The organism is Synechococcus sp. 8F6, assembly GCF_002252665.1.
Taxonomy (GTDB): Bacteria; Cyanobacteriota; Cyanobacteriia; order PCC-6307; family Cyanobiaceae; genus Cyanobium_A.
In genome coordinates this window covers 53,365-273,717 of record NZ_NQKZ01000001.1, presented here as the reverse complement: position 1 = coordinate 273,717, position 220,353 = coordinate 53,365, and the positions used below count along the sequence as shown (strand labels likewise).

The window sequence follows — 220,353 nt, the reverse complement described above, 5'->3', positions numbered from 1 at the left end:
CCAAGTCATCCACATAGCAAAAACTGCGGGTCTGGCTGCCGTCGCCATAGAGGGTGAGCGGTTCGCCCCGCAACGCCTGCACGATGAAGTTGCTCACCACCCGACCGTCGTCGGGGAGCATGCGCGGGCCATAGGTGTTGAAGATCCGCGCCACGCGAATCTCGGTGCCATGCATGCGCCGGTAGTCGAAGCAGAGCGTTTCGGCAATGCGCTTGCCCTCGTCGTAGCAGCTGCGCAGGCCGATGGTGTTGACGCAGCCCCGGTAGCTCTCGGGCTGGGGATGCACCTCCGGATCGCCATACACCTCGGAAGTGCTGGCGAGCAGCAGCCGGGCACCAACGCGGCGGGCCAGGCCCAGCATGTTGTAGGTGCCCAGGAAGCTGGTTTTGGCGGTCTTGATCGGGTTGAACTGGTAGTGCACCGGAGATGCCGGGCAGGCCAGGTGCCAGATCCGGTCCACCTCCACCTTGATCGGCTCGGTGACGTCGTGGCGGATCAGCTCAAAGCGCGGATGGCCGATCCATTGGGCGATGTTCGCTTTGCGGCCGGTGAAGAAGTTGTCGAGGCAGATCACCTCCTCACCGGCCTGCATGAGGCGATCGACGAGGTGAGAGCCGACGAAGCCGGCGCCGCCGGTGACCAGGTTGCGCGTGATCGAAGCCGGCATCGCTCAGCCCTCCCCCACGGTCCAGACGTTGAGACCCGCCGCCCGGGCGGCGCTGGCGTCCGCCTTAGCCCGGGCATCAAACAGCCAGGCCGGCTGTCGCATCCCCGTCGCCACCGCTGGCCAATCGATCGCTGCGAATTGCTGCCATTCGGTGAGCAGCAGCAGGGCATCGGCTCCGCTGGCCGCCTGCTGCACATCGCTCACCGGGTGCCAGCTCCCCTCGGCTGTGTGATCGCCGGTTGCCGCGCCAGCCGGCTGACCCAGGTCGCGCGCCATCTGCCGCTCGCTCACCTTGGGGTCAATGATCGCCAGTACCGCCCCCTCCTCCAACAGATCCCGGCAGATGCGGATCGCCGGCGATTCGCGCGTGTCGTTGGTGTCGGCCTTGAAGGCAAAGCCCAGCACCCCGATCCGTTTCCCCGTCACCGTGCCAAACAGCTTGTTCACCACCAGCTTGGCGATGCGGTGCTGCTGCCAGGTGTTGAGCAGCACCACCTGCTCCCAGTAGGCCGCCACCTCCTCTAGGCCGTAGTGGCGGCAGAGATACACCAGGTTGAGGATGTCTTTCTGGAAGCAGCTGCCACCAAAACCAGGGCCCGCCTGCAGAAACTTCGCGCCAATACGGCTGTCGGCACCGATCGCTTTGGCCACCTCGCGCACATCGGCACCCGTGGCTTCGCAGATGGCCGCAATGCTGTTGATCGAGCTGATCCGCTGGGCCAGAAAGGCATTGGCCGTGAGCTTGGAGAGCTCGCTGCTCCAGAGGTTGGTGCGCAGGATCTTCTGGGGGGCCACCCACTGGCCATAGATCCCTGCCAGGGCCTCGATCGCCTCGGCATCCTCGCCACCGATCAGCACCCGATCGGGACCCTCCAGATCACCGATCGCCGTGCCCTCCGCCAGAAACTCGGGGTTGGAGAGCACCGCAAAGCTCTTGCCCGCCGGGCCCGCATCCAGGATCGCCTTCACCGCCGCTGCGGTGCGCACGGGCAGGGTGCTCTTCTCCACCACGATCGTGTGACCCCGGGCCGCCTGGGCCACCGTGCGGGCGCTGGCCTCCACCCACTTGAGATCGCTGGCCTGACCAGCGCCCAAACCCTTGGTCTTGGTGGGCGTGTTCACCGACAGGAACACCATGTCGGCCGCGGCGATCGCCGCCTCCACCGCCGTGGAGAAGTGCAGATTGCGGCCACGGCAGCGGCCCACCACCGCATCCAGACCCGGCTCGTAGACCGGCAGCTGGCTGAGATCGGGATCGTTCCAGGCGGCGATGCGCTCGGCATTGAGATCCACCACGCTCACCTGGATCTGCGGGCAACGATCAGCAATCACCGCCATCGTCGGACCGCCCACATAGCCCGCGCCGATACAGCAAATGCTGCGAATGGTTGATGACGCCATGGAACGCGGCAGGCCGATAGCGAGAGACTATCCCTGAAGCACGGGATGCCCCGCTTGGCCCAACTGCTGATCACGGGAGGCGCCGGCTTCATCGGTAGCCACACCGCCCTGGTGCTGCTGGAGGCCGGCCACAGCCTGGTGGTACTCGACAAATTTACCAACAGCTCCCCAGAAGCGCTGCGGCGGGTGCAGCAGCTGGCCGGCCCTGAGGCAGCCGGCCGGCTCACGGTGGTGGAGGGCGACATCCGTTCCACTGGGGATTTGGAGCGGGCCTTCGCCGCCGCCCCCGGCGACCAGCCCATCGCGGCTGTGATCCACTTCGCCGGGCTCAAGGCGGTGGGGGAATCGGTGCGCGAACCGCTGCGCTATTGGGATGTGAACCTGGCGGGCTCGCGGCAATTGCTGGCGACCATGCAGGCCCGCGGCTGCCGCACCCTGGTGTTCAGCAGCAGCGCCACTCTCTATGGCTACCCCGAGGCGGTGCCGATCCCGGAGACAGCGCCGATTCAGCCGATCAATCCCTACGGCCACAGCAAAGCCGCCGTGGAGCAGCTGCTGGCCGATCTGGCCGCCAGTGAGCCCGGCTGGCGCATCGCCCGGCTGCGCTACTTCAACCCCGTCGGAGCCCACCCCAGCGGGCGGATCGGCGAAGACCCCAGCGGCATCCCCAACAACCTGTTCCCATTCGTGAGCCAGGTGGCGGTGGGGCGGCGCGAGCGGCTGCAGGTGTTCGGCGGCGATTGGCCCACCCCCGATGGCAGCGGCATCCGCGACTACATCCACGTGATGGACCTGGCCGACGGCCACCGGGCCGCCCTCGATGTGCTGCTGGCGGAGCCACCCCAGCTGCTCACCCTCAACCTGGGCAGCGGGGTGGGTCACTCCGTGCTGGAGGTGGTACACGCCTTCGAAGCGGCCAGTGGCCGCCCGGTGCCCTACAGCGTGGTGCCGCGGCGTGATGGCGACGCCGCCAGCACGGTGGCCGATCCGGCCCTGGCCGCCGAGCGGCTTGGGTGGCGCACCCGCCGCAGCCTGTCCGACATGTGCCGCGACGGCTGGTGCTGGCAGCAGGCCAACCCCCAGGGCTATGGCGGCTGATGCCCGACTGGTGCTGGCCGGTGGCGGCCATAGCCATGCGCTGCTGCTGCGAATGTGGGGCATGGCCAGGCGCCGGCCCAGTCTGCGCCCACCAGCCCAGATCACGCTGGTGAGTCGGTGCAGCACCGCCCTGTATTCGGGCATGGTGCCGGGGCTGGTGGCCGGCCTCTACGACACCCAGGCCTGCAGCATCGACCTGCGTCGCCTCTGCCGGCTGGCCAAGGTGACCTTCGTGCAGGCAGAGATCACGGGCCTCGATGTCCAGGCACGGGAGCTGCAGCTGGAGGGCCGGCCCAGCCTGCGCTGGGACTGGCTCAGCCTCGATGTGGGGGCGGAAACCGTCGACAGCGAGCACGCGGCGGTGGCCGTCAAGCCCCTGGAGCCCTTCCTGCAGTGGTGCGCCCAGCAGGAGCAGGGCTCTCTGCGCATCCGGGGCGGTGGCGCGGCGGCCGTGGAGGTGGCCTTGGCCCTGCGGGGCCGGGGGCTGCAACCCGAGCTGCTGTTGCGGGGGCACGCCTTGCATCTGGGCTCGGCAGCGGCCAACCGGCTCGGCGAACGGCTGCTCCAGGGCGCAGGCATCACCGTTGAGACGAACAGCCCCGCAGGTGCGGCGGCCGACCTGGCCTGCACCGGCAGCCGCGGGCCCCGTTGGCTGGCCGCCAGTGGACTGCCCTGCGACGCCCATGGGCGGCTGCTCACCGAAGCGAGCCTGCGGGTGCAGGGCCACCCCAGGCTGTTTGCCAGCGGCGACTGCGGCGTCATCACAGGCCACCCACGCCCTCCCGCCGGCGTCTGGGCCGTGCGCTGCGCCCCGACCCTGGCCCGCAACCTGGCCGCCGCAGTGGCGGGTCGGCCGCTGCGGCCCTGGCGGCCCCAGCGCTGGGCCCTGCAACTGCTGGGGGATGGCGGCAGCCTGATGCGGCAGCCCCAAGCCGTGGCCTTCTGGGGCCCCTGGGCCTTCGGGCCGAGCCCCCTGCTCTGGCGCTGGAAGCACCACCTCGATCAGCAGTTCATGGCTCGCTTCAGCCGCCTGAAGGCCATGGATCGCAACGGGGCCGAGCCGATGGCCTGCCGGGGCTGCGCCGCCAAGCTGGCCGCCAGCCCACTGCAGGACGCCCTGGCACGCAACAGCCTGGGCGGCGGCACACCGGCGAGCGCCGAAGACGCCGCCGTGATCGGCCCCACGCCGGATGGGACGCTGCTGCTGCAGAGCGTGGATGGCTTCCCGGCCCTGGTGGCTGACGCCTGGCTCAATGCCCGGCTCACCACCCTGCACGCCTGCAGCGACCTCTGGGCCTGCGGCGCCCGGGTGGAGAGCGTGCAGGCGGTGGTCACCCTGCCCGAGCTGGCGGCTCCAGTGCAGGCCGACCTGCTCAGCGACACCCTGGCGGGGATCCAATCGGTGCTGGCGCCGCTGGGGGCCCGGCTGATCGGCGGCCACACCCTGGAGGCCCGCGACACCCAAAACCAGCCAGAGCCCGCAGGGGGTGGTCTGAGCCTGGTGCTGAGCGTGAATGGCCGCACTGGCGCCGGTGAACCCTGGGGCAAGGGGCCGTTGCGCCCGGGCGATGGCCTGCTGCTGAGCCGGCCGATCGGCAGCGGCGTGCTGTTTGCCGCCGCCATGGCCGGGGCCGCCGCGCCCCAGTGGATCGACGCCGCCCTGCTCCAGATGCAGCAGAGCCAGGCGGCCCTGGTGGAGCTCCTGGCCCGCCACGGCTGCCGGGCCTGCACCGACGTGACCGGCTTCGGGCTGCTGGGCCACCTGGGCGAGATGCTGGCCGCCAGCCCCGACCCCTGCCGCGCGACGCTGAAGGCTGCCGCGATCCCAGCCCTGCCCGGGGCGCTGCAGCTGCTGGAGCAGGGCTGGGCCAGCAGCCTGGCCCCCTCCAACGCCAGCGCCCTGGCCCTATTGGGGGAACGGGTGCAGCTGCAGGGAATAGCCAGCGCGGCGCAGCAGGGCTTGTTGATCGATCCCCAGACCTGCGGCCCCCTCCTGGCAGCGATTCCCGCCGATCAATGCCAGGCCGCCCTCAGGGCGCTGCAGCAGGCGGGCTTCCCCCAGGCCGCCGTGATCGGCCAGGTGCACACCTGAGCACCGCCACAGCGACCCGGCAGGGAGAATGGCTTCACTGCTGATCCCCGCCTGTTGTCTGCCCTCACCCGCTGCCTGGAGGAAGAGGCTGCTGCCATTGCCGCCGTCGCCCAGCGCCTCAGCAGCGAGCAGGTGGAAGCCGCCCTGGAGCTGCTGGAGGGCTGCCGGCAGCGCCGCGCCAAGCTGGTGCTGACGGGGGTGGGCAAAAGCGGCATCGTTGCCCGCAAGATCGCCGCCACCTTCTCCTCGATCGGCCTGACGGCCGTGTTTCTCAACCCGGTCGACGCCCTGCATGGCGACCTGGGCATCGTCGCCTCCGACGACGTGGCCCTGCTGCTCTCCAACAGCGGCGAAACCGAAGAGCTGCTGGCCATCCTTCCTCACCTGCGCCGCCGCGGCACCGCCCGCATCGCCCTGGTGGGTCGCCTGGCGTCCAGCCTGGCGCTGGGCTGCGACGTGGTGCTCGATGGGGCGGTGGATCGGGAGGTGTGCCCGCTGAACCTGGCCCCCACCGCCAGCACGGCGGTGGCGATGGCGATCGGGGATGCCCTGGCGGCGGTGTGGATGGAGCGGGCTGGCATCTCGCCGGAAGACTTCGCCATCAACCATCCCGCCGGCTCCCTCGGCCGCCAGCTCACCCTCACCGTGGCCGATCTGATGGTGCCGGCCAGCGATCTGGCGGGCCTCTCACCCGAAGCCCCCCTAGCGGAGGTGATCGGCCGGCTCACCGAGGGCAGCAACGGCAAGGGCAGCCTTGGCGCCGCCTGGGTGCAGGCGGCTCACAACCCCGCCGAGCTGGCCGGGCTGATCACCGATGGCGATCTTCGCCGCACCCTGCAACGCCATGCTCCCGAGCACTGGGCTGCCCTGCGAGCCGGCGCCATGGCGACCGCCAACCCGATCACGGTGGCGCCAAACACCCTGGCCATCGCGGCGCTGGAGCTGATGGAGCGCAATCCCCGCCAGGCGATTTCGGTGCTGCCGGTGGTGGATCCAACCCGGCCCCGCCAGCTGCTGGGTCTGCTGCGGCTGCACGATCTGGTGCAGGCTGGGTTCACCACCAGCACCGCCGCTGAGCGCCCATGACGGCCATCCCCTTCACCCTGATCGCCGGCCCCTGCGTGATCGAAAGTCGCGATCTGGTGCTGCAGGTGGCCGAGCAGGTGAAAGCGATCACCGATCGCCTCGGCATCCGCTACGTGTTTAAGGCCAGCTTCGACAAGGCCAACCGCAGCTCCGGCAAATCGTTTCGCGGGCCCGGCCCCGAGGAGGGCCTGGCGATCCTGCAGGAGGTGGGGCAGACCTTCGGCCTGCCGGTGCTCACCGACATCCACGAAAGCCACCAGGCCGCCGCCGCCGCCCAGGCGGTGGACGTGCTGCAGATCCCGGCCTTTCTCTGCCGCCAGACCGACCTGCTGGAGGCCGCGGCCAAGGCCGTGGCCGGCACCAACAAGGTGGTGAATGTGAAAAAGGGGCAATTCCTGGCGCCCTGGGACATGGTCCAGGTGGTGAACAAGCTCACCGAATGCGGGCTGGATCCCGCCAGCGGCCACCTCTGGCTCACCGAGCGTGGCAGCAGCTTTGGCTACAACACCCTGGTGGTGGATTACCGCGGCATCCCCCAGATGCAGGCCCTGGGTTGCCCGGTGATCTTCGATGCCACCCACGCGGTGCAGCAGCCCGGCGGCCAGGGCACCACCTCGGGCGGCCAGCGGGAATTCGTGGCACCCCTCGCCAGAGCAGCGGTTGCGGTGGGCGTGGATGGCTTGTTCCTGGAGGTGCATCCCAACCCGGACAAAGCCCTCAGCGACGGACCCAACATGGTGCCGCTGCATCGCCTGGAGGCCCTGCTGCGCCAGCTGCTGGCCATCCGCGCAGCGGTGGCCGATGGCCTGGCGGTGAGCACGCTGTGAGCCGGCTTGGTTTGCGGTTTCGCCTGCAACGGCGCCTGCTCAGCCCCCGCCTGCGCCAGATCCAACTGCTGGTGTGCGATGTGGATGGCGTGCTCACCGACGGGGGGCTGCACTACGACGAGCAGGGCCGGGTGGTGAAGCGCTTCGACGTGCGCGACGGCCTGGCGATCCGGATGCTGCAGCGGGCTGGCATCGAGGTGGCCTTTCTCAGTGGCGGCCGCAGCGGTGCGATCGAGCAGCGGGCCCGGCACCTGCAGGTGAGCCACTGCCTGGTGGGGGTGGGCGACAAACTCAGCGCCCTGCGCCAACTCCAGGCCACGCTTCAGCTGGAGCGGGAGCACACCGCCTTCATCGGCGACGACCTCAACGACCTCACGGTGCGCCCCGCCACAGGCCTGCTGATCAGCCCCGCCGATGGGGCCGCGGGCCTGCGGCGCCAGGCCGACTGGGTGCTGCGGTGCCGGGGGGGCGATGGCGCCGTGCGCGAGCTGGCGGAGTCGCTGCTGCAGCAGCGGGGGCTGTGGCGAGAGCTCAACCGGGAGGGCTGGCGGGACGGCAACGCCTAAGGCGCCAGGGCCCGGGCCTGCTCCAGCTGCTCCGGGGTGTCCACCGAGAGGCAGTCCTGATCCACCGCGAAGGTGAGCAGGGGAATGCCGGCATCGATCAGCCGCAGCTGCTCCAGTTTCTCCAGCTGCTCGAGGGGGGAGACGGGCAGCGCCGTCCAGCTGGCCAGCACATCGGCCCGGTAGCCGTAGAGGCCCACATGGCCCCAGTAGGTGGTGTGGTCGGCCCACTGCTCCGGCGGCACGCCGCGCAGGTGGGGCAGAGCACTGCGGGAGAAGGTGATGGCCCGGCCGTCACGGGCCCGCAACACCTTCACCACGTTGGGATCGTGCAGCTTGTCGGCCGTGAGCGGATACACCGGCGTCAGCACCGGCGGCCGCTGCAGCGCCACAAACTGAGCCACCATCGCCTCAATGATCCCTGGATCCAGCAGGGGCTGATCCCCCTGCACATTGATCACCAGCGTGTCCGAGAGCGCAGGGTCCAAAGACCAACCACCCGCGGCGGCCACCAACTCCTTCACCACACTGGCCAGGCGCTCACTGCCCGAGCTGCAATCCGGGGAGGTCATCAGCACCGGAAACCCCCAGGCTTCGGCGTCAGCGCGCACCTGATCACTGTCGGTGCACACCACCACCGCCGCCACGCCCTTGGCCTGGCTGCAGCGCTCGAGCACGTGCTGGAGCATCGGTTTGCCGGCGATGTCGGCCAGCACCTTGCCCGGCAGCCGCGCTGATGCCAGGCGGGCCGGCACGGCCACCACAACGCAAGGATCACGCACCGGATCGGTCATGTATTCACGCTAAAGCCGCTCCAGCCGCAGCCGCTCGGCCCGCAGCTCCCGCAGCTTCTGGCCCAGCTCAGGCCCTGGCCGCAGGCCAGCTGCCAACAGGTCTGCGGCGGTCGACGCGGCCTTGACCTGGCGCCAACGCAGCCACCAGCGCAGCAGGGGTCGGCGCGGGCCGATGCCGCAGGCAAGGGCCAGGGCCACCGCGTCAGGGCTGCAGCCCGGGGCCTCCAGCAGGGCACACCAGTGTTCTGCCAACACCGGCAGGTCCTCCCCCTGCCGCTCCTGCAGCCGGCGCCGCAGCTCCAGCCACTGCACCAGCAACCGATGCTGGCGATGGGGCAGCTGCAGCCGCTCCGCTAGCGCCAGCGGATCGCGTGCAGCGGCCACCAGTGCCGCCAGCGGAGGCAGCCCCAGCCGCTCGGCCCAGCGCAGCCGCCGCGGCCACGTCCCATCGGCCTGCAGGGCCGGATCCAGCAACGCCAGCGCGCCCCAGCGCTGCAAGGCCGTGAGCGCCGCCAACCAGGGCTCCCGCTCCAACAACAGCTCCAGCTCCATCCGCAGCCGGGTGCCCAGGGCCGCCGGAGCCTGACCCGGCGGATCCCCTAGCCGCCAGCCCCAGGGCCAGGCCGCCAGGGTGGCGCGGGCCTGCGCGGCGCTAGCGGGCTCCAGCTCCAGCCCGAGCCTGGCGGCGTAACGGGCGCCGCGCACCAGGCGGGTGGGATCGTCAAGGATGCTGGCGGCATGGAGCAAGCGCAGTCGGCGCTGCTGCAAATCCAGCTGCCCCCCATGGGGATCCAGCAGCTGGCCACTGCCCAGATCGAGGGCCATGGCGTTGATGCTGAAGTCGCGGCGGGCCAGGTCATCCTCCAGGCCACCGAGGGTCACTCGGGGATTCTCTGCGGGCACCGGATAGGTCTCAGCGCGGGCGGAGGCCACATCGAGGAGCACCGGCTGTCCGTCAATCACCACCTCCAGCTCCACGGTGCCGAACGCGCCATGCTCCCGGGCCGCAAGCAAGGCCGCGGCCGGCAACCTCTGTGCCAACCGGCTCACAAACGCACTGGCCTGTCCCTCCACCACTAGATCCAGATCGGGCAACCCCCGCCAGGGGTCGTTGTGAACCCGGTGCAGCAGGAGATCCCGCACGGCCCCACCCACCAGCGCAACCCGGCAATCCGCGGCGGCGGCAGCGAGCTGGCGCAGCAGGCTGGGGGGAAGGCCCGGAATATCCATGGTGCTGTCATGGCAGGCACCCCGGGAGCGTGCCACACCAGCGCGTGGCGAATCAGTCCCAGAGGCGGAAAGCGGCGTCACGTGATGCGAACCACTCGGCCGCCAGCGCCGCCCCGGCGTGGCGATAGTCACGGAACCAGGGCCCTCCCTTGGTCCAGTGCACCAGCAGCGGCCCGCCTTGCTCCGGCGCCAGCATCGGCGCCTCCTGAACATCGATCAGATGGTTCCAGCGCTGGGCCGGTAGCGCGCCGATCGCGTCGTCATCCAGCCACTCAAAGCGGTGCAGGAACAGCCCCGTAGCGGTGTTCACGTAGTCCGGCGTGAGCGCGGTGCAGCGCGAACAGTTGAAGAGCATCAGGGAGCTCCAGTTCTTGCGGGCGTAGCGGGTCTGCACAGCCCCGAGGAATTTCACTGTTTCCTCCGGCTCGTGGCTGTGCTTCACCACCATCAGCGCATGGCGATCATCCCTGCAGGCCCACAGTTCGGCGAGATCGCCGCGACACAACATGTCGCAGTCCATGAACACCGCCCACCCCTGATAGCCCATCAGATAGGGGACCAGAAAACGAGTAAACGAAAACTCGGTGCTCTGCTGGGGATTGCGCTCCCGGGTGAATACGTCAGTCAACTGGGAGGCCACGATTGGCGTGATCGCCAGCGGCAGGCTGCTGTGCTGGTAAAGGCTATCGATCAGCACATTCACCGCCGCCCGTTCATGGGGGTCGTAGCCCACAAACACCGGGACGGGCACTGGAGAAGACATCGGCAAGGCGGCAGAGCGACGGCCCGCAGGGAGCACGGACCAGAACATGGCTATAGGGATTTCAAGATATCACGTCTTCGTGATATCAGAGAGTACGACCGCCGACTTTCCGGCAGCAGCGCCGCCCCCGCTGCGGCTCAGGTGGGCTCGCCAAGCGGCTGAATCGGCGCCAGGCGGGGATCGAGGATCTTCGGTCCCATTCCTTCGAACTTCACCGCCAGCGAGATCTTCTCGCCGCTACCGAACAGGTGCGTCACCCGCCCCTCGCCGAAAGCCACGTGACACAGTCGGTCACCCACCGCCCAGTTGCGGCCGGGCACCGCCGCCCCGCGGCGGCGCACCGAGTTGCTGGGGGCACCAGCCTCGCCACCACCGGCCACCCGCCGGCTCTCCTCACGATCCACGCGGGTGAGGCGATCCAGCCGCTGCTCACGCCGGATCGCCGCGCCGCCGCTGCGAGGGATGTAACCCTGCACCAGCTCCTCGGGCAGCTCCGAGAGAAACACCGAGGGCACCGCCGGCTCGCGCATGCCACCCCACAGGCGCCGCTCGCTGGCATGGGAAAGAAACAGGCGCTCCTTGGCACGGGTGATGCCCACGTAGCAGAGCCGCCGCTCCTCCTCCAGGGAGGCGGGATCGTCGAGGGAGCGGTAGCTGGGGAACAGGCCCTGCTCCATGCCCACCAGGAACACCACCGGAAACTCCAGGCCCTTGCTGGCGTGCAGGGTCATCAGCGTCACCCGGTCCTGCTCGGTATCTTTCGAATCGGCGTCGCTGGCGAGGGCCGCCGAAGCCAGGAAATCCTCCAGGGAGCCCTCCTCGTTTTCCTCCTGGTATTGCAGGGCGGCGTTCACCAGTTCGTTGAGGTTGCGGCGCCGATCTTCGGCTTCGTCGGTGCCATCGGCGATCAGCTCCGCCACGTAGCCGCTCTGCTCCATCACCCGCTGCACGAGTTCGGAGGGGGCGATGTCCTGGGCGCAGGCCTGCAGGCCATTGATCAGCTCGCAGAACTGCAGCAGCCCCTTGGCCGACCGTCCCCCCAGGGAGCGCACTGCCTCGGCATCGCTCACCACATCCCAAAGGGGAATGCCGAGCTGGTTGGAGGCGTCGGTGAGCCGCTCGATCGTGGTTTTGCCGATGCCGCGCTTGGGGGTGTTGAGCACCCGCAGCAGGCTGACGGTATCGGCCGGATTCACCAGCAACTTGAGGTAGGCGAGCACGTCCTTGATCTCGCGCCGGTCGTAGAAGCGCAGCCCACCCACCACGATGTAGGGGATGCCCCAGCGCACCAGCGACTCCTCCATCGCCCGACTCTGGGCATTGGTGCGATACAGCACAGCCATGTCGCCCCAGCTGAGATCGGGGTGGGCAGCCTCCAGCATGCGCATGCGGTGCACCACCGCTTCCGCCTCGGCGATCTCGTCATCGCAGCGGGTGAGGGAGATCAGCTCGCCTTCGCCGCGGGTGGGCCGCAGCACCTTGTCGATGCGCTCGGAGTTGTGGGCGATCAGGGCGTTGGCCGCCTCCAGGATCGTGGCGGTGGAGCGGTAGTTCTCCTCCAGCTTCACCATCGTGCTGGTGGCTTCGGCGGCGGCGCCATCGCCGAAGTCGTCCTGAAACCCCATCAGGATCGTGAAGTCGGCGGCGCGGAAGCTGTAGATGCTCTGGTCGGCGTCCCCCACCACAAACACCGAGCGCCCGTCCCAGTCGTCGTAGGCGGCCGGATCGCGACCGTTGGTCACCAACAGCTTGATCAGGTCGTACTGGGTGCGGTTGGTGTCCTGGTATTCATCCACGAGCACGTGGCGGAAACGCCGGTGCCAGTAGTCGCGGATCTGCTCATTCTGGCGCAGCAGCTGCACCGGCAAGAGCAACAGATCGTCGAAGTCGAGGGCGTTGTTGGCCGCCAAGGCGCGCCGATAGCGCCGGTAGGTCTCCGCCATCAACCGGCCCCGCTGACCGCCGGCATCGGCTTCGAGCTGCTCGGGCATCCAGCCCTGGTTCTTGGCGTTGCTGATCGCCCAGCGCACCTTCTTGGGCTCAAAGCGCTTGGGATCGAGCTGCAGCTCCTGGGTCACGATCTCCTTGATCAGGCTCTGCACGTCGTTCTCGTCGTAGATCGAGAACTGGCGGGTCCAGCTGAGCCCCTCGGGATCCTTGAACTTGTCGATGTCGAAGCGCAGCAGCCGCGCGAACAGGGCGTGGAACGTGCCGATCCACAGCTCCTTGATCACCTCGCGGTAGATGCGCGAGCGCAGCTGGCGCTGCTCCACCGCCGGCAAGGTGCTCCACGGCTGACCGAACTGGCTCTGGGCCAACTTCTGGGCCAGCAGCAGCTCCAGCCGCTCCTTCATCTCGCGGGCCGCCTTGTTGGTGAAGGTGACGGCGAGCAGATGGGCGGGATCGGCGCCGTGGTGGCCGATCAGGTGGGCGATGCGATGGGTGAGGGCCCGCGTCTTGCCGCTGCCGGCGCCGGCCACCACCAACAGCGGGCCGGTGTGGTGGTCCACCGCCTTGCGCTGGGCGTCATTCAGGCCGGCGAGGAAAGCACTCATGGGCCCGACCCTAGGCAAGCCGGCGAGCCAGTCCTGCGGGAAGCCGCTTGCCCAACCGCTGCCGCCAGCGCTCCAGCCGCAACCGTGCCAGCGAGGGAGCTCGCAGCGGCGGTTCTCCCGCCTGCAGGCGATCGAGATGGGCGTTGATGGCGATGAGGGCCTGGCGCCAGCGCTCCCGCAGCCGCGGTTCGCTGAGCTCCTCCAGCAGCTCCTCCAACTGGCGCAGCGGCGGCAGCCAGGCCGCGGGATCAGCCACAGCCGCCGTGATCCGCGCCACATCGGCAGCCAGGGTGCCCGCCCCGATCTGGTGGGCCAGGCCGCCGGGATCGAGCGTGTCGGCCAGGGCGTGGTTGAAGCTGCTGAACAGCACGCAGCCACAGGCCAGCGCCTCGACCGGTGGCAGGCCGAATCCCTCGCTCACACCGCTGCAACGCCAGTGGTCGGCGGAGTCGTAGAGCACCACCGTGGCGCTGTTGAACAAGCCCATCAGATCCTCCACCCAGCCGTCCTGCACCTCCACCCGCAGCCCCAGGGCCCGCAGGGCTGGCACCAGCCGCTCCAGCACGTAGGCGCTGCACTTGCGCCGTTGCACCAGCACGTCGATCGTGCGGCCACCGGGGTTGTGGGGGGGGCGGTTGTGGGGGCGATTGCCATTGGCGATCCAGCTGGCCCCCAGGGCATTGGGCACCAGAAACAAGGGATTGCGGCTGGCCCACTGGCCCCAGTAGCCCAAGGTGTTGCGGCTCACCGCCAGCACCGGCACGCCAGGCGGCAGCCGAAAGCCATAGCCGCTGCTGTGGGCGTGATAGGCCGCCGGCCGGCCCCGCAGGGCCCGCAGCTGCCGGGGCACATCAAAGCCCCAGCTGACGATCCAAAGCGCCTGGTTGGCGGCGGCGGCACCCAGGGGCTCCGCCCGCAACAGGTCGTTGAGGAATGGCAGACCCTCCTCCCGCTGCCGGTAGGTGACGAGCTCCGTGGGCACCAGGTCGGCCAACAGCCGGGCTGTCTGCTGCTCCACAAGCAACCCCCCGCAGCGGTACCGGCCGGTTGTTCCGGGAACCAGGAAGCGGAGGGGCCTCAACGGGCGATCAGGCGGCGACGGCTTCGGTGCTGCCAGCGCGCTGACGGCGGGTGAGGAAGCCGAACAGCACCTTGCCGATGGCGGCGATCAGGTTGCCCTCCAGCTCCTGGAACATCGTCATGTTGAGGTGGAAGGCGTGGTTCGCCTCCTCAACAATGCGATCGGCCATGACCTGGTCGATCGGCAGGGCATCCAGGGTGGCGCGGTAGTTGGTCTTGAAGGCCTTCTCGTCGGGGATCGCGTCGAATTCGTAGAAGCGCAGGCCGTCGTGTTCACCCAGGTTCATCGCCTTCTGGGCGATGTTCTTGAGGATCTGACCACCGGAGAGATCACCGATGTAGCGGGTGTAGTGGTGGCCCACCAGCAGCTCCGGACACTCCCGCGCCACCTGGTGCAGGCGCTCGACGTACTGCTGAGCCCCGGGGGTGGGCTTGACTGCGCTGCGCCAATCCGGGCCGAAATAGAAGGCCAGGTCCTGCTCGAGGCTCTCGCGACGGTTGAGCTCGACAAAAGCCACTGGACCCACCACGGGGTGGTCCTTGAGCTTGCCGAACTCCTCCTCCATCGCTGAATACACGAAATAGAGATCGGCCACCAAGGTGCGGTAGCTGGCCTTGTCCACCACCCCCTTGAGGAAGCAGCTCACGAAGCCGGTGTTCTCCGCCATCGTGTGGGCTTTTTTGGTGCCTTCACGCAGTTGGGAAGCAAGGGCGACAGCCATCAGTCGGGGGCGCTGCACGGGCGAGGGGCCAAGTTAGGCGGGGCCTTTGCCCAGGCGAGCAACAAGGTTGCGAAGGGTTACGCCGCCAGCTCGCCAGGCGCGTGCTGCCCAGGGGGAGGTTCGCTCGCGAGCCGTTCGACACCTGTTCAACACGGCGTTTCACAACGGCACGACTAGAGCGACAGCGATGGGGCCACCCGTGGCTGCAAGCGCGCTCAGGCCGCCTCGGAGTGTCCGGCAGCGGTGGAGTCGGCAAACAGGTCGAACAACTCCCGACAGAACTGCTGCAATTTCTGCGCCACCTCGGCCTGGGGCAGATGGCTACCGGTGGGCTGCCAGTCGCCCACGGTGGCGAGCCGCCAGCGCTCACTCTCATAGGTGAGCCCCCGCACGGTCACCCCCAGCAGCCGCGGCCGCTCGCCACTGGTTGAGCCCGCCAACGAGCTTGAACCCCCCACCAAGCCCGGGGGCTGCTGGAGCCGCAACTGCACCAGAAACGAGCGGCACTGGCTGCGGGGACTCCAACCGGGCAGATGAAAGGAGAGATCCAGGCTGTCCTGCTCGGCGAAGGCACGGGTGAGGGGGTCGTCGCGCCAGGGGGTGAGATTGGCGCGGGCATCAGGGAAGTGGGCCCGAAACAGGGCCGCCACCGAGGCGATCGCCTGGGCCTGGGCCAACGATCGAACCTGGTCGGCGGCATTCATGCCGTTTCCCCTGAGCAGAACCGCTGCATGCCCGAAACCTAGGCTCGCCACACCGATCGCGCCGCCCCCGGTCAGCACAAGCCCATGGCCACCAGCCCCGCCGCCAGCTTCGAAAAGCTCACAGCCCCGGCCCAGGGAACGGCCATCCGCTTCGAGAACGGCCAGCCGGTGGTGCCCAACGACCCGATCATCCCTTTCATCCGCGGCGATGGCACCGGCGTGGACATCTGGCCCGCCACCCAGAAGGTGTTGGATGCGGCCGTGGCCAAGGCCTACGGCGGTGAGCGCCGGATCGAGTGGTTCAAGGTGTACGCCGGTGATGAGGCCTGCGACCTCTACGGCACCTATCAATACCTGCCCGAGGACACCCTCGAGGCGATCCGCACCTACGGCGTGGCGATCAAGGGCCCGCTCACCACGCCGATCGGCGGCGGCATCCGTTCGCTGAACGTGGCCCTGCGCCAGATCTTCGATCTGTATTGCTGCGTGCGCCCCTGCCGCTACTACGAAGGCACCCCCAGCCCCCACAAACGGCCCCAGGACCTCGACGTGATCGTGTATCGCGAGAACACCGAGGACATCTACATGGGGATCGAATGGGAAGCCAGCGACCCGGTGTGCCTCGATCTGATCCGCCACCTCAATGAGGTGGTGATCCCGGCCAACGGCAAGCTCGGCAAGCGCCAGATCCCCGCCGGCTCAGGCATCGGCATCAAGCCGGTGAGCAAGCACGGCAGCCAGCGCCACATCCGCAAGGCGATTCAGCACGCCCTGCGCCTCGAGGGCGACAAGCGCCACGTCACCCTGGTGCACAAGGGCAACATCATGAAATTCACCGAAGGCGCCTTCCGCGACTGGGGCTACGAGCTGGCCACCACGGAGTTCCGAAGCGTGTGCGTGACCGAGCGGGAGAGCTGGATCCTCGACAACGCCGACCGCAACCCCGGCCTGAGCATCGAAGCCAACGCCCGGATGGTCGAGCCCGGCTACGACAGCCTCACACCCGAGAAGAAGGCCGCCATTGATGCCGAAGTGCAGGGCGTGATCGACGCCATCGGCGCCTCCCACGGCAACGGCCAGTGGAAGGCGATGGTGCTGGTCGACGACCGCATCGCCGACAGCATCTTCCAGCAGATCCAGACCCGCCCGGCCGACTACTCGATCCTGGCCACCCTCAACCTCAACGGCGACTACATCTCCGATGCCGCCGCCGCCGTGGTGGGCGGCCTGGGCATGGCCCCCGGCGCCAACATCGGCGACAACGCCGCCATCTTCGAGGCCACCCATGGCACCGCGCCCAAGCACGCCGGCCTCGACCGCATCAACCCCGGCTCGGTGATCCTCAGCGGCGTGATGATGCTGGAGTTCATGGGCTGGCAGGAAGCGGCCGACCTGATCACCGCCGGCCTCAGCGCCGCCATCGCCAACCAGGAGGTCACCTACGACCTGGCCCGCCTGATGGAGCCCCCCGTGGAGCCGGTGAGCTGCAGCGGCTTCGCCGACGCCGTGATCCAGCACTTCGGGGGATGAACACCGACCCCTGCGTGCACTGCGGCTTCTGCCTGCCCACCTGCGCCAGCTACCGGGTACTGGGCACGGAAATGGATTCGCCCCGCGGGCGCATCCATGCCCTCAAGGCCATCGAAGCCGGAGAGCTGCAGCTCGATGCCACCGTGGCCAAGCACTTCGACAGCTGCCTGGGCTGCCTGGCCTGTGTCACGGCTTGCCCCTCGGGGGTGCGCTACGACCAGCTGATCGAAGCCACCCGCCCCAAGCTCAATGCGCCGGAGCTGCGCACGCCGGTTGAGCGCGCCTTCCGCAAACTGCTGTTTGCCCTGCTGCCCTACCCCAACCGCCTGCGGGCGGCGCTCACGCCCTTGCGGGCCTACGCCGGCACGCCGTTGCAAGCCCTGGCGCGCCGCAGTGGCCTTCTGCGGCTGCTCGGGCCCCAGCTGGAGGCGATGGAACAACTGCTGCCACCGCTGGCGCCGGAGGCCTTCCGCGAGGCGTTCCCCCAGGTGGTGCCGGCCCAGGGCGAACGCCGCGCCCGGGTGGGGCTGGTGCTGGGCTGCGTCCAGCGCCTGTTTGATCCAGCTGTGAACGAGGCGGCGGTGGAGGTACTCAGCGCCAACGGCATCGAGGTTGTGATCCCGCCGAGCCAGGGCTGCTGCGGCGCCGCCACCCACCACCAGGGAGAACTGGCGCAAACACGCGAGCTGGCCACCGACCTGATGGCGAGCTTCGCCGGCGTGGGCCCTCTGGATGCGGTGCTGGTGGCGGCCTCCGGCTGCGGCCACACCCTCAAGGCCTACGGCGCGATCCTGGAGAGTCCCACGGCGGCGGGCTTCGCCGGCCAGGTGGCCGACATCCAGCAATTCCTGGCTGAGCTGGGGCTAAGCGAGACGTTCCGGGCACACCTGGCACCCCTGAACCACCCCGACGGCACCCCCGCCAGCGCGGAGCGCCCCCTGCAGATCGCATTCCACGACGCCTGCCACATGCTGCACGGCCAGGGCATCCGCGAGCAGCCGCGGCAGCTGCTGGCCGCCATCCCCCACATCCAGCTGCGGGAGGCGATGGAGGCCGGGGTGTGCTGCGGCAGTGCCGGCATCTACAACCTGGTGCAGCCCGAGGAAGCCGCTGAGCTGGGCCGGATCAAGGCGGCCGACCTGGCTGGCACCGGCGCCGAGCTCGTGGCCAGCGCCAACATCGGCTGCAGCCTGCAACTGCGCCGCCACCTGGGCGAGGGCGACTTCCCGCAGCCTGTGCTGCACCCGATCGAGCTGCTGCAGCGCAGCTGGCGGGCGGGGCGTGCCTGAGCCAACACTGATGAGCCAGCCAGCCCCAGGCCGGCTGCTGGACATCCTGGGCCTGGGCTTCGGCTTGGCCGGCGCCGTGGGCGGCACGATCGGGGCAGGCATCCTGCGCACCCCTGGCCTGGTGGCGGCCCAGCTGCCCAGCCCGGCCCTGGTGCTGGCGGTGTGGCTGGCCGGAGGGGTCTATGCCCTGCTGGGGGCGGTGTGCATCGCCGAGCTGGCGGCAGCGCTCCCTCAGGCCGGCGGTTGGTATGTGTACGCGGAACGGGCCTTCGGCCGGCAGGTGGGATTCCTGGTGGGCTGGACCGACTGGCTGGCCCACTGCATCGGCCTGGCCTGGGTGGCCACCACCGTGGGCGACTACAGCCTGGCCCTCCTGCCGGCGGATCTGCTGCCGGCAGGGATGCCACTGGAGGGCAGCATCAGCAAGGGACTGGCCCTGCTGGCGATCGGGCTGTTCAGCCTGATCCAGCTGCGGGGCCTGCGGGCCGGCAGCACCAGCCAGGAACTGCTCAGCCTGGCCAAGGCGGTGGCCTTTCTGGCCCTCGTGGCGGCCTGCTTCCTGCTGCCCATCCCCACCGCGGCCCCCATCGCGCCGCCAACCCCTGAACCCATGACGACGCTGGGCTGGCGAAACCTCAGCCTGGCCGTGGTGCTGGCCCTGCAGGCGGTGATCACCACCTACGACGGCTGGGCCAGCCCGGTCTATTTCGCCGAGGAATTCAGCGAACCGGGGCGTGATCTGCCCCGCTCCCTGATCGGCGGGGTGCTGGCGGTGCTCGTGCTGTACCTGCTGATCAACCTGGCCCTGCTGCACGTGCTGCCGATCGCCCAGCTGGCCAACTCCAGCCTGCCGGCCGCAGCCGCGGCCCTGGCCCTGGCCGGCCCGCTGGGGGCAGTGCTGATCACAGCCATCGCGCTTGTGTCGCTGCTGGGCCTGATCAACACCGTGGTGATGGCCGCGCCACGGATTTTGTTTGGCCTCAGCCGTGATGGCCTGCTGCCCAGCGCTGTGGCGGCGGTGAACGGGGGCGGCACCCCGGCCGTTGCCCTGCTGATCACCAGCACGGCGGCGGCGGCCCTGGTGCTGGCCGGCTCGTTCGAGCGGCTCCTGGCCATGGGTGCCGTGCTCTACGTGAGCCTGCCGCTGGCGGGCATCGCCGCGCTGCTGGCCCTGCGCCGCCAGGAGCCCAACCTGCCCCGCCCCTTCCGCACCTGGGGTTACCCCCTCACCCCCCTGCTGGTCGCCGCGGTGTCGCTGGCCTATCTGGTCGGCACGGCCCTGGGCGACTGGGTCGACAGCCTGGCTGCCCTGGTGCTGGTGGCCCTGGGCAACGCAGCCTCCCGGCTAATCCGCGTCTCCCAAGCAGGAAGTTGAGCCCTGCCCCTCCATCCAGCACCAGGCCTGCCGCAGGGTGTCCGCTTCGCCCAGGTTGCCGGGAAAGGTGAGCACGGGTAGCCCCGGCACCGGCCCATCCGCGGGCGTCAGCACCAGCGACAGCCCCGGCAGCAGCTGGCCCTGCAACTCCACCGCCGCTAAGGCAAGGCCATCGGCCAGCAGGGTGTGGCTGGTGATGCCGCCCTTGCTGATCACGTAGCCAAGCCGGGGGGCGAGGGCCGCCGCCAACCGCGCCATCAGCCCAGCCAGGGCCTCCCCAAGCCGGCGCCGCTCCTGAGGCGAAGCACACACGAGCTCCCCGCGACTGGTGGCCAGCACCGGCGTCTGCCCCGCCGCCAGCACGGCCTGCAGCTGCGCCAGCCAGCTCCGCTCCAGCGAAGCCAGCAGCTCCGCGGGTGCCGGCCCCTCGAGCACCCGCTGGACTTTGGCCACATCCAGCTCCACCAGCCCGCAAACCGGCTCCACCAGCAGGGCAGCCAGCTGGGCATCAGCCAGGGGCACGTGGGAGCCCACCAGCACCAAACCCGGCAGCGGCGCACCATCGCGATCGCGGCGCCGCAACCCCGCCAAACCAGCCGCATCGCGGGGCTGAGGCGGCAGGGCCGCCAAAGCCTGGATCCAGCTCGCCGCCGACTGGGACAGCACGGCCCTGGACGCGGCGCGCACGGCCCCGGCCAGGGCCGCCAGCTGCCCAGGCCGCTCCCCATCCACGGCCACCACGGGCTGGTTCTCCAGCCCGTCCAGCCACTGGGCCAGGTCGTGGCCCCCATCCTGAGCAGCCCGATCCAGCTCGGCGCCTTCGAGGCGGAGCACGTCCGCAGCGGGGATGCGGCCGCCGCTCTTCTCCTCCACCCAGGCCGGCAGGTCGCTGCTGCCATAGCCGAACAAGCCATCCCTGGCGAAGGGCGTTTCATGCACGGGCTGGCCATTCAGGAGGTGCACCCCGCCCACCGTGGTGCGCCCCCCATCCAGAAATGCCGGGATCAGCAGGGTGGCGGCGAACGGACCCAGCTCAGCAGCGATCACGTCCACCTCCAGGGGGAAATGGCCCCGCAGGGTGGAATCGCCGCGGCTCACCAGCCACCAATGCGCGATGCCGGCAGCGGGCAGGGCCACCGCCAGGGCCCGGCAGATTTCGCGCACCCGATCGGCGGCCGGCTGGGGCGCCAGGCCCCGGGTGTTGGCCAGCAGAAACAGCAGCGGCGACGGGTGCCTCAGCCCCGCCGCCAGGGTGGCTGGGTCCCAGCGCAGCAGCAGCGGACAGCTGTGCACGGTCTGGGAGCCGGTGGGGTCATCGTCGATGACGATGATTTTGGTGGGAGCGGCCATGGCACCATCGTGCCGTGATCACTCCGGAGCCCAGCGAGCTGCAGGAGCTGGTGCGAGCGCTGCACCGGCAGGCCACCCCCTGGCAACCCGCCGGCCTGGGCAGCCGCCTCAGCTGGGGGCCGCCGGTGGCCGCTGGCAGCACAACCGTGAGCTGCGGCCGCTTGCGCGGCATCGTCGAGCACAGCCCTGGCGATTTCACCGTGACGGCCCAGGCCGGCACACCACTGGTGGAGGTGCAGGCGGAGCTGGCCCACCACGGGCAGTGGCTGGCCCTCGACTGGCCCTGGGGCAGCGGGCCCGCCGGTGAAGCCAGCGGCAGCCTCGGCGGCCTGGTGGCGCGAGGCTTGGCCGGTGGCCTGCGTCAGCGTTACCTGGGCGTGCGCGACCAGCTGATCGGCATCGAGCTGATCCGCGCCGACGGCACCCGCGCCCGGGCCGGCGGCAAGGTGGTGAAAAACGTGGCCGGCTACGACCTGATGCGCCTGTTCACCGGCAGCTGGGGCGCGCTGGGCCTGATCACCAGCGTCACCCTGCGCACCCTGCCGCTGCCGCCCCAGCGGCGGGGCCTGTGGCTCAGTGGCCCGCTGGAGGCCCTGGGGCAGCTGAGTGGCTGGCTGCTGAGCTCAAGCCTCAGCCCGGAGCGAATCGACTGGTGGCGCGCCGGCCCCGCCCAAGGGGGCGACACCGGACTGCTGATCAGCCTCGCCAGCATCAACGCCCGCACCCTCGACGAGCAGATCACCTGCATCGCCGCCAAAGCCACCCCCTTTGGCATCGCCGCCCTGCCGATGGAGCCGGCCGACCTCGATGCCCGCGTGGCCAAAAGCCGTGGCCCGGGACCCGAGGCCTGCGACTGGTTGCTGCGCCTGGCCGTGCGCCCCAGCCAGGCGCCCGTCCTGCTGGCTGAAGCCGCGCTGGCCGGCCTGCCGGTGTGCCTCAGTGCCGGCAGCGGGATCGGCTTCGCCTGGGCAGCGCCAGGCCAACTGCCGGCCTACCGAGTGGAGGCACTGCGGCGCAGCTGCCTGGGCTGGGGCGGCTATCTCACCGTGCTGCGTCAGCCGGCTGGGGCCCAGCTCCCAGCCTGGCTGGATGCCCCATCCCGGCCGATGATCGAGGCGATCAAGCGCCAGTTCGACCCGAAGCAGCTACTGGCGCGAGGTCGGCTGCCGGGGGTGCAGCCGCCGCCGCACTGAGCCCATCGATCCACTCCAGCAGGGCCGCATTCACCAGCCCAGGCACCTCATCGTGGGGGCAGTGGCCCGCGTCCAGCACCACCTCGCTGGTGGCAGCCGGTGCATGGCGTTGGAAGGCGGCGCGGCGGCCTACGGCGTTGATCCAGGGATCGCGGATGCCCCAGAGCAGCAGCAGCGGGCAACCCAGCTGGGCGAACAGCTCATCGAGGGGCTGGCCGCGGGGAATGTCGAACACGGTGCGGAACACGCCAAAGGCGCCCGGATCCAGAGAGGGCCGGCGGATCGCCTCCACCAGCGCGTCATCGACGTTGGTCTTGTCGATGTACACCTGATTGAGGGTGCGGCGGATCGTGGCGGGCCGGCGCAGGTTTTCAAACAGCAGCCGCTGCAGCACCGGGCTCTTCAGCAAGGCGCCCCCGATCGTCTGGCGGGCGATCGCGCCCCAGCCCTTGGGCGGCGCCTGCTCATCGCTGAACGGGCCGGCAGCATTGAGCAACGCCACCCCGGCAGCCTGCCTGCCGAGGGCCACCCCGGCGGCCAACGCCGAGAAACCCCCGAGCGAATTGCCCACCAGCACCGTGGGCCGGCCGATGCGCTCGCTCACGTAGGCGGCCAGCTGGTCGCGCCAGAGGGCGCCGCCATAGGCCAGCGCGGCGGGCTTGGCGCTGCGGCCGAAGCCCAGCAGGTCGATGGCGTGCACCTCGTGGCGCTCGGCCAGCACGGAAATGTTGTAGCGCCAGTGGTCGGTGGAGGCGCCAAAGCCATGCACCAGCAGGATCGCCGGCCCTTCGGGCTGGGCTGGGGCCGCCGTCACGGCATGCACGGGATGGCCGGCATAGCTCCAGGGCTGCGGATTCGACACAGAAGCCACCATGCACGGCGCCAGGGTGGTTGATGCTAGGGAGAACCGCGGCGCGCCATTGCCCCTCACCAGCCCCGACTGGACTCCCTTCCTGCCGGGGATCGCCCTCTGGGCCCTGGCGCTCTATCTGCCGTTGAGCGGTCCCCTCGCACGCCTGGAGGAGGCGCTGGCGGCAGGTCCCCTGCCCGCAGCAGCTCAGCAGGTGGCGCTTGTGGTCAGCAGCCTGCTGCTGGCCTTGGCCATCGGGGTGCTGGCCGACCTCGCCCTGAGCTGGGCCCTCGGCCCCGACTGGGCCAGCAGCCTCGGCCTGATCGCCGCCGGCTGGGGGCTGTTCACAGCACTCGCCAGTCGAGCCAGGGAAGGCGGGGAATGATTGCGGGCGTCGCGGCCCGGTAGGCGGCGTACTCGGGGTGAACCGCCGCCAGTGCCCGCTCCTCCCGGCGCGCCTTGCCGCCCAGCACGGCTGCCAGGCCCAGCAGCAAGGCCAGATGCAACAGGCTGCCCAGGGCCAGGGTCACCCCCAGCGAGCACAGCAGCACGGCTTGATACAGGGGATGACGGCAGCGGCCATAGGCGCCGCTGCTCACCAGAGGGGCGCCCGGGATCGGATCGGGCAGGGGGGTGAGGCTGGCTCCGAGCCCCCAGAACGCCTGGGCCGCCAACACCAACCCCACCACAAACAGCAGTGCGCCGACAAGGGCCAGGGGCAGGGGCCAGGCATAGCCCCAGGCTCCCGGAGCCGGCCAGGGGGGCAGCAGGTGGGCCGCGATCAGACCCAACTGGGCCAGCAGCCACCATTCGCCATGGCGGTTGTCAAGCCAACCGCCCCAGCTCAGGCCCCAGCGCCGCAGCGGGTTGGCCGGGGGCCTCAAGGGTGACTCAGGTGGGGATTTCGGCAAGCGGGTCAAGATCGGGTCCTCCAGCACTGCCACCCAGCACCACTCTGAGCAGGATCGGCGCCAGGAAGGTGGTGCCGATCACCATCAGCAGGATGGCGGCCTCCAGGGGTTTGGTCAGCAAACCGGCCTGGGTGCCGAGCCCCAGGAAAATCAGGCCCACCTCACCGCGGGGCATCATCCCCAGACCCACCACCAACCGGTTGGTCTTCTCCTTGCTGACGTAGCTCCAACCGGCGGCCACCTTGCCGACGATGGCAACGGTGAGCAGGAACGCCGCCACCACCAGGCCCTCCCGGTTGGCAGGGTCCAGCGGATTGAGCACCGACAGGTCCATCCCCGTACCGATCAGCACGAAGAAGATCGTGGCAAACAGCGCCACCAGCGGTTTGACCGTGTCCTGGATGGCATGGGTGTGCTTCGAGCCACTCAGGATCAATCCCGCCGCGAAGGCCCCCAGGGCCGCCTCCAGGCCAATGGCCTGGGCCACAAAGCAGCACAACGACAACGCCACAAAGGCCGCCACGACCACCTCGCCGGGGGCCTTGAGCTGGTCGAGCACCCAGTCGAAAGCAGGCGCGGCGGTGCGGCTCAGGAACAGGGCCGCCGCCACAAACACCCCAGCCGCCGCCACCAACTTGAGAATCGGCCCCAGGCTGAAGCCCTCCCCCCCCGCCAGGCTCACCACCACCGCCAGGATCACGATGCCGAGGATGTCGTCGAGCACGGCGGCACCGATCACGGTCTGGCCTTCGCGGGTGCGCAGAAACTTCAGCTCGCCGAACACACTCGCTGTGATGCCGATGCTGGTGGCGGTCATCGCCGCCCCGGCAAAGATCGACGGAATCAGCGGCACATGGAAGAGGTAATAGAGGCCGCCGGTGCCGAGGGCAAAGGGAAGCACCACGCCGGTCACCGCCACGGTGGTGGCCTGGGCACCCACCGCCACCAGCTCGTCGAGCTCGCTCTCCAGGCCTGTGAGAAACAGCAGGGCAAACAGGCCGATCTGGGAAACCGCCTCCAGGTTGGGGAAGGTTTCGGCGTAGATCGCCTGCACCGTTTCTGGCGAAATATCGGCTAGGGAGCTGAGCAACCCCAGCCCCCAGCTGCTGAGCTGAACCTGGGTGTCGGGCGGCACGATCAGGTGCAGACCGGACACCCCGATCAGGACACCCGCCACCAGCTCACCCAGGATCGTGGGCAGCTGAACCCGCACCATCAGCTCGGCCAGGAAGCGAGCCGCCACAAAGATCACCAGGAATTCCCCAACCGAAATCAGGGTTTCGGCCACCTCCGCCTGATGACTACCGATTTCAAGCAACAGGGCTGGCAACACCATGGAGGCTGAGAGCGCTTGGCAGGGCCGTTGAGGCGCCGACCTTAAAGCGGCCAGGCTCAACGTGTTCGTGAGCAGATCTCTATCCGGGCGGGCGGTTCGGCTGTGGCAGCCATCGCTACGGTCTGAATCCAGGATTCATGCAAACGCCATGGCTGAAGACCTGACCTCGGAGCAGCTGCAACACCTGGATGCCTGGTGGCGAGCCGCCAACTTCCTGGCGGTGGGGATGATCTACCTGCAGGACAACCCGCTGCTGGCCGAACCGCTGCGGCCCGAGCACATCAAGAACCGCCTGCTAGGTCACTGGGGATCCTCCCCGGGTCAGGCGTTCATCTGGGCCCATGCCAACCGGCTGATCCGCGAGCGCGATCTCGACATGATCTACCTGTCTGGCCCAGGCCACGGGGCCCCGGGCGTGCTGGCACCGACCTACCTGGACGGCTCCTACAGCGAGATTTATCCCAACAAATCCCAGGATGCCGCCGGGATGGGGCGGTTCCTCAAGCAGTTCTCCTTCCCTGGCCAAATCGGCAGCCATTGCACCCCGGAAACACCCGGCTCGATCCATGAGGGCGGCGAGCTCGGCTATGTGCTCTCCCACGCCTGTGGGGCCGTGTTCGACAACCCCTCACTGATTGCCCTGGCCTGCGTCGGCGATGGCGAGGCGGAAACCGGTCCGCTGGCCACCAGCTGGCACATCAACAAGTTTCTCAACCCGATGAGCGACGGGGCGGTGCTGCCGGTGCTGCATCTCAATGGCTACAAAATCGCCAACCCCACCCTGCTGGCGCGCATCCCCAAAGAGGAGCTCGCCAGCCTGATGCGGGGCTACGGCTGGGAGCCGTTGTTTGTGGAAGGCAGCGAGCCGATGGCCATGCACGCTGCCATGGCCGCCGCGATGGACGGCGCCGCGGACCGCATCGCCGCCATCCAGGCGGAGGCACGCCGCAGCGGTGATCCCACCCGCGTCAGCCGCCCCGTCTGGCCGATGATCGTGCTGCGCTCGCCCAAGGGCTGGACCGGCCCAGCGGCCCTGGGGGACAAGAAGCTCGAAAACTTCTGGCGCGCCCACCAGGTGCCCCTGCCCAACCCCAAAGGCGATCCTGAGCAGCTGCACATGCTGGAGGCCTGGCTCAAGAGCTACCGCCCCTGGGAGCTCTTTGACGACAACGGCAGCCTGCGGCCCCACCTGCAGGCCCTCTCCCCCACGGGCCGCCGCCGCATGGGCTCCAACCCCCATGCCAATGGCGGCCTGCTGCGCCGCAAGCTGCGCCTGCCGGCGATCGAGCGCTACGCCGTTGCCCTCAATGCTCCAGGTCAGGTGGAGCATGAGAACACCGCCCCACTGGGCGAGCTGCTGCGCGATGCCATTGAGCTCAACCCTGATTCGGTGCGGGTGTTCGGGCCGGATGAAACCGCCTCCAATCGCCTGCAGGCGATCTACGAGCGCAGCAAGAAGGTGTGGATGGAGGAGCTGCTGCCTGAAGACGCCGGCGTCAATGGCGCGGGCGGCAGCGAGCTATCCCGCAGCGGTCGGGTGGTGGAGATGCTCTCCGAGCACACCCTGGTGGGAATGATGGAGGGTTACGTCCTCACCGGTAGGCACGGCTTCTTCCACACCTACGAGGCCTTCGCCCATGTGATCGCCTCGATGTTCAACCAGCACGCCAAGTGGCTGGAGAGCTGCATCCATCACGCCCCCTGGCGGGCCCCGATCTCCGCCTGGAACTGCCTGATCAGCTCCACCGTGTGGCGCCAGGACCACAACGGCTTCACCCACCAGGACCCGGGCTTCATCGACCTGGCTGGCAACAAGAGCGGAGAGGTGGTGCGCGTCTACCTACCCGCCGATGCCAACTGCCTGCTGGCGGTGGCCGAAGAAGCGCTGCTGGAAACCAACGTGTGCAACATCATCGTTTCCGACAAGCAGAGCCACCTCCAGTACCTCAACCTCGCCCAGGCGCGCGCCCATGTGGCCAAGGGCATCGGCCTGTGGAGCTGGGCCAGCAACGACGACTGCGGCACCGAACCGGATGAGCCCGATCTGGTGATGGCCTGCGCCGGGGACGTCCCCACCAAGGAAACGCTGGCGGCCGTGGAGATCCTGCGCCGCGAAATCCCCTCGCTCAAGATCCGCGTGCTCAACGTGGTGAAGCTGTTTTCCCTCACCACCCCCAACGAACACCCCCACGGGCTGAGCGACCGCGACTTCGACAGCCTGTTCACCACCGATCGGCCGGTGATCTTCAATTTCCACGGTTACCCGTGGCTGATTCACCGGCTCACCTACCACCGCACCAACCACCCCAACTTCCACGTGCGCGGCTACAAGGAGAAGGGGAATATCAACACCCCGCTTGAACTGGCGATGAACAACCAGATCGACCGCTTCAACCTGGTGATCGATGTGATCGACCGGGTGCCACGATTGGGATCGCGAGCCGCCCACGTCAAGGAGCGGATGAAGGAGGCGATCCTGGCCAACCGTGCCTACGCCCACCTGCACGGCATGGATGCCGACGACGTGACGAACTGGCGGTGGTCTGCAGGCCGTGCCCCGGCCCATGACGGAGGATTGCTCGTATGAGCGACCTTCAACCCAGCAACCTGCACCTGCCCACCCCAGGCTGCTACGCGGACTCCGATCGCAGCGGGCTCGCCGCTGACGACGTGTTCGACGGCATGACCGAGCACCTCTTCTACACGCTCGGCAAACTCGCCCCCACGGCCAGCCTCCACGACCTCTACATGGCCCTCAGCTACGCCGTGCGCGATCGGCTGATGACCCGTTACCTGGCCGGCATTGAAGCCCTGAGCGCCACACCCACGCGGGTGGTGGCCTACCTCTCGGCCGAATTCCTGATCGGGCCGCAACTGGGCAACAACCTGCTGATGCTGGGCATCCAGCAGGAGGCGGCGGAGGCGCTGCGCCGCTTCGGCATCAACGACATCAACGAGATCCTCGACGTGGAGGAGGAGCCGGGCCTGGGCAACGGCGGACTGGGGCGGCTGGCGGCCTGTTTCCTCGAATCGCTGGCCTCGCTGGAGATCCCCGCCACCGGCTACGGCATCCGCTACGAGTTCGGCATCTTCGACCAGCTGATCCGCGACGGCTGGCAGGTGGAAATCACCGACAAGTGGCTCAAGAGCGGCTGGCCCTGGGAGCTGCCCCACCCCGACCAGGCCTGCTTCGTGGGCTTCGGTGGCCGCACCGAGAGCTACCGCGATGAGCACGGCACCTACCGGGTGCGCTGGATTCCTGAGGAGCACGCCATCGGCATCCCCCACGACGTGCCGGTGCTGGGCTACCGGGTCAACACCTGCGACCGGCTGCGCCTCTGGCGCGCGGACGCCACCGAATCCTTCGACTTCTACGCCTTCAACATCGGCGATTACTACGGCGCCGTGGAGGAAAAAGTGGGTTCGGAGACCCTCTCCAAGGTGCTCTATCCCAACGACGGCACCGACGAGGGCCGCCGCCTGCGCCTCAAGCAGCAGCACTTCTTCGTGAGCTGCTCCCTGCAGGACATGATCCGCAATCTTGATGCCCGCGGCATCCCGATCACCGAATTCCCCGACCACTGGGCCGTGCAGCTCAACGACACCCACCCGGCGATCGCCGTGGCGGAGCTGATGCGCCTGCTGCTCGACGACAAACACCTCGACTGGGAGGTTGCCTGGAGCATCACCAGCCGTTCGGTGGCCTACACCAACCACACCCTGTTGCCCGAGGCCCTAGAGAAGTGGGGGCTGGGGCTGTTCGGCTCCCTGCTGCCGCGGCACTTGGAGCTGATCTACGAGATCAACCGCCGCTTCCTGCAGCAGGTGCGTCTCAAGTACCCGGGCAACGAGCAGATCCTGCGCAGGGTGTCGATCATCGACGAGGAGGGCGGCAAGGCGGTGCGCATGGCCCACTTGGCCACCGTGGCGTCGCACCACGTCAATGGTGTGGCGGCCCTGCACAGCGAACTGGTCAAAACCGAGCTGTTCCCTGAGTTCGCCGCCCTGTGGCCGGAGAAGTTCACCAACGTCACCAACGGCGTGACCCCCCGGCGCTGGGTGGCCCTGGCCAATCCCCAGCTCTCAGCCCTGCTGAACGAATCGATCGGCGAGGGCTGGGTCAATCACCTCGATGAACTGCGCAAGCTGGAGCAGTTTGTGGACGACAGCAGCTTCCTGGAGCGCTGGCAGGCCACCAAGCTGGCCGTGAAGGGCCAGCTGAGCCATTACATCCACCGCCACACCGGCGTGCTAGTGGATCCGGCGTCGCTGTTTGACGTGCAGGTGAAGCGCATCCACGAATACAAGCGCCAGCACCTCAACGCCCTGCAGGTGATCGCCCAATACCTGCGGATCAAGAACGGCCAGGCCGACGGCATGGCACCCCGCACCGTCATCTTCGGCGGCAAGGCAGCGCCCGGCTATTACATGGCCAAGCTGATCATTCGCTTCATCAACGGCATCGCCGAAACGATCAACGCCGATCCCGACATGGAGGGCCGCCTGCGTGTGATCTTCCTGGCCGACTACAACGTCAAGCTGGGCGAGCGGGTCTACCCCGCCTCCGATCTCTCCGAGCAGATCTCCACCGCCGGCAAGGAAGCCTCCGGCACCGGCAACATGAAGTTCGCCATGAATGGCGCCCTCACCATCGGCACCCTGGATGGCGCCAATGTGGAGATCCGCGAGCAGGTGGGCGCCGACAACTTCTTCCTGTTCGGCAAAACCGCAGAGGAGATCTCCAGCCTGCACAACAGTGGCTACCGCCCCTGGGAGCTGATCGGCAGCATGCCGGAGCTCGCTGAGATCCTGCGGCTGGTGGAGCAGGGCCACTTCAGCAATGGCGACGGCGACCTGTTCCGGCCCCTGCTGCAGAACCTCACCGGCCGGGATCCCTTCTTCGTGCTGGCCGATTTCAACGCCTATCTGCAGGCCCAGGCCGACGTGGATCGTGCCTGGGCCGACCGAGGCCGCTGGAACCGGATGTCGCTGCTCAATTCAGCCCGCAGCGGCTTCTTCTCCTCCGACCGCTCGATCCGCGACTACGCCGAACGGATCTGGCGGGCCGAGAGCTTCCCTGTGACCATCACCTGTGAGATGGACGAACCCGAAGGCCTAACCCGGTAGGTCCGGGGTTTGGTGCAGCAGGCGATTGAGCCGCAGGCGGTCGGCATTGAGGGGGTCGGGGGCCAGCTCGCCGGCCACCTCTCGGAACTTCTGCTCCACCTCCTCGGGCACGCGCACATCGAAGATGCGCTCCATCAGCGCCTCAATCGAGAACAGGTGGGCGTTGATGTTCTCCAGATCGGCCATGGCCTGCTGGAACGCATCGGGCTCGCCAGCCTGATCTCCGGCCTGATCGGCCCCAGCTCCGGCTGCCTGGGCGGCAGGAGCGGACTGGGCGGCGGACTCGGCCGCCTCCTGTTGCTTCTGCAGTTCCTCCATCACCCGTCCAGCCAGGGTGCGAAACGACTGCAGCGCAGCCCAATTCAGCTCCTGCTGCTGGCGCAGGGTGGGGTTTTCACGGATCAATCGGTCGTGTTCCCGATAGAAACGCTGGCAATCAGGGCATTGGCAGGGCTCTTCGGGCACCGCACTCCCTTGGGTTGTCAAATTCCATCATGACACTCACGCCGCCAGGGGGCCTGGGTCGCGTTGGTCGTCGCCCAATTCGTCGATCTCGCCGCTGGCGGCCGGCAGGGGGATCTCGATCGAGGTGACCACATGGATCACATCGCGCAGGCGCATGGAATCGGCAAACCAGCCCATGGCCTGCTCGGTGTCGCCGCGACGCTCGGCGTCGGTGGCCTGCTCTTCATGGGCTTCCGCCAGCAGGGCCAGCCAGCAGAGGCAGCGGGCCTGCACCACCGAAAGGTCGAGCTCATCGGGCTGGCTGTCAGCGATGCGCTCGCTCTCCTGCTGCACCAGCAGCCGCAGACGCAGATCGTGAAGCTGGGTCATCGCGGTCAGACGACTGGAACCACGCTAGCCCCGGTGGCCGAAATGGGTAGACCACCACCCGTAGCGCTCACTACCAGCAACGCAGAAAGCGCAGCGGCTGGGACCAGAAGCGGGGCTGGCGGGACTCGAACCCACGACCTACGGTTTAGGAAACCGTCGCTCTATCCGGCTGAGCTACAGCCCCCCGCGACCATCCCGCAAGACGTCCGCAGGGGCATTATGGGATGTGAAAGCAGGCGAGGTGATCGCGATCAGGGCTGGGGTCCTTCTGCGGAGGAGCCCCAGCGCCTGGTTGAGGAAAGTCCGGGCTCCCCAATGGCCAGGCTTGCTGGGTAACGCCCAGTGCGGGTGACCGTGAGGACAGTGCCACAGAAACACACCGCCGATGGCAGGGGGCTCGCCCCCTGATCAGGCAAGGGTGCAAGGGTGCGGTAAGAGCGCACCAGCAGCATCGAGAGGTGCTGGCTCGGTAAACCCCGGCTGGGAGCAAGGCCAAGGGACAACGGTTGGCCATGACACCCGTCCCGCTTCAAGTGCGCCGCTCGAGGCCGCCGGTAACGGCGGTCCCAGACAGATGATCACCCCCCGCCCCTGGCCTCCGGGCTTGCGGCGGGAGAACAGAACCCGGCTTACGTCCTGCTTTCACCCTTTGCTCCAGCCCGCGATCCCCTCCAGCCATGGGACCCGAACGCCACCAGCAGTTGGTTGCCTTCCTGCGGTCCTTAGACCTGGAACCCGGCAACCGCAATCTTGCTCCCATTGAGGAGGCCCTCACCCACACGTCCGCGGGCCGGGCCGTCAACCACGAGCGGCTGGAGTTTCTGGGCGACGCCGTGCTGCGGCTAGCGGCCTCCGAATTCCTACAGCAGCACTATCCGAGCTTGAGTGTGGGGCGCTGCTCAGCCCTACGGGCCCAGCTGGTGAGCGACCGCTGGCTGGCCGAACTGGGCGAGCGCTGCGGCATCGAAGCCATGCTGCACCTGGGTCCGATGGCCAGCGGCGACCGGGCCGGACAGGCCACCGTGCGGGCGGAATGCTGCGAAGCCCTGCTGGGCGGCCTCTATGAGGCCTGGGGTGCCGGCCAGGGCGGCCTGGAGCCAGTGCACCGCTGGCTCACCCCCCACTGGCAGCGCAGCAGCGCCGAACTGCTGGCCGATCCAGACCGCCACAACTGGAAGTCAGCCCTGCAGGAATGGACCCAGGCCGCTGGGCTGGGCCTGCCCCACTACAGCTGCGAGGAGTGCAGCCAGATCCACGCCGACCCATGCCGCTTTCGCTGCACGGTGACGGTTTGCGGCCCTGGAGTCGCGGTGAACGGGGATCACGAAGGCTGGGGCCGCTCGCGGCGTAGCGCCGAACAGGAAGCGGCTCGCGCCGCCCTGGCGGTGCTCAAGCCTGCTCGAGAATCTTGAGCGGCATGGTGACCAGCTTGTCCCAGTTGCCCCCCTCAAACAGCACGGCAGCCTGCTGGCCGCTGATGCGCTGCACGAAGCCCCGGTAGCCGTTGTAAATCGAGCGGCCGTCGCGCACCACCACGGTGGAGCCCGGCAGGATCGGCAACAGGTCGGCCATGGTTCAGGCGAGGCGTGGGGTCATTATCGGGGGAGAAGGACCGGCGAGGGAATCAGACGGGCATGGCTGATCTGAGCGACACCGATCGTCCCGGCGACTCCCCCCAAGACGAGCTCATGGTGGTGGGCAAGATCGTGGCCGCCCAGGGACTAATGGGGGAACTGCGGATCCTGCCCCTCAGCGATTTCCCCGAACGCTTCACCCGGGCCGGACAACGCTGGCTGCAGCGGCGCGACGAGGATCCGCGGCTGGTGGAGCTGCGGGGCGGGCGCCAGCTGCCGGGCAAGGGGCTGTTTGTGGTGCGGCTGGCCGATGTCGAAAGCCGCGAGGCGGCCGAAGCCCTGGTGGGCGAGCAGCTGTTGGTGCGCGCCAACGACCGGCCCAAGCTGGCCCGAGGAGAATTCCACCTGCTCGATCTGGTGGGCACCGAAGTGCGGCTGCTGGAAACGGGGCAGGTGATCGGACGGGTCTGCGACCTGATCCACGCCGGCAATGACCTGCTGGAGGTGGAGCAGGCCAGCCCGAGTGGTCCGCGGCGTTTGCTGATCCCCTTCGTGAAGGCGATTGTGCCCGAAGTGCACCTGAGCGAAGGCTGGGTTGGCATTACCCCGCCACCGGGGCTGCTGGAGCTGGGGATGGCGCAGGAGAAAAGCCGAGGAGAGCCGGCCTGAACCCTCTTCCCGGCTTCCTCCTGAATTCTGTACAGGCTGTACAGAATTCAGGAGGCCTTGCGCAACACCTCTGCAGGCGAAGCGCCGCCTGGGCTGCTGAAATAGCCGTAGGCCTGGCTTCCACCCCCGCGCGATGACAAGTCTTGTACCGGTGATCCTGTGCGGCGGCACCGGCACGCGGCTGTGGCCGCTCTCGCGGGCCAGCTATCCCAAGCAGTACTGGCCCCTGGCTGGCAACGGCGAAGACACCCTGCTGCAGCAAACCCAGCAGCGCCTGAAGGGCCTGCCAGGGCTGGCGCCACCACTGCTGATCTGCAACGAGGACCACCGCTTCATCGTGGCCGAGCAGATGCGCCAGATCGGCGTCGAGCCCGCCGGCATCCTGCTGGAGCCGATCGGCCGCAACACCGCTCCGGCCGTGGCGGTGGCGGCCCTACAGGCCACGGCCCAGGGCGACGATCCGCTGCTGCTGGTGCTGGCGGCCGACCATGTGATCCGGGATGCGGCCGCCTTCCGCGCGGCGGTTGTCGCCGGTGCGGCAGCCGCCGAGGCGGGACAACTGGTGACCTTTGGGATCGTGCCCACCGCCCCGGAGACGGGCTACGGCTACATCGAAGCTGCCCACGCGTTGACGGATGCCAGCGCGCCGGTGCCGATCGCCCGCTTTGTGGAGAAGCCGGATCGGGCCACCGCCGAGGCGTTTCTGGCCACGGGCCGCTTCACCTGGAACAGCGGCATGTTCCTGTTCAAGGCCAGCGCCATCCTGGCGGAGCTGGAGCGGCTGGCCCCTGAGGTGGTGAATGCCTGCCGCGCCGCGCTGGAGCAGGACAGCGCCGATCTCGATTTCCTGCGGCTGGAGCGGGAAGCCTTTGCCGGCTGCCCGAACGTGGCCCTCGACGTGGCCGTGATGGAGCGCACCGACCGCGGCGCTGTGCTGCCGCTGGAGGCGGGCTGGAGCGATGTGGGCAGCTGGAGCGCCCTGTGGGAAACGGCCGCGGAGCGCGACGCGCAAGGCAACGTGCTGCGGGGCCGGGTGATCCACGAAGACGCCCGCAATTGCTACCTGCGCAGCGAGCACCGGCTGGTGGTGGGCCTCGGGGTGGAAGACCTGGTGGTGGTGGAAACGGATGATGTGGTGCTGGTGGCCCACCGCGACCGGGCCCAGGACATCAAAAGCATCGTGGGGCTGCTGGAGCGGGAGGGCGCGCCGGAAAGCAAGGCCCACCGCAAGATCTACCGGCCATGGGGGTCGTACGACGGGATCACCGAAGGTGAGCGCTGGCAGGTGAAAACGATCGTGGTTAATCCGGGGGCGAGCCTGTCGCTGCAGATGCACCACCACCGCGCCGAGCACTGGATCGTGGTGAAGGGAACGGCGGTCGTGGAGAAGGACGGCCGCCAGGAGCTGGTGGGCGAAAACCAGAGCACCTACATCCCCCTGGGCTGCCGCCACCGCCTCTCCAACCCCGGCAAGATCCCGGTGGAACTGATCGAGGTGCAGAGCGGCCCCTACCTGGGCGAAGACGACATCGTGCGCTTTGAAGACCGCTATGGCCGCAGCGACACCGTCGCCGCTACTCAACCGTGACGCTCTTGGCCAGGTTGCGGGGCTGATCCACATCCAGACCCCGGTGGGCGGCAATGTGATAGCTGAGCAACTGCATCGGAATCACCGTCAGAAGCGGGCTGAGCAGCTCATCGACCACCGGCACCGGCAGCAGCACATCAAATAGCTCGGCATCGGGGCAATCGGGGGCCACGCCAATCAACTGGGCATCGCGGGCCTTGGCCTCCTGGGCGTTGCTCAGCACCTTCTCGAACACAAGCCCGGGCACCGCGATCGACACCACCGGCACCTTCGCGTCGAGCAGGGCGATCGGGCCATGCTTCATCTCGCCGGCCGGATAGCCCTCGGCGTGGATATAGCTGATCTCCTTGAGCTTCAGCGCACCCTCCAGGGCGATCGGGTAGTTGATCCCCCGCCCCAGGAAGATCACATCCTGGGTGCCCTCAAAGCGGTGGGCCAGGGCGGCGCAGCGCTGGTCGTGATCGGCCACCAAGGCTTCGAGCTGCTGGGGTAGCTGCCGCAACGCCGCCGCCAGGGCCTTGAGCTCCTCGCGGCTGCGGCCCGACGTGCCACCCCCCTGGCGCTGGCCCACCCGCCGCTCGGCAAAGGCCAGGGCCAGGCCGTAGAAGGCCAGCAGCTGCCCCAGAAACGTCTTGGTGGCCGCCACGCCCACCTCAATGCCGGCGCCGATGTCGAGGATGTGGTCCACCATCCGCGCCAAGGAGCTTTCCGGCCGGTTGGTGATTCCCAGCAACCGCGGCGCAAAAGCCGGATCGGCCACCAGCTGGCGCCGCTCCTGCTCCATCGCCAGAGCCGCCAACGTGTCGGCCGTTTCGCCGGATTGGGTGACGCCGATCGTGAGGGTGTGGGGCGTCAGCGGCGGCGGCGCATAGCGGAATTCACTGGCGTAGAAGACGCTGGTGGGAATGCCGGCCAGCTGCTCGAGCAGGTAGGCCCCCACCTGGGCGGCATGGCGACTGGTGCCGCAGGCCAGGATCTGGATCCGCTCCACCCCCTCCAACACCTCCGCCGCCAGCGGCAGCGCCACCAAAGGTGTTGCTTGCCCGACCACAGCCTCCGGCAGGTGGCGGGCCACCCACAGGGCCGCGGTTTCGGGCTGCTCGTGGATCTCTTTGAGCATGAAGTGGCGGAAGCTGCGCTTGTCCACCACGTGTTCGGTGCCGCTCAGCAGGCTGGGGCTGCGCTGCACCCGCTCCCCGTCGGCGTCGTAAAGCTCGATGCCCAAGGGGGTGAGCAGGGCCACCTCGCCGTCCTCCATCGGCAGGATCGTGCGGGTGAAACCCGCCAGCGCCGGGGTGTCGCTGGCGCAGAGAAATTCCCCTTCCCCCAGGCCGATCAACAACGGCGCCGCCTTGCGGGCCACCACCAGGGCCCCAGGCGCTTCGGCCCACACCACCGCCAGGGCGTAGGCGCCGTGCAGCAGGGGCAGCACCTCCTGCACCGCCTGCAGCAGCAGGCTGCCGCTGGCCACCCGGGCTCGCCCGCCTTGCACGCCCGCCTGCAGCCGCGCCAATTGACGGGCCAGCAGGTGGGGGATCACCTCGGTGTCCGTCTCGGAGCGGAACACCACCCCTTCCGCCTGCAGCTCCTCGCGGAGGGTGCGGTAGTTCTCAATGATGCCGTTCTGCACCACCGCCAGCTGGCCGCTGCCATCGAGATGGGGATGGGCGTTGCGCTCCTCTGGCTTGCCGTGGGTGGCCCAGCGGGTGTGGCCGATGCCGCAGTGCCCGGGAGCTCCCTGGGCCTCGAATCGCGCCGTGAGGTTGACCAACTTGCCCTCGGCCTTGAGGCAGTGCAGCCGGCCCGGCCCCGCATCCGCCTGGGCATCCACCGTGGCGATCCCGGCCGAGTCGTAGCCCCGGTATTCCAGCTGGCGCAGACCCTCCAGCAGCTGGGGAGCCGCCTCCCGCGATCCGATCAGGGCAACGATGCCGCACATAGGGCTGGGCCAGCGAGGGGCGCAAGAGGGGGCGCAACAAAAAAGCCCGGCGAGGGGCCGGGCTTGAGCTTATTGGCAGTGGCGCCGAGGGACAGGACTCAGTACGAGAGGCCCATCGAGCGGCTGGTTTCGTCGCCCAGGTACACCCGGATGCTGAGGAAGTCGGTGGGACAGGCGGTTTCGCAGCGCTTGCAACCCACGCAGTCTTCGGTGCGGGGCGACGAAGCGATCTGACCGGCCTTGCAACCGTCCCAGGGCACCATCTCGAGCACGTCGAGCGGGCAGGCACGCACGCACTGGGTGCAGCCGATGCAGGTGTCGTAGATCTTGACGGCGTGGGACATTGGGCCTCGATGGGGAGGTGGCCGATAACAAACGGCGTGAGGCCAACGTACCCAAAGCTTTCGAGCCCGCAGCAGAGCCCGCGACAGCCCGTCACCCTTGTTCATACGCCGCGGAGCGACCCGCAGGGCGACCCGTAGAGTGCGTCGACTCTCACAGCGGCCATGTCCCAGGAAGCGATCTTCGAGAAAGTGCGCTCGATCGTTGCCGAGCAGCTCAGCGTGGATGCCGGTGACGTCAAGCCCGAATCCAACTTCCAAAACGATCTCGGCGCTGACTCCCTCGACACCGTCGAGCTGGTGATGGCCCTCGAAGAGGCCTTCGACATCGAAATCCCAGACGAAGCCGCCGAAGGCATCACCACCGTGGGTGACGCCGTCAAGTTCATCCAGGACAAGCAGGCCTGAGCCACCCCATGGTGCAGGGTCTCCAGCGCGTCGTCGTCACCGGTCTCGGCGCGATCACACCGATCGGCAACGACGTTCCCAGTTACTGGGAGGGGTTGCGTTCGGCGCGCAATGGCGTAGCGGGGATCACCCTGTTTGACGCCAGTCGCCATGCCTGCCGGTTTGCGGCCGAGGTGAAAAACTTCGACCCCTCCGGCTGGCTGGAACCCAAGGAATCCAAGCGCTGGGATCGCTTCTGCCAGTTCGGGGTGGTGGCGGCCAAGCAGGCCGTCGCCCATGCGGGCCTCACGATCGACGCCTCCAACCAACATCGGGTTGGCACGGCCATCGGCTCCGGCGTCGGCGGACTGCTGATGATGGAAACCCAGGCCCAGGTGCTCAACGATCGCGGTCCGGATCGGGTCAGCCCGTTCTGCGTGCCGATGATGATTCCGAACATGGCCACAGGTCTGACGGCCATCGCCCTGGGGGCGAAGGGACCGAGCACCGCCGTGGCCACCGCCTGCGCCGCCGGCTCCAATGCCATCGGCGATGCCTACCGCCTGATCCAGCTGGGCCTGGCCGACGTGATGATTGCCGGCGGGGCTGAGTCGGCCATCACTCCCTTGGGTGTGGCTGGATTTGCCAGCGCCAAGGCCCTGTCGTTCCGCAACGACGACCCCGCCACAGCCAGCCGCCCCTTTGATACCGAGCGCAACGGTTTCGTGATCGGCGAAGGAGCCGGGGTGCTGGTGCTCGAGAGCCTCGAACACGCCCAGGCCCGCGGCGCCACGATCCTGGCCGAAGTGGTGGGCTACGGCATGACCTGCGACGCCCACCACATCACGTCACCCTCCCCTGGCGGCGTTGGTGGTGCCGAGGCGATGCGCCTGGCCCTGCGGGATGCCCAACTGGAGCCCGAAGCGGTCGACTACGTCAACGCCCATGGCACCAGCACCCAGGCCAACGACAGCAACGAGACCTCGGCCATCAAGAGCGCCCTCGGCGCGCACGCCTATCAGATTCCGGTGAGCTCCACCAAGTCGATGACCGGCCACCTCCTCGGAGGCAGCGGTGGCATCGAAGCGGTGGCGGCTGTGCTGGCGATGGAGCACAACCTGGTGCCGCCTACCATCAACTACCAAAATCCGGATCCAGCCTGTGATCTGGATGTGGTTCCCAACCAGGCCCGGGAACACACCCTCAACGTGGTGCTCTCCAATTCCTTCGGGTTTGGCGGTCACAACGTCTGCCTGGCGTTCCGCCGCATGGCGTGACCCTCCTCCCTCCCTAAACCCTCAAAGCCATGGTCGTCGCCCCCTCCACGTCCGTCGAGTCGCTCTGCGTCAACAGCATCCGCTTCCTGGCGATCGACGCGATCAACAAGTCGAACTCCGGCCACCCTGGACTGCCGATGGGCTGCGCACCCATGGCCTTCGCGCTGTGGGACAAGGTGCTCAAGCACAACCCCAAGAACCCCAAGTGGTTCAACCGCGACCGCTTCGTGCTGTCGGCCGGCCATGGCTGCATGCTGCTGTACGCGCTGCTGCACCTCACCGGCTACGACTCGGTGACCCTGGACGACATCAAGCAGTTCCGCCAGTGGGGCAGCCGCACCCCTGGGCACCCCGAAACCTTCGAGACAGCCGGCGTTGAGGTCACCACCGGCCCCCTCGGCCAGGGCATCTCCAATGCCGTGGGTCTGGCGATCGCCGAAGCCCACCTGGCCGCCAAGTTCAACAAACCCGGCTGCGAACTCGTCGATCACTACACCTACGTGATCATGGGTGACGGCTGCCATCAGGAGGGCGTGAGCGGTGAGGCTGCTTCCCTGGCCGGCCACCTGGGCCTGGGCAAGCTGATCGCCCTCTACGACGACAACCACATCACCATCGATGGCAACACCGCGGTGTCGTTCACCGAGGATGTGCTGAAGCGCTACGAGGCCTACGGCTGGCACGTCCAGCACGTGGCGGATGGCAACACCGACGTGGCCGGCATCGCCCGGGCGATCGAGGCCGCCAAGGCCGTGACCGACAAGCCCAGCCTGATCAAGGTGACCACCACCATCGGCTATGGCTCCCCCAACAAGGCCAACACCGCCGGGGTGCACGGTGCCGCCCTCGGCGCCGATGAAGCCGAACTCACCCGCAAGGCCCTCGACTGGAGCTACGGCGCATTTGAGGTGCCGCAAGACGCTTACGACCACTGGCGCCAGGCCATCAGCCGCGGTGAAGCCCTCGAAGCCGCCTGGAACGCCACCCTGGCCTCCTACCGCAGCCAATACCCCGCCGAAGCGGCTGAATTTGAGCGCCAGCTGCGCGGTGAACTGCCCCAGGGCTGGGATGCCTCCCTGCCCAGCTTCAGCCCCGAGGACAAGGGCCTCGCCACCCGCCAGCACTCCTACAACGCGCTGAACGCCTTCGGCCCCAACCTGCCCGAGCTGATCGGCGGCTCCGCCGATCTCACCCACTCCAACCTCACCGACATCAAGGGCGAGGCCAGCTTCCAGAAAGGTGGTGAGGCCAACCGCTACCTGCACTTCGGTGTGCGCGAGCACGCCATGGCGGCGATCATGAACGGCATCGCTTACCACGGCAGCGGCCTGATCCCCTACGGCGGCACCTTCCTGGTGTTCGCTGGCTACATGATCGGTGCCATGCGCCTCTCGGCCCTGAGCGAGCTGGGTGTGATCTATGTGCTGACGCACGACTCGATCGGCCTGGGCGAAGACGGCCCCACCCACCAGCCGGTGGAAACCCTCGCCAACCTGCGCGCCATCCCCAATCTTCTGGTGATGCGCCCCGGCGACGGCAACGAAACCATGGGCGCCTACCAGGTGGCCGTGACCAACCGCAAGCGCCCCACGGTGCTGGCCCTCAGCCGCCAGGCGATGGCCAACCAACCCGGTTCGGCAGCAGCCCATGTGGCCAAGGGCGGCTACATCCTGGAAGACAGCAACGGCAGCCTCGATCTGATCCTGATCGGCACCGGCACTGAGCTGGAGCTCTGCACCAAGGCCGCCGCCCAGCTGCGCGCCGAAGGCAAGAACGTCCGCGTGGTGTCGATGCCCTGCGTCGACCTGTTTGAAGAGCAGGACGCCGCCTACCGCGAGAGCGTGCTGCCCGCCGCCTGCCGCAAGCGCCTGGTGGTGGAAGCCTCCAGCTCCTTCGGCTGGCACAAGTACGTGGGCTTCGACGGTGACACCGTCTCGATCGACCGCTTTGGCGCCTCCGCCCCCGGCCCGGTGTGCCTGGAGAAGTTCGGCTTCACCGTCGACAACGTGGTGGCCAAGGCCAAGGCCCTGGGCTGATCCGCCAGGCTGGCCTGCTCCTGCTGCGCATCCGTTTCAAGCCCCGCCGCAAGGTGGGGCTTTTTTTGGCCTCTCTCGGGAGAAGCCAGTGTCAATGGGAATGGACCCTAAGCTGAACCCATGGGACTGATCCGCGGCACCGTTTCCATCAGCAACCCCACCAAGCCGGAGCTGGCTGCCCTCGAAGTTTCAGCGCTGGCAGACAGTAGAGCGGTGCATCTATGCATCCCCGAACATCTAGCGCTCCAGCTCAGCCTGGGCGAGTTGGAGCGCCGCGAGGTGGTGTTGGCCGACGGCCATCGCCGCACGGTGCCCTATGTGGGTCCGGTAGAGGTGCGCTTCCGCAACCGCCGTTGTTTCACCGGTGCCATGGTGCTAGGCAATGAAGTGCTGTTGGGCGCCATCCCCATGGAGGACATGGACCTAGTACTGCGGCCCCAGCTGCAGAGCCTGGATGTGAACCCTGAAAGCCCCAATATCCCGCTAAGCCTGGCGAAGTAAGGCCAGGCTGCATGACTGTGCCGAAGCGGATCAAACCGGCGCTGGCTCACCTGTTGGCTGCGCGGCTTTGGCTTTCTGCTCCGCCAGCACCTGCTCCAGCCCTTCCAGATCCGCGTCGGTGATCTTGGTCTGCATCGGGCAGTGCTTGGGGCCGCACATCGAGCAGAACTCGGCCTGTTTGTAGATGTCGGCCGGCAGGGTTTCGTCGTGATACTCACGGGCCCGCTCGGGATCCAGCGAGAGATCGAACTGCTTGTTCCAGTCGAAGGCGTAGCGAGCGCGGCTGAGTTCGTCGTCGCGGTCGCGGGCCCCCGGGCGGTGGCGGGCGATGTCGGCGGCGTGGGCGGCGATCTTGTAGGCGATCAGGCCCTCGCGCACGTCTTCGGCGTTGGGCAGGCCGAGGTGCTCCTTCGGGGTCACATAGCAGAGCATCGCCGTGCCATACCAGCCGGCCATCGCGGCGCCGATGGCGCTGGTGATGTGGTCGTAGCCGGGGGCGATGTCGGTCACCAGCGGGCCCAGCACATAGAAGGGGGCTTCGCTGCACTCCTCCATCTGCTTTTTGACGTTGAACTCGATCTGATCCATCGGCACGTGGCCCGGACCCTCCACCATCACCTGGATGTCGTGCTCCCAGGCGCGGCGGGTGAGCTGGCCCAGGGTTTTCAGCTCCGCCAGCTGGGCGGCGTCGGAGGCGTCGTGCTGGCAACCCGGCCGCAGCGAATCGCCCAGGGAGAAGCTGCAGTCGTAGCGCTTGAAGATTTCGATGATGTCATCGAAATGGGTGAACAGGGGGTTCTGTTTGTGGTGATACAGCATCCACTGGGCCAGGATCCCGCCGCCACGGCTGACGATGCCGGTGAGGCGACCCTTCACCAAGGGCAGGTGCTCAATCAGCAGACCGGCGTGGATCGTCTGGTAATCGACCCCCTGCTGACAGTGCTTCTCAATGATGTGCAGGAAGTCGTCGGCGTCGAGCTTCTCGATTGAGCCATGCACGCTCTCGAGCGCCTGATACACGGGCACCGTGCCGATCGGCACCGGCGAGGCGTTGATGATTGCTGTGCGCACCTCATCGAGGTTGACGCCGCCGGTGGAGAGATCCATCACCGTGTCGGCGCCGTATTTCACCGCCAGGCGCAGTTTGGCCACCTCCTCCTCAAGATCGGACGCGTTGGGGGAAGCGCCGATGTTGGCGTTCACCTTGCAGCGGCTGGCGATGCCGATCGCCATCGGCTCCAGATTGGTGTGGTTGATGTTGGCCGGGATGATCATCCGGCCCCGCGCCACCTCCTCCGTCACCAGCGATTCGGGCAGGTTCTCCCGCTTGGCCACATAGGCCATCTCTTCGGTCACCACGCCCTGGCGGGCGTAATGCATCTGGGAATAGTTCGCGGTGCCGCGACGCTTCTCAATCCAGGCGCTGCGCATGATGGGCGGTGGCGAAGAACAGGGGACCGCAAAAGAGCGGTGAGGGGGGTCCTGTGCCGATGCCGAGTTCGTTTCCACTTCCCTGCGCCGGCATGACCCGGATCAGGTTCGGAGGGTGTGATCTCAGCCCGAAGCTGCACGGCTAATTGGGCCGGCAGCGGGGCACCCCTAGTGACAGGTAAAACCTAGCAAGCCCGCAAGAGGCTGGGACCTCTAAAGGAGACGCGGGTCAGGGTCGTCGGGATTCAGAGCTGTCAGGATTTTGTTCACTGTACAGAATCTGGACACACCCGAAACAGCCTCACCCACTAGGGCCTCAGCGCTGCAACCCGTTCAGCGCGGCGGCCACCACCCGGTGGTCGGTGTCGCCCTGAAGCTGTTGCAGCAGGCTGCGGGCTTCGGCATCGCCGCGGTCGCGCACCAGACGGCCGAGGATCTCGGCCCCGCCCACCCGCACGGTGCCATCGGCGTCGGTGATGGCCATCGCCGCGAGCTCCAGCAGCCAGGCCGGATCAATGGCTGGCTGCTCGGCCAGGGCCGAGAGGATGCTGCAGCGCACCAGCCACTGCTGATCGGCGGCAAACACATCCCGCAGCAGGGGCCAGGATCGCTCCAGCGAATGGCTCACCAGGGAGTTGGCCGCTTCGGCGCGCACGTTGGCGTCCTCGTCGTGCTGCATGGCGTTCACCAGCGCCTGCCAACCCGCCTCGCTCTGCTTCACCCCCAGGCCGGCGCAGCTCAGCGAGCGCACCATGAACATGCCCTGCTCCAGGCCCAGCAGCAGCAGGGGCACGGCCTGTTCAACCGGCACCTCCCGCAGGCCCACCAGGGCCGGCATGGCCCGGCTGGGATCACCGGACACGATGGCGTCCCGCAGGGCGGACAGATCGGGAGAGGGAAGGGTCATACCTCTCCATCGTGGCGCAGGGCCGCCAGCAACTCCCGCCACCGCCGCCGCTGGCCCAGGGCGCTGGTCACGAGCAGGCCCGTGCCAATCAGCAGCGCCGGCAAGGCTGGCAAGCGATCAACGCCGCGGCGCTGCAGCAGCACCAACAAGGCCAACAGGATCAACAGGGGCGAGGAGAGGGCCAGCAACCCCCGCAACCAGGGCCGGCGCCTCATGGCCGCCGCTCCATCCAACGCAGCAGGCTCCAGGTGAGCACCCGGATGCCCACCGGCAACGACGCCTCATTGGGGGCAAAGGTGTTGCTGTGCAAAGGCGTGCACCCATCAGGCCCCGCCACCCCGAGCCGAAACATCGTGCCGCGGGTGCCCTCGAGCAGCTGGGCAAAATCCTCAGCGCCGAGGGAGGGCTGCTCCAGCCATTGCACCTGGGGCCGGCCCAGCAGCTCCACCGCCGCCTCGGCCACCAGTTCGGTGAGGGCCGGATCGTTGTGCACCGGCGGCGAGATCACCCGGTAACGCACCCGCGCCGCGCCGCCATGGCCCTGGCAGAGGGCGTGCACGGTGTCTTCAATCCAGCCCGGCAGCTGGGCGTGCACGTCGGTGTCGAGGCAGCGCACGGTGCCCAGCAGGCGCACATGGTCGGCAATCACGTTGAAGGCCTTGCCGCCCTCAATGCGCCCGAAGCTCACCACCACCGGGTGCAGGGCATCGAGCCGGCGGCTGATCGCCTCCTGCAGCCCGCTCACCACCCGCGCCGCAATCCAGATGGCATCGGTGCTCTGGTGGGGCCGGGCGCCGTGGCCGCCCTCGCCCAGCACCTCCACCTCCAGCTCCCCCGCCGCGGCCGTGAGGCTGCCGCTGCGCACCCCGATCGTGCCCGCCGGCAGGGTGGGAAATACGTGCACGCCAAACAAAGCGTCCACGTCCTCCATGGCGCCATCAGCCTTCATCCAGGCTGCCCCCTGGGCCGTTTCCTCGGCGGGTTGAAACAGCAGCCGCACCCGGGCCGTGAGCCGCTCGGGATGGCGCTCGGCCAGCCCTCCAAGCAAGCAGGCCACCCCAAGCCCGACCGCGGTGTGCAGGTCGTGGCCGCAGGCATGCATCAGCCCCTGCTGGGTGGAGGCGTAGTCGAGGCCGGTGCGCTCCTCCACTGGCAGGGCATCCATGTCCACCCGCAGGGCCACCAGGGGCGTGGGGCTGCCATCGGCCAGCTGCTGGGGCCCCAGCTCGGCCACCACCCCGGTGCGTCCAACGCCCTCGCGCACCTGCCAGCCCCAGCGGCGCAGTTCACCGGCCACCAAGGCGGCGGTCTGCTGCTCGTGGCCGCTGAGCTCGGGATGGCGGTGAATGTGGCGCCGCAGCTGGATCAGCACCGGCAACACCCCAGCCAGAGCTTCCTCGAGCCCAAGCGCTTGCCAAGTCAGGGTGCAGGGTGGAGCCGTCATTCAGGAGGCAGTCATCGAGCAGGCCGTCATTCAGGAGGCCGTCATTCAGGAAACAAGGGCCAGGAATTGCGCCAGCGCTTCCACCGGCTCGGGGGGCCAGCGCCGCGTCGATCGCAACCATTCTTGCTGCCGGTAGCGCGGATCGAGACCCGAAGCGGCGGCCCAGTTGCTCTCGGCCTCGCCACTGGCCCCCTTCTGCCAGAGCAGGGCCGTGAGCGCGGCACGGGCGTCGGCAAACAGGGGGTAGCGGCGGATCAGGTTGCGCAGCTCCCGCTCCGCCTCAGCCCTGTCCCCCAGCTGGAAGGCGGCCAGGGCGGCACTGGAGCGGGCCATGGCAAAACCGGGCCGGGCCAGGGACGCCGCCTCAAAGCAGCGGCGCGCTGCCTCCCAGTCGCCCAGCGAACCCTGCACATTGCCGAGGTTGTAGAGGGCCGAAGCCCGCGGTTCGCCCGCATCGCTCGGGGCCCGCTCCAGGATCCAGCGGTAGTCGGCCTCGGCGGCGGCCCACTCGCCCAGGGCCTCCTCGGCGGTGCCGCGGTTGAGATGGGGGTCGGGACTGTCGCCATCGAGGGCCATCGCCTTGGTTTGATCGGCGATGGCGGCCCGGGGGTCGCCGAGGGCCAGCTGCACATTGCCGCGGTTGCTCCAGGCCGCTGCATCATTCGGCGCCACCTCCAGCACCTGATTCCAGAGCGGTAGGGCCTCGCTGAAACGCCCCTCGCGGCTGGCACTGAGGGCCTGATCAAACAGCTGGGGCAGCAGCAACTGCACCCCCAGCAGCAGGGCCAGCAGGGTGGACATCACAGAGAGCTGCTCATGAAAGGGGCCCGCTCATGCCGCCGCTCCAGCGGGCCAGCCCAGGTGGCGGCGGCCCGCCGGGGTGACGATCCGGCCCCGGGGGGTGCGCTGCAGAAAACCCAGCTGCAGCAGGTAGGGCTCCACCACCGCTTCCAGGGTGGCGGAATCTTCCCCCAGGCCCGCCGCGAGGGTGTCGAGGCCCACCGGGCCGCCGCCGTAGCCCTCCAGCATCAAGGTGAGCAGGCGCCGGTCGCTGGCATCGAGGCCGCGGTCGTCAACGCGGTGCAGGCTGAGGGCCTCGGCCACCAGCGAAGCGCCAATGCGGCCATGACCCCGCACCGAGGCCACATCGCGCACCCGCCGCAGCAGGCGGTTGGCGATACGGGGGGTGCCGCGGCAACGGCGGGCCACCTCCAGTGCGGCGTCGGCCTCGAGCGCGATCTGCAGCAGGCCCGCGGCCCGCTCCACGATCGCCTGCAGATCGTCCAGGCCGTAAAACTCCAGCCGCTGGATCAGGCCGAAGCGATCCCGCAGCGGCGAACTCAGGGAGCCGGCCCTGGTGGTGGCCCCCACCAGGGTGAAGGGCGGCAGCTCCAGGCTGCGGGTGCGGGCCGTGGTGCCCTTGCCCACGGTGAGGTCGAGGCGGAAGTCCTCCATAGCCGGATAGAGGATCTCCTCAGCCACCCGATTGAGCCGGTGAATCTCGTCGATGAACAGCAGCTCGTGGGGCTGCAGGTTGACCAGCAGGCCGACGATGTCGCGGGGGCGCTCCAGGGCCGGCGCACTGGTGATGCGGCAGCGCACCCCCAGCTCCTCAGCCAGCACCAGGGCCATGGTGGTTTTGCCCAGGCCCGGCGGGCCGTAGAGCAGCACGTGGTCGAGCGCCTCCTGGCGGGCGCGGGTGGCCTCCACGGCGATGGCCAGCACCTGCTTGAGCTCGCTCTGACCGATGTAGTCGGCCAGGCGCCGGGGCCGCAGGCCGTCTTCCCGGGCGGGCGCCACCCCCTCCGGCACGGGGGTGGGATCCACCAGGCGCGGCGGCGCGTCCGGGCGCCTGGGCTCGTGGCTGGGGCGGCCGCGGGGCGCCGGGGATCCCGAGGAAACAATCGCCATGAAGCGAGGGTACCGGGGGCTCCCTAGGGTCGGGAGATCGAAGGGACGGTTGCGGAGCAGCGATGGCCAAGGGCGGGGGCAAGAAGAGCGCCAAGGCCCAGCGCGATGCCGCCAACAAGCTGCTGGCCGACAACCGCTTTGCTCGCCACCAGTACGAGATCCTCGAAACGCTGGAGTGCGGCATTGAGCTGTTCGGCACGGAGGTGAAGTCGATCCGGGCCGGCCAGTGCAACCTGCGCGACGGCTTCTGCCTGATCCGCAAGGGGGAGCTGCAGCTGCACAACGTGCACATCTCGCCCCACAGCCATGCCGGGGCCTACTTCAACCACGAGCCCCTGCGGGTGCGCAAACTGCTGGCCCAACGCCGCGAGATCGACAAACTGCGGGTGGGGCTCGAGCAGAAGGGCCTCACCCTGATCCCGCTCAACCTGCATCTCAAGGGCTCCTGGATCAAGCTGACCATCGGCCTGGCCAAGGGCCGCAAGCTGCACGACAAGCGCCACGAGGAACGGCGCAAGCAGGACATCAAGGACGCCAAGGTCGCCATCGCCCGGCTCTGAATTCAGGGGGCCGGGGGCGCAGCCTGTGTGCGGATGCCTCTCCGGGATTCTGTACAGGCTGTACAGAATCCCGGAGACGGAACTCGGGAGACGCGCAACCCAGCAACCACCCCGGCTGGGCTCAATTCACTGCCGGTGGCACCGGCGGTGGCGGAGCAGCGACAGGCTGTGCGGGCACCGGCACGGTGGTCGGGACCTGCGGCGTCTCCAACTGGTCCGCCGGCGCCGGCGCTGAGGGCTCAGGGGCGGCCACCGGTGCCGGCGGATCCGCCCGCAGCGACAAGGTGATCAGGGCCGGCGCGACGCCCTCGTTGGTGACCAGCAGCTGCACCGGCGAGCGCTTCTGCACCCCCAGGCTCACCACCCGCAGGGGGCCCTTGGCCTCCAGCAGGTCGCCATCGGGGCCGAACACGCTCATCTGCATCAGGGGCGAGCCGTTTACCCCCAGCACCAGCCGGTAGCCGGGCGGCAGCCGCACCGGGAACAGCCGCGCCCCACCGGCCTCTACTTGGGCCGAGAGCACCCGGGTTTCCTGGGGCTGGGCCTGAATCGCCTCGATCTGAACATTGGCCAGGCTCTGCTCGGCCGCAGCAAACCAAAGCTGACGGAAGGGTTCAGCAGGAATGTCGGCGCCGGGGCGGCCCGGCAGCAGGCTCTGGGCACTGCCCGACACCAGCTGGCGCAGCACCGCGGGGCTGAGCCCCTGGCTCACCAGGGCCTGCTGGCGCCGCTCCCAGTCGGCATTGGTGTAACTGCCCAGGCGACGGCGGATCTCAAGGGGCAGCTGCTCCACCCGGGCCAGCCACTCCTCGGCGAGTTCGTTCCACACCTTGCGTAAGGGCGCATCTTCGAGGGAGTCGCTGGGCAGGCGGCCGCCCCGCTCCGGAAACTGGGCCAGCAGGCTGGCGTCCACCAACTTCAAAAACCAACCCCGATCCACCTGCATCGCCCGCAGCCGGTTGAGCAGCTGCTGGCGCTGATCCACCTCAGCGGGCGGCAGGCTGCTGGGCAGCTGCAGGGCCGCGTCGGGGGTGGGCAGGGCCAAGCGGCCGCGGCTCAGCCACCACCAGCCCAGGGCGGTGCCCACCACGGCCGAGAGCACCAGGGCGATCACCACCGGCCAAATGCCGCCCTCGGCGGCCTCCTCCCGCTCCTCCAAACGCGTGCGCAGGGCTGCGGGCGGTGAGGGAGGGGTGAGCGGTGGCAGCTCCGGCTCAGGGGGAGGAGGTGGCGGCTCCGGGGCTGGCGGTGGCTCGGGGGCCTGGGGCGGGGGGGCAGCCACGGGCGGGGGCACCAGAGCCACGGTGCGATCGGCGCGGGCCACTGGGCCGGTGCTCTCGGGCATGGGCAGGGTCTGGAACGCCGCCAGGGCCTGGGAGGCCGAGGCAAAGCGCTCGCCGCTCTCGCGCTCCAGCAGGCGAGCGATCTGGGCCTGAAGGGCCGGCTCGGCGCTGAGGCTGGCCGGCCAGCGCCAGGCGAGGGTGACCGGATCGAGCAGCCGGGCCGGCTCGTCGCCGCTCAGCAGCACCAGGGCCACCGCCCCCAGGGCATGGAGATCCATCCAGGGCTCGAGCTCAGCCGCGCGGGCCCGCTCCGGCGGTGCATAGCCCGGTGTGGCGGCCGGGGTGCCGGCCACCAGGCCGAAATCCAGCAGCACCGGCAGGCCATCGCTGTCGCGGCGCAGCAGGTTGGCGGGGCTGAGATCGCCGTGCACCAGCTCCTGGCTGTGCAACACCGCCAGCACCGGCAGCAGCTGACGCAGCAGCAACAGCACCTCGCCGGCACCAAACACCAGCTGGCGCTCGGCGCGAGCCGCCAGCAGTTGCTGGTAGGTGCGGCCGGCCTGCCATTCGCGCACCAGCCACAACCCCTCGGCCGCCGGGATCACCGCCCCCAGCCGCGGCACCTGGGGATGGAGCACCCCCTGCAGCCGGCCCCAGCGCTGGCGGGCCCGCTCCGGATCGATGCCGGGTCCCAGCAGCCGCAGGGCCATGGGCGCCTCGGACGCCAGCTGGTCGCTGGCGCGCCATAGCTCCCCCTGGGGAGCCTCGCCCGGGGAGGCGGCACTGAGGCACTGCTCAAGCCGGTAGCGATCGCCGATCAGCTGGCCCACCTGCGCTGCCATCAGGCTGCTCCTGCGGCGAGAGCCCGCTGGGGCTGGTGCAGCCCCTTGGCGGCCAGCCACGCAGCGTCGTAGAGGCGTGAGCGGTAGCGATCGCCGCTGTCGCACAGCACCGTGACGATCGTGTGGCCCGGGCCAAGGCGCCGGGCGGTTTCCACCGCCGCGGCCACGTTGATGCCCACCGAGCCCCCCAGGAACAGGCCCTCCTGCCACAGCAGCCGGTAGATCGTCTCGAGGGCGGTTTGGTCGTCGATGCGCACGGCGTCATCGATGGGGGCGCCCTCCAGGTTGGCGGTGACGCGGCTGTTGCCAATCCCCTCGGTGATCGAACTGCCCTCGCTGCTGAGCTCACCCCGGGTGACCCAGGCGTGCAAGGCACTGCCATGGGGATCGGCCAGCACGCAGTGCACCGCTGGGTTCTGCTCCTTGAGGTAGAGCGCCACGCCGGCGTAGGTGCCGCCGGTGCCGGTGGCCGCCACCCAGGCATCCACCTGGCCCTCGGTTTGCTGCCAGATCTCCGGGCCGGTGGAGTGGTAGTGGGCGCGGCGGTTGGCCAGGTTGTCGAACTGGTTGGCCCACACGGCGCCGGGCGTTTCGGCGGCAATGCGGCCCGAGAGCCTCACGTAGTTGTTGGGGTCGCGGTAGGGCACCGCCGGCACCGTGCGCACCTCAGCGCCGAGGCTGCGCAGCAGGCCGATCTTCTCGGCCGACTGGGTGTCGGGAATCACGATCAGCGCCTTGTAACCACGGGCATTGCAGAGGTGGGTGAGGCCGATGCCGGTGTTGCCGGCGGTGCCCTCCACCACGGTGCCGCCGGGCTGCAGCAGCCCCTGCTCCTCAGCCTCCAGCAGGATGCCGAGGGCCGCGCGGTCCTTGACCGAGCCGCCGGGGTTCATGAACTCGGCCTTGCCGAGAATCTGGCAGCCGGTGGCTTCGCTGAGGGCATGGAGCCGAATCAGGGGCGTGTTGCCAACGGCGCCCACGAACCCTGAAGTGATGCCGGCCATACCCGCGTGCTTTGCGTGGCGGGATCGTAGGCAAGGCCTCTAGGGTCGGGCCTGAATTCAGCCGGGATAGGCGGCGGCGGAATGGGGCAGGAGCTGGGGGCGCAGTACACACAGGTGCGCCAGCACAGCCTCGCCCTGGTGGCGCCCCTGGAGCCAGAAGACCTGTGCCTGCAAGGGATGGCAGACGCCAGCCCGCCCAAGTGGCACCTGGGCCACACCACCTGGTTTTTTGAGCAATTTCTGCTGCGCCCCCAACAAGACGCTGGGGTGGCCTTGGGCTACACACCGGCGCCAGCGGCCTGGAATTTTCTGTTCAACAGCTATTACGACGCCGTCGGCGCCCGCCACCCCCGGCCCCAGCGGGGCTTGCTCAGCCGGCCGGCGCTGGCGGAGGTGCTGGCCTGGCGGCAGCGGGTGGATGGGGCCGTGCTGGCCCTGCTGGCGCAGCTGGAGCCCGGCGATCCCCGGCTGGAGCTGGTGGAGCTGGGTCTGCAGCACGAGCAGCAGCACCAGGAGCTGCTGCTGATGGACCTGCTCGATGGCTTCTCGCACAACCCGCTCGAGCCGGCCTACGCACCCCAGCCGGAAGACGCCTACCGCCGCGCAGTGCCAGATGGGGCGGAGGCCCAGGCGCCCGTCTGGCTGCAGCACGGGGGTGGGCTGGTGGAGATCGGCCATCCGGAGGGAGCCGGCGGCCCCGAGAGCCCGGCAGGCTCCTTCCATTTCGACAACGAAGCGCCCCGGCACCGCCAGTGGCTCGAACCCTTTGCGCTCAGCTCCCGCCTGGTGAGCAACGGCGACTTTGAGGCCTTCATCGCCGATGGCGGCTACCGGCGACCGGAGCTGTGGATGAGCGAGGGCTGGGCGGAGGTGCAGGCGCGGGGCTGGCAGGGGCCGCGCTATTGGCGCGACGGCGAGGAGTTTTCGCTGGCGGGGCGGCAGCCGCGGCGGGCCGAGCTGCCGGTGCGACACCTGAGCTGGTTTGAAGCCGACGCCTACGCCCGCTGGGCCGGCGCCCGGCTGCCCAGCGAGGCGGAATGGGAGTTGCTGGCGCCCCAGCTGGAGCAAGCCTTCGGGGTGCTGTGGCAATGGACCGCCAGCCCCTACCGGCCCTATCCGGGCTTCGCGCCGGCCGCCGGGGCGGTGGGGGAATACAACGGCAAGTTCATGAGTTCCCAGATGGTGCTGCGCGGCAGTTGCTTCCTCACCCCCGCCGGCCACGCGCGGCCCACCTACCGCAACTTCTATCCACCGGCGAGCCGCTGGATGGCCGCTGGCCTGCGCCTGGCCCAAGAGCTGCCATGACGGTGCAGAGCCACCACGACCTGATCGACCTCCACCCGGAACCGGCCGACATGCGGCGGCTGGTGCGCGAGGGCATGGCGCAGCGGCCCCGCCAGCTGCCGGCTTGGTTGCTCTACGACGCCGAGGGCTCGCGGCTGTTTGAGGCGATCTGCGAGCAGCCGGAATACGGCCTCACCCGCACCGAAACGGCCCTGCTGGAGGAGCGGGCCCCGGAGCTGGCAGCGGCCCTGGGGGCGGGGGTGCTGGTGGAATTCGGCGCCGGCAATGCCCGCAAAGTGGGGCCCCTGCTGGAAGCGCTGCGGCCGCCGGCCTACGTCGCCCTCGACATCAGCGCCGAGCATCTGCAGCAGAGCTGCGTGGCCCTGCAGGTCCGTTACCCGGCGGTGCCGGTGCTCGGCATCTGCTGCGACTACAGCCAGCTGCAGGACCTGCCCGAACACCCGCTGCTGCAGGGCCAGCGGCGGCTGGGCTTCTACCCCGGCAGCTCAATCGGCAACTTCAGCCCCGAGGAGGCGCGGGTGCTGCTGGTGCAGCTGCGGCAGCTGCTGGGGCCAGGTGCCCGGCTGCTGATCGGCATCGACCAGCCCAAGGCCGTGGCAAGGCTGGAGGCCGCCTACAACGATGCCGCCGGCGTGTCGGCCGCCTTTGCCCGCAACCTGCTGGTGCGGCTTAACCGCGACCTGGCGGGCAGCTTCAACCCCGAGGCCTTCGCCTACACCGCCTGGTGGCAGCCCGAACACAGCCGCATCGCCATGGCCCTGGTGAGCCGCCAGGCGCAGACCGTGCAGCTGGCGGGGGAGGCCTGGCGCTTCGCCGCGGGCGAGCCGCTGATCACCGAATACAGCGTCAAGTACGACCCGGAGGCCTTTCTCGCCCTCGCCGCGTGCGCCGGCTGGCGGGGCGCCGGCCGCTGGAGCGATCCAGCCGGCGATCTCTCGCTGCACCTGCTGGTAACGGCAGACTCCTAGCCAGAGGCAAGAGCGCCATGGGTCGTGAAGAGCAACGGGCCACCATGCGCCAGGTGCGCGAAGGTCTGATCGCCGAGCTCGAGGAGCTGTATCGGGACGCCTTCGACCGCATCAGCAACCACGACCTCGGCGAGGGAGCCATCGCCCGGCTCACCCAACTGCTGCTGCGCTCCCGCGAGGCGGCGATCACGCCGCTGCAGCAGGAGATCGAAGCGCCGTTGATCACCAGCCCCGCCGGCAGCCCGGCCCCCGAACCCGATCCCCAGGCCGCCCCGTGAGCTGGCTCGACGAACTGGAGGCGCGGCTGGACCAGCAGCTGGAGAGCTTTTTGCGGGCCAACCCGGCCCAGGAAGCCCTGCTGGAGGAGCAGGAAGCGCGTGATCGCCAGGCCAAGCTGGTGGGGCAGCGACGCCAGTTGCAGCGGCAGGCGGAGCAGGAGCGCCAGGCCCTGCTGCAACTGGCCAACGAGATCCGGCGCTGGCAGGAGCGGGTGATCAAGGCCCGGGCCGCCGGTGCCACCGCCCTGGCCGAACGCGCCGAAGCCCACCAGCAAGGCCTGATGGAGCAGGGCCGCCAGCGCTGGCAACACCTGAGCGAGCTGGGGGTGAGCTTCGCGGCGGTGGAGCGCGACCTGGGCGAACTGGAGAGCCGGCCGCGCCCGCCACGGGCCTCCAGCCTCGAGCAGGACTGGGCCGCCTTTGAAGCCGAGCAGGCCTTAGAGCAGTTGCGACGGCGTCAGGCCTGAGAACACCGCGATCGAGGACACCGTCGAGGCCACCCCCGATCGCGCTCTCCTGAAATCTGTACAAGCTGTACAGAATCCAAGAGAGCTCAAAATCCCAGCAGCTCTCACCAGGGCCGGCAACACGCTCAAGAGTCTGTTGCCCGACGCCGAAGCGCTCTATCTCAGCGCCGTGGCCCTCAAGGAGCGCCTGGGGCTGGCGATCTATCGGCTTTCGTTCAGGCCTTGGGAGCCGGAGGCACCAGGCTGACGCCATCGGGCGGCGGCGTGGGGTCGGGATCGGCGATCAGCATGTGCTGCAGCACGATCTCGGGACGTTCACTGTCGCGCCAGCGGATCCGGTAGGCGGGCATCTTGGTGCCGCGGCTGGTGGTCTGCTCCACCGGCTCCATCACCCAGCCCCGGCGCGAGCGACCCTGGGGGTTGCGCTTCACCACAGCATCCGCGTGTTTGAAGCGAAAACCGACGCGCTCGCCACTCATGGAATCGCTGGCCCCCTAATGGGGGATATTGCCTACTGAAGTCATTATCCCATTGCGCTCGGCCGCGCCTCGGGACGCAACAGCGGGAAGGCGATCACATCGCGGATCGAGGGGCTGTCGGTGAGCAGCATCACCAGCCGGTCGATGCCGATGCCCAGGCCGCCCGTGGGGGGCATGCCCACCTCCAGGGCCTGGAGGAAGTCTTCATCCACCTGCTGGGCTTCGTCGTCGCCAGCGGCCTTGCGGGCCTGCTGGGCCTCCAGGCGCTGACGCTGATCCACTGGGTCGATCAGCTCGCTGAAGGCATTGGCGGTTTCCCGGCCGACGATGAACAGCTCGAAGCGCTCCACCATCCCCGGCTTGCTGCGGTGGGCCCGGGCCAGGGGCGAATTTTCCACGGGGTAATCGAGCACGAAGGTGGGCTGGATCAAGTCGGCCTCCACCCGCTGCTCAAAGGCCTCCACCAGCAGCCGGCCCACCGAATCCGCCAGGGCCGGCACCTCCAGCCCCTGGGCCGCCATCGCCGCAGCAGCCTCCTCGCGGCTGCCAAAGCTGGTGAAATCCAGGCCCGTGGCGTGCTGCACCAGCTCGTGCATCGTGGCCCGACGCCAGGGGGCGGTGAGATCAATCTCGGCGCCCTGGTAGCTGATCTGGGTGGTGCCACACACCTGCTGGCACAGGTGGGCAATCAGCTGCTCCGTGAGCGCCATCATGTCGGTGTAGTCGGCGTAGGCCTGGTAGATCTCCACCGAGGTGAACTCGGGGTTGTGGCGGGTGCTGATCCCCTCGTTGCGAAAGATCCGGCCCAGCTCGTACACCCGCTCGAAGCCGCCCACCACCAGCCGCTTGAGGTGCAGCTCGGTGGCGATGCGCAGGGTGAGGGGCAGATCGAGGGCGTTGTGGTGGGTTTCAAATGGCCGGGCATCGGCACCGCCCGGCACGCTCTGCAGCACCGGCGTTTCGATCTCCAGGAAGTCGCGCTCATCGAGCCAGCGGCGCATGGCGCTCACCGCCAGGGCCCGGCGCCGGAAGGTTTCGCGGGTGTCGGGGGACACGATCAGATCCAGGTAGCGCTGGCGGTAGCGCTTCTCCACATCCGCCAGGCCGTGCCACTTGTCGGGTAGGGGCTGCAGCGATTTGGTGAGCATGGTCCAGCCCTTCACCTTCACCGACAGCTCACCACGATCGGTGCGGCGCAGGCTGCCCTGCACACCGATCAGGTCGCCCGCATCCACCAGCGCGGTGAGGTGGGAGAAGGCTTCGGGATCCTCCGGCATGGAGGCCGCCAGGGTGGCCTTCTCAATAAACAGCTGGATCGGGCCGGTCTCATCGGCCAGGGTGAAGAAGGCGAGCTTGCCCATCACCCGACGGGTCATCACCCGGCCGGCCACGGCCACCGACACATCGCGCTCCTCGCCGTTGGCCAGGTCGGCGTGGGCCTGCTGCAACGCGGCGGTGCGGTGCGTGGGTTCGAAACGCAGGGCATAGGGTCCCTGGCCCAAGGCCGCCAGGGCTGCGGCTTTCTCCAGACGGGTCTCGCGCAGCTCCGACAAGGCAGACAGGGGGCTCAACCGGCCCATCCTGCAGGAACGCCCGACGGCGGGATCAGGCGGGCTGTTGTGCCTCAGGCAGGCTGTTGTGCGTCAGGCATTAGCCGCCAGGCCCGACTCGGCCATGCGCTGGGAGGCGTAACCGGTGCCGCGCACGGTGAGGATCAGCTCCGGGTTGCGCGGATCGGGCTCGAGCTTGCCGCGCAGGCGGGCGACATACACGTCCACCACCCGCAGGTCGGCTGCGCGGCGGGGCGGGTAGCCCCAGAGCTGCTCGAGGATCTCAGCCCGCGGCACCACCCGGCCCGGCTCGCGGAACAGCAGCTCCAGCAGGCTGAATTCGGTGTAGGTGAGGCCGATGCGCTCACCATCGCGGGTCACCTGACGGCGGTTGGTGTCGACCACCAGATCGCCCACCCGCAACACGCCGCTGCCGCTCTGCACCTCGCGCAGCTCCGTGGAGGCCGAACCCCGGCCCACCCGGCGCAGGATCGTGGCGATGCGGGCCTCGAGCTCCTTGGGGCTGAAGGGCTTGGGCAGGTAGTCGTCGGCACCGAGATCCAGACCCGACACCCGCTCCGCAATGGCATCGAGGGCCGAGAGGAAAATAATCGGCACGCAGGATTCGGCCCGCAAGCGCCGGCAGACCGCAAAGCCATCGAGCTTGGGCAGCATCACGTCGAGCACGACGAGATCGGGCTGCTCCTGGTGGAACAGGCTGAGGGCCTCTTCACCGTCCTCGGCACAGATCACCCGGTAGCCGGCCAGCTGCAGGCGCATCACCAGCACCCGGCGCACCGCCGCCTCATCGTCCACCACCATCACGGTGGCCTTCGGCTCTACCGGGCCAGTCCTAAACATGTCGGAGGAGGCGCCGGCGAAGGGCTCAGCGGCAAAGGGCTCAGCAGCCGCTGGACGAAACGCCCGATCCCCCGAACTGGGCCTGTCCTCCGAGGGCATATGCGGGAAGCCAGATGAAGAATCACAACCATACCTCTCTAAGCGCCCTGCGGTCATCCCCCAGATCGCCGATGCCGGAGCCGATCTGACCACTTTTAAGGATTTCTGCAGAAACAGACAGATTGCGGCAGTGCTGATATCAGCCCCAGCGGGCGCTGGCGTAGCGGTTCCATTCGTCGGCTGCCGCGGCCAAAGCAGCATCGCTGCCCACCTGGCCGAGCATGGCGCGCTGCAGCTGGGTGTACACGATCGCCTGGAGCCGCTTCACCCCCGGGCTGGCCGGCACCAGCACCCGCGCCCGCCGCAGGGTCTGGGCGGAAAGCAGCCGGGCCCGCTGCACCAGCGCCTCTTGCTGCGTCTGCGCGCCACCGGGCACCCCCAGGGACACCTCCAACTGCTGCAGGGCCTCGCGGTTGGAGGGCAGCACCCGCGCCTGCTCAGCGAAGGCCAACTGGTTGGGGCCGTTGGTGAGAAACAGCGCGAACTGGGCCGCCTCGGCCACCAGGCGGCTCTGCTTCGGCACCACCAGGTTCATCACGGCCACATTGGCCTCGCCACCGGCGCCGGTGAGGGGCGCAAAGGGTGCCGTCACGGCGGCAATGCCGGGGGCATTGGTCTGCAGGTTGCGCAGGAAATCGGGGCCGGTGGCCACCTGGGCCAGGTCGCCCGACTGGTAGAGCTCGATCGCCCGCCGGTAGCCCTGGCTCACCACCTCCCGCGGCAGCAGCCCGCGGCGGTAGAGGTCGCTCCAGAAGGCGAAGGCGCGGCGGCCGGCCGGGCTGTTGAACGCGGCGCGGTGGTCGGGATCGAGCAGCTGCACCCCCATCTGCACGAGGGTTTCCAGCAGCTCGGCCGAGTCGTCGGGCACCACGGTGACAAACAGGCCGTAGCGGCCGGTGCGGCGGCGCACCGCTTCGGCAAAGGCGGGCACCTCCTCCCAGGAGCGCGGCGGCGCCCGGTAGCCAGCCCGCTCCAGCAGCCGGCGGTTGGCCATGGTGATCCGGGCCGTCAGATACCAGGGAATGGCGAACTGCTGCGCCGAACCCTGCTGCCCCGACTCTTGACGCCCCGCGTCCCAGATCGCCGGCAGGTAGGCGTCAGCCGCCCCGGCGGGCAGCACCGTGGTGAGATCCCGCAGCCCGCCCTTGCTGGCCAGGTTGGCGGCAAAAGGGGGGTTGAGGTTGACCAGATCGGGGGCGGTGCGAGCGAACACCGCCGCCAGCAACTTGCGCTCCACCGAGCTCCAGGGCACGTCGGTCCAGCGCACCCGGAGGCCGGGGTTCTGGCGTTCCCAGCTGGCGATCAGCCCCTGCAGATAGCCGTTGAATTTGGGAGCCAGATCAAGGGTCCAAAAATTCAGCACCCGCGCGCCGGAAGCTCCGCCGCGCCAGCCCTCTCCCCCACCGGATCGGCCGCAACTGCCCAGCCCTACTGCCAGCAACGCCGCGGCCGAACCCCCGCCGAGGAGTTCGAGAAAGCGACGCCGGCCCTGCTCGCGTGCCATCGGCTCAGCTTCGCCCGCCCTGGGCCTGCTGACGCCACAGCAGCAGCTGCAGGGAACACAGCAGCGGCGCCAGCAGTGCCGTGAGCAAGGTCTGGGCGAGCCAGGTGTGCAGGGCTGGCGAAGGCGGCCCCTCCCCTGGCACCCACGACCCCAGCAACAGGCGTTGCAGGATCAGGCTGCCCCCCAGCAGGGCCGTGCCCAACAGGGCCAGCAGCCCCAGGTTGAAACTGCGCTCGATCGGCGGGCCCTGGCGGCCCAGCCGGCCCCACCACCAGCCGAGCAAGCCCAGGGCCGGAATCTGGGTGATCGGGCCGAGCTGGAGCCCGTCCAGCACCAAACCGAGCCCCACGCCGGCCAGGGCCCCGGAGAGCGGACCATCCACCAGCGCCCAGGGCAGCAACCACAGCACCGGCCAGGCCGGCGGCACCCCCGCCAGCGTCAACGGCGCCGGGGCGGCCAGCACCAGCCACGGCACCAGCAGGGCCGTGGCCACACACCAGCCGTGACGGGCCAGACGACTCACGGCAGCCGCACCTGCACCCAATCGACCGCATCCACCGGGGCACTGAGCTGCACCACGGCCTCAGTGGCTGGCACGGCGCGGTCGTCAACCGACTGGATCACCCCCACGGTGAGGTGGGGCGGCACCAGGGTGCTGGCCGGCGACGTTGCCACCACATCGCCGGCTCGCACGCCAGGATCCTTCTCCAGAAAGCGCAGCACGGGCCGGCTGGTGCCGATCCCAGTGAGTAGGCCATGGCGCTGGGTGCGGCCCACCCACACGCCCACGCGGCTGCCGGGATCGGTGAGCAGGGCAACGGTGGCGGTGGTGGGGGTGACGCTGGCGATCCGGCCGATCAGCCCCCCGGGCGCCGTCACCGGCAAGCCGGGCCGGAGGCCTTGCAGCTCGCCGCGGCCGATCACCAGTTGCTGCCACCAGCCCCCGGCCTGCCGCGAGATCACCGGCGCCGACACCTCCCGGCCGCCCCGGCCCTGCAACTCCAACAGCTCCCGCAGCCGGCGGTTGTCAGCGTCCAGCTGGCGCAGCCGGGTTTGGTCGCTGAGGCTCTGGGCGCTGCGGATCCACTCACCCTGGGCGCTGCCGGGCCAGAAGGGCCGGCTGAGCAGGGCGTAGACATCGCTGACACCCGCCCCCTTGCTGAGCCGCACCGCCACCAGGGCCAGCAGCAGCAGGGCCCAGGGCCAGGCCTGAAGGATCACCCGCAGGGCGGGGAGGCGAAGCCTGCGGCCGGCCTGCATCGGGCTCAGGCGATCTGACGTGCGAAGTCAGGGGTGTCGAGCACGCGCTGCAGACGCTTGTAGTCCTCCAGCACCATGCCGCAACCGTTCACCACACAGAGCAGGGGATCCTCGGCCACGTGGGTGAGGATGCCGGTTTCGTGGCTGATCAGGTCGGTGATGCCGCGCACCTGGGCACCGCCGCCGGCCAGCATGATGCCGCGGTCAACGATGTCGGCCGCCAGCTCGGGCGGGGTGCGCTCGAGGGTGCGCTTCACCGCCTCGACGATCACGTTGAGGGGTTCGGCCATGGCCTCGCGGATGTCGCCGGCGCGCACGTTGATGGTGCGGGGCAGGCCGGAAAGCAGGTGCAGACCGCGCACGTCCATCGAGGTGTTGTCGTGGGTGTCGTCGGGGAAGGCGGAGCCGATGCGGATCTTGATGTCCTCAGCGGTGCGCTCGCCCACCACCAGGTTGTGCACCTTCTTCAGATACACGCCGATGGCGTCGCTGAGCTCATCGCCAGCCACCCGCACCGACTCACTGATCACGGTGCCCCCCAGGCTCAACACCGCCACTTCCGTGGTGCCGCCGCCGATGTCGACGATCATGGTGCCCACCGGCTCGGTGACGGGCAGGCCAGCGCCGATGGCCGCCGCCACGGGCTCATCAATCAGGTGCACTTCGCGGGCCCCGGCCAGACCGGCTTCGCGCACGGCGCGGCGCTCGACGCCGGTGACGCCGCTGGGAATGCCGATCACCAGCCGCGGGGCGACGATGCCGCGGCCCTCATTGGCCTTCTGGATGAAGGTCTTGATCATCTGCTCTGCCGCGTCGAAATCGGCGATTACCCCATCGCGCAGCGGCCGCACGGCGCGGATGTTGCCGGGGGTGCGGCCCAGCATCATCTTGGCCTCATCGCCCACGGCAAGGGGCACACCCCTCTCGAGATCCATCGCCACCACGGAGGGCTCCTGCAGCACGATGCCCTTGCCCGACACGAAAATCAGCGTGTTGGCGGTGCCCAGATCGATCCCGATATCCCGCGAAAACTGGAAACGACGAAAAAACACGGACGCCCGGCCTGCAAGAGCCGAATCATACGAGGGTGTTACAGACGGCTTGAACGGTGGAACTGATGAAAGGTGGCAGCCCAACCGGGTGCCGCATCATTGATCCATCAGCAACAGGAGACATCACCATGGGCGTGAATTCCATCACCCTCGTCGGCCGGGCCGGCCGCGACCCAGAAGTCCGTTATTTCGAATCGGGGAGTGTGGTGGCCAACCTCACCCTCGCCGTCAATCGCCGCAGTCGCGACGACGAACCCGACTGGTTCAACCTGGAAATCTGGGGCAAACAAGCCCAGGTGGCGGCTGACTACGTCCGCAAGGGAGCCCTGGTGGGCATCATCGGCAGCTTCAAGCTCGACCGCTGGACCGACCGGGCCAGCGGCGAGGAGCGCACCAAACCCGTGATCCGGGTCGACCGGCTCGAGCTCCTCGGCTCCAAGCGCGACGCCGAAGCCGGCATGGGTGGCGGCGCCCCCAGCGAAGAGGAAGTGCCCTTCTGATCAGGCGCCTCGGGGGCACCTGAGGCCCCCAAGCCAACCAAAAGCCCCCGCCGGAACTCCAGCGAGGGCTACGAATCAGTCTTCAGGTGCAGGGTGCCCTTCAGTCATGGCCCCTGATCCGCCTGAGCTGGTGTGATCAAAGCCCGCCGTTCGCACGCATGTGCGGGCGGGCGTATCACACCAGCTCAGGGGGACTGCCTCAGTACCGGTAGTGCTCGAGCTTGTAAGGGCCCTCCACCGGCACGTTGATGTAATCGGCCTGCTCAGCGCTGAGCTCGGTGAGCTTGGCGCCGATCTTGTCGAGGTGGAGGCGCGCCACCATTTCATCGAGGTGCTTGGGCAGCACATACACCTGCTTTTCGTACTGCGCGCCTTTGGTGAACAGCTCGATCTGGGCCAGCACCTGGTTGGTGAAGGAATTGCTCATCACGAAGCTGGGGTGACCGGTGGCGCAGCCCAGGTTCACCAAGCGGCCCTCGGCCAGCAGGATGATCTTGTTGCCGGAGTGCAGCACGATGTGATCCACCTGGGGTTTGATGTTGTCCCAGGTGTACTGCTTGAGCGAGGCGACATCGATCTCGTTATCGAAGTGGCCGATGTTGCACACGATTGCCTGATCCTTCATCTGGATCAGGTGCTCGTGGCGGATCACCTTGAAGTTGCCGGTGGCGGTCACGAAGATGTCCACATCGCCCACCACGTCGTCGAGACGCACCACGCGGTAGCCCTCCATGGCGGCCTGCAGGGCGCAGATCGGGTCGATCTCGGCGATCATCACGGTGGCGCCGAGGCCGCGCAGCGACTGGGCCGAACCCTTGCCCACATCGCCATAGCCGAGCACCAGGGCCACCTTGCCGGCCACCATCACATCGGTGGCACGCTTGATGCTGTCCACCAGCGATTCGCGGCAGCCGTAGAGGTTGTCGAACTTGCTCTTGGTGACCGAGTCGTTGACGTTGATGGCGGGGAAGGGCAGCTCGCCAGCCTTCTGCATCTGGTAGAGGCGGGCCACGCCGGTGGTGGTCTCCTCGGTGACGCCCTGGATGTTGGCGTAGATGCGGGAGTAGAAGCCAGGCTGGGCCGCCAGCTTCTGGCGGATGCTGTTGAAGAGGGCCGTTTCCTCTTCGTTGGAGGGATGGTCGAGAACGGAGAGATCCCGTTCGGCCTTGGTGCCCAGCACCACCAGGCCGGTGGCATCGCCGCCGTCGTCGAGGATCATGTTGGGCGTGCCGCCATCGCCCCACTCGAGGATGCGGTGGGTGAAGGCCCAGTACTCATCCAGGGTTTCGCCCTTGTAGGCGAACACAGGAACGTTGGCAGCGGCAATCGCGGCGGCGGCGTGGTCCTGGGTGGAGAAGATGTTGCAGCTGGCCCAGCGCACCTCGGCGCCGAGGGCCACCAGGGTTTCGATCAGAACGGCGGTCTGAATCGTCATGTGCAAGGAGCCCGCGATGCGAGCGCCCTTGAGGGGCTGCTCGGCGCCGAACTTGGCCCGCAGGGCCATCAGGCCGGGCATCTCGGTTTCGGCGATCGCAATCTCCTTGCGGCCGAACTCGGCCAGGCCGAGATCGGCAATCACATAGGTGTTGGTGCTCTGCAGTGCAGGAGCGGCGGGGGTAGCCACCATGGGTTGTGTTCTCGCTTGGGGTACAGCTCGCTCCCGGCTGGGAGGGCGTGGTTTGGAAAGTTCTGCGGAGACGCCGAGGCTTCGGGCTCGCTGTAAGGGCAATCTACAAGCAGGTCTTGAGCCCGCGTGAACGCCCCCCATGACCCACCTCCTCGCCGATGCCACCGCCACCCACGCCTTTGGACGGCAGCTAGCGGCCCGCCTCAGCCCCGGCAGCACCCTGCTGCTGCAAGGCGATCTGGGCGCCGGCAAAACCTGCCTGGTGCAGGGGCTCGCCGCCGGCCTGGGCATCACCGAACCGATCACCAGCCCCACCTTCGCCCTGGCCCAGCACTATCCACTGCCCCGAGGAGGTGATGGTGGTGGTGGTGGTGGCCTGGTGCACCTCGACCTCTACCGGCTGGAGCTGCCCGCCGCGGCCGATGAACTGTTTGCCCAGGAAGAGGAGGAAGCCCGGGCTCTGGGCGCCCTGCTGGCGGTGGAATGGCCCGAGCGGCTCAGCGTGCTGCCGGCGGGCTGCTGGCGGATCCAGCTGCGCCTGGCCGACCCCCACAACCCCGATGCCGGGCGCCAGCTTGGCCTGGTCGCTCCGGGCGGGGAGCCTGTCTTCGCGCCTGCTTAGCTAAGTCTTGGCTTAGTTTGCCGCCAGAAAAGCGCACACAGCGTCGGCGCTGGGCTGGGGATCAATGGCGCCGGCCCCCTGGCACACCAGGGCCCCGCAGGCACTGGCAAAGCGCAGCAGCGGCTCCGGCTGGTTGTGCAACAGCCCGTGCAACAGGCCCGCCGTGAAGGCATCACCAGCACCAGTGGTGTCGACCACCGGCACCCGAAAGGCGGGCAACTCGCCGCTGCGGCCCGCGAAGCACCACCGCAGCGGCGCCCCACCGTCGGTGACCACCACATCCGGGTGCTGCGGCAGGGCGGCGCACACCACGGCCGGGTCGTCGCTGCCAAACAGCCAACGGGCTTCCTCGGCCGCGCACTTGAGCAGGGCGGACTGGTTCAGCAAGGGGGTGATGGCGGCGATCTGGGCGGGGGTGGGGCCGCTGGCGGGGTCGGCGGCCGGATCCCAGAAGGTGGGGCGCCAATTCACATCGAGGGCGAGGGCCACGCCGGCCGCCGCGGCCTGACGGCAGGCGAGCTGAAGGGCTGACGCCGCGGCGGGTGAGGCGAGGGGGATCGTGCCCACCAGCAACCAGCGCGCCGTCGCCAGCAGGGGCCCGAGTGCGGCAGACAACTCGCTGACATCGAGCGCCTGATCCGCAAAGCCCGCCGCGCCTTCGCCACCGCCTTCGCCAGCCCCACCCACAGCGCCGGCAAAACCGCCAAACTGCCGATCACCACTGGCATCGCGTCGCACCAGCACGACGCGGCTGGGGCGCTGGGCATCCCATTGCAGGGCCGAGGTGTTCACGCCGCGCGCGGCAAACAGCTCGCGAAACGCCTCGCCGATGGCATCGCGCCCCAGCCGCCCCAGAAAGGCGCTGGGGGTGCCGAGTCGGGCCAGGGCGCAGGCCACATTGGCGGGGGCGCCGCCGAGGCGGTCGCCATCGGGGGGCGCCAGCCGGTCCACCAGGGCCTCACCCAGACAGAGCACCAGCGGCGCGGCGGGGGACTGGGGCAAAGGCATGGGCCGGGACTCCGATCGAGACAACGAGGGTGACAACAAGCGGGACAAACAGGCTTAAAAAAGAGACCACAAGTGTGGTTCTTTTTTGGATGCGCTCCCGATTAGAGGCGCTCCAGTAGCGCCGCAATGATGCGGGCGTTGGCGGCGGGAAAGGGAAAGTCGCCCAGCTGCTCGGGCCGCACCCAGCGCACCTGCTGGGACGCCAGCGGCTGGGGCTCGCCGCTCAGCCAGGTGCACAGGTGCACCACGAAGCGCAGCTTCTTGTGGCTGTAGGCGTGCTCGACCGTGATCAGCTCCTCGCCCACTGCCACCTCGATCGCCAACTCCTCGCGCAGCTCGCGGGCGATGGTGGCCGCGATCGCCTCGCCGGGCTCCTGCTTGCCGCCCGGAAACTCCCACAGCCCGCCCAGCAGGCCCTCGTTGAGCCGCTGGTCGATCAGCACCTCACCAGCCGCATTGCGCACCACCCCCACGCCGATCACCTGAAACGGCAGCTCGCGGGGCGCTTCTTTCACCGGGTAGGCGGCAGAGTCGCCGGCAGCGTAGGCAGCGCAATGCGCCTGCCATGAACACACGCCGCAGCTGGGGTTGCGGGGCGTGCAAACGGTGGCGCCCAGGTCCATCAGAGCCTGGTTGAACGCTCGGGGCCGCTGCGGGTCGAGCAGCAGCTCACTCAGTTGCCACAGCCCGTTGAGCTCCCGCGCCGGTGGCCGGGGGCTCGCGATCAAGCGCGCCAGCACCCGCTTGACGTTGCCGTCGAGGATCGCAAAGGGCAGATCAAACGCCGAGGAGAGGATGCTGCCGGCGGTGCTGCGGCCGATGCCCGGCAGGGCCAGCCAGCCCTCGAGCGTGCGGGGCCAGGGGTGGCCCTGCAACAAGCGCGCCCCCTGCTGCAGCCGCCGGGCCCGCACGTAGTAGCCCAGGCTCTGCCAGAGCAGCAGCACGTCGTGCTCCTCAGCGGCCGCCAGGGCCTCCAGGCTGGGGAAGCGCTCCATCCAGCGCCGCCAGTAGGGCAGCGCCACCTGCAGCTGGGTTTGCTGCGGCATCACCTCCGCCACCCACACGCCGTAGGGATCCAGCGCCTCGCCCGGCACCGGCGGATGGCCATCGGCGCGCAGCTTCCAGGGGATGGTGTGGCGGCCGTGCGCCTCCCACCAGCTCAGCAACCGTTTGCGCAGTGCGGCAACCTCAGGCACTGCGACCGACAAGCCCTTCAACGTGCTCCACCAAGGCCTCAGCCCGCTGAAGCCAGTGGGAGCGATCGAGATCCATGGGCTCGAGGTCCGCGTCATAGCGAAACTGCACCGCGAAATCCGTGAACTGAGCGAGATCCCGATGGGTCTCCACCTCCGCGTCAGCTCGCAGCAGCCGTTTGAACAGAACCACCAAATCGTGAGTGAACGGAGGGGCATCACCCAGCTGATAGAGCCAGGCCTTGAGCGCCTTTTCCACCACTTGTTGAACTTGAAATCCCCAGCTGGCCTCGCTGATGGAGGCATCCTGCAGCGCCTGAGCGGCCTTCAGGTCGCGCCGCGCAAGCGTGAGCATCGATCGCGCATCGGCCTCAGCCATCCAGGCACAAGCCCTCTTCATAGGCTTGGCGCACCACGCTGCTGGTGAGAGGGAGGCGTTGCCTCGCCTGACTCTGGGAAAACAGCAACAGATCCACTGGCCAATCAGCACTGCTGAGTCGCCAACGCAGGCGATTCAGCACGGCCCAGCGATCGTGTTCAGCCAGCCAGGCATCCGGCACAGTGATCAACAGATCAATATCGGAGTCGGGCCTCGCCTCGCCACGGGCCCGGGAGCCAAACAGACGCACCTCCGCTCCAGGAATCTCGGCACGAATCTCAGCGGCCATGTCGCGCAACTGCTCCTCCCCGATGGCGGCGGGATCGCGAGCGGTCGCGGCCGTGGTGGCTGGAGTCATCGGGGCACCTCTGCCCTCAGCATCGCCCGGATGGCCGTGAACGCACAAGCCTGGTGAAGCCTGACGGATCAAGCGCCGCGCCTAGATCAACCGGCGACGTAAGCCTCCACGGCATCGCTGATCCGGCGCAGGCCGGCAAGGCCGTCGCGCTCGAGGTTGCGCACCCGGTCGCGGCTGATGCCCAGGATGCGGCCGATGCCGGTGAGGCTCATCGGCTCGCCCCCCTCGGGGTTGTCGGCGCAGGGGATGCCGTAGCGCATCTTCAGCACCCGACCCTGCAGCTCCGGCAGCTGCTCCAGCAGCGCCCGCAGGTCGCCCTTCAGGCACTCCCCATCCACCCGGTCCTCCGGCAGTTCCGCGTCACCCGCCAGCAGGTCCAGCAGTTCGGTGTCGTCGCCGTCACCCACCTTCGTCTCCAGGCTCACCGGTTGGCGGGCCCGGCACAGCAGGTCCTTCACCTCCTCTTCGGGGAGCTCCACCGCTTCCGCCAGTTCCGTCACCGTGGGGGTGCGGCCCAGCAGCTGGCTCAGTTCCCGCTGACCTTTTTTGAGCTTGTTGAGGGTTTCGGTGATGTGGATCGGCAGCCGGATCGTGCGGCTCTTTTCCGCAATCGCCCGCGTGATCCCCTGGCGGATCCACCAATACGCATAGGTCGAAAACTTGTAGCCCCGCGTTGGGTCGAACTTCTCCACGCCCCGCACCAGCCCGATCGTGCCCTCCTGGATCAGGTCCAGCAGCTCCATGTTCCGCCGCGTGTACTTCTTGGCCACGCTCACCACCAGCCGCAGGTTGGCCGCCACCATCCGCTCCTTGGCCCGGCGACCCGCCTGCAACCGCTTTTTCAGCAGCGGTGCACTGAGGCCCGCCGCCTGGGCCAGTTCCGCCTGGCTCGGCTTGTTGCCCAACCGGCTCTCCAACTCCAACTCCAGCTCCTCCAGCGCCACCAGCTCCTGCACCTGGCGCCCCAGCGTGATCTCCTGCTCGTGACTCAGCAGCGGCACCCGGCCAATGTCCCGCAGGTAGCTGCGCACCAGATCGCCATCGGCCTGGGGCATCGAGCGAGCCGGCGAGGCGGGGATGGCGGCGGTGGCGATGGCAGTAGCGACAACCACGACGGCAAGGCTTTGAAGATGTGTAAAGCCTAACCTGAAGAAGTGTGAACTCCTCTCACAAATCCCAAAAACTCAGCCAGTTGGGGCCCGCTGCAGCAGCCAGGAGGCGGTCTGCAGGTAGATGAACACCCCGGCCACGTCCACCACGGTGGTGATGAAAGGCGCCGACATCAGCGCCGGATCCAGTCCCAGCCGGGCGAACAGCAGTGGCAACACCGAACCGGCCGTGGCTGCCAGGGTGCTGATCACCACCAAGCTGAAGCCAGCCGAGATCGCCACGGTGACGTTGCCGCCCACCAGCCAGGCCCAGGGCACCACCGCCGCCGCCAGCAGCAGCCCGAGCAGCAGCCCGGCCAGGGCTTCCCGCGCCACCGCTCGGCCCGCCCCGATCGCCTGCAGCCGCTGGGTGCTGAGGCCGCGGATCACCACCGTGGAGCTCTGGGCGCCCACGTTGCCGCCGGTGCCGATCAGCAGCGGAATGAACGCCGCCAGCACCACCACCTGCTGGAGCACCGCATCCTTTGAGGCGATCACGGCCGCGGTGCCGCTGTTGGCCACCAGCAGCACCAGCAGCCACACCACGCGGCGGCGGGCGACTGTGAACAGGCTGCTCTGGAAGTAGTCGTCTTCATCGCCGGCCTGCACCGCACCGGCGGCGTAGAGGTCGCGGGTGGCCTCCTGCTCGATCACGTCGATCACGTCGTCCACCGTGACGATCCCCACCAGCCGCTGCTCCCTGTCCACCACCGGAATCGCCAGAAAGTCGTAGCGCTGAATCGCCCGCGCCACCTCCTCCTGGTCGGTGTCGGTGCCCACGCTCACCACCTCGCGGGTCATCACATCACCGATGCGCGCCTCCGGATCGGCCACCACCAGATCCCGCAGCGACAGGATGCCCGTGAGGTGGCGGGAGCCGTCGGTGACGTAGAGGGAATAAACGGTTTCGGTGTCGCGGGCGCGGCGGCGCACGATCTCCAGCGCCTGGGCGGCGCTGTGAAACTCCTTGAGGTCGACGAATTCGGTGGTCATCAACCGACCCGCCGTCTCCGCCTCATAGCCAAGAAGTTGGGCTGTCACCCGCCGCTCCGCCGGGCTGAGTTCGGCCAGCAGGCGCCGCACCACCTTGGCGGGCAGCTCGTCAAACAGCCGCACCCGGTCGTCAGGCGACATCTCCTCCACCAGCTCCAGCACCTCGCCGGAGCGCAGCCGCTCCAGCAGGGTTTGTTGCACCGCGGCATCGAGGTACTCGTACACCGCGATGGCTTCGTCCTTGGGCAGCAAGCGGAAGGCCAGGGCCTGCAGGGTGCGCGGCAAACTGCCGATCGCTTCGGCCGCATCCACCTCTTGCACGGGCCCAAGCAGCAGCTTGGCGCCGTCGTAGTTGCCGGCCTCCAGCAGGGTTTCCAGCTGCTGTGCCACCACCTCGGCCACCTGGACGCCGTTGGCTTCGCTCATGGCCCCCGCGACGCCTCAATCTCGAGTTTATGGGCCGCTAGGGTCCAGTCACTTGTTGATTCCCGCACCCATGGCTATCTCTGTCAGCACCGTGACCGTGCGCGATGCCCAAGGCGGCGCACGCAGCCTGGGCGATTGGGCCGGCAACGTGCTGCTGGTTGTAAACGTGGCCAGCCGCTGCGGCTTCACCCGCCAGTACGCCGGCCTGCAGGCGCTCCAGGACACCTACGGCCCCCAGGGCCTGGCGGTGCTCGGCTTCCCCTGCAACGACTTCGGCGCCCAGGAACCCGGCAGCCTGCCGGAGATCCAGCAGTTCTGCTCCACCACCTACGGCGCCAGCTTCACCCTGCTCGACAAGGTGACCATGGCCGAGGAGCCCTACACAACCCTCAGCCAGGCTGAGCCGGCCGGCCCCGTGGCCTGGAACTTCGAGAAGTTCCTGATCGGCAAAGACGGCACGGTGCTGGCGCGCTTCAAGAGCAACGTGGAGCCCGATTCGGCTGAGCTGAAGAGCGCAATCGAAGCGGCCTTACCTTAGCCGCGGCCTGAACCTATTCGCTGCACGGGCGGCGCTGCAGGTTGAGGGGCCTCCTTCAAGCCTCTCCCTAATTCTGTACAGGCTGTACAGAATTAGGGAGAGCTCCCGTGGGGAACGGCTCCGCCAGTCGAGCAGCGCCGAAGTGCAGCGGCGACACGAAAAGAGGGCCTGTCACCCCACCAGCCAGCATTCCGCCCGGGAGGATCAGCCGGCCGCCAGCCAGCCACGGCGATCGCCGGCCTGCACCTGCAACCAACGCTGGCCAGATCCACCCCGCCAGCTGCGCACAACCCGCAGCGGCTGATCGGCTGACAGACCCTGAAGAGCCGGCGCCTGCTGCTCAGGGGCGACGCGCAGTGCCATCGCCCCCGTGGACAGCAGGGGATCGCCCATGGTGCGCCGCCGCACCTCGGGCGAGCGGCGATCAGCCCCGCCTGCCGGCAGCGCCACCGGAGTGATCAAGGCAAAACCGAGCAGGGCCGCCCAGCGCCAGGCTGCAGGTGACTGCCTCATGCGGAAAGCAGCATCAAATGTCCAGCTGGGCCAAATCGAGGCTGGCGCTGTGGGTTTCGATGAATTCCCGGCGCGGGGCCACTTTGTCGCCCATCAGGATCGTGAAGATGCGGTCGGCTTCGAGGGCATCTTCGATCTCCACACGCTTCATCATGCGGGTGGTGGGATCCATGGTGGTTTCCCAGAGCTGCTGAGGCATCATTTCGCCCAAACCCTTGAACCGCTGGATCGTGTAGTTGGCCTTCTCGCCGAAGCCCTCGATGGTCTTCTTGAGGTCGTCTTCGTTGTAGCAATAGGTGTGATTTTTGCCGCGCTCCACCTTGTAGAGCGGCGGGCAGGCGATGTAGATGTAGCCACCTTCCACCAGGGCCCTCTGGTAGCGGAAGAAGAAGGTAAGGATCAGGGTGCGGATGTGGGCGCCGTCGACGTCGGCGTCGGTCATGATCACGATCCGGTGATAGCGCAGGCTCTTCTCGTCGAAGTCTTCACCCTTGATCCCTAAACCAAGCCCCGTGATCAGGGCCTGGATCTCGGTGTTTTTGTAGATCTTGGCGTCGTCGGTTTTCTCGATGTTGAGAATTTTGCCGCGCAACGGCAGGATTGCCTGGAAGCGGCGGTCGCGGCCCTGCTTGGCGGAGCCACCAGCGGAATCGCCCTCCACGATGTAGATCTCCGATTCGGAGGGGTCGCGGGAGCTGCAGTCGGCCAGCTTGCCGGGCAGGGTGGAGCTCTCCAGCACGCTCTTGCGGCGCACCAGCTCCCTGGCCCGGCGGGCGGCTTCGGCGGCATTGAAGGCCTGGATCGCCTTCTCGAGGATCAGATCGATCACCGAGGGGTTGAATTCCAGGTATTCGCTGAGGGCTTCGCCCACCAAGGTGTCGACGATGCCGCGCACCTCGGTGTTGCCCAGCTTGGTTTTGGTTTGCCCCTCAAATTCCGGATCCGGCACCTTCACCGACAGCACGGCGGTGAGGCCCTCGCGGATGTTTTCACCGGCGAGGTTGGTGTCGGCGTCTTTGCGCTTGCCGCGCTTTTTGGCGAAGGTGTTGAGGGTGCGGGTGAGCACCGTTTTCAGACCCTCGATGTGGGTGCCGCCATCCACGGTGCGGATGTTGTTGGCAAAGCCCAGGATGCTGTCGGAGTAGGCATCCACGCACCACTGCAGTGCCGCCTCCACCTGCACACCGTCCTTTTCGCGGTTGACGTAGATGATTTCCGGATGCAGAGGATCTTTCTCCGCATTCATGTAGGCAACGTATTCGCGGATCCCGCCTTCGTAGAAGTAGATCTCTTCATAGCACTCACCGGCGGCATTGCGGGCCGAAGCGCGGTCGTCGCGGAAGACGATCCGCACGCCGCCGTTGAGGTAGGCCAGCTCGCGCAAGCGCGAGGAGAGGGTGTGGTAGTCGAACTCGATGCCAGTCGAGAAGATCTCGATATCCGGCTTGAAGCACACCGAGGTGCCGGTGCGGCCCTGCTCGCCGGGGGCGGATTGCAGGATGCCGATCGGCGCCCCGCGCTCGAAGCGCTGGGTGTGCACCTGATTTTGGCGGTAGACGGTGACTTCCACCCACTCGGAGAGGGCGTTGACCACTGACACGCCGACGCCGTGCAGGCCGCCGGACACCTTGTAGCCACCGGAGCCGAACTTGCCGCCGGCGTGCAGCACGGTGAGCACCGTCTCCAGGGCGCTCTTGCCGGTGCGGGGGTGGATGTCGGTGGGGATGCCGCGGCCGTTGTCGGTAACGGCGCAGGAGCCGTCGTCGTTGAGCACCACCAGGATCTGGTCGCAGTGGCCGGCCAGGGCCTCATCCACCGCGTTGTCGACCACCTCGTACACCAGGTGGTGCAGGCCCCGCGGCCCGGTGGAGCCGATGTACATGCCCGGGCGCTTGCGCACCGGCTCCAGGCCTTCCAGAACCTGGATCTGCTCGGCGCCGTAGGCGGCCTGAATTTTGGTGGAAGCTTGGCTTTCAGCGCTCATGCAGGAAGGTTTCCCCAGGGATTCGGCACAGGACAGCGAGATCCCTGGGCAAGTAAGGCGTGAATCAGACCCAAAAGCCCGTCACATAAGGCAATTTACCACCGCCAACCCGGCGGGGCACCCCCTGGCAAGGTGGACCCATGAGCCCCACTCAGCCGCCCAGCCAGCCACTGGTGATCGTGTTGCTGGGCCCCACCGCCAGCGGCAAAACCGACCTGGCGATCGGCCTGGCCCGCGCCCTGGATCTGGCGGTGTTGAACGTGGATTCGCGCCAGCTCTACCGCCACATGGATGTGGGCACCGCCAAGCCCACGGCCGCCCAGCAGGCCCAGGCCCGCCATGAGCTGCTGGATCTGCGCGATCCGGATCAACCGATCAACTTGCAGGAATTCCGCGCCATCGCCGAAGCCCAACTCAATGCCGAGCTGGGCCGCCCACGCGTCAACGGGCCACCTGTGGCGCTGTTGGCGGGCGGCAGCGGCCTCTACCTGCAGGCGATCACCCAAGGCATGGAGCCGCCGGCGGTGCCGCCCCAGCCCCAGCTGCGGGCCCAACTGGCGGCCCTCGGCCAGCCCCTTTGCCACCAGCTCCTGCGCCAGGGCGACCCCACCGCCGCCGGCCGCATCGCCGCCGCCGATGCCGTGCGCACCCAGCGGGCCCTGGAGGTGCTGTATGCCACCGGGCGGCCCCTCTCCAGCCAGCAGGGGACGACGCCGCCGCCCTGGCGGGTGCTGGAGCTGGGCCTCAATCCAGGGGATCTCAAGGCCCGCATCGCCGCCCGCACCCGGGCCCTGTTTGCGGCAGGGCTGGTGGCCGAAACCGAAGCCCTGATCAGGCGCTACGGGGCGGAGCTGCCCCTGCTCGACACGATCGGCTACGCCGAAGCGCGGCAGCAGCTGGCGGGTGAGCTCAACGAAGCCGACGCCATCGCGCTCACCGAGCAGCGCACCCGCCAGTTTTCCAAGCGGCAGCGCACCTGGTTCCGGCGGCGGCACGCGCCCATCTGGCTGGAGGGCCGCAGCCCTGAAGAACAATTGAGCCAGGCCTTACAAGTGGTCGCGCGCGGTCTAGGGTGAAGCGTTAGCGATTTCGCGATCCTTCACACCCCTGAATGCCTCCCCGTCCCCGTTTTGACCGCCGTGCTCCCGTGCGGGAGCTGCCCAACATCAACGACCGCATCAGCTACCCCAATTTGCGGGTGGTGGATGCCGACGGCAGTCAACTGGGGGTGATCACCCGAGAAGCGGCGCTGGAGGTGGCGAAAGACCGCGAGCTCGACTTGGTGCTGGTGAGCGAGAAGGCCGATCCGCCGGTGTGCCGGATCATGGACTACGGCAAATACAAGTTTGAGCAGGAGAAGAAGGCCAAGGAGGCCAAGAAAAAGTCGCACCAAACCGAAGTCAAAGAGGTGAAGATGCGCTACAAGATCGATTCGCACGACTACCAGGTGCGGATCGGCCAGGCACAGCGCTTCCTCAAAGACGGCGACAAGGTGAAGTGCACCGTGATCTTCCGCGGCCGCGAGATCCAGCACACCGCCCTGGCCGAGGTGCTGCTGATGCGCATGGCCAAAGACCTGGAAGACAATGCCGAGATCCAGCAGCCCCCCAAGCGGGAGGGCCGCAACATGATCATGTTCCTCAGCCCCCGCAAGGCCGCCGCCCCGAAGGGCAATGGCAAGGCCCCAGCGAGCGCTGCTGCGGAATAACTGCTGCTGAGCCGGCGCGCTAGAGCCGCTCCTCAAACAACGCCAGCATCTGGCTCCACCCCTCGGCCGCCGCCGCGGGGTGGGAATCGGCACGGGCTTCGCACATGAAGCCATGGCCGGCCCCGGCGGCCACGATCAGGGGCGGCTGGCCGTTGGCCGCGAGGGCGGCCTCGATGGCGGCCAGCTCCTCGGGGGGCATCAGCGGGTCGTGGTCGCCGCAGAAGCACAGCAGCTTGCCGCTGATCTGCGGCATCACCGCGAGGGTGGGCGGCCCGCCACCGGGGCGATCGGTGGACACGCGGGCGCCATAGAAATCGCAGGTGGCGGCCACCTCAGGCAGGCTGGCCGCCAGCAGGGCGAGGTGCCCGCCAAAGCAGAAGCCCACGCAGCCCACCGGGCGCTGCTCCAGACCCGGCTGCACCTGGAGCCAGGCGATGGCGGTGCGGGCGTCGTCGAGAAACTCGGCGGCGGTGAGCTGATCGCGGTGGCGGCGGCCCTCCTCCAGGCCTGCGGCGTCGTAGCCCACATCCAGATCGGGGGCGGTGCGCGAAAAGATCGGCAGCGCCAGCGCCGCGTAGCCGTGGCCCGCGAGCCGCTCCGCCACGCTGCGCACCCAGCCATTCACCCCAAACACCTCCGGCAGCACCAGCACCGCCGCCCGTGGCACCCGGTCCGCCGGCCACGCCCACCAGCCGCGCAACTGGGGCGAGAGCAGTTGCCAGCCGGCCTGCACGGGAACGGGGGACTGGTTCATGGGGGGGGTGTCGGTGATTGCTGGGCTGGCAAGTGTTGTTGTGGCTGTGTCCAGAGTTTCGTACAGGCTGTACAGAATTGAGGAGGGTCGCCAACTCACACCCCCTCACCCCACGCAAGCCAGGCCCAACCGGCACACGCGCGTATGCCAACGGGGGGATTGTCCCCAGAGCAGATGCTCCTTATGGTGGCCACCAGCCCAATTGGCCCAAACCCCGGCGTGCGATTCCACATTCAGCAGGAAAGCGACATTCCGGCCTCCACGCAGCTCTACAACCAGATCTGCTTTGCCATTGCGGCCCGTCACTACCCGCCGGGGCACCGATTGCCCAGCACCCGGCAGCTGGCCATGCAAACCGGCCTGCACCGCAACACGATCAGCAAGGTGTACCGGCAGCTGGAAACCGACGGCGTCGTGGAGGCGATGGCCGGTTCGGGCATCTACGTGCGCGACCAGCAGAAGCCCAAGGAGATCAAGCCGCCACCGGGGCCCCGCGGCCGCTCGCTGCCCGACATTGACCGCCAGGTGCGCGAGAGCGTGGATGGGCTGCTGAATGCCGGCTGCACCCTGCAGCAGAGCCGCGATCTGCTCACCCGCGAGATCGACTGGCGGCTGCGCTGCGGCGCCCGGGTGCTGGTCAGCACCCCGCGGGAAGACCTCGGCGCCTCCCACCTGATCGCCGAGGAGCTCACCCCCAATCTGCAGGTGCCGGTGGAGGTGGTGCCAATGGAGGAGCTGGCGGCGGTGCTCACCGAATCCAACAACGGCACGGTGGTGACCAGCCGCTACTTCCTGCAGCCGGTGGAGGAGATCGCCAAGCTCCACGGCGTGCGCGCGGTGGCGGTGGACCTCAACGATTTCCGCCACGAGCTCGACCTGCTCAAAGAGCTGCGTCAGGGCAGCTGCGTGGGCCTGGTGAGCATCAGCCCGGGCATCCTGCGGGCCGCTGAGGTGATCCTCCACAGCATGCGCGGCAACGAGCTGCTGGTGATGACCGCCAACCCCGACACCGGCAGCCGCCTGCTGGCCCTGCTCCGGGCCGCCAGTCACGTGCTCTGCGACCGCCCGAGCCTGCCGCTGGTGGAGCAGAGCCTGCGCCAGAACCGCTCCCAGCTGATGCGGATGCCGGTGGTGCACTGCGCCCAGAGCTACCTGGGGGCCGCCACCATCGACGGCCTGCGCAAAGAAATTGGGCTCCTACCTGCCTGATTTAGAGGCTGAAGGGCCATTTCAAGCGGATGAAGAGATTCGAACTCTCGACCCTCTCCTTGGCAAGGAGATGCTCTACCACTGAGCTACATCCGCGGGCGTCGAGCGCGTCGACTTGAGGATCATGCATGACGGGGGGCCCCTCGGTCAAACCCCACAAGCTCCGGCAGGATGGCTCCATGCTCAAGGCACTGCAGGCCGACCTGGCGATCATCAAACAGCGCGATCCGGCGGCCCGCGGCACGCTGGAGATCCTGCTCTGCTATCCGGGCCTGCATGCCCTGACGCTGCACCGTTTCAGCCATTGGCTGTGGAGCCAGCGGCTGCCTTTGCTGCCGCTCATGGCGAGGGTGCTGAGCCAGCTGGGACGATTACTCACCGGCGTCGAGATCCACCCGGGGGCGCGCATCGGCCATGGTGTGTTCATCGACCACGGCATGGGCGTGGTGATCGGCGAAACGGCCGTGATTGGCGACCGCTGCCTGCTGTATCAGGGCGTCACCCTGGGGGGCACCGGCAAGGCCCACGGCAAACGCCACCCCACCCTGCGGAAGAACGTGGTGGTGGGCGCTGGCGCCAAGGTGCTCGGGGCGATCACCGTGGGCGCCAACACCCGCATCGGCGCCGGCTCGGTGCTGCTGCGCGATGTGGCAGCCGACAGCACGGTGGTTGGCATCCCTGGCCGGGTGATCCACCAAAGTGGCGTGCGCATCGATCCCCTGGCCCACTCCGCTCTGCCCGATGCCGAAGCCCGCGTGATCCGCAACCTGATGGAGCGCATCGATGCCCTGGAAACGGAGCTGGCCCGCACTCAGGGCTGCCTACGGGAGCTCGCCGCTGGTCGGCCCCTGTTGGAGCCCTGCGCCGGCGCCGCCCAGAACCTCAAGGATCGCGAAATCCTGGAATTCCTAGGCGATAACCCCGGGATTACGAGCTGAGGGCCCAGAGCTGACCTCAGGCCGTTGCCCCTTGAGGAGCCGGCGCCGGCTGGAACATGAACATCGAGTAGATCACGTTGCGGCGCATCTGGGTCATCATCTCGAGGAACATGTCGTAGCCCTCGTTTTTGTATTCGATCAGGGGGTCCTTCTGGCCGTAGCCGCGCAGGCCCACCGATTCGCGCAGAGCATCCATCGCCTGCAGATGCTCGCGCCAGAGGGTGTCGATCTGCTGGAGAATGAAATAGCGCTCGGCCTCGCGCATCAGCCCGGGGCGCTGCTGCTCGATCTGGCCCTCCTTGATGTCGTAGGCGTTGCGGAGCTGCTCCTGCAGGAAGGCCTTGAGCTCATCCACCCCCAGGCCCTGGAACTGATCCGGGGTGAGGTCTTCCAGCAGGTAGATGAACTCCTTGGTTTTGTCCACCAACCGAGTGAGGTCCCACTCCTCGGGCGGCAGCTCAGGATTCACGTAGGCCTCCACGATGTCGTCCACCGTGCGCTCGCCATAGCCGATCACCTGGGCCTTGAGCTCGCGGCCCTCGAGCACGCGCCGCCGCTCGGTGTAGACGGCCTTGCGCTGGTTGTTCATCACCTCGTCGTATTCGAACACCTGCTTGCGGATGTCGTAGTAGTACGTTTCCACCTTCTTCTGAGCCCCCTCCAGCGAGCGGGTGAGCATGCCGGATTCGATCGGCATGTCCTCCTCCACCCGGAAGGCATTCATCAATCCGGCCACGCGATCGCCACCGAAGATGCGCAGCAGGTTGTCTTCCAGCGACAGGAAGAAGCGGGTGGAGCCAGGGTCGCCCTGGCGGCCGGCGCGGCCGCGCAGCTGGTTGTCGACGCGGCGGGATTCGTGGCGCTCGGTGCCGATCACGTGCAGGCCACCGGCCTCGCGCACCTGCTGCTCGTTTTGCTTCACCACGGCGTCGTATTCGTCCTTCACCTGGGCGATGCAGTCGCGCAGGGCCTGAATCTGGGGGTCGTCGGTGGGGGCTTTTTCGGCCGCCTGGGCGATGCGATCGTCGAGCTCCAGCAGGGTGAGGCTGCGGTCGCCCCAGGCCGCCACGAGGGCTTTGGCGAGGCTGACCAACGCCTGGTCGGTCCCCTCAGTGAGGGTGCAGGGGTAGAGGCTGCCGAGAGCCCGGGCGTCGCGGCTGGCCTTGGCGGAGGGAATCGGTCGGTGCTCGTTTTCGGGCCGCACCAGCTTGGGCAGCAGGATCTCGCGCAGCTTGAGGCGCGCCATGTAGTCGCTGTTGCCGCCGAGGATGATGTCGGTGCCGCGGCCCGCCATGTTGGTGGCGATGGTGACGGCCCCGGCGCGGCCCGCCTGGGCCACGATCTCGGCCTCCCGCTCCACGTTTTCCGGCTTGGCGTTGAGCAGGTTGTGGGGAATCTCCTGCTCGGCCAGTAGAGCACTGAGCAACTCCGATTTCTCCACGCTGGTGGTGCCCACCAGCACCGGCCGGCCGCTCTGGTGCACCTCAGCGGTTTCCAGGGCGACGGCGCGCCACTTGGCCGTTTCGGTTTTGTACACCTGATCGGTCCAGTCGGAGCGGGAGCGCACCCGGTTGGTAGGCACAATCGTGACTTCGAGCTTGTAAGTCTTCTCGAATTCCACCTCCTCGGTTTTGGCGGTACCGGTCATGCCGGCCAGGCGCGGGTAGAGCAGGAAGAAGTTCTGATAGGTGATCGAGGCGAGGGTTTGGGTTTCGGGCTGGATCTCCAGCTGCTCCTTGGCCTCGATCGCCTGGTGCAGGCCATCGCTCCAGCGGCGGCCCGGCATCACCCGGCCGGTGAACTCATCGACGATCACCGCATCGCCGCTGCGCACGATGTAGTTGACGTCTTTGGTGAACAGCTCCTTGGCCTTGAGGGCGTTGGTGATGAAGTGGGCCCAGGGATCGTCGGGGTTGAACAGATCGCTCACGCCCAGCATCGCCTCGGCCTTGGCATAGCCCTCGTCGGTGAGGGTGACGTTGCGCTGCTTCTCGTCGACTTCGTAGTCGCCCTCAGGATCGATGCCGTCTTTGCCCATCTCGGCGGCGCGCTCGAGGGCCTCGGCCACCTCGGCGGCGCGGCGGTATTTCTCCTGGGGGCGCTCGATCTGGCCGGAGATGATCAGCGGTGTGCGGGCCTCATCCACCAGGATCGAGTCAACTTCGTCGATCACGCAGAAGTTGGGCGCGCGCTGCACCACCTCGGCGATATCGCTCGCCATGTTGTCGCGCAGGTAGTCGAAACCCAGCTCGCTGTTGGTGGCGTAGGTGATGTCGCAGGCGTAGTTGGCGCGGCGGGTGGCCGGGTCCATCTCCTGCTGGATCAGGCCCACCGAGAGCCCGAGGAAGCGGTGCACTTGGCCCATCCACTCGGCGTCGCGCCGGGCCAGGTAGTCGTTCACCGTCACCACGTGCACGCCGCGGCCGGTGAGGGCGTTGAGGTAGGCCGGCAGGGTGGCCACGAGAGTTTTGCCCTCGCCGGTTTTCATCTCGGCGATCTGGCCGTCGTGCAGCACCATGCCGCCGATCAGCTGCACATCGAAGTGGCGCATGCCCAGCACCCGCTTGCCCGCTTCGCGCACCACGGCGAAGGCTTGGGGCAGCAGCTCATCGAGCAGGGCGCGCTCCTTGGCGGCGTTGCCGGCCACCTGCTCCAGCTTCTGACGGAATTCGCCGGTGAGGCCGCGCAGCTCGTCGTCGGAGAGGGGGGCGATCTCCTCTTCCAACAGGTTGATATCAGAAACGATCGGCTGGTAGCGCTTCAGCTTGCGGGCATTGGGGTCACCCAGCAGGAGCTTGAGCATGGTGGGAATGGCTACCAAAGCAATCGCGTCAGCCTACTGAGGCCGCCCGTGATTCAGATACCAGCTCACAGTGAGCGCCAGCCCCTGCTCAAACGGGTACCGGGGCTTCCACCCCAACTCAGACCTGATTTTTGTTGAGTCAATCGCGTAACGCCGATCATGGCCAGGGCGATCAGTGACCGCTGTGATCAAGCGACTGTGGGGGGCAGCTTCCGGTCGGTGCCTATCCATCAGGGTGCAGATCGCCTCCACCACCTGCCTATTGGTGTGCTCACGATCTTGGCCAGTGGACCCCGCGCCGCCAATGCAGTAGCTCTGACCCAACTGACCCTTGGTCGCTACCAGCAACAGCGCATCCACGTGGTCCTCTACATAGAGCCAGTCGCGCACGTTCGCACCATCGCCGTAAAGAGGGATCGCCTGGCCAGCCAATGCCTTGAGAATCACCACCGGGATCAGCTTCTCGGGAAACTGCCAGGGGCCGTAATTGTTGGAACAGTTGGTGAGGACCACCGGCAGGTTGTAGGTGTGGTACCAAGCGCGCACCAAGTGGTCGCTGGCTGCTTTGCTGGCGGAATAAGGGCTGCGGGGGTCATAGGGGGTTGCTTCCGAAAACCAGCCCATGGGCCCTAGGGAACCGAACACCTCATCGGTGCTGATGTGGTGGACGCGGAAGCGCTCCTGGCGCTCGTGAGGCAAGCCATCCCAGTGGGCGCGCACCGCCTGCAGCAGGTTGAACGTGCCCAGCACGTTGCTCTCGAGGAACACGCCTGGGCCCTCGATTGACCGGTCGACATGACTCTCGGCGGCCAGGTGGAACACCAGATCCGGATCGGCGTGCCGCACAGCCTCGGCCGTAGCAGTGGCATCCATAAGGTCCACCCGCAGCAGCTGGTAACGGCTCTCAGCGGTCGAGCCCAACACAGCAAGGGCAAGCTCAATGCTGGTGAGATCGCTGGCGTAACCAAGTTTGTCAAGGTTGAACACCAGCGCGGTGCTGTCGCGCAGCAGGCGCCGCACCAGCGCCCCACCAATGAAGCCAGCACCGCCAGTCACCAGCACCCGCCGAATGCCACTTGGTAGCGGGGAGGTGCTCACTCGATGCATTAATGGATATTCAGAGTATTAGCGCTCTAGCAAGCACCTGAGCCAGCGCTGCTCGCCAATGCACCGGCTCCAGTCCCAGTGCCAGGCGGCTAATAGTGCAGTCAAGCAGGGAATAGCTGGGTCGCCGGGCAGGGGTGGGGTAGTCAGCGGTGGTGATCGGGCGAACGGTGGCTGCCTGCGCCAACAAGCCGGCCGCCACCCCCAATTCACCGATCGCCACCGCGAAGTCGTACCAGCTGGCCACGCCAGCATCGCTCCAATGGAGGATCCGCGGGCCCTCAGCGGGTTTGGCGTTGGCTGCCGGAGGACCCACCCCGACCGACCGCCAGCAGGCCTCCGCCAAGGTAGCGGTGCTGGTGGGGCAGCCCACCTGATCCGCCACGACCCCCAGGGATTCGCCCAGCGCAGCCTTCTGAGCGTGGAGTCGCAGCATGGTGAGGCAGAAGTTGTGACCAACCGGTCCATACACCCAACCGGTCCGCAACACCCGCGCCTCCGGCAGGATCAAGGCCGCCGCCTCCCCCGCCGCCTTGGTTCTCCCGTACACGCCGAGGGGACCCAACGGCTGCTCGGGGCGATAAGGGGAGCCTTGGGCCCCGTTGAACACGAAATCCGTGCTTAGCTGGAGCAGCCGGCCACCCGTTGCAGCCAGAGCCTCAGCGAAGGCCGCCGGAGCTCCGGCATTCACCGCCATGGCCAGCTCCGGCTCGCTTTCCGCGTTGTCCACGGCCGTGTAGGCGCCGGCATTGAGCACCCAATCCGGCTGATGCCGGACCACTGCCAGCTGGCAAGCGCCGGGGTTTGCGAGATCCAGCTCAGCGCGGCTGCAAGCGATGAGCTCAATCCCCGGCGGCTTCGAGACGATTAAGGCCTGGCCCAGCTGACCGGTAGCTCCGGTAAGCAGCATCTTCATGGAAACAAATCTCCTTCGGTCAGCTCCGCCAGCAGCGGCGCTGCGGCATCCTTCTCGGAAAGCTGTGGCTCTCCACCCGCCAGGCTCTCGCGCGGCCAGGCGATCGCCAGCGCGGGGTCGTCCCAACGGATGGCGCGCTCGCAATCGCGGCTCCAGAAGTCGGTGGTTTTGTAGAGCACCTCGGCCTGCTCACTCAGGGTGAGGAAGCCGTGGGCAAACCCCGGCGGCACCCACAGCTGCTGATGGTTGGTGGCGCTCAGCACCACACCCACCCACTGGCCAAACGTGGGCGAACTGCGGCGGATGTCCACCGCCACATCAAAAATCTCCCCCAGCACGCAGCGCACCAGCTTTCCCTGGGGATGGGGCGGCAGCTGGTAGTGCAAACCCCGCAGCACCCCCCGGCTGGAGCGCGAATGGTTGTCTTGCACGAAGCCGAGCACGGGCTGGCCATCGGCCGCCAGCAGCTCGGCAAAGCGCTGCTGGTTCCAGCTCTCGAAGAAAAAGCCCCGCGCATCGCCAAATACACGTGGCGTCAAAAGCCACGGACCCTCAATGGGGAAGCCCGCCGCCGTGCAGAGCGCTTCAGCCTGCATCGGGAGTCTCCAGCAGCTGCAGGAGGTAATCGCCGTAGCCGCTCTTGCGCAGCGGGGCAGCCAGAGCGGCGAGCTGATCGGCGCTGATCCAGCCCAGCCGCCAGGCCACCTCCTCGGGGCAGCCCACCTTGAGGCCCTGGCGGTGCTCCAGGGTGCGGATGTAGCTGCCGGCCTCATGCAGCGACTCGCAGGTGCCCGTATCCAACCAGGCCATGCCCCGGCCCATCAGCTCCACCTTGAGCAGGCCCTCCTCGAGGTACATCCGGTTGAGGTCGGTGATCTCCAGCTCGCCCCGGGGCGAGGGTTGCACCCGGCGGGCCCGCTCCACCACGGTGTCGTCGTAGAAGTAGAGCCCGGTCACGGCGTAGCGCGAGCGCGGCTTGGCTGGCTTCTCCTCCAGGCTGGTCACCCGCCCGTCGCCATCGAAACCCACCACGCCATAGCGCTGGGGATCCCGCACGGGATAGGCAAACACCGTGGCCCCGGCCCGATCGCCGTTGCAGCCCTGGAGCTGGGGGCTGAGGTCGTGGCCGTGGAACAGGTTGTCGCCCAGCACCAGGGCCGCCGGCGCACCGGCCAGGAAGTCGGCACCGATCAGAAAAGCCTGGGCCAGCCCATCGGGGCTGGGCTGCACGGCGTAGGCGATCGTCATGCCCCAGCGGGTGCCATCGCCCAGCAGCCGCTCAAAAGCCGGCTGATCCTGGGGCGTGGTGATGATCAGCAACTCCCGAATCCCCGCCAGCATCAGTGTGCTGAGCGGGTAATAGATCATCGGCTTGTCAAACACCGGCAGCAGCTGCTTGCTCACCGCCTGGGTGATCGGATGCAGCCGGGTGCCGCTGCCGCCGGCCAAGATGATGCCCTTGCGGGCCATAGGGCGCACTCCGCTTGGAGAATGGTGCCATGGCAGCTCAGCCAGGCCTGTCTACACTCAGAAGAGTGTTGCTACACACCGCCCGCCATGGCGCTGAACATCCGCAACAGCGAAGCCGATCGCCTGGCTGGCGAAGTTGCGGCTCTCGCCGGTGAAACCAAAACAGCTGCTGTGATCCAGTCGCTGCACGAAAGGCTCGATCGCCTGAAACAGCAACGGCAACAGGCGTCCAAGGGGCGTGAATGCCTCGCCGATCGCCTCAATGAGATTGCCCTGCGTGCGGCCAGCCGTCCCGTGATCGACAGCCGCAGCCCTGAAGAGATCCTCGGCTACAACGCCATCGGCGTTTCCGGCTGATGGTGATCGACCCTTCCGCCGTGCTGGCGATCCTTCAAAACGAGCCGGAGCGGGCTGCCTTCAACGCCGCCATCGCCGCAGCCGATCAACGGCGCCTGTCCGCCGCTTCTCTGGTGGAACTCTCGATCGTGGTGGAGGCCCGCTTCGGCATCGACGGCCAAAGTGACCTGGACCTGTTCCTGGCCACGGCGAACGTGGCAATTGTGCCTTTCAACGCCGATCAGGCCCAGATCGCCCGTTCGGCCTTCCGCCGCTTCGGCAAAGGCCGCCACCCTGCAGGCTTGAACCTGGGTGATTGCTATTCCTACGCCCTGGCACAGTTTTGCGCCGCACCACTGCTGTTCAAGGGCAACGACTTTGGCCTCACGGATATCCAAGCGGTGATCGCTTAAAGCTTGAGGATGGTGCGATGGCAGCACTGCGGCTCCTGATCCACGCCCCGGGCGCCCCAGGCTTGCGCTGGTTTGGCCTCGGACCTGGCCTGCGACCCACCCGGGGCCTGTGGAAGCTGCAGCGCCTGTTCAACAAGCACGCCTTCTGGGCCCAGGGGCGCACCATGGCGCAGCTGCGCAAACTGCTGGCCGGCAGCACCGTGGTGGTGAGCCTGTGGCAGGGCAAGCGTCTGGTGGGCTTCGGCCGGGCCAGCAGCGATGGCATCTATCGCGCCGTGCTCTGGGATGTGGTGGTGGCCGGCGACCTGCACGGCCAGGGCCTCGGCCGCCGGGTGGTGGAAGCCCTGCTGGCCACTCCGGCCTTGCTCGGCGTCGAGCGCCTCTACCTGATGACCACCAACAGCACCGGCTTCTACGAGCAGCTGGGCTTCCGCACTGCGGAGCCCCAGGTGCTGCTGGTGAAACAAGCAGCGAGCAGGCCCCAGCGCGATGGCAGCTCTTCCGCCTGAGCCGAGGAGAGCAACGCCGCGGAGAGCAACGCTGCGCACTGTGCCAAAAGCGGTACAGCCTGTACAGAATTCCGGAGCACGCGCAAACGCAGCATCCACCGCGCCGCCGTCACCTCAGCAGCCCACTCAGCCAGGCAGCGCCGCCATCAGGCTGCCCATTTCCAGCGCCTGCAGGCCGTAATTCCAGCCCAGGTTGCTCTTGATGCCGGCCCGCTCCAGGGCCTGCTGCATCGTGTCGGTGGTGAGCACACCGAAGATCACCGGCACGCCGGTGGAGCGGCCCACGGCGGCCACGCCCTTGCTCACCTCGGCCACCACCACGTCGAAGTGGGGGGTGTCGCCGCGGATCACGGCCCCCAGGGTGATCACCACCTGGTAGCGACCGCTCGCCGCCAGGCGCTGGGCCACCAAGGGAATCTCGAAGCTGCCGGGCACCCAGGCGATGTCGAGCTGGGAGCTGGTGGCAGCGGTATCAATCCCGTGCCGGCCCAAACAATCCAGGCAACCGCTCAGCAGCTTGCCGGTGACCAGATCATTGAATCGCGCCACCACGATGGCGATTCTGAGGCCGCTGGCGCCGGTGAAGGTTCCTTCGAAGCTGGCCACGGAGTTGGTGTGCGAATGCCCTCAGGCTACGCAGCGGGGCTGAAAACCCTCAAACCACAAAGAAGCTCATGCCCCAGTTGAGCAGCACCAGGCCCACCCAGGCGATGCCGCCGAGCAGGATCAGGCGATTGGAGCGGCCCGAATCCTCACTGCTGGCGTACAGCACCGGCACCGCCACGATCAGGGCAAACGACAGCACCACCAGGGCCAAAACGGTGAGGGTGTTGAGGATCTGCATGGCGGATGCGGCGAGTGGCGCGGAGCCAGATCAGAACTGAGCCTGATCAAGTCAGTGGGCGGATTCTCACACGACGGGCCGGCCCCCAGCCGAGCCCCCCCGGCGATCCTTCACAAGTTGTGGGGTGAGCCACCAGGCCAACGCGCCTACGATCAATGACCTCCTGTGCATGCCCCTCGCCGTGGCCGCGGAAGCCGACCAGCAGCTTTCGCTCGCCGCCGCCCTCGGCCTGCCCGAGCAGCCCCCCACAGGCTCAGCGCGGCCCCGCCCCCGCCAGCGCCAGCCGGCCCCAGAAGCTGCGCCGGCAGCCCCCCCAGAGAGCGACACCGACCTGCCCCCCTGGCACCACCACGGCCTGGTGGAACCGGAGCAGCTCACGCCGATGCTGCGCCACTACGTGGAGCTCAAGCGCGCCCATCCCGATCGGGTGCTGCTCTACCGACTCGGCGACTTCTTCGAGTGCTTCTTCGAAGACGCCATCACCCTCTCGCGCCTGCTGGAGCTCACCCTCACCGGCAAGGAGGGCGGCAAGGGCATCGGCCGGGTGCCGATGGCGGGCATCCCCCACCATGCCGCCGAGCGCTACTGCGGCGAACTGGTGCGCCGCGGCCTGTGCGTGGCCCTGTGCGACCAGCTCGAAACCACCCCCGCCAAGGGCGAACTGCTCAAGCGCGGCATCACCCGGGTGCTCACCCCCGGCACCGTGCTCGAGGAAGGCCTGCTGGCGGCCCGCCGCAACAACTGGCTGTGCGCCGTGGTGCTGGAGGGCGCCGGCAGCTCAGCCGCCCGCTGGGGTCTGGCGGTGGCCGATGTCAGCACGGGCGAATTCCGGGTCACCGAGCGCGAAGGCAGCGACGCCCTGCACCAGGAGCTGCTGCAGGTGGAAGCCGCCGAGGTGCTCTGGCCCGCCGCCAGCTCAGACGCCACCAGCCCCGCCTGGTGCCCCGACGCCCTGCGACTGACGCCCCTGCCCCGCACCCCCTTTGAAGCGCTGGAAGCCAGCACCACCCTCAAGCAACGCTTCAGCCTGGCCAGCCTGTCGGGCCTGGGGCTGGGCGAGCTGCCCCTGGCGCTGCGGGCGGCCGGCGGCCTGGTGGCCTACCTCGACAGCACCCTGCAGGAGCAGCAGGTGCCCCTGGATCCCCCCACCACCTGGCACGCCGGCGACCAGCTGGTGCTCGATGCCGCCACCCGCCGCAACCTGGAGCTCACCAAAACCCAGCTGGGCGGCCAGCTGCAGGGCTCCCTGCTGTGGGCGCTGGATCGCACCCACACCGCCATGGGCGGCCGCTGCCTGCGCCGCTGGCTGCTGGCACCGCTGGTGGAGCGCGCCGCGATCCTGGAGCGCCAGGGCGGCGTCAGCGAGCTGGTGGAGCAGCGCAGCCTGCGGCTGGCGATCCGCCGGCTGCTGCGCCCCATGGGCGACCTGGAGCGCCTGGCCGGCCGAGCCGGCGCCGGCAGCGCCTCGGCCCGTGATCTGGTGGCCCTGGCCGATGGTCTGGAGCGCCTGCCCCAGCTAGCGGCCCAGCTCGCCCAGGCCACCAGCGCCCCGCTGCGGGCCCTGGCCCGTCCCTGGCCCGAGCTCGACACCCTGGCCGCCGCGCTGCGCCACACCCTGCTCGACACCCCGCCCCTATCGCTCACTGAAGGCGGCCTGATCCACGACGGCGTCGACCCCAGCCTCGACGAGCTGCGCAACCAGCTCGACGACCAGGACGCCTGGCTAACCCAGCAGGAGGCCGAAGAGCGCCGGCTCAGCGGCGTCAGCACCCTTAAACTCCAGTACCACCGCACCTTCGGCTACTTCCTGGCGGTGTCCAAGGCCAAGGCGGAAGCGGTACCCCAGCACTGGATCCGCCGCCAAACCCTGGCCAACGAGGAGCGCTTCGTCACCCCGGCCCTGCGCCACCGCGAGGGCGCCATCCAGCAGCTCAAGGCCCGCGCCGCCCAGCGCGAATACGAGCTGTTCTGCGCCCTGCGGGCCCAGGTGGGCGAGCAGGGCACCGCCATCCGCCACGCCGCCCGGCTGGTGGCCGAGCTCGATGCGATCGCATCGCTGGCGGAGGTGGCCGCCACCAGCGGCTACTGCTGCCCCGAGATCACCGACCCCAGCGGCCCCGAAGCCCGCCTGCTGACCATCGAGGCCGGCCGCCACCCGGTGGTGGAGCAGTTGCTGGTGGAGGAGCCCTTCACCGCCAACAGCATCCGCCTTGGGGCCACCCCCGACCTCATCATCCTCACCGGCCCCAACGCCAGCGGCAAAAGCTGCTACCTGCGCCAGACCGGCCTGCTGCAGCTGATGGCCCAGATGGGCAGCTGGATCCCCGCCAAATCGGCCCGCCTCGGCATCGCCGACCGCATCTTCACCCGCGTCGGCGCCGGCGACGACCTGGCGGCCGGCCAGTCAACCTTCATGGTGGAGATGGCCGAAACCGCCAACATCCTTCACCACGCCACGCCACGCTCGCTGGTGCTGCTCGACGAGATCGGCCGCGGCACCGCCACCTTCGACGGTCTCTCGATCGCCTGGGCCGTGGCCGAACACCTGGCCACCCCGCCCGAGCGCGGCGGCCTCGGCGCCCGCAGCATCTTCGCCACCCATTACCACGAGCTCAACGCGCTGGCGGAGCTGCTGCCCAACGTCGCCAATGCCCAGGTGCTGGTGCAGGAAACCGGCGACGCCCTGCTGTTCCTGCATCAGGTGGCCCCGGGCGGCGCCAGCCGCAGCTACGGCATCGAGGCCGCCCGCCTGGCCGGCGTGCCGGCGGCGGTGGTGCTGCGCGCCCGCCAGGTGCTGGGCCGCATCGAAGCCAACAGCGTCGTACGCGTGGGTCAGCAGGAAGCCGGCGGGGCAGACGGTGCGCTCGCCGCCTGAAGCCAGGCCGCCCGCAGCAGGGCGTTGCAGGCCGCGGCCACCAGTCCGGCTCCGCCCTTGGAGCCCTCGAGCCGGATGTGGGCCAGGCCACTCGCAGCCAGGTGACGCTTGCTCTCCGCCACCCCCACAAACCCCACCGGCATGCCGATCACCAGGGCCGGCTTTGCACCCTGTGCCAGCAACACCTCCAGGGCTGTGGGCGCGCTGCCGATCAGCACCACCGCGGGCTGCTGCAGCTCCGCCAGGGCCGCGGCCATGCCCGCCGCTGTGCGCGTGGAGCCCGCCGGCGCCTGATCCGGCGCCCAATCGAGCACGCTGCGCACCGGATGGCCGAAGGTGCGCCGCGCCATTGGCGCCACCGCCGCCGCCGCCATCGCCGTGTCGGTAAGGATCGGCGCCCCGGCGGCCAAGGCTGCTAGCCCCGCCTCACAAGCCCCCAGCGACCAACGCAGCTCGGCCACCAGGCTCGGATCGCCGCTGCTGTGGATCAGCCGCAACAGCACGTCCTGCTGCAAGGGCGTCAGTGGAGCCAGGGCCGCCGCCACCCCCGGCAGCTCCCAAATCAGCCGCAGGCTCTCGCGAAAGATCGGGTGATCAAAGGCCTGCTCAAACGCCTGCTCGCCTTCTGAGGGCATGAACAACGGCAGCAAACTCAGCCCAGGTTGTGCCCTGTGGGCGCGAGCGCTCCTAAATTCTGTACAGCCTGTACAGAATTAGGCACACACCCGGCGGCGACCCCGCCGCAGCACCGTGACCAACCCCGACACAACCCTGGGCGTGGAGGAGGCTCGCCGCCGGCTCCCGGAACTGCTGGAGCGGGCCGCCGCCGGCGAGCGCTTCGTCATCCAGCGGCATCGCACCCCCATGGCCGCCCTGGTGCCGCTGGCGGGGCGAGCACCCACCGATCCCCGCAGGCGCCAGCAGCAGGTGCAGAGCCTGATGGCCCTGCAGGGCAGCGGCCGCGGCTGCTGGGACCCCAACCAGCGCCACCCGGCGCGGCCGGCGCCACCGCCACCGGCCTTCGTTCAGCCGGTTCAAAACCTCGGCCCTCAGGCTCCAGGGCAACGCACCTTCAATCCGCGGCTGCTGGCCCAGGGCTCGCGAATCGCCCTCGATGGCACGGCCCTGGTGGCGTTCCTGGCAGATGCCAAGAACGCCGGCAAGCATCTCCAACCCCTGATGCAGGGCATCGCCGCGGGCTACTGGATCGGGGTCGTGAGCGCCGTGAGCCTGATCCGGGTGCTCGAGGGGCCCCTGGCCCAAGGCGACGAGGCCCTGGCCCAGCGCTACGCCAAGGCGTTCGACAACCCCCAGCACTGGCAGCTGGTGCCCGCCGATGCGGCCATTGCGGCAGCGGCCGTGCGCTTGCGCCGCCAGGAGCCCCAGCTCGATGACAGCGCCGCCATCGAACTGGCCACCGCCATCCACACCGATGCGACGGTGCTGGTCACCGACCATCCCGCCCTGGCCCAAACTGGCCAGCACCCCGTGCTCACCGCCCTGCGCCTCTGAGCCCCCACCCCATGCCCATTCACCTGTTCTGGGGCGACGACGAGGCGGCCCGCAACCGTGCCGTGGAGGCGCTGGTGCAGGAGCAGCTCGATCCCAGCTGGGCCAGCCTCAACCTGAGCCGCCTCGATGGCAACGACAGCGCCCAGGCGGCCCAGGCGCTGGAGGAAGCCCGCACGCCCCCCTTCGGCGCCGGGGCCCGGGTGGTGCTGCTGCAGCGCAGCCCGTTCTGCAGCCAGTGCCCGGCCGAGCTGGCGGAAGGCTTTGAGGCGGCCCTGGCCCAGGTGGCCGACAGCTGCCACCTGCTGCTGGTCAGCCCCGGCAAACCCGACGCCCGCCTGCGCACCACCAAGGCCCTGCAGAAGCTGGTGAAGGCCGGCGAGGCCAGCGAGCAGAGCTTTGCCCTGCCGGCCATCTGGGACGGCGCCGGCCAGGTGGAGCTGGTGAGCCGCACCGCCCAGGAGCTGGGGCTGAAGCTGGAGCCGGCCGCAGCCGAAGCCCTGGCCGACGCCGTGGGCAGCGACAGCGCCCGCCTGGCCAGTGAGCTCGAAAAGCTGAGCCTTTACGCGACACCGGGCGCGCCGATCTCTCTGGCCGCCGTGCAGGCCCTGGTGGGCGGCCAGAGCACCAGCGCCCTGGCGGTGGGCGATGCGCTGTTGGCGGGCCAGCCGGCCGAGGCCATCGCCCGGCTGGATGCCCTGCTGGAGGCCAACGAACCGGCCCTGCGCATCGTGGCCGCCCTCACCAGTCAGATCCGCGGCTGGCTCTGGGTGACGCTGCTGGAGCGGGCCGGCGAGCAGGACGTGGCCGTGATCGCCAAGGCCGCCGGCATTGGCAACCCCAAACGCATCTACGTGATGCGCAAACAGATCCGCGGCCGCCAGCCCGCCGTCTTCCTGCGCCTGCTCAGCCAGCTCCTCGATGTCGAAGCCGCCCTCAAACGCGGCACCGAAGCCGGCGACGCCTTTCGCGACGGTTTCCTGCTCAGCTCCTAAGCCCAACCCCCACCACAGACCAGGACGGATAATCAACCCTTCTGTCCCAGACCCCCACCACCGTCGCCCCCGCCATGGCCCTGCTGGTTCAGAAATTTGGTGGCACCTCGGTGGCCGATGTGGAGCGGATCCAGGCGGTGGCCCGCCGCGTCGCCCGCTGCCGCGAAGACGGCCATGAGCTGGTGATCGTGGTGTCGGCGATGGGCCACACCACCGACCAGCTCACGGGCCTGGCCCGGGCGATCAGCGCCCATCCGCCCCAGCGGGAGATGGACATGCTGCTGGCCACGGGCGAGCAGGTGTCGATCGCCCTGCTCTCGATGGCGCTCCATGCCGAGGGCGTGCCAGCGGTGTCGATGACCGGCACCCAGGCGGGGATCGTCACCGAGTCGGCCCACGGCCGTGCCCGCATCCTCGAGATCCGCACCGAACGGCTGCAGCGCCTGCTGGCCGAAGGCCAGGTGGTGGTGGTGGCGGGCTTCCAGGGCACCAGCAGCGGCGCCGGCGGCACCCCCGAGATCACCACCCTGGGCCGCGGCGGCTCCGACACCTCGGCGGTGGCCCTGGCCGCAGCGCTCGGGGCCGACGCCTGCGAGATCTACACCGATGTGCCCGGTGTGCTCACCACCGACCCCCGCAAGGTGGCCGATGCCCAGCTGATGGCCACCGTCACCTGCGACGAGATGCTCGAGCTGGCCAGCCTGGGAGCGTCCGTGTTGCATCCGCGGGCGGTGGAGATCGCCCGCAACTACGGCGTGCCCCTGGTGGTGCGCTCCAGCTGGAACGAGGAGCCCGGCACCCTGCTTACCAGCGGCACAGCCCGGCCGATTGGCCACGAGGGGCTGGAGCTGGGCAAGCCGGTGGATGGCGCCGAGCTCGACACCGACCAGGCCGTTCTGGCCCTCTCCCATGTGCCCGACCGGCCCGGGGTGGCTGCCCAGCTGTTCGAAGCCCTGGGCGCGGCCGGCCTCAACGTCGACCTGATCGTGCAGGCCACCCACGAAGGGGCTTCCAACGACATCGCCTTCACCCTGGCGGCCGCCGAGAGCGACCGGGCCCAGCTGGTGTGCCGCGAGGTGCTGGCCGGGATGGGGGCGGCGCTTGGCGATGGCGGCGCCCAGCTCAGCGCCGAAGCCGGCCTGGCCAAGCTCAGCATTTCCGGCGCCGGCATCATGGGCCGGCCGGGCGTCGCCGCCCGCCTGTTTGACACCCTGGCCCGCGCCGGCATCAACCTGCGCCTGATCGCCACCAGCGAGGTGAAGGTGAGCGTGCTGGTGGCCGGCCACCAGGCTGCCAAGGCCCTGCGGGCCGCCGCCGAGGCCTTCGAGCTGCCGGAGCAGCACCTGCGCCACGATCCCGGCCTCTGCCATCTGGGCGATCCGGCCGTGCGCGGTGTCGCCCTCGACCGCGACCAGGCCCAGGTGGCGGTGCAGCGCCTGCCGGATCGTCCCGGCACTGCCGCGGCCGTGTGCCGCACCCTGGCCGATGCCGGCATCAGCCTCGACGCGATCGTCCAATCGGAGCGCACCCATGACGGCCCTAGCAGGGACATGAGCTTCGTGCTCAAGCGCGACGATCTGGCCCGGGCCGAGCAGACCCTGGCCCCCCTGCTGCGCCAGTGGCCTGGCGCCCACTTCGAGCAGGGGCCCGCCATCGCCCGCGTCAGCGCCGTCGGTGCCGGCATGCCCTGCACCCCCGGCACCGCCGCCCGCATGTTCCGCTGCCTGGCCGATGCCGGCATCAACATCGAGCTGATCGCCACCAGCGAAATCCGCACCAGCTGCGTGGTGGCCGAAGCCGACGGCGTGCGGGCCCTGCAGGCCGTGCACGCCGCCTTTGGCCTGGGTGGCGCGATCAGCCACCGGGCCGAAGGCACCGAAGCCGCCGTTTAGGCCTTGCCCACCAGCTTCTGGCGCAGGGTCTTGATCTTGTCGCGCAGGTTGGCGGCCTCCTCAAACTCCAGGCTCTTGGCGGCGGTCTTCATCTTGTCTTCGAGCTGCTGAATCAGCTCCGGCAGGGCATCGAGGGGCACCTCGTTGTGCTCGGCCTGCTCGGTGGCCTGCTCCAGTTGGTCGTCGTTCAGCCGGCGCGACACCTCCAGGAAGGCCAGGATCGAATTGCCGGCCCGCTTGCCGGCAGGGCTGGGCGTAATGCCGTGCTTCTCGTTGTAGGCGTGCTGAATGGCACGGCGACGCTCCGTTTCTGAGATGGCCTTGGCCATCGAATCGGTGAGGTTGTCGGCGTAGAGCAGCGCCACCCCCTCGATGTGGCGCGCCGCACGGCCGATGGTCTGAATCAAAGAGCGCTCAGCCCGCAGGAAGCCTTCCTTATCGGCATCGAGGATCGCCACCAGCGACACCTCCGGCAGATCCAGGCCTTCGCGCAGCAGGTTCACGCCCACCAGCACGTCGTATTCACCATTGCGCAAATCCTGAATGATCTCGATCCGCTCAAGCGAGTGGATCTCCGAGTGCAGGTAGCGCACCCGCACACCGTTCTCAGCCAGGTAGTCGGTGAGGTCTTCAGCCATGCGCTTGGTGAGCGTCGTCACCAGCACCCGCTCCTGCTTGTCGGCCCGCGTGCGGATCTCGCCCAGCAGGTCGTCCACCTGCCCCTCGGTGGGGCGCACCTCCACGATCGGATCGAGCACACCGGTGGGGCGGATCACCTGCTCCACCACCTGGCCATGGCTCTGCTCGAGTTCCCAATTGCCGGGGGTGGCGCTCACAAAGATGGTCTGCTTCGCCTTCTCCCAAAACTCCGAACCCTTGAGCGGCCGGTTGTCGGCGGCGCTGGGCAGGCGGAAGCCGTGCTCGATCAGCACCTGCTTGCGCGCCTGGTCGCCGTTGTACATGGCCTGCAGCTGGGAGCAGGTGACGTGGCTCTCATCGACCACCAGCAACCAGTCGTCGGGGAAGTAGTCGATCAGGCACTCCGGCGGCGTGCCCGCTTCCCGCCGCGCCAGGTGGCGGGCGTAGTTCTCGACGCCGTTGCAGTAGCCCACCTGCTCGAGCATCTCCAGGTCGTAGGTGGTGCGCTGCTCCAGCCGCTGGGCCTCCAGCAGCCGGCCCTGGCCGTTGAGCACATCCAGCCGTTCCCGCATTTCGGTACGAATCGCCTGGATCGCCTCGGCCAGCCGCTCCTTGGGGGTCACGAAGTGCTTGGCCGGGTAGATGTTGATGCTCTCCAGGCTCTGCAGGATCTCGCCGGTGGTGGGATCCACGTAGCGGATCGCCTCCACCTCATCGCCAAACAGCTCAACCCGCACCAGGCGGTCTTCGTAGGCCGGGCCGATCTCCAGCACATCGCCCCGCACCCGGAAACGGCCGCGCGAGATCTCCAGGTCATTGCGGGAATACTGGTTGTTCACCAGCTCCCGCAGCGAGCCGCGCAGGTTGAGGGTTTCGCCCACCTGGAATTTCACGGCCGCCTTGAGGTATTCCGAAGGAATCCCAAGGCCGTAGATGCAGCTGATCGAGGCCACCACGATCACATCCTTGCGCTCAAACAACGAGCGCGTCGCCGAGTGGCGCAGCATGTCGATCTCTTCGTTAATCGACGCTGTTTTGGCGATGTAGGTGTCGGAGACGGGCACATACGCCTCCGGCTGGTAGTAGTCGTAGTAGCTGATGAAGTACTCAACGGCGTTGTGCGGGAAAAACTCCCGCAGCTCGTTGCAGAGCTGGGCCGCCAGGGTCTTGTTGTGGGCCAGCACCAGCGCCGGACGCCCGGTTTGGGCGATCACATTGGCGATCGTGAACGTCTTGCCCGTACCGGTGGCCCCCAGCAGGGTCTGGTAGCGCTCGCCGCCATCAACGCCCTGAACCAGCCCAGCGATGGCGGTGGGCTGGTCACCCTTGGGCTGGTAGGGGGCGTGGAGTTGGAACGGAACCATGCCCCCATTGTCGGGGTCAGGCCACTGGAGTTGCGGTGATCAAGGCCGCCAGGGCTTCCTGCAGGCCGCGCACCACCGCCACCATCGCCAGCGGATCCTCCAGCCGGTTGACGGCCGAGCCCACGCCCACCCCGGCGGCGCCGGCGGCAATCGCTAGCGGCAGGGTGACAGCCGACAGGCCGGAGGCGCACAGCACGGGAGCCTCGCAACCGGCCGCCGCCAGGGCGCGGCTGATCGCATGGGCCGCCGCCAGGGTGGGGGCCGCCTTCTCAATCAGGCCGAGGGTGCCGGCGCTGAAGGGCTTGGCGCTGGTGCCGCCCTCGGTCTGGATGATGTCGGCGCCGGCAGCCACCAGATCCACCGCCAGCTGCTCCTGCTGATCCAGGGGCAGCACGTGCGGCACGGTGACGCTCAGCACCACCTGGGGCAGCAGCGCGCGGGTGCGGCGGGTGAGCTCCAGCACCTCGGCGGCGTCGAAGATCCGGCCCTGGGGGTAGAACGCGTCGTAGTTGCCGATCTCCACCATGGCGGCGCCGGCGGCCACGGCGGCGGGGAACAGCTCAGGCTCCACGGCGCTGACGCAGATCGGCAGCTGGCTGGCTTCGGCGGCGCGGCGCACCAGCGCCGGATCACAGGCCACATCAATCAGGTCGGCGCCACCCTGGCCGGCCGCCTGGCTGATGCGCTCCACGGCGGCGGCATCGAAGTTGGTGAGGCCGGCGATCACCTTGAGCAGGCGACGCTCGGCCAACGCGGCCTGCAGCGCGCTGGGCAGCTGATCGAGACGCGACTTCGCAACCATGGGACACAACCATTGGAATAGTGGGGTGATTCTCCCATCCGGTCCACGCTGGAGCCCCGACCACCTGCGCCTGCACCGCCACCTGCGGCGCCACCCGGAGCTGCTGCCGGAAGGGGCCACGCTGCTGCTGGCGGTGTCCGGCGGCCAGGATTCCATGGCAATGCTGGCCCTGCTGCACGACCTGCAGCGGCTGCACCACTGGCGCTTGCTGCTGTGGCACGGCGATCACCGCTGGCGCCCCGAATCCGGCCGCCAAGCTGCCGAGCTGGCCGCCTGGACCGCCGCCCAGGGGCTGACCCTCCACATCGATCGCTGGGAGCAACCGCCCGCAGCGCCCAACACCACAGATCAGCGCAGTGAGGCCGGCGCCCGCGCCTGGCGCTACAGCCAGCTGGAGGCCCGAGCCCGGGAGCTGGGGGCCAGCCATGTGGTGACAGCCCACACCGCCAGCGACCGGGCCGAAACCCTGCTGCTGCACCTGGCCCGCGGCAGCCACCGCCGCGGCCTGGCCAGCCTGCGCAGCCTGCGCCCCCTCGCCGCCGGAGCGAGCCCGCTGCTGCTGGCCCGGCCGCTGCTGCCCTTCTCCCGCGCCGACACGGGCCGCCTCTGCGGGCAACTGGATCTGCCCTTGTTGCACGACCCGTGCAACAACGACCGCCGCTACAGCCGCAACCGCGTCCGAGCCGAGGTGCTGCCCGTGCTGGAAGCCCTGCATCCCGGCGCCGCAGTGCGCATCAGCACCCAGGCCGAGCGGCTGGTGGACGAGGTGGACTGTGGCGGCGAACTGGTGGACCTGGCCCTGCAAGCCCTCAGCAGCACCAGCGCCTCGCAAGCCACGCCAGCCCTGCAACGCCGGCTGCTGGTGGCCCTGGCGCCCGCCAACCAGCGCCAGCTGCTGCACCGCTGGCTCGAGCGCCACACCGGGCAGGTGCTGGCGGCCCGCCCGCTGGAGGACCTGCGGCAGCGGCTGCAATCCGGCCAGGCTCCAGGCGGCGCCCATCTGGGCGCGGGTTGGCAGCTGCGCTGGGATCGCTTCACACTGTGGCTCGACCCTCCTGCCCCACAGCCGCCGCCATGACCGCCGCCTCCATGGCCGCCACACCAGACCCTCTGCAGCAGCGCTACGAGGCGATTGAGCGGGTGTACAGCGAACGCCGGTGGGACGACGTGGCCCGGCGGAGCGAAGAACTGCTGCTGGAGCTACCCGACGACCCCGGCCATCCCCTGCGCCAGCGCCTGCAGCTGCTGCTCGGTCACACCTACCTGTATGGCTACCAAGACGCCGTTACGGCATCCGGCTTCTACAGCCGGGTGCAGGCCGCCACCCAGGAGCCGGTGCTTGTGGAGATCGCCGCCCTGGGACTCCAGCAGTGCAGCAGCCAAACGGTGACCCCACCGCCGACACCCGAGCCGGCCCCAGCAGAAGCGAGGCCCGTCGCCCTGCCTGCCATGCCCTGGATGGAGCAACTGGGTGGCGTTGATCCGGCAGCCCCATCAACGCTGCCCGAGCTCGCGGTGGAGCTGCCGCAGCTGGCAGTGGAGGTGATCGACGAACCCGAGCTGATCGAAGTGGCCGTCAGCCAAGAGCTGCCGGCTGCCATTCAGGAGCTGCCGATCGAGCCCATCAACCACCTGAGCCCCGAGGAGACAGCCGAGCTCTCCAAGGGGCTGTTGCGGGTGGTGATCCGCTGAGACCCCGCCTGAACCGGGGCCTCAGCCCACGGCGGCGGCGGAGCCGCGGCGGCGGGTGCGGCCGGAGTGTTCGGGCTCGAGTTCGGCTGGTGCCGGTGTTTTCACAGCCACAGCTGGGGCAGACGCGGCGGCAGCTGCGGGGGCAGGGGCGCCAACGGCAGCAAGCTGACGCTGGGGTGCCGGAACTGCACCGTCGCGGCCACGGCCGCCTCCATCACGGCCGCCCCGACCCCGGGGAGCTGGACGGCTATCGGGCTCGGCGTCGACGCGGCCCTTATAGGCCGGCGTGCCGGCGGGAGCGGGCTGCACCAGGCAGATGATCAGGGGCTCCACCTGCAGCTCCCGGCGCAGGCGGCGCTGCAGGCCCACCTCCACCTCGCGCTGCACGCCCACCCAATCCACGTCGGGAGCCTTGCCGCCGGTGTTGCGGCAGAGCTGGTTCCAGCGGTTCTCCAGCACCCAGCCGATTTCCCGCTCGGCCCACATCGAGAGCTTGCGGGCATCGGCCGTGGTCACCACACCGCGGATGTTCACCCGCGGCGGCGCGGCCATCACCCCATCGGTGCTGATCACGGCCAGCAGGGTGATCACGCCGTCTTCCGCCAACTGCTGGCGCTCCTTCAGCACCCGGGCATCGACGATGCCGTTGCGGGAGGCATCGAGCAGCTCGATGCCGGCCTTCACCGGATCGCCCTTGCTGATCGAATCGGGGCTGAGCTGCACCACATCACCGTTGTCGATGATCAGGATGTTGTCGGCGGGCACGCCCATCGATTGGGCGGTTTTGCTGTGGGCCACCAACATGCGGTGCTCACCGTGCACCGGCACGAAGTATTTGGGCTTGGTGAGGGCCAGCATCAGCTTCTGGTCTTCCTGGAAGCCGTGGCCAGACACGTGAATGCCTTCGCCCTTGCCGTACACCACCTTGGCACCGAGCATCATCAGCCGGTCGATGGTGTTCACCACCGAGATGGTGTTGCCGGGGATCGGGCTGGCCGAGAAGATGATCGTGTCGGAGCTCTTCACCTGCACCTGGGGATGCTCACCACGGGAGATGCGGCTCAGGGCGGCGAGCGGCTCACCCTGGCTACCGGTCATCAGCAGCAGGGTTTCGCGGTCGGGCAGATCACGGATCTGCTTGATCGGCACAAACAGATCATCAGGGGCGCGCATGTAGCCCAACTCACGCGCCTTGGCGATCACGTTGAGCATGGAGCGGCCCAGCAATCCCACCTTGCGGCCGTTCTTGAGGGCCAGCTCCAGGATCATCGACACCCGGTGAATCGAGCTGGCGAAGGTGGTGATGATCACCCGGCCTTCCGCCTGGGCGATGTGACGATCCAGCGCTGGGAACACCGAGCGCTCGGGGGGGCAGAAGCCCGGCACCTCAGCATTGGTGGAATCGCTGAACAGGCAGAGCACGCCCTGGTCGCCGTAGTGGGCCAGGCGGGCCATGTCGAAGGTTTCGCCATCCACCGGCGTGTGGTCAAACTTGAAGTCGCCGGTGAAGATCACCGTGCCCACCGGGCTGGTGATGGCCAGCGAGAAGCTGTCAGCCATCGAGTGGGTGTTGCGGATGAACTCCACCGAGAAGTGCTGGCCCACCTTCACCACATCGCGGGGGGCGACGGTTTGGAGAATGGTGCGGTCAGTCACACCGGCCTCCTCCATCTTGCCGGTGAGCATGGCCAGCGCCAGGCGCGGCCCATGAATCACGGGGATGTTGAAGTTCTTGAGGTGGTGGGCAATGCCACCGATGTGATCTTCGTGACCGTGGGTCACGATCATGCCGCGGATGCGCTTCTGGTTTTCCTTCAGATAACTGGTGTCCGGCATCACCACGTTGACGCCGTGCATGCCATCGCTGGGGAAGGCCAGGCCGGCATCCACCAGCATGATGTCGTCGCCGTACTCGAACACGCAGGTGTTCTTGCCGATCTCATGCAGGCCGCCGAGGGGGATCACCCGCAGGGCCGGCTTCTTGATACCGGATGGGTTGGTGTCGTTGGAATGGGTCATACAAACAAAAACGATTTAGGGAATGGAAACAATCGGAACGGAACTGGTCTCAAGCCTTGGCGTCAGGTAGGACGCAGGGCGGCCAGGGTTTCAGAGAGGCGTTGTCGCACGTCGGCGGTGGCAGAAAGCAATGGAAGACGGGGGGCACCCACCGGCCAGCCACAGAGCTCCAGGGCGGCTTTGACGGGGATGGGATTGGTGGTGCAGAACAGCGCCTTGCAGAGGGGCAACAGCTGCTCATGCAGGGCAAGGGCCTCGGCCAGATCGCCGGCGAGGAAGGCGCGGATCATGGCGCTGATCTGAGGCCCAGCCAGATGGCTGGCCACACTCACCACGCCCGCGGCCCCCACCGCCAGCATCGGCAGGGTGAGGGTGTCGTCGCCGCTGTAGATGGCAAGGCGGTCGCCGCAGAGGGCCCGCAGGGCACTCACCTCTTCGGTGGTGCCGCTGGCGGCCTTGAAGCTCACCACGTTGGGGCAGTCGAGCAGCCGGGCCACGGTGGCCGGCTCCAGGCTGGTGCCGGTGCGGCCCGGGATGTTATAGAGCATCAGAGGCAGCTCAGGAGCCGCCGCGGCCACGGCGCGGAAATGAGCTTCCAGACCGTCCTGGGGGGGCTTGTTGTAGTAAGGCACCACCACCAGGGCGCCGTCGGCACCGAGGGCCGCCGCCTCCCGGGTGGCTTCCACCGCCTCGGCGGTGCAGTTGCTGCCACTGCCGGCAATCAGCTTGGCGCGGCCGCCCACGGCACCCTTCACCGCCGCAAACAAGGCATGCTGCTCAGCCCAGCTGAGGGTGGGCGACTCGCCGGTGGTGCCGCACACCACCAAGCCATCGGACCCCTGGCTCACCAGGTGCTCGGCCAACCGGGCCGTGAGCGCCAGATCCACCGAACCATCGGCGGCAAACGGCGTCACCATCGCCGTCAGCACGCGCCCAAATGGCGCGGACGACCCCGGGGCGAGGCTCAAGCGGCACCTCCTGGCACTTCTGTCGGGCCCTGGATCAGCAGTTCGGCGATCTGGATGGCATTGAGGGCGGCACCTTTGCGGATCTGATCGCCGCAGAGCCACAGCTCCAGGGCGTTGGGCTCACTGAGGTCCTGGCGGATGCGGCCCACGGCCACCGGATCCCGCCCGGTCACGTCGGTGGGCATGGGGAAGCGGTTGGCTTCGAAGTTTTCCAGCAGCTCCACGCCGGGCGCCACCGCCAGCAAGGCCCGGGCCTCATCCACCGGGAAGGGCTCGTGAAACTCGATGTTGACGGCTTCCGAGTGGGCCCGCAGCACCGGCACCCGCACACAGGTGGCCGAGAGCCGCAGCTCGGGCGTGCCCATGATCTTGCGGGTCTCGTTAACCATCTTGAGCTCCTCCTCGCAGTAGCCGTTGGGCTGCAGCGGCGAATTGTGCAGAAACAGGTTGAAGGCCAGCGAGTGGGGCAGCACCTCACTCACCGGTTCGCCCCCGTCGAGCACCGTGCGGCTGAGGTTGCGCAGCTCCTCCATGGCGCGGGCCCCGGCCCCGCTGGCGCTCTGATAGGTGCTCACCACCACCCTGCGGATCGCCCGCTTGGTCGCCAGGGGAGCCAGGGCCAGGGTGAGCAGGATCGTGGTGCAGTTGGGGTTGGCAATGATGCCGCGATGGCCGAAGGCGGCCTCCGGATTCACCTCGGGCACCACCAGCGGCACCTCAGGGTCCATGCGAAAGGCACTGGAGTTGTCGATCACCACGGCACCAGCGCTCGCCGCCACCGGGGCCCACTGGCGCGACACCGAACCCCCGGCCGAAGCCAACACCACATCCACCTCGTCAAAGGCCGAGGCCTCCACGGGCTGAATCGTGAGCGCCTGATCGCGCCAGCGCAGGCTCTGGCCCGCGGAGCGGGGCGACGCCAAGGGGATCAGCTCCGCCACGGGGAACTGCCGCTCGTCGAGCAGCTCCAGCAGCTCCTGGCCCACCGCGCCAGTGGCGCCCAACACCGCCACCCGCAGGGGTCGGTTGGGAAGGGAAGTGGGGGTGGGGGAAGGGGCGGTCTGGGCGGCGGTCAAGGGAACGGGACTGGAATCAAAAACTGGTGGCGGAAGCGGAGCGGGCTGAAACGGACCCGTGCCGAGGGCAAGACGCTGCCGCAAAGAAGAGGCCTGCAACCAGACCGAAACCTCGCTGATTGGGAAGCTATCGCCTTCGTCGTGCGCCGATCGGACAATACGCGTTCAGAGCTCGGAACGGTCAGTTTCTAGGATAAAGGGCTGCAACTGTTTTCCATGAGCTCTGCCGCCGCCACCGCCACCGCCACGCTGACCGTCAAGGCCACCCCCCGCCCGGGCAGCCGCGTGGCCCTGGAGGTGGCCATCCCCGGCGGCCGCAGCCAGGCCAGCTACGACGCGGCCGTGGAGAAGCTGAGCCGCAGCATCAAGCTGCCCGGCTTCCGCAAGGGCAAGGTGCCCCGCCCAGTGTTGCTGCAGCAGATCGGCCCCCTGCGCATCCGGGCCACCGCCCTGGAAGACCTGGTGGATGCCGCCTTCCGCGACGCCCTGGAGCAGGAGCCGGTGGCGGCCATCGGCCGGCCCGAGCTGAGCGAAGGCTTTGAGGCCGTGCTGGAGCGCTTCGAACCCGGCAGCGCGCTCACGATCACCCTGGAGCTCGACGTCGAGCCAACCCCCAGCCTCAAGGCCACCAAGGGGCTCAAGGCCGAGGCCGAAGCGATTGCCTACGACCCCGCCCGCGTGGACGAGTTGATCGAGCAATCGCGCAAGCAGCTCGCCACCCTGGTGCCGGTGGAGGGCCGCCCCGCCGCCAGCGGCGATGTGGCGGTGCTCAGCTTCAGCGGCGTTTACACCGACACCAACGAGGCGATCAGCGGCGGTAGCAGCGATGCCATGGAGGTGGAGCTGGAGGAGGGCCGCATGATCCCGGGCTTCGTTGAGGGCGTGATCGGCATGGCGGTGGGCGACAGCAAAACCATCGACTGCCAGTTCCCCGAGAGCTACCCCCAGGAGGACGCCGCCGGTCGAGCGGCCCGCTTCGAGATCAGCCTCAAAGACCTCAAAAGCCGGGAGCTGCCCGCCCTCGACGACGCCTTCGCCCAGCAGGCCAGCAACAAAGCCACCCTGGCGGAGCTGCGCGCCGATCTGGAAACCAGGCTCAAGGACGACGCCGAGCGCCGGGCCAAGGCCAGCCGTCACGACGCCCTGCTGGCCGCCCTGGTGGAGGAGCTCGAGGTGGAGCTGCCCGAAACCCTGGTGCAGCAGGAAATCCGCAACCTGGTGGAGCAGACCGCCGGCCAGATCGCCCAGCAGGGGATGGACGTCAAAAAGCTGTTCACCCCCGACCTGGTGCGCAGCCTGATGGACACCTCTCGCCCCGAGGCCGAGGAGCGTCTGCGCCGCAGCCTGGCCCTCAAGGCCCTGGCCACCGCCGAAAAGATCGAGGTGGAAGCCCAGGAGCTGGAAGCCAAGGTGAAGGAGATCAGCCGCGGCCTCAGCCAGCAGGGCAACATCGATCCCGAACGGCTGCGCCTGGCCGTGGCCGACGACCTGCTGCGCGACAAGCTGCTGGAGTGGCTGGAAGCCAACAGCACCATCACCGAAAAAGCTTCCGAGGACGCTCCGAAGAGCGGTGATCAGGCCAAGCCCAAGGCGAAAGCTAAAGCGAAAGCGACCAAGACCGAAAGCAAGGCCGCCGCGACCACCGACGCCTGATCCGGGCCCGGTGCCGGGTCAAAGCCCATAGATTGCAACCACGAGCCCTCCCCCGCGCGTGATCGACGCCACCATCCGCCATCCCATCCACAGCAGCTGGAGCCCCAGCGGCTCCCCCGGGGTGCTGCCCACGGTGGTAGAGCAGTCGGGCAAGGGCGATCGCGCCTTCGACATCTACTCGCGCCTGCTGCGCGAGCGGATCATCTTCCTGGGCACTGGCATCGACGACCAGGTGGCCGACTCGCTGGTGGCCCAGCTGCTGTTTCTGGAAGCCGAAGATCCGGAAAAGGACATCCAGATCTACGTGAATTCGCCCGGCGGCTCGGTGACAGCCGGCCTGGCGATCTACGACACCATGCAGCAGGTGGCTCCCGACGTGGTGACCATCTGCTACGGCCTGGCGGCCTCGATGGGCGCCTTCCTGCTCTCGGGTGGCACCAAGGGCAAGCGGCTCGCCCTGCCCAACGCCCGGATCATGATTCACCAGCCCCTCGGCGGCGCCCAGGGCCAGGCCGTCGACATTGAAATCCAGGCCAAGGAAATCCTGTTCCTCAAAGACACCCTCAACGGGCTGATGGCCGAGCACACCGGCCAACCGCTCGAAAAGATCACCGAAGACACAGACCGGGACTACTTCCTTTCACCGGCGGAAGCGGTTGAATACGGCCTCATCGATCGGGTTGTGACCGACTCCGGCCCGGTTTGATCCTTAAGGTCGGCTGACGAACGGTCGTTTCCCGTCGATCCTGGATCCAGGCCCTCTGCCCGCCCGTCGTCGCCCCGAATGGCCAAGTTCGACGCCCACCTGAAGTGCTCGTTCTGCGGCAAGTCGCAGGAACAGGTGCGCAAGCTGATCGCCGGTCCAGGCGTTTACATCTGCGATGAATGCATCGATCTCTGCAACGAGATCCTGGATGAGGAACTGGTGGACGGCCAGGGCAGCAGCGGTGGCAGTGGCAGTGGCGGGCGCCATACCCCGGACACCAGCCGCAGCAAGGCGCCTGCCAAGAAAACCTCCAAGCCTGCCCCCACCCTGGCGGAGGTGCCCAAGCCCCAGGAGATCAAGGCCTTCCTCGACCGCCAGGTGGTGGGTCAGGAAGAAGCCAAGAAAAACCTGTCCGTGGCGGTGTACAACCACTACAAGCGTCTGGCCTGGCAGGGCGATGGCAAGGGTGAAACCGACCAGACCGCCACGCGCCTGCACAAGAGCAACATCCTGCTGATCGGCCCCACCGGCTGCGGCAAGACCCTGCTGGCCCAAACCCTGGCCGACATGCTCGACGTGCCCTTTGCGGTGGCCGACGCCACCACCCTCACCGAGGCGGGCTACGTCGGCGAAGACGTGGAAAACATCCTGCTGCGCCTGCTGCAGAAGGCCGATCTGGATGTGGAGCAGGCCCAGCGCGGCATCATCTACATCGACGAGATCGACAAGATCGCCCGCAAGAGCGAAAACCCCTCGATCACCCGCGATGTGTCCGGCGAGGGGGTGCAGCAGGCGCTGCTGAAGATGCTGGAGGGCACCGTGGCCAACGTGCCGCCCCAGGGGGGACGCAAGCATCCCTATCAAGACTGCATCCAGATCGACACCAGCCAGATCCTGTTCATCTGCGGCGGTGCCTTTGTGGGCCTCGAAGATGTGGTGCAGAAGCGGATGGGCCGCAACGCCATCGGCTTCCTCAACGCCGATGGCAGCAGCCGGCCCCGCAGCGGCAAGGATCGCCATGCGGCCGAGGTGTTGCGCCACCTCGAACCCGAAGACCTGGTGCGCTACGGCCTGATTCCCGAATTCATCGGGCGCCTGCCGGTGAGCGCGGTGCTCGAACCCCTCGACACGCCCGCCCTGGAGGCCATCCTCACTGAACCGCGCGACGCCCTGGTCAAGCAGTTCCAGACGCTGCTGAGCATGGACAACGTCGAACTGGAGTTCGAACCGGGGGCCGTCGAAGCCATCGCCATCGAGGCCCACCGCCGCAAGACCGGCGCCCGGGCCCTGCGGGGCATCGTGGAGGAGCTGATGCTCGATCTGATGTACGACCTGCCCTCCCGCAAGGATGTCAAGGCCTTCACCGTGACCCGGGAGCTGGTGGAGCAGCGCAGCAAGGGCAAGGTGGTGCCGCTGAGCGCCGGCAACCTCGACGAAGCCCAACAGGCCAGCGCCTGAGGCCGGGCCCCGCTGCCCCTGCACCGATGTCCGCCGCCGACCACCTGCAGGTGCCGCGCCAGCACGGCCTGTTCCTGCACCACGGCATCGACCTGGGCGACGGCAGCGTGGCCCACTACCTGGAGGGCCGCGAAATTCTGCGCAGCCCGGTGGCTGAGTTCAGCCGCGGCGAACCGATGGCGGCGGTGCCCTACGCCGCAGGCACCTGCTCGCCAGCCGGAGTGACCCTGCGGCGGGCCATGGGCCGGCTGGGCGAGCAGAACTACAACCTGCTGTTCAACAACTGCGAGCACTTCGCCCACTGGTGCAAAACCGGCCGCCACCGCAGCGCCCAGGTCGAAGACTGGCTGCGCACCGGCAGCCTCGGGGCCCTGGCCCTCGGCCAATGGATGCCAGCTGCTGTGCTCACCGGCGCCCGGCTGCTGCTGCGCCAGAACATCCAATTCGAGCAGGGCAAGGAGCTGGCCCGCCGCAGCCTGGCCCAACTCGACCAGCTGCGCCTGAGCCTGCAGCAGAAGCTGGAGGAGGAGCTGAGCCGGGCTGAGGCGCGCTGGGGCCAGGATCGCTTCGAAAGCCTGCGGCTGGCCGCCCAGAACCTGGCCGACCGGCTCACGGAGGTGGAAGAACTGGAAGAGCGGCTGCGGCGTCAGTTCGAACCGGGACAGGACCAGTAACCTCAAGCGGCGATGTCCAGCTACCAGCCCCTCCACCACAAGTACCGGCCCCAGCGCTTCGACCAGCTGGTGGGTCAGGAGGCGATCGCCGCCACCCTGGGCAACGCCCTGCGCACCGGCCGAATCGCCCCGGCCTACCTGTTCTGCGGCCCGCGCGGCACCGGCAAAACTTCCAGCGCCCGCATCCTGGCCCGCTCGCTCAACTGCATCGGCAGTGATGGGCCCACGCCTGAGCCCTGCGGTGTGTGCGAGCTGTGCACCTCCATCGCCGCCGGCAATGCCCTCGATGTGATCGAGATCGACGCCGCCTCCAACACCGGCGTCGACAACATCCGCGAGCTGATCGAGCGCTCCCGCTTCGCACCGGTGCAGGCCCGCTGGAAGGTGTACGTGGTGGACGAGTGCCACATGCTCTCCACCGCCGCCTTCAACGCCCTGCTCAAAACCCTCGAGGAGCCGCCGCCGCGGGTGGTATTCGTGCTGGCCACCACCGACCCCCAGCGGGTGCTGCCCACGATCCTCAGCCGCTGCCAGCGCTTCGATTTCCGCCGCATCCCCCTGCAGGCTCTGGAGCAGCACCTGGGCTGGATCGCCGAGCAGGAATCGATCGGCATCACCCCTGAAGCCCTGCACGTGGTGGCCCAGCGGGCCCAGGGGGGCCTGCGCGACGCCGAGAGCCTGCTGGATCAGCTCAGCCTGCTGCCGGCGCCGATCGAGGCCACGGCGGTGTGGGAGCTGCTGGGGGCAGTGCCAGAGCAGGAGCTGCTGGCGCTGGCCCGGGCCCTGGCTGGCGCCGAACCCCTCGCCCTGCTGGAGGGCAGCCGGGAGCTGCTGGAGCGGGGCCGGGAGCCCGCCGCGGTGCTGCAGGGGCTGGTGAGCCTGCTGCGCGATCTGGTGCTGGCCGGCACCGCCCCCGACCGGCTCGAGCTCACCAGCGTGTCGCCCCAGTTCCGCGCCGAGCTGCCCGAACTGGCCCGAGCCATCGGCAAGGCGCGCCTGCTGCAGTGGCAGGCCCAGCTCAAGGGCAGCGAGCAGCAGCTGCGCCACAGCGTCAACCCACGCCTATGGCTGGAGGTGCTGCTGCTAGGCCTGCTGGCCGAACCGGTTGCCACAGCCACAGCGGCTCCGATGGCCGCTCCAGTCTCCGCGCCTGCATCAACCCCCGCACCCGCCCCAGCTCCAATTCCGGTTCCCGTGGCCGCGGCCGCCCCCCTGCCGGCCACCCCGGCACCACCAGCAGCCGCACCAGCAGTCGCTCCGGCCGCCGAAAACGCCACCAACCTGCCAGAGCTGTGGCAACAGATCCTGGCTGGGCTGGAGCTGCCTTCCACCCGCATGCTGCTGTCCCAGCAGGCCCAGCTGGTGCGCCTCGACGAGCGCCGGGCGGTGGTGCAGGTGGCCGGCAACTGGATGGCCATGGTGCAGAGCCGCGCCTCCCTGTTGGAGGCCGCCGTGGCCAAGGCCCTGGGCAGCCCGCGGCAGCTGGTTTTGGAAGGCGGGGGCGAACACACGCCCCCCCCCAGCGCCGCCCCAGCGCCAGCGGTCACCCGGGTGATTGCGCCCCCAGCTCCTGCCGCAACTCCTGCCCCAGCCCCAACCCCGACTCCCGCGGCCATGAGTCCCTCAGCGCCGGTGGCCCAGACCCCAATGGCCCAGCCGGCTGCGGCTGCGATTCCAACGCCTGCTCCAACCCCCGCTCCGGCTCCAGCTCCGGCCGCCCCCCTCGATAAAAAGGCGAGGCGGCTGGCCGAGTTCTTCAACGGCGAGGTGATCGAACTCGATGGCCCGCTCGACGGCATTCCCTCCAACGAAGCGGCGGCCTAAACCTCGGCGGTCTGAACCAGCCAGGGCTCAAACGGTCCCCCTGGCTCAGGCGGTGGCCGGATCCTCGATCGGGGTGTCCTCGTCTTCGCCGAGGTGCATGGTTTTGACCCACACCAGGGTCTTGGGCAACAGCGCCATGCGCAGGCTGGTCCAGGGAATCACCACAAACCAGTGGGCCAGATAGGCGATGCCCAGGGCCAGGTTCCAGGGATTCATCGCCGGCAGCGCCGGACCTTCGCAAGGACGGCGGCAGCCGGCCAGGATCGCGCCGCCCGACAGACCGAAGGCCACAAACGACAGGGGCCAGATCGTCGGTGGGGTGCGGGTGAGCACGGCGCCGAGCAGATCGGCGATCGCCACCACGGGCAAGACGTACTGGAGCAGGAAAAAGCTGGCCAGATCGAGTTTCTGAGTGCCGTTAAGCCGATCCGAGAGCAGGCCCGGCCCGTAGTCGAAGAAGCGCTGCAGGCCGCCTTCAGCCCAGCGCTGACGCTGGCGCCACAGGGGCGCCAGGCTGAGCACGGCCTCCTCCTGCACCGGCGGGTCCCACAGGATCCCGATCGGCTGACCATCAAGCAGCAACCGGAAACTGAGGTCGAGATCGTCGGTGACCGTGGCCTCGTTGAAGCCACCGCTGCTGAGCAGGGCATCGCGGCGCAGCAACTGGCCGTTGCCCCGCAGCTCCGCCACACCGCCCACCGCCAGTCGGCCCTGCTGGATCACCGCATCCAGGGCCATCTCCATGGCCTGGGCCCGGGTGAGCCAGTTGGCGTTGGCATTCACCTCCGCCTTGCGCAGCTGCACCGCCGACCAGCCACCCGCCTCGGCGTAGGGAATCAGCCGCTCCAGGGTGTCGCTCTGGAGATCGGCATCGGCATCGAGCACAAACATCCAGCGCCCCTGCAATTGCTGCAGCACGAGGTTGAGGGCGCCGGATTTGCCACCGCCGGCATCGGGCTCCCGGCGCAGCACCTGCAGAAAAGGATGGCGCTCCTGCAGCTCCGCCAACACCTGAGGGGTGCGGTCGCGGCTGGCGTCGTCGATCACCCAGAGCCGCAGTTGGCCCTCCGGGTAGCGCAGCTGGGCGATGCGCTCCACCAGCCGGCCGATCACGGCCTGCTCGTCGCGGGCGGCCACCACCACATCCACCGCCGGCAGCGACTCAGGCGGATGGGAGGGGTCTATGGAAGGGGGAGACGCGGGTCTGAAAGCCTGCAGCAACACGGTGCGCAAGCTGTAGCTGCCCAGCAGCAGCGCCAGGCTGAGGGCGGGAATCAGGCGCAGCGATTCGGCCAGCCAGTGGGGGGACAGGCCCGCCCAGCCACAACCGATCAGGAAGAGGGCGGACTTGCCACGACGGTGATCGGTGGAACGGTCACCCGCAGCCATGGCGATCCCGGAAGTGGCCAAACTCTAAGGGGAGCTTGCGGCAGGGCTGTTGGGCCCCGTGGGGTTCGCACCTGGCAAGGCGCCCAAGGGCTGCAGACTGGTGCCCGGGTAGTAGTGCTCGAGAATCCGCGCCAGGCTCCAGCCACGCCGGGCCAGATCGATGGCACCGGCCTGCGACAAACCGGCGCCATGGCCAAAACCACCGCCCTCAAAGCGCCAGCGCCCCAAACCATCAGGCCGCACCACAAACAACGTGCTGGGCAACTGCCGCAGGGTGCGGCGGATGGCATCGCGGCGCAGCACCTGGCGCTGCGGGGCACCTGCCGAGCCCTTCGCCTCGATCTCCAAGGCCAGCACCCGGCCGCTGGGGCCCCGCTGCAGCACCGCCACACGGGTGGGGGCAGCCAGTGGCAGGGCGGCACGGCTGAGTGCCTGCTGGATCTGGGCGGCATCGAGGCTGCGGCTCCAACGGAAGCGGGGATGGTCGAAGCCGTAGGCCCGGGCGGTGGCAGCTAGGGCCGCCGGCACGCCGGCCGGATCTAGGGGTAGGGCGACGCGAGCCTGCACAGCAGGCGAAGCATCCACCCGCGGCCGCAGGTAGGGCAGCGCGTCGCCGCTCCACACCTCCTCAAACCCGGCCGCAATGCCGCCGTTGGTGGCGTGATACACCGCATGAATCGGGGCGCCTTGCCAGGCCAACACCTGGTGGCGGGTGGCCCCGATCGCCTGGCGCACCGCCGCACCGGCCTGGCGCGGATCGCCATACACCTGGCACTGAGTGTCGGCGCAGAGGTGGTAGCCATCCACCGCAAACCGCTCCTGGTTGCGCACGGCCCAGGTGCGGGCGAGCACCGCCTGGGCTGCCAAGGCGGCCGGGGGAGCACCGGCCCCGATCTCGTGGGGAACCACGCCGAGCAGATAGCGCTCCAGGGGCACCTCCTCCACCAGCGTCCAGCTGCCGTAGGCATCGCTCTGCAGCCGGAACGGGCCGGCAAACACGCCCCCCTGCCAGCGCAGGCCCCCCGGCGCCTCGAGTCGCAGCGGACCCTCCAGCAGCAGCGGGCCAGCGGGGCGCCGCAGCTCCAACACCAGGCGCTGGCGCTGCAGCTGCTCCAGCCGGCGAACGGTCACCCCCGCAGGCACCGGCGCATCGGCAGCGGCCCACACCTCCCACTCCCCCGGATGGGCGATCACCGGGCTGGCTCCGGCCTGGCGCCAGCGGGCTGCAGCCTCTTGGGCACTTTCATGACTGGCGAAGGGGCCCCACACCTGGCGCCGCAGGGTCAGGGGTTCAGCCAGGGGCTCGCTGCGCCAGTGCAACTGCAGCTGGGGCGCCTGAAACCGCTGGCCGCTGGCGGTTTGCAGGGTGAGGTTGCCGGCGGCACTGCGCAGCTCCAGGGGAGCCGGCGGGCGCAGATGGGCCGCCAGGGCCACCCAGAGCACGGGTGAGGCAGCGGCCACCGCCGGCGGCGGCGGTACGGGCCAATGCAGAGCAGAGGGGGGCACCACGGCCGAAGGGACCGGAGGCACCGCCGCCCGACAGCCCCCGGCCAGCAGCAGCGAACCCATCCAGACCGCCGCCGGCATCAGCAATTGGGGCGGGGAGATCCGGGAGGAGGGCATCGCGGTGGGTCGGGGGTCTTGGTGGAAGGCACTGCCACGTCGTACTCTGCCTGTTTGTGCCCGCCGCGACGCGAGACATGCCGAAGCTCAAGACCCGCAAAGCAGCCGCCAAGCGGTTCAAGGCCACCGGCAGCGGCAAGTTCCTGCGTCGTCGGGCTTTCCGCAGCCACCTGCTCGACCACAAGAGCCCCAAGCGCAAGCGCTACCTGGGCACCATGGCAGTGGTTGACGAGCGCGATGCAGACAACGTGAGCGCCATGCTCCCCTACGCCTGACCTGCAGGCCCGCCGCCGCATCCTCAAGTTTTTATTTTTTCTGATTCCCTGCCATGGCTCGCGTCAAGAGGGGCAACGTTGCCCGCAAACGCCGTAACAAGATCCTTCGCCTCGCCCGCGGCTTCCGCGGCGGCAACGGCTCCCTCTTCCGCACCGCCAACCAGCGGGTGATGAAGGCGCTGTGCAACGCCTACCGCGACCGTCGCCGCCGCAAGCGCGACTTCCGCCGTCTGTGGATTGCCCGCATCAACGCCGCCGCCCGCCTCAACGGCCTCAGCTACAGCCGCCTGATGGGGGGTCTGAAAAAGGCTGACGTGCGCATCAACCGCAAGATGCTGGCCCAGCTCGCCGTGGTCGATCCGGCCAGCTTCACCAGCGTGGTGGGTGCCGCCAACAACTGAGTTTCACCCGTAGGTCTCCTTGGACGCCCTCCTGCCGCAGGCCTACCTGATTGGGCTGATTGTTCTCCTCGGGGTCGCCGCTGTGGTGGTGGCCCGTCAGATCTGGCGGGTGCGGGCCGATGAGGTCACCCTCGCCAAGCTGGAACAGAAGGATGCAGCCAAGCCCTCCGATGCAGCAACGCTCTACGAACTCGGCTCCGTCCAACTGCGCAAGCGGCTCTACGGTCAGGCGGCCGAGTCTCTGAAACAGGCCTTGAAAAAGGCTGAAGCCTCCAAGGAACCTCCCGAAGCCCAGGCCGTGATCCAAAACGCCCTGGGTTTTGCGTTAGCTGCCCAAAACAACTACAAGGGCGCCCTTCGCCACTACCGCCTGGCCCTGGAGGCCAAGCCGGCCTATCCCGTGGCGCTCAACAATTTGGCTTACGCCCTCGAAAAGCAGCTCAAGCTTGAAGAAGCCCGGGCCACCTACGAGCAGGTGATCGCCCTGGATGCCAGCAACAAAACAGCGCGCAAACGCTTGAAGCTGCTCGAGCGCAAGGCTGGCCTCAACCAAGCCGCCTGAACCGGCCAATCCCCTGGGCTCACCAGAGTCCGCGCACCGCTGCACCAGAAGCACTGCCCATCCCGCCAGGGCTGCCTGCGCTGCTGGCGCTCACCGGGCTCAGATCCAAACGCCCGCCTGGGTTGGTGAGCCGAGGGGCCTGCCAACCGGACAGCTGCAGCCCCTGCAAGCCCGTGAACACCCCGCCGGGCTCGAGACCTGCCACCTCGCACTGGCAGAGCATCAATAAATCGAGCTGGTCCGACTCCGCATTGAGATTGCCCTGCACCGGCGTGGTGACCCCGCCCAGCGTGAGCTCACCGCGTAGGTCAATCATCTGGCCCATCGGCACAACACTGGCCAACCGCAGCTCGGCGTTGACGGCCTGGGACTGGCCAAACGACTGATAGCGCCCGCTCCAGTTGAGCGGCATCTCCCGCGCCAACAGCTGAGCTCTGGCCACAGGATCAAAGGTTTCGGCGCCACCGAGGCCGCTGAGCGACTCACCGCCCAGAATTGACGCAACAGGGGGCGTGAACGGCACAAATGCGTCGCTGGCCAGGGGGGTGGCGGCCATCGCGGCAGACGCCGCCAGGGGCAGAACAGCCAGGGGCAGAGCAGCCAACGGCCAGGCGGCCCGAAGCACGGCGATGGACACGACAAGGGTTACCAACTGATGGGAGGCTAGGACCGTTGCCGAGATCTGGGCCTGCTCCGTGGTCACCCCCGTCCGTCCAAGCGATCCGCACACCGACCGGGATCCGCTCGTGATCGGCGGTCGCCGCTTCCGCAGCCGCCTGATGACCGGCACCGGCAAGTACCCAAGCCTGCAGGCCATGCAAGCCAGCCTGGCCGCCAGCGCCTGCGAGATCGTCACCGTGGCGGTGCGGCGTGTGCAAAGCCAGGCCGCCGGCCATGAAGGCCTGATGGACGCCATCGACTGGACGCGGATCTGGATGCTGCCCAACACCGCCGGCTGTGCCACTGCCGAGGAAGCGATCCGCGTAGCCCGCCTGGGGCGGGAACTGGCCAAGTTGGCCGGCCAGGAAGACAACACGTTTGTGAAGCTGGAAGTAATCCCCGACACGAAGCATCTGCTGCCCGACCCCTTCGGCACCCTTGAGGCGGCCGAGCAACTGGTGAAGGAGGGCTTCACCGTGCTGCCCTACATCAATGCCGATCCGCTGTTGGCCAAGCGGCTGGAGGAGGCGGGCTGCGCCACGGTGATGCCGCTGGGCTCACCGATCGGCTCGGGCCAGGGGATCCGCAACGCCGCCAACATCGCCCTGATCATCGAAAACGCCACGGTGCCGGTGGTGGTGGACGCGGGCATCGGTGTGCCCAGTGAGGCTGCCCAAGCGATGGAAATGGGGGCCGACGCCCTGCTGATCAACAGCGCCATCGCCCTGGCGGGCGATCCCCCGGCCATGGCCCGCGCCATGGCCCTGGCGGCGGAAGCCGGCCGCACGGCCTTCCACGCCGGCCGGCTGCCGGTCCGGGGCCAGGCCAGCGCCAGTTCCCCCAGCGCCGGTCGGGTGGGCAGCTGAGCTCCCTGCCGAACGCCTGTAGTAGCTTGCGAGGCAGAGCATCCGCTCGTCCTGCAGGGGTCTGGGGTTTTTCGGAATGAGGTCGGAATGGGGGTTGGGATGAAGGTCTTCGTTCTCGGTGGCGACGGCTTCTGTGGTTGGCCTTGCGCGGTGAACCTCGCCGATGCGGGCCACGAGGTGGTGATCATCGACAACCTCAGCCGCCGCAAGATCGATGTCGACCTGGAGGTCGACTCGCTCACCCCAATCGCCACCATGGGCGACCGCCTCAAGGCCTGGGAGCAAGTGGGCGGCAAGCCGATGCGCTTCGTGCACCTCGACCTTGCCCATGAGTACCAGCGGTTGGTGGATCTGCTGGTGGCCGAGCGCCCTGATTCAGTCGTGCACTTTGCCGAGCAGCGGGCCGCGCCCTACTCGATGAAGAGCAGCGCCACCAAGCGCTACACCGTCGACAACAACGTCAACGGCACCCACAACCTGCTGGCCGCCATTGTGGAGAGCGGCCTCGACATCCACATCGTGCACCTGGGCACGATGGGCGTGTACGGCTACGGCTCCCACCGCGGCGCCACCATCCCCGAGGGCTATCTCAAGGTGGAGGTGCCCCAGCCCGATGGCAGCCGCTTCGAGGAGGAGATCCTGCACCCGGCGAGCCCGGGCAGCGTCTATCACATGACCAAGACGCTGGATCAGCTGCTCTTCCTCTACTACAACAAAAACGACCAGATCCGCATCACCGACCTGCACCAGGGGATCGTCTGGGGCACCAACACCGAAGCCACCGAGCGGGATCCGCGCCTCACCAACCGCTTCGACTACGACGGTGACTACGGCACCGTGCTCAACCGCTTCCTGATGCAGGCAGCCATCGGCTACCCGCTCACGGTGCATGGCACCGGCGGCCAGACCCGCGCCTTCATCCACATCCGCGACTCGGTGAAGTGCGTGCAGCTGGCGCTGGAGAACCCGCCAGCCCGGGGCGAACGGGTCAAGATCTTCAACCAGATGACCGAGAGCCACCAGGTGGGTGAACTGGCCCGCAAGGTGGCCGCCCTGACGGGTGCCGAGCTCAACTACCTGCCCAACCCCCGCAATGAGGCCGTCGAAAACGACCTGATCGTCGACAACCGCTGCTTCATCGAGCTGGGCCTCAACCCCACCACCCTCGACGACGGCCTGCTGGCGGAGGTGGTGGATGTGGCCCGCCGCTGGGCCGACCGCTGCGACCGCAGCCGCATCCCCTGCCAGTCCGCCTGGACCCGCACCCAGGCCCAGGCCATCCAAACGGTCTGACGCCGGCCCCCCACCCTTGAAGATCGCCTTTTTCACCGAGACCTTCCTGCCCAAGGTGGACGGCATCGTCACGCGCCTCACCAAGACGGTGCAGCACCTCGTGGCCGCCGGCGATGAAGTGTTGATCTTCTGTCCCGAAGGCGCGCCGGACACCTACATGGGAGCCCGGGTGGTGGGGGTGCCGGCCATGCCGCTGCCCCTCTACCCCGAGCTGAAACTGGCCCTGCCGCGGCCAGCGGTGGCCGAAGCCCTCGATCGCTTCCAGCCCGACCTTGTGCACGTGGTGAACCCGGCGGTGCTGGGCCTGGGCGGCATCTGGCTGGCGAAAACCAAGGCCTACCCCCTGGTGGCCAGCTATCACACCCACCTGCCCAAGTACCTCGAGCACTACGGCATGGGCATGCTGGAGCCCCTGCTGTGGGAGCTGCTCAAGGCCGCCCACAACCAGGCCCGCCTCAACCTCTGCACCTCCACAGCGATGGTGCAGGAACTAAGCGAGAAGGGCATCCAGCACACCGACCTGTGGCAACGCGGTGTCGACACCGAGCTGTTCCAGCCCTCGCTGCGCTCCGACGCCATGCGGGCACGGCTGCTCAACGGCCAGCGCGACACGGGCAAGCTGCTGCTCTACATCGGCCGCCTCTCGGCCGAGAAGCAGATCGAGCGGATCCGGCCGGTGCTCGACGCCATGCCCGATGCGCGCCTGGCCCTGGTGGGCGACGGCCCCTACCGCCAGCAACTGGAAAAGATCTTTGCCGGCACCCCCACCCATTTCGTCGGCTACCTGGCCGGCCAAGATCTGGCGGCCGCCTACGCCAGCGGTGATGCCTTCCTGTTCCCGTCGAGCACCGAAACCCTGGGGCTGGTGCTGCTCGAAGCCATGGCTGCAGGCTGCCCGGTGGTGGGCGCCAACCGGGGCGGCATTCCCGACATCGTCAGTGACGGGGTGAACGGCTGTCTGTACGAGCCCAACCAGGAGGGCAGCCTGGCCGCCGCCGTGGAACGCCTGCTCGGGGATGCGAGCCAACGGGCCCAATTGCGCCAGAACGCCCGCGAGGAAGCCGAACGCTGGGGTTGGGCCGGGGCCACCGAGCAGCTGCGCGGCTACTACCGCACGCTGCTGGAGCAACCGAAACTGCAGCTGGTGGCCTGAATCAGGTTCGGGCGGCCGCGCTGGGCAGGCTGCCTCGGAACCAGGTCATCATCAGGGCCTTCACCATCGGCACCGCCACGGTGCCGCCATAGCCGCCGGAATTTTCCCCGAAGGCAATGATCACCAAGGTGGGTTTGTCGGACGGCGCATAGCCGCCGAACCAGGCATGGTCGGGCCGGGGAGGATCCTCGCCGGTGCCGGTCTTGCCAGCCACCGGCGGCAGGCTGGGATCGTTGAGCAGGGTGGCGGTGCCGTTGGTGACCACCTGACGCAGGCCATCGCGCAGCACCTGCAGGGTGGCTGGCTTGAGGCCGATCCAGGTGCGTTCGGTGGGGCGCTCCACCAGGTGGGGCGTCACCAGCCAGCCGCCATTGGCCACCGCGGCGTAGAGCCGGGCCATCTGGATCGGGGTCACCTGCAGGGCCCCCTGGCCAATCGCCGAGGTGATGGTGTCGACCGGCGTCCAGCCCTCACCCAGCACCTCCCGTTTCCAGGCCTGATCACCCAGCAGCCCTGGGGTCTCCTCCTCCACCAGCTCCACGCCGGTGACCCGGCCGTAGCCCATGCGACGCGCCGCCTTAAACAGCTCATCGGGGCCGACTTTCAGCCCCACTTGGTAATAGAAGGTGTTGCTGCTCACCGCTAGGGCGAAGGGAAAGCCGATGGCCCCATGGGCGCCATGGTCGCCGTAGCAGAGGCCGGCGTAGCAGAACGAATTCATCGTCATCACCTTGGAATCGGCCGCATAGCGGCCCGATTCCAGCCCCGCCACGGAGGTGACGATCTTGAAGGTGCTGGCGGGGGGGAAGCCCTGGAAGGCGCGGTTGAGCAGGGGCGAATCCGGGGCGTTGAGCTTGGCCCACTGGCTGGAGCTGGGAGCGGGGGAAAAGACGTTGGGATCGAAGCTGGGGCGGCTGGCCAGGGCCCGGATCGCCCCGGTCTGGGGGTCGAGCGCCACGATCGCCCCCTTGCGCACCCCATCGAGGGCCCGCTCCGCCGCTTGCTGCAAGGCCAGATCGAGGGTGAGGCGCAGGTCCTTGCCGGCCCGGGCGGGCTTCTCCCCCAGGATCCGCTGCACCTGGCCCGCCGCATTCACCTCCACCTGCTGGCCACCCCACTCGCCGCGCAGGTGGCGTTCAAACTGCTTCTCCATCCCACTGCGGCCGACCCGATCGCGGATCCGGTAGCCCTTGACCTGTAGCTGGTCGTATTCCTCCTCCGTGATGCCGCTGGTGTAACCCAGCACGTGGGCCGCCAGCCGGCCATGGGGATAGCTGCGCAGGATGTCCACATCCACCTCGGCGCCCGTCAGCCCGTTGGCCTGCTCGCGGAAGCGCAGCACCTGCTCGGGCTTGAGGCCACTGGCCAGGGGGATGCGAAACCCTTCCGCATTGGCGCCGCTGCGGCGCCGCTCCTCCAGCTGGGACGGCGCAACGCCGATCACCGCCGCCAGCCGCTCCCGCAGGGCCGGCCACTGGGCATCGCCCACCTCCCGGGGCTGGATGTAGAGGTTGTAGGTGAGGCGACTGGTGGCCAGCACCTGGCCATGGCGATCTAACAGCCGGCCCCGGATCGGATTGCGGGGCATCAACCGGATCCGGTTTTCATCAGCCCGGGCGCGGTTCTCAGCGCCGTGGGCCAGCTGCAGCCAGGCCAGGCGCGCCACCATGGCGCTGCTGAACAGCACCACCACCACCAGCAACACGGCCGGTTGACGGCCCATGCCGGTGTGGCGCGACGCTGCCGGACCAAACGCCATGATCAGTTGCTGCCGGCGGCCAAACGCTCTGGGCTGCCGAGCCGCTGCTCCAGCTGCTCCAACCGCTCGGCAATGCGGGCCAACCCGTGCTGCAGCTCCAGGGCGTCCTGGGGATCAGCCGTTTCAGCAGCGACATCGTGCACCTCCACCTTCATCACGGGATTGCCCAGGCCGGGCCGCACACGATCCAGCCCCTGGCGCAGCTCGCTGGCGGCGGGCTCCCCTTCCTGGCGCAACGTGCCGAGGGGATCGGCGGAGCGGCCATCGAAGGCCGCCATCACCTCCTGGGCACCGCCTTTGCGGGCCCGCTCCACCACGGCCAGCCCCACGGGCAGCACGTCCTGCATGAGGGTGAGCCGGAGGGCATCGAGGGGGTCGGTGGCCATGGCGGCGATCCAGGCACAGGGCCTCCAGTCTGACGCGCGCCGGGTCGGCGTTAGGGAGCCGGGCGCTGGATGCCCGGATCGACGATCACCTGGCGGCAATTCTGCTGGCTGCCCCACCACCAGCCTGCCCCCACGGCGATCACCAGCAGCGAGGCCAGCGGCACCAGGGCCTGGCGGGTCACATCCAAGGCCAGCCACTCGCCCCAGGCCCGCAGGGTGCGCTCCCGATCGAAGCGGCGCCGGGCCTTGTCCTCCTCCTGCTGGCGCCGGCGCAGGGAGCGGGCCACCCAGCGCTCAAACGACTTCTTCTTGGTGACCGCCATCTTGCGCTCCACCTCAAGCAGGTGGCCGGCCGTGAGCTCGGGGTTGAAGGTGCTGATCAGCTCCAGGCTCTTGAGAAACATCTCCACGGCGCCATCCTTGGCAGCCCGTTCGGCGTCATCAAGCAACTCCCAGTCGATCTCGGGGTAGAAGCGCGCCCGATTGCTGGCGATCTGATCCTCCATCAACTGACCGGGCTCCCGCAGCCATCGGTCGGTGTTGGCGTCGAAGCGGCGCCAGTAGAGAAAGGGGTTGAGGTAAACCGTTTTCCCGCCCAGCACGATGCTGTCCTGCTGCAACCGGCGCTGCATGTCGGGATCCGGGGGTGTCGAGCTGGGGGGCGCGGAGGCGGCAGTCACGACGGCTGGGCTGGGAGCCGATGGTATCGAACGTCGACCGCCGGGGCTACTCCCACCCCCCTACTCCCACTCGATTGTGCCGGGGGGCTTGCTGGTGATGTCGAGCACCACCCGGTTGACGCCCTTCACCTCATTGACGATGCGGTTGGAGATGGTCTCCAGCAGGTCGTAGGGCAGGCGTGACCAATCCGCCGTCATGCCGTCTTCCGACGACACGCAGCGCAGCACGATCGGGAAGGCATAAGTGCGCTTGTCGCCCATCACGCCCACGCTGCGCACCGGCAGCAGCACGGCGAAGGCCTGCCAGATCTCGTTGTAGAGCCCAGCTTCCTTCACCTCCTCACGCACGATCAGGTCGGCATCGCGCAGGATGTTGAGCTTCTCGCTGTTGACCTCGCCCAGAATGCGGATCGCCAGACCCGGCCCCGGGAAGGGGTGGCGGCCGACGATCTCCTCAGGCAGGCCCAGGCTGCGGCCCACCTTGCGCACCTCGTCTTTGAACAGTTTGCGCAGGGGCTCCACCAACTTGAACTGCAGATCCTTGGGCAGGCCGCCCACGTTGTGGTGGCTCTTGATCTTCACCGCCACCCGCTCACCGGTTTTCGGGTCGATGCCCGTGCCCGCGCTCTCGATCACATCGGGATAGAGGGTGCCCTGGGCCAGGTAGTCGAAGGGACCGAGGCGCTTGCTCTTCTCCTCAAAGACGCGAATGAACTCGGTGCCGATCAGCTTGCGCTTCTCCTCCGGATCGGTCACGCCATCGAGCTTGCTGATGAAGCGCTCACGGGCGTTGATGTATTCGACGTTGATGTGGAAACGCTTGTCGAAGAACTCCACCAAAAACTCGGGCTCGCCTTTGCGCATGAAACCCTGGTCGATGAACATGCAGGTGAGCTGATCACCGATCGCCTTGTGCAGCAAAAAGGCGAGGGTGGAGGAGTCGACGCCGCCCGAAAGAGCCAACAGCACCCGCTTGTCGCCCACCTGGGCGCGCACATCGGCGACCGCTTCGTCGATGAAGGCGGCAGTGGTCCAGTCGGCTTCGCATCCACAGATGTGGTACACGAAATTGCGCAACATCGCCATGCCGCAGATGGAGTGCACCACCTCGGGGTGAAACTGCACGCCATACAGCCGGCGCTGGTGATCGGCCACCGCCGCTTCGGGCGTGTTGTCGGTGTGGGCCAGGCGCGCAAACCCCTCCGGCAGGCGCTGCACCGAGTCGCCATGGCTCATCCACATCGTCGAGCCGTCGTCGACGTTGGTGAGCAGATCCACCGGATCATCCACATGCAGCGGCGCCTTGCCGTATTCGGCGCGGCCAGCGGCCACCACCGAGCCGCCCAGCTGCTGCACCATCAGCTGCATGCCGTAACAAACCCCCAGCACCGGAATGCCCAACTCCCAGATGCCGGGGTCGCACACCGGCGCACCCGCCTCGTAAACCGAACTGGGGCCGCCGCTGAGGATGATCCCCTTCGGCGCAATCGCCCGCAGCTCCTCGGCGGTGGTGGTGTAAGCCATCACCAGGGAAAACACTTCCGTTTCCCGCACCCGCCGGGCGATCAGCTCCGAATACTGGGAGCCGAAATCCAGGATCACAATCGCCGGATGGCGCGTCGACTGGGAGGCGGCGTCGAGCCGGGGAGACGCGGTTTGAGACATCGACAACGCTGGGCCCAGGGGCATTCGGACCACACTAGGCGGCGCCCTCAGGCAACACCCCGCAGCGCCGTGAGCAGATCCAGACCCACCGGGCCCTGGCCGCAGATCTGGCGGGACCGATCAAACAACACCGCCCCTACCGCCATCGACTCCTGTCCATAGCGGGCCAGGTAGCGCTGGCTGCGCTGCTCCACCGCCGCGGCAATGCGCTGGCGGAGCTGATCAGCCCGGGGGCGATCGCGCTGGGCCACCTCGGCCAGGGCCGCCTCCACCGTGGGGGCGTCGTGCAGGGCCTGCAGCGCCTCACCCCCCAGGCCCGCCAGGGCCGCCAGGGCCGTGAGCACCTCGGCGCGGCCATCGGCCAGGTGGTGATGGGTGTGGAAGATGCCCCCGGCCAGCTTGATCAGCTTGCCCTGGTAGCCCAGCAGCAGCAGCCGTTGCACCCCCGCTTCCGCCGCGGCCACCAACAACGGGCCGAGCCAGTTGCCCGCCTTCACCACCAGCTCGGGCGGCAAGCCCAGACGCGGCGCCAGATCGAGGCCGTTCTCGCCGATCACCAGCACCAGATCGCCAGCGAACTGCGGAGCTGCCGCTCGCTGGCGCAGCGCCGCCAGAGCCGCCTCCAGCTGATCGGGGGCGGCACTGCGCTGCACCTCGGCCTGGGTGCCGATCAGGGCCAGGCCCTCCACCACCCCGAAGGCGGCGTTGCTGGTGCGCTCCGCCAGCCGGCGGCCCTCGGGAATCACCACCTGCAGCTCCAAACGACGCCCCGGCGGCACAAGGGGGCGCAGATTGACCTCCAGCAACTGGCGGGCATAGGTCGACAGACAGGGCTCGCCGCTGGCCTGCAGCACCCCCACGCCCGCGCCGGCCCGCAAGGTGAGCCAGTCGCCGGGCCCCTCCTGCCAACGCAGCAGCACCCACAGGGCCAGGTCGCGGGTGAGATCGAGCACGCCAGGGCCGGGATCGCAGCGGGCGATGGCCAGCACCCAGCCATCCGCCAGGGGGGCAGCCGCCTCCACCGGCACGTGCCGGGGCTCGCTACCAGGTGCACCAGGGGCGGCTGCAGGATCAAGCCAGAGCAGCTGGAGCCGCTCCCAGGGTTCACTGCGCAGGGTCAGCAGGGCTGCCCTCGCCGCCGCCGTGAGCCACACCGGCACGGTGTAGCCCCCGGTGTAGCCCCCGGTGAAATCCCCGGCGGTGTTCTGGGGTTGGATCGACTCGGCCAAGGGCCTGGGGAGCACTGTTTTTTATGGTGGTCGATTGTGCGGTCCGCCGCCGCCCGCCGCAGCGCCCCCCTACCCATGCAGGACAAGCTCACCCTGATGATCCCCGGCCCAACCCCGGTGCCGGAAACCGTCCTGCAGGCGATGGGCCGCCACCCGATCGGCCACCGCAGCGCCGACTTTCAGAAGATCGTCAAGCGCACCACCGAGCAGCTGCAGTGGCTGCATCAAACCAGCAGCGACGTGCTGGTGATCACCGGCAGCGGCACCGCCGCCATGGAAGCCGGGATCATCAACGTGCTGAGCAAGGGCGACACGGTGCTCTGCGGCGACAACGGCAAATTCGGTGAGCGTTGGGTGAAGGTGGCCCAGGCCTATGGCCTGGATGTGCAGGTGATCAAGGCTGAGTGGGGCCAGCCCCTCGATCCCGAGGCCTTCCGCGCTGCCCTGGAGGCCGACACCGCCAAGGCGATCAAGGCGGTGATCCTCACCCACTCGGAAACCTCCACGGGCGTGATCAACGACCTGGAAACCATCGCCGAGCACGTGCGTGCCCATGGCACGGCACTCACGATTGCCGACTGCGTCACCAGCCTCGGCGCCTGCAACGTGCCGATGGATGCCTGGGGCCTCGATGTGATCGGATCCGGCTCCCAGAAGGGCTACATGATGCCGCCGGGCCTGGCCTTCGTGGCCATGAGCGAGCGCGCCTGGGCCGCCTACGAGCGCTCCGACCTGCCGAAGTTCTATCTGGATCTGGGCAAGTACCGCAAATCGGCCCAAGCCGACAGCAACCCCTTCACGCCCGCCATCAACCTCTACTTCGCCCTCGAGGCGGCCCTGGAGATGATGCAGACCGAGGGACTGGAGGCGATCTTTGCCCGCCACAGCCGCCACCGCGCCGCCGCCCAGGCCGGCATGAAGGCCATCGGCCTGCCCCTCTACGCCGCTGAGGGCACGGGCAGCCCCGCCATCACCGCCGTGGCCCCCGAGGGCATCGACGCCGAGGCCCTGCGCAAGGCCGTGAAGGAGAAGTTCGACATCCTGCTGGCCGGCGGCCAGGACCATCTCAAGGGTCATGTGTTCCGCATCGGCCACCTGGGCTTCGTGTGCGATCGCGACGTGCTCACCGCCGTGGCCGCCATCGAAGCCACCCTCGCCGATCTGGGCCTGCACAAGGGCACACCAGGCGCTGGCGTGGCCGCCTGCGCAGCAGCTCTGGCCGGCTGATGTCCTGACCGGGTACATTGGTGAAGTGAAGCAAATTCCAAACAGCTTTACTTCACTTCTGCGGGTGTAATTCAGTGGTAGAATGTCAGCTTCCCAAGCTGAACGTCGCCGGTTCGAGTCCGGTCACCCGCTTCGGTTCGCAAACAGCTTTATTTCGCAGTCGTTAGAAATAGCGCCGGATTCAAGCAACAATCTGATACAAGCAACAAAGCACCTCAGCTCCGGGGCTTGATCAGTTGCAGCACCTGGGGACCCGTTGATGCCATGCGGCGTTCACCGTCCAAAGCCGCCAAAATGAAGCGCGCAGACTGAGCCAGATCCCCCTGTTCAGCCGCGAGCTGAGCCCGGGCCTCATTGTCTCGAATGGCTTGCTTCAGCTGGCCGCGACGCTCGTCAGGAATGGGAGCTGCCGATGGCGATCGCATGGGCGTGGAAAAAATAGCTGTCATCGCAACGCCTGCTGTCAAAAGTTGTCGCCAAGAAGGGCGAACCCCAAAACCGTGGCCTGGATGGGCTCTCAGGCCACGGGATCAGCCATCACGTACCGGGCTCTTCCTGATTGCCACCCAATGCCGCAATTTGATCTCTCAGAGCCTGGGAGCGCTGAAGATCGCCGCGGGTGAGGGCCACAGCCAGGGCAAATTCTAGTTTCTCCAACTGATGCTCTCCCTCACCAGACGAGGGGGGAAATCCAGGGCGAGAAGCTTGGGTGAAACGGCTGGAGGATCCGTGCTGGGAGCCAAGGTGAGACGGACCCGGATGAGATGCAGTGGGGTAAGCCATGTCCACTTTCTTCCCATTGTGACACCGCTGGCCAGCCCCCGTGTTCAAGCTGCCGTCGCGTAGGACACGTCCTCGGCCGGCTCTGCCATCTCGAGCAGGGCGCGGCAGTCGAGCAACAACCGCTCCACATTGTCGAGACTGCTGATCTCCTGCGGATCCCGTTCGACCTGGCGATCCAGTTGCAGCTCCAGGGCTTCCAGGCGCTGCTCCAACTTCACCAACCGCTGCGACAGGGCATGCACGGTGTGGGCCAGATCTTCAGCGTTGCGGCTGATGCGGAAGGACACGGACTCAGAAACCACGGTGCAACGAGCAGAGGAACCGATGACAACACACCCAGCCGCCACGGCCAAGACCAAGCCAAGACCAGACTGCTGCTCCAGGGCTCGACCCAGGCCGGGCCGATCGATACGTTGGGGCCAGGTTGTTCGACGTTGCCCCCAGCCATGGCTCTGAGCCTGTCTTCTCCGCTGTGTCCTCGGCTGCGCCGGGCCCTGCTCCGCGTGGGCCTGATCAGCGCCCTTGGTGGTGCGGGACTGGGCCTCGGTGGCCTGCCCGTTCGGGCCCAGACAGCGGAAAACAACACCGCTGCCGCCAACGCCGGGCCCGGTGGCAAGGGCGCCCAGATCTATTGCTTCATGCGCAACAGCGGCAACAACCATCAGGTGAGCTGGGATGCGGCCTATGCCGTGATCAAGCGCCAGAGCGACAAGCTGTTCAAGACCTCGCCGGAGCACGCCGCGGTGATGATCACCGAAGCGGTGGTCCAGAACCCCAGTGTCTTTCCCGACTGCGGCCGGTATCTCGGTGACCTGTTCACAAAGCCCGAACCCAAGCCAGAGGCCAGCACCAACACGGCCCCCAGCGGCGTCACCCGCAGCGATCGACTCGGGCAATAGGTCGGCCCATGACCCATGGCGGCGCATCAGCCTGGCCGGCCTGAGCGGGCTGCTGCTCCTGGCCACGGGCTGTGCGGAGGAACCCCTGCCCCAGCGGCAGGTGCGCAGCGATGACTGTCTCCAGGCCGTGCAGCTCGACCAGCTGGCCGAGCAGATCCGCCGCTGCGACGCCGTGGTGGCCGCCTTCCCAACCAACCCCGCCCCGCTGAACGACCGCTATTTGCTGCACAGCCTGGCGGGCAACGAGGTGGCCGCCTGCGCCGACATCGCCCGGGCGGCAGCCCTGGCCCGCGCGCTGCCGGCCAACCGCCTCGACCCCCAGCTGCGCACCGATCTGACCTTGCGCCAGGAGCTCTGCCGGGAACCACGCCCCGGCCGCTGAAACCATTACCAGCGATCGATCAGATCGCGCACCATGGCCGGCAAACTGCGGCGCTCGAGCTGATGGGGGCGGCGCTGCAACAACAGGGCAATGCGCTCGGCCTTGCTGGCGATCAAGCCATCCACCAACTGATCGGCCACCCCCAACTGCAACCAGTGGCTGGTCAGGGCGGCTCCCATGCCGATGCGGTGGCAGCGATCTTCGGCCTGCTCCGCATCACCCGGCGTCCAGGGGCGCTCCACCAACACCACATGCCGGGCCCGATGCAGCGTGAAGCCCAGCCCGCCGGTGCCATAGGTGGCAATCAGCAGGGGGTGATCGCCCCGTTGAAAGGCATCCACCTGCGCCTGCCGCTGGGCCGGCGGCAGGGCCCCGGTGAGCAGTGCACTGGCGGCGAAACGGCCATGCAGCAACTGGGCGGTGGCCACGAAAGCGGTGAACACCACCACCGCCTCGCCCTGGGCCAGCAACGACGCCACCAACGAGCAGGTGGCCGGCAGCTTGTAGTCGGAGCCGATCTGGCGCAGGGCCGTCAGCACCGCCAACACCTCGGCATCGCGGCGCACCTCACCGCTAGCTGCTCGGCGGCGGTAGTCGTCCACCTTGATCTGCAGGCGGTGTTGAAAGCCACGGGCCTGGAGGTCGTCCAACGCCACAGGCCACAGCTGCCGGTGCTTGGGGGGCAGATCGAGACAATCCTGCTTGCGCCGATGCAGCACCAGGGGCCGAACCAGCCGCTGCAGCTCCTCGAGATGGCTGGCGCCACTGGCCTGCCAGAGGCGGCGTCCCCCCTGCTCGCGCCAGTGGCCCTGACAGAACACCTCCTCGAAGGACCGTTGGTCGCGGGCCAGGGGATGGCCGATGGCGGCCAGCAGTGGAAACAGCTGGGCCGGCCGGCCATTTTTCATCGGAGTCCCCGTCAGCAGCCAGATGGCCCGCAAGCGGGGGTGACGGGCCAACCGCAACAGCCCCTGGCTGCGTCGGGTCTGGCCGTTCTGGGCGTAATGGGCCTCGTCTGCAATCAGCACGGTGCCAGCCGGGGGCAGCGCCTGCGGCAGGCGCGCCCAGCTGTGCAGCTCCAGCCGCAGGCCGAGGGCCGCCGCCTCGCTCTGCCAATGGCCATGCAGACCAACCGGGGCAATCACCAGGATGCGGAAATCCGCCAGCCGCACCATCGCCCGGGCTGCCGCCAGAGCGGAGAGGGTCTTGCCGAGGCCCATGGCGTCAGCCAGCACCGCCCCACGCCGGGCCAGCAACCACCGCACCGCCGCCCGCTGGTGGGCAAACAGCTGACGACCATCCGGCAAGGGCCGCTGCAGATCGGCCGCCGCCACCAGCTGCCGGTGGAGTGGCAGAGGGGGCAGCGGTTGCTCCATCCAGGCCAGCCACTGGGCCAGCTCGGGCTCCACGGGGAAGCGGCCCGCCAGCACCCGCTGCAGCGCTGGGGCGGCCTCCAGGGGAAAGTGCCAACAGCGCTGCCGGCCCGACCAGACGCCCCGGGGGCGAATCGCCCGCAACTGGGCCTGGGTCACCGCGTCGTAGGGACTGACCACCTCGATCTGGCCCGTCGCCCCCAACCGCAGCAGACAGCGCATCCGCGGAAGTGCAACCCTCGACACATTGACAGCCCAGACGCTGGGGGCAAACTGCCGCCAACCGAGACGCGCCGATGCAGGCCAGGGATGCGGTTTTCCTTGAAGATCTCTGCCCCAAGTTGCGCGTCAGACGCTGGCGCCAATCCCTGCATTACGCCACCGACCAACGCTGCATCTATTGCGGCGAGCGGTCGGAATCCATCGACCACGTGCATCCCCAAAGCCGGGGCGGTCTGAGCGTGACCGAAAACTGTGTACCGGCCTGCCTGGCCTGCAACGGCCACAAAGGCGACGCCGACGCCTTTGAGTGGTATCGCCGCCAGCCCTTCTACGACCCGCGCCGCGCCATGGCCATCCGGGCCTGGACCGACGGAGATCTGCGCCTAGCCCTACGCCTGTTGCAGTGGGCCCATCCCGACCAGCCCCAGGCGGCTCCAGGGCCTCACCAAACGCGACAGGCGTCCACCCCGTTGTGGCGCTGGCAGATGGCTTCCTGATCCTGGGGCCGCTCGGGGGCCAGCACCACCGCCACCACCAGCAACACCGCGGCCAGGGCCGCCGGGACCATGACACCCGAAGCAGCAGGACGCGACGGGGAGGCGGACAACGGCCCAGACTGGCTGCGCAGGGAACGGGAGACCCGGGCGATGCGGGGACGGGAGAGGGAAGCCGGAGTCAGAGAAGTGGGAGCGAGAGAAGCTGTCATGGCGAGCATTGCAAAGCGTTGATACAGATGTACTCATGACGCAGGAGCTTGTCAAGTCCGAGCGGCGGTTGCTGGTGATTGGCGGTGGCTACACCGGTGTGCGTCTCGCCAGGGCAGCCCGCCAGCAGGGCATGGCGGTCAAGCTGACCAGCCGTCAACCGCGCCCAGACGCGGGCGGCCTGGCCTGGCTCCCCTTCAACAGCGATCCCGAAGCGCTCGTCCTGCCGCCAGCCGCAGCCCTGGCCGACACCACCGACGTGGTGGTGTCGGTGCCCCCGGAGCCGGGCTTGGGCGATCCGGTGCTGCGGCTGCTGGGGCCGATGCTGCGGGAGCTGCCACTGCAGTGGCTGGGCTACCTCTCCACCACCGGCGTCTATGGCAACACCGGCGGGGCCTGGGTGGACGAAACCGCCCCCACCCCCGCCCGAGCCGGCCGCAGCCTGCTCCGCCTCGAGGCGGAGCAGGCCTGGTTGGCCAGTGGGCTGCCTGTGCAGCTGTTCCGCTTGCCGGCGATCTACGGCCCCGGCCGCTCGCCGTTTACGGCCCTACGGGCCGGCCAGAGCCGCCTGATCCACAAGCCCGGCCAGGTGTTTTCGCGCGTGCACGTGGATGACATCGTCGGCTGCCTGCTGCATTGCCTCAACCTGCTGCTGGAGCAACGCCCGCCTGTGGTCAACGTGGCCGACGACTGCCCCTGCCCCTCCAGCGAGACCCTGGGCTACGCCGCCCACCTGCTGGGGCAAACCCTGCCGCCGATGGAGCGCTACGACACCATTGCCGCCAGCATGAGACCCATGGCCCGCAGCTTCTGGGCCGAAAACCGGAGAGCCAGCAACCAGCTGCTGCACCAGAGCCTCGGCTACGTGCTGCGCTACCCCAGCTACCGGGAGGGCTACCGAGCCTGCCTGGCTGAGGAAGGGGGAGCAGGAGCGGCTGAAGGCCGGGGGGGCGGGCAGTCCCCCAGATCACCAGGATCCGCCACATAGGGCAAGCCCAGGTCGCCCAGCAAGCGACCCCAGCGCAGCTCAAGCCAGCCCTTGCTGAATCCCGTCCCCAGACCCAGCACCAACCCCCCCAGCACCAACCAGCGCAGCATGGGCTCGTCCACCAGCAGCCAGGCCCCATCCAACCCCAGGCCCGTCCGGCTGGCCATTGCCTTGGGGGATCCCGCCGGCATCGGCGCCGAGGTGATCCTCAAAGCCCTGGCCCATCCTGAATGGTGCTCAGCCGAGGCCCGCCAGCCCCTGCTGGTGGGCTGTCGCCGCTGGCTGGAAACCAGCTACCAGCAGTTGCGCCGCCACGCAGCTGCCAGCAACGGCCTCGAACCGCTGCGGGATCCCGCTGAGCTCGAGATCATCGACAGGCCCCTGGCGGAGGCCTGCCGGCCTGGCCTCAGCACGCCGGCCTGCGGAGACGCCAGCTTCGCCTGGCTCACCGACGCCGTCGAGCTGGTGCAAAGCGGTCGCTGCCAGGCCCTGGTCACCGCGCCGATCGCCAAGGCCAGCTGGCACGCCGCGGGTCACACCTACCCAGGCCAGACCGAGCGGCTGGCCGAACTGACGGGCAGCCCGGAGGCCTCGATGCTGTTCACCGCCCTGGCGCCCGTAGGCCAGTGGCGCCTGAACACCCTGCTGGCCACCACCCACATCCCCCTGGCCGCCGTGCCCCTGCAGCTCAATGCAGCCCTGGTGCAGCGCAAGCTCGATGCCCTGCTGGCCTTCTGCCAGCGCTTCAGCGCCTCCCCCCACCTGGTGGTGGCCGGGCTTAATCCCCATGCGGGGGAGGTGGGTCAACTGGGCGGCGAAGAATCCACCTGGCTGGAAGCGGCCCTGGACGCCTGGCGCCAGCGGCATCCCCAGGTGCGGCTGGAGGGGCCGCTGCCGCCCGACACCTGCTGGCTCAGCGCAGCAAGCGCCTGGAGGGGCTCAGGCTCGGGACCGGATGGGTACCTGGCGCTGTATCACGACCAAGGCCTGATTCCGGTGAAGCTGCTGGCCTTTGATGCGGCGGTGAACACCACCCTGGGCCTGCCATTTCTGCGGACCTCGCCGGATCACGGCACCGGCTTCGCCATCGCCGGCCAGGGCCTGGCCCGGGCCGACAGCATGACGGCAGCCCTGCGCACGGCCCGGGATCTGGGCTGAGGATTTAAGCGCAACCGATCAGGCCGGCCGCACCCGCATCAGCACCTGTCCAAATTCCACTGGGGTGCCGTTTTCCACCAGGATTTCGACAACCTCGCCACCCACCTCCGACTCGAGCTCGTTCATGAGCTTCATCGCCTCGAGGATGCAGACGGTTTGGCCCACCTTGATGCGAGCACCCACCTCCACGAACGGAGGCTCGCCAGGAGCCGCGGCCCGATAGAACGTCGCCACCATCGGAGCCGTGACCTCCAGCAGATCGCCGCGGCTGGCCGCGGCGGGCGGAGGCGGGGCTGAAGGGGTGGCGGGCAGGGGAGCGGCCGCGGGCAGTGACATCGCTTGGGGAGGAGCCGCTGCGGCCTGAACCACCGCCGCCGGTGCCACGCCGGGGAGATTGCGACGCACCTCCAGACGGAAATCGTCGCCCTCGAGCTTTAATTCCTGGATGTCACTGTCTCCCAGAAGGGCCAGGAGCTGGTGTAGCTGGTCTTGGTTGAGCTGCATGGCGATCAGTTCTCCCGACCGAGGTAGCTGTCGGTGCGCGTGTCGATCTTGATCTTCTCGCCGATCGAGAGGAACAGGGGCACCATCACCTGAGCTCCGGTTTCGACAATGGCGGGCTTGGTACCGCCGGTGGCGGTGTCGCCCTTGACGCCTGGATCGGTCTGGGTGATCTCGAGCACCACCGAGTTGGGAAGCTCCACCTCGAGAGGCTTGCCGTTCCACGCCACCACGTTCACCTCCATGCCCTCTTTGAGGTACTTGCGGCTGTCACCGATTTGCTTGGCGGTGAGCCGGGTTTCCTCATAGGTGCCCATGTCCATGAACACGTAGTCGTCGCCCTCCATGTAGGTGTGCTGGAGGGTGCTCTTCTCGAGCACGGCCTGGGGCAGCATCTCGCCCGCCCGGAAGGTCTTTTCCACAACGTTGCCGCTCTGCACCGCCTTGAGCTTGGTGCGCACGAAAGCCGATCCCTTGCCGGGCTTCACGTGCAAAAACTCAACGACCCTCCAGACCTGGCCATCCAGCTCAATTGAAGTACCAGTGCGAAAGTCGTTGCTGGAGATCATTCCGGCAGTTCAGATCTGGGCGATTGTACGGCTGGCTACCAGAGCGGGCCCGACGCCGGGCATCCCGAGGGCTGGAGAGTTGTGCCAAAGTCCGCTCAACAACACAGCATTGCCATGGCACGGCGCCAATCCGGGTGGACGCATCGGTCCGGATGGGCGCCTATATGGGCCGGCCTGATCAGCCTGATGGTGCTCCTGACGCTGTCAGCCCCCGCCGCCTGGGCAGCCCTGCCCCAGGGCAATGCCGTCTCCGATCCGGCGGCTTTGCTGCGCAATGCCCTGCCGATCCAGGCCCCCAACCTGCAGGATCTCCAGCACCGGCTGGAGAGCACCAGCGACGACCTCCGGGCCAAGCGCTGGCCAGCCCTGAACAGCACGGTGCGGCGCTGCGGCTCCCTGCTCGGCACCCGCAAGGCCGCCATCCTGGAGGGCTTCTCCAACGACACCAGACCCCAGGCCGCCACCCTGCTCGACCAGCTGGAAGACCAGCTGCAGGTGCTCGCCGCGGCCGCCGAACAGCAGGAACGCGATCCCTTCCTGGCCGCCCGCCGCGATGCCCTCGCCACGATCGGGGACGCGGAAGACCTGCTGGTGGGCCCCTTCCCCTTTGAGATTCCAGCCGAATTTGCTGGTCTGCCGCGGCTGCTGGGCCGGGCCACCGTGCAGCTCACCACCACCAAGGGCGACCTCACCACCGTGGTGGACGGCTACAACGCGCCCCTGACCGCCGGCGCCTTCGTGGATCTGGTGCAGCGCGGCTTCTACGACGGCCTGCCCTTCATCCGCGCCGAAGACTTTTACGTGCTGCAAACCGGTGATCCAGCCGGCCCGGAAGACGGATTCATCGACCCCAACACCAAATCCGAGCGCCGAGTCCCCTTGGAGATCAAGGTTCCCGGTCAGCCGGCGCCCTTCTACAACGAGACCTTCGAAGACCTGGGCCTGTTCAAGGCTGCCCCGGAGCTGCCCTTCTCGACCAAGGGCACCCTCGGTTGGGCCCACTCCGACGAAGTGCTCGACGATGGTTCCTCCCAGTTCTTCCTGTTTCTGTTCGAACCGGAACTGACCCCCGCCGGCCTCAATCTGATCGATGGCCGCTACGCCGCCTTTGGCTATGTAGTGGATGGCTTTGACGTGCTCGAGGAACTCACCGCCGATGACGGGATCGTCAAAGCTCGGGTGCTGGCAGGTGGCGAAAACCTCAAGCCCCAAGGCTGAAACGAACGGGCATGAAAAAGCCGCCCTGTGGGGCGGCTTTGAACCAGAGCTGATCGGCTCAACTCACTTCCAGTTCTTGGCAACGATTTCGGCGAGATCGACAACGCGCTGGCTGTAACCCCATTCGTTGTCATACCAGGCGATGACTTTGACCATATTGCCGCCCATCACCAGGGTGAGAAGAGAATCGATGATCGTGGATTCATCAGTGCCACCGTGGTCGCTTGACACCAGGGGCAGATCGCAGTACTTGATGATGCCCTTCATGGACGTTTCCGATGCCGCCTTGAGCACAGCGTTCACTTCATCCTTGGTGGTGTCGCGGCTGATATCGAGCACCATGTCGACCACCGACACGTTGGGGGTTGGCACCCGCATGGCAATGCCGCTGAGCTTGCCCTTGATCGGCGGGTAGACCAACGCCACAGCCTGGGCGGCCCCGGTGCTGGTGGGCACGATGTTCACCGCAGCGGCACGGGCACGGCGCAGGTCGCGGTGGGCCGCATCCAAAATGCGTTGGTCGCCGGTATAGCTGTGGGTGGTGGTCATCGTGCCCTTGATGATGCCGAACTCCTGGTCCAGCACCTTGATGACGGGAGCCATGCAGTTGGTGGTACAGCTGGCATTGCTGAGGATGTCCCAGTCTTCGTGGCGGTATTGATCAGCGTTGACGCCGACAACAAAAGTGCCGACTTTGGCTCCCTTACCGGGAGCCGTGAGAATCACCTTCTTGGCACCAGCTTCAAAGTGCTTGCTGGCTCCCACATCGTCGTTGAACACGCCGGTGGACTCGATCACCAGATCGACGCCCCATTCCTTCCAAGGAAGGTTGGCAGGGTTGCGGTCGTAGAAGGTTTTGATCGTCTTGCCGTTGACAACGATCGTGTCTTGGGTCGTGGTGACGTCAACGCCCCGCAGGGGGCCCAGCATCGAGTCGTACTTGAGCAGGTGGGCGTTGGTGTTGGTGTCACCGGAGCCATTGATGCCCACTAGTTCGATGCCGGTATTGGCCCCACGGCTCAGCCAGCAGCGCGTGAAGTTGCGACCGATCCGGCCAAATCCATTGATCGCAACGCGCAAAGTCATGGCCGAAAACGGCAAAAGCCGCTAGCGAAGGTGGTTTTGGCTGCAAATCATACAGAAATTGATCCGCTCTCCCCTCTTGCAAACGGGGCGTTCACGACGGACCATGCACAGACGCGCAGCATCTCGTAAAGGTTTACGGGCCGTTGTCGGCTTAGTTTCGTGCTCACCGAAGCCCTGAACCGGAGTTGCCCTTGGCACCCCTGCTCGATCGCCACCAGCCGCTTCATTTCATCGGGGTTGGCGGCATCGGCATGTCGGCCCTGGCTGGGATCCTGGCGGAACGGGGCTATGCGGTAAGCGGCTCGGATCCCCGCGATCACGCCGTGCTCGACCGCCTGCGCCGGCTGGGCGTGCGGGTGTTCCTCGAGCAGAGCGCCGCCACCGTGGCTGCAATCCGCAGCGGCACCTCCGTCGCTCCCCGGGTGGTGATCAGCTCCGCCGTTCCGGAGACCAATCCGGAGCTGGTCGAAGCCCGTCGCGTGGGGCTGGCCATCTGCCATCGCTCCGATGTGCTGGCCGCCCTGATCAACAGCCAGGCTTCGATCGCCGTGGCTGGCAGCCATGGCAAAACCACCACCAGCTCTCTGGTGGCCACGCTGTTGGCCGCCACCCACCACGACCCCACCGCCGTGATCGGTGGCATCGTGCCCGCCTTCAGCAGCAATGGCCGCCATGGGCAAGGGCGCCTGCTGGTGGCCGAAGCTGATGAATCAGATGGATCGCTGGTGAAATTCCGCGCCTCCCTGGGCGTGCTCACCAACGTTGAGCTTGATCACACCGACCACTACCCCGACCTCGAGGCCCTGATCCATACCCTGCAGCGGTTTGCCGGCAACACCGAGCGACTGCTGGCCAACCGGGACTGTCCGATCCTGCGGGAACGGTTCAAACCGGCGCACTGGTGGTCGATCGAAACGTCTGAAGGGGTCTCGTTTGCCGCGATTGCCCGCGAAGAGCGTGGGGACGGCACCGTGGCCGACTTCTACGAAGACGGCGTCGCGGTGGGCTGCTTCGAGCTGCCCCTGCCCGGCCGCCACAACCTCAGCAATGCTGTCGCCGCCATGGCCGCCTGCCGGCTGGAGGGGGTGTCGTTTGCCGAGCTGCGCCAGGCCGTCGCCGCCCTGAAAACCCCCGGGCGTCGCTTTGATTTCCGCGGGCTCTGGGAAGGCCGGCTGGTGGTCGACGACTATGCCCACCATCCCAGCGAAGTGGCGGCCACCCTGGCCATGGCCCGCCTGATGGTGACGAGCGGATGCAGCTCCCTGCCCGTGGCGCCTCGGCGTGTGGTGGCGGTGTTTCAGCCCCATCGCTACAGCCGCACAGCCCAGTTTCTGGAGGGCTTCGCCGCGGCCCTCAGCGAGGCCGATTCCGTGCTGATCGCGCCCCTCTACGCGGCCGGTGAGGCCCCGATCCCGGGCATCAGCAGCGCGGCGGTGGCTGACGCTGTGCGCAAACGGGCGCCGCAGCTGCCGGTTCAAGTGGCCGGCAGCCTCGAGGAACTGGCAGCCCAGCTGGCCAGCGCCAGCCGCGAGGGCGACCTGGTGCTGGCGATGGGGGCAGGCGATGTCAACAGCCTCTGGGATCGCCTCGGCCAATGGCAACCAGGTGCTCATGGCAGCACGGCCGACGCGGACACCGCCCTGGCGGCCTGACCCCATGGTTGCGGCCTCCAGCTGCCCTCCCGCGCTGCGCCAGGCCGTGGCGCTGCACGCCTTCACCACCTGGAAAGTGGGGGGCCCGGCCGAGTGGTTCGCCGAACCTGGCACCCAGGACGAGCTGATCGCTCTGGCGACCTGGGCCCAGATCCAGGGCCTGCCCCTGCGTTGCATCGGCGCCGGCTCCAACCTGCTGATCGCCGATGCCGGGCTGCCGGGCCTCACCCTCTGCAACCGCCGCCTGCAAGGCAGCCGGCTTGAGGCCAGCAGCGGCCTGGTGGAGGCGGAGGCCGGCGAGCCGATTCCCAGCCTGGCGCGCAAGGCAGCCCGCCTGGGGCTCAGCGGGCTGGAGTGGGCCGTGGGCATCCCCGGCACCGTGGGGGGGGCTGTGGTGATGAATGCGGGAGCCCAGGGTGGCTGCACCGCCGACTGGCTGCGGACGGTACGCGTACTGGATCCCGCCCAACCCGAAACGCCCTTCGAACTGCCGGCCGACGAGCTGGCGTTCGCCTACCGCCACAGCCGCCTCCAGGCCGAATCCTGGATCGTGCTGTCGGCCTGCTTCCAGCTGGAGCCCGGCCACGATCCCGTGGCGATCACGGCGCGCACCAGCGCCAACCTGCACAGCCGCACCAGCACCCAGCCCTACCAGCAACCCAGTTGCGGCAGTGTGTTTCGCAACCCAGAACCGCACAAAGCCGGGCGCCTGATCGAGGAGCTGGGGCTCAAGGGGCTGCAAATCGGTGAGGCCCAGGTGTCGCCGATCCATGCCAATTTCATCGTCAACACGGGCCAGGCCACCGCCGCCGACATCGATGCCCTGATCCTGGAGGTGCAACATCGGGTGATGGCCAGCCACGGCATCGCCCTTCACCCGGAAGTGAAACGGCTGGGCTTCCAGCCAGCCCCCTAGCCGACCCTTAGCCTGCAACAAACACCTCCCTTGGCATGGCTGGCTTCGGACTCCCCAACTTCGGTCAGCTCACCGAGGCCTTCAAGAAGGCCCAGGAACTCCAGCAGAACGCCCAGAAGCTCCAGGAGGAGCTCGATGGCATGGAACTGGAAGGCCGCAGCAGCGATGGCCGAGCCAGCGTCTGGCTCTCCGGCAACCAGCAGCCCCTGCGGGTGCAGCTGGCGCCGGAGCTGGTGGCCGAAGGGGCCGCAGCCAGCGAGGCCGCTGTGCTCGAAGCCCTGAAGGCGGCCTATGAGCTCTCCACCGGCACCATGAAAGGCCGAATGGAAGAGCTCACCGGCGGTCTCAATCTCAATTTGCCGGGTCTGGGGAGCTGAGCTCGCTGCTGGGGTCTTGCCCGTCTTCGGCACCCGATTGCCCGTCTGATTCCTGGTCTGGTTCCCCGTCGAGCAGTTGTTGGCGCTGACGCCGCCGGGAAGACTGACGCAAGCCTGGAGCCAAGCGCGGCTCCAACCCCTGACTGCGGCGACGCAGACCGGGCTCCGCGGACCGGCCCTGGCTGCGGCCGGCCCGCTCGCCCTCCAGCAGCAGATCGGCGAGGCATTGGCCATACAGCCCGTACCGCTCCCAGTCGCAGCCCACGGCACAGCCCGGATCACCCTGGTGCAGGCAATTGCTGAACCGACAGGACGCGGAACCGAGCCGCTGCCGGATCTCTGGGAACAAGGCCCCCAGGGCGGCGGGATCAGCGGGTAAGCGCGGACGGTTGAAGCCGGGCGTATCGGCCAACAGGGCCCCGGGCGCCAGGGGGAAGAGCTCCACATGGCGGGTGGTATGCCGCCCCCGCTGCAGCCGCCCCGATACCGCCGCCACCCGCAGACCCAGCTCCGGGCAAAGCCCGTTGAGCACGCTGCTTTTGCCCACCCCGGAGGGGCCACAGAGCACGGCAATGCCCGGCTGGGCCAGACGCTGCTGCAGCCGCTCCAGGCCCTGGCCGGTGCGGGTGGACACCGCCAGGGCCTCGTACCCCCAGGCGCTGGCCCGCCCGCACCAGTCGTCGGCCACGTCTGGGGGCACCAGATCGGCCTTGGAAAACACCAACAACACCGGCCGGCCCGTGGCCTCGGCGGTGAGCAGGAAGCGGGTGAGTTGCAGGGGGTCGAGCGCGGGCTCAGCCAAGGCGACCACCACCACCACCCGCGCCACATTGGCCACCGCGGGCCGCTCCAACAGGCCGTTGCGGGGATCCAGGGCCGCCACGGCCGCACGGCCTGCCGACCAATCGATGCCGTCAACCCGAACCCGATCGCCCACGGCGATGGTCTGGCCACTCTTGCCCAGCCGGGTGCGGCGGGTGCACAGCAACCGGCTCACGCCACTCGGGCCCGCCCGCTCCAGCTCGACCCAGCAGTAATTGGCCAGCAGGGCCACCACCAGCCCGGGTTCGCTGTGCCCGGGTTCAGCCCCCATGGCGCCGGATCCGCAGCCGCACCGCCCCGTCCTGGTCAGGATGGGGCTGGCAGTCGACCCCGTGGCCGGCACTCTCCAAGCCCTGGGTCACCAGCTGCTGGGGCTCGCCAGCATCGAGATCCACCTGGAGACAGCTGCCAGGGGCAACCTGCTCCAGGGCGAGCTTGGTGCGGATGAAGTTGAGCGGGCAGGGGGTGCCCCGCAAGTCGAGCTGGGCGGCCGGTTCGTCATCAGCGCACCCCAGCGTCAACCGAACAAACCTCCAAACAGGCCACTCTTGTGGGGGTGTTTCTGCCCTTTGCTGGTGTGGTGGCCGGCCAGCTGCTCCAGCAACTCCCGTTCCTCGCTGTTGAGCTTGGTGGGCAACTGCACTTTGATGCTCACCAGATGGTTGCCGCGGGCCACGGGATTGCCGAGCTTGGGCACCCCCTTGCCCTGCAGGGTGAGCACGGCACCAGGCTGGGTGCCGGCTGGAATCTCCAGCTGCTCCTGGCCATCGACCGTGGTCACCTCAATGGTGTCGCCCAGGATGGCCTGGAGGTAATTGAGGGTCACCTCGGAGTGGATGTGGATGCCATCGCGGCGCAAGCCGGAGGCCGACTGCACACTCAGGAACACATACAGATCGCCGGCCGGGCCACCCCGCTGGCCGGCGTTGCCTTCATTGGCGACCCGCAGCCGTGTGCCCGAATCGACGCCGGCGGGGATGTTGATCCGCAGCTTCTTGCGCACCTGCTGGAGCCCCTGGCCGCCGCAGGCGCTGCAGGGGTCGGCGATCACCTGACCTGAGCCTTCACAGGTGGGACAGGCCGCCACCTGGGTGAAGCTGCCGAAGGGAGTGCGGGTGGCGCGCCGCACCTGACCGGCGCCACCGCAGGTGCCGCAGCTGGTGGGACCGCTGCCCGCCTTCGCACCGGAGCCCTGGCAGGTGGTGCAGGTTTCGAGATGGCGGATCTGCACCTCCTTCTCGATGCCGAACACGGCCTCCTGGAAGCTGATGCTGAGATCGAGGCGCAGGTCGTCGCCCTGCCGGGGCCCTCGGCGCCGGGGGCCCGACGCACCGGGGGAGGCACCGCCAAAACCGCTGAAGAAAGTTTCAAACAGATCGGCGAAGCCGCCCATGTCGCCCATGTCGGGCATGCCACCGCCGCCGCCCAGGCCCGCCTCACCAAACTGGTCGTAGCGAGCGCGGGTCTGGGGATCGCTCAGCACCTCATAGGCCCGGCCGATCTCCTTGAATTTGTCCTCAGCGCCCGGATCCTTGTTGACATCCGGGTGGTACTGACGCGCCAGACGCCGGTAAGCCCGCTTGAGGGTGTCGGGATCAGCATCGCGGGCGATGCCCAGCAGGTCGTAGTAGTCGGCCATCAGCCGCCTTGCTCCTCAACCGGGCCGCTCTCCGAAACGGTCGCTGCACCAGCATCGGCCGGACCAGGGCCCATCGACACCTTGACCAGGGCATGCCGCAGCACCCGGCCATTGAGGTGGTAACCACGCTGCAACTCCTCGATCACCACATCTTCCGGGTGGGCGTCGCTCGGTTCGCGCAGCACCGCTTCGTGCAGGCTGGGGTCGAAGGGCTCACCCTCCACCCGCATCGGCGAGACGCCGAGCAGCTTGAACACATCCACCAACTGCTTGTAGAGGCCCTGGTAGCTGCGGTGCAGGCTTTGGGCCTCCTCATGCTGGGGGTTGAGCTGCTGACGGGCTCGATCGAAGTTGTCGACCACCGGCAGGATTTCGCCGAGCGTTGAACAGGTGATCTGCAGGCGCAGGTCCTCGCTGTCACGGCTCTGACGCTTGCGGAAGTTGTCAAAGTCGGCCGCCAGCCGCATGTACTGGCCATTGAGGGCCTCGTGCTCGGTCTTCAGTGTTGCCAGCTGGACCTCGAGCTGGGCGGCCCGGTCCAAACCAGTGGCCTCAGCTCCATCAGTCTGATCGGCGTCCACGGCCTGTTCTGAGGCACTCCCCGGGCTGGGCGGGGTCTCGATGGATTCGCCGGGATGGGAGACCTCGGCTCCCGGATTGCTATCACCGCTCATCGAGGTGTCCCCGCTCATGGCTGACATGGTCAGACTTTGTTTCTAGACATGTTGAAGCTCAGGGCCCACCTCCCACAAGCGGCGGAAGCCCGCACCTCCTGACGCCATGACTCTCACACCCTCGCGTCCTGTTCCTGAAGCCGCCAGCGAGGAGCAGCAACGCCTGGAGGTGGAACTGCTGATGGGCGAACCAGTGCTGGAGGACATCCAGCTGCAAGCTGTCGGCCAAGACCTGCTTCTGAGCGGCAAGGGACTGTGCACCGATCGCTGGCGCGAGCTGGGCGCCCTACCCCTCCACGAGTCCGATGGCCGGCTGGTCGTGGCTGTTCCCAGCCACTGGACCCCCCAGCAGCGCCAGGAGCTGCGCGAGGAACTGCAACGGGCGGGGTTTGGCGCCGATCTCCAGCTGGCCTTGGCCAGCAACCTGACCGCAGTTCTCCACGCCAGACCCCCCCAACCCAAGCCCACCTCGACCTCCAGCACCCCCCGATCCCTCACCCAGGATCTGGACATCCCCGGTGCATCGGACGGCGATCTCCAGGAGACCGCCGCTATCGAAAACCTCGAAATCAACGACACCGCGACAGCGAGCGCGAACGCCTCCCCCATCATCAGCTTGGTGGACCGGATTCTGATCGAGGCGCTGACTTCGGGAGCCAGTGACATACATGTGGAACCCCAGGAAAACTCCCTGGAGATCCGCTTTCGCCTTGACGGGGTGCTGCAGAAGCAGTTTGACGATCTGCCGAAGAGCCTGACGCCGGCCGTGACCTCAAGAATCAAGATCATGGCTGACTTGGACATCGCCGAACGGCGCTTGCCCCAAGACGGCCGGGTCCGACGCCTGTTTCGGGGCCGCAAAATGGATTTCCGGGTGAGCACGTTGCCCAGCCGCAACGGCGAAAAGATCTGCATGCGGCTGCTCGACAGCGGCGCCACCCAACTGGGCCTGGATACGCTCATCACCGACTCAGAAGCCCGAAAAATCGTGCGGGACTTGGGTTCCAAGCCCTACGGGATGCTTTTGGTCACGGGTCCAACCGGCTCGGGCAAATCGACCACGCTCTACGCCTTGCTGTCGGAACGCAACGACCCCGGCATCAACATCTCCACCGTTGAAGACCCGATCGAATACACCCTCCACGGCATCACCCAAACCCAGGTCAACCGCGAAAAGGGCCTCGACTTCAGCACAGCCCTACGTGCCTTCATGCGTCAAGACCCGGACGTACTCTTGGTAGGAGAAACGCGCGACTTAGAGACAGCAAAAACCGCGATTGAAGCCGCACTCACCGGCCACCTGGTGATGACCACTCTGCACTGCAACGACACGGCCAGTGCTATCGCCAGACTGGACGAAATGGGCGTGGAGCCCTTCATGGTGAGCGCCTCGCTGCTGGGCATCGTCTCCCAGCGGCTGGTACGACGCGTGTGCCCCGATTGCCGCATACCTTACAAGCCCAGCCATGAAGATCTCGGCCGTTTTGGCCTCTTGAGCAGCCACGAAACGAATGTGAACTTCTTTCGGGCAAACACCCAGCAGAACAGCCAGGAGGGGTGCTGCCCAACCTGCAACGGGTCTGGTTACAAGGGGCGCGTCGGTGTCTACGAAGTTCTACGAATGAACGACACGCTCGCTGCGGCTGTGGCCAAACGGGAAACCACAGATGTGATCCGCCGGATGGCCCTGGAAGGCGGCATGAAAACCCTTTTAGGCTATGGACTCCAACTCGTCCGAGAAGGTCTCACAACGTTGACGGAAGTTGAGCGCATGCTGTTGACCGACTCCGGGCTCGAATCAGAACGTCGGTCTCGCTCGCTCAGCACGCTCACCTGCAACTGCTGCGGTGCAGGACTGCAGGATGAATGGCTTGAATGTCCCTACTGTCTGACCAGCCGCTGAACGCCCCATGGCCGTGATGATCGAAGACCTGATGAGCCAACTGGTGAGAGATGGTGGCAGTGATCTCCACATCAGCGCCGGGGTGCCACCCTACGGGCGTTTCAATGGTCAACTCAGGGCCCTACAGGATGAACCATTAGCTGAAGAAGATTGCAACAAGCTGATCTTCTCGATGCTCAACAATGCCCAGCGCAAACAACTCGAGCAAACCTGGGAACTGGACTGCGCCTACGGTCTCAAAGGGGTCGCACGATTCCGGGTCAATGTGTATCGCCAGCGGGGGACCTATGCTGCCTGCCTGAGAGCTCTCGGCAACAGCGTACCCGCCCTGGAAAACCTCGGTCTGCCTCCAATTGTTGAGGAAATGAGTCACATGCCAAAGGGGCTAATTCTTGTTACCGGACCCACCGGCTCAGGCAAAACAACGACCCTGGCTGCCATTCTGGAGCACATCAACCAAACACGTGCTGAACACATCCTCACCATAGAAGATCCGATCGAATTTACCTACAAACCTGTCAAGAGTGTGATCCACCAGCGTCAACTCAATGACGACACCCGTAGCTTTGCCAACGCCCTTAAAGCCGCCCTGCGGGAAGATCCGGATGTAATCCTTGTGGGAGAACTGCGCGATCTGGAAACCATCCAGCTAGCCATCACAGCGGCAGAAACCGGTCACCTGGTGTTCGGCACCCTGCACACCAGTTCCGCAGCCCAAACGGTCGATCGCATGGTGGACGTCTTTCCACCCAGCCAGCAGACCCAGATTCGCGTCCAGCTGAGCAGCAGCCTCGTGGCCGTGTTCGCCCAGACCCTCTGCAAACGCCACAACCCAAGTCCTGGTCAATTTGGACGGGTGATGGCCCAGGAAATCATGATCAACACGCCGGCCACCGCCAACCTGATTCGGGAGGGCAAAACGGCTCAGCTCTACTCCCAGATCCAGACCGGTGGCCAGCTCTCCATGCAAACCCTTGAAAAAGCCCTGGGCGATCTGGTGCTCAGCAACCAGGTGACCATGGACGAAGCCCTGCTGAAAACCTCTCGGCCCGAGGAACTCAAACGCCTCGTGACCCAACTGAGCTGATCTTCGGCCACCCCCAGAGCCATGGCCACATTCATCGCCACCTACATCAATCCCCAGGGCAAGTCGGCGCTGATCGACGTTGAGGCAGCCGATCCAGTCCAGGCCAAACGCAGCCTGCGCCTGCGGGGCATTCGAGCCACCGAAATCAAAGTCAAACCAAATGCGACCGCCACCAGCTCAAGTGCAGCTGCCCAACTGAACAACAAGCTGAGGTTTTCCAAGCTGAATGAACTGCTGGAAGCCAAGCCCGGCATCAAGGAGAAAGCTGTATTTGCCAGCAAGATGGCCGCCCTCGTCAATGCCGGGGTACCGATTGTGCGCAGCATCGACTTGATGGCATCCCAGCAGAAGATGCCGCTGTTCAAACGTGCCCTCCAGTCGGTCAGTCTAGAAGTGAACCAAGGAATGTCGTTGGGTGAAGCGCTGCGCCGTTGGCCCAAGGTGTTCGACAAGCTGAGCATCGCCATGGTGGAAGCCGGTGAGGCCGGTGGCGTCCTTGATGAATCGCTCAGGCGGCTGGCCAAGCTGCTGGAGGACAACGCCAAGTTGCAGAACCAGATCAAAGGCGCCCTGGGCTACCCGGTGGCAGTGCTTGTCATCGCTGTTGCAGTTTTTCTAGGAATGACAATCTTCCTCGTTCCTACCTTCGCTGAGATTTTTGACAGCCTGGGCGCCGATCTGCCTTGGTTCACCCAAATGATGGTGGATCTCAGCAGTCTTCTGCGCTCAACCTTTTCGCTCTACCTAGGGCTCGGTCTGATTGTTTTCGTCTATCTCTTCAGCAAATTCTATGCCACTCCCATTGGCCGTCGCCGGGTGGATGCCATCATTCTCAAACTTCCTCTGTTTGGCGAACTGATTCAAAAGACAGCCACAGCTCAATTCTGCCGAACCTTCAGCTCCCTAACCCGAGCTGGTGTCCCGATTTTGATGTCGCTGGACATTGTGCGAGAAATCACCAACAACTCCATCATTTCAGACGCGATCACCAACAGTCGCGAAGATGTTCTCCAGGGCATTCCATTGAGCGTGGCCCTCGGACGCATGAATGTCTTTCCAGATATGTCAATCAGCATGCTCTCGATCGGCGAAGAAACGGGCGAGATGGATGCCATGCTCTCCAAGGTTGCCGACTTCTACGAAGACGAAGTGGAAGCCATTGTCAAAGCCCTCACCTCGATGTTGGAGCCAGCCATGATCGTGCTAGTGGGCGGAATCGTTGGCTCCATTCTTCTGGCAATGTATATGCCCATGTTTGCCGTTTTTGAAAATATCAAATAGTGCTGGGGGTTATTCAGTTGCCAGAGCCTGACCGGCCAGCCAACCACTGCTCCAGCAGTGCTGAAAGTTGAATCCCCCGGTCACGCCATCCACATCCAGCAGTTCACCCACCAGGTAGAGGCCGGCGTGCTGGCGGCTCTCCATCGTCGCGAGATTCACCTCCCCCAAGGGAATGCCGCCCGCCGTCACGAATTCCTCGCCGAAGGGGCCCCGTCCCGTGACCGCCACCCGGGTGTCGCGCAGCGCCGTGATCAGCAGCTGCTGGTGTCGCTTGGCCAGGTCGGCCCAGCGCTGCTGGGGATCGAGGCCATGGCGCTGCAGCAGGGCCAGCCAGAGGCGCCGGCTGAGGGCGGGCCAGGGCCGCCAATTGGCCAGCTGCCGCTTGGCCTGAACCCGCTTCGCTTCGGCAAACAGGGCGTCGAGATCCTGCTGGGACTGGCCGCCGCTCCAGTCGAGCCGCAACTCCCCCCGGTAGCCGGCGGCCTTGAGGGCCCGGGCGGCAAAGGCGGTGAGACGCAGGGTGGCCGGACCGGACAACCCCCAGTGGGTGATCAGCACCGGCCCGCGCTGGCGGAAACGCTGTTCAGCGCCACCGCCGCCGGCTTGCGGATCCGCTGGCAGATGCAGGGCCAGCTCCACGGGATCCATCACCACTCCCGCCAACTCCAGCAGGGGATCGCCCGCCAGAGCGAGCGTGAACAGCGACGGCACGGGCGACACCAGCCCATGGCCGAGGGCGGCGGCAAGCTGGCGGCCGCTGGGGTGACTCCCCGTGGCCAACACCAGCCGATCGGCGGCCATCGTCTGGCCACCGCGCAGCCGCAAGTCAAAACCGCTCCCAGCCCGGGGACTGGCCTGCTGCAGCGCCACCCCGGTGTGCAGCTGCACGCCGGCCTGCAGGGCCGCCCGGCGCAGGGTGGCGGCCACCGACTCGGAGCGGTTGGAGCGAGGGAACAGCCGGCCGTCGGCCTCCTCCACCAGCTCCAGGCCGTGCGCGTCGAACCAGGCCACCGCATCGCCCGTGGCGAAGCGAGAGAAAGGGCCCCGCAGGGCCTGGCCGCCGCGGGGGTAGTGACCCACCAGCGCCCGCGGATCCCAGCAGGCATGGGTGACATTGCAGCGCCCGCCGCCACTGATCAACACCTTGTGCAGCGGCTCGGCGGTGGCCTCGAGCAGAACAATGTTGCGGACGCCCGCCTCAGCGGCTGCGATGGCGGCCATGAATCCGGCGGCGCCACCACCTGCCACCACCACGGCGGCATGGCTCGGGAGGCTCACGGAGCAGCAGGGCGGGGGACACGGGTGGGCAGCATGGGGTGATGGGCCAGACCGATCCAGCCAGCTTTCGCTTCAGTGTGGCTCCGATGATGGACTACACAGATCGGCACTTCCGGGTGTTGATGCGGCAGATCACCCGGCGCAGCCTGCTATACACCGAAATGGTGGTGGCCCAGGCCCTGCACCACGCCCGCCTGGAACCCGGAGCCAGCGCGCCGGGGGGCCGGCTGGAGCGGCTCCTGGGCTTCGATCCGATCGAGAAACCCCTGGCCCTGCAGGTGGGCGGAGATGATCCGGCCTTGCTGGCGGAGGCCGCCCAGCTGGCGGCCGACTGGGGCTACGACGAAATCAACCTCAACGTGGGCTGCCCCAGCGAAAAAGTCCAGAAGGGTCGCTTCGGAGCCTGCCTGATGGCCGAACCCGACCAAGTGGCACGCGGCGTCGCCGCCATGGCCGCCGCCAGCCCACTGCCGGTGACGGTGAAACACCGGATTGGCATCGACGCCCGCGACTCCTACGCCGAGCTGCTGGCCTTCGTGGATGCGGTGGCTGCCGCGGGAGCTCAGCGCTTTGCGGTGCACGCGCGCAAGGCGTGGCTGGAGGGGCTGGATCCCAAGCAAAACCGCACGATTCCGCCCCTGCGTTACGACATCGTGCACCAGCTCAAACGGGATCGGGCCGGGCTGACCATCGAACTCAACGGGGGCCTGGAGAGCCTGGAGAGCTGTTTGACACACCTGGAGCAGCTGGATGGGGCCATGGTGGGCCGGGCCGCCTATGCCCATCCCCTGCAGTGGGCTGCAGTGGATCAGCGGGTGTTCGCCGACACCAGCCGGCCTCCGGCCAGCGCTTCGCACGTGGTGCGCGGGCTGATTCCCTACGCCGAGCAGTGGCGCAGCCGGGGCGAGCGGCTCTGGCCGATCGCGCGCCACCTGGTGCACGTGGTGGAGGGTGTGAACGGCGCCCGGCGCTGGCGCCAGCAGCTCACCCAAGCCGCCGGAGACCGGCAGGCCGGTGCTGAGGTGCTGGAGGCCGCCGCTCGGGCCCTGGAGGAACGGGGGTATTAACCCTCGGCGCTGCCACTGCGGCGGCGCCGGGTGCGGCCGGCATCAAAGCCATCGCTCGGCGCAGCACTGCCAGCGCCGTAGCTGCGGTCTTCCCAGCCCCGAGCCCCTGAACCCCGATCTCCACCACCACCGGCACCGGCGTAGCCCCCGCCGCTATCTCCGCGGTTGTAGCCCCCGCCGCCGCCATAACCACCAGCGCCTGCATAGCCGCCGCCACCGCCGTAGCCACCACGACGCTGACCTCCTCCTCCTCCGCCACCACCAGCTCCCCGGGGCTCCGCCTTGTTGATGCGCAGGGGGCGGCCCATCAGCTCGGCGCCTTGCAGCGAATCAATGGCTTTGCTTTCCGCGGTGTCATCCGACATTTCCACAAACGCGAAACCACGCTTGCGCCCGGTCTCGCGTTCGAGGGGCAGCGAACAGTTGACCACTTCACCGAAGGGTGCAAACAATTCCGCTACGTCGTCCTGCTCAGCGCGGAAGGGAAGGTTGCCGACAAAAATGCTCACGAACCAGAGGGGCCGCTAACCAAAACAGCCTAAGACCCCCGGCGAGGCCTACTTCCCCTCAGGGGGCAACACGGATCCGGATTCGCTGCAACTGCTGCTGAACCTGCTCGAAACCGGTGCCGCCCTCACTGCGGCGGGCCGCCACCACCTGCTGGGGAGTGATGGCGGCGTAGATGTCGGCTTCAAAAGCAGGATGGAGCTGCTGCCAGCGCTCCAGCGGCAGGTCCCGCAGCAAAATCCCCTCCGCCAGACATCCCTTCACCAGGCCGCCGACCAGTTGATAGGCCTCGCGGAAGGGCACACCCTTCGCCACCAGATAGTCGGCCACATCGGTGGCATTGGAGAAATCCGCCGCCACCGCCGCCTCCAGCCGCTGGGGCCGAAACTCCAGACCTTCCTCAAACAGAATCGCCATCGCCTCCAGGCAATCAAGACAGGTGCGCACCCCATCGAACAGGGCTTCCTTGTCCTCCTGGAAGTCCTTGTTGTAGGCAAGGGGCAGGCCCTTGATCATGGTGAGCAGCCCCATCAGGTGGCCGAACACGCGGCCGCTCTTGCCCCGCACCAGCTCCGGAACGTCGGGGTTCTTTTTCTGGGGCATCAGGCTGCTGCCGGTGGCGCAGCGGTCGGTGAGGCCCACGAAGCCGAACTCCTCGGAAGCCCAGAGAATCACCTCCTCACTGAGGCGGCTGAGGTGCACCAACACCAGGCTGGCGGCCGCCATGAACTCCACCGCAAAATCCCGGTCGCTGACCGCATCGAGGCTGTTGGCGTAGATGGCCTCGAAGCCCAGCTCCTCGGCCGTCTGGCGCCGATCGATCGGCACGGGAGTGCCGGCCAGGGCCGCCGCCCCCAGCGGGCAGATGTTGACCCTCTGGCGTACATCGGCAAACCGGGAGCGATCCCGCTCTGCCATCTCGATGTAGGCCAGCAGGTGGTGGGCCAGGCACACCGGCTGGGCCCGCTGCAGGTGGGTGTAGCCGGGGATTAAAACGCTGCTGTGACGCTCGGCCTGGGCCAGCAGGGCCCGCTCAAAACGCAGCAGCGCCGCATCGATGGCGTCGATCTGGCCCCGCAACCAAAGGCGCAGATCAGTGCCCACCTGGTCGTTGCGGGAGCGGCCGGTGTGGAGCTTTTTGCCCAGGGGCCCCAGGAGCTCGATCAGGCGCCGCTCCACGGCGAAATGGACGTCTTCGGCCTCCAGCCCTGGGTTGAAGTCACCCCTGGCGGCTTCAGCGCGGATCGCCTCCAACCCCTCGATCAACCGGCTGGCTTCGTCCTCGGCAATCACGCCACAGCGACCCAGCATGCGGGCATGGGCGATCGAGCCATCGAGGTCCTGCTGCAACAACGTGATGTCGAAGCCGATCGAAGCGTTGAAACGCTCGATGGCCGGATGCAGACCCTGCTCGAAGCGCTGGCTCCAGGTGGAGGCGGTGGAATCAACGGCCATTCGGGACTTGGCAAGCTGCGCGGGGCAGAAGGTTTGCTTCGCAGGCAATCAGCTTGGCAGGGAGGGCAGCATCACCTCCTCCCGCACCTTGAGCACCACCATCGAGGCGTCATCGTCGAGCTGCCGATCGGCCCCCACAAAACGATCGAGCCGGGCGAACAGCTGATCGAGAATCCCCTGGGCGCCGATGCCGGAGCGGCAGGCCCCCTGCAGGTGCCGCACCAACCGCTCCTCGTCGAAACGGTCGCCACTGAAGCCCGTGGCTTCCGTCACGCCATCGGTGTAATAGAGCAGGACATCGCCTGGATCGAGCACGGTCTGCTCGAGCCCGTAATCGGCTTCGCTCTGCAAACCGATCAGCAGCCCGGGGGCATCGAGGCGCTCCACCTGGTTGCGCTGGCGGCGCCAGATCAAGGGCGGATTGTGGGCCGCATTGGCAAAGCGCAGCAGGCGGGTGCGGGGGTCGTAGTCGGAATAGAACAGGGTGACGAACCGGTGCGACTGGGCCAGGTCCTCCTGGGCCAGCTGGTTGAGGTCGTGGAGGATCCGCTCGGGGGAGTGGCCGCTCAGCACCTCGGCCCGCAACATGCCGCGCAGCAGGGTCATCAGCAGGCCGGCCGGCACTCCCTTGCCCATCACGTCCCCCATCACCAGAGCCCAGCGAGCCTGCTCACGGCGGCGGCCCAACAGCTGGGGCCGGGTGGGGATGAAGTCGTAGTAATCACCCCCCACCTGGAAGGCGGGGCGGCAGCGGGCCGCCAGCTCCACGCCGTCGATCAGCGGACAGCGATCCGGCAACAGCTGGGCCTGGATCTCGGCGCCAATGCTGAGCTGACGGTCCAAGCGCTCGTGGCGCCGCATGGTTTGCAGCAGCGCCTCGTTTTCCAGGGCCACGGCGGTGAGATCGGCCACCAGCTGCAGGTGGCGGCGGTGCACTTCGCTCCAGGCAAACCCCTTGCGGCCACTGAAGACATACAAACGACCCCGCTGCAGGCTGCGGGACACCACCGACGTGGCAAACACCTGCTCTCCCCCCAGCAGCCGGCCGATGCGCTGGTCGAGCAGGGCGACCACCGCCGCTTCGCCGCTGAGGGCCGCCAGCTCGGCATCACCGAGGGCCGCCAACTGGCGCACCAACTCAGCGCAGCGCTCCACCGGGGTGGCCTGCAGTTGCTCGCGCCAGAGGCGACCGTCCTCGTGGAACACCACCAGCACGGCCCCTTTCGCCTCCACCAGGCGGGTAGCCACCACGGGCACCAGCTCCAGAAACCGGCCCAGGTTGGTGAAGCTGCGCAGGGCGAAGGCCAACGAGGCGAGCAGCTCCTGGTTGCGCCGCTGCTCCCGGTTGAGGCTGTCGAGCAACTGACGCAGCGAGGCCGCAGCCGAGAGCACCGGGGCGGCGGCAGACGCGGCCTGCTGATGCGGGTGGGGGGGCGGCTTGTTGCTCACCGATTGCTCACGGGACGGCCGCGGCGAGCCCGCAAGATAGCTCTCGAATCCGGCGGTGCCTGATCGGCTTAACGGGCCAACAGGGCCTCCACAAATTCGAAGCTGTTGAAGGGCCGCAGGTCGCGGATGCCTTCGCCGGCACCGATGAAGCGGATCGGCAGACCCGCCTCGGAGGCCACCGCCAGGGCCACCCCACCACGGGCACTGCCATCGAGCTTGGTGAGCACCACGCCCGTGAGCCCAGCTGCTTTGGCAAAGGCCATGGCCTGGCGCAGGCCGTTCTGGCCCTGGCTGGCATCGAGCACCAGCAGCGACTCCACCACCGCCTCCGGCGCCAGCTTGTCGACGATGCGGCGCACCTTGCTGAGCTCCTCCATCAGGTTGTGCTTGGTCTGCAGGCGGCCGGCCGTGTCCACCAGCACCAGCTCGGTGCCCTTGGCCTGGGCAGCGCCAATGGCGTCGTACACAACGGCGGCCGGATCGGCGTTGGCGCTGGGATTGGCAATCACCGGCACGTTGCTGCGGTCGCCCCACACCTGCACCTGCTGCACCGCCGCGGCCCGGAAGGTATCGGCGGCGGCAATCAAACAGCTGTAGCCGCTGCGCACCGCCAGGTTGGCCAGCTTGCCGAGGGTGGTGGTCTTGCCGACGCCGTTGACGCCCACCATCAGCCACACGTTGAGCCGATCGCGTTCGGGGGCCAGCAGGGGGGAACCGCTGGCCCGGGTCGGGGCATCCAGCAGGTCCTGGAGCTGTTCCTTGAGGAAGCGCAGCCCCTCGGCCGGATCAACCACCTCCTCGTTCATGCGTTTGCGCAGGGCGTCCAGCACCTGATCGGTGGCCCGCACGCCCACATCGGCCCGCAACAATGTGGTTTCCAGGTCGTCCACCACCTCAGGGGTGAGCGGATCGTCGCCGAGGGTGTCCAGCAGCTGGGTGACAAAACCCTGCCGGGTCTGCTCCAGGCCCTGGCGCAGGCGCCCCAGCCAGTCGATCTCCTCGAGCGACACCTGATCGACCCGCTTGCCCTGGGCCGCCAGCACCTCCGCCGACCAGGTGAAGGTGGTGTCGAAGTCGCCCAGGCAGGGCTCGGCGGAGTCTGCGGGGGCTGCCTCGACCGGAGCGACGGCAGCACTGGCGGTGATGGCCTGCTGGCGCTCAGCCCGCTGGGCGGCGGCCTGCTCCAACAGCGACAGGCCTGGAGGTGGCTCAGCAGAGGTAGGGGAAGCGAAGCCCTCTGCAGAATTCTGTACAGCTTGTACAGAATCGGGACGGGAGCTGGGCAGGGACTGTTGTGCTTGGGAGTCCGCCTGGAGATCAGCCTGGAGATCAGCCTGCAGTTCGTCAGTGAGGTTCGGCGCAGGCTCCTGCTGGGCCTGCTTCTGGGCTTCCTGCTGAGCTTTCAGGCGGGCGTATGCCTGACGCGCCCACTCGAGGGCCTCCGCATTGGGATCCGGGTTGGGATCAGCCGAGCTGACTTCGGGCTGGGCAGCAGCAGAAGCCGCTGGGGTCGGATCATCCGGGGCAAGCGGAGGCCCAGATGCCTGGCTGGGCGGCGTCTCGCCGTCGGCTGCGTCAGGCCCGGTGCGATTGAACCAGTCGTACACCATGGCGCCCTCAGGCCTCCGCCACGGGCCGGGCAACCGTGAAGCGCCGCAGCACGCCGTTAATCATGCGGCGGCCCTGCTCGTCGCTATAGCGGTTGGCCAACTCCACGGCCTCATTGCAGGCCACCGCGGCGGGGGTGCGGAAACGGTCCAGATCCACGGCTGCCAGACGCAGGATGTCGCGGTCGATGCGAGGCAGGCGGGTGAGCCGCCAGCCCTCCATCACCCCGTCGAGTCGGGCATCGATGGACTCCCGATCGCGCAGCACCGCCTCCACCCGGTCGATAGCGCCGCGGCGCACCTCGTCCTGGTCGGCTAGAAGCAACAGCCGGGGCAGTTCCAGGCTGGCGGAAAGGCGGTTGATGGCCTGCTCCGCCGCCGCCAGTCCGGCATTGAGGTGCTGGCGCACCCGCGGCAACTGCTGCTCGCCCTGGTCCTGCAGCTCACTGTCCAGCAGGTCCTGCTGGGCGGCCTGCAGGTCCTCAGCAGAGCGGTCGAGGGCCTCGCGCACGTGCTGGCTGAGGGTGGCGAGCACCTGCTGCAACAGACCCTCCATCGCGATGGGCTGGGCTACGGAGGAGGCGCCGGCGCGGTCACTGGTCTGGCCGAGCATCAGCAGGGCCAGTTCGCGCGAGAGGGTGCGGCTCTGCATCAAAACGACTCGGCCTCAGGAAAGTTGGGGGGTTCGCAGCTGAGCCAGCAGGCTGGAGAAGCTGCGATTGGGCGTGGAGCGCTCGTCGGGATTGACGATGCCGGCGGAAATGATCGTGCGGAAAGCATCCTCCACCGAGATGTCCAGGTCCTTGACCGACCGCTCGGGCACCACGGTGTACCAGCCGGTGGTGGGATTGGGGGCTGTGGGGATGAACACGCTCAGCATCGGTTCGCTGAAACCAGCCTGGAGCGCCGTGCCGATCGCACCGGTGACAAAACCCAGGGCAAACAACCCCTCCCGCGGATATTCCACAAGCACCACCCGGCGAAACTTGCTGGAACTGCCCTGCAGGAAAGTTTCCAGCAACTGCTTGAGGGTCTTGTAGACCGAGCCCGCCAGGGGAATCCGCAGCAGGGTGCCCTCACCAAACTCCAACAACCAGCGCCCGACGATGTTGCGGGCCATCAGGCCGATCAACAGGATGCCGAGCAGGGGCACCAACAGACCCACCCCCAGGTTGATCAGCTCCTGCAGCAACGGGTTGAGGGTGTTGAACGGGTTGAACTGCTTCGGGATCGAGGTGAGAAACGCCAGCACAAAGCGGCTCACCGTGGTCGCCAGCCAGATGGTGGTCGCCAGGGGAATGACGACCAGCAGGCCGGCGATCAGGTCATTCTTGAGGTCGGCCTGAAGCCGGTCCCCCAGGGGCTGATCAGATTTGGGACTGGATTGAACCAACTGACAACCCGGACGTCCGGCCCATTCGCTACCTGTTGGCAACTTAGCCAGCCAGGCTCAAAGCAGGGCCACCAGGGCCGCCAGCACAAAGCCGATGGCCAGCACCACGGCGGTGCCGGTGCCGCCGTAGCGGCGTTGGTTGACGGTGAGATCCCGGGCGCGCTGCTGCTGCTGCAATTGGTCGTCGGCCTGCTGGAGCTGGCGCTCCATGAACGCCTTGGCGGCCTGCTGCTTCTGCTCAGCAGTGGCAGTGGCAGGGATCTGGCCAGCCTGCTCGGCCTGGGCAATCAACTGGTCGATCACCTGGGGGTTGTCCATCTGGGAGCGGGCCGCCGCCAGCTGGGCCTTGCGGGCCTCGAGCTGCTGGTCGGCCTGGTCGGAAAGGGCGCGGTCGCCACTGATCGACACCGGCACCGCCACGAGCATCGCCAGAGCCAGTAGGATGCTGAGCACCGCCACCAGCCAGCGCAGGGGCGTGCGGCCGGCGGCGGGATGGTCGAGGCGGCTGCCGAACAGCATCAGCAGCAGGCCCACCAACGCCATCGGCGACTGGGTCACCAACCGGTCCATCAGCAGCTGGCGGTAACCCTCCTCGCCCCAGTTCCAGGAGCCCAGCAGCACCAGCAGCTGAAGCACCAGCAACACGACCAGGGTGAGGCCGAGCCAGCGCAGCAGATGGCCCAGACGGCCGAAGGAAGCAGTGCTCACAGATCGCGCTCGCGGCAGATTGAGGGAACGGCGCAACTGTACGGGCGATGACGCAGCACGCCCATCACGAGCTGGCACACCAGCTCAAAGAGCAGGCCCGGCAGCTGGGGTTTGACCCGGTGGGCCTCGCCGCCGTGCCCGCCGGGGAGCGCCTAAGCCTGCGGACGGCGGCCCTGGAGCGCTGGCTGGCGGCCGGCTATCAGGCCGACATGGCCTGGATGGCCGACCCGCGCCGGCGCGCGGTGGAGCAGCTGTTGCCAGGGGTGCGCAGCCTGCTGGCGGTGGGGCTCAACTACTACGTGGCGGCCGAGCGCGCCCCCGGCTCCCTGAAGGTGGCCCGCTACGGCTGGGGCCGCGACTACCACCGGCTGATCGAGGGGCGGCTGCGCCGGCTGGGCCGCTGGCTGGAGCAGCAGGTGCCCGGGGTGCGCTGGCGGGCCTGCGTCGATAGCGCCCCGCTGATGGACAAAGCCTGGGCCGAGCAGGCCGGCCTCGGCTGGATCGGCAAACACGGCAACCTGATCCACCGCCGCCGCGGCTCCTGGCTGCTGTTGGGCCACCTGCTCACCAGCCTGGATCTGCCGGCGGATACCCCCGCCACACCCCTCTGCGGCAGCTGCAGCCGCTGCCTGCCGGCCTGCCCCACCGGCGCCATCACCGAGCCCTTCGTGGTGGACAGCCGCCGCTGCATCGCCTTCCACACGATTGAGAATCGGGATCCAGAGCTGCCCGCGGCCATGGCCACGGCACTGCAGGGCTGGGTGGCCGGCTGCGACATCTGCCAGGAGGTTTGCCCGTGGAATCAACAACCGCTGGAGAGCAGCGATGATCCGGATCTGCAGCCCCGGCCCTGGTTGCTCGATCTGCAGGCTGACGAGGCCCTGCTCTGGAGCGATGCCGACTGGGATCAACGCCTGCGGGCCTCGGCCCTGCGCCGCATCAAACCCTGGATGTGGCGACGCAACCTGCGGGTCAGCCAGGGCGGCACTGCCTAGGCTGAGCGGATCTGTCCCCAAGCGATGGCACCGCGCCAATTGCGCATCGACCCGTGGCGCATCCAGAGGCGCATGGGCCAGTGGCTCACTGGTTTGACAACAACCCGCCTCTGGAAGGCTCACCGGTCGAGCGCGGTTCAGGTGGGTGCACTGGGGTTGCTGCTGACGCCAGTTCTGCCCGCCCGGGCGCTGGTGCCCTACGTGTACGTCCCCCAACGCCAGGAGCTGGAAGGCGCCGGTCTGGGCATTGCCCAGGCAGCGGCTCGATTGCTGCGGCTGGGCCAGGCCAGTGATGCCGCCCGTCTGGCGGCCCTCACCGTGCAACTGCTGCCCGACGACCCCCGCGGCTGGGTGCTGCTAGCCGAGGCCCAGCTGCGCAGCAACCAGCTCAAACAAGCCGGCGTATCGCTGGCCAAGGCCAAGCAACTGGATCCACGCAACCCGGGCATCTGGTTTGCCGAGGGCTCCCTGGCCCTTCGGGCCGGCAAACCCGAGGATGCGATCGGCCTGCTGGAGCAGGGGCTGAAGCTCGACAAAGGCAATGCCGGTGCCTACTTCGACCTGGGCAACGCCCGCATCCTGCTCGGGCAGAGCGGACAGGCCCTGGCGGCCTTCGAGCGGGCCTCCTCCCTGCGCAAGGACTTCTGGGAAGCCCTCAACAACCAGGGACTGGTGCTGTTTGAGCAGGGCAAAACCAAAGACGCCATCCAGCGCTGGCGGCGGGTGCTGACCATCAAGCCCGATGCGGCAGAACCGATGCTGGCGCTGGCCGCAGGACTGTTCGCCCAGGGGGCGGGCGGCCGCAGCGAAGCCCTGGAGCTGGCCGGCAAAGCCCTCGACAACGACCCCAATTACGTGCTGGAGAGCTACCAGAAGGAACAACTCTGGGGATCCAAACTGCGCAGCACCACCCAGGAGCTGCTGCAACAAGGCGATCTCAAAGCCGTGGTGGATCGGGCCCTCGCCAATGCCAGCCCGGAAGGCGAGAGCAGCGAGGAGGAGTAAGTCCCGCTGGAAGCGGCAGCCCTCGACAGCATCTGTAGGCTGAGCCCCACCTTCCGACCCCAGACCACGACACCGGATGGCCGAGGAGCGCCCAGGGGAGCGGAGCGGACCGGGCAACGACCCGCGCATTCAACCGATTGCGCTGCACCAGGAGATGCAGCGCTCGTACCTCGAATACGCGATGAGCGTGATCGTGGGGCGGGCCCTGCCGGATGTACGCGACGGCCTCAAGCCCGTGCAGCGCCGCATCCTCTTCGCGATGCACGAACTGGGCCTCACCCCGGATCGGCCCTACCGCAAATGCGCCCGTGTGGTGGGCGACGTGCTTGGCAAATACCACCCCCACGGCGACCAGGCGGTCTACGACGCGCTGGTGCGTCAGGTGCAGACCTTCGCCAGCCGCCACCCACTGCTCGATGGCCACGGCAACTTCGGCTCCGTCGACGACGATCCGCCGGCGGCCATGCGATACACCGAAACGCGGCTGGCGCCCATCGCCAACGAGGGCCTGCTCGATGAGATCGGGGCCGACACCGTTGATTTCGCCGCCAACTTCGACGGCTCCCAGCAGGAGCCCACGGTGCTGCCAGCCCAGCTGCCGTTTCTGATCCTCAACGGCTGCACCGGCATCGCCGTGGGCATGGCCACCAACATCCCGCCCCACAACCTTGGCGAAGTGGTGGATGCCCTGATCGCCCTGGTGCGCAAGCCAGATCTCTCCGACGACAAACTCCTGCAACTGGTGCCCGGCCCCGATTTCCCCACCGGTGGCGAAGTGCTGGTGGGCCAGGGCGTGCGCGACACCTACCTCACGGGCCGCGGCAGCATCCCGATGCGGGGTGTTGCCCACATCGAGGAGGTGCAACCCGGCAAAGGCCGTCACAAGCGCGGCGCCGTGGTGATCACCGAGCTCCCCTACCAGCTGAGCAAGGCGGGCTGGATCGAGAAGCTGGCCGAGCAGGTGAACGACGGCAAGATCGGCGGCATCGCCGACATCCGCGACGAAAGCGATCGCGAAGGCATGCGGGTGGTGGTGGAGCTGCGCCGCGATGCCAACCCGGAAACCGTGCTGGCCGATCTGCAGCGGCGCACGGCCCTGCAGAGCAATTTCGGCGCCATCCTGCTGGCCCTGGTCAACGGTCAGCCGGTACAGCTGAGCCTGCGGCGGCTGCTGCAGGAATTCCTGGAATACCGGGAACTCACCCTGATCCGGCGCACGCGCCACGCCCTCAAGCGCTGCGAAGACCGGCTCGAGGTGGTGGAAGGCCTGATCAAGGCCCTCGATGCGCTTCAGCACGTGATCGCCCTGATCACCGCCGCCAGCGATGCGGCCAGCGCCCGGGCTGCCCTGCAGGTGCAGCTCGACCTGAGCGAGCGCCAGGCCGATGCGGTGCTGGCCATGCCCCTGCGGCGCTTGACGGGCCTGGAGCAGGAGAGTTTGCGCAAAGAAGCGTCCGAGCTGATCGAGGAGCGGGGCCGGCTGCTTCACCTGCTCGACGACCGCACGGTGCTGCTCGACACGCTGGTGTCGGAGTTGAAGGCGCTGCGCAAGCGCTTTGCCACACCCCGGCGCACCCGCTTGGTGGAGGGAGGCGATGCGCTGGTGGCCCAGCGGGCGGCGGCGATCCGTCCCAACGCCGAACTCCAGCGCCAGCAGGCCTTTGCAGCCCTGGCCCCGGAAAGCCGGCTGCTGATCCAGGCGGATGGGGCGGTGAAGATCCTCAGCTCCCAGATGCTGGGACGGCTGCACCTCGATGAGGCCATCGCGCTGGGGGAGCACCCCTCCCCAGCCCGCCTAATCCTGCCAATTGCCGAACAACCGCTGCTGCTGGCCTTCACGGGAAGCGGGCGAGTCGCCCTGCTGCGCTGGGAATTTGCCGGGCAACAGCCGGGCAAGCTGGAGCGCTTCCTTCCCGACAGCCTCGAGGGAGAGCCGGTGGTGCAGGTGCTGCCCCTGCCCGCCCAGGGCAGCCTGGGCCTGCTGAGCAGCGACGGGCGCTTCAAACGGCTGCCCGTCGAAGACTTTCAGGAGTTGTCGGGGCGGGCGGCCACGGTGCTGAAGCTCAAGGAGGGCGTCAGCCTGCGGCGAGTGGTGAGTGGCCACGAGGGCGACACGCTGGTGGTGGCGAGCAGCACCGGCCGGATGCTGCGCCTCAGCTTCAACGAAACCGAATTACCGCTGATGGGCCGCGCCGCCCAGGGCCCCATGCTGATGCGGCTGCTGCCTGGGGAAGCCGTGGTGGGTGCCGCCTGCGTTGCAGCCAGCACTGCCAGCGCCTCGGTGCTGCTGGCAACTGAGGGGGGGCAGGTGAAGCGGCTAGAGGTGTCCAACCTGCGGCTTTGCCAGCGCGGCGACATGGGTCAGATCGGCTTGCGACTGCAACAACGGGGAGATCGCGTGATCGACCTGCAGCCAGCCGACGCCGCGGTGCTGAGCCTGCTGACCGAAAAGGGCTGGAGCGCAAGGCTCGACCTGAGCCAGCTGCAGGCCGAAGACTGCAGCGGCATCGGGATCTCAATCGCCCTGCCGCCAGGCCAGGTGCTGCAGCAGCTGGTGCCCTTAATCCGTTAGGAGACCGGGTGCTCTCGCAAAACAGCTGCCGCAATGCCGGCCGGCTCGAGCATCAGCTTGCTGGAGCGCACCTGCTCGGGCATCTCAATCGGATAGGCGCCGTCAAAACAAGCAGTGCAGAAGTTCGCGGAATTGGCCAGAGCCGCGTCCACCATGCCCTGCTTGCTCAGGTAGGCCAGGGAATCCACCCCCAGATGGGCTGTGATTTCAGCCAGGGTGAGCCGAGCCGCAATCAGTTGATCCTGGGTGTCGGTGTCGATCCCGTAGAAACATGGGTGGGTGACCGGCGGTGAACTGATCCGCATGTGCACCTCCGTGGCGCCGGCATCCCGCAGGGCCTGCACCAACTTGCGGCTGGTGGTGCCCCGCACGATCGAGTCATCGATCACCACCACACGCTTGCCCGCCAGCACATCGGGCAGGGGGTTGAGTTTCACGCGAATTCCCGCCTCCCGCATCGCCTGGGTGGGCTGGATGAAGGTGCGGCCGACATAGCGGTTTTTGATCAGGCCATCGCCAAAGGGGATGCCGCTGAACTGGGAGTAGCCGATCGCCGCCGGGATGCCGGAATCGGGTACGCCGATGACGATGTCGGCGTCCACCGGCGTTTCGCGGGCCAGGGCCTCGCCGATCCGCACCCGGTAGCTGTAAAGCGACTCGCCAAAAAAGCGGCTGTCTGGCCGGGCGAAATAGATCATCTCGAACACACACAGCTTCGCGGGCTGCTCACACCACCGGCTGCGGCTGGGGTTGGGATCCCCCTGGCGGAAGTGGATGATCTCCCCAGGCTCCACGTCGCCATCGAAGGCGGCGCCGATGATGTCGAGTCCGCACGACTCGCTGCTCACCACCCACTGGGCCTCGCTGGGTCCACCGATATGGCCAAACACCAGGGGCCGGATGCCGTGGCCATCGCGCAGGGCAAACAGCCCCTCCGGGGTGCCGATCACCAGACTGAAGGCGCCGCGGCAGCACTCCGCCGCCTGCCGGATGGCGCGATCCCAGTCGAGGCCTCGGTTCACCGCCTGTTGGACGGCAAAGGCAATCAGCTCGGAATCGGTGGTGGAGGTGAGCTCGCTGGCGATGGCGGCGAGGTCGTGCCGCAGCTCGCCGGCATTCACCAGGTTGCCGTTGTGGGCCAGGGCAAAGGGCCCGATCCGGGTGTTGAGCACCACCGGCTGGGCATTGCAAACCTTGCTGCTGCCGGTGGTGGAATAACGGTTGTGACCAATGGCCAGATCGCCGGTGAGGCGCTCCAGCACGGCCTGGTCAAACACCTGACTGACCAGGCCCATGTCCTTGTGCAGCCGCACCTTGCGGTTGGCATCAAACACGGCAATGCCGGCTGATTCCTGGCCGCGATGCTGGAGGGCGTAGAGCCCGAAATAGGTGAGGTTGGCCACCGGCTGCCCCGGTGCCAACACGGCGTAGACGCCGCAGGCCTCTTCGGGCTTGTCGGGGCGCTGGTCCAGATCGTGCTCTGCTGCCTGATCGTTGGGCTCCGAATGCATCACCAGCACAGGCCCATCAACGATCGTGGTGCAGATTCATTCTGCATGAGAGCGCCCGATCCACGCCCCACTCAAGCCGTGGGGGGCAGATCAACGCCCATGCGCCGCGGGATGGCCTGCTCGTAGCAGGTTTGCAAAGCCTGAAGACTCTGGTGGACCACCGCGCTACCGCCCTGGCTGATCACCAGATTGGCCGCAGCTGTCACCACACCAATCCGCTCGGCGGGCACCCCTGCAGCAGCCACGGCCTGCTGCCAGGCCTCGGCCTGATCAGGCGGCACACTCACGAGGATGCGGGCGCCGCCCTCGGCAAAAAGCAGCCGATCGGTGCGGGCGCTGCTGGCGGGCAGCTCCAACTCAGCACCGAGGGGCTCGGCGGTGGCCATGCAGCACTCAGCCGCGGCCACCGCCAGGCCGCCGTCGCTGAGGTCGTGGGCGGAAGCCACCAAGCCCTGGGCGATCGCCTGACGCAGGAAGCCCTGCACCGAGCGCTCCAGGGCCAGATCGATCTCGGGCGGACGCCCCGTGACGGCTCCATGCAGCCGCTCCAGATAGCTGCTGCCGGCCAGGCCCAGGCGGGGATCGGCTGGAGCCTCGCCTGTTTCCAGCGGCACCCCCAGCAGCCAAATGGCGTCGCCGGCCGCACGCCAGGCCTGGCCGCGCACCTGGGCGAGATCGTGCACCAGGCCCACCATGCCCACCACCGGCGTGGGGTGGATGGGCTGCATGGTGCCATTGGGCAGGCGGGTCTCGTTGTAGAGGGACACATTGCCGCCGGTGACTGGTGTCTCCAGGGCGCTGCAGGCAGCCGAGAGGCCGCGGCAGGCCATTGCCAACTGCCAATAGCCGGTGGGGGTTTCGGGAGAGGGGAAGTTGAGGTTGTCGGTGATCGCCAGGGGCTCGGCGCCCACACAGCTGAGGTTGCGGGCCGCCTCGGCCACCGCCGCCATGCCGCCGCGCTCGGGGTCGAGGGCCACCCAGCGGTTGGGACAGTCCACCACCGCCGCCACCCCACGCGTGGCCGCCGCCATGGCGCCCTCGCCCTGCTGGGGGCGCAACCGCACCACGGCCGCATCGGCGCCGCCGGGGGGCACCACGGTGTTGGCCTGCACCTGGTGGTCGTACTGGCGGTACACCCAGCGCTTGGAGGCGATGGTGGGATCGTCGAGCAGCTGCAGCAGGGCGTCGTTCCAACTGAGGCCGTTAATGCCCGCGGCACTGGCGGCGGGCAGCTCAGCCTCGCTCCAGCTCCAGTGGGCCTGGATCTCGGCGGGAGGTTCGCTGATCAGCTCATGGTGGTTGATCGGCGTGTCGTCGGCCAGGGCGCTGGCGGGCACCTCGGCGGCCACCGCACCGTTCTGGAGCACCCGCACCACGTTGTCTTCCAGCACCCGGCCCACCACGGCGGCCTGCAACCCCCAGCGGGTGAAACGCCCCATCAGCGCCTGCTCCCGGCCGGGCTTCACCACAAACAGCATCCGCTCCTGGGATTCGCTCAGCAGGAACTCGTAGGCCGTCATGCCGGCCTCGCGGGCGGGCACGCGATCGAGATCCAGCTCAATGCCCAGGCCGCCCTTGGCGGCCATCTCCGAGCAGCTGCAGGTGAGACCGGCGGCGCCCATGTCCTGGGCGGCCACCACATCGCCGCTCTGGAAGGCCTCCAGGCAAGCCTCGATCAGGCCCTTCTCCAGGAAGGGGTCGCCCACCTGCACAGCAGGGCGGTCGTCAAGGGAGGCCTCGGTGAGCTCGGCGCTGGCAAAGCTGGCGCCGCCCATGCCATCGCGGCCGGTGGTGCTGCCCACGTACACCACCGGAAAGCCCACGCCCTCGGCGCCGGAGCAGACGATCTCCTCGGTTTCCATCAGCCCCAGGGCCATGGCATTCACCAGCGGATTGCCGGAGTAGCTGGCATCGAACGCCACCTCGCCGCCCACGGTGGGCACGCCCACGCAGTTGCCGTAGTGGGCAATACCAGCCACCACCCCCTCCATCAGGCCCACGTTGCGCTCGTCTTCCAGCGGGCCGAAGCGCAGGGCGTTGAGCAGGGCGATCGGCCGGGCACCCATGGTGAAGATGTCGCGCAGGATGCCGCCCACGCCGGTGGCCGCCCCCTGGAACGGCTCCACCGCCGAGGGGTGGTTGTGGCTCTCGATCTTGAAGGCCAGCCGCTGGCCCTGACCCAGGTCCACCACGCCAGCGTTCTCACCAGGACCCACCAGGACGCGCGGGCCGCTGGTGGGGAAGCTCTGCAGCAGCGGCCGCGAGTTCCGGTAGCAGCAGTGCTCCGACCACATCACGCCGAACATGCCCAGCTCGGCCCGGTTGGGAGCGCGGCCGAGGCGGCAGCAGATCTCGTCGTAGTCGACCTGGCTGAGGTTCTCCTTTTTCAGGGCCTCGGGAACGGCGTAGTTGGGATCTGAAAAGGCAGTGGAGGACGAGTCAGCAGCAGCGGCCACAGACACCAGGGCAAGTTGAACCCAGTTTCACCGAACGGTGGCCCAAGCCCCGAACCGAAGGATGCTCAAGCCAGATCACCCGAGAAGTTTGCTGCCAGTCCCACGGTCATCCCCCGCAATTCCGTACGCGTCAGGTCCCCACCTGTGTAGATGGCCTCCAACCTGTTCATGGCAAAAATTCCAATGCCATCCAGAGGCCCCCAACTCGCACTCTCCAAATTGACCGACTTAAACCGCAACTGCTTGGTACGCGCCTCAAGGATGCCAATCCGATCCTCGGAACCCATCTCCTGGATCACGTCAACGGTGGCAGCCGCTTGAGAAATTTTGCGAGGACCATCGCGGCTGATGAACATCCAATCTTCCACACTATCTGCGGCACTGCGGAAAAGGTTGCTACCAGAACCACCCCACAACTCATCGCCGCCGCCACCACCAATCAACTTGTCATTACCGAACTCACCACGCAAGAGATCTGGCCCGGGCCCACCGATGAGAATGTCATTGTTGTCAGTACCGATCAACCGCTGCCCCAAGGGAGCTTTTGCAACCTCGGATTCAACGCCCCAGATCAAACTCAGCGCAGCCAGATCATTGGCGCTAAAAGTGGTAGGCCAAACGCCACCCCGAGGAGAGCGATAGGCCATCACCGTGTCTTCCGGAAAAGCACTCAACCAAGGATCACGGCTTAGAAAAAAATCTCCATCACTATCATCAAAAGGATGCTCCAATCCAAGCGCATGTCCGATTTCATGCAAAGCGGCATAACGCAAATAATTTTGATTTCCATCAAACGCTGGTGTATTGAGCATTACCTCCCAAAAACCACGGCCATCTACATTGTTAGTGAGAGCAATACCTAATGTCAGCCCGTCAGAGTCACCAAGATTAATTTCACTATCAAGATAAAAAGAAAGATCGGCAAAATCCGGGTTATTCACCAACCGAAAATCGAGATCAATTAAAGCATCTAACTCAACCAGGGCATTTAGCAAAAAACCATAAAGATCGTCATCTAAGTGCAGAGTCTGGATCGTTTGACGACCAAAACCGCCTCCATTGATCTCAGTTCGTCCAGATGGCCGATGCAAATAAACATCCATCACGCCATCGCGTACCACCTGCTGGCTGGTGAAGCGCTGGAAGTCTGGTGAGATAAGCTGCTGGGGAGAGATCAACCGAAAGTTGAGTTGATCGGAAGTCCAATGGGTTTTGGATAGGGAAATCGTGTCGAAACCAGCAACTAGGCATCGGTAACACATCAGGTCTTCCCCAGAACGCCAAAACAGAACGTGGCCTAGACCATCACCCTATCCAACCTGCAGATTCACACCCAAGGGTCCCTCGAATCCTCAAGCTCGGTTGGCCAGCCGCGATCCGCTGGAGCATCGGGGTCAGACCAGCCGTCCCAAATTTCAGACTCAAGGCGCTGGTCCGAGCTGTCGCGTAAAAAAGCCTCCTCCTCCTCCTCCTCCCAAGCATCGGCCTGGCTGGAGTCGTCCAGCGGCTCATTCCAAGGCGGCTCCTCCAACCACCCCTCCAGCCGCTCTTCAACGCGGCTGCCGGCCTCCTGCATCTGATCGCGCCAGCGGCGGGAGCGACGCAAGAACTCCTGGCGCACACTGGCCCGGGTCAGTGGCAGGTCGTCGAGGCTTTCCAGGGCCGTAAACACCTGGCCAGGCTGTTGATCGACCAAACGATCCAGGCTCAGGCGCCAGCGGCTGCTGCCGGGCAAGCGGGGATCGCTGCGGCTCACCAGGTAGTGGCGGATGCGGCCCGTGCGCAGCTCGATGGCGGCATCCGCCAGGCTGCCGATGGGCTGCTGACGGCGATCGAGCACCACCGCCTCAATCAGGTTGGGGAGTCGCTCCACCACGTCCTGCTCGGTTTCGGCGGGCTCTCCCTGCACCAGCACCTCCAGATCGGTGAGTCCGCGCAGTTGGTTGAGCCGCCACACCAGCCGGCGGGCGCCAAAGGCCGAAGGCTTGGACACCCAACCCAGCACCCGATGCACCGGTGGATGCATCCACACCTGAAAGCCGGCGCCGTGGTCGAGGCCCTGATCACAACGAACCCGCCGACGCAGCAGCTCGCTCAGCAGCAACTGCTCCGGAAGAGCCACCACGGTCAACTACGAATCTGAACGGGCATCACCAGATAGGTGAACTGATCTCCCTCCGCCGGCGTCAGGATTGCCGGAGTGGTGGGTGCATTGCACTGCAGCAGCACCTGATCACAGGCCATGGCCTTGAGCCCATCGAGCAGATAACGCACGTTGAAGGCGATCTGGATGGCGTCCCCCGTGATCGACGCTGCCAGGCCTTCCGAGCCACTGCCCACATCCTGAGCGTCGGCCTGGATCAGCAACTGACCCGTGGCCGGTTCGGCACTGAGCTTCACCACGTTGTTGTGCTGATCAGCCAGCACCGCCACCCGTTCCAGGCCAGACACCAGGGCGCGGCGATCGAGGGCGATGGTGCGGCTGAAGCTGTCGGGGATCAGCTGGCGGTAGTTGGGGTAGGTGCCATCAAGGCTGCGGCTGGTGAGCACCTGATCAGCCCACAGGAACACCACCTGGCCGCGGTCGTAGAACAGGCTCAGCGGCTCGGCGGACTGGCGACCGGAGAGCAGGCGCTCCAGCTCCCGCAGAGAGCGGGCGGGAACGGTAACGGCAAAGGGATCGCCGCCATCCCCCTCGACGGCGGCGCTGGCATAGGGCAGGCAGAGCACGGCCAGGCGATGGCCGTCGGTGGCTGCACACTCGAGGCCACTGGGGTCGAGTCGCAGGTGCACTCCGGTGAGGAGCTGCTTGGCCTCATCGCCACTGCTGGCAAACAATGTGGCGCGCAGACCCTTGACCAGGGCATCTGCCTCCAGCCGGATCGGCGTGCCGCTCTGCACCAGGGGCAAGTCGGGGAAATCCTCCGCCGGCATACCCCGCATCTGGTAGCTGCCCGACAAGCTGGTCAGCTCCACTTGTTCGGAACCTTCCGGACAGTGCAGGGTGATGGGGCTGTCGCTCGAGAGCCGCGACACGATTTCACCAAACAACCGAGCCGGCAGGGTGATGGCACCACTGGTTTCAACGCTGGCGGGCAGGCTGGTCTGAATGCCGAGGCTGAGGTCAAAGCCGGTCAGGCTGAGCCGACCGGTGCCCGCATCGGCGGTGAGCAGCACGTTGGCCAGCACCGGATGGGTGGGCCGGCTGGCCACGGCCCGGCTCACCAGCTGAAGGCTGGTGCTGAGTTCGGACTGGGAACAGACCAGCTTCATGGTGTGGGTGTCGAGAAGCCTGACGGCTGGAAACGGGGAGCCCCCACGCTTCCACAGGCCGGCTGATTCCGCAACGTCGGTGAACCGGCTTCAACAACCTTTTCGATCATGGGATTAATGGATTCCATCAGAAAGAATGAAACCGTCGCCGTAGGGGCTGGGGGAAACGAGGAAAACCCAGAAAACATTGGAGGCAAGAGGGATGTGCGGCTTCGATGGCTGGGGCTTGTTGAACCGGACCTGCGGGAAAGATCGGTTTTTCCACTTTTTCCCGGTGTTGTGGAAAAAGAGGGCGCTCCATCGCCGTTCCTGGGCATGCGCTTCTCCCCGGCAGAGAGGAGTTTTTCCCACGTTTCCCTCAGACGCTTTGCCAATTGGTTGGCCCCGAAGCGGTCGGGTTAGAAGCCCATCACGGCAGCCACCTTGGCCGTATCGGCCTCCAGGCCGGTGTGGAAACGGGCGTCGTTGTGCTCGATGGCCGTGGTCGGGTCCTTGAGACCGTTGCCGGTGAGCACACACACCACCGTGGCTCCCGCAGGCACCTCGTCTTTCCGCTTGAGCAAGCCCGCCACCGAAGCGGCGCTGGCGGGTTCGCAGAACACCCCTTCACCGCTGCCCAGCAGCTTGTAAGCCTCGATGATTTCGGCGTCGGTGACGGCCATGAAACCGCCGCCGCTCTCGCTCCTCACATTCAGCGCCTTGTCGCGGTTCACCGGGTTGCCGATCCGGATCGCCGTGGCAATGGTGTCCGGTTGATCCACCGTGTGGCCGAGCACCAGGGGTGCCGATCCTGCGGCCTGGAACCCCATCATCCGTGGCAGGTTGCGGCAGTGCCCGGCGTTTCGGTATTCGTTAAACCCCATCCAGTAGGCGCTGATGTTGCCGGCGTTGCCGACGGGAATGCAGAGCCAATCCGGGGCCTCCCCCAAGGCATCCACTACTTCGAAGGCGGCCGTTTTCTGGCCCTGCAACCGGTAGGGGTTCACCGAATTCACCAGGGTGATCGGGTACTGGTTGGCCACGTCCTGCACGATTGCCAGGGCCCGATCGAAGTTGCCCTGGATGGCAATCACCTCGGCGCCGTAGAGCAGGGCCTGGGCCAGTTTTCCCTGGGCCACGTAGCCATCGGGAATCAGCACGAAGGCGCGCATCCCACCCCGGCGGGCATAGGCGGCGGCGGCGGCCGAGGTGTTGCCGGTGCTGGCGCAGATCACCGCTTCCGAGCCCGCCTCCTTGGCTTTGGAAATGGCCATGGTCATGCCCCGATCCTTGAAGGATCCGGTGGGGTTGAGGCCGTCGTATTTGAGAAACACCTTGACGCCCTTACCGATCTGCTCGGCGATCACCGGGGCTGGGATCAGCGGCGTGGCCCCTTCATGCAGGGTGATGACTGGCGTTGTGGCGGATACCGGCAGCCAGCGCCGGTAGGCCTCAATCAAACCGGGCCAGTCCTGCATCGTCGGACGGGGTCCGAAGGGTCCCTTGCTCAAACGCCTCAGGGAACGGAGCAAGGGCACGGGTTAGAGCAGTGGCTGGGGTGAATCTACGGCGCGGCTCCAGGGGCATCGCCCCGCAAGCCGTCGAGCGGTGATTCGGAGAAGAAGCGCACCAGGTCGGCGATGGAATTGGCCTTGCTCAGCAGGTTCATCAGGGCGGGGATGCTCACCTCCATCTCTTGGGCCGGATAGGCCTGGAAAAAGGTGAGCGGCGAGATCGAACCGTTGCCAGCCACCACTCCCATCACCATCGCTGAGCGCAGGGCTGGCACACCAACCTTGGATGCCTTGAGCGGGTACACAATTTGGGCCAGACGCTCCAGGATCGCTTCACCGATCCGGGTGTTCAGCAGTCGGCTCACCAGGGTGACCGGCAGGCTGATCGACTGGTTCAGCAGCTTGGCAACGTCCTTGGGATTTTGTTTGCTGAGGCGCAAGACGTCGACCAGCAGCCCTTGGGCCTCGCCGGTTTGGGCCAGGTGCTCCAGCTCAGCCACGGCGATGGAGCGCCGGAAGGCACCACTGACAAACACCAGGTTTTCCGCCGCGGCCACCGGAGCCAGTGTTGCTGAGGGCAGCAAACCCATCAGGCTGAAGCCCAGGGCAACCGCGGCCAGGCCCCGACGCTTGCGGCCTGGATTTGAGTGGCGGAAGGCGCTTTGCATGCGACCCAGCCTACGGCGGTTGTTTCTGTGGTCAGGCCGGAACGAGCACATCGCGCACCAGCCGCACCACCCCCCGTTCCGCCAATCCGCGGGCCAGTTGAACCCCCATCTGGCGCAGTTGCGGTTCCCCAAGTAGTCGGGGCAAACGCCGCAGCACCATTTGGGGCTCAAAGCCCGGCAGCGCTTGAAGGATGCCCATCAACTGCCGCACCGGCTCGAGATCGAGCAGCGGTTCGTTGGCCTCGCTGAGCCGGTGGCGCCGCAGGCCCGGTGGTTGGAGGCGTTCCGGCAGGCGTTTTCCCAGCCGCAGTGTGGTCTGCCAGGCCACCGCATCCATGCGGGCCACCATTGCGTCCACCAGCTGCTGGCGCAGCAGGCCGCCGTTGGGAGAGAACAGGAAGCTGAGCACTTGATCGAGCAGCCCGTCCAGATCCAGCTGGGCACCCTGGGACGCGCTGGTGATCAGGTTGTCGAGCCGTTGCCAGCGGAAGATGTCGCCGTCGAAGAGCATCTCCTTGAGGCTTTGGCGCAGGCTGGGATCGGGATCCTCCATCAGTCGCCGAGCGAAATAGGGATAGGCGGCGCCGAGGATCTTGAACTCAGGATCCACGCTGAGGGCGATGCCTTCGAGCGTCACCAGCGAGCGGATGATCAGGGCGTAGTAAGGCGGCACCTGGAATGGGAAGCGATACATCACGCCGCTGAGGTCGTCGGTGACGGCCTTGAAGTCCATGCGGCTGACGCCCTGCTCGATCGCCTGGCCAAACACCGTTTCAAAGGCGGGCACGATCGGCTCAAGGTTCACGTCCTCGGCCAGGAAGCCCAGGCTCACAAAATCCTTGCTGAGCTTGCTGAAGCTGCGGTTGACCAGGTGCACCACCGCCTGGATCAGGCCGGTGCGCGACTCGCGGCTCACCTCGCTCATCATCCCGAAATCCAGATAGGCCAGGCGGCCATCCGACAGGGCCAGCAGGTTGCCGGGGTGGGGGTCGGCGTGAAAGAAGCCGTGCTCCAGCAGTTGCTGCAGGCTGCAGTTCACCCCCACGCTCACCATGTCGTCGGGGTCGACGCCGATGCCGCGCACGGCTTCGAGGTTGGTGAGTTTCACCCCCTCGATCCACTCCATGGTCAGCACCCGGCGGCTGGTGGCCTGGTGGTAGATGCGGGGAACAGCGATGCGGGGGTTGTGGGCATGCAGTTCGGCGAAGCGTTCGGCGTTGGCGGCTTCGTTGAAGTAGTCCATCTCCTCGAACACCCGCTTGCCCAGCTCATCGATCAGGGCCACCAGATCGCTGCGGATCAGACCGATGTTCTGGTTGAGCCAGGCGGCGATGTTGCGCACGATGTAGAGGTCGAGCGTGATCTGCTCGCGCAGGCCGGGGCGCTGCACCTTCACGGCCACCGGTTGGCCGCCCTTGAGCACCCCCTTGTGCACCTGGCCGAGGGAAGCAGCGGAGATCGGTTCGGCGTCGAGCTGCTCGTAGACGTCGAGCACCGGGGCGCCCAGGTCCTCCTCGATGCAGGCCATGGCCAGCGCCGAGTCGAAGCCGGGCAGTTGGTCCTGCAGCTGGGCAAGTTCCTCCAGCAGCAGCGGCGGCACGATGTCGGGCCGGGTCGAGAGGGCCTGGCCGGCCTTGATGAAGGCGGGGCCCAGGGAGGCCACCAGATCGGCGGCTTCCTTGGCGCGGTCGCGGGCCCGGCCGGGGCTCTTGAGCCGACCTGTGAACCAGTCGAAACCAACCCCCAACAGATAAAGACCGATCGGCACGAGGGTTTGCCAGAGCCGCCGGATCAGCCGTTGCGGGTGGCCCGCATAGATGCGGGTTATGGTGGCTGGGTCGTACTCCAGTAGGCCGGCGACCTCCAGAAAGTCGCTGAGTTCGGCGGAGGTTTCAGGAGAGGCGCTCGCCATGCTGGGGGCCAGGCCGCCAGGGGGGCCATCTGAAGGTCGTCCCCCTCTTCTAAACGAAAGACACAGCCGCTACGGTCGGCTTCAACACCCGGTGGCCGCTGACTGCCGCCTCCCGCGCCTGTGCTGACTGGACTGCGCCTCAGCAACATCGCCCTGATCGAGCGGCTCGAGCTCAGCTTCCGCGAGGGGTTCACGGTGCTCACCGGCGAGACCGGTGCTGGCAAGTCGATCCTGCTCGATGCCCTCGATGCCCTGCTGGGTGGAGCCCAGGGCAGTGCCGGTGCCCGTTTGCTGCGCCGGGGGGCGGAGCGGGGCGTGATCGAGGCCAGCTTCACGCTGACGCCGCCTCTGCAGGCCTGGATGCGGCAGCAGGAGCTGGACGCTGACGAGGAGGAGCTGCTGCTCAGCCGTGAGTGGCGCCTCAGCGACGAACGCCTCAGCAGCCGCAACCGCCTCAACGGGGTCGTGGTGAGCCGCGCCCAGATCCAGGAGCTGCGCCCCCTGCTGCTCGATCTCACCGTGCAGGGCCAGACCCAGCAGCTCGCCCGGCCGGGTCAGCAGCGGCGCTGGCTGGACCGCTTTGCCGGTGACAGCATTCAGGCCCTGCTGGATCCGGTGGCGGCGGCCTGGCGCCAATGGAAACAGGCGGCGGCGACGTTGGAGCAAGCGCGGGCCGATTGGGACCAGGTGCAGGCGCAGCGCGCCCAGCAGGAGCAGCTGCTCGCCGATCTGGAGGCGGCCCAGCTGGAGGATCCCCTGGAGCGGCAGCGGTTGCAGGCCGAGGAAAACCGCCTTGCTCACGGGGTGCGGCTGCAGGAGGGTGTGATGGTGCTGCTGGGCCGGTTGCTGGAGGGGGCCGATCAGGCGCCGTCGGTGCTGGATCACCTGGCCGCCTGCGAGCAGGAACTGGCCCAGATGGAAGCCCTCGATGGCGACGTCGGCGCCCTGCGCAGCGGCTGCACCGATGGGTTGGCGGCGCTTCAGGATCTGGTGCGCGACCTGGAGCGCTATGGCGCCGCTCTTGAAAGTGATCCCGAAAGCCTCGAGGCCCTGCAGGAGCGCATCGCCCAGCTCAAGGGTCTGGAGCGGCGCCATGGTCAGGAGTTGGGACAGCTGATCGCCCTGCGCGATCGCCTGCGGGAGCAGCTGGCCCCCGGCGGCGGCGAGGCCTCGTTGGAGTGCTTGGAGCGGGCCGAGCAGCTCGCCCGTCAGGCTCGCGACCAGGCCAATGGGCGGCTCACGGCTGCCCGGGAGGCGGCGGCCCGGCAGCTGGAAGAACAGCTGATGGAGGCGCTGCGCCCCATGGGCCTGGCCAACGTGCGGTTTGCGGTGGCGATCACGGCGGCGCCGCCGGGGGACGAGGGCGCCGATGCGGTGCAGTTCCAGTTTTCCGCCAACCCCGGCGTGCCGCTGGCGCCGCTGGCGGAGGTGGCCTCCGGCGGTGAGATGTCCCGCTTTCTGCTGGCCCTGAAAACCTGCCTGGCCGCCGCCGATTCCCACGTCACCCTGCTGTTCGATGAGATCGACACCGGTGTCAGCGGTCGGGTGAGCGGTGCCATGGCTGAGTTGCTGCAGCGTTTGGCCCGGCAGCGCCAGGTGTTCTGCGTTACCCACCAGCCGCTGGTGGCCGCGGCGGCCGACCACCACTTCCGGGTGTCGAAGCAGGTGGTGGAGGGGATCACCCACACGCGGGTGTCCCACCTGCGGGACACTCAGGCGCGCCAGGCCGAGCTGGCGGAACTGGCCGGCGGTGATTCCGGCGAAGCCCGCAGCTACGCCGCGAGCCTGTTGGACCAGCACGGTCGCTAGAACCGCCCCTGCATTTGCTGTTGGAGATCGATGGCGCCATCTCAGGCTGTTGCCGTTCCGGCCCGCTGGAGTGGGGCCGCCATGCCGGACCAGAGCGGTCGGCTGGCCCTGATCACCGGCGCCAACAGCGGCCTGGGCCTGGAGAGTGCCCGCGCCCTGCTGGCTCGGGGGGCCACGGTGGTGCTGGGCTGCCGCAGCCTGGAGCGGGCCGAGGCCGCCCGCCAGGAGCTGCTGGCTGGTGCCGGCACGGCGGGGGAGCTCGAGCTGCTGGAGCTGGACCTAGCCGACCTCGACAGCGTGGTGCGGGCTTCCACCACGGTGGCCGAGCGCCATGGGCGCCTCGATCTGCTGCTCAACAACGCCGGCGTGATGGCGCCGCCGCGACAGCTCACCCGTCAGGGTTTCGAGCTGCAGTTCGGCGTCAATCACCTGGGCCACTACGCCCTCACCCGGCTGCTGCTGCCCCTGCTCGAGGCCAGTGCCGGGGCGCGGGTGGTGCAGGTGACCTCAGGGGCGCAGTATTTCGGCCGGCTGGATTTCGACGATCTCCAGGGCGAGCGGCGCTACGACCGCTGGGCTGCCTACGGCCAGAGCAAGCTGGCCAACGTGGTGTTGGCCCACGAACTGCAGCGGCGCTCCCCCGGGCTGCTTTCGGCGGCAGCCCATCCAGGCCTGGCTCGCACCAACCTGCAGCCCGCCTCGATCGCCGCCAGCGGCGCCCGCTTTGAGGGCACGATTTACCGGTTGCTCGATCCCTTGTTCCAGAGCGCCGCCCAGGGGGCCCTGCCCCAGTTGTTTGCGGCCACCGCAGCCGAGGCTGAGCCCGCCGGTCACTACGGTCCCAACCAGTTCGGCGGCATGCGCGGTTGGCCGGCGGCGGTGCGGCCGGCGCCGGCGGCCCTCGATCCGGCCCAGGGGGAGCGCCTCTGGCAGGTGAGCGAGGAGCTCTGCCGCCGAGCCTGCCCAGCCTTCGCCCCTGTGGCCTGAGCCAGCGTCCGTACAATTGGCTGTTCCCGAGCCGTCTGGATGCCCCGCGCCAAGAGCTCTGATGAATCCAGCAGAACCCTCGCCCAGACGATTCATGAGAAGGCCCTCGACCCCAGCCGGGTGCTCAGCGGTGGCACGTTGGAGGATGTGATCCGGGTGCGGGGTGCCCGCCAGCACAACCTCAAGAACGTCGATCTGACGATCCCCCGCAACCGCCTGGTGGTGTTCACCGGCGTGAGTGGCAGCGGCAAGAGCTCCCTGGCCTTCGACACGATCTTTGCCGAGGGCCAGCGCCGCTACGTCGAGAGCCTGTCGGCCTACGCGCGCCAGTTTCTGGGGCAGGTGGACAAGCCCGATGTGGATGCGATCGAGGGTCTCTCACCCGCGATCTCGATCGACCAGAAGTCCACCAGCCACAACCCCCGCTCCACCGTCGGCACGGTGACGGAGATCCAGGACTATCTGCGCCTGCTGTTCGGCCGCGCCGGCGAACCCCACTGTCCCCAGTGCGACCGCTCGATCCGGCCCCAGACCATCGACGAGATGGTGGATCAGATCCTGGCCCTGCCGGAGGGCACCCGCTACCAGCTGCTGGCACCGGTGGTGCGTGGCAAGAAGGGCACCCACGTCAAGCTGCTCGGCGGCCTGGTGGCGGAGGGCTTCGCCCGGGTGCGCATTAACGGCGAGGTGCGCGAACTCGCCGACAACATCGAGCTCGACAAGAACCACGCCCACAACATCGAGGTGGTGGTGGACCGGCTGGTGGCTCGCGAGGGGGTGCAGGAACGGCTGACTGATTCTCTGCGCACCGCCCTCAAGCGCGGCGATGGCCTGGCCCTGGTGGAGGTGGTGCCCAAGGCCGGCGAGGAGCTGCCCGAAGGGGTGGAGCGAGAGCGTCTCTACTCGGAGAACTTCGCCTGCCCGGTGCACGGAGCCGTGATGGAGGAGCTCTCACCGCGGCTGTTTTCGTTCAACAGCCCCTACGGCGCCTGCGCCGACTGCCACGGCATCGGCCACCTGCGCAAGTTCACCGCCGAACGGGTTGTGCCTGATCCGAGCCTGCCGGTGTATGCGGCGATCGCCCCCTGGGCTGATAAGGACAACTCCTATTACTTCTCACTGCTCTATTCCGTCGGTGAGGCGTTCAACTTCGAGATCAAGACGCCCTGGAACCAGCTCAGCGACGAGCAGCGCGATGTGCTGCTCAACGGCAGCCGTGAGCCGATCCTGATCCAGGCTGATAGTCGGTATCGCAAGAGCGCCGGCTTCGAACGCCCCTTTGAGGGGATCCTGCCGATCCTGGAGCGCCAGCTGCGCGACGCCAGCGGCGAGTCGATCCGCCAGAAGCTGGAGAAATTCCTGGAGTTGGTGCCGTGCGCCACCTGCCACGGTCTGCGCTTGCGGCCGGAAGCCCTGGCCGTGCGGGTGGGCCCCTATGCCATCCACGAACTCACGGCCGTGAGTGTGGGTGACACCCTCAGCCGCATTGAGGCGCTGATGGGGGTGGGTGCCAGCGAGGGGGCCGAGCCCCTGCTGACGCCCCGTCAGATTCAGATCGGCGATCTGGTGTTGCGGGAGATCCGCCTGCGGTTGAAGTTTCTGTTGGATGTGGGGCTCGACTACCTGAGCCTGGATCGCCCGGCGATGACGCTCAGTGGTGGTGAAGCCCAGCGCATCCGCTTGGCCACCCAGATTGGTGCGGGGTTAACGGGTGTGCTCTACGTGCTCGATGAGCCGAGCATTGGTCTGCACCAGCGCGACAACGACCGGCTGCTCAACACCCTGCTGAAACTGCGGGATCTGGGCAACACCCTGATCGTGGTGGAGCACGACGAAGACACGATCAGAGCTGCTGATCACATTGTGGACATCGGTCCGGGGGCGGGGGTGCATGGGGGCCACATCGTGGCTGAGGGCAGCTTCGACAACCTGCTGGCCGCCGAGGATTCCCTGACCGGGGCCTACCTGAGTGGTCGCCGGGCGATTCCCACCCCGGCGGAGCGCCGCGTCAGCGGCAGTCGCCGGATCACCCTGGTGGACTGCGCCCGCAACAACCTCTCCGGCTTCGATGTGGAGATCCCGCTGGGCCGGCTGGTGTGCGTCACCGGCGTGAGTGGCAGCGGCAAGAGCACCTTGGTGAATGAGCTGCTGCACCCGGCCCTGGAGCACCAGCTGGGCCTGAAGGTGCCCTTTCCGTCGGGTCTGGGTGAGCTGCGCGGCATCAAGGCGATCGACAAGGTGATCGTGATCGACCAATCCCCGATCGGGCGCACGCCCCGCTCCAACCCCGCCACCTACACCGGCGCCTTCGATCCGATCCGCCAGGTGTTTGCCGCCACGGTGGAGGCCAAGGCCCGCGGCTACCAGGTGGGTCAGTTCAGTTTCAACGTTAAGGGTGGGCGCTGTGAGGCCTGTGCCGGCCAGGGCGTGAACGTGATTGAAATGAACTTCCTGCCGGATGTGTATGTGCAGTGCGATGTATGCAAGGGCGCCCGCTACAACCGCGAGACCCTGCAGGTGACCTACAAGGGCTTCACCATCGCTGAGGTGCTCGAGATGACGGTGGAGCAGGCTGCTGATGTGTTCTCGGCGATTCCCCAGGCTGCGGATCGGCTGCGCACGTTGGTGGATGTGGGCCTGGGCTACGTGAAGTTGGGCCAGCCGGCCCCCACCCTCTCCGGTGGTGAAGCGCAGCGGGTGAAGCTGGCCACCGAGCTCTCCAGGCGGGCCACCGGCAAAACGCTCTATCTGATCGACGAGCCCACCACCGGCCTCAGCTTCTACGACGTGCACAAGCTGATGGATGTGATGCAGCGGCTGGTGGACAAGGGCAACTCAATCCTGGTGATCGAGCACAACCTCGATGTGATCCGCTGTGCCGACTGGATCGTTGATCTCGGCCCAGAAGGGGGCGACAAGGGAGGAGAGATCGTGGTGACGGGAACTCCAGAAGAGGTTGCCGAGCATCCCACCAGTCACACAGGGCGCTATCTCAAGCAGGTGCTCAAGCAGCATCCACCGCAGCCCATGGCCGCTTGAGCCCTGTCCTGGCAGCTGTTTCTGCCCCTGTTGACTGATTTGATTCAGCCAGATCGCCCTGGCGCGGCTATCGATAGGTGTACTTGCTTCCGCACCAGAGTGATTCCGCGGACCTGATCTGGCATGGCTGGTCTCTACGTTCTGCACCTGCATTTGCATGGTTTGTTTCGAGGCCACGACCTCGAATTGGGCCGGGATGCGGACACCGGCGGCCAGACCACCTACGTGCTGGAGCTGGCCCGCAGCCTGGCGCTGCGGCCGGAGGTGGAGCGGCTGGAGGTGGTGACGCGGCTGATCCAGGATCGTCGCGTCTCGGCGGATTACGCCAAGCCCTGGGAGTCGCTCGGCCCCCACGCCGCCATTCGGCGTCTGAGCTTCGGTCCACGCCGCTACCTGCGTAAGGAGCTGCTCTGGCCCCATCTCGATGAACTGGCCGATGCCCTGGCCGAAAGCCTGCGGATGCAGGATCAATTGCCTGATTGGATCCATGCCCACTACGCCGATGCCGGTTATGTGGGGGCGCTGTTGCGGCGCCGCTTGGGCATTCCCTTGGTGTTCACGGGCCATTCCCTGGGCCGGGAGAAGCGGCGGCGGTTGATTGATGCCGGCCTCGATCCCCGCCAGATCGAGGAGCATTACGCCATGGCCCGGCGGATCGATGCCGAGGAGCTGGCCCTGGCCCACAGCAATCTGGTGGTGACCAGCACCCGCCAGGAATTGGAGGTGCAGTACGCCCGCTACGGCCGTTTCTGTGCGAAGCAGGCCGCCGTGATTCCGCCTGGCGTGGACATGCGCCAGTTCTTTCCGCCCCAGGCGGGTCTTCTGGAACCCGCCGTGGAAACGCTGATCGAGCCGTTTCTGCGCGATCCGGCCAAACCGCCGGTGCTCGCCATCTGCCGCGCCGACCACCGCAAGAACATTCCTGCCCTGGTGGAGGTGTTTGGACGCTCTGAGCGGCTGCGCCGGCAGCACAACCTCGTGCTGTTGCTCGGCTGCCGCAACGACCCCCGCCAGCTCGAGAAGCAGCAGCGGGAGGTGTTCCAACAGGTGTTTGAACTGGTGGATCGCTTCGATCTCTACGGCCAGGTGGCCTACCCGAAGCAGCACGAGCGTCACCAGATTCCGTCCATCTACCGCTGGGCCTCACGCCTGGGCGGCGTGTTCGTCAATCCGGCCCTCACCGAACCCTTCGGCCTCACCCTGCTGGAGGCCGCGGCCTGTGGCGTGCCGATCGTTGCCACCGATGATGGTGGCCCAAAGGACATCCTGGCCCGCTGCCAGAACGGCTTGTTGGTGGACGTGTCCGATCTGGATGCTTTGCAGCAGGCCCTGGAGGACAGCCTGGCCCGCCCTGAGCGTTGGCGCCGCTGGCGCGACAACGGTGTGGAGGCCGTCAGCCGCTCGTTCAGCTGGGATGCCCATGTGAACCACTACATCGGGGCTGCGACGGCCGCAGCCCATCAGGCCGCCAGCCTGCGGCCCAGCCGTTGGTTTCAACAGGGAGAAACGGGGCCGTCGGCGTGCCCCGAGCGCCTGCTGGTGCTGGATCTGGACGCCAGCCTGGCCCATCCCGATGCCGGCAGCCTGGCGGAGTTGCGCCGTCGCCTGCAGCCGAGCCCCAGTTGGGCATTGGTGTCACCAGCGGCCGCGCGATCCGGGCGGCCCGGCAGCGTTTCGCGGAGTTGCATCTCCCCGAGCCCTGTTTGTGGATCAGCCAGGCCGGCACCGAAATTCACACCCGTTCGCCCCAGGGCCCTGTGCCCGACCATCACTGGCAGCGCCACATCGGCCGCCGTTGGAGTCGGGGCGCCGTCGTGACGGCGATGGCGGCTCTCGAACCGCGGCTACGGCTGCAGGACCCCGCCCAGCAGGGACCCTTCAAGGTGAGTTTTCTGTTGCAGGAACTCGACCAGGGCATCCTGCCGGTGGTGCGCCAAACCTTGCAGCAGCACCATCTGCCGGCCCGTCCCCACCTGTTCCAGCATTGGTACCTCGACGTGCTGCCGCCCACCGCCTCGAAAACCGAGGCTCTGCGTTACATCGCCCTGCGCTGGCAGCTGCCCCTCACCGCGATCCTGGTGCAGGCCAGCCAGCAGGGGGATGGGGAGTTGCTGCGGGGCCTGCCCTGCGGGGTGGTGCCGGATGATCACGATCCGGCCCTGGAAAGCCTGCGCAACCACCGGCGTGTGTTCTTCGCCTCCACCCCCCAGGCCTGGGGTTTGCTGGAGGGTCTCGATCACCACCGCTTCCTGCGGCGTTAGGGGCTGTCGACGCCCGCGTAGTGGCTGTTGCCGTCTGGCATCCAGTAGCTCAGGTCGTTGTGCCAGAACAGCCGGCCCGGCAGCTGACGGGTGCTCAACTTGGTGCCGGCCATGGCCGTGAGCAGCTGGCCCATCTCCACCGGGGAGAGATCGGTTTTGACATCGTCGCCGGCGATCTTCAGCAGCTGCGGCAGTTGGGCCAGCGTGGCCGGTTGGGCCAGCTTGCGGAACACCTCGGCGAGCACCAGTTTCTGCCGCTCCATCCGGCCCAGGTCGCCCATTTCATCGTTGCGGAAGCGCAGGAAGCCTTCCAGCAGCTCGCCCTTCAGCACCTGCCGCCCGGGGTAGAGGTCGATGTAGAGGTTTTGGGCGTTGTCGACGTAGTACATCCGCTTGGGCACATCCACCTCGACGCCGCCGAGGGCGTCGGCCAGGTGCTCGACGGCCCGCAGGTTGACGCGCATGTAGCGGTCGACCGGGGCACCGATCAGGGTCGTGAGCTCTTGCTTCAGGGCCCCGATGCCGCCGAAGGCAAACAGAGCATTGGCCTTGAGCACGCCGTAGTCGGCTGATTCCACGAAGGTGTCCCGTGGCACCTGGGTGAGCTGGGTGAGCCCGTCTTTGAGCTCCACGGTGAACATCACATCGGTGTTCTCGCCAACCTTGTCGGTGCCGATCACCACGATGCGCCGCGCGCCCAGGCTGAAGGGATTGATCAGGCTGGTGAGCTGCTGGGGCCCTTGCAGCAGCGCTGCCATTGCTCCCGAGACCAGTTGGGGCAGGGGCCCGGCCAGGCCGTAGCCCAGAGCGATCCCCAGGGCAAAGGGCAGCAGCGGTGGCCGGCGCCGCCGGGCCGACGGAGAAATCTGGCCTGTGGTCGTTTGGCGTGGCTCGCGGGCTGTTTGGCGCTTTTCGCGCAGGTTGCGCAGGTCGGTGACCACAGCCCCGCGGCTGCTGTCGCGTCGGTTGCGACGCGGGCGGGGTTGGGCCTGACTCATGACGGCTCTTGCTGGGCGCACCTTAAGGGCCGGATCCCTGCCGCACCAGGGGGTCAGCGTCGGTTGTTCAGCTGGAGGGTCGCACTTGGATCCGGGCCGCGGCGCCATCGGCCTTGCGACGGGCTTCCGTTTCACTGCTGCTGCGGGCCAGGGCCACGCCCATGCGCCGCTGGGGCCGGGCTTCGGCCTTGCCGAACAGCAGCACCTGGGTGTCCTCCTCCGCCAGGGCCTCAGCGAGGCCGGCGTAGGTCACCGGGGTGCCAGGCGCTTCGGCCAGGATCACCCGGCTGGCGGCGGGCCCAAGGCTGCGGATGGCCGGGATCGGCAATCCCAGCACCGCCCGCAGGTGCAATTCAAATTCGCTGAGGTTCTGCCCCACCAGGGTCACCAGGCCGGTGTCGTGGGGGCGGGGCGAGAGCTCGGAGAACACCACCTCCAGCTCTCCAGCGGCGGTGCGGCAGAGGAAAAACTCCACGCCGAACAGGCCGGCGCCGCCCAGGTTGTCGGTGACGGCCTGGGCCATCGCCTGCGCGGCCGCCAGGGCTTCGGCGGGCATGGCGGCCGGCTGCCAGCTGCATTGGTAGTCGCCCCTCTCTTGGATGTGGCCGATCGGCGGGCAGAAGAGCGTTGGCCCCGTCCACTGCTTCACGGTGAGCAGGGTGATCTCCAGCTCGAAGTGCAAAAACTCCTCCACGATCACCTGGGACCCCTCCCCCCGGGCGCCGGCCATGGCTGCTTCCCAGGCCGCGGCGATGCCCTCAGGGCCCTGCACCACGCTCTGGCCCTTGCCGGAGGAGCTCATCACCGGCTTGACCACCACCGGCCAACCCAGGGGTGCGGCGGCGGCGGCCAGTTCGGCGGCGCTGTGGGCATAGGCGAAGCGGGCGGTGCGCAGGCCCAGCTGCGTGGCAGCCAGATCGCGAATCCGGTCGCGGTTCATGGTCACCGCTGTGGCCCTGGCGGTAGGGATCACGGTGATGCCCTCGGCCTCCAGTTCGGCCAGGGCATCCACCGCCAGGGCTTCGATCTCCGGGATCACCAGGTTGGGCTGGTGGCGGCGCACCACGGCCTTGAGGGCCTCTGCATCGGTCATGGCGATCACCTCGGTGGCATCGGCCACCTGCATCGCCGGAGCGCCGGCGTAGCGGTCGACGGCAATCACGCGGCAGCCCAGGCGCTGGGCGGCGATGGCCACCTCCTTGCCAAGCTCGCCGCTGCCCAGCAGCATCAGGGTGGTGGGCAGGCAGGTGGGGGCAGGTGAGGGCATGGTCGGTGTCCGGGACGGGCACCGGACAGCAAGATGGAACCGATCTTCCTGCACACCGGGGCGCACTGATGGGTTGGCTGTTGGATTTGCCCTTGGGTTTCAGCACAGCCGGGGACGCCGCCAACGGGTTGTTGTTCGGCTGGGATATCGCCACCCTGCAGAAGTGGGCCCTGATTTATCTCGGACTCTCCTCGTTGGCCTTTGTGGTGGTGTGGGTGGTGGGTTACCTGCGTCGCAACTAGGGCAGCAAGGTGAGCTGGCGCACGGGCGATTCCTCGTTGATGAAGCCGTAGGCCTCAAACACCGTCGGGTCGGGATGGGTGATGTGCTGGCCATCGCTGTGCCGTTCCAGCTGGAACCCTTCGCTGGCCATGCGACGCATCAGGGCGGCTGCCTCCTCGAAGCGAGAGGCCATGGCCGCGAGGCTGGCGCAGTCGGAGCTGAGGCCGGTGTCCTTCCAGGTGAAGTAGGCCATGGGATCAGGGGCGATGGCAGGGTTCAGGGCAGCAGCACCAAACCCACTCCCACCAGTAGCAGGCTGGCGATCCAAAACCGGATCACCACCACCTGTTCGTTCAGGCCCCCCAGCTCGAAGTGGTGGTGCAGCGGCGCCATCCGAAACAGCCGCCGGCCCTGGCCCGTGCTGGGGTTCTTGGTGGCCTTGAACACCCACACCTGCAGGATCACCGAGAGGGATTCGGCCAGGAACACCCCGCCCATCACCAGCAGCGGCCAGAGGCTGTTGGAGAGCAGGGCCACAGCGCTGAGGGCGGCCCCCATCGCCAAGGAGCCGGTGTCGCCCATGAACAGCCGGGCGGGATGGCGGTTGTGGGCCAGAAAGCCCAGCCAGCAGCCGGCCATCGCAGCGCAGAAGCCGGCCAGGGAGGCATCGCCTTCATGGCCGCGCAGCATCAGCTGCAGCCCCAGGCCGGTGAACACCACGGCGCCGCAACCCGCCGCCAGGCCGTCGAGGCCGTCGCTGAGGTTGGTGGCGTTGCTTTCGGCCAGAAACACAAACAATCCCAGCGGCCAGATCAGCACTCCGATCGGCAGCACCCAGCCGAGGGGCAGCGCGATGTCGCCGGGTGAGGCGCCCCCCAGCCATTGACCAGTGGCGCCCCAGACCAAAAACAGCAGGGCCGCTCCCGCCTGGAGCAGCAGTTTGCCCCGGGGGGTGAGACCGGTGTTGGTGCGGCGGGTGAGGCTGCGCCAGTCGTCGATGGCGCCGATGGCCAGATAGGCCAGGGTGACGGCGGCGACGGCCAGCAGCCGTGGATCACTCGGGGTGATCAGGCCACCCACCAGCACCCCCACTGGCACCACCAGCAGCCCACCCATGGTGGGGGTGCCCGCCTTGCTCAGGTGACCCTGGGGTCCCTCGTCGCGGATCACCTGGCCGAGCTTGAGCTCCCGCAGCCGCGGTATCCCCCAGGCCGTGACGCCGGCGCTGATCAGGCCGGCCAGCAGCAGGGGGGGGGTGAGCTGGGCTGCGCGGGCTTGCCAGTCGCACACCACGCAGGCCAGCAGGAGCACCAGGGCCAGCAGGATCGCGCTGACCAGACTGCTGGGCTTGGAGGACGCAAGCAAGGACTTGGGACGACGAGCGTCCCAGTTTCCCTTGTTTGCGCCGATCGCCCCAGCTTCAATCTTCCCAGTTTTCGTCCTGCTGCTCGTCGTCCTTGTTGTAGTCCTCCTTCTCACCCATCAGCGCCGAGAGCTCTTCCTCTTCCACCGTGCTCACGTCGGTGCTGGCGGTTTCCTCGTCGGCCACCAAGCGACCACTGGTTTCGAGCCAGCTCAGCAGGTCGGGCTCATCCCGCAGCGGCAGCACCGGGGCCGGCTCGCTGCGCCCGTAGCGGGTCAGTGAAGGGTTGATGGTGTCGAGTCGACTGCTGCCACTGGTCGCGAGTGTGCTCATAGGTGTTGCTGACGACGGGCCCGCTGAAGAAGGCCCAGCTAGACCAATGGACCACCATAGCGTCAGCGTTGAAAATCCCCATGGCACCGATGGTTACCAGCCCGTTGACGGGGGTTTTGCGGCTGTGGTCTCTGGCCCTGGCGATCAGTGCCCTGCTGGCTGCCGCCGGCCAGCGCTGGCCAGCCCCGTTGCCGGTGCAGCCGGCGCTGGTGTGGCTGCTGGTGCTGGTGCCGCCCCTGGTCGTGGGGCTCTGGTTGCTGGCCCGCTGGTCGCTGCCCGACCCCGACAGGGGAGAATCGACCGACTGAGCACATGGAGCGGCGTTGATGGGTCGGGCGAAGAAGGCGGTGCTGGCCTATTCCGGTGGTGTTGACACCAGCGTCTGCATTCCCTACCTGATGCAGGAGTGGGGGGTGGAGGAGGTGATCACCTTCGCCGCCGACCTGGGTCAGGGTGATGAGCTCGAACCGATCCGCCAGAAAGCCCTCGACTCCGGCGCCAGCCAGTCGATTGTGGGCGACCTGATCGAGCCCTTCATCACCGAGTTCGCTTTCCCGGCGATCCGCGCCAATGCTCTGTATGAAGGCCGCTACCCGCTCAGCACAGCCCTGGCCCGGCCGCTGATCGCCCGTCGCCTGGTGGAGATCGCCCGCGAGGTGGGCGCCGATGCGGTGGCCCACGGCTGCACTGGCAAGGGCAACGACCAGGTGCGTTTCGATGTGGCCATCGGCGCCCTGGCGCCTGATCTGAAGGTGCTCACCCCGGCGCGCGAGTGGGGCATGAGCCGCGAGGAAACAATCGCCTATGGCGAGCGCTGCGGGATTCCCTCGCCGGTGAGCAAGAAGTCGCCCTATTCGATCGACCTCAACCTGCTGGGTCGCTCGATCGAGGCCGGCCCCCTGGAGGATCCCAACGTGGAGCCGCCCGAGGAGATCTACGCCATGACCCGCTCGGTGGACGACGCCCCGGCGGTGCCCCAGGTGGTGGAGATCGGCTTTGAGCAGGGCAATCCGGTGAGCATCGACGGCGTGCGCCTCGATCCGGTGAGCCTGATCCGCCGCGCCAACGCCCTGGCTGGCAGCCACGGCTTTGGCCGGCTCGACATGATTGAGAACCGGGTGGTGGGCATCAAGAGCCGCGAGATCTACGAAACTCCGGGGTTGCTGCTGTTGATCAGGGCCCACCAGGAGCTCGAGAGCCTCACCCTGGCGGCCGACGTGCTGCGCAGCAAGCGACAGCTGGAGCAGCAGTGGGCCGATCTGGTGTACCAGGGCCTTTGGTATGGCCCGCTCAAGGACGCCATCGATGGTTTCATCGAGTGCACCCAGGCGGTGGTGAACGGCAGCGTGCGGATCAAGTTGCACAAGGGCAACGCCACCGTGGTGGGTCGCAGCAGCGCCAGCAACAGCCTTTACGTGCCCGATATGGCCACCTACGACGCCGGTGATCAGTTCGACCATCGGGCTGCCGAAGGCTTCATCTACGTGTGGGGCCTGCCCACCCGCCTTTGGGCGGCCAACCAGCGTCAGCGTTAGGCCGCTCGGTTGCTGTTCAGTCCAAAGGCATGCCGCAGGGCTTGGCGCATCCGCGGCCGCTCCTGTTGACGGGGCATCAGCAGCGGTTGACGCCCTGAATCCCTGGCCGGTTGCAGCTGAAGCAGGTGCTGGCGCAGGGTGGCGTTGTCCTCGAGCAGCCGTTGCTGCTGCTCCAACTTGGGTTGCAGGCGCTGCCGGAATTTGTCTTCAAACAGGGCAGGCAGCTCTTCAAGCAGCGTTTGCATCGCCTGAAGCTCCTCACGGGTCTTGGCGAGTTCCTGTTCCAGCGCCTCCCGGCGTTCCTGCTGCTGATGCCATGAAAAAACCGAAGGGACAGACGACTGCCACTTCGGTGGAGGAGGGATCAGGGGGCCGGCACCATGCTCAGCAGCCGATGTTGTGGTCGGCTCTGCCTGCAAATTCGATTCAGATGGACTGCAATCCGACTCCATGGATGGAGGTTACGGTCACGCCCGGCTTTGCACAAGCAGGGCTGGATGCCCTGCGGTCAAACCGCGGCCGGTTCCATGGGGGCTGCTTCGCTGACGGCGCCAGGCAGGGTGCGTGGGGCCGGCATGGGGCCGTCCTGTTTGACGGTGAGGTAGCGGATCACATCTTCCGACAGGCGCATGGCGCGCTCGAGGGGTGCCACCTGCTGGCCGTCGCCATTGTGGTTGAGCTGCACGTAGATGCCTTCGCGGTGCTTGGCGATCGAATAGGCGAGACGGCGCTTGCCGCGCATCTGACAATCGAGCACTTCTCCACCGGATTCAGTCACCAGGTCGCGGTACTTGGCGACATGGGTTTCTACCTCTTCCTCCGGAATGTCCGGACGAAGGATGTACATGGTCTCGTAATAGGGCTGCGTCATGGTCGCTTTGAAGGTGTCGCCTCAGGGTTTGGGGCAGCGGCCAGCGGGCAGGCGCCCACCAGCGACGGATCAACCACCCTACAGCTGCATCCGCACTGCCTCAGAGAGGCTGGGGATGTCGGCGTCCTTGCCCCGTAGGTTCTGGATCATCGCGAACAGCACCAGCACCAGGATGCCGATGAACACAGTGTTGCTGAGGGTTTTGCCGACGAAATCCAGGGCGCCCAGCTGCAGCACCTGGAAGGCCAGGGTGACCAGCACCACCACGATGTCGATCAGGATCGCCTGCAGCACGTTGAAGCGGATCAGGTAGGGCACCTGGCTGTTGCGCACCACCGCCAGGAACAGCACCAGGAACAGCACCAGGCCGCCAAAGGGCACGACCTGCTCCAGCAGTGCCACCGGCAGCACCGGCACCCCCAGCCACTGCAGCGCCGGAAACAGGCCAAACAGGGCGCGGCCAAAGGGGAAGGCGTCGCTCCAGGGCAGCAGGTAGGCCAGGGCGGCCAGTAGCCGTTGCCAGATCGGTGGAGCCTGCATCGCTTGGACCTTGCCGCGGCCCCAAGGCTAAGGGCGGCTGTTGCCGCCGCCGAGCTGGGCCAGAGCTGCGGCTCGCATGGCGGCCACGGGCACCGTTTCAAGGCCGCTCCACAGGCGCAGGGCGGCTGCTCCCTGCTGCACCAGCATCTCCAGTCCATCGAGGCTGTGGCAGCCCCGGGCGCTGGCCGCCTGCAGCAGGGCCGTGGGCCGCGGCGTGTAGATCAGGTCGTAGACGGTGCTGCCGGGCCGGAGTGTCTCCAGCTCGGCCAGCGTGAGTGGGCTCTGCTGGGCCGCCTCTGGGTTGGTGGCTGATGCCATGCCCACCGGTGTGGTGTTGACCACCAGATCAGCCTGGGCCAGGGCGTGTTGGAGGCTTTCGGTTTGTGAATCCCAGGCCAGCCCCTGCACCTGCGGCGCCCAGCTGCGGCAGGGGCTCAGCAGGCCCTCCAGGCGGGCGCTGCTGCGGCCGGCCACCGTGATGGCGCCGCAGCCCAGCTCCACCAGGGCGGCCACCACGGCCCGGGCGCTGCCGCCGCAGCCCAGCACCACGGCCCGCCGGCCGTGCCAGGAGCTGCCGCTGGCTCGCAGGGGGGCCAGGAAGCCCGTCACATCGGTGTTATCCCCCAGCCAGCCGCCCTCGGGGTGCCTCACCAGGGTGTTCACCGCCCCCACCCGCTCGGCCAGGGGAGAAAGGCTGCGACACAGCCGGGCCACGGCCTGCTTGTGGGGCAGGGTGACGTTGAGGCCGCGGCAATCCAGGGCCTCCAGCCCCCGCACCACCGTTTCCAGCTCCTCCGCCGGCGCGGGCAGCGCCAGGTAAACCCAGTCGAGGCCCAGCTCCGCCAGGGCGGCGTTGTGCATTGCCGGCGAGAGCGAATGGCGCACCGGATCCCCAAGAACTCCAGCCAGAGCGGTGTGTCCGGAGATCGGCGTGGGCATGGACGAAAGCGTTGGCGGCAGGGGCTGTTCGGGAACCACACCTCGCCTGGGAAGGCCCCAGCTGCTGAAGATGCATTCAGTCTGATTCATTCACCGTAAGGAGGTGGTAACCCATGGGCAAGGTCGTCGGTATTGACCTCGGCACCACGAACAGCTGCGTCGCCGTGATGGAGGGCGGCAAGCCCACGGTGATCGCCAACGCTGAAGGGTTCCGCACAACCCCCTCGGTGGTGGCCTACACCAAAAACCAGGATCAGCTGGTGGGCCAGATCGCCAAGCGCCAGGCGGTGATGAACCCCGAAAACACCTTTTATTCGGTGAAGCGCTTCATCGGCCGTCGCGTTGATGAGGTGAACGAAGAGTCGAAAGAGGTGAGCTATGGCGTGGAGAAGGCCGGCGCCAATGTGAAGGTGAAGTGCCCGGTGCTGAACAAGCAGTTCGCCCCCGAGGAAGTGAGCGCCCAGGTGCTGCGCAAGCTGGCCGAAGATGCCGGCAAGTACCTCGGTGAAACGGTCACCCAGGCGGTGATCACCGTGCCCGCCTACTTCAACGACTCCCAGCGACAGGCCACCAAGGACGCCGGCAAGATCGCCGGCCTTGAGGTGCTGCGCATCATCAACGAGCCCACGGCGGCGGCTCTGGCCTACGGCCTCGACCGCAAGAGCAACGAGCGCATCCTGGTGTTCGACCTGGGCGGCGGCACCTTCGACGTGTCGGTGCTGGAGGTGGGCGATGGCGTGTTTGAGGTGCTCTCCACCTCCGGGGACACCCACCTGGGCGGCGACGACTTCGACAAGGTGATCGTGGATCACCTGGCCGACAGCTTCAAGGCCAACGAGGGCATTGACCTGCGCCAGGACAAGCAAGCCCTGCAGCGCCTCACCGAGGCTGCCGAGAAGGCCAAGATCGAGCTCTCCAGTGCCACCCAGAGCGAGATCAACCTGCCGTTCATCACGGCAACCCCTGAAGGTCCCAAGCACCTCGACCTCACCCTCACCCGGGCCAAGTTTGAAGAGCTGGCCTCCAAACTTATTGATCGATGCAGGGTGCCGGTGGAGCAGGCCCTCAAGGACGCCAAGCTCTCCTCCGGCGAGCTCGATGAGATCGTCATGGTGGGTGGCTCCACCCGCATCCCGGCAGTGCTGGAGCTGGTCAAGCGCGTCACCGGCAAGGACCCCAACCAGACCGTTAACCCCGACGAAGTGGTGGCCGTGGGCGCCGCCATTCAGGGCGGTGTGCTGGCCGGTGAGGTGAAGGACATCCTGCTGCTCGATGTCACCCCGCTCTCCCTCGGTGTGGAGACCCTGGGCGGTGTGATGACCAAGATGATCACCCGCAACACCACGATTCCCACCAAGAAAACGGAGACCTACTCCACGGCGGTGGACGGCCAGACCAACGTGGAGATCCACGTGCTTCAGGGCGAACGCGAAATGGCCAGCGACAACAAGTCGCTCGGCACCTTCCGCCTCGACGGCATTCCCCCTGCTCCCCGCGGCGTGCCGCAGATCGAAGTCACCTTCGACATCGACGCCAACGGCATCCTCAGCGTGACCGCCAAGGACAAGGGCAGCGGCAAGGAGCAGAGCATCTCCATCACCGGTGCTTCCACCCTCAGTGAAAACGAGGTGGAGAAGATGGTGAAGGACGCGGAAACCAACTCCGCGGTCGATAAGGAGAAGCGCGAGAAAATCGACCTCAAGAACCAGGCCGAAACCCTTGTCTACCAGGCTGAGAAGCAACTCGGCGAACTGGGCGACAAGGTGGGCGCTGAGGACAAAGCCAAGGTGGAGGCGTTGTCCGTCAAGCTCAAGGAGGCGATCGCCAAGGACGACTTCGACACCATGAAGTCGGAACTCGAAACCCTGCAGCAGGCCCTTTATGCCGCCGGTGCTGCCGTGTATCAGCAGGCTGCGGGTGCTGAAGCCGGCGGCGCTGCTCCCGGAGGCAACGGTGCGGGCGCCGAGGCGGGCAGCGGTTCCGCCAGCGACGACGTGATCGACGCCGAGTTCACTGAGAGCAAGTGACCCAGAGCCCTGGTTTCAGGCGCCCACGCCGGCCAGGGCCGCTTTCACCTTGGTGACCACCGGCGCGGGCAGGGGGATGTAGCCGAGGGCCGGAGCCTGCTGCTGGGCCGCGGCACTGAGGGCGTAGTTGAAGGTGCTCTGCAGGGCGGGCAGCTTGGCGCCGTTGCCGGTCTTGTAGAGCAGCACCCAGGTGAAGGTGACGATCGGGTAGCCGGCGCTGGGGTTGGGATCGCTGCCGGTGAGGTCAGCCCCCAGGTTGATCGTGGCCAGCGCCTCGCTGGCGCTGGCGGCATCAGGCAGGGCGTAGGCGCCCGAGCGGTTGGCGATCGCGGCCGCTTGGAGCACGCCCCGTACATAGGCTGCTTCCACGTAGCCGAGGCTGCCCTTGGTTTGCAGCAGGCTGGCGGCGACGCCCTCATTGCCCTTGGCGCCCACACCGGTGGGCCAGTTCACCGATTTGCCGACGCCGGGGCCCTGCTTCCAGCCGGGGCTGAAGGCGGCCAGGGAGTTGGTGAAGTTGTAGGTGGTGCCGGAGCCGTCGGAGCGCACCACCACCTGGATCGGCTGGTTGGCGCAGCCCAGCTGCTGGAAGTTTTTGATCTTGCCTTCAAAGATCTGCACCAGCTGGGTCTGGCTGAGCTTGAGGTTGCAGCCGGGCAGGTTGTAAGCCACGGCAATGGCGCCGGCGGTAAGGGGCAGTTGCACCACCCCGCGCTTGATGGCGGCGGCTTCGCTGGCCTCCAGGGGTTTGTCGCTGGCGGCGAAATCCACGGTGCCCGCTTGGAACTGGCGCACGCCAGCCCCTGAGCCCACCGACTGGTAATTGACGCGGATCTTTTCCTGGTTGGCCAGATCGGCAAACCAGCGCTGGTAGAGACCCGCCGGGAAACTGGCTCCGGCGGCCTGGAGCGTCGGGCCGTTGCCACCGCAGCTGCTCAGGCTGACCACAGCCGCCACGCCGAAGACGGCCCCGGTGAGCGCGGTGGGGCGAAAGCGGGCGACGGCCATGGAGAGAGCGATCGAAACGGGTTGGTGGCAGTGGCTGAGGCGCCACGCCGGCAGGTTAGGGCTCCAGTTGATCGGCCACCCACTCCGCCGTGGCCGGGGCCAGCAGCACGCCGTTGCGGTAGTGGCCACTGGCCAGCAGCAGGCCCGGTTCCAGCTGGGCGAGCAGTGGGGCGGGTTGGCCGATCGGATGGCTTCGGTGGCCTTGCCAGCGCCGGATGACCGCGGCCTGCTCGAGCCAGGCGGGGGCCGCGCCGCCCAACGCGCGCAGGTGGGCCAGGGCGGCTGGATCGGCCTGATCGCCGGGCTCCAGGGTTGCCCCCAGCCACAGCCGCCCGCTGCCAGGATCGCCGGTGTTGGTTTGTGGCACCAGGTTGACTCCTTGCCACACCACGGCTCCGGGCCAGGGCCCAGGCGTGTCCCAGCTGGTGGGGGCTGCCAGCTCCAGTTCCAGCGCCTGGCCCAGCACCGGCTCCTGGGGCTGGTTGTGGCCGAGGGATGCGAGTAGGCCCGCACTGGCCACCCCGGCACTCACCACCACCGCATCGGCCCGCAGGGTCTGGCCGCCGCTGGTGTGCACCGTCCAGCCGCCGGCATGCCGTTCCAGCTGCTCGGCGCGATCGCAGATCGGCTGCAGGCCCAACCGCAGCCCGTCTGCCAGCAGGGCAGCCATGGCTGCGGCCGGATCCAGTTGGCCGTCGGCGGGGGAATAGAGGCCGCCCACGGCCCCTGCCGGCAGGGCCGGTGCCAGGGCGTCGAGCTGGGTTTGGCCCCAGAGCTCCAAGGGCAGGCCCTGACGCTGGCGGCTGGCCACCAGGCGTTGCTGGCGCTCCAGATCGTCGGCGCCGCTGGCCAACAGCAGCAGCCCCGGTCGCCAGGCCAGTGGCCAGCCCTGGGCTCCCAGCTGCTGGCGCCAGTCGCCCCAGAGGCTCAGGCTGCGCTGGCGCAGGCGCCAGCCGCGGCCGCTACTGCGGTGAAACACCTGGGCCATCAGCACCCCCAGGGCCGCCCAGCTGCCGGAGTTGGGATCTGGGCTGCCGTTCAGGCCGGGATCGAGCAGCTGCACCTGGTGGCCGCGCTGCTGGAGCTGCCAGGCACAGGCCCGGCCCACCAGACCCGCACCCACAACCACAACGGATCGGGGCCGGGCTGATCGGGGTGGGTCCCCCGGTTGGATCAAACCTGCTTCAGGTCTTCCTGCACCTGGGCGGGCAGCACCTGGGCATACAGGCCGAAGCCGCTGGCCACCTTGATGTAGGCCTTGCGCAGCTTGTCGCCATCCTGGAGGCGGGCGGCCTCATCGAGCTGGGCCAGGGCGGTTTTGAGAGCTGCTGCGCGCTGTTCAGCTTCGGGGCGGTCGGCGGGAAGCAGACGCTGGTTGATGTAGCTCATCTCCCGGCCCACCTCCTGCATGGGGCCGTGGATCAGGTTGGCGGTGAACACCCAGTTGCGGTCATTCACCAGGGCGGCCAGCTCGGGCAGGCGGTTGCGAGCGGCCAGGAAGCCCTCGGCTTGCCGCTCGATCAGGGCCATGTCCTCCGGGCTGATGGTTGGGGGCTTTTTGCTCTGGCCGCCGTCGCAGGCGGTGAGGCCCAGGCAGAGCACGGCCGCCATGGCAAGCACCACCAAGCGGCGCAGCTGCTGGGCGAGCGCAGCGGTCGCCGTAGAGATCACCGCAGGGATCCGGGCAGAAGCCATCACCATCACCAACACCTGATTCGTGGCGCTGAGTGTATCGGTGCCCCCTGGCCCAAAGCCCCTCTCTGTAGCCCCTCGCAACCTGTTGGCGACACCTCGGGTGCTACGTCTGCAGTTGACGTCGCGCGCGGCCATGTCTGCACCCACCGCCATCCTTCAGGTGATCTGCCCAGATCGCCCCGCCCTCGTGAGCGAGCTCTCGGGCTGGGTGGCGGCCAATGGCGGCAACATCCGTCATGCCGACCACCACACCGATCTGGGCGCCGGCCTGTTTCTGAGCCGTATTGAGTGGGCGCTGGATGGCTTCGGCTTGCCTCGAGAGGCGATTGCGCCGGCGGTGGCGGCTCTGGCCGAGCGGCTGGGCGGCGAGGGCCAGGTGCACTTCTCCGATGAGCTGCCGCGGGTGGCGATCTTCGTGAGCAAGCAGGATCACTGCCTGGTGGACCTGCTCTGGCGCACCCGGGCCGGTGAGCTGCCGATGACCGTGCCACTTGTGGTGTCGAACCACCCCGACCTGCGCGCGGTGGCCGAGGGTTTCGGCGCCACCTACGTGCATCTGCCGGTGAGCGCTGGCAGCAAAGACGAGGTGGAGCAGGCCCAGCTTCAGCTGCTGGCCGAGCACCAGATCGAGCTGGTGGTGCTGGCCAAATACATGCAGGTGCTCAGCCCGGGGTTTCTGGCCCGCTTCCGCGGCGAGGGCATGCAGGGGCACCAGGTGATCAACATCCACCACTCCTTCCTGCCGGCCTTCAAGGGCGCCCAGCCGTATCACCGTGCCTGGGAGCGGGGTGTGAAGCTGATCGGTGCCACCGCCCACTACGTGACCGAAGAGCTCGACGGCGGCCCGATCATCGAGCAGGCCACGGTGCATGTGAGCCACCGCGACGATGTGGACGACCTGATCCGCAAGGGCCGCGATTGCGAGCGCCTGGCTCTCGCAAGGGCCCTGCGGTTGCACCTCTGCCGTCAGGTGATGGTCTATCGCGGGCGGACGGCGGTGTTTAATTGAGGTTGGGTCGGGCTTCAGCGCGATTCGCCCAGGGCTTCGCTGCGGTGTTTGGCCAGGGTGGCTGTCGGTAGGGGGCCTTCCAGGTGCACCCAGGGCAAGACGCGATCTTGATTCCAGGTGATGTGGATCACGTCGTCCCAGGGAGGTGGAGCTTCGGGTCCGGAGCGGCTGGTCTCCACCGCGGCCCGGTAGGCCTGCTTCCAGCCCCCCAGGCTTTCGTGACGGCCCCTGGCGGCGGCGATCACCGGGGCCAGGCGCCGGTCGCTGCGCGATAGCAGTGCCTGGATCACGCTCCAGCCGTAGCTTTCAGGGCGCAGCTCGATGCCCTTGGGCTTGAGCCGCTTGGCCAGCAGCTTCAGGCGCTTGTCGGCCTCGGGCCGCACCCCCTGCCACTGGAACGGCGTGTGGGCCTTGGGCACGAAGCTGCTCACGCCCAGGGAGAGCCGCAGCCCCGGCGTTGCTTTTTTCAGGGCCAGCAGCAGTTCGGCGGTGGCCACCACATCCGTGTCTTCCTCGGTGGGCAACCCCACCATTCCGTAGAGCTTCAAGCCGGTGAGGCCGCCTTCTTTGGCGTAGCGGGCGGCGGCGTAGATCTCTTCGGTGGCGAGCTTCTTGTTCACCACCTGGCGCATCCGTTCGCTGCCGCTCTCAATGGCGATCGTGAGCGACTTGCTGCCCCGCTTGGCCAGGATCCGTCCCAGCTCGGGCGTCACCGTGGCGGCCCGCACGGAGCTCACGCTGACGCGGGTGCCCTCGAAGCGATCCTGATCCAGCCAGGCCAGCAGGTCGCCAAATTGTGGATGCTGGGTGACGGAGGCCCCCAGCAGACCCAGCCGCTGGGTAGCGGCCAGGCCCTTCTCCACAGCCGGGATCAGGCCGTCGTCGAGGCTGGGGGTGCGGAAGGGAAGGGTGAGGTAGCTGGCCAGGCAGAAGCGGCAGAGCTCCGGGCAGCTGCGCACCACCTCCACCATGTGGATCGAGGGCCAGGCCGCCTCCGGGGTGATTACGGCCGAATGGCTGAGGGTGTTGCCGCGCCAGGTTTGCTTGGCCACCGTGGCTGGGATGCCCGGTTCGATCGGTTCTACGGCCAGCAGTTGGCCTTCGCTGGAGTAGCGAGGGGCGTAGAGGCTGGGCACGTACACGCCCGGCACTTGGGCCAGCTGCCGCAGCCGTTCGGCCCTCGGGGCGCCGCGGTGCTGTTGCAGCGCATCCACAAAGGCGGGCAGCAGCAGTTCGCCATCGCCCAGCAGCACCACATCGAAGAAGGGTGCCAGGGGCTCGGGGTTGGCCGTGAGCACGGGGCCACCGCCGAACACGATCGGGTCGCTGTCGCCCCGTTCGCTGGCCCAGATCGGAATGCGCTGCTGCTCTAGCAGATCCAGCAGCACCGGGCCGTCGAGCTCCCAGCTCAGTGACAGGCCAAAGAGATCACAGATCCGGTGCGGCGGGTCGCCCTGGTCGGTGAATAGGCGGCGCACATCCACGTCGGCGCGTTGCGCAAGGGTGGCCCACACCACTTGGTAGCCCAGGCTGGTGATGCCCACCGTGTAGGTGCTGGGAAAGGCCAGCACCGTCCGCAGCGCCCCGGCCTCAGGTTGGGCGGGCTCAAACAGCAGGGTTTCCTGGTTCAGGTGAGACGCCGGACGGGGACCTCCAGCGTCTCACCCAACAGTTCACACCTCCGTCAGCACCTTCGCCTCGTCCTCGGCGCTCACCACCCGGCCCTGGTCCTCGAAGCCTTCGATCTGGTCGAAGTTGAGGTAGCGGTAGAGCTCGGCGCCGTAAGGATCGATCTTCTCGGCCGCGATCGCCAGGTAGTCCTGCTTGGAGGGGATGCGGCCCAGCTGGGCGCACACCGCGGCCAGTTCGGCGCTGCCCAGGTACACCTGGGCACCATTGCCGAGTCGGTTGTTGAAGTTGCGGGTGCTGGTGGAGAACACGGTGGTGTTGTCGTCCACCCGGGCCTGGTTGCCCATGCACAGGGAGCAGCCCGGCATCTCCATGCGGGAGCCGGCAGCCTCGAAGATGGCGGTGTAGCCCTCTTTCTTCAGCATCTCCTCGTCCATGCGGGTGGGCGGGCACACCCAGAGGCGGGCGGCGTTCTCGCCCTGGCCCTTGAGCACGTTGGCGGCGGCGCGGTAGTGGCCGATGTTGGTCATGCAGGAGCCGATGAACACCTCATCGATGGGCGCCCCCGCCACCTCGCTCAGGGTTTTGACGTTGTCCGGATCGTTGGGGCAGGCCAGGATCGGCTCGGTGATCGCATCCAGATCGATCTCGATCACCGCCGCATACTCGGCATCGGCATCGGCCTCGAGCAGCACCGGATCAGCCAACCAGGCCTCCATCGCCTGGATGCGGCGGGCCAGGGTGCGGGAATCGCCGTAGCCGCGGGCGATCATGTTTTTCAGCAGCGCCACATTGCTGCGCAGGTATTCGCTCACCGTGTCCACCGAGAGCTTGATGGTGCTGCCGGCGCAGGAGCGCTCGGCGGTGGCGTCGGTGAGTTCAAAGGCCTGCTCGAGCTTGAGATCGGGCAACCCCTCGATCTCCATGATCCGGCCGTTGAACACGTTCTGCTTGCCCTCTTTGGCCACCGTGAGCAGCCCCTGCTGGATGGCCACATACGGAATGGCGTTCACCACATCGCGCAGGGTCACGCCCGGCTGCAGCTTCCCTGTGAATTTCACCAGCACCGATTCGGGCATGTCCAGCGGCATGGCGCCGATGGCGGCGGCGAAGGCCACCAGGCCGGAGCCGGCCGGGAAGCTGATGCCCAGGGGGAAGCGGGTGTGGCTGTCGCCGCCGGTGCCCACCGTGTCGGGCAGCAGCATGCGGTTGAGCCAGCTGTGGATGATGCCGTCGCCGGGGCGCAGGGCCACTCCGCCGCGCGAGGCCATGAAGTCGGGCAGTTCGGCGTGGGTCTTGAGGTCCACCGGCTTGGGATAGGCGGCGGTGTGGCAGAAGCTCTGCATCACCAGATCCGCGGAGAAGCCCAGGCAGGCCAGCTCCTTCATCTCATCGCGGGTCATCGGCCCGGTGGTGTCCTGGGAGCCCACGGTGGTCATCAGCGGCTCGCAGCTGGTGCCGGGGCGCACGCCCGCCAGGCCGCAGGCCTTGCCCACCATCTTCTGGGCCAGGGTGAAGCCCTTGCCGGTGTCAGTCGGGGCCACCGGCCGAATGAACAGATCGCTGGCGGCCAGCCCCAGCTGGGCGCGCACTTTGTCGGTGAGGGAGCGGCCGATCAGCAGGGGGATGCGGCCGCCGGCGCGCACCTCGTCGGTGATCGTGCTCGGCTTGAGCTCGAAGCGGGCCACGATCTCCCCGGCTCCCGGTTCCCCGGCGGCGCGCTCGATCGTGCCGGCGTAGGGGCGGATCGTGATCACATCGCCGCTGTTGAGGGCGCTCACGTCGCATTCGATCGGCAGGGCGCCGGAGTCTTCGGCGGTGTTGAAGAAGATCGGCGCGATCTTGCCGCCCAGCACCACGCCGCCGCCGCGCTTGTTGGGCACGTGGGGGATGTCGGTGCCGGTGTGCCACAGCACCGAGTTGATCGCGGATTTGCGGGAGCTCCCCGTGCCCACCACATCGCCCACATAGGCCACCGGGTGGCCCTTGGTTTTGAGCTCCTTGATCAGCTCGAGGCCGCCGGGCATGCGGGTTTCCAGCATCGCTGTGGCGTGCTGGGGGATGTCGGGGCGGGTGGTGGCGTGGGTGGCGGGGGAGAGGTCGTCGGTGTTGGTTTCGCCCTCCACCTTGAACACCGTCACGGTGATCTCAGCTGGCAGCTCGGGCTTGGCGGTGAACCACGCGGCGGCAGCCCAGCTGTCGATGACGCGCTTGGCGTAAACGTTGGTTTCCGCCAGCTCCAGTACATCGTGATACGCGTCGTAGACGAGCAGGGTGCGGCTCAGACCTGTGGCGGCCGCCTCGGCGATGGCGGCATCGGCGCTGGCTAGCAGTGCGATCAGGGCGCCCACGTTGTAGCCGCCGATCATCGTGGCCAGCAGGCGCACGGCCTCCACGGGGCTCACCAGGGGGCTGATGGTTTTGGCCTGGGCCACGGCGCTGAGCCAATCGGCTTTCACATAGGCCGCTTCATCCACGCCGGGGGGGATGCGCTCACTCAGCAGGTGCAGCAAGAAGGATTCCTCGCCGGCGGGCGGGGCCTGCAGCAGCTCGGTGAGGGCCGCGGTCTGCTCAGCGCTGAGCGGCAGGGCCGGAATGCCCAGGGCCTCGCGCTCGGCCGCGGCGGCGCGGTAGCTGGAGAGGAAGCTGGCTGCAGACATGCCCGATCGCGTCAATCTGATATCCATTGTTCTTGGCGGCCGGTCCAGCGTTTGGTCGCAATCGCTGCTGACTAGGGTGGAAACCCCTGCGCGGCGCCGTTTCCACGGCATCAGGCCCATGACCACCACCACCACCTCCGACCTGCATGTGGTGGAAACACGGCCGCTGGTACCCCCGGCGCTGTTGCATCGCGAATTGCCGATTACGGAGCGCTCGGCGGCCACCGTGCAGCAGGCCCGCCAGCGGATTCAGGCGATCCTGCATGGCCGTGATTCCCGGCTGTTGGTGATCGTCGGGCCCTGTTCGGTGCACGACGTGGCGGCGGCCAAGGAGTACGCCACGGCCATTGCTGCGGCCCAAGAGCGCTTCCAGGATGCGCTCGAGATCGTGATGCGGGTGTACTTCGAGAAGCCCCGCACCACCGTGGGCTGGAAGGGGTTGATCAACGACCCCCATCTCGATGGCAGCTACGACATCAACACGGGCCTGCGGCTAGCCCGCGGCCTGCTGCTGCACCTGGCGGAGATGGGTCTGCCGGCGGCTACCGAGTTGCTCGATCCGGTCGTGCCCCAGTACATCGCCGATCTGATCAGCTGGACCGCCATCGGCGCCCGCACCACCGAGAGCCAGACCCACAGGGAGATGGCCTCGGGTCTGTCAATGCCGATTGGTTTCAAGAACGGCACTGACGGCAGTGCCATCACCGCGGTCAATGCCATGGAGGCCGCGGCCCGGCCCCATCACTTTCTCGGCATCAATGGGGAGGGCCAAGCCGCGATCGTCACCACCACCGGCAATCCGGATGGCCACCTGGTGCTGCGGGGCGGCAAGCGGGGCACCAACTACCACCCTGAGGCCGTGGAGGAAGCCGCTGCGGAGCTGGCCAAGGCGGGCCTGCCCCCCCGGGTGATGGTGGATTGCAGCCACGGCAACTCCAACAAGGATTACCGCCGTCAGGGCGAGGTGGCGGTTCAGGTTGCGGAGCAACTGCGCGCGGGTTCCACCCACGTGATGGGGGTGATGCTCGAGAGCCATCTGGTGGCGGGCAACCAGAAGATCCCCACCGATCTTGCCCAGCTCACCTATGGCCAGAGCATCACCGATGCCTGCATCAATCTGGCCACCACCGGGTCGGTGCTCGACACGTTGGCCGAAGCGGTGCGGCAGTCCCAGGCGGCCCGCCCCCTGGTGCTCAGCTGAGCCGTGCCCACAACCAGCCAGCCGCCAAGGGCACGGTGAAGTTGTCGAGGCCCAGCACGGCCGCCTGCTCAAGCAGCACCGCCACGGCGGCGATGGCCAGCAAGGCGCCCAGCGCCGGTTGGGGCAGCCCTGCCGCCTGGGCCAGTTGGCGCACCACCAGCAGCATCGCCAGGCTGCCCAGGGCCATGGCCGTGGTGCCCACCACCGATTTGCGCTGACCCCAGATGTGCCAGCTCGGGGAGGCCACCAGCGGCCCTACCAATCCGGCCAGGCCGTCCCCCACGGCCATCACCAGAACGCCCGCTGCGACTGCAGCCGGTTGCTGCGGCCAGAACAGCAGCAACAGCAGGGTGATCGAGGCCCCGTAGGCGATGGTGCCGTAGCTGGCGCGGCCGACATCTTCAATGGCAGGCAGCAGCCGGAAGCGGTGGTTGAGTGCGGCCAGCAGGGTGATCACGCCTGCCGCCGGCACCGCGATCAGGCGGTCGATGCCCAGGGCCCAGGCGATCGGCACCACGGCTCCGGTGCCGATGTGCACCAGCTTGCGGCTCCATTCCCGCTGGCCGTTCCAGCGGCGGCGCACCTGCAGCGCGGCCATCACCAGCAGGGTCAGCCAGCTGGTGATGGCCGCAACACCCAGCAGCTGCTGCGGCCATCCGCCCACCATCGGCTCAGGCGGCCTGCTGAACGTTGCTCATCAGCCGCAATTTCATGATCGCTTTGGCTTCCAGTTGTCGCACCCGCTCCCGTGACACGTTGATCAGTCGGCCGATCTCCGCCAGGGTGAGGGGCTCCGATCCCTCCAGCCCAAACCGCAGCTTGAGGATTTTCTGCTCTCGGTCATTCAGCTGCGAGAGCCAGGCGCCCAGGTGCTCCTTCTGAATGTGCCGGTCCATCGAGTCCATGTGCTCGTTGCTGGCCGGATCGGCGATCAGTTCGCCCAGGGTGCTGCGATCTTCATCGCCGCGGGCGTGGGCATCCAGGGAGGCGCAGGGGGCGCTCTGGGCCATCAGCTCCTCGAGGTCCTGGGGAGCCATGTCCATGGCATGGGACAGCTCCAGTCGGTTGGGCTGACGCCCGAGCCGGTGGGAGAGCTCCCGGCTGATGCGCCGCATCTTCGAGAGCTTTTCGCTGATGTGAATCGGCAGGCGGATTGTGCGGGCACTGTTGTCGATGGCCCGGGTCATCCCCTGGCGGATCCACCAGTAGGCGTAGGTCGAAAACTTGTAGCCCATGGCCGGATCGAACTTGTCGACGGCGCGCTCTAGGCCGATCGCCCCTTCCTGCACCAGATCGAGCAGTTCCAACCCCTGGTTTTGATACTTCTTGGCAACGCTTACCACCAGGCGCAGGTTGGCCGCCATCATGCGGTCGCGGGCCCGCTGGGCCATCCGCAGCTGGCGCTTGTGTTTGGGCGTGATCTCTTCGGAGGGCAATTCTTGCAGCCGTTTACCGGCCTGCACATGGTGGGCCAGCTCGATTTCTTCCGCGGCCGTGAGCAGGGGCACACGGCCAATGGTGCTCAGATACCAACCAATCGAATCGGCACTGAGACGTCCGCCGGCCCGGGGACCGGTTGCGCGCACCTTTGCCAGTTTCGTTGCTGAAAGCTCCGAACCGTTGTTGTCAACAACGGCTGAAGCGGATTGCAAAGGCGTCCCCACACCCAAGCCTCCGTATTGGATTTGGCCGGAATGTAGCACTGCAACGCATGCTGCAACGGTTTGATTTGGAAGAATTCCTGTATGGTTTGCTGCCGATTAGCACGGATGCCTGTGCTTTTGCAGCATCAGTTGGCGGCTGCCAAGCCGCCTCGCCAGCGACGCACCATTTGCTGTTGAGCGAGGTTTGGATCACCAGCATGCTGACGCTGACTGAAATGTCCCTGGCTGTCCATGTGCCAGGCACCCGTGTCCTGAAGGTAGAGCTCGAGCACCTGTTCAAGCTGATGCCGCAGCCGTGGATCTTCGATGGGAGCAACGGCTTCCACCCGCCGGTCCAGGTTGCGAGACATCCAGTCGGCGCTACCGATGAACATTTCAGGTTCGCCGCCATTGGCAAACCAGAACAGGCGTGAGTGTTCGAGGAAGCGGCCGATCACACTCACCACGCTGATGTTGTCGCTGATCCCTTCCAGGTTGGGCCGCACGCTGCACATGCCCCGCACCACCAGTTCGATCGTCACCCCCGCTTGGGAGGCTTCGTAGAGCAGGGCGATGATCGCCGGATCGACCAGGGCATTCATCTTGGCCCGGATGTGGCCGCCGCGGCCTGCCTGGGCGTGCTCGATCTCGCGGCGGATCAGGCCCTCCATGCGGTTGCGCAGGGTGACCGGCGCCACCAACAGCCGGCGGAAACTCTGCTGTTTGGAGAAGCCGGTGAGGTAGTTGAACAGCTCAACCAGATCGGCGCCGAATTCCGGCCTTGCGGTGAGCAGACCGATGTCGGTGTAGAGGCTGGAGGTTTTGGAGTTGTAGTTGCCGGTGCCGATGTGCACGTAGCTGTTGAGACGCTCCTTTTCCTTGCGCACCACCAGCAGGATTTTGGTGTGGGTTTTCAGGCCCAGCACGCCATACACCACGTGCACGCCTGAAGCCTCCAGCTGCTTGGCCCACTGGATGTTGTTGTCTTCGTCGAAGCGGGCCTTCAGTTCCACCAGGGCCATCACCTGCTTGCCGTTTTCGGCGGCCCGGATCAGGGCCCCCACCACAGGCGAATCCTTGGAAGTGCGGTAGAGGGTCATCTTGATGGCCAACACCGAGGGGTCGTCGGCGGCCTGGTTGAGGAATTCCTCCACGGAGGTGGAAAACAGGTCGTAGGGGTGATGCAGCAGCACATCGCCGCGGCGGATCACCGAAAAGATGCTTTCAAACTCCTCGGCCTTGATCGAGCCGTCTTCGAGTTGGCCCTTCTGGGTGCGCGCCAGGGCTGGCGTGGTGCGGCCCTTGTGGGGTTTTTCCTTGAGCTGGGGCAAGGGGATGGCCAACAGGCTCATCAAGTCGTCGAGGCCCAGGGGGCCGTTGATCCGGTAGACGTCTTCGGCTTCCACGGCGGTGCCCTCCATCAGCAGCTGCACCACCGCTTCGGGCATCTCATCGGCCACCTCCAGGCGCACCACTTCGCCGCCGCGGCGGCGTTTGCGCAGGCCCTCCTCCAGGGCCTCCATCAGGTCGTCGGCCTCGAGGTCGCGCAGTTCGAGGTCGGCATCGCGGGTGACACGGAAGAAGAAGTGCCCCTCCACGTGCATGCCCGGAAACAGCAGGCCCAGGTTGAAGGCCACCACCTGCTCGAGCGGTACGGCCGTGTACACGGGCTCGGGTTGTTTGCCGCTGAGGTTGGGCGGGATCTGGACGATGCGGGGCAGGTTTTTCTGCGGCACCTTGACCCGGGCGAATTCCTGTTGGCCAGAGTCGGGGTCGCGCACCAGGGCGGCCACGTTGAGGCTCAGGTTGCTGATGAACGGGAAGGGGTGGGAGGGATCCACCGCCAGGGGGGTCAGGACTGGAAAGATGGCGTTCTGGAAATAGCTGTCCAGCCACTCACGTTGATCGCCGTTGAGGTTGGCGTAGTCGATCAGGTGAACGCCGTAGTCGGCGAGATGGGTTTTGAGTGAGTGGCGGTAGTGCTTCTGCTGCATCTCCAGCAGCGGCCGCAGCTTGGCGCGAATCGCCTGGAGCTGTTGCTGGGCGGTGAGGCCGTCGTCGCTTAGGGTGCTGACGCCCGCTTCAATTTGCGACTTCAGCGAAGCCACCCGCACCATGAAGAATTCATCGAGGTTGTTGCTGAAGATGGCGCTGAATTTCGCCTGCTCCAGCAGCGGGGTGTGCTCGTCGAGGGCCTGGGCCAACACCCGGGAGTTGAACTCCAGCCAGCTGAGCTCGCGGTTGATGTAGAGCTCCGGAGCGACCTGCGCGTCAGCCTTTGATTCCGCCATGCCAACCCGCCCCTGATGAGGCGCAACGTAGCAATTTCAACCGTCTGAGCTGTGTATTCCAGCTTCCATCCCCACTGCCGACCGGCCCGGTAGGCCGCCGGCCACCAGCAGGGCCACGCCCACCAGCAGGATGATGCCCAGCCAGAAGGGGCTCTGCCGCCCTGTGGTTTCGTAGGCCAAGCCCGCCAGTGGTGGGCCGAGGAAGCTGCCCAGGCTCTGCAGCCCCTGCAGGCTGCCCAAGGCGGCACCCTGGCCCTCGCTGTCGAGCCGCCGGGACACCAAGCTGCGCAGGCAGGGGGTGACCAGGCCGGTGCCCAGCGCCAGGACCGCCACGGCGCTGAACACCACCTGCTGGGCATTGGCGCGGGTGGCCATCGGGATCAGCAGGCAGCCGGCGATGACAAAGCCCAGGCCAGCCAAGGTGAGCCGCCATTCGCCGAAGCGTTTCACCAGCGGTCCGATCAGCCCGCCCTGCACCACCGTCGCCACCACGCCCACCACGAGGAAGGCTGCCGCCGCCAGGCCGGGCCCCCAGTTGAAGGCCTGCTTGAAATACAGCACCAGCACGGCCGTGAAGCCGTTGAAGGCCAGAAAGAAGAGGAAAAAGGCCGCGCACAGGCGCCGCACCTGGGGGTTGGTGAACACCCGCTGTAGCGCGGTGAACGGGTTGAGATCCCGTTTGCGCGGCATCGCTCGGCGGGCTTCCAGCGGGTGGGTTTCCGGCAGCACGGTGAGCACCAGCACCAGGTTGAGCATGGCGATGGCCACCGCCACCAGCAGCGGCAGGGTGACGTTCAGGCGGCTGAGCAGGCCACCGAGGGCCGGGCCGAGGATGAAGCCCAGGCCGAAGGCCACGCCGATCAGGCCGAAGGCCTTGGCTCGCTTTTCCGGCGGCGAGATGTCGGCCAGCACGGCGCTCGCGGTTGCGGCGGTGCCGCCGCTCACCCCGTCGATCAGCCGGGCCCCGAACAGCAGCGCCAGGGGCAGCCCGGCAGCCTGGGCCGCGGGCCACAGGGTGGCCCAGGGCAGGCTGATGGTGAGGGCAAACAGGGCCAGGCCCAGCACCGAGCCCGCCACGCAGACACTGATCACCGGTTTGCGGCCGAAGCGGTCGCTGAGGGCGCCGATCAGGGGCGTGAAGGCGAACTGGGCGATGGCATAACTGCCCGCCAGCAGACCCAGCACGCGGCCGTCATTGGTGAAGCCCGCCAGCAGAAACGGCAGCAGCGGGAACACGATCGACTCCCCCAGCCGGTCATTGAGCAGCGTCAGAAAGGCGCAGAAGAAGGTGGAGGGGCGGGAGAGCGACAAGAGGGGAGCGACCGGGTGCGTGTGGGGCTGGTGTGCGGGATGGAGCGGTGCCGGCGGCGGGGGCTGGTGCTCAGGGGGCCTTGATCTGCGGGCAGGGGTTGGGGCCAAACATGCCGCTCAGTTTCTGGCTGCCCATCGCATAGATCTGCTGGGCCTGGGCTGGGTTGCCCTGGGCGCCCTGCAGCTTGCTTGCAAACTCCTGGCAGGCTTGAGCCTGCTGGGGATTCGTGGGCTGGATGGTGGTCGCAGCCGCGGGGGTGGCCGGTGCTGGAGTGGGCGCTGCCGCCGGGGCAGTAGCTGTGGGGGCGGGGATGTCGCCGCAGGGGTTTTCGCCGAAGGTTTCCACCAGCTTCAGCACCCCCTGCTGATACACCAGTTGGGCCTGCTGGGCATTGCCGGAGGCGGCCTGGAGCTTGCCGGCGAACTCCTGGCAGGCCTTGCGTTCCTGGGCCCGGCGCAGCAGCGGGCCTGCCTGGGTTTCCGGTGCGGCGAGCAGACCTAGACCGGCGGCCAGCAGCAGCGACAGGGCTGCGGTGGCTGGGCGGGCGGTCATGGCGTGGGCTCAGGGACCCTCACGTTATTGGGCGAGCCACTGCTGCAGCTGTCATCTGCGGTTCATGCTTGGGTGTCGGTTGCAAGGCGGCCATGGCTGCATCGGAGTTGACTCCCCTCCAGCTCAGCCACCTCAACAGCCGCGGTGAGGCGCACATGGTGGATGTGGCGGCCAAGCCGGCCACGCTGCGCCAGGCCGTTGCCGAAGGTTTTCTCGCCCTGGCTCCGGAGGCCCTGGCGCTGGTGCGCGAGGGGCGGGCCGGCAAGGGCGACGTGTTGGCGGTGGCGCGGGTGGCGGCGATCCAAGCGGCCAAGCGCACCGCCGAATTGATCCCGCTTTGCCACCCGCTGCCGCTCAGTTGCCTGGAGGTGGTGATCGCCGAGGCGCCGTTGCCGGATGGTTCGGCTGTGGGCCTGCGCTGTGAGGCCACGGCGGGCACCACCGGCCCCACCGGTGTGGAGATGGAAGCCCTCACCGCCGTGCAGGTGGGCCTGCTCACCCTCTACGACATGCTCAAAAGCGCCGACCGGGCGATGACGATCGGGCCGGTGCGGCTGCTGCGCAAATCTGGTGGGCGTGGGGGGGATTGGGTGCGCCGTGGTGGGGGTCAGGACGATGGCTGATGGGCCTGCTACGGAGCCCTACGGCCGCGAGGGCTTGCCGCTGGATGAGGCCCGCGCCTTGATCCTCAAGCAGCTCCAGCCCCTCGCCGCGACCGAATCCCTCGCCCTCAGCCACGCCCTGGGCCGCACCACGGCGGCGGCGGTGATCGCCCCTGCTGCAGTGCCGGGGTTTCGCGCTTCGATCATGGATGGCTACGCCATTGCTGGATCGGATCCGCCACCGGTTGGGTGCTCCTGGCGGCTGGTGGGGGCCTCCGCGGCTGGGGCGCCCTATGGGCCGGTGCTGCGGACGGGAGAAGCGGTGCGCATCCTCACTGGTGCGGTGGTGCCCGAGGGCAGTGATCGGGTGCTGCCCCAGGAGTTGGTGGCGGTGGATGGCGATCGGCTGGACTTGCTGAAGCCCGGCGGCCCCAACCCCTGGATTCGCCAGCCCACCGAGGAGGCGGCTGCGGGCCAGGAGCTGGTGCCAGCAGGCCAGCGGCTTGGTGTTGCCGATCTCGGCCGCCTGGCCAGTTGCGGCGTGCAGCAGCTGCAGGTGACGCGCCGGCCGCGGATCGGCTTGCTGATCAGTGGCGATGAGCTGCTGCCGCCGGGGCTGGCGCGGGGGCCGGGGCAGATCTGGGAGAGCAATTCGGTGCTGCTCAGTGCTCTGCTCCAGCGGCTCGGTTACGCCGTTGCCGATCAGCGGGTGGTGGTCGACCAGCCGGAGCCGTTGCGGCTGGCATTTCAGGAGTTGGCGGCGGGCTGTGATGTGGTGGTGAGCACCGGCGGCGTGTCGGCTGGCGACAGCGACTGGATCCGTCCCCTGGTGGCGGAGCTGGGGCAGGTGAGTTTTTGGAAGTTGTTCCTCAAGCCCGGCCGGCCCTTCGCCTGGGGCCAGGTGGCGGGGGTGCCATTTTTCGGTTTGCCGGGCAATCCGGTGGCGGTGGCGATCACGGCGCTGCAGCTGCTGTGGCCGGCCTTGCAACGGCTGGAGGGAGCGGAGGTCCAACGGCTGCCGCGCCTGAAGGTGCGCTTGGAGGCGGCGCTGCGGCGCGGGGCTGGCCGGCCGGAGCTGGCTCGGGCCCGGCTGGTGGTGGCCGCCGACGGGGGCTTGTGGGCCCGGGTGGAAGGGTCGCAGGCCTCCTCACGCATCGGCTCGCTGCAGGGGGCCGATCTGCTGCTGGAGATCCCGGCGGAGCTGGGCGCCCTGGAGGCCGGCACGGAGCTGTGGGCGCAGTTGTTGCGGTTGCCGGTGCTGTGAAGCGTGCGGTTGTTCGTATGCTTTGAAAGCCGCTCAACCGTGCGATGGAAATCCTCTCGGCCAATGCGTTGAAGACTGCGGGGGTGGGGGCGATCACGCGAGCGCTGGAGCACGAGCGCGAAGCAGGCGTCTCGGTGCGTGGCCGCTTGCGTTATGTGGTGATGGAGGCCGAGGAGTTTCAGCGCTTGCGGGATCTGGAGCTGGAACTGGCCCTCTTGGAGACGCGGAACGACGTGGCGGCCGGACGTTGCATCGCAGAATCCGTAGAGGCCCACCTGCAGCGGCTGGATGCCCTGGCGGCTGAGCTGCCTTGAGTTGGACGCTCCTGTTCACCGAGCGGTACAACCGCAGAGCCGCGCGTTTCCTGCGTCGCCATCCTGAGTTGCGGGATGCGTACCGCAAGACGCTGTTGCTGTTGGAGGTCAATCCAGGTCACCCGTCCTTGCGCCTGCATGCCCTGAAGGGACGCTTGAGCGGGCTGCATTCCGTGTCGATCAACATCAGCTACAGGATCACGTTGGAGTTGTTGATCGAAGGCCAGCGTCTGATTCCGATTGACATCGGCAGCCATGACACGGTGTATCGGGGCTGAAGGGCAGGCTCACAGCGGCGTGTTGCTCGTGAGCCACTCGCCTGTGCCATCGCGGCGCCACTCCCGTTTCCAGAACGGTGCGTCGTGCTTGAGCGCCTCCAGCAGCTCCTGGCAGCAGCGCTGGGCGGGGCCGCGGCGGTCGGCGCCGATGGCCACCAGCACGATCGCTTCACCCGGCAGCACCCGGCCGATGCGGTGCTGCACCAGGCAGCTGCCCACCCCATGGCGCGCGCAGCAGCCTGTGGCCAGCTGCTGCAGCTGGCGCTCGGTCATGCCCGGATAGTGCTCCAATTCCAGGGCCAGCAGGGGCGTTCCATCGGCGGCCGCGGCCCGCACTCGACCGATGAACACGCTCTCGGCAGCGCTGGCGTTGGTGCTGGGGCCGCTGGCGGCGAGCTGGCGCTGCCACTGCTCCAGGCAGGCGAGCGGCTCGAAGGCCTCCAAGTGGAGATCGATCTTGAGCTGCAGGCCCTCAGCGTCAGCCACCGCTGATCGGAGGTAGGAAAGCCAGCTCATCGCCGGGGAGTAGGGGGGTGTCGGCCGCGGCGAACTGCTGGTTGATGGCGACGCGCACGCTGTTCAGCTCTCCCGGCAATTGCAGCGTCTGCCAGAGCTGGCGCGGGGTGAGGGTCGCCTCCACCAAGGCGTCTGCGGTCCACTGCCGCTCGGCCCAGCCCGCCTGCTCTTGCAGCCCTGCGAACAGGCGGATGCGGATTCCTGCGGCCGATGGCTCACCCATGGCCGCAACGCTAACTAGCGCTCCCGCGCGCCACTGTCACGATGGCTCTCGCGTTGTTCGATCCGCTTTGAGCCTCGCCATCGCCCTGCTCACGGTGTCTGACACCCGCACCCTGGCGGACGACCGCTCCGGTGATGCCCTGCTGGCGCGGCTTCAGGCGGCCGGCCACCGGCTGGTGGAGCGGGCACTGGTGCCCGACAACCGTTATCGCATTCGCGCCGAACTCAGCCGCTGGATCGCCGATGAGGCGGTGCAGGTGGTGATCAGCAGCGGCGGCACCGGCCTCACCGGCCGCGACGGCACGCCGGAGGCGGTGGTTCCCCTGCTGGACAAGACGATTGAGGGCTTTGGCGAGCTGTTCCGGGTGCTGTCGTTCGAGACGATCGGCACCAGCACCTTGCAGAGCCGCTGTTTGGCGGGGGTGGCCAACGGCACGGTGATCTTCGTGCTGCCGGGCTCCCTGGACGCGGTGGAAACCGCCTGGGACCGCTTGATCTGCGCCCAGCTCGATGCCGCTACCCGCCCCTGCAACCTGGTGCAGCTGTTGCCGCGGCTGGGGGAATCGCCGGATCAGCCGGCGGGCCAGGGCTGATCTCTCTAGCGTGCCACTGAAACCGGCATCCGTGGCCATGGCGCCTGAGGAGTCTGGATCGCCAGCCACTGGTTTGCCGACGGGGTCGGATCTGCCATCGGCTTTGGAGGATGGCAGCAGCGGCGGCGGCTGGCCGTTGATCGATGGTTGGGCCCGCGCCACCTTCTCGCCCACGGGTCTGCGCCTCTGGCAAACCCTCAGCCATCAGAGCGCCTGCCTGTCGTGCGCCTGGGGCACCGGCGGCCAGAACGGCGGCTTTCGCGATGAACTGGGCGAGCCGCTGCAGCGCTGTTTCAAGAGTGTGGAGGCGATCCAGGCAGAACTGCAGCCAGCGGTGCCCGCTGAGGTGTTTGCCGGTCGCAGCCTGGCCGAGCTGCAGCAGCTCAGCTCCGCCGAATGCGATCGCCTGGGGCGCCTCGATCGGCCCCTGATCCATCGCGCCGGCAGCACGCACTACGAGCCGATCAGCTGGGAGGAGGTGCACGCGCTGGTGGCCGAGGCCTTCCACGCGCCGGCGCCGGCGCGGGTGGCTTCCTACAGCTCCGGCCGCTCCTCCAACGAGGCCGCCTACCTGCTGCAGCTGCTGCTGCGGGCCCGCGGCTGCAACAACCTGGCCGACTGCTCCGACCTCTGCCACGCCCCCTCCACCATCGGCCTCACCAGGGTGTTCGGCAGCGGCACCTCGATGGTGAACCTGGAGAGCCTCCAGCACGCTGATGGCGTGGTGCTGGTGGGCTCCAACGCGCCGGCGAACCATCCGCGCCTGATGAACGAGCTGATCCGCCTGCGCGAGCGCGGCGGCACGGTGATCGTGATCAATCCGGTGCTGGAGGCCGGGCTGCTCAAGTTCGGCTCGCCCGCCTTCCCGATCCGCTCGATGCTCGGCGGTGGTAGTGAGATCGCCTCGCTGTTTCTGCAGCCGATCCCCGGTTCCGACACGGCGGTGTTTCTGGGGATCCAGAAGGCGCTGCTTGAGCGCGGCGCCATCGATCTTGCGTTTGTGAAGGCCCACGCTGACGACTGGCAGCCGTTGCTTGAGCAGATCGAATCCACCAGCTGGGAGGCGATCAGTGCCTGCTGCGGCCTCAGCCGCGAGGAGCTCGAGCACACCGCCGCCCGGCTGGCTGCGTGCAAGGCGGTGGTGTTCGCCTGGGCGATGGGCATCACCCACCACGCCAATGGCACCGCCAACGTGCAGGCGATCGCCAACACCGCCCTGCTCACGGGCAACGTGGGCCGCCCCGGGGCGGGCACGATGCCGATCCGCGGCCATTCCAACGTGCAGGGCTTCGGCTCGATGGGGGTGTCGGTGCACCTGCGTGAGCCGATGCGGCTGGCACTTGAGCAGCTGCTCGGCCGGCCGCTCAGCCGCACCCCCGGCTACGACACCCGCGCCCTGATCGAGGCGGCCGAGAGGGGTGAAGTGGACACCCTGTTGTGCCTGGGCGGCAATCTGTTCGGCGCCAATCCCGATAGCGCCCAGGCCCAGCGCGCCCTCGGCCGCATCGACACGATCGCCTACCTGGCTACAAAGCCCAAAACCGGCCATTTCCATGGCCTCGGCGCCCGCCAGACCTTGCTGCTGCCGGTGTTCAACCGCTTCGAGACGCCCCATCGCACCACGGTGGAATCGGGCAACAACTGGGTGCGGCTCAATGAGCCCGGCCGCACCCACCTGCGCGGTGGGGACCTGATCAGCGAGGTGGCTTTCCTGGCCGAGCTGGCCCACCGCCTGCACGGCAGCGAGCCGATCGACTGGCGGTGCCTGCAGGATCCCGTGTATGTGCGCGAGTTGATCGCCCGCACCGTGCCCGGCTATGGGGCGATCGCCGACATCGATGCCAGCAAGCGGGAGTTTGAGGTGGCGGGTCGGGTGTTCCAGGAGCCGCGCTTCCCCACCGCCACGGGTCGCGCCCAACTCGCCGCCACGCCCCTGCCGGATCTCACCTTGCCCAGTCCGGAGCATTTCGGCGGCCTGGCCCCCTGTGAGCGGGGCCTGGTGCTCAGCTTGATCACCGCCCGTAGCTACGGCCAGCACAACACCGTGGTGTACAAACCGGGCGACAGCTATCGGGGCATGACCCACCGTGAGACGATTCTGGTCAACCCGGAGGATCTGGTTGCCTGTGGTCTGCGGGCCCACCAATGGGTGACCGTGCAGGGCGAAGCAGGCCAGCTGGAAGGGATTGAGCTGATCCCCGGCTCGGTGCGCCGCGGAGCGGCTTTGATGTTTTATCCGGAGGCCAACGTGCTGATGCGGGCCGTGAGCGATCCCGAAAGCGGCACCCCGGCCTTCAAGCGGGTACCGGTGCTGGTGCGTGGAGCATGACGCGAATCGTGATGCTGCAGACCTGGCTGGAGGAGCAGCGGCGTCGCGGGCGGGACTACCAGCCGCGCTTTCGGGGCCGCCATCTGTCGGTCACCTGGTTGGGGGCGCTGCTGGCGCTCTCCCTGCTGGGCCTGCTCAGTGCCTGGAGCGGCATGGTGCTGCTGGCGGCGCCGCTGGGGGCGTCGTCGGTGCTGCTGTTTGGCTATCCCGCCAGCCCCCTGGCCCAGCCGCGCAACATCGTGCTCGGCAACCTGGTGGGAGCGTTGGTGAGCGTGGTGGCGGTGGCCTGGCTCGGCCAGGGGCCGCTAGTGATCGCCCTGGCGGTGGCGCTCACGGTGCTGCTGGGTCAGCAGCTGCGCTGCTTGCATCCGCCTGCTGGGGGCCTCGCCTTTCTGGGCGTGGCCCTGGGGGCCAGCCCGCCGTTTGTGTTCACACCCGTGCTGAGCGGTTCACTGCTGTTGGTGCTGATCGCCGCGGTCTTCAGCCGTTGGGTCAAAGGTGCTCTGCCCTACCCGCACCACTGGCTGTAACGCTCTGGGTGCGTGGAGGCCGTTTGATCTCAACCACCATTGATCTCAACCACCATTGATCTCAACCACCCAGGTAGGCCATCTCCGCATGGGCGGGCGCTCCCACTGGGTCCGGGGGGGTGCCGCGGGCCCAGACCTCCTGCCGTTCCTCGCTCCAGCGGTCGGACCGGCGGCTCCAGAGGCCGGCGATCACGTCGCGCAGCGCCTCTGAGGAGCTGGTGGGCTGCAGCCAGGGGCGCAGGTCGAGGCCGCTGCCGGGGGCGGCGAACAGGCAGGTGTAGGCGATGCCGTCGGCGGTGACGCGCAGGCGGTTGCAGTCGCCGCAGAAGGGGGCGCTCACCGACGCCACCACGGCGAGGACGCCGCCGCCTTCTGGCTCGCGATCCTTGTAGCGCCAGCGGCTGGCGGTGGCGTGGGCCGCGCGCCCCTGGGGCTCCAGCGGCCAGCGCGCGCTGATCCGCTCCACCATCTCGGCGGCGCTCAGCACCGCCTCGGGCCGCCAGCCGTTGCGGTTGCCCACGTCCATGAATTCGATCAGGCGCAGCTCCAGGCCCCGCTCGCGGGCCAGGGCCGCCAGGGGCAGCAGCTGGTCGTCATTGGCACCGCGCTGGATTACGGCGTTGAGTTTGAGCGCTCCGCGGCCCGGATCAAAGCCGGCGGCGCAGGCGTGCTCGATCGCTGCCAGCACCTTCGCCAGCAGGGCTTTGCCGTTGCTGACTCCGGCCATGCGGGCCACTGCCGCGCCCGTAGTGCCATCGAGGCTGAGGGTGATGCGATCGAGGCCGGCGGCACGCAGGCTTAGGGCCCGCTCGGCGCTGAGCAGGGCGCCATTGCTGGTGAGGGCGATCTCGCGCAGGCCCGGGCTTCCCGGGGCCCGGGCGCGCAGCGCTTGCACCGCGGCGATCAGTTCCTCCAGGCCGCCGTGCAGCAAGGGCTCGCCGCCGGTGAGCCGCAGGCTGTGCGCCCCCAGGGTCACCGCCGCCTCGATCACCGCCAGGCGCTGCGCCAGCGTCAGCAGGCCAGGCGGTTCCACCCCATCGGGCAGGCAGTAGGGGCAGGCCAGGTTGCAGCGGGCCGTGAGCGACAGCCGCAGCACCCCGAGGGGTCGGTTGAGCTGGTCGGTGGCGCTAGCCATGGCAGCCACGCTATGGCTGCAGTCCTGATGTTGGCGGTAGCGTTTCGGCATGGTTGTTTCCGCTGCCACGCCGTTCCGCCCACCGGCCATTCCCTGGCGCAAGCCCCAGGAGTTGAAGGTGTCGCCGGACTTGGGCACAGGATTGGATCCCCAGAGGTGTGGCGAGGCCTTAGCGCGTCTGTGCGTTGAGCCCGATGTGCAAGCGGTGATCGCCTTTGGCTCGCGGGCGCGTGGGGAAGCCCGAGTTGATTCGGATCTGGATCTGGCGGTGATCGTGCGCCAGCCCCAGCTCACTCCCGCTGAAAAAATTGCGTATTGGCAGCGCTTCGATCGGGCGCTGGGTCGGCTGGGAGTGGGAGTCGACCTGGTGGTGGCGGGCGTTGCCGATGCCGAACGACTGAGCGGCTCCCGCTGGCACGTGTTCGGCGATGTGGCCCGTGAGGGCCGGGTGCTCTATGTCGCCGGCTGAAGACGCTGCTGGAGGCGGAGTTGGATCGATGTCAGCGGGTGGTTGAGGCGCTGGGCGAATCGATCGGCTGATCGGCCTGCGGCCGGTTCACGTTGCGGATGGCAAGAGGATCCAGCGGCACCGCCTGGCAAGGCTGCGAGGCCAGCCAGCTCTGCAGCCGCCGCTCGCCGCGCTCCACCGCCGCGGCCAGGTGAGCCCGGATTGGGGCGCTGCTCGGGTAGAGGCCCAGCAGCGGTTGCAGGCGCTCGCCGTCATGGGCCAGGTGGAGTCGGGTGGGATCTGCCTCGCCAGTCGCCGCCGCCAGCAGAGTGTGCAGGGCCGCGAGGCTGAGATCCGGCATGTCCACCGGGCAGAGCAGCAGGCGCTCGTCGGGGTGGCGCTGCATCAACCGGTGCAGGGCCAGCAGGGGGCCTTCCCAGGGGGGCGGTTCAGCGAGGGCGGTGATCGGAGGCGGGGCCAGCTCCAGGTGCGCCGGATGGCGGCTCAGCAGGGTGATCGGCGCCTCCAGCTGGGCCAGCAGGCGCAAGGTGCGCTCAAGCCACGTGCCGCCTTCAGGGTGGGGCAGCAGCGCCTTGTCGCGGCCCATGCGCCGGCTCTCGCCGCCGCTCAGCAGGCAGGTGCGCAAGGGCCCCTGTAACAACGGCTGCCAGGCAGGTCGCCGTTCCCCCATAGGGTCCCGCCGCTCCTTCGATCGCTCCATGGCTCTGCCTCCCCACACCACGGCTCTTCTCGACGCCAAGCGCCGCAGCGGTCTCAGCTTCGCCGACCTCGGTGCTCGCCTGGGTCAGGACGAGGTCTGGACGGCCAGCCTGCTCTACGGCCAGGCCACGGCTTCCGCCGATCAGGCCCAGGCCCTGCTGGAGGCTCTGCAGGTGAGCGAGCCCGAGCGCTCAGCCTTGCTGGAGGCCCTCATCACCTATCCCATCAAAGGGGCCCTCGATCCGGTGATCCCCACCGATCCGCTGCTCTATCGCTTCTACGAGATCCTCCAGGTTTACGGCCTGCCGCTCAAAGACGTGATTCAGGAGCAGTTCGGCGACGGCATCATGTCGGCGATCGACTTCAGCCTCACCGTCGCCAAGCAGGAGGACCCCAAGGGCGATCGGGTGGTGGTGACCATGAACGGCAAGTTTCTGCCTTATCGCAAGTGGTGAGGCTCAGGGCGCCACTGTTCAGCGCGCCTCAGCCAGCAACCCGAACTCGGCCAGCGCCCGCGGCAGGTTGCGGTGTTCGTGGCCGGGGTGGCTGAGTTTCACCAGGGCGAAGCGTTGCAGCTCGGTGAGCTCTGCCCAGTCGCCGGCCCGCACCCCGAGACCCAGCTGGGTGCAGGAGGCGGCCAGCACTGCGGGCAGCTCCTCGCTTTGCTGCCAGGGCTCCCCGCTGGGACGCGGCAGCTCCTTGGCCTGGCCGGCGCTGAGACCGGCGGTGCGCGCCAGCAGGTGCGCATGCAGCGCCTCGATGGCGGCGGCATCGTCGGCCCAGGCCAGCAGCTCCTGGCGCTCGGTTTCGCCCAGCTCACTCCAGTGCTGCAGCTTGAGCTTCACGCCGGCCAGATCCAGCTTGCGCCGCACCGCCATCGGGATGCAGCGCAGGTCGGCGGTGAAGTCGGCCTCGAAGCCGAAGCAGGCGCTGGCCAGGGGGGAGCTCAGGGGAATCGCGGTAACAACCGCCACCATCATCGGACGCTCCGCCTTGGTCCAATGGCCCCATGGCAACTGACTCCTCCGCCAGCCCAGTCGCCCGGGCCCAGTGCCCCTACTGCGGCGTGGGCTGCGGCCTGGAGCTCAAAGCGCCAGCCGAACCCGGCGGCAGTTGCACCGCCCGCGGCGACCGCCACCACCCCTCGTCCCTGGGCCAGGTGTGCGTGAAGGGCGCCACCGTTGGCGAAACCCTGCACCACAACCGGCTCACCACGCCCCTCTGGCGCGCCCGCACCGACCAGCCCTTCGAGGCGATCAGCTGGGAGCGGGCCTTCAGCCTGCTGGTGGAGCGCATCCAGGCCACCCTGGCCAGCAAGGGGCCCCAGGCGCTGGCGATCTACGGCTCCGGCCAGTTTCTCTGCGAGGACTACTACGCGGCCAACAAGCTGCTCAAGGGTGCCCTGGGCAGCAACAACTTCGATGCCAACTCGCGGCTGTGCATGAGTTCGGCGGTGGCGGGCTACGCCCGCAGCCTCGGCTCCGATGGTCCGCCTTGCTGCTACGACGACCTCGACCTGGCCGACCTGGTGCTGCTGATCGGCACCAACACGGCCGAGTGCCATCCGGTGTTGTTCCAGCGGCTGCTCAAGCGCCGGCGCAAGGGGGCCGGGCCGCGGCTGGTGGTGGTGGATCCGCGCGCCACCGCCACCAGCGACGCCGCCGATCTGCACCTGGCGATCGCCCCGGGCACCGACCTGGCCCTGCTCTGCGGGCTGGGCCACCTGCTGCTGCAGCGGGGTGGCGTGGACCAGGCCTTCGTGGCGGTCCACACCGAGGGCTTCACCGAGCTGGAGACGCTCTGGCGGGCCTGGGAGCCGGCCCGGGCGGCGGCGGTGTGCGGCATCGCCGAAGCGGATCTGCGCCAGCTGGCCGATTGGTGGTGTGAGGCCGCAGCCGCGCTGAGTTTGTGGTCGATGGGGGTGAACCAGAGCCGCGAGGGCACCGCCACCGTGGCGGCGATCTGCAATCTGCACCTGGTGAGCGGCCAGATCGGCCGGCCCGGCGCTGGACCCTTCTCGCTCACCGGCCAACCCAACGCCATGGGCGGCCGCGAGGTGGGTGGCCTGGCCCAGCTGCTGCCCGGTTACCGCACTGTGAGCGATCCGGAGCACCGCGCTGAGGTGGAGCGCCATTGGGGTGTCGCGCCCGGATCGATCGTGCCCGAGCCCGGCCTGGCGGTGTGGCAGCAGATCGAGGCGATGGAGCGGGGCGAGCTCGACCTCTGGTGGGTGGCGGCCACCAACCCGCTGGTGAGCCTGCCCAGCCTCGATCGGGTGCGGGCGGCGGTGGCCAGCTGCCCGCTGGTGGTGCTCAGCGAGGCCTACGCCGGCACCGAAACCGAGGCGGTGGCCCACCTGGTGTTGCCGGCTGCCCAGTGGAGCGAAAAGGAGGGGGTGATGGTGAATTCCGAGCGCCGCGTCACCCTCTGCCGCGCCTTTCGCGAGCCCCCGGGTGAGGCTCGCCCCGACTGGGCGATCTTTGCCGAGCTGGGCCGGCGGCTCGGTTTTGTGGAGCAGTTCAACTACGGCACGGCGGCCGAGGTGTATGCCGAATTCGTGGCGCTCACCGCCGGCCGACTGTGCGACAGCAGTGGCCTCAGCCACCAGCTCCTGGCCGACCACGGCCCCCAGCAATGGCCGTTTCCTGGCGGCACGGAGCCGGGCGGTGGCCAGGAGCGGCTTTACACCGAAACCGGCTGCGATGGCCGTCGCTTTCCCACCCCCTCTGGCCGGGCGCGCCTCTGGGCCGATCCACCGCTGGGTTTGGCCGAACCCCCCGATGCCGCCTATCCCTTGGTGCTCACCGTGGGCCGGTTGCTGGGCCACTGGCACACCATGACCCGCACCGCCCATGTGGCGCGGGTGGCCAAGGCCCACCCCGAACCACTGCTGGAGGTGCACCCCCACGATGCAACCCAGGCCGGGCTGGAGGAGGGGGGGATGGCGCAGGTGCGCTCCCGCCGCGGCGCCCTGCTGGTGAAGGTGCAGCTCAGTGCACGCATCCGCCCGGGCACGGTGTTCCTGCCCATGCACTGGGGCGCCTCCCAGGGGGAGCTGGCCTGCGAGGCCAATCGGTTGATGCACGAGTTGGGCTGCCCGATCTCCAAGCAGCCCGAACTGAAGGGGGCAGCGGTGGCGCTGGCCCCCGCCTGAATTTCGATCTTGTCCCCAGTGATCGCTGCCTCAGTCCAACTCGTGGGCGAAGCGGCGGTAGAGGAAGTCGAGGGCGTGGTTGCGCAGCTGGCCGTAGCGGGGATCGTCCTGGATCGCTTCGTAGCTCCTGGGCCGCTCGAAGGGCACTTCCAGGATCTCGCCGATGGTGGCTGAGGGCCCGTTGGTCATCATCACGATGCGATCAGCAAGGAACAGCGCCTCATCGATGTCGTGGGTGATCATCAGCACCGTGGGCTTCTGCTCGCGCCAGATCGCCAGCAGCTCTTCCTGCAGCTCTTCTTTGGTGATCGCATCCAGCGCCCCGAAGGGTTCATCCAGCACCAGCACCGCCGGGGTCACGGCCAGGGCTCGGGCGATCGCCACCCGTTGGCGCATGCCGCCGGAAAGCTGGCTTGGTCGCTTGCTGCTGGCCTCCATCAGTCCCACCATCTCCAGGTGATGGCTCACCACCTCGCGCCGGCTGGGGGCATCCAGCTCCGGGCGAGCGGCCTTCACGGCCATCTCCACGTTCTGCCACACGGTGAGCCAGGGCAGCAGGGAATAGTTCTGGAACACCACCATCCGATCGGGGCCGGGCCGCTCGATCGGGATGCCATCCAGGGTCACGGCCCCGCTGCTGGGCTGCAGGAAGCCCGACACCATGTTCAGCAGGGTGCTCTTGCCGCAGCCGGAATGGCCGATCACGCAGAGGAATTCCCCCTGGCGCACCTGCAGGTTGATGTCACGCAGGGCCTCGAAGGGGCCGCGGCGGGTGTGGAACACCTGGCCCACATCCCGGAATTCCAGAAATGCTTGGCTGGTGGCGGCGGAGCTGGCTTTGCTGGCAGCGGTGGTGGTGGTCATCTGGGGGCGGCGGCTTGTTGTTTGAGACGGCGCTGCTCCTGCAGGAAATGGATCAGCTCGGCGCGCAGGTGGTAGTAATCGGGATGGTTCATCACCGCCAGCCGGTCGCGGGGGCGTGGCAGCGGCACGTCCACGATCCGGCCGATACCGGCGGCCGGGCCGTTGCGCAGACACACCACCCGGTCGGAGAGCAGCAGGGCTTCATCCACGTCGTGGGTCACCATCACGGCGGTGAGCTTCGACTCCTGGCAGATCTGCATCAGCTGCTGCTGCAGGTTGCCGCGGGTGAGGGCATCGAGGGCGCCGAACGGTTCATCCAGCAGCAGCAACGTGGGCCGGATCGCCAGGGCCCGGGCGATCGCCACTCGCTGCTTCATGCCGCCGGAGAGTTCGGCTGGGAATTTCTGAGCTGCAGCGGTGAGATTCACCAGCTGGATGTTGCGCTCCACGATCTCCCGCCGCTCGGCTGGGTTGAGCTTGGGGTACACGGTGTCCACCGCCAGGGCGATGTTCTGGCGCACCGTGAGCCAGGGCAGCAGCGAGTAGTTCTGGAACACCACCATCCGCTCCGGCCCCGGATCGGCGACCTGGCGGCCATGCATCAGGATGCCGCCCTCGGTGGCCTGGCTGAGGCCAGCCATCAGGTTGAGCAGGGTGCTCTTGCCGCAGCCGGAGTGGCCGATCAGGGTGACAAACTCGCCGGCGCGGATGTCGAGATTCACATCCTGCAGGGCCACGTATCGGCCGCCGTCATCGAGGTTGAAGGTCTGGGTGACGGCATCAACCGTGAGCAGTCCGGTGGCCATCTCAGCTGGCCCCCTTGCTCACCTTGCGGCCCACCCAGGCCACCAGTCGGTCGAGCAGCAGACCCACCACCCCCACGTAGAGAATGGCCAGGATGATTTGGCTGGAGCTTGATTCGCCACCGGCGTTGTAGGCATCCCAGATGAAATAGCCGATGCCACCGTCGGCCTTGAGCATCTCGGCGGCCACGATGGCCAGCCAGGCCAGACCCACGGCAATCCGCAGACCCGTGAACACGTAGGGAACCGTGGCTGGAATCACGATGTTGCGGATGTAGGCCCGCTTGCTCAGGCGCAGCACCCGGGCCACGTTGGTGTAGTCCTGGGGGATCTCTTGGATGCCCACAGCGGTGTTGATGATGATCGGCCAGATCGCCGTGATGAAGATCACGAAGATGGCCGAGGTGTTGGCGTCCTGAAACACCATCAGCGAAATGGGGAACCACGCCAATGGCGGCACCGTGCGCAGCACCTGCACCACCGGATCGAAGCCCTTGCCGGCGAAGCGGTTGAGGCCGAGCAAGCCGCCAATGCCGATGCCCACCAGGGCAGCCAGGCCATAGCCCACAGCCACCCGTTGTAGGGAGATCAGGATCTGCCAGCCCAGGCCCTTGCTGGTGCCGCCCTCATCAAAGAAGGGCTGGCTGATGTAGGGATCCCAGGTGTTCGCAATCACGTTGATCGGGCCTGGAAGACGGGCTTGGCCGAGAAAGGCGGAGAGGATCTGCCAGGCCAGTAGAAAGGCGCCGATGCAGAGGAGATAGGGCAGGGCCTGCTTGAGCGCAGGCAGGCCGGAACGCCTGCGCCGCTGTCCTGGGCTGAGCGTCGTGGTCATCAATGGGAAGGGGAACGCGTGAGCTGGAAGGGGTGATGGGGTGGGCCGGCGATGGGCGCCGGCGATCTACTTCAAGGTTTTGAAGGTGAGGCTGGCCAGATAGCCCTTGGGGTCTGCCGGATCGAACACCACGCCGTCGAAGAACGTTTCCTTGCCGCGGGAATCGCTGGCGGGGATGGCCTGCGCCTGACCGATGGCGGTGGCGGCCTCACGCCACAGATCGGAGCGGTTCACACGGTCGATCAAGGCCTTGGTGTCGGTGTTTGCGGGCAGATAGCCCCAGCGGATGTCCTCGGTGAGGAACCAAAGATCGTGGCTCTTGTAGGGGAAGGAGTGAGAGTTTTGGTCACTCCAGAAGTGCATTTTCAGCGGAGTGTTCGCCACCTTGCGCCCGTCTCCGTAGTCGAAGCTGCCGGCCAGTCGGGGCTTGATGTCTTCCACGCTGCACCTGAAGTAGCGGTCTCTCGAGGTGATCTCGCAGAGTTCATCGAGATTGGCAGGGTCCTCGCACCAGATCTGGGCCTCCTGGACGGCCATCAGCAAGGCCTTTGCCGCCTTGGGGTTTTTGTCCACCCAATCGGAGCGCATCGAGAAGGCCTTTTCAGGATGGTCTTTCCAGAGTTCGCCGGTGATGGCTCCTGTATAGCCAAGCTTCTGATTTACGGTGCGCTGGTTCCAGGGCTCGCCCACGCAGAACGTGTCCATGGTGCCGGTTTGCATGTTGGCCACCATCTGGGCTGGTGGGACCACCACCAGGTCGGCTTCGGTGGCCGGATTCACGCCATTGGCTGCCAGCCAGTAACGCATCCATAGATCGTGCGTTCCACCTGGGAAAGTCATGGCGGCTTTCAGCAGTTTGCCGCTGGCTTTTTTCCTCTCGGCAATTTGTTTGATCTTCGGGTCTTTGATGGTGACCTTCTCGGCCAGGAATTCATTGGAGAGTGAGAGGCCTTGGCCATTCACATTGAGCCGAGCCAAGATATACATCGGCAACGGCTTCTGGCTCTTGGTGATGGAACCTGTGGTGAGCAGGTAGGGCATCGGTGTGAGGATGTGAGCGCCGTCAATGCCGCCCCGTTCACTGCCAAGTTCCAGGTTGTCGCGGGTGCCAGCCCAGGAGGTTTGCTTCACCACCTTCACTTCGGGCATGCCGTGTTTGGCAAAGAAACCCTTCTCGGAGGCAATGATCAGCGGGGAGGCATCGGTGAGGGCGATGAAGCCCAGGGTGGCGCCTGGGACTTCGGGAGCGTCAACGCCGCTGGCCGAGCTGGTGGCTTGAATTTCAGGTTTCTTGCCAGGGCCGCCACAGGCGGCGAGCCAGAGGGCACCGGCCGCCGAGCCAGCGGCAGTGAGCAGAAACTTGCGGCGCGAAAAATTGGACATGTGTTGCGGAGCGGCGTGGATGCTGCCGGAGTGATGGCGAACTGCACTCCGGTCGGGCTCCACAACAAAGCGCACCGAACCGGCCAAAAGATCAGGTCGGCGCATGAGCTGACCGACCCAACTAAGACACCACGCCGGCCCGCCAGGGGAGAGTGGCGGTTGCTACCGATTGGCCAATGTCTGCCGGAGGCGCTCGCCACTGCGGGCTGCCAGCAGGGCGCGGGCCTGCTCGAGGGCTGCGGGCAGGCTGTCGATCTGATCGCTGAGCCAGAGGTAGGCGCCTAGATTCCAGAGCAGTGGCCAGGCCAGGGGCCCCTTACCTTTAAGTGCAGCCAGCGCTTGCGCTTGCCAGGTTGCCAGGCTTTCCCAGGCCACGTCGTCGCCATGGAGGCCGTGGTCGCGCGGGTGCAGCAACAGCCTCTCCATGCTTCCCTGGCGCAGCCGGGCGGTGATGCCGGCGCGGCTGGAGGGGAGGTCGGTGGAGCCCTCAAGCCCCTTCACCGTGAGCACATCGGTTTCGTCTGCGGCGCCGAGTGCTTCCCAGGCCCGCTTCTCGGTGGGCGGATGCACAAAGCCGCTCACCAGCAGATGCTGGCCCCGGTGGGGCGTCCACAGCAGTTCCAGGCTGGCCACCGGCGGACGCTTGCCGATTTCATCGCGGGCCGGCACCAGCCGTTCGGCCGCCGGGAAGTGGTCGGGCTGGTGGGTGAGCGCCAGGTTGTGCAGATCCAACCTCTCCTGCACAGCAGTGAGTGTGAGCCCGCGCCAGGTGATGCCGAGCGCTGCAAACAGTTCCGCCAGGGTGACGCCGTATTTCACCGGCATCGGATCACCGCCATGCAGCACCACCGGCACCCCGCTGCTGGCCAGCAGCAGCGCCAGCAGCGGCAGCAGCGGTGCGGTGCGGCTGCGGCCGTCGTAGGGCACCCCGAAACTGAGCGCCCGCTTGCCTGGGGTTTCCAGCACCGGGCCGTTCTGTCTGTAGCTATCGAGCATGCCCGCCAGCTCAATGGGCAGCGGCCTGCGGATGCGGTGGGCGATCAGAAAGGCACCCAGCTGGGCTTCGCTCACCTTGCCTTGGAGCATCAGGTCTGTGGCGATGCGGGCCTCGTCCCGGCTGAGTCCGGTGCTGGTGTGTTCGCCACTGCCCACCTTGCCGATCAGCTCGCGGAACTGGGCCCGAGCCCCTCCGAGGGCCTGCAGCTGTTGGTCTCGGCGGCTGCTGATGTTCGGTAGCGGTTGCGACACGGACAGCGGGCGCCTCAGCGCACAATCTCGTTGATTTTCAGCAAGGAAATCATCCAGCACGGAAGTCTGCGCCGCCGCCATGGGTGCCACTTCCCTGTTTTTGTTCCCGACGGCGTAGCTCTCATCGGCGCTTGCTCGGGTCCCACAGGCCCTTCCCGGCCTGCTTGGGACGTCCGACGTTCCTTTGCGCCCCCGCTGCCGCCAATGACCAGCGTTTCTGTTTCTTCCCCGCCTGTGCTCAGCAAGGTGGAGCAGGCCAAAGCCGATCTCTGCGGCCTCGAGTTGGCGCCCCGATTGGAGGAGCTGGGCCGCCAGGGCTGGGAAGCCCTGGACGAGGCCACCCTCACGATCCGGCTGAAGTGGCTGGGCATCTTCTTCCGGCCGGTGACCCCTGGGCGCTTTATGGTGCGGCTGCGCCTGCCCAATGGCGTGATCAGCGCCGAGCAGCTGGCGGTGCTGGCCGATGTGATCGACCGCTGCGGCGAGCACGGCAGTGCCGACCTCACCACCCGCCAGAACATCCAGCTGCGGGGCTTGCTGCTCGAAGACATGGCGCCCTTGATGGCGGCGCTGGAGGGGGTGGGACTGACCAGCCGCCAGTCGGGCCACGACAACCCGCGCAACGTCACCGGCAATCCCCTGGCCGGCATCGATCCTGAGGAAATCGTCGACACCCGGCCCCTGGTGGACGCCATCCAGGCGGCGCTGCTGGGTCCGGCCGGCCCGCGCAACCTGCCCCGCAAGTTCAACGTGGCCGTCGGCGGCGCCCCCGACAGCTTTCTGCTCCACAACGACCTGGCCTTCCTGCCGGCCCACCACAACGGCGCGCTGGGCTTCACGGTGATGGTGGGCGGTTTCTTCTCGGCCCAGCGCAACGAACTGGCGATCCCGCTGGGGCTGTGGCTGCCGGCCGAGCAGCTACCCGGCTTCACCCTGGCGGTGCTGCGCCACTACGAGCGCTCCGGCAATCGCCAGCAGCGCAACAAGAGCCGGTTGATGTATCTGATCGACCAGCTGGGTGTGGAGAGCTATCGCCAGGCGGTGCTCAGCACCTGGGCGGAGTTAGGCGGCGATCCCGCCACCGCTGCCGCCCACGACGGCAGCCATCTGGTGACCCGGGCGCCCCGCGATGGCCTGGGTGTGCAATCTCAAAAGCAGCAGGGCCTGCACTGGGCGGGGCTGCATGTGCCGATGGGGCGCCTGGATGCCGAGGGGATGGTGGAGCTGGCCCGGCTGGCCCGCATCTATGGCAGCGGCGAGCTGCGGCTCACCGAGGCCCAGAACGCCCTGATTGTGAATGTGCCGGCCGAGCGTCTCGAGGCCCTGCTGGCCGAACCGCTGCTGCAGCGCTTCCGCCCCGATCCCTCGCCCCTGCAGGCCGAGGCGGTGAGCTGCACCGGCAACGCCTACTGCAGCTTCGCTCTGATCCCCACCAAGGGCGCGGCCCAGGCGGTGCTGGAGGAGCTGGAGCAGCGCGTCGAGCTGCCCCATGCGGTGCGCATGCACTGGACCGGCTGCCCCAACGCCTGCGGCCAGCCCTACATGGGCCAGATCGGTCTGATGGGTGCCAAGGCCCGCAAGGACGGCGAGATGGTGGAGGCCGCCAAGATTTTTCTGGGCGGCTCGATGGATGCCGAGCCGAAGCTGGCCGAGCTGCACGACAAGGGCGTGCCGCTCAGCGACCTGCCGGATGTGCTGGAGCAGTTGCTGGTGGAGCGCTTCGGCGCCCGCCGCCGGCCAATGCCAGCGTGAATTGTTGATCCAACCTCTCCGGGGCCAGATCCAGCACCGCAGCCTCGCCATTTTGCCAAGCTTTCCCGACCCGGCGGTATGCATCGTT

General features: G+C 67.7%; 209 protein-coding genes, 3 tRNA genes, 1 other RNA gene, 2 pseudogenes and 1 riboswitch (2 of these 216 cut by a window edge). Of the genes and pseudogenes, 93 read left to right on the top strand and 122 right to left on the bottom strand.

Annotation, left to right across the window (positions count from 1 at the left end; genetic code table 11):
• On the bottom strand, window positions 1-667 hold the 5' portion of the coding sequence (locus tag CJZ78_RS01365) for a UDP-glucuronic acid decarboxylase family protein (protein ID WP_094559085.1). It extends 275 nt beyond the left edge of the window; the window shows 667 of its 942 coding nt (coding positions 1-667); the start codon lies at window positions 665-667; its stop codon lies beyond the left edge, outside the window.
• Between the two features lie 3 nt (window positions 668-670).
• Entirely contained in the window at window positions 671-2,068 is a 1,398-nt protein-coding gene (locus CJZ78_RS01360) for a nucleotide sugar dehydrogenase (RefSeq protein ID WP_094559084.1), read from the bottom strand.
• A 54-nt stretch (window positions 2,069-2,122) separates the two neighbouring features.
• On the opposite strand from CJZ78_RS01360, the gene galE reads away from it, so the two are divergent.
• Genes galE through CJZ78_RS01335 form a run of 5 tightly spaced genes read left to right on the top strand, consistent with a single transcriptional unit; the run spans window position 2,123 to window position 7,737 of the window.
• Window positions 2,123-3,166 (top strand): UDP-glucose 4-epimerase GalE, encoded by a 1,044-nt coding sequence (galE, locus tag CJZ78_RS01355; protein ID WP_094559225.1) that lies wholly within the window; start codon window positions 2,123-2,125, stop codon window positions 3,164-3,166.
• Window positions 3,156-5,258, top strand: coding sequence for a selenide, water dikinase SelD (selD, locus tag CJZ78_RS01350; RefSeq protein ID WP_094559083.1), 2,103 nt, complete (start codon window positions 3,156-3,158; stop codon window positions 5,256-5,258). The genes galE and selD overlap by 11 nt, the downstream gene beginning before the upstream one ends.
• Window positions 5,259-5,312: 54 nt before the next feature.
• On the top strand, window positions 5,313-6,344 hold the full coding sequence (locus CJZ78_RS01345; protein ID WP_094559082.1) for an SIS domain-containing protein: 1,032 nt from the start codon (window positions 5,313-5,315) through the stop codon (window positions 6,342-6,344).
• Window positions 6,341-7,171, top strand: a complete 831-nt coding sequence (kdsA, locus tag CJZ78_RS01340) for a 3-deoxy-8-phosphooctulonate synthase (RefSeq protein ID WP_094559081.1) — start codon at window positions 6,341-6,343, stop codon at window positions 7,169-7,171. Before CJZ78_RS01345 ends, kdsA begins: the two co-directional genes overlap by 4 nt.
• A complete protein-coding gene (locus tag CJZ78_RS01335; RefSeq protein ID WP_094559080.1) occupies window positions 7,168-7,737 on the top strand; it encodes an HAD family hydrolase in 570 nt (189 codons plus the stop codon). Before kdsA ends, CJZ78_RS01335 begins: the two co-directional genes overlap by 4 nt.
• Here CJZ78_RS01335 and kdsB read toward each other — a convergent pair.
• From kdsB to CJZ78_RS01300, 7 genes are all read right to left on the bottom strand, one after another.
• Window positions 7,734-8,528, bottom strand: a complete 795-nt coding sequence (kdsB, locus tag CJZ78_RS01330) for a 3-deoxy-manno-octulosonate cytidylyltransferase (protein ID WP_094559079.1) — start codon at window positions 8,526-8,528, stop codon at window positions 7,734-7,736. The genes CJZ78_RS01335 and kdsB overlap by 4 nt on opposite strands.
• A 9-nt stretch (window positions 8,529-8,537) precedes the next feature.
• Entirely contained in the window at window positions 8,538-9,758 is a 1,221-nt protein-coding gene (locus tag CJZ78_RS01325) for a CCA tRNA nucleotidyltransferase (RefSeq protein WP_094559078.1), read from the bottom strand.
• Between the two features lie 52 nt (window positions 9,759-9,810).
• Complete coding sequence (locus CJZ78_RS01320) at window positions 9,811-10,521, bottom strand: glycosyltransferase (RefSeq protein ID WP_094559077.1); 711 nt, start codon at window positions 10,519-10,521, stop codon at window positions 9,811-9,813.
• Window positions 10,522-10,658: 137 nt separating this feature from the next.
• A complete protein-coding gene (locus CJZ78_RS01315) occupies window positions 10,659-13,076 on the bottom strand; it encodes a UvrD-helicase domain-containing protein (RefSeq protein ID WP_094559076.1) in 2,418 nt (805 codons plus the stop codon).
• Between the two features lie 10 nt (window positions 13,077-13,086).
• Window positions 13,087-14,157 (bottom strand): glycosyltransferase, encoded by a 1,071-nt coding sequence (locus tag CJZ78_RS01310; RefSeq protein ID WP_094559075.1) that lies wholly within the window; start codon window positions 14,155-14,157, stop codon window positions 13,087-13,089.
• 7 nt (window positions 14,158-14,164) lie between these two features.
• Window positions 14,165-14,878 (bottom strand): heme oxygenase (biliverdin-producing), encoded by a 714-nt coding sequence (locus CJZ78_RS01305; RefSeq protein WP_094559074.1) that lies wholly within the window; start codon window positions 14,876-14,878, stop codon window positions 14,165-14,167.
• A 215-nt stretch (window positions 14,879-15,093) separates the two neighbouring features.
• Window positions 15,094-15,582, bottom strand: a complete 489-nt coding sequence (locus CJZ78_RS01300; protein WP_094559073.1) for a hypothetical protein — start codon at window positions 15,580-15,582, stop codon at window positions 15,094-15,096.
• 84 nt (window positions 15,583-15,666) lie between these two features.
• Here CJZ78_RS01300 and CJZ78_RS01295 point away from each other — a divergent pair, with 84 nt between their 5' ends.
• Genes CJZ78_RS01295 through CJZ78_RS01285 form a run of 3 tightly spaced genes read left to right on the top strand, consistent with a single transcriptional unit; the run spans window position 15,667 to window position 19,776 of the window.
• The gene (locus tag CJZ78_RS01295) at window positions 15,667-17,112 is read left to right on the top strand and encodes an NADP-dependent isocitrate dehydrogenase (RefSeq protein WP_094559072.1); all 1,446 of its coding nucleotides are present in this window, start codon (window positions 15,667-15,669) and stop codon (window positions 17,110-17,112) included.
• Window positions 17,109-18,401 carry a (Fe-S)-binding protein gene (locus CJZ78_RS01290; protein WP_094559071.1) on the top strand — a complete coding sequence of 431 codons (1,293 nt, stop codon included), beginning with the start codon at window positions 17,109-17,111 and terminating at the stop codon, window positions 18,399-18,401. The genes CJZ78_RS01295 and CJZ78_RS01290 overlap by 4 nt, the downstream gene beginning before the upstream one ends.
• Window positions 18,402-18,411: 10 nt before the next feature.
• Window positions 18,412-19,776 (top strand): APC family permease, encoded by a 1,365-nt coding sequence (locus CJZ78_RS01285; RefSeq protein ID WP_094559070.1) that lies wholly within the window; start codon window positions 18,412-18,414, stop codon window positions 19,774-19,776.
• On the opposite strand, the gene CJZ78_RS01280 is transcribed toward CJZ78_RS01285, so the two are convergent.
• Window positions 19,747-21,126, bottom strand: coding sequence for a four-carbon acid sugar kinase family protein (locus tag CJZ78_RS01280; protein ID WP_094559069.1), 1,380 nt, complete (start codon window positions 21,124-21,126; stop codon window positions 19,747-19,749). The genes CJZ78_RS01285 and CJZ78_RS01280 overlap by 30 nt on opposite strands.
• A 14-nt stretch (window positions 21,127-21,140) precedes the next feature.
• Between CJZ78_RS01280 and CJZ78_RS01275 the strand changes: the two genes are divergently transcribed.
• On the top strand, window positions 21,141-22,319 hold the full coding sequence (locus tag CJZ78_RS01275) for an FAD-binding oxidoreductase (RefSeq protein ID WP_094559068.1): 1,179 nt from the start codon (window positions 21,141-21,143) through the stop codon (window positions 22,317-22,319).
• On the opposite strand, the gene CJZ78_RS01270 is transcribed toward CJZ78_RS01275, so the two are convergent.
• On the bottom strand, window positions 22,246-23,193 hold the full coding sequence (locus CJZ78_RS01270) for an alpha/beta fold hydrolase (RefSeq protein ID WP_094559067.1): 948 nt from the start codon (window positions 23,191-23,193) through the stop codon (window positions 22,246-22,248). The two genes, CJZ78_RS01275 and CJZ78_RS01270, sit on opposite strands and share 74 nt — an antisense overlap.
• Window positions 23,194-23,239: 46 nt before the next feature.
• Here CJZ78_RS01270 and CJZ78_RS01265 point away from each other — a divergent pair, with 46 nt between their 5' ends.
• The gene (locus tag CJZ78_RS01265) at window positions 23,240-23,554 is read left to right on the top strand and encodes a hypothetical protein (RefSeq protein WP_094559224.1); all 315 of its coding nucleotides are present in this window, start codon (window positions 23,240-23,242) and stop codon (window positions 23,552-23,554) included.
• Here CJZ78_RS01265 and CJZ78_RS01260 read toward each other — a convergent pair.
• Together CJZ78_RS01260 and CJZ78_RS01255 are read right to left on the bottom strand one after the other, a co-directional pair.
• Window positions 23,514-24,053, bottom strand: coding sequence for an isoprenylcysteine carboxylmethyltransferase family protein (locus tag CJZ78_RS01260; protein ID WP_233128393.1), 540 nt, complete (start codon window positions 24,051-24,053; stop codon window positions 23,514-23,516). The genes CJZ78_RS01265 and CJZ78_RS01260 overlap by 41 nt on opposite strands.
• Before the next feature lie 7 nt (window positions 24,054-24,060).
• The gene (locus tag CJZ78_RS01255) at window positions 24,061-25,416 is read right to left on the bottom strand and encodes a cation:proton antiporter (protein ID WP_094559066.1); all 1,356 of its coding nucleotides are present in this window, start codon (window positions 25,414-25,416) and stop codon (window positions 24,061-24,063) included.
• Between the two features lie 148 nt (window positions 25,417-25,564).
• Between CJZ78_RS01255 and CJZ78_RS01250 the strand changes: the two genes are divergently transcribed.
• Both CJZ78_RS01250 and CJZ78_RS01245 read left to right on the top strand, forming a co-directional pair.
• Complete coding sequence (locus CJZ78_RS01250; protein WP_094559065.1) at window positions 25,565-28,003, top strand: phosphoketolase; 2,439 nt, start codon at window positions 25,565-25,567, stop codon at window positions 28,001-28,003.
• On the top strand, window positions 28,000-30,543 hold the full coding sequence (locus CJZ78_RS01245) for a glycogen/starch/alpha-glucan phosphorylase (RefSeq protein ID WP_094559064.1): 2,544 nt from the start codon (window positions 28,000-28,002) through the stop codon (window positions 30,541-30,543). The genes CJZ78_RS01250 and CJZ78_RS01245 overlap by 4 nt, the downstream gene beginning before the upstream one ends.
• Here the strand turns inward: CJZ78_RS01245 and CJZ78_RS01240 are convergent.
• The 3 genes from CJZ78_RS01240 to CJZ78_RS01230 form a co-directional block, all read right to left on the bottom strand.
• Window positions 30,532-31,008, bottom strand: coding sequence for a hypothetical protein (locus tag CJZ78_RS01240; protein WP_094559063.1), 477 nt, complete (start codon window positions 31,006-31,008; stop codon window positions 30,532-30,534). The two genes, CJZ78_RS01245 and CJZ78_RS01240, sit on opposite strands and share 12 nt — an antisense overlap.
• Window positions 31,009-31,044: 36 nt before the next feature.
• On the bottom strand, window positions 31,045-31,377 hold the full coding sequence (locus CJZ78_RS01235; RefSeq protein WP_094559062.1) for a hypothetical protein: 333 nt from the start codon (window positions 31,375-31,377) through the stop codon (window positions 31,045-31,047).
• Between the two features lie 110 nt (window positions 31,378-31,487).
• Window positions 31,488-31,561, bottom strand: a tRNA-Arg gene (locus CJZ78_RS01230).
• 44 nt (window positions 31,562-31,605) lie between these two features.
• On the opposite strand from CJZ78_RS01230, the gene rnpB reads away from it, so the two are divergent.
• Both rnpB and CJZ78_RS01220 read left to right on the top strand, forming a co-directional pair.
• Window positions 31,606-32,025, top strand: an RNA gene (gene rnpB, locus CJZ78_RS01225) — RNase P RNA component class A.
• Between the two features lie 29 nt (window positions 32,026-32,054).
• Window positions 32,055-32,789, top strand: coding sequence for a ribonuclease III family protein (locus tag CJZ78_RS01220; protein ID WP_094559061.1), 735 nt, complete (start codon window positions 32,055-32,057; stop codon window positions 32,787-32,789).
• On the opposite strand, the gene CJZ78_RS01215 is transcribed toward CJZ78_RS01220, so the two are convergent.
• On the bottom strand, window positions 32,767-32,949 hold the full coding sequence (locus CJZ78_RS01215) for an NAD(P)H dehydrogenase subunit NdhS (protein WP_094559060.1): 183 nt from the start codon (window positions 32,947-32,949) through the stop codon (window positions 32,767-32,769). The two genes, CJZ78_RS01220 and CJZ78_RS01215, sit on opposite strands and share 23 nt — an antisense overlap.
• 62 nt (window positions 32,950-33,011) lie before the next feature.
• On the opposite strand from CJZ78_RS01215, the gene rimM reads away from it, so the two are divergent.
• Together rimM and CJZ78_RS01205 are read left to right on the top strand one after the other, a co-directional pair.
• Window positions 33,012-33,620: a ribosome maturation factor RimM gene (rimM, locus tag CJZ78_RS01210; protein WP_094559059.1), complete on the top strand. Its 609-nt coding sequence runs from the start codon at window positions 33,012-33,014 to the stop codon at window positions 33,618-33,620.
• 133 nt (window positions 33,621-33,753) lie between these two features.
• Entirely contained in the window at window positions 33,754-35,208 is a 1,455-nt protein-coding gene (locus tag CJZ78_RS01205; RefSeq protein WP_094559058.1) for a mannose-1-phosphate guanylyltransferase/mannose-6-phosphate isomerase, read from the top strand.
• Here CJZ78_RS01205 and glmS read toward each other — a convergent pair.
• Entirely contained in the window at window positions 35,195-37,147 is a 1,953-nt protein-coding gene (gene glmS, locus CJZ78_RS01200) for a glutamine--fructose-6-phosphate transaminase (isomerizing) (protein ID WP_094559057.1), read from the bottom strand. The two genes, CJZ78_RS01205 and glmS, sit on opposite strands and share 14 nt — an antisense overlap.
• A 98-nt stretch (window positions 37,148-37,245) precedes the next feature.
• A complete protein-coding gene (psaC, locus tag CJZ78_RS01195) occupies window positions 37,246-37,491 on the bottom strand; it encodes a photosystem I iron-sulfur center protein PsaC (protein WP_006042515.1) in 246 nt (81 codons plus the stop codon).
• A gap of 162 nt (window positions 37,492-37,653) precedes the next feature.
• Here psaC and acpP point away from each other — a divergent pair, with 162 nt between their 5' ends.
• From acpP to CJZ78_RS01175, 4 genes are all read left to right on the top strand, one after another.
• A complete protein-coding gene (gene acpP, locus CJZ78_RS01190; protein ID WP_094559056.1) occupies window positions 37,654-37,896 on the top strand; it encodes an acyl carrier protein in 243 nt (80 codons plus the stop codon).
• 8 nt (window positions 37,897-37,904) lie between these two features.
• Window positions 37,905-39,152, top strand: coding sequence for a beta-ketoacyl-ACP synthase II (gene fabF / locus CJZ78_RS01185; RefSeq protein WP_094559055.1), 1,248 nt, complete (start codon window positions 37,905-37,907; stop codon window positions 39,150-39,152).
• A gap of 29 nt (window positions 39,153-39,181) precedes the next feature.
• Window positions 39,182-41,188, top strand: coding sequence for a transketolase (tkt, locus tag CJZ78_RS01180; RefSeq protein WP_094559054.1), 2,007 nt, complete (start codon window positions 39,182-39,184; stop codon window positions 41,186-41,188).
• Window positions 41,189-41,308: 120 nt separating this feature from the next.
• On the top strand, window positions 41,309-41,689 hold the full coding sequence (locus tag CJZ78_RS01175) for a clan AA aspartic protease (protein WP_094559053.1): 381 nt from the start codon (window positions 41,309-41,311) through the stop codon (window positions 41,687-41,689).
• Window positions 41,690-41,719: 30 nt separating this feature from the next.
• On the opposite strand, the gene thiC is transcribed toward CJZ78_RS01175, so the two are convergent.
• The 6 genes from thiC to ruvB form a co-directional block, all read right to left on the bottom strand.
• Window positions 41,720-43,120 (bottom strand): phosphomethylpyrimidine synthase ThiC, encoded by a 1,401-nt coding sequence (thiC, locus tag CJZ78_RS01170; protein WP_094559052.1) that lies wholly within the window; start codon window positions 43,118-43,120, stop codon window positions 41,720-41,722.
• A 62-nt stretch (window positions 43,121-43,182) separates the two neighbouring features.
• Window positions 43,183-43,300, bottom strand: a riboswitch (TPP riboswitch).
• A gap of 136 nt (window positions 43,301-43,436) precedes the next feature.
• Window positions 43,437-44,027, bottom strand: coding sequence for a HEAT repeat domain-containing protein (locus CJZ78_RS01165; RefSeq protein WP_094559051.1), 591 nt, complete (start codon window positions 44,025-44,027; stop codon window positions 43,437-43,439).
• A complete protein-coding gene (locus CJZ78_RS01160) occupies window positions 44,024-44,242 on the bottom strand; it encodes a DUF3188 domain-containing protein (protein ID WP_094559222.1) in 219 nt (72 codons plus the stop codon). The genes CJZ78_RS01165 and CJZ78_RS01160 overlap by 4 nt, the downstream gene beginning before the upstream one ends.
• Window positions 44,239-45,471 carry an amidohydrolase gene (locus tag CJZ78_RS01155; protein ID WP_094559050.1) on the bottom strand — a complete coding sequence of 411 codons (1,233 nt, stop codon included), beginning with the start codon at window positions 45,469-45,471 and terminating at the stop codon, window positions 44,239-44,241. Before CJZ78_RS01155 ends, CJZ78_RS01160 begins: the two co-directional genes overlap by 4 nt.
• Before the next feature lie 45 nt (window positions 45,472-45,516).
• Window positions 45,517-46,272, bottom strand: coding sequence for a tetratricopeptide repeat protein (locus tag CJZ78_RS01150; RefSeq protein WP_094559049.1), 756 nt, complete (start codon window positions 46,270-46,272; stop codon window positions 45,517-45,519).
• 30 nt (window positions 46,273-46,302) lie between these two features.
• The gene (gene ruvB, locus CJZ78_RS01145) at window positions 46,303-47,382 is read right to left on the bottom strand and encodes a Holliday junction branch migration DNA helicase RuvB (RefSeq protein WP_094559048.1); all 1,080 of its coding nucleotides are present in this window, start codon (window positions 47,380-47,382) and stop codon (window positions 46,303-46,305) included.
• Between the two features lie 62 nt (window positions 47,383-47,444).
• Between ruvB and smpB the strand changes: the two genes are divergently transcribed.
• Window positions 47,445-47,942 carry an SsrA-binding protein SmpB gene (gene smpB / locus CJZ78_RS01140; protein ID WP_094559047.1) on the top strand — a complete coding sequence of 166 codons (498 nt, stop codon included), beginning with the start codon at window positions 47,445-47,447 and terminating at the stop codon, window positions 47,940-47,942.
• A 121-nt stretch (window positions 47,943-48,063) separates the two neighbouring features.
• Here the strand turns inward: smpB and CJZ78_RS01135 are convergent, their stop codons facing one another.
• Both CJZ78_RS01135 and CJZ78_RS01130 read right to left on the bottom strand, forming a co-directional pair.
• Complete coding sequence (locus CJZ78_RS01135) at window positions 48,064-50,067, bottom strand: serine/threonine protein kinase (RefSeq protein WP_094559046.1); 2,004 nt, start codon at window positions 50,065-50,067, stop codon at window positions 48,064-48,066.
• The gene (locus tag CJZ78_RS01130; protein ID WP_094559045.1) at window positions 50,067-51,071 is read right to left on the bottom strand and encodes a cysteine synthase A; all 1,005 of its coding nucleotides are present in this window, start codon (window positions 51,069-51,071) and stop codon (window positions 50,067-50,069) included. The genes CJZ78_RS01135 and CJZ78_RS01130 overlap by 1 nt, the downstream gene beginning before the upstream one ends.
• 81 nt (window positions 51,072-51,152) lie before the next feature.
• Between CJZ78_RS01130 and egtB the strand changes: the two genes are divergently transcribed.
• The 4 genes from egtB to CJZ78_RS01110 are packed head-to-tail and all read left to right on the top strand — an operon-like array spanning window position 51,153 to window position 54,089.
• Window positions 51,153-52,376, top strand: a complete 1,224-nt coding sequence (gene egtB, locus CJZ78_RS01125) for an ergothioneine biosynthesis protein EgtB (RefSeq protein WP_094559044.1) — start codon at window positions 51,153-51,155, stop codon at window positions 52,374-52,376.
• A complete protein-coding gene (gene egtD / locus CJZ78_RS01120) occupies window positions 52,373-53,344 on the top strand; it encodes an L-histidine N(alpha)-methyltransferase (RefSeq protein ID WP_233128392.1) in 972 nt (323 codons plus the stop codon). The genes egtB and egtD overlap by 4 nt, the downstream gene beginning before the upstream one ends.
• Window positions 53,345-53,361: 17 nt before the next feature.
• Entirely contained in the window at window positions 53,362-53,622 is a 261-nt protein-coding gene (locus CJZ78_RS01115) for a hercynine metabolism small protein (RefSeq protein WP_094559043.1), read from the top strand.
• Window positions 53,619-54,089, top strand: a complete 471-nt coding sequence (locus tag CJZ78_RS01110) for a hercynine metabolism protein (protein ID WP_094559042.1) — start codon at window positions 53,619-53,621, stop codon at window positions 54,087-54,089. Before CJZ78_RS01115 ends, CJZ78_RS01110 begins: the two co-directional genes overlap by 4 nt.
• 215 nt (window positions 54,090-54,304) lie before the next feature.
• Here the strand turns inward: CJZ78_RS01110 and CJZ78_RS01105 are convergent, their stop codons facing one another.
• From CJZ78_RS01105 to CJZ78_RS01075, 7 genes are all read right to left on the bottom strand, one after another.
• The gene (locus CJZ78_RS01105) at window positions 54,305-54,568 is read right to left on the bottom strand and encodes a hypothetical protein (RefSeq protein ID WP_094559041.1); all 264 of its coding nucleotides are present in this window, start codon (window positions 54,566-54,568) and stop codon (window positions 54,305-54,307) included.
• Window positions 54,569-54,612: 44 nt separating this feature from the next.
• Window positions 54,613-56,121, bottom strand: a complete 1,509-nt coding sequence (lysS, locus tag CJZ78_RS01100) for a lysine--tRNA ligase (RefSeq protein WP_094559220.1) — start codon at window positions 56,119-56,121, stop codon at window positions 54,613-54,615.
• A 90-nt stretch (window positions 56,122-56,211) separates the two neighbouring features.
• Window positions 56,212-56,979 carry a response regulator transcription factor RpaB gene (gene rpaB, locus CJZ78_RS01095; RefSeq protein WP_094559219.1) on the bottom strand — a complete coding sequence of 256 codons (768 nt, stop codon included), beginning with the start codon at window positions 56,977-56,979 and terminating at the stop codon, window positions 56,212-56,214.
• Between the two features lie 238 nt (window positions 56,980-57,217).
• The gene (locus tag CJZ78_RS01090; RefSeq protein ID WP_094559040.1) at window positions 57,218-58,582 is read right to left on the bottom strand and encodes an ABC transporter substrate-binding protein; all 1,365 of its coding nucleotides are present in this window, start codon (window positions 58,580-58,582) and stop codon (window positions 57,218-57,220) included.
• Window positions 58,583-58,586: 4 nt separating this feature from the next.
• On the bottom strand, window positions 58,587-59,105 hold the full coding sequence (locus CJZ78_RS01085) for a rod shape-determining protein MreD (protein ID WP_094559039.1): 519 nt from the start codon (window positions 59,103-59,105) through the stop codon (window positions 58,587-58,589).
• Window positions 59,102-59,842 carry a rod shape-determining protein MreC gene (gene mreC / locus CJZ78_RS01080; RefSeq protein ID WP_094559038.1) on the bottom strand — a complete coding sequence of 247 codons (741 nt, stop codon included), beginning with the start codon at window positions 59,840-59,842 and terminating at the stop codon, window positions 59,102-59,104. Before mreC ends, CJZ78_RS01085 begins: the two co-directional genes overlap by 4 nt.
• A 5-nt stretch (window positions 59,843-59,847) precedes the next feature.
• The gene (locus tag CJZ78_RS01075; protein ID WP_094559037.1) at window positions 59,848-60,894 is read right to left on the bottom strand and encodes a rod shape-determining protein; all 1,047 of its coding nucleotides are present in this window, start codon (window positions 60,892-60,894) and stop codon (window positions 59,848-59,850) included.
• 128 nt (window positions 60,895-61,022) lie between these two features.
• Here CJZ78_RS01075 and CJZ78_RS01070 point away from each other — a divergent pair, with 128 nt between their 5' ends.
• On the top strand, window positions 61,023-61,394 hold the full coding sequence (locus CJZ78_RS01070) for a single-stranded DNA-binding protein (RefSeq protein WP_094559036.1): 372 nt from the start codon (window positions 61,023-61,025) through the stop codon (window positions 61,392-61,394).
• 199 nt (window positions 61,395-61,593) lie between these two features.
• Here the strand turns inward: CJZ78_RS01070 and ahcY are convergent, their stop codons facing one another.
• The gene (gene ahcY, locus CJZ78_RS01065) at window positions 61,594-63,021 is read right to left on the bottom strand and encodes an adenosylhomocysteinase (protein ID WP_094559035.1); all 1,428 of its coding nucleotides are present in this window, start codon (window positions 63,019-63,021) and stop codon (window positions 61,594-61,596) included.
• Window positions 63,022-63,160: 139 nt separating this feature from the next.
• Here ahcY and tsaE point away from each other — a divergent pair, with 139 nt between their 5' ends.
• Entirely contained in the window at window positions 63,161-63,643 is a 483-nt protein-coding gene (gene tsaE / locus CJZ78_RS01060; RefSeq protein ID WP_094559034.1) for a tRNA (adenosine(37)-N6)-threonylcarbamoyltransferase complex ATPase subunit type 1 TsaE, read from the top strand.
• Between the two features lie 12 nt (window positions 63,644-63,655).
• Here tsaE and CJZ78_RS01055 read toward each other — a convergent pair whose 3' ends face one another.
• The 6 genes from CJZ78_RS01055 to mgtE all read right to left on the bottom strand — a co-directional run bounded on the left by CJZ78_RS01055 (window position 63,656) and on the right by mgtE (window position 69,148).
• On the bottom strand, window positions 63,656-64,651 hold the full coding sequence (locus CJZ78_RS01055; protein ID WP_094559033.1) for a carbohydrate kinase: 996 nt from the start codon (window positions 64,649-64,651) through the stop codon (window positions 63,656-63,658).
• Between the two features lie 101 nt (window positions 64,652-64,752).
• Entirely contained in the window at window positions 64,753-65,847 is a 1,095-nt protein-coding gene (gene mutT / locus CJZ78_RS01050) for an 8-oxo-dGTP diphosphatase MutT (protein WP_233128391.1), read from the bottom strand.
• A complete protein-coding gene (locus CJZ78_RS01045) occupies window positions 65,840-66,223 on the bottom strand; it encodes a HEPN domain-containing protein (RefSeq protein WP_158217013.1) in 384 nt (127 codons plus the stop codon). The genes mutT and CJZ78_RS01045 overlap by 8 nt, the downstream gene beginning before the upstream one ends.
• Window positions 66,216-66,581, bottom strand: coding sequence for a nucleotidyltransferase domain-containing protein (locus CJZ78_RS01040; protein ID WP_143592819.1), 366 nt, complete (start codon window positions 66,579-66,581; stop codon window positions 66,216-66,218). The genes CJZ78_RS01045 and CJZ78_RS01040 overlap by 8 nt, the downstream gene beginning before the upstream one ends.
• 86 nt (window positions 66,582-66,667) lie before the next feature.
• A complete protein-coding gene (locus CJZ78_RS01035; protein WP_094559030.1) occupies window positions 66,668-67,636 on the bottom strand; it encodes an RpoD/SigA family RNA polymerase sigma factor in 969 nt (322 codons plus the stop codon).
• Between the two features lie 129 nt (window positions 67,637-67,765).
• On the bottom strand, window positions 67,766-69,148 hold the full coding sequence (gene mgtE, locus CJZ78_RS01030) for a magnesium transporter (RefSeq protein WP_094559029.1): 1,383 nt from the start codon (window positions 69,146-69,148) through the stop codon (window positions 67,766-67,768).
• A 70-nt stretch (window positions 69,149-69,218) separates the two neighbouring features.
• On the opposite strand from mgtE, the gene CJZ78_RS01025 reads away from it, so the two are divergent.
• Window positions 69,219-69,686 (top strand): glutathione peroxidase, encoded by a 468-nt coding sequence (locus CJZ78_RS01025; RefSeq protein WP_094559028.1) that lies wholly within the window; start codon window positions 69,219-69,221, stop codon window positions 69,684-69,686.
• 204 nt (window positions 69,687-69,890) lie between these two features.
• Here the strand turns inward: CJZ78_RS01025 and CJZ78_RS01020 are convergent, their stop codons facing one another.
• Both CJZ78_RS01020 and gyrB read right to left on the bottom strand, forming a co-directional pair.
• The gene (locus tag CJZ78_RS01020) at window positions 69,891-70,199 is read right to left on the bottom strand and encodes an SH3 domain-containing protein (protein WP_094559027.1); all 309 of its coding nucleotides are present in this window, start codon (window positions 70,197-70,199) and stop codon (window positions 69,891-69,893) included.
• 13 nt (window positions 70,200-70,212) lie between these two features.
• Window positions 70,213-72,183, bottom strand: a complete 1,971-nt coding sequence (gene gyrB, locus CJZ78_RS01015; RefSeq protein ID WP_094559026.1) for a DNA topoisomerase (ATP-hydrolyzing) subunit B — start codon at window positions 72,181-72,183, stop codon at window positions 70,213-70,215.
• A 140-nt stretch (window positions 72,184-72,323) separates the two neighbouring features.
• On the opposite strand from gyrB, the gene miaA reads away from it, so the two are divergent.
• Both miaA and infC read left to right on the top strand, forming a co-directional pair.
• On the top strand, window positions 72,324-73,259 hold the full coding sequence (miaA, locus tag CJZ78_RS01010) for a tRNA (adenosine(37)-N6)-dimethylallyltransferase MiaA (RefSeq protein ID WP_094559025.1): 936 nt from the start codon (window positions 72,324-72,326) through the stop codon (window positions 73,257-73,259).
• A gap of 35 nt (window positions 73,260-73,294) precedes the next feature.
• The gene (gene infC / locus CJZ78_RS01005) at window positions 73,295-73,891 is read left to right on the top strand and encodes a translation initiation factor IF-3 (protein ID WP_094559024.1); all 597 of its coding nucleotides are present in this window, start codon (window positions 73,295-73,297) and stop codon (window positions 73,889-73,891) included.
• Between the two features lie 19 nt (window positions 73,892-73,910).
• On the opposite strand, the gene CJZ78_RS01000 is transcribed toward infC, so the two are convergent.
• Entirely contained in the window at window positions 73,911-74,645 is a 735-nt protein-coding gene (locus tag CJZ78_RS01000; RefSeq protein ID WP_094559023.1) for a dienelactone hydrolase family protein, read from the bottom strand.
• A 219-nt stretch (window positions 74,646-74,864) separates the two neighbouring features.
• On the opposite strand from CJZ78_RS01000, the gene CJZ78_RS00995 reads away from it, so the two are divergent.
• Window positions 74,865-75,854: a GntR family transcriptional regulator gene (locus CJZ78_RS00995; protein ID WP_094559217.1), complete on the top strand. Its 990-nt coding sequence runs from the start codon at window positions 74,865-74,867 to the stop codon at window positions 75,852-75,854.
• Window positions 75,855-75,878: 24 nt separating this feature from the next.
• Here CJZ78_RS00995 and CJZ78_RS00990 read toward each other — a convergent pair.
• Window positions 75,879-75,950: transfer RNA gene (locus tag CJZ78_RS00990), tRNA-Gly, on the bottom strand.
• Window positions 75,951-76,033: 83 nt separating this feature from the next.
• On the opposite strand from CJZ78_RS00990, the gene cysE reads away from it, so the two are divergent.
• Window positions 76,034-76,792 (top strand): serine O-acetyltransferase, encoded by a 759-nt coding sequence (gene cysE / locus CJZ78_RS00985; protein WP_233128390.1) that lies wholly within the window; start codon window positions 76,034-76,036, stop codon window positions 76,790-76,792.
• Window positions 76,793-76,808: 16 nt separating this feature from the next.
• Here the strand turns inward: cysE and secA are convergent, their stop codons facing one another.
• Genes secA through rfbA form a run of 5 tightly spaced genes read right to left on the bottom strand, consistent with a single transcriptional unit; the run spans window position 76,809 to window position 83,085 of the window.
• On the bottom strand, window positions 76,809-79,595 hold the full coding sequence (gene secA, locus CJZ78_RS00980; RefSeq protein ID WP_094559216.1) for a preprotein translocase subunit SecA: 2,787 nt from the start codon (window positions 79,593-79,595) through the stop codon (window positions 76,809-76,811).
• A gap of 33 nt (window positions 79,596-79,628) precedes the next feature.
• Window positions 79,629-80,693, bottom strand: coding sequence for a dTDP-glucose 4,6-dehydratase (gene rfbB / locus CJZ78_RS00975; protein WP_233128389.1), 1,065 nt, complete (start codon window positions 80,691-80,693; stop codon window positions 79,629-79,631).
• Window positions 80,694-80,712: 19 nt separating this feature from the next.
• Window positions 80,713-81,615, bottom strand: a complete 903-nt coding sequence (gene rfbD, locus CJZ78_RS00970; protein ID WP_094559020.1) for a dTDP-4-dehydrorhamnose reductase — start codon at window positions 81,613-81,615, stop codon at window positions 80,713-80,715.
• A complete protein-coding gene (gene rfbC / locus CJZ78_RS00965) occupies window positions 81,612-82,211 on the bottom strand; it encodes a dTDP-4-dehydrorhamnose 3,5-epimerase (protein WP_094559019.1) in 600 nt (199 codons plus the stop codon). The genes rfbD and rfbC overlap by 4 nt, the downstream gene beginning before the upstream one ends.
• A complete protein-coding gene (gene rfbA, locus CJZ78_RS00960) occupies window positions 82,201-83,085 on the bottom strand; it encodes a glucose-1-phosphate thymidylyltransferase RfbA (RefSeq protein ID WP_094559018.1) in 885 nt (294 codons plus the stop codon). Before rfbA ends, rfbC begins: the two co-directional genes overlap by 11 nt.
• An 87-nt stretch (window positions 83,086-83,172) precedes the next feature.
• Here rfbA and CJZ78_RS00955 point away from each other — a divergent pair, with 87 nt between their 5' ends.
• Genes CJZ78_RS00955 through CJZ78_RS00945 form a run of 3 tightly spaced genes read left to right on the top strand, consistent with a single transcriptional unit; the run spans window position 83,173 to window position 84,343 of the window.
• Complete coding sequence (locus tag CJZ78_RS00955) at window positions 83,173-83,442, top strand: type II toxin-antitoxin system VapB family antitoxin (RefSeq protein WP_094559017.1); 270 nt, start codon at window positions 83,173-83,175, stop codon at window positions 83,440-83,442.
• Complete coding sequence (locus tag CJZ78_RS00950; protein WP_094559016.1) at window positions 83,442-83,834, top strand: type II toxin-antitoxin system VapC family toxin; 393 nt, start codon at window positions 83,442-83,444, stop codon at window positions 83,832-83,834. The genes CJZ78_RS00955 and CJZ78_RS00950 overlap by 1 nt, the downstream gene beginning before the upstream one ends.
• A gap of 17 nt (window positions 83,835-83,851) precedes the next feature.
• Window positions 83,852-84,343, top strand: a complete 492-nt coding sequence (locus tag CJZ78_RS00945) for a GNAT family N-acetyltransferase (protein WP_094559015.1) — start codon at window positions 83,852-83,854, stop codon at window positions 84,341-84,343.
• A gap of 126 nt (window positions 84,344-84,469) precedes the next feature.
• Here the strand turns inward: CJZ78_RS00945 and ribH are convergent, their stop codons facing one another.
• Together ribH and psbZ are read right to left on the bottom strand one after the other, a co-directional pair.
• Window positions 84,470-84,949, bottom strand: coding sequence for a 6,7-dimethyl-8-ribityllumazine synthase (gene ribH, locus CJZ78_RS00940; RefSeq protein WP_094559014.1), 480 nt, complete (start codon window positions 84,947-84,949; stop codon window positions 84,470-84,472).
• A gap of 49 nt (window positions 84,950-84,998) precedes the next feature.
• Entirely contained in the window at window positions 84,999-85,187 is a 189-nt protein-coding gene (gene psbZ / locus CJZ78_RS00935) for a photosystem II reaction center protein PsbZ (RefSeq protein ID WP_094559013.1), read from the bottom strand.
• Between the two features lie 169 nt (window positions 85,188-85,356).
• On the opposite strand from psbZ, the gene mutS reads away from it, so the two are divergent.
• Window positions 85,357-88,062: a DNA mismatch repair protein MutS gene (gene mutS / locus CJZ78_RS00930; RefSeq protein ID WP_094559214.1), complete on the top strand. Its 2,706-nt coding sequence runs from the start codon at window positions 85,357-85,359 to the stop codon at window positions 88,060-88,062.
• On the opposite strand, the gene CJZ78_RS00925 is transcribed toward mutS, so the two are convergent.
• The gene (locus tag CJZ78_RS00925) at window positions 88,020-88,697 is read right to left on the bottom strand and encodes a precorrin-8X methylmutase (RefSeq protein ID WP_094559215.1); all 678 of its coding nucleotides are present in this window, start codon (window positions 88,695-88,697) and stop codon (window positions 88,020-88,022) included. The two genes, mutS and CJZ78_RS00925, sit on opposite strands and share 43 nt — an antisense overlap.
• Before the next feature lie 115 nt (window positions 88,698-88,812).
• On the opposite strand from CJZ78_RS00925, the gene CJZ78_RS00920 reads away from it, so the two are divergent.
• The 3 genes from CJZ78_RS00920 (at window position 88,813) to CJZ78_RS00910 (ending at window position 92,458) form a co-directional block, all read left to right on the top strand.
• Window positions 88,813-89,574: a PIN domain-containing protein gene (locus tag CJZ78_RS00920; RefSeq protein WP_094559012.1), complete on the top strand. Its 762-nt coding sequence runs from the start codon at window positions 88,813-88,815 to the stop codon at window positions 89,572-89,574.
• An 11-nt stretch (window positions 89,575-89,585) separates the two neighbouring features.
• Window positions 89,586-90,566 (top strand): DNA polymerase III subunit delta, encoded by a 981-nt coding sequence (holA, locus tag CJZ78_RS00915; protein WP_094559011.1) that lies wholly within the window; start codon window positions 89,586-89,588, stop codon window positions 90,564-90,566.
• A 74-nt stretch (window positions 90,567-90,640) separates the two neighbouring features.
• Window positions 90,641-92,458, top strand: a complete 1,818-nt coding sequence (locus tag CJZ78_RS00910; RefSeq protein WP_094559010.1) for an aspartate kinase — start codon at window positions 90,641-90,643, stop codon at window positions 92,456-92,458.
• Here CJZ78_RS00910 and uvrB read toward each other — a convergent pair.
• Together uvrB and CJZ78_RS00900 are read right to left on the bottom strand one after the other, a co-directional pair.
• Window positions 92,455-94,461: an excinuclease ABC subunit UvrB gene (uvrB, locus tag CJZ78_RS00905; RefSeq protein WP_094559009.1), complete on the bottom strand. Its 2,007-nt coding sequence runs from the start codon at window positions 94,459-94,461 to the stop codon at window positions 92,455-92,457. The genes CJZ78_RS00910 and uvrB overlap by 4 nt on opposite strands.
• A gap of 16 nt (window positions 94,462-94,477) precedes the next feature.
• On the bottom strand, window positions 94,478-95,263 hold the full coding sequence (locus CJZ78_RS00900; protein WP_094559008.1) for a DUF561 domain-containing protein: 786 nt from the start codon (window positions 95,261-95,263) through the stop codon (window positions 94,478-94,480).
• Between the two features lie 25 nt (window positions 95,264-95,288).
• Between CJZ78_RS00900 and tilS the strand changes: the two genes are divergently transcribed.
• The gene (gene tilS, locus CJZ78_RS00895; RefSeq protein ID WP_233128388.1) at window positions 95,289-96,341 is read left to right on the top strand and encodes a tRNA lysidine(34) synthetase TilS; all 1,053 of its coding nucleotides are present in this window, start codon (window positions 95,289-95,291) and stop codon (window positions 96,339-96,341) included.
• A complete protein-coding gene (locus tag CJZ78_RS00890; protein ID WP_094559006.1) occupies window positions 96,338-96,955 on the top strand; it encodes a hypothetical protein in 618 nt (205 codons plus the stop codon). The genes tilS and CJZ78_RS00890 overlap by 4 nt, the downstream gene beginning before the upstream one ends.
• A gap of 21 nt (window positions 96,956-96,976) precedes the next feature.
• Here CJZ78_RS00890 and CJZ78_RS00885 read toward each other — a convergent pair whose 3' ends face one another.
• The 3 genes from CJZ78_RS00885 to CJZ78_RS00875 form a co-directional block, all read right to left on the bottom strand.
• Window positions 96,977-98,974 carry a ribonuclease J gene (locus CJZ78_RS00885; protein WP_094559005.1) on the bottom strand — a complete coding sequence of 666 codons (1,998 nt, stop codon included), beginning with the start codon at window positions 98,972-98,974 and terminating at the stop codon, window positions 96,977-96,979.
• A 62-nt stretch (window positions 98,975-99,036) separates the two neighbouring features.
• Window positions 99,037-99,942, bottom strand: a complete 906-nt coding sequence (gene dapA, locus CJZ78_RS00880; protein ID WP_094559004.1) for a 4-hydroxy-tetrahydrodipicolinate synthase — start codon at window positions 99,940-99,942, stop codon at window positions 99,037-99,039.
• Complete coding sequence (locus CJZ78_RS00875) at window positions 99,939-101,018, bottom strand: aspartate-semialdehyde dehydrogenase (RefSeq protein ID WP_094559003.1); 1,080 nt, start codon at window positions 101,016-101,018, stop codon at window positions 99,939-99,941. Before CJZ78_RS00875 ends, dapA begins: the two co-directional genes overlap by 4 nt.
• A gap of 216 nt (window positions 101,019-101,234) precedes the next feature.
• Here CJZ78_RS00875 and tig point away from each other — a divergent pair, with 216 nt between their 5' ends.
• From tig to CJZ78_RS00850, 5 genes are all read left to right on the top strand, one after another.
• Window positions 101,235-102,671: a trigger factor gene (gene tig, locus CJZ78_RS00870; RefSeq protein WP_094559002.1), complete on the top strand. Its 1,437-nt coding sequence runs from the start codon at window positions 101,235-101,237 to the stop codon at window positions 102,669-102,671.
• A gap of 58 nt (window positions 102,672-102,729) precedes the next feature.
• Window positions 102,730-103,377: an ATP-dependent Clp endopeptidase proteolytic subunit ClpP gene (gene clpP / locus CJZ78_RS00865; RefSeq protein WP_094559001.1), complete on the top strand. Its 648-nt coding sequence runs from the start codon at window positions 102,730-102,732 to the stop codon at window positions 103,375-103,377.
• A 78-nt stretch (window positions 103,378-103,455) separates the two neighbouring features.
• Window positions 103,456-104,835 carry an ATP-dependent protease ATP-binding subunit ClpX gene (gene clpX / locus CJZ78_RS00860; RefSeq protein ID WP_094559000.1) on the top strand — a complete coding sequence of 460 codons (1,380 nt, stop codon included), beginning with the start codon at window positions 103,456-103,458 and terminating at the stop codon, window positions 104,833-104,835.
• A gap of 26 nt (window positions 104,836-104,861) precedes the next feature.
• Window positions 104,862-105,509, top strand: coding sequence for a lecithin retinol acyltransferase family protein (locus CJZ78_RS00855; protein WP_094558999.1), 648 nt, complete (start codon window positions 104,862-104,864; stop codon window positions 105,507-105,509).
• Between the two features lie 12 nt (window positions 105,510-105,521).
• A complete protein-coding gene (locus tag CJZ78_RS00850) occupies window positions 105,522-107,333 on the top strand; it encodes a DNA polymerase III subunit gamma/tau (RefSeq protein ID WP_094558998.1) in 1,812 nt (603 codons plus the stop codon).
• A gap of 45 nt (window positions 107,334-107,378) precedes the next feature.
• On the opposite strand, the gene CJZ78_RS00845 is transcribed toward CJZ78_RS00850, so the two are convergent.
• Together CJZ78_RS00845 and CJZ78_RS00840 are read right to left on the bottom strand one after the other, a co-directional pair.
• Window positions 107,379-108,722 (bottom strand): glycosyltransferase family 2 protein, encoded by a 1,344-nt coding sequence (locus tag CJZ78_RS00845; RefSeq protein ID WP_094558997.1) that lies wholly within the window; start codon window positions 108,720-108,722, stop codon window positions 107,379-107,381.
• Between the two features lie 24 nt (window positions 108,723-108,746).
• Complete coding sequence (locus CJZ78_RS00840) at window positions 108,747-110,345, bottom strand: SpoIID/LytB domain-containing protein (RefSeq protein WP_233128386.1); 1,599 nt, start codon at window positions 110,343-110,345, stop codon at window positions 108,747-108,749.
• A 77-nt stretch (window positions 110,346-110,422) separates the two neighbouring features.
• On the opposite strand from CJZ78_RS00840, the gene rpmI reads away from it, so the two are divergent.
• Genes rpmI through CJZ78_RS00825 form a run of 3 tightly spaced genes read left to right on the top strand, consistent with a single transcriptional unit; the run spans window position 110,423 to window position 111,583 of the window.
• Window positions 110,423-110,620 carry a 50S ribosomal protein L35 gene (gene rpmI, locus CJZ78_RS00835; RefSeq protein ID WP_094558996.1) on the top strand — a complete coding sequence of 66 codons (198 nt, stop codon included), beginning with the start codon at window positions 110,423-110,425 and terminating at the stop codon, window positions 110,618-110,620.
• A gap of 53 nt (window positions 110,621-110,673) precedes the next feature.
• Complete coding sequence (gene rplT, locus CJZ78_RS00830; protein ID WP_094558995.1) at window positions 110,674-111,021, top strand: 50S ribosomal protein L20; 348 nt, start codon at window positions 110,674-110,676, stop codon at window positions 111,019-111,021.
• 19 nt (window positions 111,022-111,040) lie between these two features.
• On the top strand, window positions 111,041-111,583 hold the full coding sequence (locus tag CJZ78_RS00825) for a tetratricopeptide repeat protein (RefSeq protein WP_094558994.1): 543 nt from the start codon (window positions 111,041-111,043) through the stop codon (window positions 111,581-111,583).
• Window positions 111,584-111,602: 19 nt separating this feature from the next.
• On the opposite strand, the gene CJZ78_RS00820 is transcribed toward CJZ78_RS00825, so the two are convergent.
• Complete coding sequence (locus CJZ78_RS00820) at window positions 111,603-112,220, bottom strand: hypothetical protein (RefSeq protein WP_233128385.1); 618 nt, start codon at window positions 112,218-112,220, stop codon at window positions 111,603-111,605.
• A 58-nt stretch (window positions 112,221-112,278) separates the two neighbouring features.
• Here CJZ78_RS00820 and CJZ78_RS00815 point away from each other — a divergent pair, with 58 nt between their 5' ends.
• From CJZ78_RS00815 to CJZ78_RS00805, 3 genes are all read left to right on the top strand, one after another.
• On the top strand, window positions 112,279-113,109 hold the full coding sequence (locus tag CJZ78_RS00815; RefSeq protein ID WP_094558993.1) for a thiazole synthase: 831 nt from the start codon (window positions 112,279-112,281) through the stop codon (window positions 113,107-113,109).
• 99 nt (window positions 113,110-113,208) lie between these two features.
• Window positions 113,209-114,402 carry an NAD-dependent epimerase/dehydratase family protein gene (locus CJZ78_RS00810; protein ID WP_094558992.1) on the top strand — a complete coding sequence of 398 codons (1,194 nt, stop codon included), beginning with the start codon at window positions 113,209-113,211 and terminating at the stop codon, window positions 114,400-114,402.
• Window positions 114,403-114,418: 16 nt separating this feature from the next.
• Window positions 114,419-115,555 (top strand): glycosyltransferase family 1 protein, encoded by a 1,137-nt coding sequence (locus CJZ78_RS00805; RefSeq protein WP_094558991.1) that lies wholly within the window; start codon window positions 114,419-114,421, stop codon window positions 115,553-115,555.
• 1 nt (window position 115,556) lies between these two features.
• Here the strand turns inward: CJZ78_RS00805 and mrdA are convergent, their stop codons facing one another.
• The 5 genes from mrdA to cbiD form a co-directional block, all read right to left on the bottom strand.
• A complete protein-coding gene (gene mrdA, locus CJZ78_RS00800; protein ID WP_094558990.1) occupies window positions 115,557-117,314 on the bottom strand; it encodes a penicillin-binding protein 2 in 1,758 nt (585 codons plus the stop codon).
• Window positions 117,315-117,316: 2 nt separating this feature from the next.
• Window positions 117,317-117,700: a hypothetical protein gene (locus CJZ78_RS00795; RefSeq protein ID WP_094558989.1), complete on the bottom strand. Its 384-nt coding sequence runs from the start codon at window positions 117,698-117,700 to the stop codon at window positions 117,317-117,319.
• A 50-nt stretch (window positions 117,701-117,750) separates the two neighbouring features.
• Entirely contained in the window at window positions 117,751-118,332 is a 582-nt protein-coding gene (locus CJZ78_RS00790) for a hypothetical protein (protein WP_094558988.1), read from the bottom strand.
• A 108-nt stretch (window positions 118,333-118,440) separates the two neighbouring features.
• A complete protein-coding gene (gene guaA / locus CJZ78_RS00785) occupies window positions 118,441-120,045 on the bottom strand; it encodes a glutamine-hydrolyzing GMP synthase (protein ID WP_094558987.1) in 1,605 nt (534 codons plus the stop codon).
• Between the two features lie 47 nt (window positions 120,046-120,092).
• Complete coding sequence (cbiD, locus tag CJZ78_RS00780; RefSeq protein ID WP_233128384.1) at window positions 120,093-121,274, bottom strand: cobalt-precorrin-5B (C(1))-methyltransferase CbiD; 1,182 nt, start codon at window positions 121,272-121,274, stop codon at window positions 120,093-120,095.
• A 75-nt stretch (window positions 121,275-121,349) separates the two neighbouring features.
• Between cbiD and CJZ78_RS00775 the strand changes: the two genes are divergently transcribed.
• Together CJZ78_RS00775 and CJZ78_RS00770 are read left to right on the top strand one after the other, a co-directional pair.
• Window positions 121,350-122,501, top strand: coding sequence for an alanine--glyoxylate aminotransferase family protein (locus CJZ78_RS00775; protein ID WP_094558986.1), 1,152 nt, complete (start codon window positions 121,350-121,352; stop codon window positions 122,499-122,501).
• 60 nt (window positions 122,502-122,561) lie between these two features.
• Window positions 122,562-122,633, top strand: a tRNA-Gly gene (locus tag CJZ78_RS00770).
• A gap of 405 nt (window positions 122,634-123,038) precedes the next feature.
• Here CJZ78_RS00770 and CJZ78_RS14775 read toward each other — a convergent pair.
• Both CJZ78_RS14775 and CJZ78_RS00760 read right to left on the bottom strand, forming a co-directional pair.
• Entirely contained in the window at window positions 123,039-123,284 is a 246-nt protein-coding gene (locus CJZ78_RS14775) for a hypothetical protein (protein WP_369802005.1), read from the bottom strand.
• Between the two features lie 44 nt (window positions 123,285-123,328).
• Window positions 123,329-123,586 carry a hypothetical protein gene (locus CJZ78_RS00760; protein WP_094558984.1) on the bottom strand — a complete coding sequence of 86 codons (258 nt, stop codon included), beginning with the start codon at window positions 123,584-123,586 and terminating at the stop codon, window positions 123,329-123,331.
• 144 nt (window positions 123,587-123,730) lie between these two features.
• Between CJZ78_RS00760 and CJZ78_RS00755 the strand changes: the two genes are divergently transcribed.
• Window positions 123,731-124,183 carry a DUF6554 family protein gene (locus CJZ78_RS00755; protein WP_233128383.1) on the top strand — a complete coding sequence of 151 codons (453 nt, stop codon included), beginning with the start codon at window positions 123,731-123,733 and terminating at the stop codon, window positions 124,181-124,183.
• Between the two features lie 100 nt (window positions 124,184-124,283).
• Window positions 124,284-124,565, top strand: coding sequence for a hypothetical protein (locus CJZ78_RS00750; protein WP_094558983.1), 282 nt, complete (start codon window positions 124,284-124,286; stop codon window positions 124,563-124,565).
• 5 nt (window positions 124,566-124,570) lie between these two features.
• Here CJZ78_RS00750 and CJZ78_RS00745 read toward each other — a convergent pair whose 3' ends face one another.
• Window positions 124,571-126,160: a DEAD/DEAH box helicase gene (locus CJZ78_RS00745; RefSeq protein WP_094558982.1), complete on the bottom strand. Its 1,590-nt coding sequence runs from the start codon at window positions 126,158-126,160 to the stop codon at window positions 124,571-124,573.
• Window positions 126,161-126,234: 74 nt separating this feature from the next.
• On the opposite strand from CJZ78_RS00745, the gene CJZ78_RS00740 reads away from it, so the two are divergent.
• Entirely contained in the window at window positions 126,235-126,657 is a 423-nt protein-coding gene (locus CJZ78_RS00740; RefSeq protein WP_094558981.1) for an HNH endonuclease, read from the top strand.
• Here CJZ78_RS00740 and CJZ78_RS13610 read toward each other — a convergent pair.
• Complete coding sequence (locus CJZ78_RS13610; RefSeq protein WP_143592817.1) at window positions 126,603-126,866, bottom strand: hypothetical protein; 264 nt, start codon at window positions 126,864-126,866, stop codon at window positions 126,603-126,605. The two genes, CJZ78_RS00740 and CJZ78_RS13610, sit on opposite strands and share 55 nt — an antisense overlap.
• Before the next feature lie 35 nt (window positions 126,867-126,901).
• Here CJZ78_RS13610 and CJZ78_RS00735 point away from each other — a divergent pair, with 35 nt between their 5' ends.
• Together CJZ78_RS00735 and pdxA are read left to right on the top strand one after the other, a co-directional pair.
• Window positions 126,902-127,852 (top strand): SDR family NAD(P)-dependent oxidoreductase, encoded by a 951-nt coding sequence (locus CJZ78_RS00735; RefSeq protein WP_233128382.1) that lies wholly within the window; start codon window positions 126,902-126,904, stop codon window positions 127,850-127,852.
• A gap of 108 nt (window positions 127,853-127,960) precedes the next feature.
• Window positions 127,961-129,010: a 4-hydroxythreonine-4-phosphate dehydrogenase PdxA gene (gene pdxA / locus CJZ78_RS00725; RefSeq protein ID WP_094558979.1), complete on the top strand. Its 1,050-nt coding sequence runs from the start codon at window positions 127,961-127,963 to the stop codon at window positions 129,008-129,010.
• Window positions 129,011-129,028: 18 nt separating this feature from the next.
• Here pdxA and accB read toward each other — a convergent pair whose 3' ends face one another.
• Together accB and efp are read right to left on the bottom strand one after the other, a co-directional pair.
• Window positions 129,029-129,514, bottom strand: a complete 486-nt coding sequence (gene accB, locus CJZ78_RS00720; RefSeq protein ID WP_094558978.1) for an acetyl-CoA carboxylase biotin carboxyl carrier protein — start codon at window positions 129,512-129,514, stop codon at window positions 129,029-129,031.
• A gap of 5 nt (window positions 129,515-129,519) precedes the next feature.
• Window positions 129,520-130,080, bottom strand: coding sequence for an elongation factor P (gene efp / locus CJZ78_RS00715; protein WP_094558977.1), 561 nt, complete (start codon window positions 130,078-130,080; stop codon window positions 129,520-129,522).
• Window positions 130,081-130,266: 186 nt separating this feature from the next.
• On the opposite strand from efp, the gene CJZ78_RS00710 reads away from it, so the two are divergent.
• Window positions 130,267-131,298, top strand: coding sequence for a peptidylprolyl isomerase (locus CJZ78_RS00710; protein ID WP_233128381.1), 1,032 nt, complete (start codon window positions 130,267-130,269; stop codon window positions 131,296-131,298).
• Between the two features lie 63 nt (window positions 131,299-131,361).
• Here the strand turns inward: CJZ78_RS00710 and gap are convergent, their stop codons facing one another.
• Window positions 131,362-132,384: a type I glyceraldehyde-3-phosphate dehydrogenase gene (gap, locus tag CJZ78_RS00705; RefSeq protein WP_094559209.1), complete on the bottom strand. Its 1,023-nt coding sequence runs from the start codon at window positions 132,382-132,384 to the stop codon at window positions 131,362-131,364.
• Window positions 132,385-132,575: 191 nt separating this feature from the next.
• On the opposite strand from gap, the gene murC reads away from it, so the two are divergent.
• The 3 genes from murC to CJZ78_RS00690 are packed head-to-tail and all read left to right on the top strand — an operon-like array spanning window position 132,576 to window position 135,329.
• Window positions 132,576-134,036 (top strand): UDP-N-acetylmuramate--L-alanine ligase, encoded by a 1,461-nt coding sequence (murC, locus tag CJZ78_RS00700; protein WP_094559208.1) that lies wholly within the window; start codon window positions 132,576-132,578, stop codon window positions 134,034-134,036.
• Between the two features lie 4 nt (window positions 134,037-134,040).
• A complete protein-coding gene (murB, locus tag CJZ78_RS00695; RefSeq protein ID WP_094558975.1) occupies window positions 134,041-134,952 on the top strand; it encodes a UDP-N-acetylmuramate dehydrogenase in 912 nt (303 codons plus the stop codon).
• Window positions 134,953-134,987: 35 nt separating this feature from the next.
• Window positions 134,988-135,329, top strand: a complete 342-nt coding sequence (locus tag CJZ78_RS00690; protein ID WP_094558974.1) for a YbaB/EbfC family nucleoid-associated protein — start codon at window positions 134,988-134,990, stop codon at window positions 135,327-135,329.
• Here the strand turns inward: CJZ78_RS00690 and rsgA are convergent.
• From rsgA to grpE, 4 genes are read right to left on the bottom strand one after another with little or no spacing between them, the layout of a single operon-like run.
• Complete coding sequence (rsgA, locus tag CJZ78_RS00685; RefSeq protein ID WP_094558973.1) at window positions 135,304-136,422, bottom strand: ribosome small subunit-dependent GTPase A; 1,119 nt, start codon at window positions 136,420-136,422, stop codon at window positions 135,304-135,306. The two genes, CJZ78_RS00690 and rsgA, sit on opposite strands and share 26 nt — an antisense overlap.
• On the bottom strand, window positions 136,412-136,672 hold the full coding sequence (locus tag CJZ78_RS00680) for a sulfurtransferase TusA family protein (RefSeq protein ID WP_233128380.1): 261 nt from the start codon (window positions 136,670-136,672) through the stop codon (window positions 136,412-136,414). The genes rsgA and CJZ78_RS00680 overlap by 11 nt, the downstream gene beginning before the upstream one ends.
• Window positions 136,669-137,790 carry a molecular chaperone DnaJ gene (gene dnaJ, locus CJZ78_RS00675; protein WP_094558972.1) on the bottom strand — a complete coding sequence of 374 codons (1,122 nt, stop codon included), beginning with the start codon at window positions 137,788-137,790 and terminating at the stop codon, window positions 136,669-136,671. The genes CJZ78_RS00680 and dnaJ overlap by 4 nt, the downstream gene beginning before the upstream one ends.
• Window positions 137,790-138,482 (bottom strand): nucleotide exchange factor GrpE, encoded by a 693-nt coding sequence (gene grpE / locus CJZ78_RS00670; protein WP_094558971.1) that lies wholly within the window; start codon window positions 138,480-138,482, stop codon window positions 137,790-137,792. Before grpE ends, dnaJ begins: the two co-directional genes overlap by 1 nt.
• An 88-nt stretch (window positions 138,483-138,570) precedes the next feature.
• Here grpE and CJZ78_RS00665 point away from each other — a divergent pair, with 88 nt between their 5' ends.
• Genes CJZ78_RS00665 through CJZ78_RS00655 form a run of 3 tightly spaced genes read left to right on the top strand, consistent with a single transcriptional unit; the run spans window position 138,571 to window position 142,735 of the window.
• On the top strand, window positions 138,571-140,367 hold the full coding sequence (locus tag CJZ78_RS00665) for a GspE/PulE family protein (protein WP_094558970.1): 1,797 nt from the start codon (window positions 138,571-138,573) through the stop codon (window positions 140,365-140,367).
• 7 nt (window positions 140,368-140,374) lie between these two features.
• Window positions 140,375-141,454 carry a type IV pilus twitching motility protein PilT gene (locus CJZ78_RS00660; RefSeq protein ID WP_094558969.1) on the top strand — a complete coding sequence of 360 codons (1,080 nt, stop codon included), beginning with the start codon at window positions 140,375-140,377 and terminating at the stop codon, window positions 141,452-141,454.
• 21 nt (window positions 141,455-141,475) lie between these two features.
• Window positions 141,476-142,735, top strand: coding sequence for a type II secretion system F family protein (locus tag CJZ78_RS00655; RefSeq protein WP_094558968.1), 1,260 nt, complete (start codon window positions 141,476-141,478; stop codon window positions 142,733-142,735).
• 9 nt (window positions 142,736-142,744) lie between these two features.
• On the opposite strand, the gene CJZ78_RS00650 is transcribed toward CJZ78_RS00655, so the two are convergent.
• Entirely contained in the window at window positions 142,745-143,956 is a 1,212-nt protein-coding gene (locus CJZ78_RS00650; RefSeq protein WP_094559206.1) for an NAD(P)/FAD-dependent oxidoreductase, read from the bottom strand.
• Between the two features lie 98 nt (window positions 143,957-144,054).
• On the opposite strand from CJZ78_RS00650, the gene dusA reads away from it, so the two are divergent.
• A complete protein-coding gene (gene dusA / locus CJZ78_RS00645) occupies window positions 144,055-145,080 on the top strand; it encodes a tRNA dihydrouridine(20/20a) synthase DusA (RefSeq protein ID WP_094558967.1) in 1,026 nt (341 codons plus the stop codon).
• Here the strand turns inward: dusA and CJZ78_RS00640 are convergent.
• The 7 genes from CJZ78_RS00640 to CJZ78_RS00610 form a co-directional block, all read right to left on the bottom strand.
• A complete protein-coding gene (locus CJZ78_RS00640) occupies window positions 145,077-145,589 on the bottom strand; it encodes an RNA-binding protein (RefSeq protein ID WP_094558966.1) in 513 nt (170 codons plus the stop codon). The two genes, dusA and CJZ78_RS00640, sit on opposite strands and share 4 nt — an antisense overlap.
• A gap of 58 nt (window positions 145,590-145,647) precedes the next feature.
• The gene (argH, locus tag CJZ78_RS00635) at window positions 145,648-147,042 is read right to left on the bottom strand and encodes an argininosuccinate lyase (RefSeq protein ID WP_094558965.1); all 1,395 of its coding nucleotides are present in this window, start codon (window positions 147,040-147,042) and stop codon (window positions 145,648-145,650) included.
• Window positions 147,043-147,090: 48 nt separating this feature from the next.
• A complete protein-coding gene (locus tag CJZ78_RS00630) occupies window positions 147,091-148,491 on the bottom strand; it encodes a PP2C family protein-serine/threonine phosphatase (protein WP_094558964.1) in 1,401 nt (466 codons plus the stop codon).
• Window positions 148,492-148,559: 68 nt separating this feature from the next.
• Window positions 148,560-150,101, bottom strand: a complete 1,542-nt coding sequence (ftsY, locus tag CJZ78_RS00625; protein WP_094558963.1) for a signal recognition particle-docking protein FtsY — start codon at window positions 150,099-150,101, stop codon at window positions 148,560-148,562.
• Window positions 150,102-150,108: 7 nt separating this feature from the next.
• The gene (nusB, locus tag CJZ78_RS00620; protein ID WP_094558962.1) at window positions 150,109-150,750 is read right to left on the bottom strand and encodes a transcription antitermination factor NusB; all 642 of its coding nucleotides are present in this window, start codon (window positions 150,748-150,750) and stop codon (window positions 150,109-150,111) included.
• 15 nt (window positions 150,751-150,765) lie between these two features.
• Entirely contained in the window at window positions 150,766-151,491 is a 726-nt protein-coding gene (locus CJZ78_RS00615) for a DUF502 domain-containing protein (protein ID WP_094558961.1), read from the bottom strand.
• 57 nt (window positions 151,492-151,548) lie between these two features.
• A complete protein-coding gene (locus tag CJZ78_RS00610; protein WP_094558960.1) occupies window positions 151,549-152,199 on the bottom strand; it encodes an HpsJ family protein in 651 nt (216 codons plus the stop codon).
• A 47-nt stretch (window positions 152,200-152,246) separates the two neighbouring features.
• Between CJZ78_RS00610 and queG the strand changes: the two genes are divergently transcribed.
• From queG to CJZ78_RS00595, 3 genes are all read left to right on the top strand, one after another.
• Window positions 152,247-153,194: a tRNA epoxyqueuosine(34) reductase QueG gene (gene queG / locus CJZ78_RS00605; protein WP_094558959.1), complete on the top strand. Its 948-nt coding sequence runs from the start codon at window positions 152,247-152,249 to the stop codon at window positions 153,192-153,194.
• A 72-nt stretch (window positions 153,195-153,266) separates the two neighbouring features.
• The gene (locus CJZ78_RS00600) at window positions 153,267-154,199 is read left to right on the top strand and encodes a tetratricopeptide repeat protein (RefSeq protein WP_094558958.1); all 933 of its coding nucleotides are present in this window, start codon (window positions 153,267-153,269) and stop codon (window positions 154,197-154,199) included.
• A gap of 76 nt (window positions 154,200-154,275) precedes the next feature.
• Entirely contained in the window at window positions 154,276-156,771 is a 2,496-nt protein-coding gene (locus CJZ78_RS00595) for a DNA topoisomerase (ATP-hydrolyzing) subunit A (RefSeq protein WP_094558957.1), read from the top strand.
• Here the strand turns inward: CJZ78_RS00595 and purF are convergent.
• The 8 genes from purF to CJZ78_RS00555 all read right to left on the bottom strand — a co-directional run bounded on the left by purF (window position 156,768) and on the right by CJZ78_RS00555 (window position 168,084).
• On the bottom strand, window positions 156,768-158,282 hold the full coding sequence (gene purF, locus CJZ78_RS00590) for an amidophosphoribosyltransferase (protein ID WP_094559205.1): 1,515 nt from the start codon (window positions 158,280-158,282) through the stop codon (window positions 156,768-156,770). The genes CJZ78_RS00595 and purF overlap by 4 nt on opposite strands.
• A gap of 71 nt (window positions 158,283-158,353) precedes the next feature.
• The gene (gene purL, locus CJZ78_RS00585) at window positions 158,354-160,738 is read right to left on the bottom strand and encodes a phosphoribosylformylglycinamidine synthase subunit PurL (RefSeq protein WP_369802002.1); all 2,385 of its coding nucleotides are present in this window, start codon (window positions 160,736-160,738) and stop codon (window positions 158,354-158,356) included.
• Between the two features lie 65 nt (window positions 160,739-160,803).
• Entirely contained in the window at window positions 160,804-161,916 is a 1,113-nt protein-coding gene (locus CJZ78_RS13605) for a hypothetical protein (RefSeq protein WP_143592816.1), read from the bottom strand.
• 149 nt (window positions 161,917-162,065) lie between these two features.
• A complete protein-coding gene (locus tag CJZ78_RS00575) occupies window positions 162,066-162,860 on the bottom strand; it encodes an RNA methyltransferase (protein ID WP_233128407.1) in 795 nt (264 codons plus the stop codon).
• A 5-nt stretch (window positions 162,861-162,865) separates the two neighbouring features.
• Entirely contained in the window at window positions 162,866-164,011 is a 1,146-nt protein-coding gene (dnaN, locus tag CJZ78_RS00570; protein ID WP_094558955.1) for a DNA polymerase III subunit beta, read from the bottom strand.
• Window positions 164,012-164,409: 398 nt separating this feature from the next.
• Window positions 164,410-165,468: a threonine synthase gene (thrC, locus tag CJZ78_RS00565; RefSeq protein WP_094558954.1), complete on the bottom strand. Its 1,059-nt coding sequence runs from the start codon at window positions 165,466-165,468 to the stop codon at window positions 164,410-164,412.
• A gap of 86 nt (window positions 165,469-165,554) precedes the next feature.
• Entirely contained in the window at window positions 165,555-166,172 is a 618-nt protein-coding gene (locus tag CJZ78_RS00560) for an alpha/beta hydrolase (protein WP_094558953.1), read from the bottom strand.
• A gap of 31 nt (window positions 166,173-166,203) precedes the next feature.
• Complete coding sequence (locus CJZ78_RS00555; RefSeq protein WP_094558952.1) at window positions 166,204-168,084, bottom strand: AarF/ABC1/UbiB kinase family protein; 1,881 nt, start codon at window positions 168,082-168,084, stop codon at window positions 166,204-166,206.
• 120 nt (window positions 168,085-168,204) lie between these two features.
• On the opposite strand from CJZ78_RS00555, the gene recN reads away from it, so the two are divergent.
• From recN to CJZ78_RS14765, 5 genes and pseudogenes are all read left to right on the top strand, one after another.
• Window positions 168,205-169,893: a DNA repair protein RecN gene (gene recN / locus CJZ78_RS00550; RefSeq protein ID WP_094558951.1), complete on the top strand. Its 1,689-nt coding sequence runs from the start codon at window positions 168,205-168,207 to the stop codon at window positions 169,891-169,893.
• A gap of 30 nt (window positions 169,894-169,923) precedes the next feature.
• A complete protein-coding gene (locus CJZ78_RS00545) occupies window positions 169,924-170,880 on the top strand; it encodes an oxidoreductase (protein WP_094558950.1) in 957 nt (318 codons plus the stop codon).
• A 39-nt stretch (window positions 170,881-170,919) separates the two neighbouring features.
• Window positions 170,920-173,919: an excinuclease ABC subunit UvrA gene (gene uvrA / locus CJZ78_RS00540; RefSeq protein ID WP_233128378.1), complete on the top strand. Its 3,000-nt coding sequence runs from the start codon at window positions 170,920-170,922 to the stop codon at window positions 173,917-173,919.
• A gap of 123 nt (window positions 173,920-174,042) precedes the next feature.
• A pseudogene (locus CJZ78_RS14770) lies at window positions 174,043-175,329 on the top strand (glycosyltransferase); the annotation flags it as partial.
• Window positions 175,330-175,439: 110 nt separating this feature from the next.
• Window positions 175,440-176,180 carry an HAD family hydrolase gene (locus CJZ78_RS14765; RefSeq protein ID WP_369802001.1) on the top strand — a complete coding sequence of 247 codons (741 nt, stop codon included), beginning with the start codon at window positions 175,440-175,442 and terminating at the stop codon, window positions 176,178-176,180.
• Here the strand turns inward: CJZ78_RS14765 and CJZ78_RS00530 are convergent.
• Window positions 176,177-177,178 carry an LCP family protein gene (locus CJZ78_RS00530; RefSeq protein ID WP_094558949.1) on the bottom strand — a complete coding sequence of 334 codons (1,002 nt, stop codon included), beginning with the start codon at window positions 177,176-177,178 and terminating at the stop codon, window positions 176,177-176,179. The genes CJZ78_RS14765 and CJZ78_RS00530 overlap by 4 nt on opposite strands.
• A 67-nt stretch (window positions 177,179-177,245) precedes the next feature.
• Window positions 177,246-178,445, bottom strand: a complete 1,200-nt coding sequence (purT, locus tag CJZ78_RS00525; protein ID WP_094558948.1) for a formate-dependent phosphoribosylglycinamide formyltransferase — start codon at window positions 178,443-178,445, stop codon at window positions 177,246-177,248.
• A 68-nt stretch (window positions 178,446-178,513) separates the two neighbouring features.
• Between purT and CJZ78_RS00520 the strand changes: the two genes are divergently transcribed.
• Window positions 178,514-178,687: a cytochrome B6 gene (locus tag CJZ78_RS00520; RefSeq protein ID WP_198953804.1), complete on the top strand. Its 174-nt coding sequence runs from the start codon at window positions 178,514-178,516 to the stop codon at window positions 178,685-178,687.
• Here the strand turns inward: CJZ78_RS00520 and CJZ78_RS00515 are convergent.
• Genes CJZ78_RS00515 through CJZ78_RS00505 form a run of 3 tightly spaced genes read right to left on the bottom strand, consistent with a single transcriptional unit; the run spans window position 178,684 to window position 180,363 of the window.
• A complete protein-coding gene (locus CJZ78_RS00515) occupies window positions 178,684-178,920 on the bottom strand; it encodes a hypothetical protein (protein WP_094558947.1) in 237 nt (78 codons plus the stop codon). The genes CJZ78_RS00520 and CJZ78_RS00515 overlap by 4 nt on opposite strands.
• A 23-nt stretch (window positions 178,921-178,943) precedes the next feature.
• Complete coding sequence (gene mraY, locus CJZ78_RS00510; RefSeq protein ID WP_094558946.1) at window positions 178,944-180,032, bottom strand: phospho-N-acetylmuramoyl-pentapeptide-transferase; 1,089 nt, start codon at window positions 180,030-180,032, stop codon at window positions 178,944-178,946.
• Between the two features lie 55 nt (window positions 180,033-180,087).
• A complete protein-coding gene (locus CJZ78_RS00505) occupies window positions 180,088-180,363 on the bottom strand; it encodes a DUF3134 domain-containing protein (protein ID WP_094558945.1) in 276 nt (91 codons plus the stop codon).
• Between the two features lie 104 nt (window positions 180,364-180,467).
• On the opposite strand from CJZ78_RS00505, the gene CJZ78_RS00500 reads away from it, so the two are divergent.
• Window positions 180,468-180,671: a hypothetical protein gene (locus CJZ78_RS00500; protein WP_233128377.1), complete on the top strand. Its 204-nt coding sequence runs from the start codon at window positions 180,468-180,470 to the stop codon at window positions 180,669-180,671.
• Between the two features lie 18 nt (window positions 180,672-180,689).
• Window positions 180,690-181,898 (top strand): argininosuccinate synthase, encoded by a 1,209-nt coding sequence (locus CJZ78_RS00495; protein ID WP_094558944.1) that lies wholly within the window; start codon window positions 180,690-180,692, stop codon window positions 181,896-181,898.
• Here the strand turns inward: CJZ78_RS00495 and CJZ78_RS00490 are convergent.
• The 4 genes from CJZ78_RS00490 to CJZ78_RS00475 form a co-directional block, all read right to left on the bottom strand.
• Window positions 181,895-182,143: a hypothetical protein gene (locus CJZ78_RS00490; protein ID WP_094558943.1), complete on the bottom strand. Its 249-nt coding sequence runs from the start codon at window positions 182,141-182,143 to the stop codon at window positions 181,895-181,897. The two genes, CJZ78_RS00495 and CJZ78_RS00490, sit on opposite strands and share 4 nt — an antisense overlap.
• A 263-nt stretch (window positions 182,144-182,406) precedes the next feature.
• Window positions 182,407-182,769, bottom strand: a complete 363-nt coding sequence (gene rpsF, locus CJZ78_RS00485; protein ID WP_094558942.1) for a 30S ribosomal protein S6 — start codon at window positions 182,767-182,769, stop codon at window positions 182,407-182,409.
• Between the two features lie 78 nt (window positions 182,770-182,847).
• The gene (locus CJZ78_RS00480; RefSeq protein WP_094558941.1) at window positions 182,848-183,309 is read right to left on the bottom strand and encodes a Tic20 family protein; all 462 of its coding nucleotides are present in this window, start codon (window positions 183,307-183,309) and stop codon (window positions 182,848-182,850) included.
• A gap of 27 nt (window positions 183,310-183,336) precedes the next feature.
• Window positions 183,337-184,248 carry a shikimate dehydrogenase gene (locus CJZ78_RS00475; protein ID WP_094558940.1) on the bottom strand — a complete coding sequence of 304 codons (912 nt, stop codon included), beginning with the start codon at window positions 184,246-184,248 and terminating at the stop codon, window positions 183,337-183,339.
• A 113-nt stretch (window positions 184,249-184,361) separates the two neighbouring features.
• On the opposite strand from CJZ78_RS00475, the gene dnaK reads away from it, so the two are divergent.
• Complete coding sequence (gene dnaK / locus CJZ78_RS00470; protein ID WP_094558939.1) at window positions 184,362-186,275, top strand: molecular chaperone DnaK; 1,914 nt, start codon at window positions 184,362-184,364, stop codon at window positions 186,273-186,275.
• Between the two features lie 15 nt (window positions 186,276-186,290).
• On the opposite strand, the gene pstS is transcribed toward dnaK, so the two are convergent.
• Genes pstS through psbQ form a run of 3 tightly spaced genes read right to left on the bottom strand, consistent with a single transcriptional unit; the run spans window position 186,291 to window position 188,978 of the window.
• Window positions 186,291-187,283 (bottom strand): phosphate ABC transporter substrate-binding protein PstS, encoded by a 993-nt coding sequence (gene pstS / locus CJZ78_RS00465; protein WP_094558938.1) that lies wholly within the window; start codon window positions 187,281-187,283, stop codon window positions 186,291-186,293.
• 55 nt (window positions 187,284-187,338) lie between these two features.
• Window positions 187,339-188,412, bottom strand: a complete 1,074-nt coding sequence (locus CJZ78_RS00460; protein ID WP_158217011.1) for an FAD-binding oxidoreductase — start codon at window positions 188,410-188,412, stop codon at window positions 187,339-187,341.
• 44 nt (window positions 188,413-188,456) lie between these two features.
• On the bottom strand, window positions 188,457-188,978 hold the full coding sequence (gene psbQ / locus CJZ78_RS00455) for a photosystem II protein PsbQ (protein ID WP_094559199.1): 522 nt from the start codon (window positions 188,976-188,978) through the stop codon (window positions 188,457-188,459).
• Between the two features lie 133 nt (window positions 188,979-189,111).
• On the opposite strand from psbQ, the gene purU reads away from it, so the two are divergent.
• On the top strand, window positions 189,112-189,987 hold the full coding sequence (purU, locus tag CJZ78_RS00450) for a formyltetrahydrofolate deformylase (RefSeq protein WP_094558937.1): 876 nt from the start codon (window positions 189,112-189,114) through the stop codon (window positions 189,985-189,987).
• A 14-nt stretch (window positions 189,988-190,001) separates the two neighbouring features.
• Here purU and CJZ78_RS00445 read toward each other — a convergent pair whose 3' ends face one another.
• Both CJZ78_RS00445 and acnB read right to left on the bottom strand, forming a co-directional pair.
• On the bottom strand, window positions 190,002-191,558 hold the full coding sequence (locus CJZ78_RS00445) for a radical SAM protein (protein WP_198953803.1): 1,557 nt from the start codon (window positions 191,556-191,558) through the stop codon (window positions 190,002-190,004).
• Window positions 191,559-191,660: 102 nt separating this feature from the next.
• On the bottom strand, window positions 191,661-194,276 hold the full coding sequence (gene acnB / locus CJZ78_RS00440) for a bifunctional aconitate hydratase 2/2-methylisocitrate dehydratase (RefSeq protein ID WP_094558935.1): 2,616 nt from the start codon (window positions 194,274-194,276) through the stop codon (window positions 191,661-191,663).
• 118 nt (window positions 194,277-194,394) lie between these two features.
• Here acnB and CJZ78_RS00435 point away from each other — a divergent pair, with 118 nt between their 5' ends.
• Complete coding sequence (locus tag CJZ78_RS00435) at window positions 194,395-195,477, top strand: 3-deoxy-7-phosphoheptulonate synthase (protein WP_094558934.1); 1,083 nt, start codon at window positions 194,395-194,397, stop codon at window positions 195,475-195,477.
• On the opposite strand, the gene CJZ78_RS00430 is transcribed toward CJZ78_RS00435, so the two are convergent.
• From CJZ78_RS00430 to CJZ78_RS14150, 5 genes are all read right to left on the bottom strand, one after another.
• Complete coding sequence (locus CJZ78_RS00430; RefSeq protein WP_094558933.1) at window positions 195,470-196,144, bottom strand: diacylglycerol/polyprenol kinase family protein; 675 nt, start codon at window positions 196,142-196,144, stop codon at window positions 195,470-195,472. The genes CJZ78_RS00435 and CJZ78_RS00430 overlap by 8 nt on opposite strands.
• A gap of 4 nt (window positions 196,145-196,148) precedes the next feature.
• Entirely contained in the window at window positions 196,149-197,072 is a 924-nt protein-coding gene (locus CJZ78_RS00425) for a sigma-70 family RNA polymerase sigma factor (protein WP_261356064.1), read from the bottom strand.
• Window positions 197,073-197,266: 194 nt separating this feature from the next.
• Complete coding sequence (gene ppk1 / locus CJZ78_RS00420; protein WP_094558932.1) at window positions 197,267-199,411, bottom strand: polyphosphate kinase 1; 2,145 nt, start codon at window positions 199,409-199,411, stop codon at window positions 197,267-197,269.
• A 36-nt stretch (window positions 199,412-199,447) separates the two neighbouring features.
• The gene (locus CJZ78_RS00415; protein WP_094558931.1) at window positions 199,448-200,722 is read right to left on the bottom strand and encodes an MFS transporter; all 1,275 of its coding nucleotides are present in this window, start codon (window positions 200,720-200,722) and stop codon (window positions 199,448-199,450) included.
• A gap of 70 nt (window positions 200,723-200,792) precedes the next feature.
• The gene (locus tag CJZ78_RS14150) at window positions 200,793-201,275 is read right to left on the bottom strand and encodes a hypothetical protein (RefSeq protein WP_094558930.1); all 483 of its coding nucleotides are present in this window, start codon (window positions 201,273-201,275) and stop codon (window positions 200,793-200,795) included.
• Between the two features lie 107 nt (window positions 201,276-201,382).
• On the opposite strand from CJZ78_RS14150, the gene moaC reads away from it, so the two are divergent.
• Genes moaC through CJZ78_RS00390 form a run of 4 tightly spaced genes read left to right on the top strand, consistent with a single transcriptional unit; the run spans window position 201,383 to window position 203,733 of the window.
• Window positions 201,383-201,898, top strand: a complete 516-nt coding sequence (moaC, locus tag CJZ78_RS00405; protein WP_255373937.1) for a cyclic pyranopterin monophosphate synthase MoaC — start codon at window positions 201,383-201,385, stop codon at window positions 201,896-201,898.
• Window positions 201,891-203,141 (top strand): molybdopterin molybdotransferase MoeA, encoded by a 1,251-nt coding sequence (locus tag CJZ78_RS00400; RefSeq protein WP_094558928.1) that lies wholly within the window; start codon window positions 201,891-201,893, stop codon window positions 203,139-203,141. The genes moaC and CJZ78_RS00400 overlap by 8 nt, the downstream gene beginning before the upstream one ends.
• A 44-nt stretch (window positions 203,142-203,185) precedes the next feature.
• Window positions 203,186-203,455 carry a prevent-host-death protein gene (locus tag CJZ78_RS00395; protein ID WP_094558927.1) on the top strand — a complete coding sequence of 90 codons (270 nt, stop codon included), beginning with the start codon at window positions 203,186-203,188 and terminating at the stop codon, window positions 203,453-203,455.
• On the top strand, window positions 203,452-203,733 hold the full coding sequence (locus tag CJZ78_RS00390; RefSeq protein WP_094558926.1) for a plasmid stabilization protein: 282 nt from the start codon (window positions 203,452-203,454) through the stop codon (window positions 203,731-203,733). The genes CJZ78_RS00395 and CJZ78_RS00390 overlap by 4 nt, the downstream gene beginning before the upstream one ends.
• 9 nt (window positions 203,734-203,742) lie before the next feature.
• On the opposite strand, the gene CJZ78_RS00385 is transcribed toward CJZ78_RS00390, so the two are convergent.
• The gene (locus CJZ78_RS00385) at window positions 203,743-204,249 is read right to left on the bottom strand and encodes a molybdenum cofactor biosynthesis protein MoaE (protein ID WP_094558925.1); all 507 of its coding nucleotides are present in this window, start codon (window positions 204,247-204,249) and stop codon (window positions 203,743-203,745) included.
• Window positions 204,212-204,472, bottom strand: a complete 261-nt coding sequence (locus CJZ78_RS00380; RefSeq protein WP_094558924.1) for a MoaD/ThiS family protein — start codon at window positions 204,470-204,472, stop codon at window positions 204,212-204,214. Before CJZ78_RS00380 ends, CJZ78_RS00385 begins: the two co-directional genes overlap by 38 nt.
• A gap of 67 nt (window positions 204,473-204,539) precedes the next feature.
• Here CJZ78_RS00380 and moaB point away from each other — a divergent pair, with 67 nt between their 5' ends.
• The 3 genes from moaB (at window position 204,540) to CJZ78_RS00365 (ending at window position 207,923) form a co-directional block, all read left to right on the top strand.
• Entirely contained in the window at window positions 204,540-205,064 is a 525-nt protein-coding gene (gene moaB, locus CJZ78_RS00375) for a molybdenum cofactor biosynthesis protein B (RefSeq protein WP_094558923.1), read from the top strand.
• 73 nt (window positions 205,065-205,137) lie between these two features.
• On the top strand, window positions 205,138-207,393 hold the full coding sequence (locus CJZ78_RS00370; RefSeq protein ID WP_369802000.1) for an FdhF/YdeP family oxidoreductase: 2,256 nt from the start codon (window positions 205,138-205,140) through the stop codon (window positions 207,391-207,393).
• Entirely contained in the window at window positions 207,390-207,923 is a 534-nt protein-coding gene (locus CJZ78_RS00365) for an HPP family protein (protein ID WP_233128375.1), read from the top strand. Before CJZ78_RS00370 ends, CJZ78_RS00365 begins: the two co-directional genes overlap by 4 nt.
• Before the next feature lie 61 nt (window positions 207,924-207,984).
• Here CJZ78_RS00365 and CJZ78_RS00360 read toward each other — a convergent pair whose 3' ends face one another.
• The gene (locus CJZ78_RS00360) at window positions 207,985-209,058 is read right to left on the bottom strand and encodes a GTP 3',8-cyclase MoaA (protein WP_094559196.1); all 1,074 of its coding nucleotides are present in this window, start codon (window positions 209,056-209,058) and stop codon (window positions 207,985-207,987) included.
• Between the two features lie 49 nt (window positions 209,059-209,107).
• Here CJZ78_RS00360 and CJZ78_RS00355 point away from each other — a divergent pair, with 49 nt between their 5' ends.
• The gene (locus tag CJZ78_RS00355; protein WP_094558921.1) at window positions 209,108-209,527 is read left to right on the top strand and encodes a nucleotidyltransferase domain-containing protein; all 420 of its coding nucleotides are present in this window, start codon (window positions 209,108-209,110) and stop codon (window positions 209,525-209,527) included.
• Between the two features lie 31 nt (window positions 209,528-209,558).
• On the opposite strand, the gene CJZ78_RS00350 is transcribed toward CJZ78_RS00355, so the two are convergent.
• Complete coding sequence (locus CJZ78_RS00350) at window positions 209,559-210,167, bottom strand: molybdenum cofactor guanylyltransferase (protein ID WP_233128374.1); 609 nt, start codon at window positions 210,165-210,167, stop codon at window positions 209,559-209,561.
• A 58-nt stretch (window positions 210,168-210,225) separates the two neighbouring features.
• Between CJZ78_RS00350 and cynS the strand changes: the two genes are divergently transcribed.
• Complete coding sequence (cynS, locus tag CJZ78_RS00345; protein WP_094558919.1) at window positions 210,226-210,681, top strand: cyanase; 456 nt, start codon at window positions 210,226-210,228, stop codon at window positions 210,679-210,681.
• A gap of 18 nt (window positions 210,682-210,699) precedes the next feature.
• Here the strand turns inward: cynS and CJZ78_RS00340 are convergent, their stop codons facing one another.
• Window positions 210,700-211,203 (bottom strand): nitrate reductase associated protein, encoded by a 504-nt coding sequence (locus CJZ78_RS00340; protein ID WP_094559195.1) that lies wholly within the window; start codon window positions 211,201-211,203, stop codon window positions 210,700-210,702.
• Between the two features lie 32 nt (window positions 211,204-211,235).
• Between CJZ78_RS00340 and CJZ78_RS00335 the strand changes: the two genes are divergently transcribed.
• Window positions 211,236-213,380, top strand: coding sequence for a molybdopterin oxidoreductase family protein (locus tag CJZ78_RS00335; protein WP_094558918.1), 2,145 nt, complete (start codon window positions 211,236-211,238; stop codon window positions 213,378-213,380).
• Window positions 213,381-213,410: 30 nt separating this feature from the next.
• Here CJZ78_RS00335 and CJZ78_RS00330 read toward each other — a convergent pair whose 3' ends face one another.
• From CJZ78_RS00330 to CJZ78_RS00310, 5 genes and pseudogenes are all read right to left on the bottom strand, one after another.
• Entirely contained in the window at window positions 213,411-214,244 is an 834-nt protein-coding gene (locus CJZ78_RS00330; RefSeq protein ID WP_094558917.1) for an ABC transporter ATP-binding protein, read from the bottom strand.
• A gap of 5 nt (window positions 214,245-214,249) precedes the next feature.
• Window positions 214,250-215,050 (bottom strand): annotated as a pseudogene (locus CJZ78_RS00325) (nitrate ABC transporter ATP-binding protein); the annotation flags it as partial.
• Window position 215,051: 1 nt separating this feature from the next.
• A complete protein-coding gene (gene ntrB / locus CJZ78_RS00320) occupies window positions 215,052-215,882 on the bottom strand; it encodes a nitrate ABC transporter permease (RefSeq protein ID WP_094558915.1) in 831 nt (276 codons plus the stop codon).
• Window positions 215,883-215,948: 66 nt separating this feature from the next.
• Window positions 215,949-217,265: a CmpA/NrtA family ABC transporter substrate-binding protein gene (locus tag CJZ78_RS00315; protein WP_094558914.1), complete on the bottom strand. Its 1,317-nt coding sequence runs from the start codon at window positions 217,263-217,265 to the stop codon at window positions 215,949-215,951.
• Between the two features lie 162 nt (window positions 217,266-217,427).
• Window positions 217,428-218,468 (bottom strand): anthranilate phosphoribosyltransferase, encoded by a 1,041-nt coding sequence (locus CJZ78_RS00310; RefSeq protein ID WP_233128404.1) that lies wholly within the window; start codon window positions 218,466-218,468, stop codon window positions 217,428-217,430.
• A gap of 249 nt (window positions 218,469-218,717) precedes the next feature.
• On the opposite strand from CJZ78_RS00310, the gene CJZ78_RS00305 reads away from it, so the two are divergent.
• Both CJZ78_RS00305 and CJZ78_RS14745 read left to right on the top strand, forming a co-directional pair.
• Window positions 218,718-220,265 carry a ferredoxin--nitrite reductase gene (locus CJZ78_RS00305; protein ID WP_094558912.1) on the top strand — a complete coding sequence of 516 codons (1,548 nt, stop codon included), beginning with the start codon at window positions 218,718-218,720 and terminating at the stop codon, window positions 220,263-220,265.
• 78 nt (window positions 220,266-220,343) lie between these two features.
• On the top strand, window positions 220,344-220,353 hold the beginning of the coding sequence (locus CJZ78_RS14745) for a CbiX/SirB N-terminal domain-containing protein (protein ID WP_094558911.1). The gene runs 1,355 nt beyond the window's last position; only the first 10 of its 1,365 coding nucleotides appear in the window; the start codon lies at window positions 220,344-220,346; the stop codon falls past the right edge of the window.

Excerpts from the sequence above, each read along its gene's own strand:
- CJZ78_RS01115 (WP_094559043.1), top strand. The coding sequence starts at position 53,362 with ATGGGTCGTGAAGAGCAACGGGCCACCATGCGCCAGGTGCGCGAAGGT.
- CJZ78_RS00925 (WP_094559215.1), bottom strand. The coding sequence starts at position 88,697 with ATGCCCTCAGAAGGCGAGCAGGCGTTTGAGCAGGCCTTTGATCACCCG.
- tig (WP_094559002.1), top strand. The coding sequence starts at position 101,235 with ATGAGCTCTGCCGCCGCCACCGCCACCGCCACGCTGACCGTCAAGGCC.
- CJZ78_RS00850 (WP_094558998.1), top strand. The coding sequence starts at position 105,522 with ATGTCCAGCTACCAGCCCCTCCACCACAAGTACCGGCCCCAGCGCTTC.
- efp (WP_094558977.1), bottom strand. The coding sequence starts at position 130,080 with ATGATCTCCAGCAACGACTTTCGCACTGGTACTTCAATTGAGCTGGAT.
- CJZ78_RS00365 (WP_233128375.1), top strand. The coding sequence starts at position 207,390 with ATGACGCGAATCGTGATGCTGCAGACCTGGCTGGAGGAGCAGCGGCGT.
- psaC (WP_006042515.1), bottom strand. The coding sequence starts at position 37,491 with ATGTCCCACGCCGTCAAGATCTACGACACCTGCATCGGCTGCACCCAG.
- kdsB (WP_094559079.1), bottom strand. The coding sequence starts at position 8,528 with ATGACCGATCCGGTGCGTGATCCTTGCGTTGTGGTGGCCGTGCCGGCC.
- CJZ78_RS00740 (WP_094558981.1), top strand. The coding sequence starts at position 126,235 with ATGCAGGCCAGGGATGCGGTTTTCCTTGAAGATCTCTGCCCCAAGTTG.
- smpB (WP_094559047.1), top strand. The coding sequence starts at position 47,445 with ATGGCCAAGGGCGGGGGCAAGAAGAGCGCCAAGGCCCAGCGCGATGCC.
- CJZ78_RS00330 (WP_094558917.1), bottom strand. The coding sequence starts at position 214,244 with ATGACCACCACCACCGCTGCCAGCAAAGCCAGCTCCGCCGCCACCAGC.
- CJZ78_RS01235 (WP_094559062.1), bottom strand. The coding sequence starts at position 31,377 with ATGACCCAGCTTCACGATCTGCGTCTGCGGCTGCTGGTGCAGCAGGAG.
- ntrB (WP_094558915.1), bottom strand. The coding sequence starts at position 215,882 with ATGACCACGACGCTCAGCCCAGGACAGCGGCGCAGGCGTTCCGGCCTG.
- CJZ78_RS01175 (WP_094559053.1), top strand. The coding sequence starts at position 41,309 with ATGGGACTGATCCGCGGCACCGTTTCCATCAGCAACCCCACCAAGCCG.
- CJZ78_RS00910 (WP_094559010.1), top strand. The coding sequence starts at position 90,641 with ATGGCCCTGCTGGTTCAGAAATTTGGTGGCACCTCGGTGGCCGATGTG.
- CJZ78_RS01055 (WP_094559033.1), bottom strand. The coding sequence starts at position 64,651 with ATGCCTTTGCCCCAGTCCCCCGCCGCGCCGCTGGTGCTCTGTCTGGGT.
- CJZ78_RS00505 (WP_094558945.1), bottom strand. The coding sequence starts at position 180,363 with ATGAGCACACTCGCGACCAGTGGCAGCAGTCGACTCGACACCATCAAC.
- CJZ78_RS00520 (WP_198953804.1), top strand. The coding sequence starts at position 178,514 with ATGGGTTGGCTGTTGGATTTGCCCTTGGGTTTCAGCACAGCCGGGGAC.
- CJZ78_RS00650 (WP_094559206.1), bottom strand. The coding sequence starts at position 143,956 with ATGGCCGCCATCGCAGCCGCTGAGGCGGGCGTCCGCAACATTGTTCTG.
- mreC (WP_094559038.1), bottom strand. The coding sequence starts at position 59,842 with ATGCAGGCCGGCCGCAGGCTTCGCCTCCCCGCCCTGCGGGTGATCCTT.
- mgtE (WP_094559029.1), bottom strand. The coding sequence starts at position 69,148 with ATGAGCGAAGCCAACGGCGTCCAGGTGGCCGAGGTGGTGGCACAGCAG.
- CJZ78_RS01160 (WP_094559222.1), bottom strand. The coding sequence starts at position 44,242 with ATGAGGCGCCGGCCCTGGTTGCGGGGGTTGCTGGCCCTCTCCTCGCCC.
- gyrB (WP_094559026.1), bottom strand. The coding sequence starts at position 72,183 with ATGAGCGCTGAAAGCCAAGCTTCCACCAAAATTCAGGCCGCCTACGGC.
- kdsA (WP_094559081.1), top strand. The coding sequence starts at position 6,341 with ATGACGGCCATCCCCTTCACCCTGATCGCCGGCCCCTGCGTGATCGAA.
- rpmI (WP_094558996.1), top strand. The coding sequence starts at position 110,423 with ATGCCGAAGCTCAAGACCCGCAAAGCAGCCGCCAAGCGGTTCAAGGCC.
- fabF (WP_094559055.1), top strand. The coding sequence starts at position 37,905 with ATGGTGCAGGGTCTCCAGCGCGTCGTCGTCACCGGTCTCGGCGCGATC.
- CJZ78_RS01245 (WP_094559064.1), top strand. The coding sequence starts at position 28,000 with ATGAGCGACCTTCAACCCAGCAACCTGCACCTGCCCACCCCAGGCTGC.
- ruvB (WP_094559048.1), bottom strand. The coding sequence starts at position 47,382 with ATGGCGATTGTTTCCTCGGGATCCCCGGCGCCCCGCGGCCGCCCCAGC.
- CJZ78_RS00945 (WP_094559015.1), top strand. The coding sequence starts at position 83,852 with ATGGCAGCACTGCGGCTCCTGATCCACGCCCCGGGCGCCCCAGGCTTG.
- CJZ78_RS00400 (WP_094558928.1), top strand. The coding sequence starts at position 201,891 with ATGGCTGATGGGCCTGCTACGGAGCCCTACGGCCGCGAGGGCTTGCCG.
- rpaB (WP_094559219.1), bottom strand. The coding sequence starts at position 56,979 with ATGTTTAGGACTGGCCCGGTAGAGCCGAAGGCCACCGTGATGGTGGTG.
- CJZ78_RS00515 (WP_094558947.1), bottom strand. The coding sequence starts at position 178,920 with ATGGCCTACTTCACCTGGAAGGACACCGGCCTCAGCTCCGACTGCGCC.
- purT (WP_094558948.1), bottom strand. The coding sequence starts at position 178,445 with ATGCCCTCACCTGCCCCCACCTGCCTGCCCACCACCCTGATGCTGCTG.
- CJZ78_RS00530 (WP_094558949.1), bottom strand. The coding sequence starts at position 177,178 with ATGAGTCAGGCCCAACCCCGCCCGCGTCGCAACCGACGCGACAGCAGC.
- CJZ78_RS01205 (WP_094559058.1), top strand. The coding sequence starts at position 33,754 with ATGACAAGTCTTGTACCGGTGATCCTGTGCGGCGGCACCGGCACGCGG.
- ppk1 (WP_094558932.1), bottom strand. The coding sequence starts at position 199,411 with ATGGCGGAATCAAAGGCTGACGCGCAGGTCGCTCCGGAGCTCTACATC.
- uvrA (WP_233128378.1), top strand. The coding sequence starts at position 170,920 with ATGCCCCGCGCCAAGAGCTCTGATGAATCCAGCAGAACCCTCGCCCAG.
- dnaK (WP_094558939.1), top strand. The coding sequence starts at position 184,362 with ATGGGCAAGGTCGTCGGTATTGACCTCGGCACCACGAACAGCTGCGTC.
- CJZ78_RS01280 (WP_094559069.1), bottom strand. The coding sequence starts at position 21,126 with ATGGCCGCTCCCACCAAAATCATCGTCATCGACGATGACCCCACCGGC.
- CJZ78_RS01270 (WP_094559067.1), bottom strand. The coding sequence starts at position 23,193 with ATGGTGGCTTCTGTGTCGAATCCGCAGCCCTGGAGCTATGCCGGCCAT.
- CJZ78_RS01070 (WP_094559036.1), top strand. The coding sequence starts at position 61,023 with ATGGGCGTGAATTCCATCACCCTCGTCGGCCGGGCCGGCCGCGACCCA.
- pstS (WP_094558938.1), bottom strand. The coding sequence starts at position 187,283 with ATGGCCGTCGCCCGCTTTCGCCCCACCGCGCTCACCGGGGCCGTCTTC.
- CJZ78_RS01315 (WP_094559076.1), bottom strand. The coding sequence starts at position 13,076 with ATGAGTGCTTTCCTCGCCGGCCTGAATGACGCCCAGCGCAAGGCGGTG.
- pdxA (WP_094558979.1), top strand. The coding sequence starts at position 127,961 with ATGGGCTCGTCCACCAGCAGCCAGGCCCCATCCAACCCCAGGCCCGTC.
- CJZ78_RS00745 (WP_094558982.1), bottom strand. The coding sequence starts at position 126,160 with ATGCGCTGTCTGCTGCGGTTGGGGGCGACGGGCCAGATCGAGGTGGTC.
- argH (WP_094558965.1), bottom strand. The coding sequence starts at position 147,042 with ATGGCCGTTGATTCCACCGCCTCCACCTGGAGCCAGCGCTTCGAGCAG.
- CJZ78_RS00795 (WP_094558989.1), bottom strand. The coding sequence starts at position 117,700 with ATGGCCACCGACCCCCTCGATGCCCTCCGGCTCACCCTCATGCAGGAC.
- CJZ78_RS00315 (WP_094558914.1), bottom strand. The coding sequence starts at position 217,265 with ATGTCCAATTTTTCGCGCCGCAAGTTTCTGCTCACTGCCGCTGGCTCG.
- CJZ78_RS01135 (WP_094559046.1), bottom strand. The coding sequence starts at position 50,067 with ATGGCAGCGCAGGTGGGCCAGCTGATCGGCGATCGCTACCGGCTTGAG.
- rimM (WP_094559059.1), top strand. The coding sequence starts at position 33,012 with ATGGCTGATCTGAGCGACACCGATCGTCCCGGCGACTCCCCCCAAGAC.
- CJZ78_RS01325 (WP_094559078.1), bottom strand. The coding sequence starts at position 9,758 with ATGGATATTCCGGGCCTTCCCCCCAGCCTGCTGCGCCAGCTCGCTGCC.
- CJZ78_RS00845 (WP_094558997.1), bottom strand. The coding sequence starts at position 108,722 with ATGGCTGCGGGTGACCGTTCCACCGATCACCGTCGTGGCAAGTCCGCC.
- CJZ78_RS00885 (WP_094559005.1), bottom strand. The coding sequence starts at position 98,974 with ATGACCCATTCCAACGACACCAACCCATCCGGTATCAAGAAGCCGGCC.
- CJZ78_RS01215 (WP_094559060.1), bottom strand. The coding sequence starts at position 32,949 with ATGGCCGACCTGTTGCCGATCCTGCCGGGCTCCACCGTGGTGGTGCGC.
- CJZ78_RS00595 (WP_094558957.1), top strand. The coding sequence starts at position 154,276 with ATGGCCGAGGAGCGCCCAGGGGAGCGGAGCGGACCGGGCAACGACCCG.
- CJZ78_RS00490 (WP_094558943.1), bottom strand. The coding sequence starts at position 182,143 with ATGCAAACGCTGCTTGAAGAGCTGCCTGCCCTGTTTGAAGACAAATTC.
- CJZ78_RS00600 (WP_094558958.1), top strand. The coding sequence starts at position 153,267 with ATGGGCCAGTGGCTCACTGGTTTGACAACAACCCGCCTCTGGAAGGCT.
- murB (WP_094558975.1), top strand. The coding sequence starts at position 134,041 with ATGGTTGCGGCCTCCAGCTGCCCTCCCGCGCTGCGCCAGGCCGTGGCG.
- CJZ78_RS13610 (WP_143592817.1), bottom strand. The coding sequence starts at position 126,866 with ATGACAGCTTCTCTCGCTCCCACTTCTCTGACTCCGGCTTCCCTCTCC.
- CJZ78_RS01090 (WP_094559040.1), bottom strand. The coding sequence starts at position 58,582 with ATGGCACGCGAGCAGGGCCGGCGTCGCTTTCTCGAACTCCTCGGCGGG.
- thrC (WP_094558954.1), bottom strand. The coding sequence starts at position 165,468 with ATGCAGGACTGGCCCGGTTTGATTGAGGCCTACCGGCGCTGGCTGCCG.
- CJZ78_RS01320 (WP_094559077.1), bottom strand. The coding sequence starts at position 10,521 with ATGTCTTCTCCAGTGCCCGTCCCGGTGTTTGTGGGCTACGACCCCCAT.
- CJZ78_RS00545 (WP_094558950.1), top strand. The coding sequence starts at position 169,924 with ATGGCGCCATCTCAGGCTGTTGCCGTTCCGGCCCGCTGGAGTGGGGCC.
- queG (WP_094558959.1), top strand. The coding sequence starts at position 152,247 with ATGACGCAGCACGCCCATCACGAGCTGGCACACCAGCTCAAAGAGCAG.
- psbZ (WP_094559013.1), bottom strand. The coding sequence starts at position 85,187 with ATGCAGATCCTCAACACCCTCACCGTTTTGGCCCTGGTGGTGCTGTCG.
- rsgA (WP_094558973.1), bottom strand. The coding sequence starts at position 136,422 with ATGGGGGCTGAACCCGGGCACAGCGAACCCGGGCTGGTGGTGGCCCTG.
- CJZ78_RS00735 (WP_233128382.1), top strand. The coding sequence starts at position 126,902 with ATGACGCAGGAGCTTGTCAAGTCCGAGCGGCGGTTGCTGGTGATTGGC.
- CJZ78_RS01020 (WP_094559027.1), bottom strand. The coding sequence starts at position 70,199 with ATGAGGCAGTCACCTGCAGCCTGGCGCTGGGCGGCCCTGCTCGGTTTT.
- cysE (WP_233128390.1), top strand. The coding sequence starts at position 76,034 with ATGCTCAAGGCACTGCAGGCCGACCTGGCGATCATCAAACAGCGCGAT.
- mrdA (WP_094558990.1), bottom strand. The coding sequence starts at position 117,314 with ATGGCGTTTGGTCCGGCAGCGTCGCGCCACACCGGCATGGGCCGTCAA.
- CJZ78_RS01025 (WP_094559028.1), top strand. The coding sequence starts at position 69,219 with ATGGCTATCTCTGTCAGCACCGTGACCGTGCGCGATGCCCAAGGCGGC.
- dnaJ (WP_094558972.1), bottom strand. The coding sequence starts at position 137,790 with ATGGCCGACTACTACGACCTGCTGGGCATCGCCCGCGATGCTGATCCC.
- CJZ78_RS00395 (WP_094558927.1), top strand. The coding sequence starts at position 203,186 with ATGGAAATCCTCTCGGCCAATGCGTTGAAGACTGCGGGGGTGGGGGCG.
- CJZ78_RS00340 (WP_094559195.1), bottom strand. The coding sequence starts at position 211,203 with ATGGTGGCGGTTGTTACCGCGATTCCCCTGAGCTCCCCCCTGGCCAGC.
- CJZ78_RS01045 (WP_158217013.1), bottom strand. The coding sequence starts at position 66,223 with ATGGCTGAGGCCGATGCGCGATCGATGCTCACGCTTGCGCGGCGCGAC.
- CJZ78_RS01035 (WP_094559030.1), bottom strand. The coding sequence starts at position 67,636 with ATGCCCCAGGCCGATGGCGATCTGGTGCGCAGCTACCTGCGGGACATT.
- CJZ78_RS01155 (WP_094559050.1), bottom strand. The coding sequence starts at position 45,471 with ATGACGGCTCCACCCTGCACCCTGACTTGGCAAGCGCTTGGGCTCGAG.
- CJZ78_RS01105 (WP_094559041.1), bottom strand. The coding sequence starts at position 54,568 with ATGAGTGGCGAGCGCGTCGGTTTTCGCTTCAAACACGCGGATGCTGTG.
- CJZ78_RS00475 (WP_094558940.1), bottom strand. The coding sequence starts at position 184,248 with ATGCCCACGCCGATCTCCGGACACACCGCTCTGGCTGGAGTTCTTGGG.
- accB (WP_094558978.1), bottom strand. The coding sequence starts at position 129,514 with ATGCAGCTCAACCAAGACCAGCTACACCAGCTCCTGGCCCTTCTGGGA.
- CJZ78_RS01300 (WP_094559073.1), bottom strand. The coding sequence starts at position 15,582 with ATGAATGCCGCCGACCAGGTTCGATCGTTGGCCCAGGCCCAGGCGATC.
- CJZ78_RS00950 (WP_094559016.1), top strand. The coding sequence starts at position 83,442 with ATGGTGATCGACCCTTCCGCCGTGCTGGCGATCCTTCAAAACGAGCCG.
- CJZ78_RS00355 (WP_094558921.1), top strand. The coding sequence starts at position 209,108 with ATGGTTGTTTCCGCTGCCACGCCGTTCCGCCCACCGGCCATTCCCTGG.
- guaA (WP_094558987.1), bottom strand. The coding sequence starts at position 120,045 with ATGTCTCAAACCGCGTCTCCCCGGCTCGACGCCGCCTCCCAGTCGACG.
- purU (WP_094558937.1), top strand. The coding sequence starts at position 189,112 with ATGTCTGCACCCACCGCCATCCTTCAGGTGATCTGCCCAGATCGCCCC.
- CJZ78_RS00335 (WP_094558918.1), top strand. The coding sequence starts at position 211,236 with ATGGCAACTGACTCCTCCGCCAGCCCAGTCGCCCGGGCCCAGTGCCCC.
- CJZ78_RS01305 (WP_094559074.1), bottom strand. The coding sequence starts at position 14,878 with ATGGCTGTCGCCCTTGCTTCCCAACTGCGTGAAGGCACCAAAAAAGCC.
- rpsF (WP_094558942.1), bottom strand. The coding sequence starts at position 182,769 with ATGACGCAGCCCTATTACGAGACCATGTACATCCTTCGTCCGGACATT.
- CJZ78_RS00690 (WP_094558974.1), top strand. The coding sequence starts at position 134,988 with ATGGCTGGCTTCGGACTCCCCAACTTCGGTCAGCTCACCGAGGCCTTC.
- clpX (WP_094559000.1), top strand. The coding sequence starts at position 103,456 with ATGGCCAAGTTCGACGCCCACCTGAAGTGCTCGTTCTGCGGCAAGTCG.
- CJZ78_RS00955 (WP_094559017.1), top strand. The coding sequence starts at position 83,173 with ATGGCGCTGAACATCCGCAACAGCGAAGCCGATCGCCTGGCTGGCGAA.
- CJZ78_RS00380 (WP_094558924.1), bottom strand. The coding sequence starts at position 204,472 with ATGGGTGAGCCATCGGCCGCAGGAATCCGCATCCGCCTGTTCGCAGGG.
- CJZ78_RS00900 (WP_094559008.1), bottom strand. The coding sequence starts at position 95,263 with ATGGTTGCGAAGTCGCGTCTCGATCAGCTGCCCAGCGCGCTGCAGGCC.
- tsaE (WP_094559034.1), top strand. The coding sequence starts at position 63,161 with ATGACCCACCTCCTCGCCGATGCCACCGCCACCCACGCCTTTGGACGG.
- CJZ78_RS01040 (WP_143592819.1), bottom strand. The coding sequence starts at position 66,581 with ATGACTCCAGCCACCACGGCCGCGACCGCTCGCGATCCCGCCGCCATC.
- ftsY (WP_094558963.1), bottom strand. The coding sequence starts at position 150,101 with ATGGTGTACGACTGGTTCAATCGCACCGGGCCTGACGCAGCCGACGGC.
- CJZ78_RS00560 (WP_094558953.1), bottom strand. The coding sequence starts at position 166,172 with ATGCAAAGCGCCTTCCGCCACTCAAATCCAGGCCGCAAGCGTCGGGGC.
- CJZ78_RS01165 (WP_094559051.1), bottom strand. The coding sequence starts at position 44,027 with ATGACCCTTCCCTCTCCCGATCTGTCCGCCCTGCGGGACGCCATCGTG.
- CJZ78_RS01220 (WP_094559061.1), top strand. The coding sequence starts at position 32,055 with ATGGGACCCGAACGCCACCAGCAGTTGGTTGCCTTCCTGCGGTCCTTA.
- miaA (WP_094559025.1), top strand. The coding sequence starts at position 72,324 with ATGAGCCCCACTCAGCCGCCCAGCCAGCCACTGGTGATCGTGTTGCTG.
- thiC (WP_094559052.1), bottom strand. The coding sequence starts at position 43,120 with ATGCGCAGCGCCTGGATTGAGAAGCGTCGCGGCACCGCGAACTATTCC.
- CJZ78_RS00810 (WP_094558992.1), top strand. The coding sequence starts at position 113,209 with ATGAAGGTCTTCGTTCTCGGTGGCGACGGCTTCTGTGGTTGGCCTTGC.
- CJZ78_RS01130 (WP_094559045.1), bottom strand. The coding sequence starts at position 51,071 with ATGGCCGGCATCACTTCAGGGTTCGTGGGCGCCGTTGGCAACACGCCC.
- holA (WP_094559011.1), top strand. The coding sequence starts at position 89,586 with ATGCCCATTCACCTGTTCTGGGGCGACGACGAGGCGGCCCGCAACCGT.
- CJZ78_RS00435 (WP_094558934.1), top strand. The coding sequence starts at position 194,395 with ATGACCACCACCACCACCTCCGACCTGCATGTGGTGGAAACACGGCCG.
- CJZ78_RS00385 (WP_094558925.1), bottom strand. The coding sequence starts at position 204,249 with ATGAGCTGGCTTTCCTACCTCCGATCAGCGGTGGCTGACGCTGAGGGC.
- CJZ78_RS01150 (WP_094559049.1), bottom strand. The coding sequence starts at position 46,272 with ATGTCCACCCTGCTGGCCCTGCTGCTGGGGGTGCAGTTGCTGCTGCCC.
- egtB (WP_094559044.1), top strand. The coding sequence starts at position 51,153 with ATGGGGCAGGAGCTGGGGGCGCAGTACACACAGGTGCGCCAGCACAGC.
- dnaN (WP_094558955.1), bottom strand. The coding sequence starts at position 164,011 with ATGAAGCTGGTCTGTTCCCAGTCCGAACTCAGCACCAGCCTTCAGCTG.
- CJZ78_RS00480 (WP_094558941.1), bottom strand. The coding sequence starts at position 183,309 with ATGCAGGCTCCACCGATCTGGCAACGGCTACTGGCCGCCCTGGCCTAC.
- CJZ78_RS00555 (WP_094558952.1), bottom strand. The coding sequence starts at position 168,084 with ATGGCGAGCGCCTCTCCTGAAACCTCCGCCGAACTCAGCGACTTTCTG.
- CJZ78_RS01255 (WP_094559066.1), bottom strand. The coding sequence starts at position 25,416 with ATGGTGTTGCCAGCCCTGTTGCTTGAAATCGGTAGTCATCAGGCGGAG.
- mutS (WP_094559214.1), top strand. The coding sequence starts at position 85,357 with ATGCCCCTCGCCGTGGCCGCGGAAGCCGACCAGCAGCTTTCGCTCGCC.
- CJZ78_RS00660 (WP_094558969.1), top strand. The coding sequence starts at position 140,375 with ATGGCCGTGATGATCGAAGACCTGATGAGCCAACTGGTGAGAGATGGT.
- rfbA (WP_094559018.1), bottom strand. The coding sequence starts at position 83,085 with ATGGCCCGCAAGGGCATCATCTTGGCCGGCGGCAGCGGCACCCGGCTG.
- CJZ78_RS00665 (WP_094558970.1), top strand. The coding sequence starts at position 138,571 with ATGACTCTCACACCCTCGCGTCCTGTTCCTGAAGCCGCCAGCGAGGAG.
- CJZ78_RS00710 (WP_233128381.1), top strand. The coding sequence starts at position 130,267 with ATGGTGCTCCTGACGCTGTCAGCCCCCGCCGCCTGGGCAGCCCTGCCC.
- cynS (WP_094558919.1), top strand. The coding sequence starts at position 210,226 with ATGGCTCTGCCTCCCCACACCACGGCTCTTCTCGACGCCAAGCGCCGC.
- CJZ78_RS01250 (WP_094559065.1), top strand. The coding sequence starts at position 25,565 with ATGGCTGAAGACCTGACCTCGGAGCAGCTGCAACACCTGGATGCCTGG.
- CJZ78_RS14150 (WP_094558930.1), bottom strand. The coding sequence starts at position 201,275 with ATGACCGCCCGCCCAGCCACCGCAGCCCTGTCGCTGCTGCTGGCCGCC.
- uvrB (WP_094559009.1), bottom strand. The coding sequence starts at position 94,461 with ATGGTTCCGTTCCAACTCCACGCCCCCTACCAGCCCAAGGGTGACCAG.
- CJZ78_RS00775 (WP_094558986.1), top strand. The coding sequence starts at position 121,350 with ATGCAGGACAAGCTCACCCTGATGATCCCCGGCCCAACCCCGGTGCCG.
- acpP (WP_094559056.1), top strand. The coding sequence starts at position 37,654 with ATGTCCCAGGAAGCGATCTTCGAGAAAGTGCGCTCGATCGTTGCCGAG.
- CJZ78_RS14775 (WP_369802005.1), bottom strand. The coding sequence starts at position 123,284 with ATGGCTTACCCCACTGCATCTCATCCGGGTCCGTCTCACCTTGGCTCC.
- CJZ78_RS01290 (WP_094559071.1), top strand. The coding sequence starts at position 17,109 with ATGAACACCGACCCCTGCGTGCACTGCGGCTTCTGCCTGCCCACCTGC.
- ahcY (WP_094559035.1), bottom strand. The coding sequence starts at position 63,021 with ATGGTGGCTACCCCCGCCGCTCCTGCACTGCAGAGCACCAACACCTAT.
- selD (WP_094559083.1), top strand. The coding sequence starts at position 3,156 with ATGGCGGCTGATGCCCGACTGGTGCTGGCCGGTGGCGGCCATAGCCAT.
- CJZ78_RS01295 (WP_094559072.1), top strand. The coding sequence starts at position 15,667 with ATGGCCACCAGCCCCGCCGCCAGCTTCGAAAAGCTCACAGCCCCGGCC.
- nusB (WP_094558962.1), bottom strand. The coding sequence starts at position 150,750 with ATGCAGAGCCGCACCCTCTCGCGCGAACTGGCCCTGCTGATGCTCGGC.
- grpE (WP_094558971.1), bottom strand. The coding sequence starts at position 138,482 with ATGAGCGGGGACACCTCGATGAGCGGTGATAGCAATCCGGGAGCCGAG.
- CJZ78_RS00890 (WP_094559006.1), top strand. The coding sequence starts at position 96,338 with ATGACCGCCGCCTCCATGGCCGCCACACCAGACCCTCTGCAGCAGCGC.
- infC (WP_094559024.1), top strand. The coding sequence starts at position 73,295 with ATGCCTCCCCGTCCCCGTTTTGACCGCCGTGCTCCCGTGCGGGAGCTG.
- CJZ78_RS00430 (WP_094558933.1), bottom strand. The coding sequence starts at position 196,144 with ATGGTGGGCGGATGGCCGCAGCAGCTGCTGGGTGTTGCGGCCATCACC.
- CJZ78_RS01285 (WP_094559070.1), top strand. The coding sequence starts at position 18,412 with ATGAGCCAGCCAGCCCCAGGCCGGCTGCTGGACATCCTGGGCCTGGGC.
- tkt (WP_094559054.1), top strand. The coding sequence starts at position 39,182 with ATGGTCGTCGCCCCCTCCACGTCCGTCGAGTCGCTCTGCGTCAACAGC.
- CJZ78_RS00755 (WP_233128383.1), top strand. The coding sequence starts at position 123,731 with ATGGCTCTGAGCCTGTCTTCTCCGCTGTGTCCTCGGCTGCGCCGGGCC.
- CJZ78_RS00790 (WP_094558988.1), bottom strand. The coding sequence starts at position 118,332 with ATGCAGCGCCGGTTGCAGCAGGACAGCATCGTGCTGGGCGGGAAAACG.
- CJZ78_RS00360 (WP_094559196.1), bottom strand. The coding sequence starts at position 209,058 with ATGGCTAGCGCCACCGACCAGCTCAACCGACCCCTCGGGGTGCTGCGG.
- CJZ78_RS00855 (WP_094558999.1), top strand. The coding sequence starts at position 104,862 with ATGTCCGCCGCCGACCACCTGCAGGTGCCGCGCCAGCACGGCCTGTTC.
- purF (WP_094559205.1), bottom strand. The coding sequence starts at position 158,282 with ATGCATTCGGAGCCCAACGATCAGGCAGCAGAGCACGATCTGGACCAG.
- egtD (WP_233128392.1), top strand. The coding sequence starts at position 52,373 with ATGACGGTGCAGAGCCACCACGACCTGATCGACCTCCACCCGGAACCG.
- CJZ78_RS00495 (WP_094558944.1), top strand. The coding sequence starts at position 180,690 with ATGGGTCGGGCGAAGAAGGCGGTGCTGGCCTATTCCGGTGGTGTTGAC.
- rfbD (WP_094559020.1), bottom strand. The coding sequence starts at position 81,615 with ATGAAGATGCTGCTTACCGGAGCTACCGGTCAGCTGGGCCAGGCCTTA.
- CJZ78_RS01360 (WP_094559084.1), bottom strand. The coding sequence starts at position 2,068 with ATGGCGTCATCAACCATTCGCAGCATTTGCTGTATCGGCGCGGGCTAT.
- acnB (WP_094558935.1), bottom strand. The coding sequence starts at position 194,276 with ATGTCTGCAGCCAGCTTCCTCTCCAGCTACCGCGCCGCCGCGGCCGAG.
- psbQ (WP_094559199.1), bottom strand. The coding sequence starts at position 188,978 with ATGGCTTCTGCCCGGATCCCTGCGGTGATCTCTACGGCGACCGCTGCG.
- rfbC (WP_094559019.1), bottom strand. The coding sequence starts at position 82,211 with ATGCAGGCTGAAGCGCTCTGCACGGCGGCGGGCTTCCCCATTGAGGGT.
- glmS (WP_094559057.1), bottom strand. The coding sequence starts at position 37,147 with ATGTGCGGCATCGTTGCCCTGATCGGATCGCGGGAGGCGGCTCCCCAG.
- CJZ78_RS01000 (WP_094559023.1), bottom strand. The coding sequence starts at position 74,645 with ATGAACCAGTCCCCCGTTCCCGTGCAGGCCGGCTGGCAACTGCTCTCG.
- CJZ78_RS00840 (WP_233128386.1), bottom strand. The coding sequence starts at position 110,345 with ATGCCCTCCTCCCGGATCTCCCCGCCCCAATTGCTGATGCCGGCGGCG.
- CJZ78_RS00655 (WP_094558968.1), top strand. The coding sequence starts at position 141,476 with ATGGCCACATTCATCGCCACCTACATCAATCCCCAGGGCAAGTCGGCG.
- gap (WP_094559209.1), bottom strand. The coding sequence starts at position 132,384 with ATGACTTTGCGCGTTGCGATCAATGGATTTGGCCGGATCGGTCGCAAC.
- CJZ78_RS00305 (WP_094558912.1), top strand. The coding sequence starts at position 218,718 with ATGACCAGCGTTTCTGTTTCTTCCCCGCCTGTGCTCAGCAAGGTGGAG.
- rplT (WP_094558995.1), top strand. The coding sequence starts at position 110,674 with ATGGCTCGCGTCAAGAGGGGCAACGTTGCCCGCAAACGCCGTAACAAG.
- dusA (WP_094558967.1), top strand. The coding sequence starts at position 144,055 with ATGGGCCAGACCGATCCAGCCAGCTTTCGCTTCAGTGTGGCTCCGATG.
- secA (WP_094559216.1), bottom strand. The coding sequence starts at position 79,595 with ATGCTCAAGCTCCTGCTGGGTGACCCCAATGCCCGCAAGCTGAAGCGC.